The sequence below is a fragment of the Lentzea sp. NPDC020367 genome, assembly GCF_044387305.1.
In the GTDB taxonomy this organism is placed as follows: Bacteria; Actinomycetota; Actinomycetes; order Mycobacteriales; family Pseudonocardiaceae; genus Lentzea.
In genome coordinates this window covers 535,790-766,475 of the sequence record NZ_JBIRVV010000004.1, presented here as the reverse complement: position 1 = coordinate 766,475, position 230,686 = coordinate 535,790, and the positions used below count along the sequence as shown (strand labels likewise).

Annotated in this window: 177 protein-coding genes (1 of these 177 only partly in view); 100 read left to right on the top strand and 77 right to left on the bottom strand. The window is 69.5% G+C overall.

The features are described from left to right. Positions 1-63 precede the first annotated feature (63 nt). Positions 64-1,245, bottom strand: a complete 1,182-nt coding sequence (locus ACH413_RS21095; RefSeq protein WP_360035441.1) for an MFS transporter — start codon at positions 1,243-1,245, stop codon at positions 64-66. A gap of 74 nt (positions 1,246-1,319) precedes the next feature. Here ACH413_RS21095 and ACH413_RS21090 point away from each other — a divergent pair, with 74 nt between their 5' ends. Continuing rightward, positions 1,320-2,303 (top strand): LacI family DNA-binding transcriptional regulator, encoded by a 984-nt coding sequence (locus tag ACH413_RS21090; RefSeq protein ID WP_360035444.1) that lies wholly within the window; start codon positions 1,320-1,322, stop codon positions 2,301-2,303. Here the strand turns inward: ACH413_RS21090 and ACH413_RS21085 are convergent, their stop codons facing one another. The 3 genes from ACH413_RS21085 to ACH413_RS21075 form a co-directional block, all read right to left on the bottom strand. Beyond that, a complete protein-coding gene (locus tag ACH413_RS21085; RefSeq protein ID WP_360035447.1) occupies positions 2,304-3,242 on the bottom strand; it encodes a cellulose-binding domain-containing protein in 939 nt (312 codons plus the stop codon). Between the two features lie 77 nt (positions 3,243-3,319). Continuing rightward, the gene (locus ACH413_RS21080) at positions 3,320-5,296 is read right to left on the bottom strand and encodes an RICIN domain-containing protein (RefSeq protein ID WP_360035450.1); all 1,977 of its coding nucleotides are present in this window, start codon (positions 5,294-5,296) and stop codon (positions 3,320-3,322) included. A 157-nt stretch (positions 5,297-5,453) separates the two neighbouring features. Next, positions 5,454-6,221, bottom strand: coding sequence for a hypothetical protein (locus ACH413_RS21075; protein WP_360035453.1), 768 nt, complete (start codon positions 6,219-6,221; stop codon positions 5,454-5,456). 154 nt (positions 6,222-6,375) lie between these two features. Between ACH413_RS21075 and ACH413_RS21070 the strand changes: the two genes are divergently transcribed. Next, positions 6,376-7,203, top strand: a complete 828-nt coding sequence (locus ACH413_RS21070) for an alpha/beta hydrolase (RefSeq protein ID WP_360035456.1) — start codon at positions 6,376-6,378, stop codon at positions 7,201-7,203. On the opposite strand, the gene araA is transcribed toward ACH413_RS21070, so the two are convergent. The 7 genes from araA to ACH413_RS21035 form a co-directional block, all read right to left on the bottom strand. Further along, positions 7,173-8,675, bottom strand: a complete 1,503-nt coding sequence (gene araA, locus ACH413_RS21065; RefSeq protein ID WP_360035459.1) for an L-arabinose isomerase — start codon at positions 8,673-8,675, stop codon at positions 7,173-7,175. The two genes, ACH413_RS21070 and araA, sit on opposite strands and share 31 nt — an antisense overlap. A 17-nt stretch (positions 8,676-8,692) precedes the next feature. Beyond that, positions 8,693-9,346, bottom strand: a complete 654-nt coding sequence (locus tag ACH413_RS21060) for an L-ribulose-5-phosphate 4-epimerase (protein WP_360035462.1) — start codon at positions 9,344-9,346, stop codon at positions 8,693-8,695. Beyond that, positions 9,346-11,019, bottom strand: coding sequence for a ribulokinase (gene araB, locus ACH413_RS21055; protein WP_360036065.1), 1,674 nt, complete (start codon positions 11,017-11,019; stop codon positions 9,346-9,348). The genes ACH413_RS21060 and araB overlap by 1 nt, the downstream gene beginning before the upstream one ends. 123 nt (positions 11,020-11,142) lie before the next feature. Further along, entirely contained in the window at positions 11,143-11,502 is a 360-nt protein-coding gene (locus ACH413_RS21050; RefSeq protein ID WP_360035465.1) for a hypothetical protein, read from the bottom strand. A gap of 198 nt (positions 11,503-11,700) precedes the next feature. After that, positions 11,701-12,684, bottom strand: a complete 984-nt coding sequence (locus tag ACH413_RS21045) for a LacI family DNA-binding transcriptional regulator (protein ID WP_396425125.1) — start codon at positions 12,682-12,684, stop codon at positions 11,701-11,703. 108 nt (positions 12,685-12,792) lie between these two features. After that, positions 12,793-14,229, bottom strand: coding sequence for a family 43 glycosylhydrolase (locus tag ACH413_RS21040; protein ID WP_360035471.1), 1,437 nt, complete (start codon positions 14,227-14,229; stop codon positions 12,793-12,795). After that, complete coding sequence (locus ACH413_RS21035) at positions 14,226-16,697, bottom strand: alpha-L-arabinofuranosidase C-terminal domain-containing protein (RefSeq protein ID WP_360035474.1); 2,472 nt, start codon at positions 16,695-16,697, stop codon at positions 14,226-14,228. Before ACH413_RS21035 ends, ACH413_RS21040 begins: the two co-directional genes overlap by 4 nt. Positions 16,698-16,860: 163 nt before the next feature. Between ACH413_RS21035 and ACH413_RS21030 the strand changes: the two genes are divergently transcribed. The 6 genes from ACH413_RS21030 to ACH413_RS21005 all read left to right on the top strand — a co-directional run bounded on the left by ACH413_RS21030 (position 16,861) and on the right by ACH413_RS21005 (position 22,685). Then, positions 16,861-17,829, top strand: a complete 969-nt coding sequence (locus ACH413_RS21030; protein ID WP_360035477.1) for an ABC transporter substrate-binding protein — start codon at positions 16,861-16,863, stop codon at positions 17,827-17,829. A 102-nt stretch (positions 17,830-17,931) separates the two neighbouring features. Beyond that, positions 17,932-19,464, top strand: a complete 1,533-nt coding sequence (locus tag ACH413_RS21025; RefSeq protein WP_360035479.1) for a sugar ABC transporter ATP-binding protein — start codon at positions 17,932-17,934, stop codon at positions 19,462-19,464. Beyond that, on the top strand, positions 19,461-20,441 hold the full coding sequence (locus tag ACH413_RS21020) for an ABC transporter permease (protein WP_360035482.1): 981 nt from the start codon (positions 19,461-19,463) through the stop codon (positions 20,439-20,441). Before ACH413_RS21025 ends, ACH413_RS21020 begins: the two co-directional genes overlap by 4 nt. Then, entirely contained in the window at positions 20,438-21,400 is a 963-nt protein-coding gene (yjfF, locus tag ACH413_RS21015; RefSeq protein ID WP_360035485.1) for a galactofuranose ABC transporter, permease protein YjfF, read from the top strand. The genes ACH413_RS21020 and yjfF overlap by 4 nt, the downstream gene beginning before the upstream one ends. Continuing rightward, entirely contained in the window at positions 21,397-22,230 is an 834-nt protein-coding gene (locus tag ACH413_RS21010) for an expansin EXLX1 family cellulose-binding protein (RefSeq protein ID WP_360035487.1), read from the top strand. The genes yjfF and ACH413_RS21010 overlap by 4 nt, the downstream gene beginning before the upstream one ends. A gap of 29 nt (positions 22,231-22,259) precedes the next feature. Beyond that, positions 22,260-22,685 carry a nitroreductase family deazaflavin-dependent oxidoreductase gene (locus tag ACH413_RS21005; RefSeq protein ID WP_360036068.1) on the top strand — a complete coding sequence of 142 codons (426 nt, stop codon included), beginning with the start codon at positions 22,260-22,262 and terminating at the stop codon, positions 22,683-22,685. Between the two features lie 4 nt (positions 22,686-22,689). Here the strand turns inward: ACH413_RS21005 and ACH413_RS21000 are convergent, their stop codons facing one another. The 8 genes from ACH413_RS21000 to ACH413_RS20965 are packed head-to-tail and all read right to left on the bottom strand — an operon-like array spanning position 22,690 to position 33,932. Further along, positions 22,690-23,784, bottom strand: coding sequence for an SGNH/GDSL hydrolase family protein (locus ACH413_RS21000; protein WP_360035490.1), 1,095 nt, complete (start codon positions 23,782-23,784; stop codon positions 22,690-22,692). Between the two features lie 12 nt (positions 23,785-23,796). Continuing rightward, a complete protein-coding gene (locus ACH413_RS20995) occupies positions 23,797-25,251 on the bottom strand; it encodes a glycoside hydrolase family 43 protein (protein WP_360035492.1) in 1,455 nt (484 codons plus the stop codon). Further along, a complete protein-coding gene (locus tag ACH413_RS20990) occupies positions 25,248-27,215 on the bottom strand; it encodes a beta-galactosidase (protein ID WP_360035495.1) in 1,968 nt (655 codons plus the stop codon). The genes ACH413_RS20995 and ACH413_RS20990 overlap by 4 nt, the downstream gene beginning before the upstream one ends. Further along, entirely contained in the window at positions 27,212-29,248 is a 2,037-nt protein-coding gene (locus ACH413_RS20985) for a glycoside hydrolase family 31 protein (RefSeq protein ID WP_360035498.1), read from the bottom strand. Before ACH413_RS20985 ends, ACH413_RS20990 begins: the two co-directional genes overlap by 4 nt. A 39-nt stretch (positions 29,249-29,287) precedes the next feature. Then, positions 29,288-30,316, bottom strand: coding sequence for a LacI family DNA-binding transcriptional regulator (locus tag ACH413_RS20980; RefSeq protein ID WP_360035501.1), 1,029 nt, complete (start codon positions 30,314-30,316; stop codon positions 29,288-29,290). 6 nt (positions 30,317-30,322) lie between these two features. Beyond that, positions 30,323-31,291, bottom strand: coding sequence for a carbohydrate ABC transporter permease (locus ACH413_RS20975; RefSeq protein ID WP_360035504.1), 969 nt, complete (start codon positions 31,289-31,291; stop codon positions 30,323-30,325). 5 nt (positions 31,292-31,296) lie between these two features. Continuing rightward, on the bottom strand, positions 31,297-32,253 hold the full coding sequence (locus tag ACH413_RS20970) for an ABC transporter permease subunit (protein ID WP_360035507.1): 957 nt from the start codon (positions 32,251-32,253) through the stop codon (positions 31,297-31,299). Continuing rightward, positions 32,250-33,932, bottom strand: a complete 1,683-nt coding sequence (locus tag ACH413_RS20965; protein ID WP_360035510.1) for a hypothetical protein — start codon at positions 33,930-33,932, stop codon at positions 32,250-32,252. The genes ACH413_RS20970 and ACH413_RS20965 overlap by 4 nt, the downstream gene beginning before the upstream one ends. Before the next feature lie 160 nt (positions 33,933-34,092). On the opposite strand from ACH413_RS20965, the gene ACH413_RS20960 reads away from it, so the two are divergent. Both ACH413_RS20960 and ACH413_RS20955 read left to right on the top strand, forming a co-directional pair. After that, complete coding sequence (locus tag ACH413_RS20960) at positions 34,093-36,906, top strand: glycoside hydrolase family 3 C-terminal domain-containing protein (RefSeq protein WP_360035513.1); 2,814 nt, start codon at positions 34,093-34,095, stop codon at positions 36,904-36,906. A 25-nt stretch (positions 36,907-36,931) separates the two neighbouring features. Next, positions 36,932-37,909 carry an acetylxylan esterase gene (locus ACH413_RS20955; RefSeq protein ID WP_360035516.1) on the top strand — a complete coding sequence of 326 codons (978 nt, stop codon included), beginning with the start codon at positions 36,932-36,934 and terminating at the stop codon, positions 37,907-37,909. Positions 37,910-37,918: 9 nt separating this feature from the next. On the opposite strand, the gene ACH413_RS20950 is transcribed toward ACH413_RS20955, so the two are convergent. Further along, on the bottom strand, positions 37,919-38,608 hold the full coding sequence (locus tag ACH413_RS20950) for a hypothetical protein (RefSeq protein ID WP_360035519.1): 690 nt from the start codon (positions 38,606-38,608) through the stop codon (positions 37,919-37,921). 161 nt (positions 38,609-38,769) lie between these two features. Next, positions 38,770-39,753 (bottom strand): LacI family DNA-binding transcriptional regulator, encoded by a 984-nt coding sequence (locus ACH413_RS20945; protein WP_360035522.1) that lies wholly within the window; start codon positions 39,751-39,753, stop codon positions 38,770-38,772. Between the two features lie 217 nt (positions 39,754-39,970). On the opposite strand from ACH413_RS20945, the gene ACH413_RS20940 reads away from it, so the two are divergent. The 4 genes from ACH413_RS20940 to ACH413_RS20925 all read left to right on the top strand — a co-directional run bounded on the left by ACH413_RS20940 (position 39,971) and on the right by ACH413_RS20925 (position 43,139). Next, the gene (locus ACH413_RS20940) at positions 39,971-40,972 is read left to right on the top strand and encodes a LacI family DNA-binding transcriptional regulator (RefSeq protein ID WP_360035525.1); all 1,002 of its coding nucleotides are present in this window, start codon (positions 39,971-39,973) and stop codon (positions 40,970-40,972) included. Positions 40,973-41,188: 216 nt separating this feature from the next. Then, positions 41,189-42,088: a cellulose binding domain-containing protein gene (locus ACH413_RS20935; protein ID WP_360035528.1), complete on the top strand. Its 900-nt coding sequence runs from the start codon at positions 41,189-41,191 to the stop codon at positions 42,086-42,088. Positions 42,089-42,279: 191 nt separating this feature from the next. Beyond that, positions 42,280-42,654 carry a hypothetical protein gene (locus tag ACH413_RS20930; RefSeq protein WP_360035531.1) on the top strand — a complete coding sequence of 125 codons (375 nt, stop codon included), beginning with the start codon at positions 42,280-42,282 and terminating at the stop codon, positions 42,652-42,654. Positions 42,655-42,659: 5 nt separating this feature from the next. After that, the gene (locus tag ACH413_RS20925) at positions 42,660-43,139 is read left to right on the top strand and encodes a roadblock/LC7 domain-containing protein (RefSeq protein WP_360036070.1); all 480 of its coding nucleotides are present in this window, start codon (positions 42,660-42,662) and stop codon (positions 43,137-43,139) included. A 4-nt stretch (positions 43,140-43,143) separates the two neighbouring features. Here ACH413_RS20925 and ACH413_RS20920 read toward each other — a convergent pair whose 3' ends face one another. Genes ACH413_RS20920 through ACH413_RS20900 form a run of 5 tightly spaced genes read right to left on the bottom strand, consistent with a single transcriptional unit; the run spans position 43,144 to position 48,775 of the window. Next, positions 43,144-44,685, bottom strand: coding sequence for a glycoside hydrolase family 43 protein (locus ACH413_RS20920; protein WP_360035534.1), 1,542 nt, complete (start codon positions 44,683-44,685; stop codon positions 43,144-43,146). 13 nt (positions 44,686-44,698) lie between these two features. Beyond that, entirely contained in the window at positions 44,699-45,691 is a 993-nt protein-coding gene (locus ACH413_RS20915) for an endo-1,4-beta-xylanase (RefSeq protein ID WP_360035537.1), read from the bottom strand. A gap of 18 nt (positions 45,692-45,709) precedes the next feature. Beyond that, the gene (locus tag ACH413_RS20910) at positions 45,710-46,525 is read right to left on the bottom strand and encodes a carbohydrate ABC transporter permease (RefSeq protein WP_360035540.1); all 816 of its coding nucleotides are present in this window, start codon (positions 46,523-46,525) and stop codon (positions 45,710-45,712) included. Position 46,526: 1 nt separating this feature from the next. Continuing rightward, positions 46,527-47,498, bottom strand: coding sequence for a sugar ABC transporter permease (locus ACH413_RS20905; RefSeq protein WP_360035543.1), 972 nt, complete (start codon positions 47,496-47,498; stop codon positions 46,527-46,529). Continuing rightward, positions 47,498-48,775, bottom strand: coding sequence for an extracellular solute-binding protein (locus ACH413_RS20900; RefSeq protein ID WP_360035546.1), 1,278 nt, complete (start codon positions 48,773-48,775; stop codon positions 47,498-47,500). Before ACH413_RS20900 ends, ACH413_RS20905 begins: the two co-directional genes overlap by 1 nt. Before the next feature lie 122 nt (positions 48,776-48,897). On the opposite strand from ACH413_RS20900, the gene ACH413_RS20895 reads away from it, so the two are divergent. The 5 genes from ACH413_RS20895 (at position 48,898) to ACH413_RS20875 (ending at position 55,487) form a co-directional block, all read left to right on the top strand. Then, the gene (locus ACH413_RS20895; RefSeq protein ID WP_360035549.1) at positions 48,898-49,911 is read left to right on the top strand and encodes a LacI family DNA-binding transcriptional regulator; all 1,014 of its coding nucleotides are present in this window, start codon (positions 48,898-48,900) and stop codon (positions 49,909-49,911) included. Positions 49,912-49,918: 7 nt separating this feature from the next. Next, positions 49,919-52,219 carry a glycoside hydrolase family 3 N-terminal domain-containing protein gene (locus ACH413_RS20890; protein WP_360035552.1) on the top strand — a complete coding sequence of 767 codons (2,301 nt, stop codon included), beginning with the start codon at positions 49,919-49,921 and terminating at the stop codon, positions 52,217-52,219. Positions 52,220-52,286: 67 nt separating this feature from the next. After that, positions 52,287-53,282 carry a TerC family protein gene (locus ACH413_RS20885; protein ID WP_360035555.1) on the top strand — a complete coding sequence of 332 codons (996 nt, stop codon included), beginning with the start codon at positions 52,287-52,289 and terminating at the stop codon, positions 53,280-53,282. 40 nt (positions 53,283-53,322) lie between these two features. Further along, positions 53,323-53,901 (top strand): TetR/AcrR family transcriptional regulator, encoded by a 579-nt coding sequence (locus ACH413_RS20880; RefSeq protein WP_360035558.1) that lies wholly within the window; start codon positions 53,323-53,325, stop codon positions 53,899-53,901. Beyond that, on the top strand, positions 53,898-55,487 hold the full coding sequence (locus ACH413_RS20875; protein ID WP_360035561.1) for a CocE/NonD family hydrolase: 1,590 nt from the start codon (positions 53,898-53,900) through the stop codon (positions 55,485-55,487). The genes ACH413_RS20880 and ACH413_RS20875 overlap by 4 nt, the downstream gene beginning before the upstream one ends. Before the next feature lies 1 nt (position 55,488). Here the strand turns inward: ACH413_RS20875 and ACH413_RS20870 are convergent, their stop codons facing one another. After that, complete coding sequence (locus ACH413_RS20870) at positions 55,489-56,631, bottom strand: serine/threonine-protein kinase (RefSeq protein ID WP_360035564.1); 1,143 nt, start codon at positions 56,629-56,631, stop codon at positions 55,489-55,491. Between the two features lie 69 nt (positions 56,632-56,700). Continuing rightward, a complete protein-coding gene (locus tag ACH413_RS20865; RefSeq protein ID WP_360035567.1) occupies positions 56,701-57,714 on the bottom strand; it encodes a LacI family DNA-binding transcriptional regulator in 1,014 nt (337 codons plus the stop codon). 108 nt (positions 57,715-57,822) lie between these two features. On the opposite strand from ACH413_RS20865, the gene ACH413_RS20860 reads away from it, so the two are divergent. The 9 genes from ACH413_RS20860 to ACH413_RS20820 all read left to right on the top strand — a co-directional run bounded on the left by ACH413_RS20860 (position 57,823) and on the right by ACH413_RS20820 (position 68,437). Then, positions 57,823-59,340, top strand: a complete 1,518-nt coding sequence (locus ACH413_RS20860) for a sugar ABC transporter ATP-binding protein (protein ID WP_396425123.1) — start codon at positions 57,823-57,825, stop codon at positions 59,338-59,340. Next, a complete protein-coding gene (locus tag ACH413_RS20855) occupies positions 59,337-60,380 on the top strand; it encodes an ABC transporter permease (protein WP_360035572.1) in 1,044 nt (347 codons plus the stop codon). Before ACH413_RS20860 ends, ACH413_RS20855 begins: the two co-directional genes overlap by 4 nt. After that, positions 60,373-61,332 carry an ABC transporter permease gene (locus ACH413_RS20850; protein WP_360035575.1) on the top strand — a complete coding sequence of 320 codons (960 nt, stop codon included), beginning with the start codon at positions 60,373-60,375 and terminating at the stop codon, positions 61,330-61,332. The genes ACH413_RS20855 and ACH413_RS20850 overlap by 8 nt, the downstream gene beginning before the upstream one ends. Next, a complete protein-coding gene (gene rhaS, locus ACH413_RS20845; protein ID WP_360035578.1) occupies positions 61,329-62,390 on the top strand; it encodes a rhamnose ABC transporter substrate-binding protein in 1,062 nt (353 codons plus the stop codon). Before ACH413_RS20850 ends, rhaS begins: the two co-directional genes overlap by 4 nt. A 1-nt stretch (position 62,391) precedes the next feature. Further along, the gene (locus ACH413_RS20840) at positions 62,392-62,703 is read left to right on the top strand and encodes an L-rhamnose mutarotase (protein ID WP_319974774.1); all 312 of its coding nucleotides are present in this window, start codon (positions 62,392-62,394) and stop codon (positions 62,701-62,703) included. 18 nt (positions 62,704-62,721) lie between these two features. Next, on the top strand, positions 62,722-63,876 hold the full coding sequence (rhaI, locus tag ACH413_RS20835; protein WP_360035581.1) for an L-rhamnose isomerase: 1,155 nt from the start codon (positions 62,722-62,724) through the stop codon (positions 63,874-63,876). Then, on the top strand, positions 63,876-65,900 hold the full coding sequence (locus ACH413_RS20830) for a bifunctional aldolase/short-chain dehydrogenase (RefSeq protein ID WP_360035584.1): 2,025 nt from the start codon (positions 63,876-63,878) through the stop codon (positions 65,898-65,900). The genes rhaI and ACH413_RS20830 overlap by 1 nt, the downstream gene beginning before the upstream one ends. Continuing rightward, positions 65,897-67,216, top strand: a complete 1,320-nt coding sequence (locus ACH413_RS20825; protein WP_360035587.1) for a rhamnulokinase family protein — start codon at positions 65,897-65,899, stop codon at positions 67,214-67,216. Before ACH413_RS20830 ends, ACH413_RS20825 begins: the two co-directional genes overlap by 4 nt. 99 nt (positions 67,217-67,315) lie before the next feature. Beyond that, positions 67,316-68,437, top strand: a complete 1,122-nt coding sequence (locus ACH413_RS20820) for an MrcB family domain-containing protein (RefSeq protein ID WP_360035590.1) — start codon at positions 67,316-67,318, stop codon at positions 68,435-68,437. A 19-nt stretch (positions 68,438-68,456) separates the two neighbouring features. Here ACH413_RS20820 and ACH413_RS20815 read toward each other — a convergent pair whose 3' ends face one another. From ACH413_RS20815 to ACH413_RS20795, 5 genes are all read right to left on the bottom strand, one after another. Continuing rightward, complete coding sequence (locus ACH413_RS20815; protein ID WP_360035593.1) at positions 68,457-69,338, bottom strand: type II CAAX endopeptidase family protein; 882 nt, start codon at positions 69,336-69,338, stop codon at positions 68,457-68,459. 102 nt (positions 69,339-69,440) lie between these two features. Next, positions 69,441-69,623 carry an alpha-L-rhamnosidase C-terminal domain-containing protein gene (locus ACH413_RS20810; RefSeq protein WP_360035596.1) on the bottom strand — a complete coding sequence of 61 codons (183 nt, stop codon included), beginning with the start codon at positions 69,621-69,623 and terminating at the stop codon, positions 69,441-69,443. 252 nt (positions 69,624-69,875) lie between these two features. Then, positions 69,876-72,446 (bottom strand): RNaseH domain-containing protein, encoded by a 2,571-nt coding sequence (locus ACH413_RS20805; protein ID WP_360035599.1) that lies wholly within the window; start codon positions 72,444-72,446, stop codon positions 69,876-69,878. Beyond that, positions 72,443-75,625, bottom strand: coding sequence for a hypothetical protein (locus ACH413_RS20800; RefSeq protein ID WP_360035602.1), 3,183 nt, complete (start codon positions 75,623-75,625; stop codon positions 72,443-72,445). Before ACH413_RS20800 ends, ACH413_RS20805 begins: the two co-directional genes overlap by 4 nt. Beyond that, on the bottom strand, positions 75,622-76,779 hold the full coding sequence (locus ACH413_RS20795; protein ID WP_360035605.1) for a hypothetical protein: 1,158 nt from the start codon (positions 76,777-76,779) through the stop codon (positions 75,622-75,624). Before ACH413_RS20795 ends, ACH413_RS20800 begins: the two co-directional genes overlap by 4 nt. 206 nt (positions 76,780-76,985) lie before the next feature. Between ACH413_RS20795 and ACH413_RS20790 the strand changes: the two genes are divergently transcribed. Next, on the top strand, positions 76,986-78,155 hold the full coding sequence (locus ACH413_RS20790) for an SEFIR domain-containing protein (protein WP_360035608.1): 1,170 nt from the start codon (positions 76,986-76,988) through the stop codon (positions 78,153-78,155). Continuing rightward, the gene (locus tag ACH413_RS20785; protein ID WP_360035611.1) at positions 78,152-81,271 is read left to right on the top strand and encodes a DEAD/DEAH box helicase; all 3,120 of its coding nucleotides are present in this window, start codon (positions 78,152-78,154) and stop codon (positions 81,269-81,271) included. The genes ACH413_RS20790 and ACH413_RS20785 overlap by 4 nt, the downstream gene beginning before the upstream one ends. 23 nt (positions 81,272-81,294) lie before the next feature. Here ACH413_RS20785 and ACH413_RS20780 read toward each other — a convergent pair whose 3' ends face one another. Beyond that, positions 81,295-82,398, bottom strand: a complete 1,104-nt coding sequence (locus ACH413_RS20780; RefSeq protein WP_360035613.1) for a hypothetical protein — start codon at positions 82,396-82,398, stop codon at positions 81,295-81,297. On the opposite strand from ACH413_RS20780, the gene ACH413_RS20775 reads away from it, so the two are divergent. After that, complete coding sequence (locus tag ACH413_RS20775; RefSeq protein WP_360035616.1) at positions 82,397-82,771, top strand: hypothetical protein; 375 nt, start codon at positions 82,397-82,399, stop codon at positions 82,769-82,771. The genes ACH413_RS20780 and ACH413_RS20775 overlap by 2 nt on opposite strands. Positions 82,772-82,837: 66 nt before the next feature. On the opposite strand, the gene ACH413_RS20770 is transcribed toward ACH413_RS20775, so the two are convergent. From ACH413_RS20770 to ACH413_RS20760, 3 genes are all read right to left on the bottom strand, one after another. Next, positions 82,838-83,197 carry a hypothetical protein gene (locus ACH413_RS20770; protein ID WP_360035619.1) on the bottom strand — a complete coding sequence of 120 codons (360 nt, stop codon included), beginning with the start codon at positions 83,195-83,197 and terminating at the stop codon, positions 82,838-82,840. Continuing rightward, on the bottom strand, positions 83,185-83,394 hold the full coding sequence (locus tag ACH413_RS20765) for a hypothetical protein (RefSeq protein WP_360035622.1): 210 nt from the start codon (positions 83,392-83,394) through the stop codon (positions 83,185-83,187). The genes ACH413_RS20770 and ACH413_RS20765 overlap by 13 nt, the downstream gene beginning before the upstream one ends. Positions 83,395-83,514: 120 nt before the next feature. Then, positions 83,515-85,746, bottom strand: coding sequence for a helix-turn-helix domain-containing protein (locus ACH413_RS20760; RefSeq protein ID WP_360035624.1), 2,232 nt, complete (start codon positions 85,744-85,746; stop codon positions 83,515-83,517). Between the two features lie 490 nt (positions 85,747-86,236). Between ACH413_RS20760 and ACH413_RS20755 the strand changes: the two genes are divergently transcribed. Continuing rightward, positions 86,237-87,295 (top strand): hypothetical protein, encoded by a 1,059-nt coding sequence (locus tag ACH413_RS20755; protein WP_360035627.1) that lies wholly within the window; start codon positions 86,237-86,239, stop codon positions 87,293-87,295. Here the strand turns inward: ACH413_RS20755 and ACH413_RS20750 are convergent. Together ACH413_RS20750 and ACH413_RS20745 are read right to left on the bottom strand one after the other, a co-directional pair. After that, positions 87,209-89,374, bottom strand: coding sequence for an ATP-binding cassette domain-containing protein (locus tag ACH413_RS20750; protein WP_360035630.1), 2,166 nt, complete (start codon positions 89,372-89,374; stop codon positions 87,209-87,211). The two genes, ACH413_RS20755 and ACH413_RS20750, sit on opposite strands and share 87 nt — an antisense overlap. Next, complete coding sequence (locus tag ACH413_RS20745; protein ID WP_360035633.1) at positions 89,371-91,173, bottom strand: protein kinase; 1,803 nt, start codon at positions 91,171-91,173, stop codon at positions 89,371-89,373. The genes ACH413_RS20750 and ACH413_RS20745 overlap by 4 nt, the downstream gene beginning before the upstream one ends. Before the next feature lie 218 nt (positions 91,174-91,391). Between ACH413_RS20745 and ACH413_RS20740 the strand changes: the two genes are divergently transcribed. Together ACH413_RS20740 and ACH413_RS20735 are read left to right on the top strand one after the other, a co-directional pair. Continuing rightward, positions 91,392-94,214 (top strand): TIR domain-containing protein, encoded by a 2,823-nt coding sequence (locus ACH413_RS20740; RefSeq protein WP_360035635.1) that lies wholly within the window; start codon positions 91,392-91,394, stop codon positions 94,212-94,214. A 241-nt stretch (positions 94,215-94,455) separates the two neighbouring features. Further along, the gene (locus ACH413_RS20735; RefSeq protein ID WP_360035638.1) at positions 94,456-95,100 is read left to right on the top strand and encodes a hypothetical protein; all 645 of its coding nucleotides are present in this window, start codon (positions 94,456-94,458) and stop codon (positions 95,098-95,100) included. Between the two features lie 114 nt (positions 95,101-95,214). On the opposite strand, the gene ACH413_RS20730 is transcribed toward ACH413_RS20735, so the two are convergent. Both ACH413_RS20730 and ACH413_RS20725 read right to left on the bottom strand, forming a co-directional pair. Next, the gene (locus ACH413_RS20730; protein ID WP_360035640.1) at positions 95,215-98,334 is read right to left on the bottom strand and encodes a family 78 glycoside hydrolase catalytic domain; all 3,120 of its coding nucleotides are present in this window, start codon (positions 98,332-98,334) and stop codon (positions 95,215-95,217) included. Positions 98,335-98,472: 138 nt separating this feature from the next. Continuing rightward, the gene (locus ACH413_RS20725; RefSeq protein WP_360035643.1) at positions 98,473-100,734 is read right to left on the bottom strand and encodes a cellulase family glycosylhydrolase; all 2,262 of its coding nucleotides are present in this window, start codon (positions 100,732-100,734) and stop codon (positions 98,473-98,475) included. A 327-nt stretch (positions 100,735-101,061) separates the two neighbouring features. Between ACH413_RS20725 and ACH413_RS20720 the strand changes: the two genes are divergently transcribed. Beyond that, positions 101,062-102,978 (top strand): ricin-type beta-trefoil lectin domain protein, encoded by a 1,917-nt coding sequence (locus ACH413_RS20720; protein WP_360035646.1) that lies wholly within the window; start codon positions 101,062-101,064, stop codon positions 102,976-102,978. Further along, positions 102,978-104,270 carry a jacalin-like lectin gene (locus ACH413_RS20715; protein ID WP_360035649.1) on the top strand — a complete coding sequence of 431 codons (1,293 nt, stop codon included), beginning with the start codon at positions 102,978-102,980 and terminating at the stop codon, positions 104,268-104,270. The genes ACH413_RS20720 and ACH413_RS20715 overlap by 1 nt, the downstream gene beginning before the upstream one ends. Before the next feature lie 45 nt (positions 104,271-104,315). On the opposite strand, the gene ACH413_RS20710 is transcribed toward ACH413_RS20715, so the two are convergent. Next, positions 104,316-106,475, bottom strand: coding sequence for a glycosyl hydrolase family 95 catalytic domain-containing protein (locus tag ACH413_RS20710; RefSeq protein WP_360035652.1), 2,160 nt, complete (start codon positions 106,473-106,475; stop codon positions 104,316-104,318). Between the two features lie 154 nt (positions 106,476-106,629). Between ACH413_RS20710 and ACH413_RS20705 the strand changes: the two genes are divergently transcribed. Continuing rightward, positions 106,630-108,879: a rhamnogalacturonan lyase gene (locus ACH413_RS20705; RefSeq protein ID WP_360035655.1), complete on the top strand. Its 2,250-nt coding sequence runs from the start codon at positions 106,630-106,632 to the stop codon at positions 108,877-108,879. Beyond that, positions 108,876-109,883, top strand: a complete 1,008-nt coding sequence (locus ACH413_RS20700) for a GDSL-type esterase/lipase family protein (RefSeq protein ID WP_360035658.1) — start codon at positions 108,876-108,878, stop codon at positions 109,881-109,883. The genes ACH413_RS20705 and ACH413_RS20700 overlap by 4 nt, the downstream gene beginning before the upstream one ends. Positions 109,884-109,942: 59 nt before the next feature. Here the strand turns inward: ACH413_RS20700 and ACH413_RS20695 are convergent, their stop codons facing one another. Both ACH413_RS20695 and ACH413_RS20690 read right to left on the bottom strand, forming a co-directional pair. Next, positions 109,943-111,703: a rhamnogalacturonan lyase gene (locus ACH413_RS20695; protein ID WP_360035661.1), complete on the bottom strand. Its 1,761-nt coding sequence runs from the start codon at positions 111,701-111,703 to the stop codon at positions 109,943-109,945. Positions 111,704-111,855: 152 nt separating this feature from the next. Further along, the gene (locus ACH413_RS20690) at positions 111,856-113,247 is read right to left on the bottom strand and encodes a BNR repeat-containing protein (RefSeq protein WP_360035664.1); all 1,392 of its coding nucleotides are present in this window, start codon (positions 113,245-113,247) and stop codon (positions 111,856-111,858) included. 238 nt (positions 113,248-113,485) lie between these two features. Here ACH413_RS20690 and ACH413_RS20685 point away from each other — a divergent pair, with 238 nt between their 5' ends. Continuing rightward, positions 113,486-117,175 (top strand): glycoside hydrolase family 2 TIM barrel-domain containing protein, encoded by a 3,690-nt coding sequence (locus ACH413_RS20685; protein ID WP_360035667.1) that lies wholly within the window; start codon positions 113,486-113,488, stop codon positions 117,173-117,175. A gap of 77 nt (positions 117,176-117,252) precedes the next feature. On the opposite strand, the gene ACH413_RS20680 is transcribed toward ACH413_RS20685, so the two are convergent. Beyond that, positions 117,253-117,897 carry a TetR/AcrR family transcriptional regulator gene (locus ACH413_RS20680; protein ID WP_360035670.1) on the bottom strand — a complete coding sequence of 215 codons (645 nt, stop codon included), beginning with the start codon at positions 117,895-117,897 and terminating at the stop codon, positions 117,253-117,255. 165 nt (positions 117,898-118,062) lie between these two features. On the opposite strand from ACH413_RS20680, the gene ACH413_RS20675 reads away from it, so the two are divergent. Then, entirely contained in the window at positions 118,063-119,337 is a 1,275-nt protein-coding gene (locus ACH413_RS20675; RefSeq protein WP_360035673.1) for a YncE family protein, read from the top strand. Positions 119,338-119,386: 49 nt separating this feature from the next. Here the strand turns inward: ACH413_RS20675 and ACH413_RS20670 are convergent, their stop codons facing one another. The 10 genes from ACH413_RS20670 to ACH413_RS20625 form a co-directional block, all read right to left on the bottom strand. Beyond that, positions 119,387-120,169, bottom strand: a complete 783-nt coding sequence (locus tag ACH413_RS20670; protein ID WP_360035676.1) for a family 16 glycosylhydrolase — start codon at positions 120,167-120,169, stop codon at positions 119,387-119,389. A gap of 75 nt (positions 120,170-120,244) precedes the next feature. Further along, positions 120,245-120,958 carry a cupin domain-containing protein gene (locus ACH413_RS20665; RefSeq protein ID WP_360035679.1) on the bottom strand — a complete coding sequence of 238 codons (714 nt, stop codon included), beginning with the start codon at positions 120,956-120,958 and terminating at the stop codon, positions 120,245-120,247. Then, the gene (locus ACH413_RS20660; RefSeq protein WP_360035682.1) at positions 120,952-121,833 is read right to left on the bottom strand and encodes a PmoA family protein; all 882 of its coding nucleotides are present in this window, start codon (positions 121,831-121,833) and stop codon (positions 120,952-120,954) included. The genes ACH413_RS20665 and ACH413_RS20660 overlap by 7 nt, the downstream gene beginning before the upstream one ends. Then, positions 121,815-122,897, bottom strand: a complete 1,083-nt coding sequence (locus tag ACH413_RS20655) for a Gfo/Idh/MocA family oxidoreductase (RefSeq protein WP_360035685.1) — start codon at positions 122,895-122,897, stop codon at positions 121,815-121,817. The genes ACH413_RS20660 and ACH413_RS20655 overlap by 19 nt, the downstream gene beginning before the upstream one ends. Then, positions 122,894-124,201: an ABC transporter substrate-binding protein gene (locus tag ACH413_RS20650; RefSeq protein ID WP_360035688.1), complete on the bottom strand. Its 1,308-nt coding sequence runs from the start codon at positions 124,199-124,201 to the stop codon at positions 122,894-122,896. The genes ACH413_RS20655 and ACH413_RS20650 overlap by 4 nt, the downstream gene beginning before the upstream one ends. 15 nt (positions 124,202-124,216) lie before the next feature. Then, a complete protein-coding gene (locus ACH413_RS20645) occupies positions 124,217-125,050 on the bottom strand; it encodes a carbohydrate ABC transporter permease (protein WP_360035691.1) in 834 nt (277 codons plus the stop codon). Then, entirely contained in the window at positions 125,040-125,972 is a 933-nt protein-coding gene (locus ACH413_RS20640; RefSeq protein ID WP_360035694.1) for a sugar ABC transporter permease, read from the bottom strand. The genes ACH413_RS20645 and ACH413_RS20640 overlap by 11 nt, the downstream gene beginning before the upstream one ends. 158 nt (positions 125,973-126,130) lie before the next feature. Further along, positions 126,131-126,586 (bottom strand): hypothetical protein, encoded by a 456-nt coding sequence (locus tag ACH413_RS20635; RefSeq protein WP_360035697.1) that lies wholly within the window; start codon positions 126,584-126,586, stop codon positions 126,131-126,133. Between the two features lie 82 nt (positions 126,587-126,668). Next, positions 126,669-127,283, bottom strand: coding sequence for an NPCBM/NEW2 domain-containing protein (locus ACH413_RS20630; RefSeq protein WP_360035700.1), 615 nt, complete (start codon positions 127,281-127,283; stop codon positions 126,669-126,671). 72 nt (positions 127,284-127,355) lie between these two features. After that, positions 127,356-128,585, bottom strand: coding sequence for an ROK family protein (locus tag ACH413_RS20625; RefSeq protein WP_360035703.1), 1,230 nt, complete (start codon positions 128,583-128,585; stop codon positions 127,356-127,358). Between the two features lie 137 nt (positions 128,586-128,722). On the opposite strand from ACH413_RS20625, the gene ACH413_RS20620 reads away from it, so the two are divergent. From ACH413_RS20620 to ACH413_RS20595, 6 genes are read left to right on the top strand one after another with little or no spacing between them, the layout of a single operon-like run. Continuing rightward, positions 128,723-130,387: an ABC transporter substrate-binding protein gene (locus ACH413_RS20620; protein ID WP_360035706.1), complete on the top strand. Its 1,665-nt coding sequence runs from the start codon at positions 128,723-128,725 to the stop codon at positions 130,385-130,387. Between the two features lie 2 nt (positions 130,388-130,389). Continuing rightward, a complete protein-coding gene (locus ACH413_RS20615) occupies positions 130,390-131,388 on the top strand; it encodes an ABC transporter permease (protein WP_360035709.1) in 999 nt (332 codons plus the stop codon). Beyond that, on the top strand, positions 131,385-133,058 hold the full coding sequence (locus ACH413_RS20610; RefSeq protein ID WP_360035712.1) for a dipeptide/oligopeptide/nickel ABC transporter permease/ATP-binding protein: 1,674 nt from the start codon (positions 131,385-131,387) through the stop codon (positions 133,056-133,058). Before ACH413_RS20615 ends, ACH413_RS20610 begins: the two co-directional genes overlap by 4 nt. Beyond that, the gene (locus ACH413_RS20605) at positions 133,055-133,810 is read left to right on the top strand and encodes an ATP-binding cassette domain-containing protein (protein ID WP_360035715.1); all 756 of its coding nucleotides are present in this window, start codon (positions 133,055-133,057) and stop codon (positions 133,808-133,810) included. Before ACH413_RS20610 ends, ACH413_RS20605 begins: the two co-directional genes overlap by 4 nt. After that, positions 133,807-136,263 (top strand): glycosyl hydrolase 2 galactose-binding domain-containing protein, encoded by a 2,457-nt coding sequence (locus ACH413_RS20600; protein WP_360035718.1) that lies wholly within the window; start codon positions 133,807-133,809, stop codon positions 136,261-136,263. Before ACH413_RS20605 ends, ACH413_RS20600 begins: the two co-directional genes overlap by 4 nt. Further along, positions 136,253-137,092 (top strand): substrate-binding domain-containing protein, encoded by an 840-nt coding sequence (locus ACH413_RS20595; RefSeq protein WP_360035721.1) that lies wholly within the window; start codon positions 136,253-136,255, stop codon positions 137,090-137,092. Before ACH413_RS20600 ends, ACH413_RS20595 begins: the two co-directional genes overlap by 11 nt. A 6-nt stretch (positions 137,093-137,098) precedes the next feature. Here ACH413_RS20595 and ACH413_RS20590 read toward each other — a convergent pair whose 3' ends face one another. Then, entirely contained in the window at positions 137,099-137,698 is a 600-nt protein-coding gene (locus tag ACH413_RS20590; protein WP_360035724.1) for a TetR/AcrR family transcriptional regulator, read from the bottom strand. A gap of 91 nt (positions 137,699-137,789) precedes the next feature. On the opposite strand from ACH413_RS20590, the gene ACH413_RS20585 reads away from it, so the two are divergent. From ACH413_RS20585 to ACH413_RS20570, 4 genes are all read left to right on the top strand, one after another. After that, on the top strand, positions 137,790-138,539 hold the full coding sequence (locus ACH413_RS20585) for an SDR family oxidoreductase (RefSeq protein WP_360035727.1): 750 nt from the start codon (positions 137,790-137,792) through the stop codon (positions 138,537-138,539). An 80-nt stretch (positions 138,540-138,619) separates the two neighbouring features. Next, positions 138,620-139,279, top strand: a complete 660-nt coding sequence (locus ACH413_RS20580; RefSeq protein WP_360035730.1) for a PAS domain-containing protein — start codon at positions 138,620-138,622, stop codon at positions 139,277-139,279. Next, a complete protein-coding gene (locus ACH413_RS20575; protein ID WP_360035733.1) occupies positions 139,276-140,205 on the top strand; it encodes an ornithine cyclodeaminase family protein in 930 nt (309 codons plus the stop codon). Before ACH413_RS20580 ends, ACH413_RS20575 begins: the two co-directional genes overlap by 4 nt. After that, entirely contained in the window at positions 140,202-141,290 is a 1,089-nt protein-coding gene (locus ACH413_RS20570) for an alanine racemase (RefSeq protein WP_360035735.1), read from the top strand. Before ACH413_RS20575 ends, ACH413_RS20570 begins: the two co-directional genes overlap by 4 nt. Here the strand turns inward: ACH413_RS20570 and ACH413_RS20565 are convergent, their stop codons facing one another. Beyond that, a complete protein-coding gene (locus ACH413_RS20565; RefSeq protein WP_360035737.1) occupies positions 141,291-141,713 on the bottom strand; it encodes a MarR family transcriptional regulator in 423 nt (140 codons plus the stop codon). 65 nt (positions 141,714-141,778) lie between these two features. Between ACH413_RS20565 and ACH413_RS20560 the strand changes: the two genes are divergently transcribed. Beyond that, the gene (locus tag ACH413_RS20560; protein ID WP_360035740.1) at positions 141,779-142,504 is read left to right on the top strand and encodes an alpha/beta hydrolase; all 726 of its coding nucleotides are present in this window, start codon (positions 141,779-141,781) and stop codon (positions 142,502-142,504) included. Here ACH413_RS20560 and ACH413_RS20555 read toward each other — a convergent pair. Then, positions 142,493-143,215 carry a GntR family transcriptional regulator gene (locus tag ACH413_RS20555; protein ID WP_360035743.1) on the bottom strand — a complete coding sequence of 241 codons (723 nt, stop codon included), beginning with the start codon at positions 143,213-143,215 and terminating at the stop codon, positions 142,493-142,495. The two genes, ACH413_RS20560 and ACH413_RS20555, sit on opposite strands and share 12 nt — an antisense overlap. A 109-nt stretch (positions 143,216-143,324) precedes the next feature. On the opposite strand from ACH413_RS20555, the gene ACH413_RS20550 reads away from it, so the two are divergent. The 3 genes from ACH413_RS20550 to ACH413_RS20540 are packed head-to-tail and all read left to right on the top strand — an operon-like array spanning position 143,325 to position 146,302. Beyond that, positions 143,325-144,581, top strand: coding sequence for an MFS transporter (locus tag ACH413_RS20550; RefSeq protein ID WP_360035746.1), 1,257 nt, complete (start codon positions 143,325-143,327; stop codon positions 144,579-144,581). Positions 144,582-144,594: 13 nt separating this feature from the next. Further along, entirely contained in the window at positions 144,595-145,977 is a 1,383-nt protein-coding gene (locus ACH413_RS20545) for an acyclic terpene utilization AtuA family protein (RefSeq protein WP_360035749.1), read from the top strand. Further along, the gene (locus ACH413_RS20540) at positions 145,970-146,302 is read left to right on the top strand and encodes a DUF4387 domain-containing protein (RefSeq protein WP_360035752.1); all 333 of its coding nucleotides are present in this window, start codon (positions 145,970-145,972) and stop codon (positions 146,300-146,302) included. The genes ACH413_RS20545 and ACH413_RS20540 overlap by 8 nt, the downstream gene beginning before the upstream one ends. Here the strand turns inward: ACH413_RS20540 and ACH413_RS20535 are convergent. The 4 genes from ACH413_RS20535 to ACH413_RS20520 all read right to left on the bottom strand — a co-directional run bounded on the left by ACH413_RS20535 (position 146,274) and on the right by ACH413_RS20520 (position 148,472). Then, complete coding sequence (locus ACH413_RS20535; protein ID WP_360035755.1) at positions 146,274-147,146, bottom strand: cellulose binding domain-containing protein; 873 nt, start codon at positions 147,144-147,146, stop codon at positions 146,274-146,276. The two genes, ACH413_RS20540 and ACH413_RS20535, sit on opposite strands and share 29 nt — an antisense overlap. Before the next feature lie 97 nt (positions 147,147-147,243). Further along, positions 147,244-147,399, bottom strand: a complete 156-nt coding sequence (locus tag ACH413_RS20530) for a hypothetical protein (protein WP_360035758.1) — start codon at positions 147,397-147,399, stop codon at positions 147,244-147,246. A gap of 35 nt (positions 147,400-147,434) precedes the next feature. Further along, the gene (locus ACH413_RS20525; protein ID WP_360035761.1) at positions 147,435-147,854 is read right to left on the bottom strand and encodes a pyridoxamine 5'-phosphate oxidase family protein; all 420 of its coding nucleotides are present in this window, start codon (positions 147,852-147,854) and stop codon (positions 147,435-147,437) included. A gap of 69 nt (positions 147,855-147,923) precedes the next feature. Beyond that, positions 147,924-148,472 (bottom strand): PH domain-containing protein, encoded by a 549-nt coding sequence (locus ACH413_RS20520; RefSeq protein ID WP_360035764.1) that lies wholly within the window; start codon positions 148,470-148,472, stop codon positions 147,924-147,926. A 22-nt stretch (positions 148,473-148,494) separates the two neighbouring features. Between ACH413_RS20520 and ACH413_RS20515 the strand changes: the two genes are divergently transcribed. The 4 genes from ACH413_RS20515 to ACH413_RS20500 all read left to right on the top strand — a co-directional run bounded on the left by ACH413_RS20515 (position 148,495) and on the right by ACH413_RS20500 (position 155,127). Next, positions 148,495-149,373, top strand: a complete 879-nt coding sequence (locus ACH413_RS20515; RefSeq protein ID WP_360035766.1) for an alpha/beta hydrolase — start codon at positions 148,495-148,497, stop codon at positions 149,371-149,373. Positions 149,374-149,408: 35 nt separating this feature from the next. After that, positions 149,409-149,795 (top strand): hypothetical protein, encoded by a 387-nt coding sequence (locus ACH413_RS20510; RefSeq protein WP_360035769.1) that lies wholly within the window; start codon positions 149,409-149,411, stop codon positions 149,793-149,795. 13 nt (positions 149,796-149,808) lie between these two features. After that, complete coding sequence (locus tag ACH413_RS20505; protein WP_360035772.1) at positions 149,809-152,490, top strand: BTAD domain-containing putative transcriptional regulator; 2,682 nt, start codon at positions 149,809-149,811, stop codon at positions 152,488-152,490. Positions 152,491-152,811: 321 nt separating this feature from the next. Beyond that, a complete protein-coding gene (locus ACH413_RS20500; protein ID WP_360035775.1) occupies positions 152,812-155,127 on the top strand; it encodes a beta-L-arabinofuranosidase domain-containing protein in 2,316 nt (771 codons plus the stop codon). Positions 155,128-155,187: 60 nt separating this feature from the next. Here the strand turns inward: ACH413_RS20500 and ACH413_RS20495 are convergent, their stop codons facing one another. Beyond that, positions 155,188-155,850, bottom strand: a complete 663-nt coding sequence (locus ACH413_RS20495) for a lytic polysaccharide monooxygenase (RefSeq protein ID WP_360035778.1) — start codon at positions 155,848-155,850, stop codon at positions 155,188-155,190. Between the two features lie 301 nt (positions 155,851-156,151). On the opposite strand from ACH413_RS20495, the gene ACH413_RS20490 reads away from it, so the two are divergent. The 11 genes from ACH413_RS20490 to ACH413_RS20440 all read left to right on the top strand — a co-directional run bounded on the left by ACH413_RS20490 (position 156,152) and on the right by ACH413_RS20440 (position 179,963). Beyond that, positions 156,152-158,173 (top strand): cellulose binding domain-containing protein, encoded by a 2,022-nt coding sequence (locus ACH413_RS20490; RefSeq protein ID WP_360035781.1) that lies wholly within the window; start codon positions 156,152-156,154, stop codon positions 158,171-158,173. A gap of 23 nt (positions 158,174-158,196) precedes the next feature. After that, complete coding sequence (locus ACH413_RS20485; RefSeq protein ID WP_360035784.1) at positions 158,197-159,792, top strand: cellulase family glycosylhydrolase; 1,596 nt, start codon at positions 158,197-158,199, stop codon at positions 159,790-159,792. A gap of 119 nt (positions 159,793-159,911) precedes the next feature. After that, entirely contained in the window at positions 159,912-160,352 is a 441-nt protein-coding gene (locus tag ACH413_RS20480; protein ID WP_360035787.1) for a hypothetical protein, read from the top strand. Positions 160,353-160,408: 56 nt separating this feature from the next. After that, the gene (locus ACH413_RS20475; protein WP_360036073.1) at positions 160,409-161,467 is read left to right on the top strand and encodes an iron ABC transporter permease; all 1,059 of its coding nucleotides are present in this window, start codon (positions 160,409-160,411) and stop codon (positions 161,465-161,467) included. After that, a complete protein-coding gene (locus tag ACH413_RS20470) occupies positions 161,464-162,528 on the top strand; it encodes an iron ABC transporter permease (protein ID WP_360035790.1) in 1,065 nt (354 codons plus the stop codon). Before ACH413_RS20475 ends, ACH413_RS20470 begins: the two co-directional genes overlap by 4 nt. Positions 162,529-162,557: 29 nt before the next feature. Continuing rightward, a complete protein-coding gene (locus ACH413_RS20465) occupies positions 162,558-163,391 on the top strand; it encodes an ABC transporter ATP-binding protein (protein ID WP_360035793.1) in 834 nt (277 codons plus the stop codon). A gap of 93 nt (positions 163,392-163,484) precedes the next feature. Beyond that, positions 163,485-164,513: an iron-siderophore ABC transporter substrate-binding protein gene (locus tag ACH413_RS20460; RefSeq protein WP_360035796.1), complete on the top strand. Its 1,029-nt coding sequence runs from the start codon at positions 163,485-163,487 to the stop codon at positions 164,511-164,513. A gap of 41 nt (positions 164,514-164,554) precedes the next feature. Beyond that, positions 164,555-166,351 (top strand): ABC transporter ATP-binding protein, encoded by a 1,797-nt coding sequence (locus ACH413_RS20455; RefSeq protein ID WP_360035798.1) that lies wholly within the window; start codon positions 164,555-164,557, stop codon positions 166,349-166,351. 28 nt (positions 166,352-166,379) lie between these two features. Next, positions 166,380-177,329, top strand: a complete 10,950-nt coding sequence (locus tag ACH413_RS20450) for an amino acid adenylation domain-containing protein (RefSeq protein ID WP_360035801.1) — start codon at positions 166,380-166,382, stop codon at positions 177,327-177,329. Next, positions 177,316-179,007 (top strand): ABC transporter ATP-binding protein, encoded by a 1,692-nt coding sequence (locus ACH413_RS20445; protein ID WP_360035804.1) that lies wholly within the window; start codon positions 177,316-177,318, stop codon positions 179,005-179,007. The genes ACH413_RS20450 and ACH413_RS20445 overlap by 14 nt, the downstream gene beginning before the upstream one ends. After that, positions 179,004-179,963 carry an alpha/beta hydrolase-fold protein gene (locus tag ACH413_RS20440; RefSeq protein ID WP_360035807.1) on the top strand — a complete coding sequence of 320 codons (960 nt, stop codon included), beginning with the start codon at positions 179,004-179,006 and terminating at the stop codon, positions 179,961-179,963. The genes ACH413_RS20445 and ACH413_RS20440 overlap by 4 nt, the downstream gene beginning before the upstream one ends. Here ACH413_RS20440 and ACH413_RS20435 read toward each other — a convergent pair. Next, on the bottom strand, positions 179,931-180,779 hold the full coding sequence (locus tag ACH413_RS20435; RefSeq protein ID WP_360035809.1) for a helix-turn-helix transcriptional regulator: 849 nt from the start codon (positions 180,777-180,779) through the stop codon (positions 179,931-179,933). The two genes, ACH413_RS20440 and ACH413_RS20435, sit on opposite strands and share 33 nt — an antisense overlap. A gap of 86 nt (positions 180,780-180,865) precedes the next feature. Between ACH413_RS20435 and ACH413_RS20430 the strand changes: the two genes are divergently transcribed. Together ACH413_RS20430 and ACH413_RS20425 are read left to right on the top strand one after the other, a co-directional pair. Further along, the gene (locus ACH413_RS20430; RefSeq protein WP_360035812.1) at positions 180,866-181,879 is read left to right on the top strand and encodes an aldo/keto reductase; all 1,014 of its coding nucleotides are present in this window, start codon (positions 180,866-180,868) and stop codon (positions 181,877-181,879) included. A gap of 15 nt (positions 181,880-181,894) precedes the next feature. After that, positions 181,895-182,278: a VOC family protein gene (locus tag ACH413_RS20425; protein ID WP_360035815.1), complete on the top strand. Its 384-nt coding sequence runs from the start codon at positions 181,895-181,897 to the stop codon at positions 182,276-182,278. Here ACH413_RS20425 and ACH413_RS20420 read toward each other — a convergent pair. Beyond that, positions 182,264-182,596, bottom strand: a complete 333-nt coding sequence (locus tag ACH413_RS20420) for a YciI family protein (RefSeq protein WP_360035818.1) — start codon at positions 182,594-182,596, stop codon at positions 182,264-182,266. The two genes, ACH413_RS20425 and ACH413_RS20420, sit on opposite strands and share 15 nt — an antisense overlap. Positions 182,597-182,767: 171 nt before the next feature. Between ACH413_RS20420 and ACH413_RS20415 the strand changes: the two genes are divergently transcribed. The 5 genes from ACH413_RS20415 to ACH413_RS20395 are packed head-to-tail and all read left to right on the top strand — an operon-like array spanning position 182,768 to position 187,521. Continuing rightward, positions 182,768-183,841: a hypothetical protein gene (locus tag ACH413_RS20415; RefSeq protein WP_360035821.1), complete on the top strand. Its 1,074-nt coding sequence runs from the start codon at positions 182,768-182,770 to the stop codon at positions 183,839-183,841. A 1-nt stretch (position 183,842) separates the two neighbouring features. Next, positions 183,843-184,985: a toxic anion resistance protein gene (locus ACH413_RS20410; protein WP_360035824.1), complete on the top strand. Its 1,143-nt coding sequence runs from the start codon at positions 183,843-183,845 to the stop codon at positions 184,983-184,985. Further along, entirely contained in the window at positions 184,982-186,583 is a 1,602-nt protein-coding gene (locus ACH413_RS20405) for a VWA domain-containing protein (RefSeq protein WP_360035827.1), read from the top strand. The genes ACH413_RS20410 and ACH413_RS20405 overlap by 4 nt, the downstream gene beginning before the upstream one ends. Further along, positions 186,570-187,136, top strand: coding sequence for a hypothetical protein (locus tag ACH413_RS20400; protein WP_360035830.1), 567 nt, complete (start codon positions 186,570-186,572; stop codon positions 187,134-187,136). The genes ACH413_RS20405 and ACH413_RS20400 overlap by 14 nt, the downstream gene beginning before the upstream one ends. A 10-nt stretch (positions 187,137-187,146) precedes the next feature. Beyond that, the gene (locus tag ACH413_RS20395; RefSeq protein WP_360035833.1) at positions 187,147-187,521 is read left to right on the top strand and encodes a hypothetical protein; all 375 of its coding nucleotides are present in this window, start codon (positions 187,147-187,149) and stop codon (positions 187,519-187,521) included. Here the strand turns inward: ACH413_RS20395 and ACH413_RS20390 are convergent. Further along, complete coding sequence (locus tag ACH413_RS20390; protein ID WP_360035836.1) at positions 187,509-188,345, bottom strand: IclR family transcriptional regulator; 837 nt, start codon at positions 188,343-188,345, stop codon at positions 187,509-187,511. The two genes, ACH413_RS20395 and ACH413_RS20390, sit on opposite strands and share 13 nt — an antisense overlap. 110 nt (positions 188,346-188,455) lie before the next feature. On the opposite strand from ACH413_RS20390, the gene ACH413_RS20385 reads away from it, so the two are divergent. From ACH413_RS20385 to ACH413_RS20335, 11 genes are all read left to right on the top strand, one after another. Then, positions 188,456-189,109, top strand: coding sequence for an ABC transporter permease (locus ACH413_RS20385; protein WP_360035839.1), 654 nt, complete (start codon positions 188,456-188,458; stop codon positions 189,107-189,109). After that, positions 189,102-190,073, top strand: a complete 972-nt coding sequence (locus ACH413_RS20380) for an ABC transporter ATP-binding protein (RefSeq protein ID WP_360035841.1) — start codon at positions 189,102-189,104, stop codon at positions 190,071-190,073. The genes ACH413_RS20385 and ACH413_RS20380 overlap by 8 nt, the downstream gene beginning before the upstream one ends. Further along, positions 190,070-190,816 carry an ABC transporter permease gene (locus tag ACH413_RS20375; protein ID WP_360035844.1) on the top strand — a complete coding sequence of 249 codons (747 nt, stop codon included), beginning with the start codon at positions 190,070-190,072 and terminating at the stop codon, positions 190,814-190,816. The genes ACH413_RS20380 and ACH413_RS20375 overlap by 4 nt, the downstream gene beginning before the upstream one ends. A gap of 27 nt (positions 190,817-190,843) precedes the next feature. Continuing rightward, positions 190,844-191,764 (top strand): glycine betaine ABC transporter substrate-binding protein, encoded by a 921-nt coding sequence (locus tag ACH413_RS20370; RefSeq protein WP_360035847.1) that lies wholly within the window; start codon positions 190,844-190,846, stop codon positions 191,762-191,764. After that, complete coding sequence (gene fae / locus ACH413_RS20365) at positions 191,764-192,267, top strand: formaldehyde-activating enzyme (protein WP_360035850.1); 504 nt, start codon at positions 191,764-191,766, stop codon at positions 192,265-192,267. The genes ACH413_RS20370 and fae overlap by 1 nt, the downstream gene beginning before the upstream one ends. Beyond that, positions 192,264-193,154, top strand: coding sequence for an NAD(P)-dependent oxidoreductase (locus tag ACH413_RS20360; RefSeq protein WP_360035852.1), 891 nt, complete (start codon positions 192,264-192,266; stop codon positions 193,152-193,154). The genes fae and ACH413_RS20360 overlap by 4 nt, the downstream gene beginning before the upstream one ends. Before the next feature lie 11 nt (positions 193,155-193,165). Further along, on the top strand, positions 193,166-194,578 hold the full coding sequence (locus ACH413_RS20355; protein ID WP_360035855.1) for an NAD-dependent succinate-semialdehyde dehydrogenase: 1,413 nt from the start codon (positions 193,166-193,168) through the stop codon (positions 194,576-194,578). Beyond that, positions 194,578-195,345 carry an SDR family oxidoreductase gene (locus ACH413_RS20350; RefSeq protein WP_360035858.1) on the top strand — a complete coding sequence of 256 codons (768 nt, stop codon included), beginning with the start codon at positions 194,578-194,580 and terminating at the stop codon, positions 195,343-195,345. The genes ACH413_RS20355 and ACH413_RS20350 overlap by 1 nt, the downstream gene beginning before the upstream one ends. Before the next feature lie 18 nt (positions 195,346-195,363). Continuing rightward, positions 195,364-196,839 (top strand): FAD-binding oxidoreductase, encoded by a 1,476-nt coding sequence (locus ACH413_RS20345; protein WP_360035860.1) that lies wholly within the window; start codon positions 195,364-195,366, stop codon positions 196,837-196,839. After that, complete coding sequence (locus ACH413_RS20340; protein WP_360035863.1) at positions 196,836-198,203, top strand: FGGY-family carbohydrate kinase; 1,368 nt, start codon at positions 196,836-196,838, stop codon at positions 198,201-198,203. The genes ACH413_RS20345 and ACH413_RS20340 overlap by 4 nt, the downstream gene beginning before the upstream one ends. An 87-nt stretch (positions 198,204-198,290) precedes the next feature. Continuing rightward, positions 198,291-200,498 carry a hypothetical protein gene (locus ACH413_RS20335; RefSeq protein WP_360035866.1) on the top strand — a complete coding sequence of 736 codons (2,208 nt, stop codon included), beginning with the start codon at positions 198,291-198,293 and terminating at the stop codon, positions 200,496-200,498. A 166-nt stretch (positions 200,499-200,664) separates the two neighbouring features. On the opposite strand, the gene ACH413_RS20330 is transcribed toward ACH413_RS20335, so the two are convergent. Then, complete coding sequence (locus ACH413_RS20330; protein WP_360035869.1) at positions 200,665-201,366, bottom strand: AfsR/SARP family transcriptional regulator; 702 nt, start codon at positions 201,364-201,366, stop codon at positions 200,665-200,667. 142 nt (positions 201,367-201,508) lie between these two features. Between ACH413_RS20330 and ACH413_RS20325 the strand changes: the two genes are divergently transcribed. From ACH413_RS20325 to ACH413_RS20285, 9 genes are all read left to right on the top strand, one after another. Continuing rightward, positions 201,509-203,851: a glycoside hydrolase family 3 C-terminal domain-containing protein gene (locus ACH413_RS20325; RefSeq protein ID WP_360035872.1), complete on the top strand. Its 2,343-nt coding sequence runs from the start codon at positions 201,509-201,511 to the stop codon at positions 203,849-203,851. 9 nt (positions 203,852-203,860) lie between these two features. Beyond that, the gene (locus ACH413_RS20320) at positions 203,861-204,484 is read left to right on the top strand and encodes a TetR/AcrR family transcriptional regulator (RefSeq protein WP_360035875.1); all 624 of its coding nucleotides are present in this window, start codon (positions 203,861-203,863) and stop codon (positions 204,482-204,484) included. Between the two features lie 310 nt (positions 204,485-204,794). Continuing rightward, entirely contained in the window at positions 204,795-207,479 is a 2,685-nt protein-coding gene (locus tag ACH413_RS20315) for a BTAD domain-containing putative transcriptional regulator (protein ID WP_360035878.1), read from the top strand. Positions 207,480-207,585: 106 nt separating this feature from the next. Further along, positions 207,586-207,759: a thiazolylpeptide-type bacteriocin gene (locus tag ACH413_RS20310; RefSeq protein ID WP_094030699.1), complete on the top strand. Its 174-nt coding sequence runs from the start codon at positions 207,586-207,588 to the stop codon at positions 207,757-207,759. After that, positions 207,756-210,173 carry a lantibiotic dehydratase gene (locus ACH413_RS20305; protein ID WP_360035881.1) on the top strand — a complete coding sequence of 806 codons (2,418 nt, stop codon included), beginning with the start codon at positions 207,756-207,758 and terminating at the stop codon, positions 210,171-210,173. Before ACH413_RS20310 ends, ACH413_RS20305 begins: the two co-directional genes overlap by 4 nt. Then, positions 210,170-211,249, top strand: coding sequence for a hypothetical protein (locus ACH413_RS20300; RefSeq protein WP_360035884.1), 1,080 nt, complete (start codon positions 210,170-210,172; stop codon positions 211,247-211,249). The genes ACH413_RS20305 and ACH413_RS20300 overlap by 4 nt, the downstream gene beginning before the upstream one ends. Then, positions 211,246-213,033: a hypothetical protein gene (locus ACH413_RS20295; protein ID WP_360035887.1), complete on the top strand. Its 1,788-nt coding sequence runs from the start codon at positions 211,246-211,248 to the stop codon at positions 213,031-213,033. The genes ACH413_RS20300 and ACH413_RS20295 overlap by 4 nt, the downstream gene beginning before the upstream one ends. Beyond that, positions 213,030-214,553 (top strand): YcaO-like family protein, encoded by a 1,524-nt coding sequence (locus ACH413_RS20290; RefSeq protein WP_360035890.1) that lies wholly within the window; start codon positions 213,030-213,032, stop codon positions 214,551-214,553. The genes ACH413_RS20295 and ACH413_RS20290 overlap by 4 nt, the downstream gene beginning before the upstream one ends. Positions 214,554-214,571: 18 nt before the next feature. Then, positions 214,572-216,071: a thiopeptide-type bacteriocin biosynthesis protein gene (locus tag ACH413_RS20285; protein WP_360035892.1), complete on the top strand. Its 1,500-nt coding sequence runs from the start codon at positions 214,572-214,574 to the stop codon at positions 216,069-216,071. Here the strand turns inward: ACH413_RS20285 and ACH413_RS20280 are convergent. Genes ACH413_RS20280 through ACH413_RS20260 form a run of 5 tightly spaced genes read right to left on the bottom strand, consistent with a single transcriptional unit; the run spans position 216,057 to position 223,166 of the window. Further along, entirely contained in the window at positions 216,057-217,043 is a 987-nt protein-coding gene (locus ACH413_RS20280; protein WP_360035895.1) for an acyl-CoA dehydrogenase family protein, read from the bottom strand. The genes ACH413_RS20285 and ACH413_RS20280 overlap by 15 nt on opposite strands. Then, a complete protein-coding gene (locus tag ACH413_RS20275) occupies positions 217,040-218,581 on the bottom strand; it encodes an aldehyde dehydrogenase family protein (RefSeq protein ID WP_360035898.1) in 1,542 nt (513 codons plus the stop codon). The genes ACH413_RS20280 and ACH413_RS20275 overlap by 4 nt, the downstream gene beginning before the upstream one ends. A 35-nt stretch (positions 218,582-218,616) precedes the next feature. Beyond that, a complete protein-coding gene (locus ACH413_RS20270) occupies positions 218,617-219,474 on the bottom strand; it encodes a 2Fe-2S iron-sulfur cluster-binding protein (protein ID WP_360035901.1) in 858 nt (285 codons plus the stop codon). Next, positions 219,471-221,240, bottom strand: a complete 1,770-nt coding sequence (locus tag ACH413_RS20265) for an NAD(P)H-dependent oxidoreductase subunit E (protein ID WP_360035904.1) — start codon at positions 221,238-221,240, stop codon at positions 219,471-219,473. Before ACH413_RS20265 ends, ACH413_RS20270 begins: the two co-directional genes overlap by 4 nt. Next, positions 221,241-223,166 carry a molybdopterin-dependent oxidoreductase gene (locus ACH413_RS20260; RefSeq protein ID WP_360035907.1) on the bottom strand — a complete coding sequence of 642 codons (1,926 nt, stop codon included), beginning with the start codon at positions 223,164-223,166 and terminating at the stop codon, positions 221,241-221,243. 166 nt (positions 223,167-223,332) lie between these two features. On the opposite strand from ACH413_RS20260, the gene ACH413_RS20255 reads away from it, so the two are divergent. Further along, entirely contained in the window at positions 223,333-223,995 is a 663-nt protein-coding gene (locus tag ACH413_RS20255; RefSeq protein WP_360035910.1) for a hypothetical protein, read from the top strand. Here the strand turns inward: ACH413_RS20255 and ACH413_RS20250 are convergent. Next, positions 223,992-224,567 (bottom strand): TetR/AcrR family transcriptional regulator, encoded by a 576-nt coding sequence (locus ACH413_RS20250; RefSeq protein WP_360035913.1) that lies wholly within the window; start codon positions 224,565-224,567, stop codon positions 223,992-223,994. The two genes, ACH413_RS20255 and ACH413_RS20250, sit on opposite strands and share 4 nt — an antisense overlap. Positions 224,568-224,659: 92 nt before the next feature. On the opposite strand from ACH413_RS20250, the gene ACH413_RS20245 reads away from it, so the two are divergent. After that, entirely contained in the window at positions 224,660-225,490 is an 831-nt protein-coding gene (locus tag ACH413_RS20245; RefSeq protein WP_360035916.1) for an alpha/beta hydrolase, read from the top strand. Here ACH413_RS20245 and ACH413_RS20240 read toward each other — a convergent pair. Beyond that, entirely contained in the window at positions 225,480-226,517 is a 1,038-nt protein-coding gene (locus ACH413_RS20240; RefSeq protein WP_360035919.1) for an aldo/keto reductase, read from the bottom strand. The genes ACH413_RS20245 and ACH413_RS20240 overlap by 11 nt on opposite strands. 112 nt (positions 226,518-226,629) lie before the next feature. Here ACH413_RS20240 and ACH413_RS20235 point away from each other — a divergent pair, with 112 nt between their 5' ends. Further along, positions 226,630-227,508, top strand: coding sequence for an AraC family transcriptional regulator (locus ACH413_RS20235; RefSeq protein WP_360035921.1), 879 nt, complete (start codon positions 226,630-226,632; stop codon positions 227,506-227,508). Between the two features lie 3 nt (positions 227,509-227,511). Here ACH413_RS20235 and ACH413_RS20230 read toward each other — a convergent pair whose 3' ends face one another. From ACH413_RS20230 to ACH413_RS20220, 3 genes are read right to left on the bottom strand one after another with little or no spacing between them, the layout of a single operon-like run. Beyond that, positions 227,512-228,159 (bottom strand): hypothetical protein, encoded by a 648-nt coding sequence (locus ACH413_RS20230; RefSeq protein WP_360035924.1) that lies wholly within the window; start codon positions 228,157-228,159, stop codon positions 227,512-227,514. Between the two features lie 46 nt (positions 228,160-228,205). Next, a complete protein-coding gene (locus tag ACH413_RS20225) occupies positions 228,206-229,129 on the bottom strand; it encodes a LysR family transcriptional regulator (protein WP_360035927.1) in 924 nt (307 codons plus the stop codon). Continuing rightward, a complete protein-coding gene (locus tag ACH413_RS20220) occupies positions 229,130-230,107 on the bottom strand; it encodes a 2-dehydropantoate 2-reductase (RefSeq protein WP_360035930.1) in 978 nt (325 codons plus the stop codon). Positions 230,108-230,205: 98 nt separating this feature from the next. On the opposite strand from ACH413_RS20220, the gene ACH413_RS20215 reads away from it, so the two are divergent. After that, positions 230,206-230,686 carry the 5' portion of a GntR family transcriptional regulator gene (locus ACH413_RS20215; protein WP_360035933.1) on the top strand. The gene runs 245 nt beyond the window's last position, so only the first 481 of its 726 coding nucleotides appear in the window; it begins with the start codon at positions 230,206-230,208; its stop codon lies beyond the right edge, outside the window.

The following is a 230,686-nucleotide window of genomic DNA, read 5'->3' as shown; positions in this document are numbered from 1 at the left end:
CGATGCCGCGGTGCCGACTCATCCGGGCACGTGCCGGAGCTATCGCCCGACGACGCCGGCGAGTTACGAGCCTCCGTGCTTGACCTGCCGCAGCGAGGGCACCAGCACCAGAGCGGGCAACAGCAGGAACGGCACGACCAGCAAGGCCCGCAACACCCCCAGTTGGTTGCCGAGCAGCCCGACGAGCGGCGGCCCCGCCAGGAACGCGGTGTAGCCGATCACCGCGACGACGCTGACCCGTGCCGCCGCGCGCTCGGGATCGTCGGCGGCCGCGCTCATTCCCACCGGGAAGCCCAGCGCGGTCCCGAGTCCCCAGACGGCCACGCCGGCGACCGCCAGCCCGAACGACCCGGCGAACACCGCCAGCGTCACGCCGGAGGCGGCCAGCAGCATCGAGAGGACCACCGCCGGGACGCGGCCCCAGCGGTCCAGCGCGATGGTGCCGAAGATCCGGCCGAACGTCATCGTCGTGACGAACACGCCGAACACCAGGGCACCCAGCGCCGGGTCGGCCTCGTAACCGTCGATGAACGCCACCGCCACCCAGTCGTTCGCGGTGCCCTCTGTGAACGCCAACACGAGCACCAGCAACCCGATCAGCAACGTGCGCGGTTCCCGCCACGCCGCCATGACCCCGCTGCTGCTGCCCTGCTCGGCCTCGGCGGCCAGGCGGTACGTGCGCGCGGCGACCAGCGTGCCGCCGGCGACGATCACGGCCACCACGGCCAGGTGCGCGGTCACGGGCAGGACCGCCCACGCCGCGAACGACGCCAGGCCGGCGGCGGCCACCGTGCCGAGGCTCCACATGGCGTGGAAGCGCGGCATCACCGTCTTGCCGAGAGCGCGTTCCACCTCCGCGGCCTCGACGTTCATCGCCACGTCGCACAACCCCGAGCCGTAGCCGAGCACGAAGATCCCGATCGCCGTCACCACCGGCGACGGGTAGGCGCCGATGCCGACGCCCGCCACCGCGAGTCCCAGCGCGACCGTCACGGCCGACAGGCTCACCGTCCGCTTCGGCCTGAGCCGGTGCGTGACCTCGCCCGCGGTGAGCATCGCCAGGCACGCGCCCACGGACATCGACAGCAGCAGCAACCCCAGCGCGCCCGGCGTCAGGCCCAGCGCGTCACGGGCGGCGGGCACGCGGGCGAACCAGGTCGCCACCGCCACTCCGTTGAGTCCGAAGGTCACCGCGACCCCCGCTGCGGCGGCTCGGACCTGACTGCGCGGCACCGTGACGGACATCCCGGTCCCTCCCTTTCTCGATACTGAAGTACTTACCCCACACATGGAAGCGCTTCCACCGCAATACTGCTGAGATGACGGGAGTACACACCGCGACGCTCGACGACGTGGCACGGGCCGCAGGCGTGTCCCGGGCCACCGCCTCGCGGGTCATCACCGGGCAGGGCCCGGCATCACAACGCTCACGGGACAGTGTCACAGCCGCCGTGGCCGCGCTGGGATACGTACCGGACGCCTCCGCCCGCGCGCTGGTCACCCGCACGGGCACGCGCCTCGCGATCGCGGTCATCGGCCACACCGCCGCCGTGCTCGACGACCCGTACGTGGGCCGCGTCCTGACGTCGGCGGCGCACGTCGCCGCCGAGCGCGAGGTCGGCGTCTCGCTGCACTGGTTGCCCCTGCACGACCCCGGCTCACTCGCCCGCCTCGCCGACGGCCGCGGGCTCGGGGGCCTCGTGGTGGTGAACCCGACGCGGCCGGCGCTGGAGACCGTGCCTCGGGAGCTGCGCGGACGGGTCGCCGCGGTCGGGGTCGGGACGCGGCACGTGCCGTCGTTCGACGTCGACAACCGCGCCGGAACCGACGGCGTCGTGCGCCACCTCGTGCGCACGGGCCGGCGCCGGATCGCGATGGTCACCGGTCCGGCCTGGTTGCCCTGCGGCGACCGCGCCGTCGAGGCGTACCGGAAGGTGTTGCACGACAGCGGCGGCGAGCCCAGGGTCGTACCGGGCGATTTCACGGCCGCGCGAGGTGCCGAGGCGGCCGTCGAGATCATGGCGCGGTGGCCGGACACCGACGCGGTGTTCGCGCTCAGCGACCTCACCGCGCTGGGTGTCCTCGACGGACTTCACGCGCTGGGCGTGCGGGTGCCGGGGGACGTGGCCGTCGCCGGGTTCGACGACATCGCGTTCGCCGGGCTCAGCCGTCCGGCGCTCACGACGAGCACGCACCCGGTGGAGGACATCGCCGCCGCCGCGGCACAGGCAGTCCTCGACCGCCGCGACACCTCCGGGGCGACGTTCTACCCCTCCGCACTCGTCGTGCGGGAGAGCGCGTGATCACTCGACCGAACAGGATTGGCCGTTGAGCGTGAAAGCGCCGGGAGCGGAGTTCCCGGCGCGGACCGTTCCGTTGAATCCGATCGACACCGAACCGCCCGGCTGAATCTGCGGGTTGTAGTCGGCGTTAGCGGCGTCGACGGTCGCACCGGACTGCCGCGCCCTCGCGTTCCACATGTCGGTGACGGTCTGCCCGTTCGCGAAACTCCACCGCAGCGTCCAGCCGTTGACGGACGTGGATCCGGTGTTGCGCACGCTCACATTCGCCTGGAAGCCACCCGGCCACTGACCGGAGATGCGGTAGGCGACCGCGCACGTCCGCGCGGGAGGCTTCGGCGGCGTGGTCGTGGGCGCGGGACGGGGTGGCGTCGTGGTCGTGATGGCCGGAGCCGGTGGCGGCCGCACCGCGGTCGTGCCCGGTGCCGGCAGACCCGTGGTGGCGGCCGGGGGCGGGGCCGCGTCGAGACCGTCACACGGTGGTCCCCACAGGCCCCTGTCGGCACCGGCCGCCTCGGACTCCGCCGAGAGCAACGCGCCGCCGTCGACCCCCTCCGCCCGCAGCACGCCCTGACGCACCGCGAGCAACGCGTAGTCGGTGCCGTCCTCCAGCACCAGGTTCACGTCGCCGGAGACGACGGGACTGATGCGGACGGCGCTGGCCAGCAGTGTCGTCCTGGCAAAGGACAACGCGCCGTCCGCCCAGCAGGGCGGGGGTGCCGCCAGCTGCGCGATGCGGGCCTTCGTGCCGTCCGCCAGTTCGACGGTCCGGCCGTCGATCACGTCACGCACGAAGTGCAGCACGCCCTCATACCGCGCCTCCTCGTTGAGGAGGGTGGGCGGTTTCCAGGGCGTCCGGGTGGACGGCGCCGTCGACGGCGGCCCTGCCGTGCAGGCTCCGGTGAGCAGGACCAGAACCACGAGCCAAAGCTTGCGCGACACCGTTACCCCAATTGTCGTTGAACCCTCAACTACCCTAGAGGGTCACGGGCCCGGCTCAATCGACCGTTCGGAGTGGACTACCTGCTCGGAACGGCGGTCGCCGACCAACGCTGATTGGCACCGGAAGTCGCTTGGTACAAACCAATTCTGGCACCGTCCTCACGCGACTCGCCGACCACGTCGAGCAGACTTCCGTTCTCCTGGTTGACGAAGGTCCACGTGCCGTCCCCGGTGGACGAGAGCACCCATCTCGCGGCCGGGCCGTCGGACGAAGTCAGCACGACGTTGCCACCGGCCGCCGCGATCCGCTGACCCGTGGCGGCGTTGACCACGGAGAACTGCGCGCGGTTGTCGTAGCCTCCGGATCGGCGCTCCACGCGCCACACCTGGTCGGCCGCGGTCGCGTCGGTGGTGCGCTGGACGAGCGAGGTGCCCGACGGCGCGAGCGACTTGCCGCTCTGCGCCCCGGTGAGCCGGTACTGCCCGCCCAGCGCCGCCTCGCGGTTGACGCCGCTGACACCGCTCACCTCGAACGTGACGACCGACTTCGCCGGCACGGAAAGGGTCGCCCTGCGATCCTTGACCCGCACGGCCGCACCCTTCACCAACGCGCCGTACTGGTCCGTCACAACTGGACGTACGGAAGCGTTCTGCCGCACCGACCCGAACGCCGACAGGTCCAGCGTCACGGACTGCGCCTGATCGGTCTTGTTCAGGTGCACCAACGACTTCAGCTCGGTGTTGCGCACCGCCGCCACGTCGGTCGTGGTGTTGACCTTCACCAGGCGATCACCGGGCTTCACGAAGTGCGTGAAGTTGCGCAGCGCGTGGAACTTCGTGTTGACGCGCGCCGGGCAGGTCGCCAGCGTGTCCTGGGCCTTGCAGTCGAACGGGATCTGGATGACGCCCCAGTTCATGCCGTCCGCGGACTCGGCACCGGGCTTCATGTTGTTGTAGTCCTCGACGGCCTGCCACAGCAGCCACGCGCGCGGTTCCAGCTCGCGCAGGTCGTCGATCACGCGCTCCGCGATGCCGAGACCGGGGTCCATGCTGGTGAAGCTCTGACCGGAGCCCCAGTGCCCGTCGACCTCGCTCATCCACAACGGCTTGCCGGCGCCCTTGGCGATGTCGCGGGCGGACGTGCGGCGTCCCGTGCCGTAGGTGTGCACGTTCAACTGGCCGACCTGCGTGCGCACCGAGGCGGGATAGCCCGCCCAGTCGGCGGCGAAGATGCCGGGGTTGGTCTCGTCCGGCGCGGAGACGGTGGCCTTGAGCCGGTTGGCGCGCAACGCCTCCGCCATCGCGGGCACCACCTTCGCCTGCAGGGCGGGCCCGATGTGCGCGCCCTCCTGGCGGCCGCCCGTCGGGTTGCCGTCCGGGCCGAGCGTCGTGCGCCAGTAGGAGGTGTTGGGCTCGTTGAACGGGTCGACCGTGGCGAACTTGATGCCGTGGGCCCGTTCCAGCTCCGCGGTGGTCTGGGCGAGGTAGGCGGCGAAGTCGCCGATCCGGTCCTCCCGCAGCTGGTCCGCGTTCGGGTCGAAGCCGCCGGAGACGTACCCGCTCACCGTCTGGAACCACGGCGGCGAGTTGCTGAAGGACTCCCAGCGGGTCACGTCCTTCTTGATCCGGTCGACCCACCACCGCTGACGCGGATCCGCCGCGGTGTCGAAGAAGCGCGCGTCGCCAGGCTTCCACCAGTCGGTGTCTGCGCGGGTGGTGCCGGCCGGCGCCTTCCACCACCCCGGGACCGCGGCACCCGCCCGCAGGTACTGCGGCACGTCCGGGGCGTTGCCGCCGCCGATGTTGTACCGCGCGATGTTGAGGTTCAGCCCGTCCTCACCGAACAGCAGCTCCGCCAGCTGGTTGCGGATCTCGTCCGGATAGTCGCCCGTGGCGTTGGCGAACCACACCAGGCTCGTGCCCCAGCCCTGGAACGGCTCCTGCTGATAGGTCGGATCCGGTCTCACCGTGACGGTGTCGACGGCGGCCACGGCGGGGACCGCGGTGGCCAGCGACAGCGCCGAAACGGCAAGCAGAGCAAGAAGTCTGGTCATCGGTTCTCCGTTGAACGCGCGATGTTCACGCTAACATCTATCGAGAACCTACTCGCGCGTCAAGGTCCTGCCGGACGGAGGCGCGTCCGTCCGGCAGGCCCCCTTGGAACGCTCGCCCCCGAGGAGACGGGCCCGCACGCTCGAACCCCGAGGAGAGTTACTTGAGCGTGCAGGTGGCGAAGCGCTCCAGTCCCTGAGGCCGCGTGCCCACGCGGCCGATGGCGATCGCGATGCGATCCAGCGCCGAGGCGCGCTTGCCTGCCAACGGGCCCAGGATCGCGTTCTGCACGAAGTTCGGCCCGCCCTGACCGGCCGACGTGCGCAGCCGCTCGTTCGCCTCCGCCAGCTGCTTGCCGAGGTTGGCGAGCTCGCGATCGACCTCGGCGCGCGCGGCCGCCGGCACGTTCTGCACCACCGGCAGCGGGCATTCGATGGCCTGCCCGGCCGCCGATCCGGTACCGGTGTTCGTGCCCGTCGACGCCGGTTTCGACGTCGTCGGCGGCGCGGACACGGCGGGTGCCTGACCAAGTCCGCAGGTCGCGAACCTCTCCAGCCCCTCCGGCTTCGCGGCGACCCGGCCGATGGCGGTCTCGATGCGGTTCAGCGCCGCGACCCGCTTGCTCGCCAACGGGCCGAGAATCGCGTTCTGCACGAAGTTCGGCCCGCCTTCGCCTGCCGACGTGCGCAGCCGGTTGTTGGCCTCCGCGATCTGCTTGTCGAGGTTGGCGAGCTCGCGCTGGACCTCGGCCTGCGCCGCGGCCGGCACCGCCGGGACGACGGGCTGCGGACATGCGATCGCGCCGGTGGTGGTCTCCCCGCCCGCGAAGGCGACGGCCGCGGTCACCGCTGTCAGCGTTGCGGCGACGGCGACCCCGGCCACGAGCACCCGCTTGCTTCGCTGGGGTCGTGCATGCGCTCTCGACATATTCGAACCTCACGACTAGGGGACGTTTTGTGCCGGCAGAACGGGATACGGACCGGGAAAGCAAAAAGTTCAACCACTTGTGAGCGTTCACAGCTGCTGGCATGCTCACGGTTCATTCCGCAGTCCCGCACCTGCGAAGAACCGGGGAACAGCCATGCCATCGGCAGACAGAGTCGTCCACGAGCAGATCCCGTTGCGCGTGCACGGGGTGAACCTCAAGGTCGCGTCGGTGCGGCGCGGGGGCGTCGACGCCCCCGTCGTCTTCCTGCACGGGTTCGGCACGAGCAAGGAGGACTACCTCGACGTCCTCCAGCGACACGAGTTCGCCGGGCGCCCGTTCCTCGCCTACGACGCACCCGGCGCGGGCGCCACGGAGTGCTCCGGCCTGGGAGAGGTCGACGTGCCGTTCCTGGCGGAGACCGCGCGCGCGATGCTCGACCGCGCGGGCATCGGCCGGTTCCACGTGGTCGGGCACCTGACGGGAGCACTCACGGCGCTTCTCCTGGCTCACAAGGAACCGGGCCGGGTGCTGAGCTTCGTCAACATCAAGGGCGTGCTGGCACCCGAGGACTGCGTGCTGAGCCGGGAGGCGCTGAACCACCGCGATCCCGGCGACTACCTCTTCAGGCTCGCGGAACGCAGCCGCGAGACACCGTGTTACGGCGGCGGCCTGTACGCGGCGAACCTCCCGAACAAGGTCCAGCGCGGTGCCGTGCCCACCCTCTTCCGGTCCATGGTCGAACTCGCCGACCACGGGAACCTGCTGCAGAAGTTCCTGTCACTGCCCTGTCCGCGGATGTACCTCTACGGCGAGCAGTGCGCGAACCTCTCCTACCTGCCGATCCTCGACGCGAACGGGGTGGAGCTCGCGGAGATCCCGCACAGCGGGCAGCTCCCCATGTACTCCAACCCCGCCGCGATGTGGCGGCAGATCGCCGAGTTCCACGCGCGTCAGCTGATTCCCAGCGCCAGGCGGTGGTAGGCGGAGTTCCAGCGCAGCCGGTCGGTGAACGAGGCCGGGGTCGTCGCGGAGTCGATCAGCACGAGCTCCGTGGCGGCCATCTGCGCGAAGTCCCGCAGCACCTCGGCTCCGACCGCCTGGGTCATCACCGTGTGGTGCGGCCCGCCCGCGGTGAGCCAGCACTCCGCTGACGTCGACAGCGACGGCGCCGGCTGCCACACGGCCCGCGCGACCGGCAGCTTCGGCAGCGGCTCGTCCGGCGGCACCACCGTGACCTCGTTGGCCACCAGGCGGAACCGGTCGCCGAGGTCGGCCAGTCCGACCACCACGGCGGGACCGGGCGCGGCGTCGAACACCAGTCGCACCGGGTCCTCCCGGTCGCCGATGCCCAGCGGGTGGACCTCACAGGACGGCTGCGCGGCGGCGATCGTCGGGCAGACCTCCAGCATGTGCGCGCCGAGGATCTTCGGCGTGCCCGGCCCGAAGTGGTAGGTGTAGTCCTCCATGAACGACGTGCCGCGACCGGTGCCGGTGCCCATGGCCTTCACGGCGGCGAGCAGCGCCGACGTCTTCCAGTCACCCTCACCGCCGAAGCCGTAGCCGTCCGCCATCAGACGTTGCACGGCGAGGCCCGGCAGCTGCCGCAACCCGCCCAGGTCCTGGAAGTTCGTGGTGAACGCGCCGAACCCGCCGTCGTCCAAGAAGGACCTCATACCGATCTCGATGCGGGCCGCGTACCGCAGCGAGTCGTGCCGCTCTCCGCCGCGCGCCAGTTCCGGTGAAAGCCGGTAGGTCTCGGCGTAGTCGGCGACGAGCAGGTCGATGCCGGCGTCGGGTACCGCGTCGACCACGGCGACGAGGTCGTTGACGCCGTAGGTGTTGACCGAGACGCCGAACCGCAGCTCCGCCTCGACCTTGTCGCCCTCGGTCACGGCGACATCGCGCATGTTGTCGCCGAACCGCGCCAGCTTCAGGCCGCGCAGGTGCGCCCGGCCGGCGGCGGCCCGGGCCCAGCCGTCGATCCGCTCGGCCACCACGGGATCACTCGCGTGCCCGGCGACCGTCTTGCGCGCCACCCCGATCCGGGTCTGCACGTAGGCGAACTCGCGGTCGCCGTGCGCGGCCTGGTTGAGGTTCATGAAGTCCATGTCGATGGTGGACCACGGCAGCGCCTCGTTGAGCTGCGTGTGCAGGTGCAGCAACGGTTTGCGCAGCAAGTCCAGCCCGGTGATCCACATCTTCGCCGGCGAGAACGTGTGCATCCACGCGATCACGCCGACGCACGTGGGGTCGTTGTTCGCCTCCTGCATGATCGCGCGGATGGCGCCGGAGTCGGTGAGCACCGGCTTCCACACGATCTCCGCGCTGATCCGGCCGGACTCGCTGAGCATCCGCTGGATCTGCTGGGACTGGGCCGCGACCTGGTCGAGCGTCTCGGGGCCGTAGAGGTGCTGGCTGCCGGTGAGGAACCAGATCTGGGGCTTGTCCGGCATGTGCTCTCCTTCTGGGCTCACTGGCCGTAAACGTTCTGGTAGCGCTCGTAGAGCCGGTCGACGTGCTGTTGCTCGATCACGTCCGGCTTGCCGAGCTGGAGTGCGAAGTGGACGGTGCGGGCGACGTCTTCCAGCAGCACCGCGGCTTTCACGGCCGCGAGGGCGGTGGCTCCGACGGTGAACGGGCCGTGGTTGCGCATCAGCACGGCGGGAGACCTGCTGGCGCTGAGGGTCTCCACGATCCCCTTGCCGATCGAGTCGTCGCCGATCAACGCGAACGGCCCGACCGGGACGTCGCCGCCGAACTCGTCCGCGATCATGGTGAGCACGCACGGGATGGGCTCCCCGCGCGCCGCCCACGCTGTCGCGTAAGGAGAATGCGTGTGCACGACACCGCCGACGTGAGGCATGTGCCGGTAGACGTACGCGTGGGCCGCGGTGTCGGAGGACGGCGCCAGCTCGCCTTCGACGAGGGTGCCGTGCAGGTCCGTCACGACCATCGCGTGCGGACCGAGTTCGTCGTAGGACACGCCGGATGGCTTGATCACCATCAGCTCGTGGCCGGGCACTCGCGCGGACACGTTGCCGGCGGTCCAGCTCACCAGCTCGTAGCGGGTCAGCTCGCGGTGGAGTTCGGCGACCGTGCGGCGGAGTTCTGCCGTGGCGGACATCAGCTCTTCCCCTCCAGTGCGGCTCGGCGGTACCCGCGCAGCCGGTGCATGACATCGTTGGCACCGCGGCCGAAGTAGTCGTGCAGCTCCAGGTAGTCGTCGAAGAGCCGTTGGTACGCCTTGACGTTCTCCGGGATGGGCGTGAAGACGTTGCGCCGCACCGATCCCATCTCGGCCGCGGCCGCGCGGATGTCCTGGTACGCGCCCGCGGCCACCGCCGCGTGCATCGCGGAGCCGAGCGCGGGGGCCTGGGCCGAGCCGCTCACCGACAGCGGCAGGTTCACGACGTCGGCGTAGATCTGCATCAGCAGCGTGTTCTTGACGAGGCCACCGGCGATCACGAGCTCGGTCACCGGGACGCCCGCGCCGGTGAAGGTGTCGACGATGACGCGGGTGCCGAACGCCGTGGCTTCGAGGAGTGCGCGGTAGACGTCCTCCGCCTTCGTGGCGAGCGTCTGACCGACGATCACGCCGGACAGCTCGTGGTCGACCAGCACGGACCTGTTGCCGCTGTGCCAGTCGAGCGCGACGAGCCCGTGCTCCCCCACCGCCTGTTGTGCTGCCAGCTCGGAGAGCAGTTCGTGCACCGTGATGCCGCGCTCGCTCGCCTGGTCGTGGTAGGCGGGCGGCACGCCGTTGCGCAGGAACCACGCGAAGATGTCGCCGACGCCGCTCTGCCCGGCCTCGTAGCCCCACAGCCCCGGCACGATGCCGCCGTCGACGACGCCGCACATGCCCGGCACCTCGCGTTGCACCTCGCCGCTCATCACGTGGCAGGTGGAGGTTCCCATGATCGCGACCATCTGACCGGGGCCGACGGCCTGCGCGGCGGGCGCCGTCACGTGCGCGTCGACGTTGCCGACGGCCACCGCGATGCCCTGCGGCAGCCCGGTCCACCCGGCGGCCTGCGCGGTCAGCTCACCGGCCCTGTCGCCGAGCGCGGACAGCGGGTGGTCGAGCTTGTCGGCGACGAACGTGGCGAACCCGGGGTTGAGCTCCGCGAGGAACTCCTCGCTCGGGTACTCGCCGTCCTGGTGGATGCCCTTGTAGCCGGCGGTGCAGGCGTTGCGCGTGTAGGTGCCGGTGAGCTGCCAGATGATCCAGTCCGCGGCCTCGACCCACCGCGCCATCGCCGCGTAGACCTCGGGCGCCTCCTCCAGCACCTGCAGGCCCTTCGCGAACTCCCACTCCGAGGAGATCAGGCCGCCATAACGCGCGAGCCACGGCTCCTTGCGCTGCCGCGCGAGCTCGTTGATCCGGTCGGCCTGCGGCTGGGCGGCGTGGTGGCGCCAGAGCTTGACGTAGGCGTGCGGGTTCTCCGCGAACTCCGGCAGCTCGCACAACGGCGTGCCGTCCGCCGTGACCGGCACCATCGTGCAGGCGGTGAAGTCGGTGCCGATGCCGATCACCTGTGCCGCCGAGATCCCGGCCGCCTCGACGGCCTGCGGGACGGCGGTGCGCAGGACGTCGAGGTAGTCGGCCGGGACCTGCAGCGCCCACTCCGGCGGCAACGGCCGGCCGGTGGTGGGCAGCACCTGGTCCGCCACCGCGTGGCGGTACTCGTGCACCGCGGTGCCGAGCTCGGCGCCGTCGCGGACGCGCACGACCACGGCGCGGCCGGACAGCGTGCCGAAGTCGACACCCACCACGCACGCGTCGCGGTCGATCGTCATGTCAGTCACGACCTGAGTGTTATCGCTAACAATCAGGGAGTCAAGATGCGCCCGATACATCGTGATTTCCCTGCGAGTGAGGGAAATGCGCAGGGAGGTGAGCGCACGACAAACAGACCCGCGTCAGTACCGGTACGGGCCGGGCTCGTCCGGTCCCGGCCGCAGCCGCTTCCCCGCGTGCCGCCGGGACTCCCCGCTCGACGGCCGGTGGAACCGCCGAGGTGTCGATGCCGCGCGGGACCCGCACCCGGCAACCAATGGGGCCGCCGAGGACTCGATGTCACACCAGACCCGCACCCCGGCAGCCAGCCGGACTGCCACGGACTCGATGCCACGCCGGACCCGCACCCCGGCAACCAGTGGAACCGCCACGAACTCGACGCCATACCGCACCCCGGCAACCAGCCGGACCGCCACGGACTCGACGCCACACCGCGCCCGCACCCCCAGCAACCAGCGGGACCGCCGAGGTCTCGATGCCACACGGGACCCGCACCCCGGCAACCAACGGGACTGCCACGGACTCGACGCCACACCGCACCCGCACCCCGGCAGCCAGCCGGACCGCCACGGACTGGATGTCACACGGGACCACACCCGAAGCCCGAACGTTCCCCGCTCATCCCTGAAGACAGGGATGCGAGCCGCCGAAGCCTCCGACGCGGGGCCACCGGCGCGGAACTACCGGGGCGGGGCCACGCTGTTCCGCTTCACCAGGGTCGGCGCGACCGTCCGGCGCGGCCGGGTGGTCTCGCCGTCGCTGATCTGCTCCAGCAGCAGGCCGAGCGTCTCGTGCGCGACGGCGGCGAAGTCCGGGCGCACGGTGGTGAGCGGCGGGATGAAGTAGGCGGCCTCGGGCACGTCGTCGAAGCCCACGACGCTCACGTCGTGCGGGACGTTCCTGCCGCGTTCGCTCATGGCCCGCAGCACGCCGAGGGCCAGGTGGTCGTTCGAGCAGAACACGGCCGTCACCTCGGGCATCCTGGCCAGCATCTGCCCTGCCCGGTAGCCCGACGCCGCGCTCCAGTCGGCCGCCACCACCGGCGGCACCTCGGCGCTGGTGGCGTCGAGCGCCGCGCGCCAGCCCTGCACGCGGCCCGCCGCGTCGAACCAGTCGGCGGGGCCGGACACGTGCCAGACGGTCTCGTGGCCCGCGTCGATCAGGTGCTTCGTGGCGTCGAACGCGCCCTTCGCCTGGTCGACGGTGACCAGCGGCGTCGACCTGTCGGGGTCGCCGTCCACGGTCACGAGCGGCACGCCGGCGGGCACGTCGGCCAGTGCGTCGGCGGCCGACGAGTTCGGCGCGATCACGACGATGCCGGCCACGCGCTGGTCGCGGTGCCGTTCGACGGCGGCGGCGATGGAGTCGCGGTCGAGCACCTTCACCCTGCCGACGCTGACCGCGAACCCGGCCTCGCCCGCCGCCTCCTCGAAGGCGGACAGCAACGAGGCCGGGCCGTACAGCGTCGAGTTCTGCGCGACCACGCCGATGAGCTGCGTCTTGCCGGTGACGAGTGCGCGAGCGGCGCGGTTGGGGCGGTAGTCGAGCTCCTTGATGGCCGCCTTCACGCGGAGCCGGGTCTGCTCGCGGACGTTCGGGTGGTTGTTGAGCACACGCGAGACCGTCTGGTGGGACACCCCGGCAAGTCGTGCCACATCGGTCATCGCGGGGTCACGCGACGTCTTCTCCACGAGCGGTCTCCGATCTTCGATCTGCGCCGGTGATGTTAGCGATAACACCAGGTCGGCTTCGATGCAGTGCTCATTGTCCACTTATTCGAGCCGGAATGTGGCACGTCGGCGCGCGTCGCGGTCGCTTCCTGGTCTGGACAACACCACGCGACCGTTGTCGTGGGCGAGATACGTGTCCGCGCCGACACGGAGCGAAACCGCGGCACGGTCCGCAAGTCCCGGCACGCGAACAAAACTCGCCGCCCGGCCGTACGCGTCGGTGTCCTCGAACGGGTCGATGCGGATCGCGTCCCCGTCCACCCGCACGTACCGGTCCGGGAAGTTCACCGACTGCACCGCGACCGTGCCGGCGCCCAGGAATCCCGGCACGAAACGGAACTGGCTGTCGGCGACCTCCCGAACGTTGCCGTCGACGCGCAGCCGGTACTCGTAGTGCCGCACCACCAGCGCGGGCGCGTCCAAAGGCGACAGCCGCGAGATCGGCCCGCCGCGGCCGACGGGAACGCCGAACGAGGGTGTGCCGTCCGCGTTCCAGTGCAACCGTTGCACGCGGGTGTGCCGGTTCGGGTCGAACAGCGGGTCGCCGGTGATGTCGCGATAGTCGCGGGCGTGGTAGACGAGCACGTCGGTGGAACCCACCGTGGTGAACGAGTTGTGCCCCGGCCCGTACTGCGACGTCGGCGCATGAGTCGTGAACACCGGGTTCGGCGACTTCGTCCACGACCGCGCGTCCAGCAGGTTCGCGTTCTCATCGGCGGTCAGCAGGCCCATGCAGTACCGGGCGTCGGTAGCGCTCGCGGAGTACGTCACGAACACGCGGCCGTTGCGGATCAGCACCGCCGGCCCCTCGTTCACCTTGAAGCCCAGCACCTCCCACGACAGCGTGGGCGTCGCGATGCGCACCGGGGCGGTCTTCAACGCCAGCGGCGAGGCCATCTCGGCGATGTAGAGGTTCGAGTTGGTGGCGATGCCGGGCTCGCTCTGCGCCCACAGGAAGTAGCGCTTACCGCGGTGCGCGAACGTCGTCGCGTCCAATGTGAACGTGTCCCACGCCGTCACCATCTGCCCGCGCAGCACCCAGCCGCCCTCGCGCGGGTCCGCGTTCGGCGACTCCAGCACGTAGGTGCGGATGCGGAACGGCTCGTCCTTGTCACCGGCGGCGAAGTAGACGTACCACTTCCCGTCGATGCGATGCAGTTCCGGCGCCCAGATGTAGCCACCCATCCCGCCGGACGCCGGACGGCGCCAGATGGTGCGCTCACGAGCCGAAGCCAGACCGTCCAGAGTGGACGCGCCACGGATCACGACCCGGTCGTACTCGGGCACGGACCCGGTCAGGTAGTACATGCCGTCGGTCGGCGGCGTGATGAACGGGTCGGCGCGCTGTTCGACGAGCGGGTTGCGGGTCGGCACCTCCGCGGCGGGCTCGGCGGCGGCGGAAACGGGCGCGGCGGACGCGAGTGCCCCGGTCGCGGCGAGCACACCGCCCGTGGCCAGCAGGGATCGTCGGGTGATCACGAGCGGCTCCTGATCCGGAGGAACGTGACGGAGTTGGGCGGGAACGTGTGCGTGAAGCTGCTCGCCACCCGGACCTGTTCGGCGCGGGGACGGATCGGTTGGGTGAACTCGGTGTTCATGTCGTCGGGACGGCCCTGCAGCACGGTCGCCCGCGCCGTCGACGCCACCGGGACGCCGAGGTCGACGCGCGTGCGGGCGGCGTTGTCCTGGGCGTTGACCACCTTGACGATCAACTCGCCGGTGGCGAGGTCGCGGGTGACGACCTGCCGGAACGGCTCCGCGAGCTTGTCGTCGGTGAACTCGCCCCACTTCTGGCCGTCGAGGTACAACGCGACGTGCCGCCCGCGGACCTCGACGCGCACGTCGTACGTGCGGCCGGTATCGATGCGCGTGTTGTTGCTCATCAGCGTGCTCTTGCCGCCGCCGACGGCCTTCTCCACCGCGGACTGGGTGTTGTTCCAGCCGCCGAGGTTCCACCAGTAGTAGTTGCCGGTGTCCTGCACGCCGAACGCGACGAGGAAGCCCTCGCGCCCGGACTGCTTGGTGGCCTTGACGTTCAGCGTGTAGTCACGCCAGGTCTTGTCGCCCGCGGTGACGAGCGTGTCCTCGGCGGCCGCGTCGGACTGGACGTACGCGCCGTTCACGACGTTCCACGCGCCACGGCCCGACTTCGTCCACTGCGCGTCGGTGCCGGAGAAGTCGTCGCTGAACAACGCCTGTCCCGACGCGCTGGTAACGCTGACATCGTCGTAGCTCGCGGCGGTCGCCCACGTCGAGAGCCCGATGGCACCGGTGATCGGTGCCTGGGTGGACGGCGTGGCGGACGCGGTGCTCGGCACGACGTGATCGCCCACATTCGTCATGAACAGCTTCTGCATCTCGTAGCTGGCCGAGCCCCACGAGGCGTGGTTGTTGAACCAGATCATGTCCGGGCGCCACTGGACGTAGTCCTCGTTGGCCAGCAACGGCGCGTAGGAGGCGAGCTTCACGACGTCGGCGTTGCGTTCGAGGCCGGTCATGAACGCCGCTTCGCTCAACGCGTTGAAGTACCTGTTGTCCTGCGAGGCGTACTCGCCGAGGAACACCTTGGGACCGTTGCGGTCGTAGGAGTCGTAGCGGTTGTTGTTCTCGAGGAACCAGCTCGGGCTGTTGTAGTAGTGCTCGTCGATCATCTTCACGCCGGCCTGCTTGTTCAGCTGCCACAGGCGGTCGAACGTGCCGCCGGTGTCGTCGGGGCCGGAGTTGCTGACGACGGTGATGTCCGGGTACTTCGCGTTGATCGCGTCGCGGAACTTCGTGAAGCGGGCCATGAACTCGTCGGGCAGGTTCTCCTCGTTGCCGACCGCGACGTGCGTCAGCCCGAACGGCTTGGGGTGCCCCATTTCGGCGCGCTTGCGTCCCCAGACCGAGTCCGCAGGACCATTCGCGAACTCGATCAGGTCGAGCGTGTCCTGGACGTGCCTGGCCAGCAACGCCGGGTCGTCCGTGACGCGGTTCTGACCGCAGCCGGTGACCAGCGCGGGCACGACGGGCAGCGGCATGGCGCCGACGTCCTCGGAGAACTGGAAGTACTCGAAGTAGCCGAGGCCGTAGGACTGGTTGTAGCCCCAGAAGTTCGAGTTCGTGGCGCGCTGCTCGACCGGGCCGATGGTGTCCTTCCACTGGTACGAGCGGCGGCGCTCGAAGTTCGGCGCGTCGTAGCCGTAGTGGCTGCCGGTGTTGACCAGGCAGCCGCCGGGGAACCGGACGAAGCCGGGCTTGAGCGCGGCGACCTTCTCGGCGAGGTCGCGGCGCAGGCCGTGGCCCTTGAAGGTGTCCTGCGGCAGCAGGGAGATCATGTCGAGGCGCAGGGTTCCGGTGCCGCCGCCGGTGACCAGCAGCCTGCCGGTCGTCGAGGTCTTCTGCGCGCGGACGGTACCGGTGTAGCGGGTCCAGCCGTCGCCGCGGACCTGGATCTTCACCGGGTCGCCCAGTGCCGTTCCGGCCGGGTCGGTGACGGTGGCGGTCAGCGGGGTGCCCGCCTGGTCGGTGCGCGCCCAGACGGAGAAGTCGTAGCGCTGGCCGCTCTGCACCGCGATCCCGCTGTTGTAGCCGGAGTTGATGATGCCGGCGGGCAGGCCCAGCTTCAGGTAGCGGCGGTTGCGCTCGTTCATCCGGCCGGTGTCGTCGGCGACGTCCACCGTGCCGCTGTGCGGCGCCCATGACGTCAGGCCGTGGTAGCTCGCGTTGTCAGCGGGGTCGTACTCGAACGAGCGGTTCTGCACCAGCTCGGCGTACAGCCCGCCGTCGGCGGCTCGGTTGATGTCCTCGAAGAAGACGCCGTACATCGAATCGTCGATCGAAGCGCCCTTCTTCGTGGCGTCGATCTTGAGCGTGTAGTCGGTCTCGGCGGCCGCCCCTGATCCGGGAACGGCGACGAGCAGACTGGCCGCGAGGGCGGCGCTCAGCAGGACGTGCTTGCGGGGCACGGGTTTCCTCCCCAAGCTCGGAAGTGAGCGTTAACATAGGGCTGCGAACTCGTTACGAGCAAGCCCTTGACGCGACAGTTGTGAGCGTTCACTCTTGTCCACCTGACAACCGCGGACACGCGGTCGAGCTCCGCGACACCGTCGTCACCCCGGAGGAACCCCAGTGCTGAAGAAGATCACGACAGTCGCCAGCGTGGTCCTGCTGAGCGCGCTCACCGCGTGCGGTTCGGGAGGTGGTGGGAACACCGGCTCGTCCAGCGGTGACACCATCACGATGGGCTTCGCCCAGGTGGGTGCCGAGAGCGGCTGGCGCACCGCCAACACCAAGTCGGTCCAGGACGAGGCCAAGGCCGCCGGGATCGACCTCAAGTTCTCCGACGCGCAGCAGAAGCAGGAGAACCAGATCAAGGCGATCCGCTCCTACATCCAGCAGAAGGTGTCGGTGATCGCGTTCAGCCCGGTCGTCGAGACCGGCTGGGACACCGTGCTGCTGGAAGCCAAGCGCGCCAACATCCCCGTGATCCTCACCGACCGCTCGATCGACTCCGACGACACGTCGCTGTACAAGACGTTCCTCGGTTCCGACTTCGTCGAGGAGGGCCGCAAGGCCGGCGACTGGATGGTGGCCAACGCCTCCGGCGCGACGAACGTGGTGGAACTGCAGGGCACCACCGGCGCGGCGCCCGCGATCGACCGCAAGAAGGGCTTCGAGGAGAAGATCGCGGCCAAGCCCGACATCAAGGTCGTCGCGTCGCAGTCCGGTGACTTCACCCGCTCCGGCGGCAAGCAGGTCATGGAGGCGTTCCTCAAGTCCCAGCCGAAGATCGACGTGGTGTACGCGCACAACGACGACATGGGCCTGGGCGCGATCGAGGCCATCAAGGCGGCGGGCAAGGTGCCCGGCAAGGACATCAAGATCATCACCGTGGACGCGGTGAAGGACGGCATGCAGGCACTGGCCAACGGCGAGATCAACTTCATCGTCGAGTGCAACCCGTTGCTGGGCAAGCAGTTGATGGACCTCGCGAAGAAGGTCGTCAAGGGCGAGCAGGTGCCGGAACGGGTCGTGACCGTGGAGGGCACGTTCACCCAGGAGCAGGCCAAGGCCGCACTCCCCCAGCGCCAGTACTGAGTCCTTCCCCCACCAGGAAAGGACACCCCAGACCCGTAGGGCCCGTCACTCCCGCGCATCGGGTGACGGGCCCCTCGGCCAGAACGACGAGAGCCAGGGCCCATGACCGAGTCTCCGCCACCTGTCGTCGAGATGCGGGGCATCAGCCTCGCGTTTCCCGGCGTGAAGGCGTTGCAGGACGTCGACTTCCGGCTGTTCCCGGGTGAGGTGCACGCCCTCATGGGCGAGAACGGCGCCGGCAAGTCCACCCTGATCAAGACCTTGACCGGTGTGCACCGCCCCGAAGCGGGGCAGGTCGTGCTGGCCGGCGACGACGTGGCGTTCTCCTCCCCCGGCGAGGCCCAGCACGCCGGGATCAGCACGGTGTACCAGGAGGTCAACCTCTGCGCGAACCTCACGGTCGCGGAGAACATCCTGCTGGGCCGCGAACCTCGCAGGTTCGGTGGCATCGACTTCCCGGCGATGCGCCGGCGTGCCGCGGAGGTGCTGGCGCGCATCGGCGTCCACATCGATCCGGCGTCGAGTCTCGGCGAACACCCGATCGCGGTGCAGCAGCTGGTCGCGATCGCCCGTGCGATCGCGATCGACTGCCGCGTGCTCGTGCTCGACGAACCGACGTCCAGTTTGGACGCCGGGGAGGTCGCGGAGCTGTTCCGGATCATGCGCGTGCTGCGCGACGAGGGCGTCGCGATCCTGTTCGTGTCGCACTTCCTCGACCAGGTCTACGAGATCTCCGACCGGATGACGGTGCTGCGCAACGGAACCCTCGTCGGCGAGCACCTCACCGCGGACGTGGACCGGCGCACGCTCATCGCGCAGATGATCGGCCGCGACCTCGGCACGCTGGAGGCGATCGAGCACGCCGCGGAGGAGCGCCAGGCCCAGGGCCCGGTGCTGGTGGAGGCGACGGGCCTGGGCAGGCGCGGCGCGATCGAACCGTTCGACCTGGAGATCCGCACGGGCGAGGTGGTCGGCCTCGCCGGACTGCTCGGGTCGGGCCGCACCGAACTGGCCCGCCTGCTCTTCGGCGCCGATCGCGCGGACTCCGGCAGGCTGCTCGTGGACGGCAAGCCGCTGCGCCTGCGCGGCCCCCGCTCGGCGATCGCGGCGGGCATCGCGTTCAGCTCGGAGGACCGCAAGGGCGAAGGCCTCGTCGCGGACCTCTCGATCCGCGACAACCTGGTGCTCGCGATGCAGGCGGCCCGCGGCTGGACCCGTCCGCTGCCGCGCAGGACGAAGGACCAGCTCGTCGAGAAGTACCTGAAGGCACTGGACATCCGGCCCGCGAACCCGGACGCGCTGGTGCGCACCCTGTCCGGCGGCAACCAGCAGAAGGTCCTGCTGGCGCGCTGGCTCGTCACCGAACCGCGGCTGCTGATCCTGGACGAGCCGACCAGGGGCATCGACATCGGCGCGAAGGCGCAGATCCAGCAACTCGTCACCACGCTGGCCGCGGAGGGCACCGCGATCCTGTTCATCTCCGCGGAACTGGAGGAGGTCGTGCGCATCGCGGACCGCATCGTCGTGCTGCGCGACCGCCGCAAGATCGCCGAGCTGGACGGCTCGGTGACCGGCGTCGACGAGGTCGTCGAACTGATCGCGGGCGGGTCCGCGCCGGAGAAGGTGGTGTCGTGAAGAACAAGCTGTTGTGGCCGCTGCTGGCGCTGGTCGCGCTGTTGCTGCTCAACCTGATCGTGACGCCCTCCTTCTTCGCGTTGCGCATGCAGGACGGCCACCTCTACGGCGGCCTGGTCGACGTGCTGAAGAACGGTGCCCCGACCCTGCTGATCGCACTCGGCATGACGCTGGTGATCGCCACCCGCGGCATCGACCTCTCGGTCGGCGCCGTGGCGGCGATCGCGGGTGCCGTGACGTGTGTCCACATCGGAACGTCCGGGAGCGCCGCCACGGCGTTCGCGGGCATGGCCATCGCACTGGTGCTGTGCGCGGTCCTGGGCCTGTGGAACGGGTTCCTGGTGGCCGGGCTGGGCATCCAGCCGATCATCGCGACCCTCGTGCTGATGACCGCCGGACGTGGCGTCGCCATGCTGGTGACCGAGGGACAGATCGTCACGGTCAACAACACCGCCTACCGCCAGGTCGGCGCCGGGTTCGTGGTGCTGCCGGTCTCGATCCTGATCGCCCTGCTGGTGCTGGGACTCGTGGCGTTCGTGACCCGGCGGACCGCGCTCGGCATGCTGATCGAGGCCGTCGGCGTGAACCCGGAGGCGTCGCGGCTGGCCGGGGTGCGGTCCCGCACGATCATCTGGACCGTCTACGTGTTCGCCGCGGTGTGCGCGGGCATCGCCGGGCTGATGATCAGTTCCAACGTGAGCGCGGCCGACGCCAACAACGCCGGGCTGTGGATCGAGATGGACGCGATCCTCGCCGTCGTCATCGGTGGCACCTCCCTGGCCGGCGGGCGGTACTCGCTCACCGGCACGCTGCTCGGCGCGCTGATCATCCAGACCCTCACCACCACCGTCTACACGATCGGCGTCGCCCCGGAGGTGACGCTGGTCTTCAAGGCGATCGTCGTCATCGCCGTGTGCCTGGTCCAGGCGCCGAAGGCTCGCGCCGCACTGAGCTTCCGGAAGGTGGCCGTCTCATGACCGCTCTCGCCCCGCGGGTGCCGTCGCGGTTCCTGCCGGTGCTCGCGACCGTCGCGCTGTTCGTCCTCGCGTTCGGCGTCGGCTCGGCCCGCTACGACGGGTTCGCGTCCGGCCAGGTGATCGCGAACCTGTTCATCGACAACGCCTTCCTGATCGTGCTCGCCGCCGGCATGACGTTCGTGATCCTCAGCGGTGGCATCGACCTGTCGGTCGGCTCGGTCGTCGCACTGTCCACAATGGTCACGGCGTCGGGTCTGCAGGCCGGGTGGCCGGTCCCGCTCGTCATCGTCGCCGTCCTGCTCACCGGCTCGACGCTGGGTCTGCTGATGGGCCTGGTGATCCACAAGTTCGACATCCAGCCGTTCATCGTCACGCTCGCCGGCATGTTCCTGGCCCGCGGCCTGTGCTTCCTGATCAGCGTGGAGTCGGTGTCCATCAAGGACAGGACGTTCCGCGACGTCGCCACCGCCGCGATCGAACTGCCCGGCGGCGTGACCATCACCTACAACGTCGTGATCGCGCTGCTGGTCGTCGCCGCCGCGATGTACGTCTTGCACCGCACCCGCTTCGGCCGCACGGTCTACGCGGTCGGTGGCAGCGAGTCGTCCGCGTTGCTGATGGGCCTGCCGACCACCCGAGTCAAGGTGGGCGTCTACGTCATCAGCGGCCTGTGCTCGTCGCTGGCCGGCCTGCTGTTCAGCCTCTACATGCTGTCCGGCTACGGCCTGCACGCCGTCGGCATGGAGCTCGACGCCATCGCGGCCGTCGTCATCGGCGGAACGCTGCTGGCGGGCGGGGTCGGGTACGTGCTCGGCGGGCTGGCCGGGGTGCTGGTGCTCGGCACGATCCAGACGCTGATCTCGTTCCAGGGCACGCTCAGCTCGTGGTGGACCAAGATCGTGATCGGCGTTCTGCTGCTGGTGTTCATCGCCGTGCAGCGGACTATAGTCCGGCGGTGACTCGCCCCCGGCTGTTGCTGTTCGCCCTGGTCGCGTTGCTGGTGGCGGTCGTCGGCGTGGTGGTGCTGCGTGAGCCGCAGGGCATCGCGGGCACCGCTGTGGCGGGCGCGAGTGTCGCACCCACGACCACCACCACGCAGCCCACGACCACCACCGCACCCGCGACCACCACGACCGTCCCGAGCCCGGTCAGGACGCCCCAGGGCGCTCCCCTGGCTGGGAAGATCAAGCCGGGCGAGCAGCGCAAGGGCGTGGCGACGTTCTACGACTCCGACGGCGGCGGCGCGTGCTCGTACGATCCCGGCCCCGATCCGCTGACCGCGGCGATGAACGTGGCGGACTACGAGAACTCCGCCGCGTGCGGTGCGTTCGTGCTGGTCCAGGCCGGTGGGAAGAGCATCACGGTGCGGATCACGAACCTCTGCCCGGCGCCGTGCCGTCCGGGACAGCTGGACCTCAGCGCCCAAGCTTTCGCCATGCTGGCACCACCCGTGAAGGGCGAGATCCCGATCACCTGGACCCTCGTCAGCCCGGAGACCCCGAAGACCATCGCGATCCGCTACAAGTCCGGGTCCAGCCAGTACTGGTGCGGGATCCAGGTCCTCGACCACCGCAACCCCGTGGCACGGCTGGAGGTCCAGGCGGGCGGGCAGTGGCGGCAGCTGAAACGCGCCGAGTACAACTACTTCCTGGCCGAAGACGGCGTCGGGTGCGGCGGGGCCATCGCGGTCACCGACGTCCACGGCGAACGTCTGGTGACGAACGCCCTGCCGGTCAGGCCGGACGCGGTCCAGGCCACGACCCTGCAGTTCGCCCGCGCCGGGGAATGAGACCGGCGCGGACGTTGTTGATCGTGGACATGGCAGATGTGAAGCTCAGCCCGACCGAGTGGGTCCAGAGGCAGACGCAGCAGATCCTCGAGACCGGCACGACCGAGGGCATCAAGGTCGTCGGCAGGCCGATCGTGCTGCTGACCGTGCGCGGTGCGAAGAGCGGCGCCCTGCGCTACACCCCGGTCATGCGCGTGGAGCACGACGGCAGCTACGCGGTCGTCGCGTCCAAGGGCGGCGCGCCCGAGCACCCGACCTGGTACTTCAACATCAAGGCGCACCCGGAGATCGTCCTGCAGGACGGCACCGAGGCGAAGGACTACGTCGCCCGTGAGGTCGACGGTGCGGAACGGGCCGAGTGGTGGGAACGCGCCGTCGCGGCCTTCCCGAACTACGCCGAGTACCAGGAGAAGACCGACCGGTTGATCCCGCTGTTCGTGCTCGACCCGAAGTAGCCCGTCACCACCGGAGGGGAAGCGTGGCCAGGTAGTCGCCGAGCTTCCCCGCGATCAGCCGGTGGTCGCGCGCCGAGAAGTGCCAGTCGCACCCGAGGCGGTCCAGCGCCGGGTCGCTGTAGTTCCAGTGGCGGACCCGGCTGTCGCCCTGGGCGTTGCGGTCCTGCACGACCTGGCGGACGGCGTCGGCGAACGCGCCGGAGGCCTCGGGGACGCTCACGACGATCGTCGTGGCCGGGCCGTACCGGGTGCGCAGCTTGTCGAGGAAGCCCTGGTAGGCGGACTTGTACGCGGTGACGAGGCTGTCCTGGGTCGGCCACTGCTCGCCGGGGTTGAGAGCGGTGGAGAAGTCGTTGGTGCCCAGGCCGGCCACGACCAGCTGCGGGCGCCACGTGCCGGGATTGCGCCACACGTCGCCGTCGACGTGCAGCAGCGCCCGGTCGTAGTAGGTGCGGTAGCTGGTTCCGGGCGTGTGACCGTTGTAGTTGCGCACCATGCCCAGGCCGGAGAACGCGTTGACCTGGTAGTCGGCGTTCAGCGCCTTCGCGGCGAGCGCCCCGAAGCTGAGGTCGGTGTTGGTGTTGCGGGTGACGCCGCCGTTCGCGGAGCAGTCACGGGTGGTCGAGAGGTTGCCGTAGCCCGCGGTCAGGGAGTCGCCGATGAACTCGATCTGCCGGGTCCGTGCCGCCGGCCTGGCGAGAACGGTCCCGCCGTTCGCGGCGACGAAGCCGCCGAACTCCCCCGCCGCCCAGGGGCTCTCGGTCCGCTTGACCAGGCGCACGCGGTGCTGGGCGTTGCTCAGGTCGCGGATCCAGTACGTCGTGCGTCCCGGCGTCACCAGCGTCGCAGCCGTCGCGCCGTCGATCTGCACGTCGTAGTCGTTCACCGCGTCGTTGAGGACGATCCCGACGCCGGTGCCGCGGAACCGGCCCTCGAAGTAGACCCCAGGCCAGGTGTACTGGCCGGACGCGGTGACCCGGCCCGCGGTGTGCGCCGTGGCCAGCGGGCCCGCCGCGGACGCGGTGACCGGCATGACGGCGGCCACCAAGGCCACCACCGCGCCGAGGACTGCCTGCGCTTTCCTGCGTGATCCGAACATGAACCCTCGCTCTCAGTTGAGCCGCTGGTACTCGAACCAGTCGAAGTGAACGGTGCCCGCCGCGGCGTACAGGCCGATGACGCGGCCGGTGAACCCACCGGCGACCTCGGTCGAGAGGTACTTGCCGTCGAGCGTGGCGAGTGCGGTGAAGGTCCCGCCGGGTTCCTCCACGCCGAACGACAGGGTGTCGGGCCCGGAGCGCGCGTCCCGCGGGTTCCTGGCCTCCTCCACGCGCACGAGAAGAACCAGCGGTCCCTCCGGCACCGGCCGGGAGGCGACCACGGTGCTCACCGGTCCGATGCGCGCGAGGACCCGCACCTCCCCGTACGCGGCCTCGATCTCGTAGTGGTGTTCCTCGTCCAGCCGGACCGCCAGGCCGCCGCGCCCCTCCGACGGGTCCAGCAGCGTGCGGGCGACGCAGGACAGGTGTTGCTGGCGCCGCCCGGCGAACACGACGGCGGGATCGTCCATTCCGGACCCGCGGGCGTGCAGCGTGAGCCAGCCAGGGCGTTCCTTCGTGGTGCAGTGCCGTTCCAGGCGGTCGCGCAGGGAGACCCAGCACGGCCGCAGCTCGGCGAGGTCGAAGTCGTCCCGTTCCGGTGCGGGGGAACCGGGTGCGCCGGGCACCAGCTCCCCGACCACCGGCCAGCCGTCGGTCCAGGTCACCGGTGCCAGGAAGGTCTCCCGGCCGAGCACGTGCCAGCCGGGGGTGCCGCCGCCGGGCCGCACGCCGAGCAGCACCATCCACCACTCACCGTCCGGCGCCCGCACCAGATCCGCGTGACCGGTGTTCTGGACGGGCTCGTCGGTGCCGCGGTGGCTCAGGATCGGGTTGGCGGGGCACGGTTCGAACGGGCCGTCCGGCGACGAGGCGCGGGCGATCGAGACGGCGTGGCCGCGTTCGGTGCCGCCCTCGGCGATCAGCAGGTACCAGTGGTCGCCGATCCGGTACAGGTGCGGCGCTTCCGGTGCCTTGGCGCCGGGGGTGCCGGACCACAGCGGGCGCGGTTCGCCGAACGTCTCGCCGGTGGCCGGGTCGACGCGGTACTGCCGCACCCCGGCGACCGTGCACCAGCAGTTGCCGTCGTCGTCCCAGGCGAGATCGGGGTCGATGCCGCCGACGCCGGGCAACGGGACCGGGTCGGACCACGGCCCAGCCGGATCGGTGGCGGTGAACACCCTGTTGCCGCCGCCGTCGCTCACGCTCGTGACGACCAGCCAGAAACGGCCGTCGTGGTGGCGCAGCGTCGGTGCGTAGATCCCCGCCGACGACGGAGTCTCCGCGGTCAGCCGCAGCTGGCTCCGGCGCTCCAGGGCGTTGCCGATCTGGGTCCAGCTCTTCAGGTCCCTGCTGTGGAAGACCGGGACGCCCGGGAAGTACTCGAAGCTGGAGCACACCAGGTAGTAGTCCTCGCCCACCCGGCACACGCTCGGGTCGGGGTGCATTCCAGGGATCACGGGAATCACTGCGGACCTCCTGCCAGGACAGCGCATCCGCCGGGTGGCACCTCCCGCACCGGTCCACCCGTCAGCACGTCGTGGGCGGATTCGGGCAGGGATACGGGATCGGCGCCGTGGTTGAGCACGAACTGCCAGCGGCGGCCGTCCTCGCCTTGGCGCACCACGACTTCCAGTCCGGGCTGGGCGGGTACGACGCGGGCCGAGTCCAGCAGCCGGGACACCAGTGCCGTGTAGTCCGCGTCGTCGAGTCGCGTCGACAGGTACCAGGCATCGCCCGCGCCGCAACGGTTCCGGGTCAGCGCGGGAGAGCCGGCGAGCGCGCCGTGCGTGTACGCGGCGATCGTCTCCGCGCCCTGCGCCCGCACCGACTCGCTCCAGACCGTGCCGTGCGAGGAGTTCGAGAGGACGATCCGTTCCTCGTGCCGCAACGGCCGGTACTCCTCGACCCGGATGCCCAGCGCCTCACGCAGCGGAGCAGCCGGATAGCCGCCGAGCCGAGCGTGCCCTCGGCTGTCGACGACCCCGCTGAAGTACTGGACCAGCAACGTTCCGCCGGCGACGACGTAGCGGCGCAGGTTCTCCGCGCCCGCGTCGGAGAGCAGGTACAGCGCCGGTGCGACGACCAGCCGGTACCGGCTCAGGTCCGCTTCGGGGTGCGCGAAGTCGGTGACGACCCCGTTGTCCCACAACGCCCGGTGCGCCTTCCGCAGCGCGGAGTGGTAGTCCAGTTCGGACGAAGGCAGGCCGTCCGAGCTCATCGCCCACCAGGCGTCGGAGTCGTGCAGCACGGCCACGTCGGTGGTCACGGTCGAGCCCGCGAGCGCCCCGAGTCGGCTAACGGCCTCGCCCGTCGCCTTCACCTCGGCGAAGACGCGGCTGTCCGGACCGGCGTGCGGGACCATCGCCGAGTGCCACTGCTCGGCGCCCGCCTTCGACTGGCGCCACTGGAAGAACAGCGCCCCGTCGGAGCCGCGCGCGATGTGGCCGAGCGAGTGGCGCAGGATCTCGCCGGGTTCCTTGGCCAGCGTGCGGCCCTGGTCGTAGACCGTGCTGGTGCCCTGTTCCATCAGCAGCCACGGCCTGCCGCCGCCGAACGAGCGGGCCCGATCCGCGGCGAACGCGACGTCCGCCGCCGCGTCGAGGCCGGGCCGGTCCGGGTAGTGGTCGATCGCGACCAGGTCGACCTCGCGGCTCAGCGCCCACAGGTCGACGTTCTGGTAGCCGGGCTGCATCATGTTGGTCGTCACCGGCCGGTCGCTGTGCGCGCGGATCGCGTCCCGCTGCTCGGCGTAGGCGGCGACCACCTCGTCGGAGAAGAACCGGCTGAAGTCCAGGGTCAGGCCGGGGTTGCGGTGCCACTGGGTGGCGCGCGGCGGCAGGACCTGCTCCCAGCTGCCGTACCGCTGGCTCCAGAACGCCGTCCCCCAAGCCTCGTTGAGCGCGTCCAGTGAGCCGTGCCGGGCACGCAGCCAGACCCGGAACGCGGCGGCGGTGTGCTCGCACCAGCACAATGTCACGTACTCGTTGTGCACGTGCCACAACGCGACCGCAGGATGGTCGCCGTAGCGTTCCGCGAGCGCCGAGGCGATGCGCCGGGCCGCCGCACGGTAGGCCGGGGCGCTGACGCAGTAGGTGTCGCGGCTGCCGTGGACCAGCCTGGTGCCGTCGCGGGTGACCGGCATGGCGTCCGGGTGGGCCAGGGTGAACCACGGCGGCGGCGAGGCGGTCGGCGTGGCCAGGTCGACCGCGACCCCGTTGGCGTGCAGGCGGTTCAGGTGCGCGTCGAGCCACGCGAAGTCGTAGCGGCCCTCCTCCGGTTCGAGCAGGGCCCAGGAGAAGACGCCGACCGTGGCCAGGTTGACCCTGGCCTCGCGCATCAGCTCGTCGTCCTCCTTCCACACCCGCTCGTCCCACTGCTCGGGGTTGTAGTCGCCGCCGAAAGCCAGTCCCCCCAACCGTTTCGCGATCACGCCTCCTCCCGCACGGGCAACCGGGCGCCGTCGCGCAGGAAGAGCGGGATGCGGTCGAGCGGGGCCGCGACGGTGACCGTCCGCCCGCCGTCGTGCTCCTCGCCGGTCCACGCGTCGGTCCACCGCGCGCCAGCGGGCAGGTGGACGTCGCGCTCACGGGCGCCCGCCTCGGTGATCGGAGCCACGAGCAGGTCGGGGCCGAGCAGGAACGCGTCCTCGACTCGCCACGCCGCCGGGTCGTCCGGGAACTCCAGGAACACCGGCCGCATCGGCGGCACACCGGTCTCGGAGGCCGTGCGCATCTGCTCCATCACGTAGGGGCGCAGGCGTTCCCGCAGCCTCAGGTGCCCGGCGAGGATCTCGTACGCCTCCTCGCCGTACGACCAGACCTCGTTGGCCAGCCCGGTCATCGCGGGCTCCAGAACCTGCTCGTCGCCGCGGAAACCGTGCAGGCGGAACAGCGGGCAGAAGGTGCCGTACTGGAACCAGCGCACGAGGACCTCGCGGTAGGCCGGGTCGTCCGGGTCGCCGCCGTGGAAGCCACCGATGTCCGTGGTCCACCAAGGGATTCCGGACATCATCACGTTCAGCCCTGCCTTGATCTGCGTGCGCAGCGTGGCGAAGTCCGTGCCGATGTCCCCCGACCACAGCGCGGCGCCGTACCGCTGCGCGCCCGCCCACGAGGAGCGGTTGAGCGAGATGATCTCGGTCTCCCCCGCCGCGGTGAGTCCTTCGTGGACGGTCCGGGCGTTCTCGCGCGGGTAGAGGTTGCCGACCTCCAGACCGGGACCCGCGTGGTAGCGCAGGTTGTACTGGTGCCCGGGTTTGAGCTCGGGTTCGCCCGCGTCCAGCCAGAACACGGAGATGCCGAGGTCGTGGTAGCCGCGCCGGATCCGGTCCCAGACGTACTCGCGCGCCTCGGGGTTGGTGGCGTCGTAGAAGGCGACCTGGGCGGAGTAGGCGCCGAGCCCCTTGTCCGGCCAGTCGGCGTGCGCCATCGGCCCGAACTCCGTGCCGACGAACAGGCCCTGGTTCAGCATGGGGTGGTAGGTCTCGCTGGCCGGGCTGACCGAGGGCCAGACCGAGACCATCAGCTTGACCCCCATCTCGTCCAGCTCGCGGACCATCGCCGCCGGGTCTGGCCACTCGGCGAGGTCGAACTTCCACTCGCCGAGGTGGGTCCAGTGGAAGAAGTCGCAGACGATCACCGACAACGGCAGTCCGCGCCGCCGGTACTCGCGGGCGACCTCCAGCAGCTCCTCCTGGGTGCGGTAGCGCAGCTTGCACTGCCAGAAACCGGAAGCCCACTCGGGAAGTTCCGGCGAGTGCCCCGTCACGTCCGCGTAGCGGCGCAGCACGTCGGCAGGCCTGCCCGCGGTGATCCAGTAGTCGATCTGGCGGGCGCTGTCGGACACCCAGCGAGTGCCGGTCTCCGCGAGCTCCACCCGCCCGATCGCGGGCGAGTTCCACAGCAGGCCGTAGCCGCGGTCGGAGACCAGCAACGGGATGGTGACCTCGGCGTTGCGCTGGACGAGGTCGATGACCGCGCCCTTCTGGTCGAGCAGGCCGTGGGTGTGCTGCCCGAGGCCGTAGAGCCGTTCCCCTTGGTAGGCCCGGAAACGCTGCTCCAGCCGGTGATGGCCGTTGCCCGTCGCGGTGGCGAGACGCGGTCCCGGCCACCAGAAGTGGGCCGGTTCCTCCGCGAGGAGCTCGGTGCCGTCCTCGGTCCTGGTGAACGTCAGCCTGCCTGCCGCCGCCCCCAGCTCCGGGGTCAGGGCGCCTTCGGTGCCGGCGTCGATCCGGACGGTGAGCGTGCCGTGCACGAGGGTGGCATGGTGCTCGGTGATCTTGATCTCCACCGGGCCGCTGTCCGGTGGCGTGCCGAGCAACGCGCCGGGGAGGTCGTCGAGCAGCGGACCGGCGGGAGTGGCGCGCACGCGGACCGCGTCGGAGCCCCACGCCTCGACTCGGAGCGTCTCGCCCCTGGCCCGCCATTCGAGCGCGGTGCCGAGGTCTCGGAAGTGCTGGGGCATGCGGAAGCTCCTCACGTTCCTGGATGAGTGCGGAGAAGGTCAGGGAAGAAGTGGCGCGGGTCCCGTGCTCTCGCGCACGGTCAAGGTCGGGGTGAGCAGGGCCTGGTCGTCGTCCGGACGGCCGCCGTCGCTCGCCACGGCGAGCCTGCCGACGATCTGCTCCACGGCGACCCGGCCGAGCTCCTGCGCGGACCCGGTCACCGCCGTGAGCCTCGGCGCGAACTGCTCGGCGAGCTGGTCCTGACACAACGCGATCACCGAGACGTCCTCGGGCACCGTCCGCCCGCTGGTGCGCAGCAGGGTGAGCAACGGGCCGATCGCGCCCTCGTTCTGCACCACGAACCCGGTGGTGCCGGGACGGTCGGCCAGCACGCGGGCGAGGGTGCCCGCGGTGCTCTCGTAGGTGCCCTCGCAGGTCCGGTGCAGGAAGCGCAGACCTCGTTGCCCCGCCCGGTCGCGGAACCCGGCGAGGGTGCGTTCGGCGTACCCGGCGTGCCGGTGGTAGACCCCGGATCCGTAGCCGATGAACGCGATCTCGCGGTGACCGAGATCGGCGAGGTGGTCCGCGCACAACGCCCCGGCCGCCACGAAGTCGTGGTCCACACAGGACAGTCCGCGCGCGTCGTCGGCCAGCCCGATGAGCGTGGCCTGGGTGCCCTGCGCGCGCAGCACCGGGATGCGTTCGTCGTCCAGTTCGACGTCCATCAGGATCAGGCCGTCCGCCAGACCGCTGGCGGCGATCCTGCGGACCCCGTCCGGCCCCTCGTCGTTGGTGATCAGCAGGACGTCGTACCCGTGCTGACGGGCCGACGTGGTCACCGCGATCGCGATCTCCATCATGACCGGGACGTAGACGTCGGTGCGCAACGGCACCATCAACGCGATGATGTGCGACCGCCGCGCGGCCAGCGCCCGCGCACCGGCGTTCGGGTGGTATCCGAGCTCCCGCACGGAACTGCGCACCCGGCGCCGGGTCTCCTCGGAGATCGCGCGCTTGCCGCTGAGCACGTAGCTCACCGTGCTGGACGACACGCCCGCGTGCCTGGCCACGTCGGCAATGGTCACCATGGTTGCTCAGCCCTTGATCGCGCCGGTCAGGACGCCCGTGCGGAAGTGCTTCTGCACGAACGGATAAACGAGGAGCAACGGCACGAGCGTCAGCACCACCACGGCCATCTGCAGCGACAGCGGCGCGGTCTGGGAGAACGCCGTGCCGAAGCCGGAGTTGACCGAGCCCGGCATGCCGTTGCCCCGGTTGACGTACGTGTACAGCACGTACTGCAGCGGCCACTTCTCGCTGTCCGTCGGCATGTACAACATGACGTTGAAGAACGAGTTCCAGTAGCCGACGCCGTAGAAGAGCGCCATCACCGCGGTCACCGCGCGCGAGGTCGGCAGCACGATGGACCACAGGATCCGCCAGTCCCCCGCGCCGTCGATCCGCGCGGCCTCGATCAGGTCGGCCGAGGTGCTGGAGTAGAACGACCGCAGGATCAGGATGTTGAAGACGGAGATCGCGCTCGGCAGGATCAGCGACCACCACTGGCCGTAGCCGCCCAGCCCGGTGACGACCAGGAAGGTCGGGATCAGGCCGCCGTTGACGAACATGGTGACGATCAACAGGGTCAGCAGGAAGCGGTGCGCGAACGACCGCGACCGGGACAGGCCGTAGGCGCACAGGACCGAGACCGCCATCGACACGGCGGTGCCGGCCGCGGTGATGCCGAGACTCACCAGCAGCGCCGTGCGCACCGTGGTGTCCTCCAGCATCACCCGGTAGGCCTCGAAGGTCAGTCCGTCGGGCCAGATCACGAGTCCACCGGCGCGGTTGACCGCGCCCTGGGTGGACAGACTCGTCACCACGATGATCCACAGCGGCACCAGCATCACCAGCAGCACGCCGCCGAGGGTGACGCCCTTGGCCGCCTCGCCGGCGATCGTCGGTGGTTCCTCCCACGCCGGCCGGGTGTTCCGCTTCTTCCTGCGAACCGTTTGCGGTGCAAGAGTTTCCGCGGCCTCGCGCGTGCGTTCGATCGTGAGCATGTCGGTCACCTCCGGTACAACCCGTCTTCGCCGAAGGCGTGCGCCAGCTTGTTCGCACCCCAGATGAGCAACAGCGAGATCACGCTCTTGAACAGGCCCGCCGCCGCGCCGTAGCTGTAGTCGCCGGTCGCGATGCCGTAGTAGAAGGAGAAGGTGTCCAGCACGTCGGCCGTGTCGTAGCCCACGGCGTTGCGCTGGATCAGGAACTGCTCGAAGCCGACGGTCAGCGCGTTTCCCAGGCGCAGCACCAGCATCAGCACGATGACGCCGCGCAGGCCGGGCAGGGTGATGTGCCACAGCCGCCGCCACCGCCCGGCACCGTCCGCCGCCGCGGCCTCGTAGAGGTCGGTGTTGACGGCGGCGAGCGCGGCCAGGAAGACGATGATCCCCCAGCCCGCCTCCTTCCAGATCACCTGGGCGGAGACCAGCAGCGCGAAGGTGTCCGGGTTCGTCATGACGGCCCACGTGCCGATGTCGTTGTTGCGCAGGAAGTGGTTGAGCGCGCCCGCGCCGCCGAGCATCTGCTGGAAGATCGTGATCGCCAGCACCCACGAGAAGAAGTGCGGCAGGTAGACGACCGACTGGATGAAGTTGCGCACCCGTTGCGACAGCACGGAGTTGAGCAGCAGGGCCAGCGCGATCGGCACCGGGAAGAACAGGACCAGCTGGACGAAGCTCAGGTACAGCGTGTTCTGCACCGCGTTCCAGAAGAGCGCGTCGCCGAACAGCCGCTGGAACTGGTCGAGCCCCGCCCACGTGCTGTACCAGATCCCGGCCAGCGGGTCGTACTCCTGGAACGCGGTGACGAGCCCGAACAGCGGGACGTAGTTGAAGGCCAGCAGCAGGACGACGGCGGGCAGCGTCATCAGGATCAGCGAACGGTCGCGGCGCAGTCTCACCCGCCAGTTCAGCCGCGCCGGTCGCGTCGCGCGGTCCGGCCGCGGCGGGGCCGCCGTGGTCACTGCCCGGTGCCGTGCTTCTGCAGGACGTTGTCGTTCGTCCACTGGATGAGCTTGTCCCCGCCACCACTGGTCTTCCAGCTCGCCACGGCGTCCTTCACCGCGGCCACCGTCTTCTTGCCGTGGATGCAGTCCTTGATCGCGTCCTCGACCTGCTGTGCGGCGTCCGCCGTGGCCTGCGCCTGGGGCATGCTGATGTTCATGTTCCAGAAGACCGGCTTGGCCAGCGCCTTCACGTTGGCGGCCTGCCAGGAGGTGTAGTCCCTGGTGACGAAGTCGGCGCCGGGGCTGCTGACCTCGGCGGCGGGCGAGGCCAGGAACGGGTAGGTCTGCGCCTGGACCTCCTTCTTGCCGGCCTCTGTCGCCGTCGGCACGCCGCCGACCATGGTGAAGTGGGTGCCCTCGACACCGAAGTTGACCATCGTGAACTCGGCGGAGCCGAACGGCGCGGCGAGGTAGTTCGCGACGGCCAGGCACTCCTCGATCTGCTCCGGCTTCAGGTTGATGTTGAGGTAGCTCATGATGCTGGCGCCCGCGCCCATGTCGACCCGCGGTGTGCTCTTGCCGTCGGCGGCGATGACGTTGAACGCCCCGCGCCGGTAGTTCGGGTCCGCGGCCCTGCCGGACTGGAGGTCGGCGAGGTTCCACGCTCCCGTGCCACCACTGGAGATCAGCGTCTTCCCGCCGTAGAACCGCGTGTTGCCGTTGGCGTTGTCGCCCGCCAGCGCGTCGGGGTGCACGTACCCGGCGGCGGCGAGCCGGTTGTTCCAGTCGAGCGCCGCGTAGAACTCCTCGGTCTCGAACAGGTGGACCAGCTTTCCGTTGTCCACCCGCCACTTCAGCGGGGCGCCGAAGGAGGTGTAGAGGTAGCGGTAGACGTCGTCGAACGCCCACACACCGCTCTTGGCGTCGGTCAGCTCCTTGCCGAGCCTCATCAGGTCGTCGGCGGACTTGACCTGGTCGGCGGTGATGCCCCTGGCGTCGAAGAGGTCCCGGCGGTAGTAGAGGGTGCCCGCGATCTGGAAGCCGGAGGCGAAGGACGGGATCCCGTAGAGCTTCTCGCCCCAGGCGCCGGTGCGCCACGCGGCGGTCGGGATGGCCGCGAGGTTGGGGTACTTCTTGATGTTGTCGCCGGACAGGTGGGGCGTCAGGTCCGCGAGCTGGTTCCCCACCAGCCCGCCGACGTTCATCTGGGAGTTCCACCAGGTCGGCAGCTGGATCCAGTCCGGCAGCCGCTTCGAGGCGGTCATCGTCGGGATGATGGTGTTGTAGTTGTTGCCGTCCGCGGGCTTCATCTCCAGCTGGACGCCCAGAGCCTTGTTCATGGCCGCGTAGAACGCGTTGTCGGCGGGCGGAATGGTCCCCCACAGCGGCGTGACCGCCGAGTACTTCCCGCCCTTGCCCGGGACACCGGACACCGTGGCGACCCGGTCGGCCGGGTAGCTGAGGAAGCCGGGGTTCGTCATCGCGTCGGGGCCGCCCATGACCGACGGGATGTCCGGTTTGATCGACGTGTTCGGCACGTAGGCCGGTAACACGGCCTTGAGCGCGGCCTCCGAGCCCACTCCTGCCCGCTGCGCCGGACCACTTCCGCAGGCGGACAGCAGTGGTCCCAGCGCGACGAGCCCTGCCGCGGAGACGGCGGCGTTCAGGAAGCTTCTGCGGTTCAACTCGTTGCCCATGGCGGAACCGATCCTTCATCGTTGAAGTGTCGAAGCGCTTAAACAGATGCCGGGGAGGTTAGTGACGCAGGTCGCATCAGACAAGACCGTTGACAGCAGAAACCTCTGCGTGACAACGTCGAAACGCTTCAACGCCAGCACTGAGCTGAGGGGTCACCACGTGGTTTCCGAGTCCGTGCCCGCCCTCGATGGGCCGCCTTTTCGCGACTCCGCGCTGTCGACGCGCAAGCGCATCGACGATCTTCTGGCGCGGCTCACGCTCGACGAGCGGATCGCGATGCTGCACCAGTACTCACCGGCCGTCCCCCGCCTCGGCGTGGACGCGTTCCGCACCGGGTCCGAGGCGCTGCACGGCGTCGCGTGGCTGGGCCCCGCCACCGTGTTCCCCCAGGCGGTCGGGCTGGGCGCGACCTGGGACGAGGAGCTGGTGCACCGCGTCGCCGAGGCCACCTCGGTCGAGCTGAGGGCGTTCCACTACCACCGCCGGGCCGCCGTCGGCACGGGCAGGAACAGCCTCCAGGCGTGGGCTCCGGTGCTGAACCTGCTGCGCGACCCCCGCTGGGGCCGCAACGAGGAGGGCTACTCGGAGGACCCGGTGCACACCGCGCGGATCGGCACGGCGTTCTGCCGCGGCCTCAAGGGCGAGCACCACCGGTTCCTGCGCGCGGCCCCGGTGCTCAAGCACTTCCTGGCCTACAACAACGAGGACGACCGCTGCGTCACCTCCTCCGGCCTGCGCCCGCGCGTGCTGCGGGAGTACGATCTCGCGGCCTTCCGCCCCGTGATCGCCTCGGGCGCCGCCACCGGCGCCATGGCCGGCTACAACCTCGTCAACGGCCGCCCGTGCCACGTCACGCCGCTCATCAACGACGAGCTGCGCCGGTGGACCGACCAGGAGCTGTTCGTGGTCAGCGACGCGGAGGCGCCGTCCAACCTGGTGGACCCGGAGCACTACTTCGACGACCACGCCGAGTCCCACGCCGCCGCGCTCAGGGCGGGCATCGACAGCTTCACCGATCACGGGCAGGACAGCGCCGTCCCGATCGGCAGGCTCCGCGAGGCGCTGGAGCGCGGCCTGATCGACGAGGACGACGTGGACCGCGCCGTGCGCCGGCAGCTGGAGATCCGCTTCCGCCTCGGCGAGTTCGACCCCGATCTCGACCCGTACGCCACCATCGGCCCGGAGGTCATCGGCTGCGCCGAGCACCGCGCCCTCGCGCTGCGGTCCGCGACCGAGTCGGTGGTGCTGCTGCGCAACGAAGGACTGCTCCCGCTCGACGCGGACAGCACGTCGCGGATCGCTGTGATCGGCCCGCTCGCCGACGTGGTGTGCGAGGACTGGTACAGCGGCACGCTTCCGTACCAGGTGACCGTCGCGAGTGGACTCCGGTCCGTGCTCGGCGACAGCGAGGTGGTCGTCGCGGACGGCTCGGACCGGATCGCGCTGCGCTCGCGCACCAGCGGCGAGTTGCTGGGCAAGACGCCGTTCGACGTCGTCGACTGGGGCGACGGCGTGCTGACGTTGCGGTCGGCGGAGTCCGGCCGCTACCTGAGCCTCCAGGACACCTCACTGGCCGCCGACCAGGAGCTGATCAAGAGCTGGGACGTCCGCGAGACGTTCCGCCTCGTGCCCGCTGAGGATTCGGTGTTGCTGCAGAACGTGCTCACGGGCCGGTACGCCGTCGTCGATCCCGTCGACGGCAGGGTGAGCGTCACCGCGGAGACCGCCGGCACCGCCGAGCGCTGGGAGCGCGAGGTCCTGCGCGACGGCACCGCGGAGGCACTGGCCGCCGCGCTGTCGGCGGACGTCGCGGTGGTGGTCCTCGGCAACCACCCGCTGATCCACGGACGGGAGACCGAGGACCGCAGGGGAATCGCGCTCCCGGCCGCCCAGGACGCGCTGCTGCGCGCGGTCGCGGGAGTCCGGCCGGACACGGCGCTGGTCGTGATGAGCAGCTATCCCTACGCCCTGGACTGGGCGGACGAACACCTGCCCGCGGTGGTGTGGACGTCGCACGGCGGGCAGGAGACGGGCCGGGCGCTGGCCGCCGTCCTGTTCGGGGAGGCCGATCCCGGCGGACGCCTGCCGCAGACCTGGTACCGCGGCGACGACGCGCTGCCGCACCCGCTCGACTACGACATCATCAAGGCGGGCTGGACCTACCAGTACCACCGCGCCGCGCCGCTGTACCCGTTCGGCCACGGCCTGTCCTACACCGCTTTCGCCCACCGCGACCTGATCCTGTCGTCGGACACCGCCACCCAGGACAGCGCGATCGACCTCTCGCTGACGCTGGCCAACACCGGAACCAGAACCGGCAGCGACGTCGTCCAGCTCTACGTCCGCGCGCTGCACGCGCGGTACGAGGCCCCGTTGCTGCGGCTGGCCGACTTCCGCAAGGTCGCGCTGGCTCCCGGTGAGAGCAGGGTTCTGTCCTTCCGGCTGCCCATGGAGCGGCTCGCCCACTGGGACGTCACGACCGGTGCGTTCGCGGTGGATCCCGGCGCCTACGAGGTTCTCGTCGCCCGCTCGGCCGGGGACGTCGTGCTCACCGCCCCGCTCACGGTGGCGGGACCGGCTCCCTCACCCCGCGCGGGCGTCAGCCGCCTTCTCGCCGCCGACTTCGACGACCACGACAACGTGACCCTCGTCGACGCCACGCGCGCGACCGGTGACGCGGTCACCGCCACCGACGCCGATCGACCGGCCACCCTGTGGTTCGGACGCACCGACCTGTCCGGTGCGCTCCGCGTCGAGGCGGAGGTCTCCTCGGAGAACCCCTTGGCACGGCTGGAGTTCAGGACGGACGAGGGAGTGCTGGCGGACCTTCCGGTGCCGGTCACCGGCGGCCGTTACGAGTGGACGACCGTCTCGGCGGAGCTGTCTTCGGCGGTGACGGGGGTGCGCGACCTGCGCGTGGTCCTGCACGGCTCGTTCAGGCTCACGTCCTTCCGCTTCTGCGCCGCAGAATGAGACCCACCAGCCTGAAGGAGCCTCGATGCCGCTGACGGACGCCCCTCTCGACGAACTCGTCGGCTACCGCCCGGACGTGCAGGCGCCACCGGACTTCGACGAGTTCTGGGAGCGGACCCTCGCCGAGGCGCGCGCGGCCGGCGGCCCCGTGGAGACCGAGCAGGTCACCGATCGGCACCTGCTGCGCACCGTCGAGGTCGCCGACGTCCGCTTCCCCGGCTTCGGCGGCGACCCGGTGGCCGCCTGGCTGCTGCGCCCGCGTGGCAGCGACGGCCCGCTGCCCGTCGTCGTCACGTACCTCGGCTACAGCTGCGGTCGCGGCCTGCCCACCGACCACCTGCTGTGGTCCGCCGCCGGGTACGCCCAGCTCGTGGTCGACAGCCGCGGCCAGGGCCACGACACCCCGGATCTCGTGGCGAGCGGCGGCACCCAGTGGGTCAAGGGCTTCATGACCCGGGGCATCGACTCACCGGACGACTACTACTACCGGCGTCTCGTCACCGACTGCGTCCGCGCCGTGGACGCGGTCGAGCACCTGCCCGGCCTGGACCCGCGGCGGGTCGTCGTCGCGGGCGGCAGCCAGGGCGGAGGGCTGAGCATCGCCGTCGCCGGGCTGGCGCGGGACCGCGTCGCGGCCGCGCTGCCGGACGTGCCGTTCCTGTGCCACTTCCGGCGGGCGGCCGAGATGGCCGGCGAGGGTCCGTACGTGGAGATCGCGGAGTACCTGCGCTGGCACAGCAGGCACGGGGTGGAGCCGGCCTTCACCACGCTGTCCTACTTCGACGGTGTCTGCTTCGCGCGACGGGCGACGGCGCCGGCGTTGTTCAGCGTCGGGCTGATGGACCCGGTCTGCCCACCGTCCACTGTGTACGCGGCGTTCAACCACTACGGGGGCGAGGACCGGACGATGACCGTGTGGCCGTTCGCCGACCACGGTGGCGGGTACGGGTCCAACCCGGTCACGCAGCTGGAGTGGCTGCGCGACCGGGCTCTCGCACCGTGATCCCCTCTGTCAGCCGAAGGAGACGGAGTAGCTGTTGGTGGTGAAGTTGAGACCGCCGCTGGACGACGTGATCTCGTAGCCGAACTGCACGGCGCCGACCGTGACGTCACCGAACCAGCCGCGGTTGCGGATCCAGTCCATGACCGCCTTGACGTTGACCGTGCCGGACCCGGTGTTGGACGTGCGGACGAACGAGAACACCTGGTTCGCGCCGTTCGAGCCGCGGTGGACGTCCCAGGTGTGACCGCCCACCGACACCGTCGTCTCGCGCGCCCCGATCGGGCCGACGGGACCGACCTTGTTCATCCACAGCATGATCTCGTAGGCGTTGTTGCCGGCCCAGATGTCGTAGGCGGTCGTGTAGGCGCCGGAGTTCGGATAGGACACGTTGAAGCTGCTCGACAGGCTCCCGAGCGAGCTGAGCCGCCGGTTCACCTGCCGTTCGGAGTGCGGGTAGGCCTTGATCCCGCCGGTGTTGGGGTGGTTCGCCCAGACGCCCCAGTTGCTGTAGGAGTTGGCCCAGACCGTCTGCGGCCCGTACCCGTTGCCCCAGATGTTGTTGCGGACCGTGTAGCCGCCGTTCGACCACGTTCCCCACCTGTCCGAGGAACTCCAGGCCGCGGCGGACGCGGTGCCGGCCCCCAGGGAGACCGTCAGGGCGGCCGCCATCACGACGACAAACGCACGCACGATTTTCATCTTCGATTTTCCTTCCGCACACCGTTGAACGGAATTCGCGCCACCCGAGAAGCAGAAGCGATTCGCTGAATTCAACCTAACATCGAAATCATCGAACGCGACCGAGCGAAAAAATTCGACGGTGATTCACGGACAGGTGCGCGGCGAATCCGATTCTCGCCTCATCCCGTCCGGCTGAACAGTTTCGGCGGCAGCAACGTGAGCGCCGGGGGCTGTTGCCCGTTCAGCTTGGCCATCAGCAACTCGACCGCGCGCCGCCCCAGCACGTCGGCGGGCAGCCGCACCGAGGTCAGCCGCAGCTGTTCGGCCAGTTCGTCCGGGCAGATCGCGACCACGGCGACGTCCTCCGGCACGCGCCGCCCCTCGGCGCGCAGGCACTCCACGACCAGGCCCAGCACCGCCTCGTTGTGCACGACCAGCGCGGTCATCCGTGCCAGCTCTCTGAGCAGCGTCCCGACCACGGCACGTACGGCGTCACGGTGCCGTTCGGCGGGCAGAGCGGTCGACGCGACACCGCGCCGCATGGCCGCGGCGCTGAAGCCCGCGAGCGTGCGCTGCGCGAATCCCGTGTTGCGCGCGTAGACCGCTCCCGGCGCCCCGAGGAAGCCGATGGTGCGGTGCCCCAGTTCGACGAGGTGGTCGACGCACCGCGCGCCGGCCGCCTCGAAGTCCAGATCGACGCAGGTCAGGCCGTTCGACACCGCGGGATGCCCGAGCAGGACGGCCGGGCGGCCGAGTTCGCGCAGCACCGGCACGCGCTCGTCGTCCAGCTCCACGTCCATCACGAGGAACCCGTCCACCCTGGCGGTGCCGGCGACTCGGCGGAGTCCGGCCGCGCCCTCGTTCGCGGTCACCAGCAGCACGTCCATGTCGTGCTCGCGGGCGGTGGTGACGACCGAGGAGGCGAACCGCATCACGACCGGCAGGTGCACGCCCTCCCGCAGCGGCAGGACGAGGGCCAGCACGTTCGTCCTGCTGCCCGCCAGCGCCCGCGCCCCCGCGTGCGGCTGGTAGCCGAGCAGCCGAATGCTCTCCCCCACCCGCATTCGGGTGTCGGCCGAAACCGGGCGTTTGCCGGTCAGCACGTACGAAACCGTGCTGGGCGCGACACCCGCGTGCCTCGCCACGTCCACAATGGTGACCACGCCGACACCTCCGGTTCCGCAGCGCCTGAACCGAATTGAATCGAAGCGCTTCGAACGAGGTTTCCGAATGTGACACAGGCGAAACCCGCACGTCAAGCGCAGTGCGCCTGTTCGACGAGTTCGACCATTGTCGCGGCGGCGTTCGACAGCTGTTCGACCACACAGGTTCCACGCACTACGATGCTCGCGACGAACCGGCGCGACCCGAAGGGCGGGCATGATCACGATCAAGGAGGTCGCCCACCACGCCGGCGTCTCGATGAGCACGGTCTCCTACGTGCTGAGCGGCAAGCGCACCATCTCCGAGGAGACCAAGCGCCGCGTCGAGCAGAGCATCGTGACCCTGGGCTACCACCCGAACGCCGGAGCGCGGGCGCTCGCCTCGAACCGGTCGCGCGTGGTCGGCCTGGTCGTGCCGCTGCACTCCGACCAGAACATGCCGATCATCATGCGGTTCGTGTCGTCGATCGTGGCGCGCGCCCGTGACCACGACTACGACGTGCTGCTGCTGACCAAGGAGGCGGGTCCCGGCGAGGCCCATCGCGTCATCGCGCGGTCCATGGCGGACGCGATCGTCGTGATGGACGTCGAGAGCGCCGATCCCCGTGTTCCGGAACTGCGCGCCGTCGACGCGCCGGTGGTCCTGCTCGGCATGCCCGACGACCACGAGGGTCTGAGCTGCGTCGACCTCGACTTCGCCACCGCGGGAAGGCAGATGGCGGGCCATCTGGCGGAGCGCGGGCACCGCTCGATCGCGCTGATCGGCTCGCCTCCGTCGGTCTACGAACGCGGCACGAGCTACGCGGCGCGACTGCTGGCCGGATTCCAGGGCGAGACCGCCAAACGCGGACTGCTCGCCACGGTCCACTCGTGCGCGCCCGGCTTCGACGCGGTGTCCGAATGCCTGGACGACGTGCTGCACCCGGACCGCCGCACCACCGGACTGGTGGTGCACAACGAGGCGGTCCTCGGCCCGTTGCTGCTCGAACTGCGGCGCCGGTCGCTGGACGTCCCCGGCGACCTGTCGGTGATCACGCTGTGCCCCGACGACGTCGCGGCGAACCTGCCGGTCCCGCTCACCTCGATCGCCGTTCCCGCACAGGAGCTCGGCGCGATCGCGGTCGAGATGGTGATGGCCCGGCTGGGCCGCGAACTCGCGCCGGAGGTCCGTCTCCTCCAGCCGCTGCTCACCGATCGCGGCAGCACCGCCGCCCGCTGATCCCGCGCGTTCGCCGAGAAAAAGCCGGCAACGTTGTTCACCATTTCTGCGGTTACGCCGCGCGTTCGACGGCATTCGACTCGAAAGCGTCGAAGAACACTTTTCATTGATGCGAAAGATCTTCCGCGCTCCGCCGAAAGGTCGTAGCCTCCCGGGATCACATCGACCGTTCGGGCGAACTCCTCCTGGTGTTCGCCGCATCCCGGCAGAGGACCAATGACACGATCACGAGGCCACGCGCGGACCGCTCCGGGAACCAGACCCGGCAGGTGGCCGGCGATCGCCGTGGTTCTGCTGGTCGGCGTCGCCGGCTGCGGCGGGGAACCGGTGCCACCGGCCGTCACCTCGACGCCGCCCGCGTTCCCCTCGATCATCGAGCCTCCGCTCAGGACCGCGTACTCCGCGACCGTCCAGACCGTCGTGGACGTCCGGACCGTGCGGCTCTCCGACGGCGAGGAGGTGCGCGTCAAGGGCCTCGCCGCGCCGGACGCGTGCTGGACCGACGCGTCCACGACGTTCGCGAGGACGATGCTGCTCGAGAAGCCCGTCGAACGGACGCCGGACGGCGAACCCGTGGTGTCGCTGCGGCTGGCGGACGGCACCGACTACGGGCTGCTCGCGGTCGAAATGGGCATGGCGCGCAACGAGAACCCCGACGACCGCGCGATGCGGGAGGCGGAGGCGTCCGCGACCTCCAAGCGGCTCGGGCAGTGGGGCCCGCCCTGCGTCACACCCAGTGCCACCGCGCCCCCTGCTCCCACCGCGTCCACCACCGCCGCACCGCAGGCGCCGAAGCCGGTGACCGGTTGTTCGGTCGACTACGTCGTCACCCACACCTGGCCCGGTGGGTTCCGCACCGACGTCACCCTGCGCAACACCGGTGCCGCGGAGATCAACGGCTGGACGTTGCAGTGGACGTTCGCCGGCGGGCAGACGGTCTCCGAGATGTGGAACGCGACGCCGAAGCAGACCGGTGGGGACATCTCCGCCACCGCCGTGCCGTACAACGTCGCGATCCCCGCGGGAGAGTCGTTGCTGCTGGGCTTCACCGCGTCCGGGACCAGCACCACGCCCCGCGCCTTCACCCTCAACGGGCACGCCTGTTCGCTCGCCTGAGGTCCTTTGTAGAGACATGCGCCGTTTCCGTTCGATCCAAAACGGACTGTGCACTTCGCACGTTGCTCCGAACGGACCTGTCCTCCGCCCCGCCGTGGCGACGTAGGGTGATTCGATCACGCGGTCTGCCAGCGAATTTCCGGCAGATCGTCGCCGCGCGTGACCGGCCGGGTACGAGGAGAAGCAGTCGCATGAACATCGACACAGCGCTCAAGGAAGCCATGACGATCACCGGTGCCGTGGGTGCCGCGCTCGTCGACTACGACAGCGGCATGTCACTGGGCTCGATCGGTGGTGGCGACTGGCTGAACCTGGAGGTGGCCGCGGCCGGCAACACCGAGGTCGTGCGGGCCAAGCAGCGGGTGATGTCCGCGCTCAAGCTGAACGACGAGATCGAGGACATCCTCATCACCCTGCACCGCCAGTACCACCTGATCCGCCTGCTCACGACGGGCAAGCGGAGCGACTCGAAGCTGTTCCTCTACCTCGTGCTGGACCGGGAGCGCGCCAACCTCGCGCTGGCCAGGCACAGCCTCAAGTCCATCGAAGCCGACCTCACGGTGTGAGCGAGATGCACACCCAGTCGCCGCAGACGCCCGGCGGACTGCCCCTGCGCCGGCGCGGACCGTTGTCGGAGGCACCTCCCGCACCGGAGCGGCAGGTACCGGCGAGTGCCGTCGCGAAGCTGATGACCGAGGCGCTGGAAGAGGTCCACGGCAGCATGGACTCCGTGGCCATCAACGGCGTGCTGGTCGCGACGCGGGACGGCCTGGTGCTGTGCGGCGTCACGCGCGGCATCGAGGACGACGGTGTCGCCGCGATGGCCTCGGCGGCAGCGGGACTCGCGACCCAGTTCACCTCGCAGGCCGGGGTCGGCAGCCCGCGAGCCGTGTTCTTCGAGGGCGACTCCGGGCAGGTCGGCGTGTTCGGGGTCGACGCCGACACGCTGCTGGTGGTGCTCGGCGAGCGCGACACCACGATGGGCATGTTCAACGTCGTGGCCAAACACGCGTTGACCCTGCTGCAACAGGCGGTGGCGGCTCGCCGGTGATCGGTCAGCCGTCCAGGCTCCGGTAGGTGAAGCTGTCGAAGTCGGCCCAGTTCCCGCCGGAGCCGGTCGCGTGCAGTCCTATGTGGACACCGGTGAACCCGCCCGCCGCCTGCGTGCTGAGCACCCGTCCGTCGAAGGGCTCGCCGAGCGTCCGCCACTCCTCGGCACCGGTGGCGACCAGTGCCCGGTACTCCTGCCCGATCGCCTCGAAGCCCAGCCGCACCGCATCGCCGGACAGTCGCGTCGTGGCCAGCAGTTCGTCACGTCCGCCCGCCCGGCACACCAGGGCGACCTCGCGGCCGGCGCCGAGCAGGAGCCGGACGTGGTGGTCGTTGTTCTGCAGCAGCACCAGTCCCGCGGCGTCGGACGGGTCCGTCGGCGTGAACTCCAGCGCGCAGGAGGCGTGGAAGTCCTGGTGCTGCTGACGCCGCAGGACGAGACTCGGCGTGACCAGGTCGGTGATCGACTCCGGGCGCACGCGAAGCCGCAGGTGGCCGGGCCGGTCGGTCAGCGACCAGAACACCTCGTCCGGTGTGCGCAGGAACAGCCAGGCGGGATCGAGGACCGGTGCGTCGAAGTCGTCGGTCGGGTCGATCTCGGGCCACGGGTGCGCGGGCAGCGCGGGAACGTCGTAGCGGGCCTCGACGCGACCGGTGCCAGGACTGAACACCGGGCCGCCCGCCTCCCAGGACACCGGCACCAGGAACGTCTCGCGGCCGAGGTTGTAGTAGTAGCCGCCGTACGGCCGGGTCGCGAGCAGCACCGCGAACCACTGGCCTTCCCGCGTGCACACCAGGTCCGCGTGCCCGGTGGCCGCGATCGGGTGGTCCCGGCCGAGGTGGCGGTGGGTCAGCACCGGGTTGAGCGGCGAACCGCGATACGGCCCGGTGACGTCGTCGGCCGTCGCCACGACCACCGAGTGCTCGAAGTCGGTGCCGCCCTCCGCGCACAGCAGCACGTACTTGCCGTCCACTTTGTACAGATGCGGTGCTTCGAGCCACACGGAGTCGCGCATCGAGCCGGTCCACAGCACGTGTTCCTCGCCGATGAGCTCCAACGCCACCGGGTCGAACTCGCGCAACCAGACCTCGGTCTGACCGGACCGGCCGCCGGGCACCTCGCGGGTCGCCGTCCACCACGCGCGGCCGGTCTCGTCGAAGAACAGCGACGGGTCGAACCCGCCGGCCTCCGGCAGCCACTGCGGCTCCGACCACTCCCCGGCCGGATCGGTCGCCGTCACGACGAAGTTGCCGCTCTTGGCCGTGCCGTCGACCAGCGTGCAGACCACGTAGAACACGCCGTCGTGGTAGCGGATCGTCGGTGCGTACAGGCCACCGGAGGCCCGGACGCCCTGCAGCGGCAACTGGGACGGCCTGTCCAGCACGTGCCCGAGCAGCCGCCAGTGCACCAGGTCTCTGCTGTGGTAGATCGGCAGGCCGGGGAAGTACTCGAAGGTCGAGGTGACGAGGTAGTGGTCCGATCCCGCCCGGCACACCGACGGATCGGGGTGCGAGCCGGGCAGGATCGGGTTCTCGAACTGTGTCAAGTGGACGCTCCCGCTACGGGTTGAGCCTGGTGTACGCGGGCTTCGGCCGCAGGTTCTCGTCGAACAGGCAGGCCGCGCCCTCACCGGGGAACACGTCGGGCACCCACGAGTGCCGGTCGGTGAAGCCCCACGTGGTGAACTCGACGCAGCGCCGCACCGCGTGGCAGGCGTCCCAGACCTGGCCGAAGTAGCTCGCCTGCGCGTCCAGCTTCTCGGGCGTGACGGGCAACGGGATCCGCACGTCGGCCTCGGTGATCGCGACGTCCAGGCCGAGCGCGGCGAACCGGGCGATGTTCTCCTTCATGCCCGACGGGAAGCCGTACATCAGCGAGAGGTGTCCCTGGATGCCGACGCCGTGGATCGGCACACCCTGCCGTTTCAACGACTTGACGAGCTCGTAGGTCGCGTCGCTCTTCGGGTTGAGTCCCTCGATGTTGTAGTCGTTGATGTAGAGCTTGGCCTTCGGGTCGGCCGCGTGGGCCCAGCGCAGCGCGTCGGCGATGTAGCGGTCACCGAGCTTCTCCTGGAACACCGTCTGCCGGCGCGTGCCGTCCTCGTTGAACGCCTCGTTGACGACGTCCCACGCGCGGATCTTCCCGCGGAAGCGGCCTGCCTCGGTCCTGATGTGGTCCTTGACCACGGTCCGCAGCTCTGCGGCCTCCAGCCCGCCGACCCAGTCGGGCAGCTGGCTGTGCCAGACCAGCGTGTGCCCGCGCACGGTCTTGCCGGTCTTCTTGGCGTAGGCGACGATCGCGTCCGCGCCGGACCAGTCGTACTGGCCGCGGACGGCTTCGACGACGCCCCACTTCATCTCGTTCTCGGGCGTGACGCTGTCGAACTCCCGCGTCAGCACCTTCTTGTAGTCCGCCTCGGCGTTCAGGTGCTGGACGGCCACCGCACTGCCCACGTACCTGTTGGTGACGCTCTTCAACGGCCCTGAAGCCGAAGCGGGTACCGGCAACGCCAGCAACAGCACGGCAACACCGGCCGCTAATCGGGTTCGCATGAATCACTCCCTTGTGAGTCAGCCCTTCACTGAACCGGTGAGTCCCCCGACCATGCGGCGTTCGGCGAGCACGAAGAACGTGAGCGCGGGGATCATGGACAACGCGGTGAAGGCGAGGATTTTCGCGGTGTCCTGGGAGTGCTCGGACTGGAACATCGCCACGCCGAGCGGAAGCGTGAAGTTCGTGGAGTCGTTGAACACCAGCAACGGCAACAGGTAGAAGTTCCAGCTGGTGACGAACGCGAGCACGGACACGGTGATCAGCGCCGGCCGCGAGAGGGGCAGCAGGATCCGCCAGAAGAAGCCGAGCTTGGCCGCGCCGTCGAGCAGGGCGGCGTCCTCGAGCTCACCGGGGATCGCGTTCATGAACGGCCGCAGGATCACGATCGTGACCGGCAACGAGAACGCCGCCTCCGGGATCGCGACACCGAGCGGGTTCTCCAGCAGGTTCAGCTGACGCAGCCACAGGTACAGCGGCAGCGTCGCCACGCCGAGCGGGAACAGCAGGCCCAGCGTGAACAGCGTGTAGAACGCCTCGCGGCCCCGGAACGCGTAGCGGGACAACGCGAACGCCGCCATCGACCCGAGCACGACCGCCAGCGTCGTGGCGATCACCGCGATCAGCGCGCTGTTGCCGAGCAGGCGCCAGAACTGCGGTGAGGTCACCACCTCCCGGTAGTTGTCCCACACGAACGGGCCGGGCAACCCGGCCGGCGACGAGTTGATCTGGGCCGTGGTGCGGAAACCGCCCAGCACCACGAACAACAGCGGCACCACCGTCATGCCGATGACGGCGAACGCGGCGAGGTAGCCGATGGTGTTACGACGTGACATCTCAGCGCACTCCCGTCAACGCGCCCTGGGTGTCGCGACGCAGAGCGAACCTCTGGTACAGCAACGCGAACAGGAAGCAGATGATGAACAGGATCACCGCGACCGCGCTGCCGAAACCGAACTCGTAGCGCTTGAAGCCGTGGTCGACCAGGTAGGTGGCCATGGTCGACGACGCGTTGGCGGGACCGCCCAGCGTCATGATCCAGACCAGGTCGAAGAGCTGCAGCGACCCGATCACGGACAGGAACACCCAGATCCTGATCGTCGGTCCCAGCAACGGGAGCACGACGTGCCGGGTGGTCTGCCAGGCACTCGCGCCGTCCAAAGCGGCGGCCTCCCGCAGCTCGGGGGGAACGCCCTGGAGACCGGCCAGCAGCAGGATCACGCCGAAACCGATGTACTTCCACGTGATCACCACGAAGAGCGTGTAGAGCACGAGCGACTGGTCGGCGAGCCACAGCTGCACGAGGCCGCCCAGGCCGACGCTGCGCAGGATCTCGTCGACGAACCCGCCCGGCTGCAACATGAGCAGCCAGATCACCGCGGTCACGGCCTCGGACAGCACGTACGGCGCGAAGACCACCATCCGCAGGAACGTCCGGCCGCGCAGCTTCCGGTTGAGCAGCAACGCGAGCCCGATGCTCAACGGCAGCTGCACGACGACGGACAGCGTGGCGATGATCAGGTTGTGCCCGATGGCGCCCTGGAAGACGTCACCGGAGAAGGCGTCGACGTAGTTGTCCAGCCCCACGAAGTCCGTGAGCGGGCCGAAGCCGTTCCACGAGTAGAGGCTGTAGTACCCGGCGACGCCGATCGGGATCAGCACGAACCCGACGAACAGCACCAGTGCCGGGGTCAGCAGGAACGCGAGCTCGAGGCGGGGGCGTAGTCGGGAACGCCGCCGGGTGCCCCCGGCCGCTGGCGCGTGCGGCACGGGGGCGGTCGGCGGCCGCGTGGTGATCGCGGCACTCATCATTTGTTCCCGGCTGCTGCTTCGCTCACCGATTTCACGATGGTGTCGGGTCCGCCCTGACCAGCGAAGAAGTTCGCGATGGTGTCGTTGAGGGCCTGACCGACCTTGGTCGGGAACGCGGTGTCGAAGTAGAACTGGACGAACGACGCCTTGGTCATGGCCTCGGCGATCTGCTTGTGCGGCTCGCTCTTGAGCGCGGCCACACCGGCAGGGGTCACCGGCAGACCGGAGTTGGTCTCGGCGAGGATCTTCTGCACGTCGTCGCCGACGAGGTGCCCGAGGAACTCGGCGCACGCCTTGGCCGCGCGGGTGGTGCAGGAGAACCCGTCACCACCGCCGAGCAGCACGCTCGGATCGCCCTGCCCGCCCGGCACGCTCGGGAACGGGAACCAGCCGATCTTCGAGCCGAGCTCCTTGTCCTCGGTGAGCGCCTGCATCACGTCGGGATCCCAGTCGCCCTGCAGCTCCATTGCCGCCTTGCCGTTGGCCACCAGGCCCGCCGAGCTGCCCGCCCCCTGCTGAGCGGGCGTCCCGACGAACCCGTCCTGGAACGGTTTCGTGTCCAGGAAACTCTTGAGGTTCTCGCCGGCCTTGAGGAAGCACGGGTCGGCGAGTTCGGTCTTCTCGACCGCCTTCTTCAGGGTGTCGACCGAGCACTGGCGCACCGCGAAGTAGGCCCAGTAGAACGCGTCGGGCCAGCGGTCCTTGCCACCGAGCGCGATCGGCACGACGCCCGCGGTCTTCAGCTTCGCGACGGCCGCGTTCAGCTCGTCCATCGTGGTCGGCGGCGCCGTGACCCCTGCCGTGGCGAAGACGTCCTTGCGGTACCAGAACCCGACGGCGTGCATCAGGTACGGCGTGCCGTACTGCTTGCCGCCGACCTTCCAGCCGTCGGCGTTCTTGGCCAGCGGGCCGATCCAGCCCGACGAGGCCTGCGTGATGTCGGCGATCTTGCCGGACTTCAGCTGGTCGGCGAGCGCTCCGCCGCCCCACTGCTGGAAGATGTCCGGCGGCGTGTTGCCCTGCAGGGCGAGCGGCACCTTGGTCTGGAACTGCTCGTTCTGCAGCGGTTCGATCGTGAACGAGGTGTTCGGGTGCGCCTTGTGGAAGTCGTCGGCGATCTGCTGCCACTTCGACTTCATCGGCTCGGTGGTCCGGTTGTGCCACCAGGTGAGCGTGACGGGACCTTCGGTGGAGGCATCACCGCCGCCACCGCTGCACCCTGCCAGCGCGAGTGCCGCGGCGGCGAAGAGGGCAAGGGGCTTTCTGGAACGCATTTCTGGTCCACTCCTGACGACGTCGGCCGAGTTGGACTGCGTGTGTTGGGGCCAGAGACTCCCGCCAAATCGGCTCCGTGTCAATCGTTGTCGATAACGTTTTACACGGCTAGCCTGACCCGGTGCCTCCACGCTCTCGCGTCACGATCAAGGACGTCGCCGCTCAGGCCGGCGTCTCGGTAGCCACCGTGTCCAAGGTGCTCAACCAGCGGTACGGCGTCTCCGCGGAGACGTTCGCGCGGGTCACGGCCGTGATCAAGGATCTGGGGTACGAGGCGAGCCTGGTCGCGCAGAGCCTGCGCAACCACCGCACGAACGTCATCGGGATCCTGGTCGCCGACATCGAGCCGTTCAGCACCGAACTGCTCAAGGGCGCGGCGGATGCCATCCGCGGCACCGGTTTCGAGCTGGTGGTGTACTCGGCGGGCGGCCGCACCGGCGACCCGCAGGGCTGGGAACAGCGCTACCTCACCCGGCTGAGCGGCACCCTCGTCGACGGCGCCGTGCTGGTCACGCCGGCCGTCGACCTCGAAGGCCTGCCCGGCACCCCCGTCGTCGCCGTCGACCCGCACACCGGTCGGGCGGCACTGCCCACCGTCGACTCCGACAACCTGAACGGCGGACGGCTCGCGACCGAGCACCTGCTCGCGCTGGGCCACCGCCGGATCGCGATGCTCACCGGCCGCGCGGACCTGAAATCCGCGCAGCAACGCGAAACCGGCTACCGGGGAGCGCTCGCGAGCGCGGGCGTCGAGGTGGACGAGAGCCTGGTCTGCCGCGGCGACTACGACGCGGACGTGGCCGCCGCGTCCACGCGGTCCCTGCTCAGCCGGCCCCACCGGCCCACTGCCGTCTTCGCCGCCAACGACACCACCGCCATCGCGGCCATCGCGGCCGCCCGCGAGCTCGGGCTGCGGGTGCCGGAGGACCTGTCGGTGGTCGGCTTCGACAACATCCCCGAGTCCGCGCTGTGCACGCCGCCGCTCACGACGGTGGAGCAGCCGATCCGCGAGATGGGCCACCGCGCCGTCGAGTTGCTGGTGCGGCTCATCAACGGCACCGAGCCCGGCGACACCCACATCACCCTGGGCACCGAACTGGTCGTCCGGCAGTCGACCCGCCCACTGACCCCCTGAGGTTGTCGTGACGACAGAAGCCACCACGCCGGACGAACTCTGGCGGAACCCGCACGCCCCCGTGGCCGCCCGTGTGAGCGACCTCGTCGCACGGATGACGCCACAGGAGAAGATCGCGCAGTTGCAGGGGATCTGGGCCGGCATCGACGCCGCCGGCGAGATGGCCCCGCACCAGCACGAGTTCGCCGTGGCGCCGCAGGACTTCGCCGAGCTGACCCGCCACGGCATCGGCCAGCTCACCCGCGTCTTCGGCACCCGGCCGATCGCGCCGGACGTCGGCGCGCACACGCTCGCCCGCACCCAGCGGCAGATCATCGAGGCGAGCCGCTTCGGGATTCCCGCGATGGCGCACGAGGAGTGCCTGACCGGACTGGCCGCGTGGCAGGCGACCGTGTACCCGTCCCCGCTGTGCTGGGGCGCGACCTTCGAGCCGGACCTGGTGCGGCGCATGGCCGAGCGGTTCGGTGGCTCGATGCGCCGCCTCGGGATCCACCAGGGCCTGGCACCCGTCCTGGACGTCACGCGCGACCTGCGCTGGGGCCGGGTCGAGGAGACCATCGGCGAGGACCCGCACCTGGTGGGCACCATCGGCTCCGCCTACGTGGCGGGCCTCGAGTCCGCGGGGATCGTGGCCACGCTCAAGCACTTCGCCGGCTACTCGGCCTCCCGCGCGGGACGCAACCACGCGCCGGTGTCGATCGGGCCGCGCGAGTTCGCGGACGTGATCCTGCCGCCGTTCGAGATGGCGCTGCGGACCGGCGTCAGGTCGGTCATGAACTCCTACGCGGACAACGACGGCGTGCCCGCCGCCGCGGACGTCACGCTGTTCACGGACCGGCTTCGCGGCGAGTACGGCTTCACCGGGACCGTGGTGTCCGACTACTTCTCGGTCGCGTTCCTGCACAAGCTGCACGGGGTCGCCGCCGGTCGTGAGGACGCCGCCGCGCAGGCTTTGACCGCGGGCATCGACGTCGAACTGCCCACTGTGGACTGTTACGGCGAGCCCCTGCTGGAAGGCCTCTACTTCGAACGGGTGGACGCGGCGCTCGTCGACAGGGCGCTGACCCGCGTGCTGACGCAGAAGGTGGAGCTGGGCCTGCTCGATCCCGGCTACTCCCCCGCGCCCGGCGCGGACCTCGACCTGGACGACCCGGAGTCCCGCGCGCTCGCCCGCGAGGTGGCCGAACGCTCGATCGTGTTGCTGCAGAACGACGGCGTGCTGCCGTTGGCGGGCAAGCGCCTGGCCGTCGTGGGACCGCGGGCCGACGAGCCCGGCGCGATGATGGGCTGTTACTCGTTCCCGATGCACGTCGGCGTGCACCACCCGGACGTCGAGATGGGCATCGAGGTCACCACGGTCGTGGAGGCGTTGCGCGCCGACCACGAGGTGGTGTTCGCGCTCGGCTGTCCCGTGCTCGGCGGAACCGACGACGACATCGCCGAGGCCGTCGAGGCCGCGCGGCAGGCGGACGTCTGCGTCGTCGTGCTGGGTGACAAGGCGGGGCTGTTCGGCAACGGCACGTCCGGCGAGGGCTGCGACGTCACGGACCTGAAGCTGCCCGGCCGCCAGGAGGAACTGCTGGAGGCGGTGCTCGGCACCGGCATGCCGGTGGTGCTCGTGCTGCTGTCCGGCCGGCCCTACGACCTGTCCCGGCAGGCCGACCGGCTCGCCGCCGTCGTCTGCGGCTTCTACCCCGGCCAGGAGGGCGGGCCCGCGCTCGCGGATGTCCTCAGTGGACGCGTCAACCCGTCCGGCAGGCTCCCGATCAGCTTCCCCGGCGCCGGTTCGAGCCAGCCCTCCACCTACCTCAGCGCCCCGCTCGGGAAGCTCACCGAGATCAGCAACGTGGACCCGACCCCGCTGTTCCCGTTCGGCCACGGACTCTCCTACGCCCCCGCCACCTGGGTGACGGCGGGCTGCGAGCAACGCGAGTGGCCGACTGACGGCGTCTGCGGCGTGCACGTGGTCGTGCGCAACGACATGGACGTCCCGACCACCGAGGTCGTCCAGATCTACCTGCACGACCCGGTCGCGGAGGTCGCCCGGCCCGTCCGGCAGCTGATCGGCGCGCTGAAGGTCGATCTCGCCCCCGGCCAGACCCGCACGGTCACGGCGCGGCTGCACGCGGACCTCACTTCCTACACCGGCCGCGCGGGCCACCGCCAGGTCGATCCCGGTGACGTCGAGCTCCACGTCGGCACGTCCAGCGCGAACATCCACACCGCGCTGAAGCTCACGCTGACCGGGCCCGCCCGGCGCGTCGGGTTCGACCGCACCACGACACCCGAGTTCACCGCGAGTTCCTAGCAGGCTCACCCCCTGGCGGCCCGGTAACGTCCACTGCGGACCGACCGGGCTGCCAGAGGGGTGTTCTGTGCTGGAGATCAGCGGACTGACGTGGGCGATGACGATCGGGGTGATCGTCCTGCTGCTGGCGGCCGACCTCGTGATCGCGGCGTGGCGGCCGCACCGGATCGGCTTCCGCGAGGCCAGCCTGTGGTCGGTGTTCTACATCGCTGTCGCCATCGGCTTCGGCGTGTGGTTTGCGAGCGCGCACGGCGGCGGGTTCGGCGCGGAGTACTTCGCCGGCTACATCGTCGAGAAGAGCCTGTCGGTCGACAACCTCTTCGTCTTCGTGATCATCATGACGACGTTCCTCGTGCCGGAGGAGCACCAGCACAAGGTGCTGACGTTCGGCATCGTGCTCGCGCTGATCATGCGCGGCATCTTCATCGCGGTCGGCGCGACGCTGCTGTCGTTGTTCTCGTTCATGTTCCTGCTGTTCGGGCTGCTGCTGATCTTCACGGCCGTGCAGCTGTTCCGGCACCGCGACGAGGATCCCGACGTCGAGAACAACGTCGTCGTGAAGACCGCGCGCAAGCTCCTGCCCGTCACGGACGACTACGTCGGCGGCAAGATCTTCACCCGCGTCGACGGCAAGCGGTTCGCCACGCCGTTGTTCGTCGTGCTGGTCGCGATCGGCGGCGTCGACCTGCTGTTCGCGCTCGACTCGATCCCCGCGGTGTTCGGCGTGACCGAGGAGCCCTACATCGTGTTCACCGCCAACGCGTTCGCGCTGCTCGGCCTGCGCGCGTTGTTCTTCCTCGTCAAGGGCCTGCTGGATCGACTGGTGTACCTGTCGGCGGGGCTCGCGATCATCCTCGCGTTCATCGGCGTGAAGCTGATCCTGCACTGGGCGCACGTGGACATCTCCGCGAGCGTGCCCGAGGTGCCGACGCCGCTCAGCCTCGGCGTGATCATCGCGATCCTGGTGATCGTCACCGTCGCCAGCCTGATCAAGACGCGCAACGACCCGGCGGCCAAGGCCCACCCCGGTTCGCTGCGCGGCCACCGCGACGAAGATAAGTAACACTTGACCACTTAGTAACAGCTGTTACACGATCTGGCGCATGGATCTGCGCGAGGTCGAGCCCGCACGCGACCGCCGGGTGCGTCGCACCCGCGCGGCCGTGCTGAGGGCCGTGATCGACCTGGTCACCGAACGGGGCACGGCGGCGATCACCGTGTCCGAGATCGCCGAGGCCGCCGACGTCAGCAGGCGAGCCGTCTACCAGCACTTCGGTGACCTCGACTCGCTGCTGCTGGAGGCGGGGCTCGACCTCGCCCGGCGCGAGTTGCTGCCCCGTCTCACCGACTTCAGCCAGGCCGTGGACCCGCGCGCCGAGACCCTCGCCGTGGCCCGGCACTTCGCCGACCACCGCGTGTTCTACCGCGCCCTGCTCACCGGTTCGTGCGCGTTCGCCTTGGACCGCGGGCTCATCAGCCTGTTGCTGCCGATCAACCGGCAGGCCGTCGAACACCTGCACCGCGGCCGGCTCACCGAGCAGGCCGCCGAGGACCTCGCCGCGTTCGTCACGGGCGGCGCCGGATCGTTCGTCACGTCCTGGGTGGTCGCGGGCGCGCCCGATCCGGAGACGTTCACCGACCGGCTGATGAGCGTGATCTCACTACTCCTGGAGCCCCGATGATCAGCCGTCTTCTTCAGCGCGGGTTGAAGCTCTCACCTCCGCTGACCCGCGACGTCGTGGTGCAGCGCGATCTGCGGGTTCCGATGCCCGACGGCGTGGACCTGCTCGCGGACCGGTGGATGCCGCGCGCCGGCGGCGACGGGCTGCCGACGGCGTTGATCCGCTCCCCGTACGGCCGGCGCCTGTTCGGCACGGTCATGGCGAGGCCGCTGGCCGAGCGCGGCTACCAGGTGGTGATCCAGAGCGTGCGGGGCGGGTTCGGCTCCGGCGGCACGTTCGACCCGATGCGCCAGGAACGCGCGGACGGCCTCGCGACGCTCGACTGGCTGGTGGAGCAGCCGTGGAGCGACGCGATCGTGCTCTACGGCCTGAGCTACCTCGGCCACGTGCAGTGGGCGGTCGCCGACCAGGTGCCACCGCAGGTCAAGGCGATGATCCCGGTGGTGACGGAGTCCGCGCTGACGCTCGAGTTCCTGCGCGCGGACGGCATGTCGCTGGAGACGCCGTTCGAGTGGGGCGTGCTGGTCGGCACCCAGCAACGACCGCTGGCGATGCTGCGCAAGACGTTCCAGGACAAGAAGACCGCACGAGCGCTGCGGACGCTTCCGTTGCGCGAAGGGGACATCGCGGCGTTCGGCTCGCGTTCCGCCTACATCCAGGACATCCTCACCCACGACGCCGATTCGCCGCGCTGGCAGGAGTTCGACCACCGCCACCGGGTCGCCGGCGTGACCGTGCCGGTCAGCTCCATCGGCGGCTGGTACGACATCTTCCTACCCGGTCAGCTGCGCGACTTCCAGGCGTTGCAGGACAACGGCCGTTCCGCGCGGCTGACCGTCGGACCGTGGACCCACACGGAGGTCATGGCCCCGCCGATCAACGAGGCCTTGGAGTTCGGCCTCGCGCACGCACGCGGCGAGGAGTCACCACAACGTGCCGCGGTCCGGCTGTACGTGATGGGCGAGGACGCGTGGCGTTCGTTCGACTCCTGGCCGCCGTCCGGCTACTCGCCCACGCGCTTCCACCTGGGTTCGGGCGGTGCGCTCGGTTACGCCGTGCCCGAAGAGTCCTCAGTGGACACGTTCCACTACGACCCGGCGGATCCCACCCCGGCGTCCGGCGGCGTGCGCCTGGCGCGCGACGGTGGCCGCGTCGACAACACCTCGTTGGAAGCACGGCCGGACGTGCTCACGTACACCACGCCTGTGCTGGATGACGACGTCGAGGTGATCGGCGAGGTCAGCGCGGAGATCTGGTTCTCCTCGTCGCGCGCGCACGCCGACGTGTTCGTTCGTCTTTGCGACGTCGATCCGGACGGGCGTTCGTGGAACGTGTGCGACGGCCTGGTGAGCCTGACGTCGGCGGAGGAACCGCAGTGCGCCGCTGTCCGGTTGTGGCCGACGGCGTACCGATTCCGGCGCGGACATCGCATCCGGGTGCAGGTCTCCAGCGGTGCGTTCCCCCGCTACGCACGCAATCCCGGCACCGGCGAGCCGAGGGCGACGGCCACGACGATGATCGCGGCGGACCAGACGGTCCACTGTGGACCGGATCGTCCGTCCTCGATCACTCTCCCCGTGCGCTGAGTCAGGTGCCGTCCCGCTTGCCCTTCCCCTTGCCGGGGCCGCCCTTGCCGCTGTTGCCCGGCTTGCCCTTGTCCACGACCTGAACGGGTGCCGGCGCGATGGCCGGAGCGGTCGGCTGCACCACGACCGGCGTGGGGGTGAAGTCCGCGGTGCGAGCCGGAGTCGAGGTCGAGGTTGAGGTCGAGGCAGGCGCTGTGGTCTCCGGCGGCTCGGAACCCGTGGACGTGGCGCCGTTCCAGGCGCTGATCCCCGTGCCGATCGCCGAGATCAGCACCACGATCGAGGCGGCCGCGAGCAGTCCGCGCGAACGGGGCGGCCGGGCCGGTGCCTCGACCACGAGAGTCGGCGGGTCCGCCGCCGGCCTGAGCAGGGCCTTGGCGCACTCCCTCGCGGAGGGACGGCGGGCCGCGCTCAACGACGTCATCCTGGACAGCAACCGCACGAGGTCGAACGGGAGGTCGTCCGGCACCACCGGCGGCCGGTGCAGCCGGGCGACGGCGGCCTCGACCTCCGCGCCCTCGTACTCACGGCGTCCGGTCAGGCACTCCAGCAGCACCAGGCCCAGCGCGTAGACGTCGGCCGCCGCGGTGACCTCCTCGCCGCGCACCTGCTCCGGCGCGAGGTAGGCGGCCGTGCCGACGACGTGACCGGTCCTGGTCAGACTGGCGCCGTCGGTGAACCGAACGAGGCCGAAGTCGGCGAGGCGCGGCTGGTCGTCGGCGTCGAGCAGGATGTTGGAGGGCTTGACGTCGCGGTGCACGAGGCCACGCGTGTGAACGTGCGCAAGGGCGTCAGCCAGTGCCGCGCCCACCCGGCGCACGTCCTCGACTTCCATCGGCCCGTCCGCGACCCGCTCGCGCAGCGTGCTGCCCTCGATGAGTTCCAGCACCACGTACGGCGTCTCGCTGCCCGGATCCGCGTCGTAGACCGTGACCAGGCCCGGATGCGACAGTCCCGCGAGCGCGCAGATCTCGTTGTCGATGCGGTGTGCGGCCGCGAGGTCCTCGCCGGGCCGGAACAGCTTGATCGCGACGTCACGTGCCAGCAGGACGTCCCTGGCCCGGCGCACCTCCGCGACCCCGCCCGTGCCGAGCACCTCGCCCAGCCGGTACCGGTCGGCGAGCAGAACACTGTCCGGCGGCATGGGAAGGCCTTTCCGTTCGGGCGGGACCACACGTGGGTGCCCATCCGACGGGTGATCCAACCGTCCAGGTCAAGGTCGACGTTTGACCGAGGTGGAGGCACGGACCACGAGCTCCGGCTGGAACTTCACGTGCCGGTGCTCGTGGCCCGGCTCGTTCTCCGTCAGCAGCAGCTGGGCGGCGGTGCGGCCGAGCTGCTCACGCGGCTGGCGCACCGACGTGAGCGGAACGGCGGCGGCCGCGGCGAACTCGATGTCGTCGTACCCCACGACGGCGAGGTCGTCGGGCACGCGCAGGCCCTGTTGCGTCATCGACTGGAGTAAGCCGAGCGCGAGCAGGTCGTTGGCGCAGAACGCCGCCGTGGGACGACGGGAGGCGGGCAGGCCGACCAGCCGCTCCCCCGCTTCCCGGCCTTCCGCGACCTGGAGGCTCTTGGTTTCGAGGAACGTGAGCGCGTCCAAAGGAAGGCCCGCGTTTGTTAGCGCTCGCACGGCGCCTTCGCGCCGGTCGCGCACCTGCTGGATGGACAGCGGGCCGCCGACCATCGCGATGCGGGTGTGACCGTTCTCGATCAGGTGGGTGACCGCGAGTTCGCCGCCGAGCACGTCGTCCACGGCCACCGAGCAGCGCGTGCCGTCCGTCGCCTCGCGGTCGACCAGCACGACGGGCGTGCCGCGTTCGGCGACCTGCGCGCTCTCCGCGTCGACCGGGGTGATCAGGATGCCCTCGACGCGTTGTTCGTGCAGCAGTTCCAGGTACTCGCGCTCGCGGCCGTCGTCCGAGGCGCTGTTGCACAGGAACAGGGCCATGCCCGCTTCCCTGGCCGCGTCCTCGACGCCGCGGGCCACGTCCGTGAAGAACGGGTTCGCCGCGTCGAGCACGACGTAGGCGATCACCCGGCTGCGGCCCGCGCGGAGCTGGCGTGCGGACTCGTTGCGCACGAAGCCGAGTTCCTCGATGGCGGCCAGGACTCGCTGGCGCGTGGCCGGGGCGACGACGTCGGGGCGGTTCAGCACGTTCGAGACGGTCGCGTTGGACACGCCGGCGTGCTGCGCGACGTCGCGGATGCCCACTGACGGCTTCACCGGCGGCTCCTTTGTTGAAACGTGACAACGAATCGTACCCCGCAACCCTTGACATGGTGCCGTAACACACCCAGAGTGCTCGTAACTCAGGCGTTAAAACGTTTCAACATCGAGGAGACGGACGTGGACCGACCTCCCGTGGTGACACTGGACGAGGTGAGCAAGTCCTTCGGCGCCGTCCGCGCGTTGTCCGGGGTGTCGCTGCGCCTGCTGCCCGGCGAGGCCCACGCGTTGCTCGGGGAGAACGGCGCGGGCAAGTCGACGCTGATCAAGACACTCGCCGGCGTTCACCGCCCGGACGCCGGTCAGGTGCTCGTCGACGGCTCCGCGCAGCGGTTCTCCGGTCCCGCCGACGCCCTCGCCGCGGGCATCGCGATCATCTACCAGGAACCGACGCTGTTCGGCGACCTGTCGGTGGCCGAGAACGTGTTCATGGGCCGCCAGCCGCTCGGGTTCGGCCGCCGCATCGACGTCGCCACCATGCACGCGCGCACGTCGGAGTTGTTCTCGCGCCTGGGAGTCAAGCTCGATCCGGCCCGGCCGGCGCGCGGACTGTCCATTGCGGACCAGCAGCTCGTCGAGATCGCCAAGGCGTTGTCGTTCGACGCCCGCGTGATCGTCATGGACGAACCGACCGCCGCCCTGTCCGCCCACGAGGTCCAACGGCTTTTCGGTGTGGTGCAGGCGTTGCGCGAGCAGGACGCCGCCGTGCTGTTCGTCTCGCACCGGCTCGGCGAGGTGTTCGAGCTGTGCCAGCGGGCCACGGTGCTGCGCGACGGCGAGTTCGTGTGGTCCGGCGAGCTCACCGACGAGACACCGGACTCCTTGGTGCGCCGGATGGTCGGCCGTGAGCTGTCCCAGCTATTCCCCAAACAGAACACGACCGCCGGTGAGGTGCTGCTCTCGGTGCAGCGCCTGACCCGTGAGGGCGTGTTCACCGACGTGTCGTTCGACGTCCGCGCGGGCGAGATCGTCGCTCTGTCCGGACTCGTCGGCGCCGGCCGCAGCGAGGTGGCGCGGGCGATCTTCGGCATCGACCGGCCGGACGCAGGCTCTGTGCACGTGAACAACCGGAAGCTGAAGTACGGCTCTCCCACCGCGGCGATGGCTGCAGGCATCGGGTTCGTGCCGGAAGACCGCCGCCAGCAAGGACTCGTGATGGACGCGTCCATCGAACGCAACACCGCGCTCGCCTCGCTGGGCAGGCTCTCGAAGTTCGGCTTGCTGCGCCGTCGTAGTGAACGTGCGCTCGCCCAGGACTGGGCGGTGAAGCTGCGGCTGAAGTTCTCGAAGCTGAGCGACCCGGTCGGCGTGCTGTCCGGCGGCAACCAGCAGAAGGTCGTGCTGGCGAAGTGGCTGGCGCGCAACCCGTCCGTGCTGATCGTCGACGAACCGACGCGCGGCATCGACGTCGGCACGAAGGCCGAGGTGCACCGGCTGCTGTCCGAACTGGCCGGTCAGGGCGTCGCGGTGCTGATGATCTCGTCGGAACTGCCGGAGGTGCTCGGCATGGCCGACCGCGTGCTCGTGATGCACGAAGGCCGTCTGGTCGAGGAACTGTCCCGGGCGGAGGCGACCGAGGAACGGGTCGCGATGGCGGCCGCGGGACAGGTGGTGGCGCCATGACCACCCAGCTCACCCCGCCCGTCGCGCCTTCCCGGCGCACCGCAGCCCGCCGCCTCAGCACCCGAGTCGGCCGGGTCCGCGAACTCGGCATCGTCGTGGCGCTGGCCCTCGTGGTCATCCCCACCGCGATCGTCAACCCGCGCTTCGTCCAGCCCCAGAGCCTCCGCGACCTCCTGCTCAACGCTTCGATCGTCGCGCTCCTCGCGGTGGGCCAGACCCTCGTCGTCATCACCCGCAACGTCGACCTGTCCGTCGGCTCGGTGCTGGGCCTGTCCGCGTTCCTCACCGCCCAGCACTTCGCCGACAACCCCGGCACCCCACTGGTCCTGGGCATAGGCTTCGGCGTCGCGGTCGGCCTCGCATGCGGCCTGCTCAACGGCCTGCTGGTCGCGCTCGGCAACGTCCCCAGCCTCGTGGTCACCCTCGGCACGCTGTACGTGTTCCGGGGCGTCGACTACGCACTGGCCCAGGGCAAGCAGGTCAACGCCGCCAACCTCCCCGACGCCCTGCTGAACCTGGGCAGCAGCCGCGTCCTCGGCATCCCGATCCTCGTGCTGGTCGCCGTCGTGGTGATCGTGGTGGCCGCCGTCTACCTGCGCTCCTACCGGTCCGGCCGCGAGCTGTACGCGATCGGCTCGAACCCGGAGGCCGCCACGCTCGCCGGCATCCCGGTCGCCAAGCGCACGCTCACCACGTTCGCCATCTCCGGACTGATCGCCGGGCTCGCGGGTGCGTTGTGGGTCGCCCGCTACGGCACGGTCGACGCCGCCGCGGGCACCGGCCTCGAACTCCAGGTCGTCGCGGCGGTCGTGGTCGGCGGCGTCGCGATCTTCGGCGGCTCCGGCACGGTCACCGGCGCGGCGCTCGGCGCACTGCTGCTGGGCACGATCACGAGCTGCCTGGTGGTGTTGCAGATCCCCGCGTTCTGGCAGCAGGCGATCGCGGGCGCGCTCCTGCTCAGCGCGATCACCGTCGACCGGCTCCTGGCACTGCGACTGGCGAAAGCCCTGCGCACCTCCGAAGGGACCAGCCATGCGTAACCTCCTGCGGTGGGAGACCGCGCTGGTGTTCCTGCTCATCGTGGTAGCGCTAACAGGTCAGGTGAGCACCGACGGCTCGTTCCTGTCCGGCGGCAACCTCTTCTACCTCGGCCTCGACATCGGCGAGATCGCGCTGATCGCCCTCCCGCTCACGCTGGTGATCGTCGCGGGCGAGATCGACCTGTCCGTCGCGTCCGTGCTCGGCCTGTCCAGCGCGCTGATCGGCTGGCTGTGGAACGCGGGCTGGTCGCTCGAGACGATCCTGCCCACGGTGATCGTCGTGGGCGCGGTGTGCGGAGCGGTCAACGGCCTGCTGGTCACCCGCCTCGGGCTGCCCTCCCTGGCCGTCACCATCGGCACGCTCGCGCTCTACCGCGGCCTCGCGCTCGTCGTGCTGGGCGACACCGCGGTCGCCGACTTCCCGGCGAGCTACACCTCGTTCGGCACGACTCCGTTGCCCGGCACGGACATCCCGTATCCGATCGTGCTGGCCGCGATCCTCGCCGTCCTGTTCGGCATCGCCCTGCACGCCAGCTCGTTCGGCCGGTCCGTCTACGCGATCGGCTCCAACGAGGAGGGCGCGCGCTTCTCCGGCATCAGGGTCAAGCGCGTCAAGCTGTCCCTGTTCGTGCTCGCCGGCGCCGTCGCCGCGATCGCGGGCATCGTCTACACGTTCCGCTTCTCCAGCGCCCGCGCGGACAACGGCGTCGGGCTCGAACTGGCCGTCGTCGCCGCGGTGCTGCTCGGCGGCGTGTCCATCTTCGGTGGCAAGGGATCGCTGTTCGGCGTGCTCGCGGGCGTGCTGCTGCTCGGCGGTCTGCGCAACCTCCTGATCCTGCAGGACACCTCCACCGAGGTCCTCACCATCGTCACCGGCCTCCTGCTGCTGGTGAGCGTTCTCGCCCCGTCCGTCACCCGTCGCGTTGGAAGTCTGAGAAAGGCCGCACCATGAAGACACGTCTTGTGCTTGCCCTGGTGATGACCGGGGCCGTCGCACTCACCGCCTGCGGAGGCACCACAAAGGACAGTGCGGGCGACCAGACCGGTGGCGCCACCAACGCCGCCAAGGGCGATCCCAACGCGGCGCTCAAAGAGGGCCTGAAGATCACGTTCCTGCCCAAGCAGGTCAACAACCCGTACTTCACCGTGGCGCAGAAGGGTGCCGAGCAGGCGGGCACGGCGATCAAGGCCGAGCTCAAGGCCACCGGTCCGTCCGACGCGGCCGCCTCGTCGCAGGTCACCTACATCAACACCGCGGCGCAGCAGAAGCAGGACGCGCTGGTGATCTCCGCCAACGACGCCAACGCCGTGGCGCCCGCGCTGAAGAGCGCACGTTCACAAGGGCTCAAGGTCGTCACGTTCGACTCCGACGCGGCGCCGGACGCGCGCGACGTCTTCATCAACCAGGCCACGTCGAACGAGATCGCCGCCGGCCAGGTGAAGCTGATCTCCGAGGCGGTCGGCGGGTCCGGTGAGATCGCGATCCTGTCCGCGACTCCCAACGCCACCAACCAGAACGCGTGGATCGAGGTCATGAAGACCGAGCTCGCGAAGCCCGAGTACGCCGGGCTCAAGCTCGTGGAGACCGCGTACGGCAACGACGACGACCAGACGTCGTTCCAGAAGACGCAGGGTCTGCTGCAGGCGCACCCGAACCTCAAGGGCATCATCTCGCCGACCACCGTCGGTGTCGCGGCCGCCGCCCGGTACCTCAGCTCGTCGGAGTACAAGGGCAAGGTGCAGCTCACCGGTCTCGGCACGCCGAACCAGATGCGCAAGTTCGTCCAGGACGACACCGTGAAGTCGTTCGCGCTGTGGGACCCGACCAAGCTCGGCTACCTCGCCACCTACACCGCCGCCGCGCTCGCGTCCGGGCAGATCACCGGTGCCGAGGGCGAGAAGTACAAGGCCGGTGAGCTCGGCGACTACACGATCGGCGCCAAGGGCGAGGTCGTGCTCGGCCCGCCGACCGTGTTCACCAAGGACAACATCGACAAGTTCGACTTCTGACGTGCGCGTCTGCTTCACCTTGCGGGTCCGCCCCGGTCGTCTCGACGACTACCGGGCGCGGCACCGCGAGGTGTGGCCGGAGATGCGGGCCGCCCTCAGCGAAGCGGGATGGCGCAACTACTCCCTCTTCCTCGCTGAGGACGGCCTGCTGATCGGCTACCTCGAGTGCGACGACTTCGACTCGGCGCTCGCGGAGATGGCGCGCACCGAGGTCAACGCGCGCTGGCAGGCCGAGATGGCGGAGTTCTTCGACGGCGACGGCAACGCCGACGAACGGATGCGGCCGCTCGACGAGGTCTTCCACCTCGACTGAAATGCTTTGGGGAGAACCATGAGTGTGAAGGACGCGCTGCGCGAGCAGCGGATCGAGACGCCGTCGTGGGCGTACGGCAACTCCGGCACCCGGTTCAAGGTGTTCGCGCAGCAGGGAGTTCCACGCACGCCGTACGAGAAGATCGACGACGCCGCAGTGGTGCACCGGCTCACCGGCATCGCGCCGACCGTCGCGTTGCACATCCCGTGGGACAGGGTCGACGACTACGGGAAGTTGTCCGAGTACGCGCGCGATCGCGGTGTCGCGCTCGGGGCCATCAACTCCAACGTGTTCCAGGACGACGACTACAAGCTCGGCAGCGTCTGCCACCCGGACGCGACGGTGCGGCGCAAGGCGATCGGGCACCTGCTGGAGTGCGTCGACATCATGGACCAGACGGGGTCGCGCGATCTCAAGCTCTGGTTCGCCGACGGCCTGAACTACCCCGGCCAAGACAACCTCCGGGCGCGGCAGGACCGACTCGCCGAGGCGTTGGCCGAGACCTACGAACGACTCGGCGCCGACCAGCGGATGTTGCTGGAGTACAAGCTCTTCGAGCCCGCCTTCTACGCGACCGACGTGCCGGACTGGGGCACGGCGTTCGCGCACTGCCTGCAGCTGGGCGAACGGGCGCAGGTCGTGATCGACACCGGGCACCACGCCCCCGGCACGAACATCGAGTTCATCGTGTCGTTCCTGCTGCGGGCGGACAAGCTGGGCGCGTTCGACTTCAACTCGCGCTTCTACGCCGACGACGACCTGATGGCCGGGGCGGCGGACCCGTTCCAGCTGTTCCGGATCATGCACGAGATCGTGCTGGCCGACGCGCTGAAGCCGGCCGCCGGCATCGCGTTCATGCTCGACCAGTGCCACAACCTGGAGCCGAAGATCCCGGCGATCATCCGTTCCGTGCTCAACGTCCAGGAGGCGACGGCGAAGGCGCTCCTGGTCGACCAGGCAGCGTTGTCGGAGGCTCAGCGAGCCGGTGACGTGCTGGGCGCCAACGCCGCGGTGATGGACGCCTACAACACCGATGTGCGGCCACTTCTGCGCGAGCTCCGCGAGGAGATGGGTCTCGACCCCGATCCGATGGCCGCGTACCGGCGGTCCGGGTACGCCGAGCAGATCGTCAGGGAACGAGTCGGTGGCGAGGCCGCCGGGTGGGGTGCGTGATGGAGCAGGTCCAAGCGTTGCTGGGGCGGAGCAACCGGCTCGGCGCCGACCCGCGCAACACCAACTACGCGGGCGGCAACACCTCGGCCAAGGGATCCGAGACGGATCCGGTGACCGGGCAGCCCGTGGACCTGATGTGGGTCAAGGGATCCGGCGGTGATCTGGGCACGTTGCGGGAGGCCGGGCTCGCGGTGCTCAGGCTCGACCGGCTCCGCGCGCTGACCGAGGTCTATCCGGGCGTGGAGCGCGAGGACGAGATGGTCGCCGCGTTCGACTTCTGCCTGCACGGCAAGGGAGGCGCGGCGCCGTCGATCGACACGGCCATGCACGGCCTGGTCGACGCCGCCCACGTCGACCACCTGCACCCGGACGCCGGCATCGCGTTCGCGACGGCCGCGGACGGCGAGGCGCTGGTCAAGGCGTGCTTCGGCGAGCGCGTGGCGTGGGTGCCGTGGCGGCGGCCCGGTTTCCAGCTGGGGCTGGACATCGCCGCCATCAAGCGTGACCACCCGCAGGCGATCGGCGTCGTCCTGGGCGGGCACGGCATCACGGCGTGGGGCGCGACCAGCGAGGAGTGCGAGTCGCACTCGCTGGAGATCATCGAGACCGCCCAGCGCTACCTGGACGAGCACGGCCGTGCCGAGCCGTTCGGGCCGGTCGTCCACGCACCGCTGTCCCCGGAGGAGCGGCGGGTTCTGGCCGCCTCGCTGGCGCCGGTGATCCGCGGCCTGGCCTCGACGGACAGCCCGCAGGTCGGCCACTTCACCGACTCCGACGTGGTGCTCGACTTCCTGGCGCGGGAACGGCATCCGGAACTGGCGGCGCTCGGCACGTCGTGTCCCGACCACTTCCTGCGCACCAAGGTCCGGCCGCTGGTGCTCGACCTGCCGCCGACCGCGCCGCTGACGGACGTCGTCGCGCGCTTGAAGCAACTCCACGAGGACTACCGCGAGGACTACCGGTCCTACTACGAGCGGAACGCCTCCCCCGACAGCCCTGCGATGCGGGGCGCGGATCCGGCGATCGTGCTCGTGCCGGGAGTCGGGATGTTCAGCTTCGGCCGCGACAAGCAGACCGCGCGCGTGGCCGGAGAGTTCTACGTGAACGCTATCAACGTCATGCGGGGCGCCGAATCCGTCTCGCGGTACGCGCCGATCGACGAACGCGAGAAGTTCCGCATCGAGTACTGGTCGCTCGAGGAGGCCAAGCTCCAGCGGATGCCGAAGCCCAAGCCGCTCGCCACCCGCGTCGCCCTCGTCACCGGTGGCGGTTCGGGCATCGGTCGCGCGGTCGCTCAGAGGCTGGCCGCCGAGGGTGCGTGCGTCGTGGTGGCCGACCGGGACGGTGACAGCGCGCGGGAAGTCGCTTCCAGCCTCGGTTCCTCGGACGTGGCGGTGCCGGTGACGGTCGACGTCACCTCCGCCGCGGGCATCGCCGAGGCGTTCCGCGCGGCGGCGCTCGCGTTCGGCGGCGTGGACCTGGTGGTCAACAACGCGGGCCTGTCGATCTCCAAGCCGCTCGAGGAGACCACCGAGGCCGACTGGGACCTCCAGCACGACGTGATGGCCAAGGGTTCGTTCCTGGTCTCGCAGCAGGCGGCCAAGGTCATGCGCGCCCAGGGCATGGGCGGCGACCTCATCTACATCTCCAGCAAGAACGCGGTCTTCGCCGGCCCGAACAACGTCGCCTACGGAGCGGCCAAGGCCGACCAGGCGCACCAGGTCCGTCTGCTGGCCGCGGAACTCGGCGGAGACGGCATCCGCGTCAACGGCATCAACCCCGACGGCGTGGTCCGCGGCTCCGGGATCTTCGCCGGAGGCTGGGGCGCCCAGCGCGCCGCCGTCTACGGCGTGCCCGAAGACGAGCTCGGCGAGTTCTACGCCCAGCGCACCCTGCTCAAGCGCGAGGTGCTGCCTTCACACGTAGCGGCGGCGGTGTTCGCGCTGACGGCAGGCGACCTGTCCCTCACCACCGGTCTGCACGTGCCGGTCGACGCCGGTGTAGCAGCGGCGTTCCTGCGATGACCGCGGTCGCGGCGATCGACCTCGGCGCGTCCAGCGGCCGCGTGGTGCGAGGGGTCTTCACCGATGGCGACGTTCACATCGAGGAGGTGCACCGGTTCGCCAACGGACCGGTGCGCCACCGCGACCGGCTGCACTGGGACCTGCCCCGCCTCTACCACGAGGTGCTCACCGGCCTGAGACTCGCCGATGGTCTGGCAAGCATCGGCATCGACAGCTGGGCGGTCGACTACGGCCTGCTCGACACGTCCGGCGAGTTGCTGGGCAATCCCGTCTGTTACCGCGACTCCCGCACCGACGGCATCACGCCCGCCGAAGGCCTGTACGAGATCAACGGCCTGCAGTTCCAGCCGTTCAACACGATGTTCCAGCTGATGGCCGAACCCCTGCTCTCCCAGGCCTCCCAGCTCCTGCTGATCCCGGACCTGCTCTCCTACTGGCTGACCGGCCAACGCGGCACCGAGTACACCAACGCCACCACGACGGGCCTGATCGACGTCCGAACAGGACGGTGGTCCCCCGAACTCACCCGCGACCTCCCACCCGGCCTGCTCCCGCCCCTGCGCCATCCCGGCGACCTCGCGGGAACCTTCAAGGGCATCCCCGTCACCGCGGTCGGTTCGCACGACACCGCGTCCGCCGTCGTGGCGGTGCCCGCCGAGACGGACCGGTTCGCCTACATCTCGTGCGGCACCTGGTCCCTGGTCGGCGTCGAACTCGACTTCCCGGTGCTCACCGCCGAAAGCCGCGCCGCCAACTTCACCAACGAGGGCGGCGTGGACGGCACGATCCGCTACCTCCGCAACGTGATGGGCCTCTGGCTCCTGCAGGAATGCCTGCGCACGTGGTCCGCTGACCTGGACCCGTTGCTGCGGGAAGCCGCGCACGCGACCGGATCCGTGTTCGACCCCAACGACCCGGTGTTCCTCCCGCCCGGCGACATGCCCGCCCGCATCCAGCAGTGGTGCGGAAAGACTCTGACGCGAGCGGAGATCGTGCGGTCCATCCTGGACAGTCTCGCGCTGGCCCACCGCGACGCCATCGCGGACGCGCAGCGGTTGTCCGGCAAGGAGGTCGAGGTCGTGCACATCGTCGGCGGCGGCTCTCAGAACGAGTTGCTCTGCCAGCTCACCGCCGACGCGTGCGGCCTGCCGGTCGTGGCGGGCCCGGCCGAGGCGACCGCACTGGGCAACGTCCTGGTGCAGGCGCGTGCCGTGGGCGCGGCCCACGGCACGCTCGCCGATCTCAGGAAGCTGGTGCGGCAGTCGCAGCCGCTGCGGCGCTACTTGCCAGAGGCCCGACGGCGATCAACTGAGTAGGTAGATTGCATCCAAACGGCTATGCGTCGCGGATGTATGTGCGACCGTATGCACGTGCCTGCTTCAGACCCGAACGCACTGAATTCGCTGCGTCAGCCAATGCAACGCGTGCTCGACCTGGCCTCGTCGTTTTCCAAGGACACGACGCCCGCCATGAGCGACCGCGACAACGCGACCGCCGAACTGGCCGCCGGCTTGCAAAGCGCGCTCGTTCCGATGATCGAGGTGTTCGGCCTCGAGGACCTCGACATCCAGGTGAAGAGCGGCGGCAGGCAGACCAACTACAGCCCTGTGGCGTGGGTGCGGGTGTTCTCGAAGGAGTGCTCGCCGAGAGCTTTGGAGGGCTTCTACCTGGTCTACCTGTTCGCGGCGGACGGCGGCCGGGTCTACCTGTCCCTCAACCAGGGAACCAGTGAATGGCGCTCGGGTGCGATGCGGCCGATCAACGACAGGCGTGTACTGCTGGGACGTGCGGCAGAAGCGCGCGGCGCTCTGGCTGACTTCGCGGAGTCGCCCGTCGTCCAGACCGGCAAGGTGGCGATCGATCTGGCCTGGGCATCCGTCACGTCGGTGGGCGTCGAAAGCAAGAGGCGGATGCGGAACTACGAAGACGGCAACATCTTCGCTTACGAGTACCAGACCCAGGAGATTCCTTCTCACGACCGGCTGGTCGAGGATCTCGCCGACATGCTTCCGCTGCTGGCCGAGCTCTACGGGACGCCGGTGGGCCCTGGTGACCTGCCGGTTCTGGTCCGCACCCCGGCCGACCAGGAACCGATGGCGAAGGCCCGCGACGCCGCTGCGCGCGCCCAGGGTCGGCAGCTGGATTCCGCGGCCAGGAAGGCCATCGAGCTCCACGCGGAAGACCTCGCTGTGCGGCATTTCGAGGATTCCGGCTGGACCGTCAAGCGCGTTGGTCATCTCAAGCTGGGCTATGACCTCGACTGCACGAGGGACGACGAGAACTCGTTGCACGTCGAGGTCAAGGGAACACAGACGCTGGGCGAAGAGGTGTTCCTGACGCCCAGCGAGGTGCGTCACGTCCGGGACACGGAGAAGTGCGACGCCGCGCATGCGCTGTACGTCGTCTCGCAGATCACCCTCGACCGCACCAACGGGATGCGGTGTTCGGGAGGACACAAGCGTCTCCTGTGGCCGTGGGGCATTGACACAACGCACCTCACACCGACTCAGTACTCCTACCGGGTCCCGCCGTCGTGAGCAGGTACCGGCAGTGCCGCTACTTGCCGACGCGAACCGGGCGCGGACGGATCTGACCCGCGCGGGAGGCCCGGCGCAGCAGCACCACCGTGGCCGCGAGGCACACGACGAGCGCCATCAGGCTGGCCTCCGGGCCGAACGTGCCGCCCGTGAGCACCGACGGACCGGACAGGGTGGTGTGCAGCAGGCCGTTGGGCACGTCCTCCGACCCGGACACCGCGATGCCGAAGACGCCGGCGTGGGTGAAGTTCCAGGCGAAGTGCAGGCCGATCGGGAACCACAGCGACCGCGTCACGACGTAGGCGGAGGCGAGCATGGCGCCGCCCGTGAGGCCGATCGCCAGCGCTCCCCACAGCGTCGCGTTGACGTTGACCAGGTGCGTCGCGCCGAACAGCAGTGACGACACGACCAGCGAGATCACGGTCCCGGCGCGTTCCTCCAGGATGCGGAAGAGCACGCCGCGGAACAGCACCTCTTCCATGACCGCGACGCTCGACATCATTCCCACGAGGCCCAGGAAGCCGAAGAACGATCCCCAGGACAGGTCGTCGACGCCGCCGAACACCAGGATCGCCAGCATCAGGGCGCAGAACAGGCCGAACCCGAGCAGTGCTCCCCTGCCCAGCCCGCGCCACCGGTCCGGCGCCAGCTCCGGTACGTCGTCGCGCCCCTCCACGGCCCGGGACAGCCTGCGGTAGCAGACGATCCCGGCCGCGGCCAGGCCGATCCCGACCGGCAGTGCGAGCAGGGGCAGCGGTGCGACGAGCGTGTCGATGCCGACCACCGCGAGCATCACGGCGAACAGCGCGACGAAGAGAACCGGGAACCTGAACCTGCGCAGCCGGGGCGCGGACGGCTCGGTGGATGGACGGCTGTCCTCGGGGAGTGCACTGGGTTCCATGGCTCAGACGCTAGGCAGCGAAACCGCCCGGCGAATCCCACCGGAGAGGACAGCCGGGAGTAGCTCTCATGGGGGACAGCAGAACGCGGCGCGTTGCCGGCCTCAGGAAGCTGGTACGGCAGTCGCAGCCGTTGCGGCGCTACCTCCCCCAGTGAACGCCCACCGCCCGTGCAACACCTTCACCACCGCGACACCGCTGACATGCGGCACGTGCACCTCGGCGGTCGACCCGACCGGCACCTCGACGATCAGCCGCAGCACGCCGTCGACCTTCACCCACCCCACGGCCGTCCGCTCAAGCCGCTCCGCTGAACGTCCACCGTCCGCGGGGCACGGAGCGCACCGAGAAGCCTTACGCGGTCCGCATGTGCACCTCGACGATCAACGGCTGAGCGGTGGACTACGGCCTGCTCGACGCGCGTGGCGCGTTGCTGGCCAACCCCGTCTGCTACCGCGACTCCGCACCAAAGGGCATGACGCGCCGGACGAGCTCAACGGGCTGCAGTTCCAGCCGTTGAACACGATGTTCCAGCTCAGTCACTGAGCCGTCTCCGCCTCGCCCTCCGCGTCGATGGTCCGCCGGTACTCAGGATGATCGCGGTCCATCAACGAGGCCAGGTGCACCGGCACGGGATAGCTGGTCCGCCCGTCCCAGGAAACAGCGTGGTCACACAACCTCGCCGCCGCGACGGCGTACCGCACCGGATCGGTGTCCGCGCCCACGACCACGATCTCCGTTGTGGTGTGGGCGTACCACGTGTGCCTGCCCAGTTCGGCACTGCCGGACCAGCGCCCCGCCTTGAAGCCCGCCCGGCTGTGCCACTTGCCTCCGGCGAACTGGCGCGGGATGTTGGACAGGATCCACGTCCTCGCCGAACCGCTGAGCTGGTACAACGACTGGGTCGTCTTGACGATCCGCAGGCCGTCCTCGGCCTCGGGGTCGGGGATCCGCACCTCGACCGGACGTGGCAGCTCACGGCTCCCGGACGTCACTCGCACGACGGCCAGAGGGCGGCGACCGGTGGCAGGGTCCCAGCCGGGCAGTACCAGACGGTCATTCACCCGCCCTGCGACGTCCGGTTCGAGGTCGAGGTTCTTGTTGGCCAGCAACGGGTACAGCGATCGAGCGCTGTCACCGGAAACCATCACCACGTAGCCCGCTCCGGTGGCGACGTGCGGCTGCAGCAGGCCGAGCGCGGTTTCGATGGTCGACACCAGAACCTCGTCCTGCCTCCTGCCACCGGGCAACGGCCGCGCGCGGAACGCCGTGTTCGCGATGAAATAGTCGTGCCATCCGGCCGCGGTACCGGTCTTGCGTTCCGGTTCGGCCTGATAGGCGAGGATCCTCCAGTGCCTGTCGTTGGGGATCATGGCGACGAGCGACCAGCTGAGCTTCGGCCGGCCGCCCGTCCACGACGCCCCGCGCTGCTGCCGTACATGTAGCCCCACACACGTGATGGGCGCCTTCGTCCCCAACTGGCCGTGGGACAACGCCCTGCCCATTCGCGGGTGCACCAGACCGGCAACCCGCATCAGGTCAGCCAGTGCGCTGTGGCCGGCGTGATCCTCGGCCGGATCGTGGACAGGTTTGGTTTCTGGCGAGGTCGCGAAGAACTGCGCCAGCACACCGCGTTCCGCGAGCAGCCGGTTGACCAATGGCTTCGCATCGTCGTCCGGCGTCTTGCCCTCATACTCGGTCTCACAGAGCGCCAGCACCCGCGTGCCAGCCAGTCCGGTGACGTGCGGCACCCGGTTCAACGCGGCGACCCTCGTGGCGATCCGGCCGTGCCGCAGCAACTCGTCGGCGTGGTGCAGCACGACTTCCACTCCGCCACCGATGTCGATCGGTTCGTCGTCGGGAAGGTTGTCGACGCTCTCGATCGATGCGAAGTGGTATTTCAACAACCTCAGCACGCGGGCGCGCGACTTGCGGTAGAGCACGAGAAGACGTAGGCGCTCGCAGCCCGCGGCCTCGATGATGGCCGGCAGGGACTCCTCGCCGAGCAGATCGGCGTCGCGGCCCTTCTCCGTCTTCCGGTTGGCCTGCTTGGGAAACTGATGCCCCTGCACCACACCGGCCGTGAGGTTCGGCACCCCCAGCACGTTGGTGGCGTGGTGACTCAACTCTCGGATGGTGTACATGCCCACACCTCGGCCGACCGGCCACCGCGCGGACTTCGGCACGAGCGCGCGCAACCGCCGGGGTTTCCCGGTGAGATCGAGGTCGTCCGGCACGAGCAGCTTCTCGCCTGAGAGCAGGCGGGAGACCGAAAGTGCGATCCGGCTTGTCGGCTCGATCCTGGTCCGCTCTCCCCAGCCCTCCACGGCAAGGCCGAGCAACGGGGCGTCATCCTTGCGGGAAGCCAGCCACGCGGTGCGGGTGTTTCCCAGCCATCGGCTCAACCACGCCACCGACGGTTCGAGCACCAGCGCAGGCGTGCGCAGGTCCGGCAACGTCTGCATCGACAGCTTGACGCGCAACGCGGCGTACTGGGGGACACCTCCCTCCGTCCAGGCAGCAGACCACAACGACTCCTGGTCCCACACCAGCAGGTTGCCGTCCGTGTCGACCCGCAGGGTCACCTCGCGACCATCGACCTTCCACGGCCTCGCTTCCAGCCTGCGGCCGGCCTCCCAGGTAGCCGCGTCGTAGACCCAGTTCGGCGCGTCGGGCTGGTTGCCGGCTCGGTGCACGTGGTCAGCGAGCGACACCTGCTCGACGGTGTTGCCCGCCACCAGGTCCGCCAACTCGCTGTCGTAGCCGAAAGTGATCTCGTCGTCGGGCACTCCGAGCACCGCCTGCTCCCACAGCACCACGGCGTCGCGCAGATCCCGGTGGTCCAACGGCCTGCTGGCCACCAACTGCCGTGGCGCGTCCTTCTTGCTGGTGGGAAAGAGGTTCACGAAGGCGCCGCTGTAGGCGCGCAGGCCGGTCACCAACCCGGCGTAGGGGAGGTTGACGTTGGCGTGCACGCGCTCCCGATAGCGGGCCCGCACCCGCGCCCACACCTCGTCCACCTCCGCGGGGAGCCGGTGGACGTAGGCCGTGCCGTGCAACTGGCCGGTCAGGGGGTAGGCGAGCAATGCCAGTACCTTGTCGGCGGTCACGAAGTCTCCTTGCCGTCGATGCCCGCGAAGTCCAGCCAGGACTCGAGCGTCGAGCCGTAGATGCGACGCAGCTCGCGCTGCTCGACGGGGCTGAGGTTGTCGAAGTAGTAGCGGAGCAGGCGCCGCAGGTCCGTACCGAGCTTCTCGTCGTGGAACGCGTCGTCCACGAGGAAGAGCTCCACCGGGGTGCCACCGCGCCGCGCCCTCCCGGCCAGCTGAATCATGTCGACGAGCATTCCGGCGACCGCCTCGGACTTGAGAGGCTTGCTCAGCCGGCTGAACCGCGGGTCACTGGTCAGGATGTGGAACAACCTGGAGAACGCCCGTCTGCGTTGTTCGGTCCACTCCCCGACCGGATCCACGCTGGGCCCGCCATCGCGCAACGCATGGGCGTTGACGCTCGCGAACATTTCTGCGGACTCGGTGATCTGGGTCGGCGGACGCACACAAACCCACACCGAAGCCAGCGCGGACTTCTGGCCACCCGGCACGAGGATGTTGAGTCCGCGCGTCACCAGGCTCATCGGGGCGATGCACACCTTGACCTGCGGATGACGAGACGGCAGCAACTCCAGATCGTCGATCGTCAACGTGACGACGCCGGAAGGCAGCACCACCGGCGACTGGCCGCTGTTCTTGGAAACGAGAACAGCTACCCAGCTGTGGTCGGGTGTCCTGCTCGCGACCCCGGCCGCGAGCAGGGCGGCGTGCCGGTAGGAGTTGCCGACCAGCATGCACCGTTCGCGATCCGATCTCCCTGCGGCCAACTCCTGCAGATGTCCGTCGAGGTGCTGCCGCCACAGCTGCGCACCCAGCTCCCTGACCGCCGCGTCCTTTCCCGACTCCTTACGACCGCCGATCTTGATCGGCTCGTTCAGCTCGTCCAGGGTCCTGCCGGATCGGGTGGTGAAGGCCCCCGGCTTCGCGTCGGTCATGGCGTAGGTGACGGCTGCCAGGACGTGTTCGCGCGCGGCTCCTGGGAAGTAGGCCGTCGCGGACAGCCCGAGGACCACTCGTTCCACCCCGGCGGCCGCCAGCGCGACGGTGCCGCCCAACTGCGCGACGGTGGTGTGTGGATCACCTCCAACCGCCTGCACTGACAACGTGCCACCCAGCCGTGGGTCGTCGACCCGCTCGACCCGGAACCCGAACAGCAGGTAGCCGAGCGGGCCGTACGGGATCGGCTGGTGCTGGGCGACGGTGCCCAGTTGCTCGGCCAGCGCCCTGGCCGCCGGCATCTCCGTTCCCGGTGCCGCGACAGCGAACGTCAGCCCGGTCAACGCCTGGTGCAACGCTCCCAGCCAGGTGCGCACCAGCAGCGCGTTCACCACGTCCCGGCAGATCTCCTCTTTCCTGACCTTCCGCGCGACCGTCTCCAGCAGCCGGTGCCGGATCTCCCTGAGGTGGTCCTCTCCGCTGTCGTTGCTGACTGCGGTGACCAGCAGCGTGGCCACCTTCCGCAACCACGCAGGCAACCTCTCCCCACCGGGTTTGGCCGTGTCCGGGAAAACCTGGTTGAACTGCCTGTAGACCTCGGCCGGCACCGGTTCGGCCGGTTCGTCCTCAGCGGCGGGTCCGATGCCAAACAGGTGCTTGAGCAGGAGTCCGTCGCGGGAACCCGGCAGGTGCCAGCCGGAGTCCGCGCTGTCGGACGACCGGCGCGCCTGCGGCCGCTCGTCGCCGAGCCACAGGTCGCCTTCCAGCACGTAGTTGAGGAACTGGTCGGCCAGGAAGCGGGTGCGGGTCAACGGGGGTACGACCGCCCGATCCTCCGCCGGCAGCAACGCTGTCCGGTCGTTGTCCAACCTGACCAGGGGTAGCTCGACCGCCGTTCCACTGGCGGAGAGCCTGAGCTGACGGGCTCCCGCGTCGAACATGTTGCTCTGCAACAGGTCCACCTCGTCGACCAGGACCACCGCACCCCGGCGCAACACGAACTCCCGCACCGGCAACCGGCTCAGCTCGACACCGTCGACCCGCACGGGAACGGGGATGGTGCCCGCCACGAAGTTGTGGTGGTTCGTCACCACGATGTCAGCGGACGCCGCGGCGCTCAGGCCCCGATGGCGACCGCACGCTCCCAGGAACGGGCAGGCGTGCCGCGGATGCGGCTTCCGCCTGCCCTTGGAGTCGGTCGCTTCGGACACTCGCCGCAGCCCGGTGCACGGCTCGTCCCCGGCGGCAGGCTGCGGTCCGTCCACCATCAGCCCGGCGAGGGTGCAGCCGTAGCCCAAGGCGTCGAACCGCTGCCACTTCCCCCGGTCAGCCGCCTGCTCGGCCTTCTCCGCGAGCCGCCGTGGCGAGACGAGAGCGGTGCACGTGACCGGCTTGTCCAGAACCGGCAGGTCCTCATTGATCTTCTCGGCGGTCTCCACCGCCTCGTTCACGTTGCCGACCACGAGCACCACGGGAACACCGGCATCCGCCAGGTGGATCGCGAGCAGCCGCATGAGGACGGACTTGCCGACCCCGGTGGGGGCGTTGAGCAACCGGATCCCGCCCGCCTCGAGGAGAAGTTCCTCCACGGACGCCCCCTCGCCGTCCTGCAGCTCGGCGAACAGACCGTCGAGGAGCTCGACCCGCCAGGGCTCCTGCTCGTGCTTCTCGGTGATCCGCTGAGCCAGCTTCAGCAGCTCGTCCCGGTGTGCTCGTACGCTGGGCACACCGGGACTGGTGCTGACGACGACCGGATCGACCACCACGCCATTCACCCAGGACGGAAGGTCCACAACGGACTCGCCGCGCCAGCCGAACTGCCACCTGCCCTCGCTCGCGACGGGCAACGGCGTGCGGCTCTGCGCGTACTTGACCTCCGCGTCGTCAAGCAGGCGCGCCACGAGATCCAACGGCCGTTGACCGTGCCGCGCCACCGCCACCGGAGCACCGTCACCAGTCCGATATGGACTGTCCGGGTCCGCGCACATCAGGCGGACAGCCGCGCGGAACCTGCGCGGTGCCCCGATCTCGTTCGGTCGCACCCGCAGAAACCGGCCCATGAGCCGGCGGGTGTCCGCGGTCTGCGCCGACCAGCCGTGCCACCGGTGCACCAGGCCCGCGGCGACGAGCGCCGCGGCGTCCACCGGCACGGCCGTGTGCCCGTCCTCGGAAAAGCCGAAGAACTCCTCGGCGAAGGCGCAGGCGATCTGGGTCGCGAGCCCGCTGGGACTGGTTCCGATCACGCCGTCCTCCCCGCGGCGTCAGCCAGCTCCTTCTTCAGCTGGTGCGCCGTCACCACCCGGTAGCCGCGTCCGTCGACCAGTTGCCGAAGCAGGTGGAGGTCCTTCCGCTGGTGATCGGGGATGACGATGACCAGCTTCGGCACGGCAGGTGGGTGGGCACGCAACGCCTCGCCCAACGCCCTCGGTGACGCCCACGTCTTGACGTCCACCAGCCACACGTTCTCGCCGAGCGTGATCGCGAGGTCGTACAGATCGCGGTCCGGCCACATCACGACCCCGGCCTGGAGGCCGCGTGCGTAGTCCCGCAGCTCGCACTCCAGCAGACCCGGCAACGTCATGTAGCGCCACGCGACACGGGAAACCGCGAACGACTCGCTCGTGGCCGGCTGCGCGGCGACCGAGGTCGCCGACTTCCCGGCGGGCATCAGCAAAGGTGGCTCATCCGCCCGAGTGTGGGTCCGGCAGGTGTAGGACACACCGTGACGGAAATGCACCTCACACCGGACGGTCACCACCGGTTCGGTGCCGAGCACCCGCATCGGCCACCGGCACAACGGGCACGGGAAGAACCAGCCGCGCACCTGCCGACCCGGCCACCGCGCGATCGGCTCGTAGAACTGGGACAGCAGGTTGTCCCAGGTACGGCGCAGGGTGCGGAGATCTCCGGCCGGACGCTCGACGAGTTCCTCCCGCAAGCGCGTGTACTCCCCTTGCGGAAGCCTCCGCAGCATCTCGAACAACCGCCGCTCCTCCTGCTCGGCGGCCACCCGCTGCCACGGCCAGTGCTCCTCCAACGCGGCGGTGGGCACCAGGAACTCGCCGCACAGGTCTTCCGCCTCGTCGCTGAAGCTGCCGTCCTGGTCGAGCAGCCTCAGTTCCGCGATACCGGCGACGTCCAGATCACCCGGCAACAGATCACCAAGGGGGCCCTTGAGCCCCTCGCGGAAGCCGGCCATCGTCGGCACCTCGCCGATCGGGTGAGCGGCGGAGAGCACGCCGAGACAGCTCATCAGCACGCGCGCCTGCCGAGCACGCGGCACGGCGGGGTCGCCGGCAACGGACGCCGCCAGGCAGCACGCGGTCACCGCCTGGCCGCGGCGTTGATCTGCAGGAGCGCGGGTCGCCGAAACAGTTTCAGCCCAGCTCTCAACCACAAACGAACCTTTCTGAAGCCCGGCCGCCCGGATTGGCGAATTGAAACGGAAGCAAACCACAGCCCATTCACCACGGCAAACAGCCGAATGCAACCCAATATATGACAGTTTTGGGACATTTTTATGACATGGGAGGGGCGCACGCTGTTCGGAAATCCGCACGTCTAATGTGTCGCCGACATCGCAGGTCTCCCGGAAGGAGTGGTATGCAGCCGGAAATCGGCATCGCGGTCCCGTTGACGCTGGTCGACAGGAGTGGGCGGCGAATCGACATGGGACCGGAGGAGGTGACGTTCGGCGCCGTCCGCCTCAGCCGCTGGCAGGTGCACCCCGTAGCCGGGTCGATCGCCACCTTCCCCGGTTCGGCCGCGCACCTGGTCAAGGTCAACTTCGATCTCGTGCTCGACCACGAGGTACCGGCGGTGCGCTGGTTCGAGATCGGCTTCTGCCTGGTAGAAAGCGACTCGACGATCGTGGCCGCGGTGCCGCGAGACGCCGCGGAACCGCAGCCGGAGACGTCGTACGGCCTCAGCCGCAACCTGGAGTTCTTCGCCGCGGAGAACAGCGCCGCACTCGTACACGTCCCGGCGACCGAAGGCCCCATCCACGTCTACGGCGCCTCCGGCGACCACCTCCGGTGGCTGCGCGTCGCCGCGACCGAAACCGGCGTTCGGCCGGGCTCCTATTCAGCGTGGATGGTGCTGCTCACTCCCGCAGACCGCACGAGCGAGAAATTCCGGCTGACCGCCCGATTCGACCCGGAACTCGCGGAAGGGGACGACTTCGGCGCGGTCACCGCGTCGCGCGAGTTCTCCATCGAACTGACCGGACCGACCCTGGCACCGCAGGTCGGCACCGTGCGGACAACCGTTCCCGCATTCGGGCTTCCCGCACGTTCGCCCCGCATCTTCATCTGTTACGCGCACGAGGACGATGCGCACAAGAAATTGGTGAGGGACTTCGCCGACCTGCTACGCGCCTGCGGACTGGACCCGGTGATCGACAAGGCCCATGAGGGTCCTCGTACCTCGTGGGACCACTGGGCACTTCACCAGATCCGCGCGGCTGACTTCGTCGCCATCGTCGCCTCACCGATCGTCAAGGCTGTCGGCGACGACACGTACGAAGGCACCGATCGCGCAGGCATCCGCAACGAGCTCGGGGTGATCAGGAACCTGCAGCAGAAGCACCCCGCCTGGGCGAGGCACCTGCTGCCCGTCGTCCTGCCCGGACACTCCGTCGACGAGATCCCGATGTTCCTGCACCCGCAGACCATGGATCACTACATCGTCGACGCCTTGATCAAGAGTGAGCTCGACTACCTGCTCAAGGCCATCGATGCCACCCCGCCGTGGCAGGGATGGGAGCGGCCTTGAGCGGCACGCTGCACGCGCTCTGCGTCGGCATCGACAACTACCAGGCCCCAGGGTTCAGGCCGATGCAGTTCGCCAAGCGCGACGCGCTGGCCATACACGCGTTGCTGACCGACAACTCGAACGGTGACTGCGTCCTCGTTCAGGACGCGGAAGCCACGAAGGCCAGACTGGTCAGTGAACTCCGCCGCCTCGCAGAGGTCAGCAGCGATGACGACGTGGTGTTCGTCAGCTTCTCCGGCCACGGCACGCAAACGCGGGAACTCGCCACCTACGACGCGCTCCCAGGGCACTTCGCGGACACCACCCTGCCGCTGCCGGAGTTCGTCTCGATGGTCCGGGCGATCAGGGCCCGGCTGCTGGTCGTCGTGCTCGACTGCTGCTTCTCCGGTGGCGTGCTGGCGAGGGCGTTCTTCGAGCCCGGCGACGACGGCGGTGTCGCCCGGTCGGACGCGGCGGGCGCGTGGGACGTGCTGAAGTCGATCAGCGGCGACGGGCGGATCTTCCTCGGCGCGGCCTCCGCCGACGAGGAGGCGTTCGAGCTGCCTCGCTACCGGCACGGAATCCTGACGCATCACCTCGTCCAGGGGCTCATGGGCGCCGGCGACGTCCTCGACGACGAGGGCAAGGTGTGCCTCACGTCGTTGATGCGGTACGTGCAGGCGAAGGTCGGCGCGGAAGAGATCGGGACCAGGAGGCGCCGTCAGCACCCCACCGTCGAGTGCACGATGCGCAAGATCAGCTTCCCGCCGCTGCGACCAGGACCGCGTTACCTGGCGATCGGCGACCACGCCCAGCCCCCTCCGGTCAACAAGGACCTGATGTCCCTGGTGCCGCACGGCATCGACCCGGCGACGGCGAAGCTGTGGCGCGACCGGATCGGCAAGCTCAACGACGTGCAGGTCGCCGCCATCAACGCGGGCGGGCTCCTGCACGGGTGCAACGTCGTGGTCAGCGCACCGACCGCGAGCGGCAAGACGCTCGTCGGCGAAATCGCCGCGCTCCACGCGGTGGACGGCAACCGGAAGGCGGTCTTCCTGCTGCCCAGCCGAGCACTCGTCAGCGAGCAGTACCAGCGGTTCCAGGAGACGTACGGTCCGCTCGGTCACCGGGTCGTGCGCGCCACCGGCGGGCTGCGCGAGCAGGTCGGCGATCTCGTCTCGGGTTCATTCGAGATCGCGGTGGTCACGTACGAGACCTTCATCGGCCTCTGCTCCGCGCACCCGAAGCTGCTGGACCGGGTTGGTGTGCTGGTCGTCGACGAGATCCAGAACCTGTTGCTGCCCGACCGGGGACCGCGGCTGGAACTGTTGCTCACCAGGCTGCGCCAGGCCACCCGGCGGGGCCCGCCGGTCCCCCAGTTGGTCGGGCTGTCCGCCGTGCTGGGCGAGCAGGAGGAGCTGGCGAGCTGGCTCGGCGCCTATCCGGTCCGGCACGCAGATCGCACCATCGCGCTCTCCGAGGGCGTGGTCGGTCCGGATGGCAGCTATCGCCACCGGGTGCACGGTGGTGGGCAGCAGGTGCAGGAAGCCGTACAGCACCTGGTCGCGGCCTCGGCGGAGATCACCCGTGAGAAGCTCACCGAACGGTTGGTTGCAACGCTGGTGGCACAAGGAGAACGTGTCCTGGTGTTCCGCGCGCGGCGGGCCGGCACCAGTGGTTTCGCCCGGCAACTCGCCAGACGGCTCGGTCTGTCCCCGGCCAAGTCCTCGCTCACGGCGCTGCCCCAGGGCGACGAGTCGCGAGTGGGCCTGCTGCTGCGAGACTGCCTGAACAACGGGGTCGCGTTCCACAACGCCGACCTCCTCGGTACCGAGCAGGAGGCGGTTGTCCGGGGCTTCGGGGATCGCGCCGGTGACGTCCGCGTCGTCGTCGCCACCACGACGCTGAGCCAGGGCGTGAACCTGTTCGCCGACTCCGTGGTCATCTGCGAGCTGGACCATCCCGACCGGCCATACACCCCGGACGAGTACCGGAACATGGCGGGCCGGGCCGGACGAGACCAGCCTGGACGAGCGTTCGTCGTCTGCGCGGGCGAGGCCGAGGCGACACGCGTCTGGCGCGACTACGTGAACGCCGAACCGCAGCCGGCTCGATCAGCGCTGCTCGGTCCTGACCTCGACCTGGACGCCGTGGTGCTGACCGTGCTCAACGTGCTGGAGCACGAAGGGCGCAGAGCCGACGCGGCTGGAGTCGCGGAGCTCCTGCGGTGGTCGTTCGCCGCCTTCCACGAACGCTGGGACGACGCCGGCAACCCGTTCTCCCCCGATCGGGTGCAGACCGTGGTCGACGCTCTCCGCGATGAGGGTTTCCTGACTACCGGCGCCGGTGGGCACCGCCTCACCCCGCTCGGCGAAACCGTGGTCCGCAGCGGGCTTTCGGTCTCGTCCGCCCGCGCGCTGGCCGCCGTGCTCAAGGGCGTCACCGCCGCGGACCTGACGCGGATGACCCTGATCGGCGCCGCGCAGCTGGCGACCGAGGACGACGACAAGAGGTTTGCCAAGAAGTCCACCAACTGGCAGCGCGAGTACGACCGGTTCGCCGAGCAACTCCGCCGCCAGCGATGCGCCCCTGCGGTGGCGGGCGCGCTGCTGGGACCGCGCAGTCAGAGAGGAGCCAGGAGCGGCAGGACCCGCCGGGCGATCGCGTGCCTGATGTGGTCTGCCGGTCAGCCGATCGCCGAGATCGAGCAGGTTCTGTCGCTCTACCTGCGACCGCAGGCGGGCATCCGCGACCCCGGTCCGATCGCGTACGCCGCACAACGCACCGCCGACGTCATCCAGCCCGTCATCGACATCGCGCGGCACCTGCACCCTGAGGCCGATCTCAGCGAACTCGCCGAAGACCTGCCGTGGCAGCTCTCGGCGGGGATCGCCAAAGGACTGGCCCCCGTGGCCAGGCACCTGAACCGCGCCGTCGACCGGGAGGTGTACCTCCGCCTGCGCAGCTACGAGTTCACCGACGCGACGGCCGTCGCCGCTGCGGACCACGGCCGTTTGCTGCAGTGCGCAGGCGGCGACGAATCGCTGGCGGCGGCCCTGCGCGCCGCATCCGAAGCAGCGCTGGAAGAAGCGGGCCATCCGGCCCTCGACGACCTGATCTCCCCGCCGGAGGACTGAACCCGGTTGTCCGAAGAGGACGCTCAGCGTGGATCGGCCGGTTCCCAGCCGATCCCGCACGAACGGTTCAGCGTCAGCCCGCTGAACCGGGCGCGCACCTCACCGGCCACGTCCACGTCGAGCGGTTCCCTCGGGAACAGGGGGTCCGTGATGTCGATGGGGAGCTCGTTCTCGATACGCCACGCCCGGCGCGGCGCCTTGTCCGGCGAGAACCGGACTACGAGGTCGAACCGGTCGCACGGCCGGGTCGGTGTGCAGACGTAGTAGGGCGCGAACGTGGTGGGCAATCGCATGCGGATCACGATCGTGTGTTCCTCTCCGGCGTCAAGCGGTCTGGGCAGGCCGAGGTCGAACCTGACCCGCGTCGATCCGACTCGCTCCGGTGTTCGCAGGATCGCGCCACGAATGACGTCCAGTCCCAGGGTGGCGAGGTCGAGCGGCTGGTTCTCCGCGATGGTCATGGAGCAGTCGACCGCGGTCAGGTGTTCGGCCCTGCTGACGACGCGACGCTGCTCGATGATCTCGGTCTCCTCCGCCCCCAGCACCACGACGGTGACGAGGTCCGCCGTGTGCCAGGTCCATTCGGGCTCGCGCTCGGCATTGTCCGGCCGCGTGAGGTCGATCAGCATCTCCGCGACCCGGCCCATCAGGTGGTCCACGTGACGGCGTGCGGTTCGCACGTCGCGTTCCATCTCGGCGGCCATTCGCGCTATTCGTTCCTCGAATCGCCGCTCGCCGCGGTCCTGCAAACCGAATGCCGTGGCCGCTGCGGCAGCCAGGTGACCGGGCAGCACCACGATGACCGCGGTCAAAGCCTCGATGAGCTTCGCGCGTTGCGCGGGCTGACTGTCGGATTCGACGAAACCGCAGATCAGACGTAGTTCCGGACCAATACGTGCGGCTATGTCACGGGACTCGACGCCGTACCCCTTGCGCAGCGCCTTCAGTTCGGCGACCACTCGGTCGCGTCGATTCGAGATCCCGTTCTCACTCACTCGATTATTCCTCACGATCAGGCCTGAACAACCTTTTGTTGACCGGCTACTGACCTTATATCGCACATTTCGCCGGTTCACGATGGTGGTTGTCCCGAGGAAGTCCGTGCCCAATCGAAAGGCGGTTCTCATGAACGACGTCGCGAAGGTGCGTGGGTTGCGGTGGAAGGCGTTGCTGCTCGCGATGGGAGCCAGTGCCGCCGCCCTGCTCATGTCGGCCCCGCAGGCCTCGGCGGACGTGTCCGCGTTCTACGGCCCGAGCTACATCGGGTCGAACTCCGGCGGCGCCAACCTGCGCACGTGCGGAACCACCTCGTGCGGTGTCATCGGCTACAACTCCAACGGCACATCGGTCACGATGCTCTGCTGGGCCGACACCCAGTGGGTCTACCCGCCCCAGTCCGACTACGCCTCGGCGCGCTGGTTCCGGATCGCCTCTCCGGCCGGCACGGGATGGACCCACTCCTCGCTGGTCGAGAACCAGACCTCGGTGGGCCACTGCTGATCCGAACGCCGACACGGAGATGGGCGACGGCTGGTGCAGCCGTCGCCCATCTCCACGTCCACACCGTTAGCCGGGTAATGAAAACCCGCGGCCCAACTGCTGCCCGCAAAGCTTCGCGATCTGTTGCGTCGCGTTCATCAGCGCCAGAACGGTGGTGCTCTTCGAGTCGGCAATCGCGTCGAGTGTCTCCGCGTCCGACTTGAGCTGGCTTCCGCCCTCGTAGCGACCGGCCACACTGGACAACGTGTCGGCATCGCTGAAGATCGCGTTGTCGAAGATCCCGTTGGCGTTGCTCACGCTTTGCCCGAGTTCCTGGTAGCTCTCGCACACCTCGTCTTTCGTGGTCGGTCCGAACGAGCAGCCCGCGAGAGCCACGGCGACCACGATCATCAGCGCCACCCCTCTCATGGCGGTCACCAGATCCACACCACGAATCGGCCACCCCGGAAGATGTAGACCGAGTACAACGCGCACAGGGCGCCGGGGATCAGCAGACTCGCGTTGACGTCGAAGCCCACGTACAGGCCGACGGCGGCGAGGATCGCGTAGTACACCCAGGCGACCGAGCGACGCCTTCGCTTCTGGTTCTCCTGCTGTGGTTGCTGTGTTTGGGATTCGTCCACTGCGGCCTCCGGACGGTCGGGTTGTTCATTGCCTCCCCGCTCGTCATCGGACGGCGTGCGGCGCCGTTAACGACCTGCCGCAGGTTGTCACGGAACTGCCCAGCTTTTGGGTAAACCATGTCACGCCAGGGACTTTCGGGCGCGCGTCTCGCCGACCATGACATCGTTCAGGCCACCGTGCAGCTGGTCGGCCGCCGCCCAGTGCGATGCCGCCGCGGTCCGGTGTCCGTTCGCCGCGTCGACGTTGCCCAGACCGGTCGTCGCACGGGCCATCTCGTACTGACTTCCACAGGTCCCGGCCAGGTGCAACGCGCGTGTGTACTGTTCGGCCGCTTCGTCGAGCCGACCGGCTCGGAAGTGGGCCCACGCCGTGCAGTTGGCGGACATCACGACGTCCAACTCCAGGCCGAGCGCCGCGAACTCGGCCTCGGACTCCTCCACGTGCCGCACGGCGTCATCCCACAAGCCGAGCTCCACTTCGGCCAACGCCGTGCCGCGCAACGCGATCGCCGCGTTGCGCGGGGAGTTCATTCGCAGGTAGGAAGTGCGCGCCTCGCTCAGGTCGCGCACCGTCCTGCGTGGATCGCCTTGGTAGAGCGCGATCCACGCGATGTTGGACAGTGCGTCGGTCACCCCGCGCGGGTCCTCCAGTTCGCGGAACTGCTCCAGCGCCTCCTCGTAGTAGCCGATCGCGACCGCGAGCTCGCCCCGGTCGGCATGGGCCATGCCCAGATTGTTCAACGTGATCGCGAGCGCCTTCCCGTCCCCGGCGACACGGGCGGCGTCAGCGGCGAGGAGGTGGATGTCGATCCACACGTCCCACAGCTTCGTCAGGAAGAAGAAGTCCCTGAGCAGGAACGCCAGTTGCCAGCACTGGTCATGGAGTCCGCGTGCCGCCGCGGTGCGGCACAAGGCCACCAGGTTCGGCCACTCCGCGTCGATCCACGAGGTGGCGGTCGCGCGCTCGGTGAACTTCACCGAGACCTCAGGGAGCGTTCCGACCGACAGCGCCAGGCGATGCCGGTGCGGTGCGAGGAACTCGTCGCTGGACTCGGTCAGCACGAGGCTGTGGTCCAGCAGCCGCCGCAACGCCGCCGCCTGCTCGGCCGGCGCGATGTCCGGGAGAAGGCGATCGCCGGCGAAAGCGCGCACCAGGTCGTGCGCGGTGACGTGATTCGTGCCGAGCGGGGAAACGAGGTGCACGTCACCGAGGTCGTCCAGCAGACGTCGCGTCTCCACGAGGCCCAGGTCGGCGAGAGCTGCCGCGCTGCGCACCTCCACGTCACGACCAGGATGGAGCGCGAGCAGTGCGAACAGCCGCAGCTGGGCAGCGGTCAACGCCTGGCACGACAGGCTGAACGCCGCAGCGACGCTGCGCTCACCGTCGTTCAACGCACTCAGCCTGGACGCCTCGTCGACGAGGCGCTCGTCGAACTCCTCCAGTGTCCACGTCGGACTGCCGTGGAACCTCGCCGCGGCGATGCGCACCGCGAGCGGTAGACGACCACAGCGGTCGACGACTCGGGCAACGACCTCGTCCGGGGCGGACTCCGCACGCTCCCGTGCAATGGCGCGGAACAACGACATCGCTGTTTCCGCAGGCAGTACGTCCACCGTGACGTGCACCGCGTCGTCCAACGCGTTCAGTCGGTTGCGGCTTGTGATGATCACTCGACACCTCGGTTCGGAAGGCAGCAGCGGCGCGACCTGGCGCGCACTGCCGACGTTGTCGAGTACGAACAGGCATCGCTTGCCGCGCAGCACACTGCGATAAAGGTTGGCTTTGGCGTCCGGATGGGACGGGATCTGCTCGGCCGGGACGCCGAGCATGCGCAGAAGAGGGTGGAACGCGTCCTCTGCGTTGGCTGCCTGTGCTTCAGGGGCGTGTCCGGCGAGGTCGAGGTAGGCACACCCGTCCGGGAAAGAGTCAGCCACGGCCCAAGCGGCCCGCAATGCGAGAGCGGTCTTGCCCGCACCCGCGAGTCCGGTCAGCGCGCAGGCGACAGCCCCACGCTCGGCGGACAGGAACGCGGTGATGCGCTCCAGCTCCGCGGAACGGCCGACAAAATGCGGTGTGGACGGCGGTAGCCCGCTCATCGTGGCGGCCAGCTGACCCACCGATCGCTTGCGCGGGCGGTCGCCAGCCAGTTCCAGCAGCGCGCCGCCGGCTTCGAGCGCGTCGTCGCAGGCCTTCGCGAACTCGCGGTTGACCTCGGCACGGCCCGTCTCGACCTTGCTGAGGTAACCCTTGCTGTAGTGGATCAGAACGGCGAAGCGGGACTGGGACAGCCCTGCCAGCAGGCGCAACCGCCGCAACTCACCGCCGAAAAGGGACAACTCCGCTGCTGCCATGGATTGATGATGCCTCACCCGGCAGCTGAAAAGAATGCTCTTCGACGTTCCGGCCGGAAGCTTCACCCGGCGGCCGGAACATCACTGCCGCTCTCAGATCAGGGCGAGCAGGAGCTGGACGAAGTCAACGACGACCACGAAGTGGGTGTGCATGGCTGTGTTACCTCCTGGGTGACCGAGGAAGGCTGCGGAGACGGAACGGAACCTGCCCAGTCGCCGGACCAGACGCCGAGGAAAAGTCCCGCGACGAAGGCCAGCGCGATGATTCTGCACAGCGCGGAGGCCGACATGAAAAGGCTCATCTCCCACCTCCACCGCTACGTTCGCCAACGCTTTCTTCCTCTTCTTCGTCAGCTTTTTGCCGACACCAGAAGCTTCGCCCGCGGACCGATCGGACAGAAAGTGGTTTCCTGTGACCCGAACCAACGGGAAACCTGGAAACACGCGCTGACTAGACTGCCCTGTCTCGCGTTGCTCGTGGGAGGCAGACATGCGGGTCGACACCGGTGCCCTCGTCGCCGAACTCAAGGCGCTGCGCAAGGGGCGAGGACTGGACACGCCGGACATCCTGTCCCGCGTCGGACCAGCGCTGCGAACAACGTTCTCGCTTGCTCCAGACGCGGGTCCTGCGCAGGTCAGGGAGGTTCTGGCCACCAAGCTGACAGAACTGGCGGCACGCCTGCACCCGGACTTCGCCGCCGCCGTGGCGACGGCTCTCGGGCTGGCCGAGGACAGCCAGACTCGCCTGTACGGCGACCGCGTCGTCCTCGTGGCCCGGCAGATCCACCGCGATCGGCGAACCGCCAGCAGGCGGATCGACGAAGGGATCCAGCTCCTGGCACAGCTCGCGATCGCGGAATTGTCGAAAGCGACTCCGGAGAGCGGACCGGAGCCGGCACCGTGGCGAACGAGAACGCTGCGCACCTGGGTGGTGCTCGATCGCGACGTGACTGAGGTGTACGAGATGCGCCGGATCACGACATCAGCGAGCGAAGTGCGGGAGGTGCGCCTCGAGGTTTCTGTTCCAGTTCCCGAGAACTGGGACGACAACGCTCCGGTGGACGATCCGGAAATAGTGTTGCTGACCGGCGGGACGTTGCGCGCACGGGCGAACTACTCGTCGAGCCGCGTCGTTTTCGACCTGGAACTGGCGCAGCCGCTCACCGAGGGGAACGAACACGAGTTCTTCGTCCGCTTCCGCTTTTCCGGCTCCAGGAGAATGGGTCCGTTCTACGCGTGCACCCCGAGCTTTCCGTGCGAGTCGTTCGATCTGCATGTCAGATTCGCCGCGCACCGCCCGCCTGCCGCTGTCTGGAAGGTGGACGGTCTGCGCATGAGCGAGGTCAACGACAGCGCCGCGCCGCGAGGTCCGATCCGACCCGACAGCGCGGGTGAGGTGAAGGTTGCCTTCCGCGATCTCACCCCCAACCTGTCCTACGGAATCGCCTGGGACGAAAGGCGATCACTCGGCTCGGACCCGACCCACCCTGCGCACGAGGAGCGCCGCGAGCGGAACGGTCATGGCGAGCAGGACTCCCGCGGACAGTAGCCACCACGTCGGTTCGTGGCGCCACAACGGCTCCGCGGGCACACCGGGCACGTGCGCCCGAACGTCCACAGTGGATGCGCCGGCGGCGTACCCCCAGCGCGCCGGGGCGAGCCAGGACAGCTGCTCCAGCACCGGCCGATCGGTGATCGGAATCATCCCCCCGCACAACACCAGCTGCGCCATCACCAGCACCACCAGCAATGGCATGACCTGCTCCGAAGACTTCACCCACGCCGACACGACCAACGCCAGCGCGCACGACGCGAAGGCGGTGAGCCAGACCGCCACGATCAGTTCGATCGCCTGATGCCCGAGCAGCACGGCGTCGGCCGGTCCTGGTTTCACCGCCAGAGTGCCGGCCACCAGCAGGACCGCCTGTATGGCGACGATGACGCCGAACACCAGCAACTTGCTCAGCCCGTACGCGCGCGGCCGCAGCCCGGCCGCACGTTCGCGCAGGAAGATCGTCCGTTCAGCGACGATCTCCCTTGCTCCGCAGGCACCGCCGGTGAATGCCGCGCCGACGAACAGCAGCACGAGCATCTGCGTCGGTTCGGTGGGGTCCGCCGCTCCTGGTGGTCCCAGTCCCGCCTCGCCCGGCACGGCCAACGCGAGCCCGGCGAGCAACAACGGGATCAGCAGGAGGAACGCGGCGTAGCCGGGATCAGCCAGGATGAGCCTGGTGTGCCGGGACACCAGCGTCGCCAGCTGACGCCACACCGTTCTCGGGGTGGCGACGGACCGCGGCGCGTTCGTGGCCACCCGCCGTTCGGGAGCACCGGCCCCGACAGGCATCGGCCTGCTCGCAGCCGCTTCGAAGATGTCGGCCCAGCTGGCTGCTCCGAACCGAACGCGCAGGTCGTCGGGCGCACCCAGGAAGAACGGCACGCCGCCGAGCGCCAGCACGAGGATCCGGTCGCATTGAGCGAGGTTGTCGGGGTTGTGGGTCACGACCACGACTGACCGTCCCGCGTCCGCAATAGCGCGCAAGGAGGTCATGATCTGCTTGTCCAGCCACGGATCGAGACCAGAGGTCGGTTCGTCGAGCAACAGCAACGGTGGCGATGTCAACAGTTCCATCGCGATCGACACGCGTTTCTGCTGGCCGCCAGAAAGCCGGCGCACCGTGGTCCGCGCTTGCGAGGTGAGATCCACCTGTTCCAACGCCGCGGCAACGACGTCGTTGCGTTCACGCCGCGTGGTGTCGGCCGGCAACCTGAGCTTCGCGGCATAGGCGAGTACACGGCGTGCGCTGAGCCGGACGTGCATCACGTCCTTCTGCGGCACGACGCCGATCCGTTCACGAACAGCCGCGTGTTCGTGTACGTCGAGTCCGTCGTAGCTGACGTGACCGTGCGTCGGCACGAGCACGCCGGTCAGCACCTTCAGCAAGGTCGACTTGCCCGCGCCAGACGGTCCGACCACCGCGACGAGCTCGCCCGGCCGCACGTCCAGCGACACTCCGGAGAGCAACGGCTTGCCGTCGGGCAACGTGAACCCGACGTCGTCAACGACCAGATGTTGCTTGGCTCCTGGCAACGGCGTGAGTCCCACCGGCGTGACGAGGACGTCCGTAGAGCCGAAGGTGAGCAGATCGCCGCAAGACACCAGGGCGTCGGCCGCGACGGGTTCGCCGTTGTGCAGCACCGGGTTCGCGCTGCCCAGATCGGCGACCCGCCAGCCGTCGCCGGTGTACCGCGCGGTCGCGTGCCGCCGCGACACCATCGGATCAGCGAGCACCAGGTCGTTGCCCGCCGCCCGGCCGATGCTGATCACGCCGCTCGGTGGTGTGGCGGTACCGCAGCGGAACACCACCTCCACCTCACCCGCCAGCCGCACCACGAGCTCACCGGCGATGCGCTGTTCGCGCACCTTCCGCCCGTCCACCCAGGTGCCGCCCGCGCTGCCGTGGTCGCGCAGCACCCATCCGTTGTCGTACTCGACCCGGAGGTGGTCGCGCGACACCTCCGGGTCGTCGACCACCACGTCGCTCGTCGCACCGCGTCCCACGAGAACCGAAGCTCCCGGCGGGAACGTCCACGACCGACCGCCTGACGACACCTCCAGCCCGGCTGTCACCGGGACGTCGTCGTGGTCGTCGAAGCGGTGGAGGCCGCCGGCAGACCCGAAGTCGGCACTTCCCTGGCCAAGCCCAGCAGCTTCGCCTCACCCAACGCGAACGTGTTGTCGCTGCAAGTCCTGGAGCCACTCGTCACCTGGTATTGGAACGTCAGCCGCAGCACCCCGGTGAGGTCGAGGTCGAGCGGGACGGTCGAGCCGAACCCGACCGGCTTGGTGAAGATCTGCCTGCCGTCCGCCAACACCTCGAGCTGGACCTTGACCGCGGTGTTCTCGGAGTTGTCGCTGAAACCGGCCGCGGCTACGAACCGCCGATAACCCTTTGAGAGGTTGTACTCGACGCTGAACACCTCGGACGCACAGCTGCTGTAGTAATTGAGGTTGGTGCCCACAGAGTGCACGTACTGCTTGGCTCCCATCCCCACCACGAACCCGTTTCCCGAGGTGCCCCACCGTCCCGCAGTCGGTGTCAACGAGTCCAGGTACACGACTACACCCGCTCTAGCGACGACGAGCTTCGCGCCGTCCCCCACTGGTTGCCCGGCCGCAGGTTCCTGGCTGAGCACCGAATCCGGCGCGGCCTTCTCGTCGACCTGGTCGACGATCTCCACCTTCATCGACCTGGGCAGCGCATCCTTCGCCGCGCTGATGTTCTTGCCGACCAGGTCCGGCATCGTGGTGATCCGGACCTCGCTGGAGGTCGTGGTGGTCGGCCCCGTGGTCGTCGTTGTAGCAGTACCGTTCCCTCCGGTCGGAGTGGCGGCGACCGCGCCGTTGCCGGAACTGTTCTCCTTGGCCGACATCAAGGCGTAGGCACCGCCCGCGCCACCCAGCAGCACGGCGATCGCGGCCAGGACGGGGAGCACTCGGCTCCTTCGTTTCTTCGGTGGGGGCGAGGGGGCCTTGGGCACGCGGAGCACCGTTTCGTTGTCGTTGCCTTGGTTCAACGGAATGGCCGCGGGCGGCAGGTCGAGACGAGTGCCGACCGGTGAGTTCAGCAGCCGCGAGGAGAGGTTCAGCAGCACCGCGGAGACGAGTTCCGCTGACCGCGGCCGGGCGGCCGGGTTCTTGTGCAGCAGGTTCGCGATCACGTCCCACAGCTCGTCCGGAACGCTGTTCGGCCTCCCCGGCGCTTTCTCGCAGTGGTCGCGCAGCACCTGGAACACCGACTCACCCACGAACGGCGTGACACCGCAGCACAGTTCGTACAGGACGATCCCGAGCGAGTAGAGATCGGCGGCCGGGCTGACGTCCTTGCCGTCCACCAGTTCGGGCGCCACGTAGTACGGCGTGCCCGCGAGCATCGTGCTGCGGCCGACCTTGGACGTGTTCGTCATCTTGGAGATGCCGAAGTCCGTGAGCCGGGGCGTGGAGGAGTCCATGAGGACGTTCTCCGGCTTGACGTCGCGGTGCACGAACCCCGCCAGGTGCACGCTGTGCAGGGCGTCCGCGATGCCAGCGCCGATGCGCGCGACCTCCGCCGGCAACAGTGTGCCGCCCGAGGCGTTGAGCAACTTGCGCAGACTGCCGTCTCGCACGAGATCCATCACGATCGCGGCCGTGTCACCCTCCACGACGAGGTCGTGAACCGTGACGAGGTGCTGCCCCCGAAGGCTGGTCAGTATCGCTCGTTCCTGGTGGAACTTGGCGATGAAATTCGGATCGTCGACCAGGTCGGAACGCAGCAGCTTGAACGCGTAAGGCGCGCCGCTCTCGTCCACGCCCTCGTACACCTGGCCCATCGCGCCGGAACCGAGGAACTCCCCCAGCGTGTACCGACTCCCCAAGCGTCGCGTCATGCGCCGAAACCTCACTTTTCCATGAATCAGTGAATGACGAGGGTAGGCGTCTGCCCCCGGGACGCAGTGGACAAAACCGGGACAGTTCCCTGTCGCATTCTGCGGCGACCGATGAAGCCGCGCCCAGCGGATCCGGCCAGGACAAAAAAGTGACAGTTTCCCGGCGGAAGTACGACATTGCCGAGTAGCGTCCCGCATCGACCTATACCGTCCACGGCGTGAAAGCCGGTTATGACGTGTTCCTGTCGTTCAGCGGCGACGATCGGCCGCGAGTCATGGAGCTGTACAAGGCGCTGGGGGACGCGGGACTGCGCGCGTTCATCGACGAGCGCGGCATCCGGTACGGCCATGGCGTCTCCGCGGAGATCACGACGGCGCTACGCGAATCGAAGACGATGCTCGTGTACTACTCGGCTTCGTTCCCGCAGCGGTCGGCGTGCGAGTTCGAGCTGCGGTACGCCTATCTCACGGCACTGCGGGCGGGTCAGGTCGAGCAGCGGATCCTGGTGGTCAACCCGGAGGATCCGGTCACCGACCACCTGCTCCCGCTGGAGCTGAGCACCAACCGGTACGTGCGGACGTGGCAGTCGAAGCGCGATCTCGCCGACCTGGTGGCGCTGGTCCGGCAGAAGGCGGACGCGCTGGACGGCCCGTTCCCCGGAATGGGCTTCGGCCCGCCGCCCCTGGTGAATCAGCGGAAGTTCGAGCCGACGGTGGACTTCGTCGGCAGGTACCGCGACCGGTGGGCGTTGCACTCGGCACTGCACCGCGGCGACCACCCGCTGATGAACCCGGTGACAGCACCACAGGTGGCCTCGCTCACCGGCATGACCGGCATGGGCAAGACCTCGCTCGCCAAGGTCTACGTGCACGACTACGGGTTCCTCTACCCCGGCGGCATCTACTGGACCGACCTGACCGGCGCGACTCGTCACGCGGACCGGGTGCGTGCGGTGCACACCGCGCGCCTGCGTGAGATGGCCGAACAGGCCGGCCACCTGCCGGGTGGTCCGACCCGCCGTCAACTGCTCCACTGGTGGACCCGGCACCTGAGCGAACGGCCAGGTCCCAAGCTGTGGGTGGTGGACGCGCTACCGGCGGGCACGCCGGACGACGTTCTCGCCGAGCTGGTCCCGGACGTCGCCGGCGTGCACACCTTGCTCATCGGGCAGCAGGAGCTCTCCCACAGCATCGCCACACCCGTGCGGCTCGGTGGTCTCTCCCCGGACGACGGCCGCGAGCTCTTCACACAACTGCAGCACCGCCCGGCGGTGGGCGACGAGGTCGACGCCGTGAACACGGTGGTGGCACGTCTGGGCGGGCACCCCTATGCGATCCGGTTCGCCGCGACGGGAGCCCGCGGGCGAGAAGGACTCTGGGACCTGCGCAAACGGGTCGACCACCTGACCTCCGACGCCGGGGTGCTCGACCGGGCGCTGGCGATGACCCGAGACACGATCGAACACCGGGACGGCCTCGAACGCATGGTGCTCGTGCTCTCCGCGGTGTGCGCGCCCGAACCGTTGCCGGCGGCGTTGATCAACAGGGTCGCCGAGGCGTTGGAACCTTCGGTTCTCCCCCGCACGGCCGCGGTGCTGGCCAAGCTGGACCAGGACCGGCTCGTCACCCAGGAAGACACGTCGTGGCAGGTGCACCAGCTGGTGCGCGAAGCGATGTCACAGTGCGCCGGACGGGACGAGCTGGGTGGCGTCGCCGTGGTCGCGGCACGTCAGCTGCTGCTCACACTGCCCGAGACCGGCGCAGCCGAGCTGGCACCACACGCACGCGCGTTGCTCTCCCGGACCAAGTCGTCACCCGACCTGTCGATATCACTCAACGAGCTGGTAGCTGCCCACCACGACGCGCGCGGCGAGCCAAGCCTCTCGGCACCGTGCTACGAGGAGCTGTTCGGCTGGCAACCCGGCCGACTCGACCACCTGCACGCGGCGGCCAGACGGAGGTTCGCCGCTGGCGACTACGACGAGGCGCTGGAACACGCCGACAGGCTCGCCGAGCTCGCGCAGGACGACCTGACGACCATGCGGGCGGAGCACGTCCGGGCCGATGTGCTCGACGCCAGGACCCGGCACCGCGAAGCCGAAGTGATCTGGCAACGACTGGTCACGGGTACCGCGCTGAAGGGCGCACCACCGCCGGAGCAGATCACGGTCCGCACCGCGCACGTGCGCAACCGCCGCGCGCTCGGCTACTTCGCCGAAGCGACCAACCTGGCGAACGCGCTGATGGCCGAGATGGGCGAACAGTTCACCGAGGAGTTGATCCCCCTCCAGCTCGAACTGGTCGCCATCGGAATGGCGACGGAGGACCGCATCGGAGCGCGCGCCAAGGCCAAGGAGATCGTCGATCGCTACCAGCGCCAGGGGCTTTCCGGCCACATCCACGCGCTGGAGGCCGCGGCGCTGCTGCACGAGGCGCAGCTGGAGGTCTTCATCCTGGAGAAGTTCCCGGCCAAGGAGGACTGGGTGAGAGCCGAGGTGGCGTTGCGCGAACAGGTGGCGGCCGCCCGCCGCGAGTTCGGCCCCGGCAACCCGAGGACTCTGGCAGCGACCGTGGCACACCTGCGGGTCATGGTCGGGCAGGGTGCCCCTCACCTGGTCTTCGCCGAGTACGCGGACCTGGCCGGCCGGGTGGCCGGCCACCTCGGCCTGGACCACCGGCTCTACCTGCGCACCGTGTTCCTCCTCGGCCAGGCACACGCCCAGAACAGAGATCGCGACCAGGCGTTCGACCACTACACCCGAGCTCTGAAAGGTCAGGAGCACGTGCTCGGCGCAGGCCATCCGGAAACCCTGAGGACGCGGTACGAGCTCGGGATCATGCACTTCTGGCGAGGCGACCGCGCGGAGGCCAGGCGGACGTTCCAGTCGGTGCGACGCGACGCGGTGGAGGAGATGGGACGCCGCAACGACCTCTACGGCCAGGCGTTCACGGCCGAACTCCTGGCGACCTTCCTCCCGAGCGCGGCGATGCACGCGTTCGACTGGTTCGAGCAGCAGGTCAACAGAAAGCGCGAGTCCTGATTTTGTCTTCTTTTTTTCAAGTTTCCCGGAGTTGACATTCTTCGCCACCTGGAAAACAACGTTCTCGCGAAGCCGGTAACGCACCCGATGCCAGCGTCGACATAGCGCTCAGCAAACCGAGTCGACCTGGCCGGAGGGATACATGACCGTCTCGACGCATCAGCTCGTGTGCGAACTGAAATCGTTATGCCGCGGTCGTGGCGTACAGGCGCCTGGTCTTGAGCGACACATCGGTCCGTTCTTGCGCACTGCGACCGCGATGGAAGCGCACGACGGCGCGGAAATGAGCAGGGAGAAACTCCGGACGTGGGTCGACGGCCTGGTCCACGTGCTGCCGGAAGACCTGCGGCTCGTCGTCACCACCGCGCTCGGCCTCAATCCGCAAGCACAACACCTGTTCCTCTCTCATCGGCTGGACTGGCTCGCCGACCGCTCGCACAGGGACGCGCGCACCGTCCGCCGCAGACTCGACGACGGATTCGCGCGTCTGGCCGAGGCAGCGCTCCGGCCACGCCGGCGGCCGCGGGAGGAGTGGTACATCGCGCGCATCCGCGTCGAACTCCTGCTGAACGAGTCACCGCCGGCCCGCATCGAACACTGGACCGTTGTGGCCCTGCGCGATGGCGTGGACGAGTTCACTCTTCCCTGCACCACCGACGTGACCGTGCTGAAGGGAGCGCTGAAAGGAGAGTGCGGGCTGCGTTTCCGGGAACCGCTGCGCGCAGGCGAGACCCAGGAGTTCTGGGTGCGAGCGCCCCTGTCCGCGCCGGCGAGCTACGCCCTGCGGTGTGAACGCTTCGACCTCGTCGTGAACGACGCGTCCACGACCGACCTGCCGGCACCTCGTGGCGCGAACCAGCGGACTTGGGCGACGGCGACCACCTGAGCAGGTCGCAACGAATCGAACGTCCACAAAGGAATCAGCCGATCCCGTCCAGCGGAACGCGGAGGACGGGCCGGATGACGCGCAGGAACGGGATGCAAGGCAGGCCGTGCAGTGTCAGGAAGCCGGTTCGGCGGTTGCCGCCGCTGCGGCGCTCCCTCCCCCGGTGAACCTCCACCGTCCGTGCGGCACCTTCACCACCGCGACGCCACTGGAGTGCGGCACGTGCACCTCGGCGGTCGAACCGACCGGCACCTCGACGGTCAGCCGCAGCACTCCGTCGACCTTCGCCCACCCCACGCTGATGCGGCCGCGCACGCTCTCGAACTCCATCCGCGCCCACGCCAGAGCGGTCGCGGAGGGCCGGACCGTGAACGTCCGGTAGCCCGCGTCGCCCGGTCGCAGGCCGGCGACGTGCTCGTACAGCCACTGCGCGATGGTGCCCTTGAAGTAGTGGTTGCGGGAACGGGTGCCGGTGTCCCACATCTCCCACATGGTGTCGGCGCCGTTCGAGAACCAGTGGCCCCAGCTCGGGTACGACCGCTCGGTGGCCATGGCGTGTGCGACGTCGGCGTGACCGTTGTCGCCCAACGCTTGGAGCAGCACGCTGGCGCCGAGGCAGCCGACGTTGACGTGGTTGCCGTTCGCGCGGACCTCGGCGGCCAGCTTGTCCGCGACCGCCTGGATCGAGCCCGCGGGCACCATGCCGAACGCGAGCGGGATCGCGTTGGACGTCTGCCGGTAGTCGGTGTCCTTGGCGGTGCGGTAGTAGCCGTCCAGGAAGGTGGTGTTGAACGCTGACAACAGGTTCGCGGCCACCTCGCGGTAGCGCGGGACGGGCTTGCCGATCACATCACCGAGTTCGGCGGTGTGCACCAACGCGCGGTAGAGGTACGCCGTGGCGGTGAGGCGGGTGTCCTCGGGCGGGATGCCGCCGGAGTCGGGTGGCAGGAAGTCGCCGAGCGCGGTGACCGCGAGGCCGTCGCGCAGCCTGCCGATCTCCCAGTCCAGGTAGCGGGTGAGCACCGGCCAATGCTGCGCGGGCAGCCGGTCGTCGCCGTAGATCCGGTACATCTCCCTGAGCACGAACGGGTAGACGGTCGTCCACTCGGGAGCAGGCGCCAGTTCGCGGTAGCCCCAGCCGCCGCTCGGCACGATCACCGGCAGCTGGCCTGCCGCGTCCTGGCCGTCCGCGAGGTCGCCGAGCCACTTGGTGAAGAACTTCGCCATGCCGAACTCGGCGAGCATCGACGGCGCGCCGACCTGTGCGTCGCCGGTCCAGCCGTTCTTCTCGTAGGTCGGGGTGTCGGTGGGGATGCCGTGCAGGTTGTTCGCGACGGTGCGGCGCATCGCGGCGTCGTACTGCTCGAACAACGGCTCGGAGCAGCGGAAGGTGCTGGCCTGCGGCACGTCCGAGTGCACCAGCCGGCCGACGAGCTTCGGCGCCGCCGTCAGTCCGGTCACCTCGATGTAGCGGAAGCCCTTGTAGGAGAACTTGGGTTCCCACGTCTCCGCGCCGCCGGCGCAGACGTACTCGTCGAGCTGGATGCGGTTGCCGGTGACGTGCCCGTTCTCCATGTGAACGCTGCCATCGGAGTTCAGCGTCTCGCCGTGCTTGAGCCGCACCAGGGTGCCGGCCGGGGCGGTGACGGTGAGCTGCGTCCAGCCGGACATCGTGCGGCCCATGTCGGCGACGAACACACCCGGCTTGAGCACGCTCACAGTCGGCGTGACCGACTCGATCACGCGAATCGGTTCGTGTTCCTGGGCCTTCAGAGCGCCCTTCGGCGCCGGCCGGACCGTCGTGCGCTGCCACGCGCCGTCGTCGAAGCCCGGTTTGGTCCAGTCGCGCGGCGCGAGGCGGGCGTCGTAGGTCTCGCCGGTGTAGAGCGAGTTCGACACCGTGGGGCCGTCGGTCAGCCGCCATTCCTCGTCCGACGTGATGGTCGTGCGGGTACCGTCCGGGTGGTCGATCTCCAGCTGTGCCAGCAGTTTCGGCTCGTCGTGCCACGGCGGGCGCTCCCACCGCCACACGTTCGGCGTCTTCATGCCGTAGAAGCCGCGGCCCAGTGTCACGCCGATCGCGTTGCGGCCACTGCGAACCAGACTCGTGACGTCGTGCGTCGCGTACAGAACGGTGTTGTCGTAGTCGGTGAACCCGGGATCGAGCACCCGGTCGCCGACGCGCCGGCCGTTGATCTCGGTCTCGTGGTACGCGAGGCCGCTGACGTACAGCCGGGCGCGCTTGACCGGTTTTGTGAGCGCGAACTCCCTGCGCAGCAACGGCGCGGGCTGCTCCTTGACCGTGACGTTCGCTCCCCACGGCCCCTGGCCGTACGGTTCGAGCACGGTCGCCGGAGTCCACGCGGAGTCGTCGAAGTCCGGGGTCTGCCAGCCGGGTTGCTCGGTCTGCGCGACCTTCCAGCCGGGACCGGTGACGATCTCGCGCTGGCCGTCGGGAAGATCGACCACGAGCCGCAGCAGGAGCCCGGCCGGTCCCGTCGACCTGTTGGTGGCGCGGGCGGCCAGCACGATCCGGCGGCCGGCCAGGCGGGTCACGTCGGCGCGTTGCCCGACCTTCCACACGTCGACCTGCTCCGGGACGTGCAGGACCTCAGAACCGTTGACGTACAGGGTGAAGTCGTCGTCCGCGGTCGCGACGAGCCTGGCCCTGACCGCGTCCGCCGGAAGATCGATCGACGTCCGGAACCACCGGCTCTCCACCGGCGACGTCGCCGACCAGATCCACGAGGCACCGGCGAAGGTGATCGACGTGTCCGCGGCACCGATCCACCGCGCCTGCCACGGCGTGCCGAGCAGGGCGGTCTCCCACCAGTTCGTCGTGCTCCACGCCGACACCCGGCCGGAGCCGTCCCACACGCGCACCCGCCAGTGGTAACGCGTGCGCGGCTTCAGTTCCTTGCCCGCGAACGGAACCCCTGCGGTCCGGTCAGAACCGACCTTCCCGGACTGCCACACGTCCGACCGTCCGGGCGCCGTGCCGACCTCGACCTGGTAGGCCGTCTGCCGTGCGCCGGTGCCTTCCGCCGCCAGCACCCAGCCGAGCCGGGGTGCCGTGACATCGGTGCCCAGCAGCGTTTCCGCGTACTCGACGGTCGTGCGCACGACCCGCATGCCACCAGCCTTGTCGGCCGGCCCGGCGTGCGCCACCCCGACCGGGAGTGCCGTCGCGGACAGCCCGACGGCCGATGTCCTGAGGAACTCACGTCTGCGCACGTCGTCTCCACCTTCGTCGCTGGATGAAACGTTTCAATCGCGGCGTCGAGGCAAGACTGTTGTGGACCGGTCGGAGTGTCAAGGACTGCGGGAGCAGGCTGTCCGCAATCGGACATCACCGGTTGAATCGTTTAAACGTCAACCGGTCGTGCAGGTGCTTCCGTTGAGGGTGAACGAGGTCGGCGCGGGGTTCGACCCGCTGTACGTGCCGTTGAACCCGATGCCCACCGACGCGTTCGGCGCCAGCGTGCGGTTCCAGGTCAGGTTGGTCGCGGTGACCGCGGCACCGGACTGGGCGAACGTCGCTCCCCAGCCGGGCAGCGTGACCTTCTGGCCGCCTGCGTAGCTGAAGGCCAGCGTCCAGCCGTCGACCGCGGAGGTGCCCGTGTTGGTGATGGTGACGTTGGCGGTGAAACCGTTGCCACCGCCCCAGTTCTGGCCGGAGTAGCCGACCTTGCAGGCACCGGTGCCGCCACCCGCGCCGGTCGTCGCCGACACGATGCCGGAACTCGCCGACACGTTGCCGGCGGCGTCCTTCGCCCGCACCTGGTACCGGTAGGTGGTCGACGGCGAGAGACCGGAGTCGGCGTACGTGGCGGTCGCCGTCGAGCCCACCGCGGTGAACGAGCCGCTGCCGACGGCGCGCAGCACGTCGTAGCCGGTGACGCCGACGTTGTCGGTCGAGGCCGTCCAGTTCAGCGTGAGACCGGTGGACGTGACCCCGGAGGCGACCGGAGTACCCGGCGTGGAGGGCGCCACGGTGTCGCCGGGATCGCCACCGCCGTAGATCGTGGACTCCTTCGAGGTCTGTCGGACACCGTTGGCGCCGTTGAGGAACCGCTCACCCCAGGAGGTGAGGCTCGCCGGGTTGAACGAGTTGGTCATGTCGAGGTAGCCGACGTCGCTGCTGTTGCCGCTCCACGACCAGCCGAGGTAACCGAGGCCGCGCGCCTGGGCCTGCGCCATGATCGTGGCCTCGTCCGGGTCACCGTCGCTGTGGTTGTGCCCGAACTCCCCCACCACCAGCGGCAGGCCGGCGGTCCGGAACGCGTCGAAGTACGCGTTGATCTCGGCCGCGGTGTCGTAGACGCCGTACATGTGGATGGAGAACACGGTGTTGCGCAACGGATCGGCGTTGAACACCGACGCCGCGTTGTCGCGCATGATGTTGCCCCAGTCCTGGCCCCACATCGGCGCGTCGGCCATGATCAGGTGCTGGAGTCCCGCACCGCGCAGTCTGCTGATCGCGCTGCTCGTGGCGCTGGCCCACGTCGCGCTCACCGAGGCGTTGTTGCCGAACGGCTCGTTGCCCAGGTTGACGACGACGTAGTTCTCCTGCCCCTTCAACGCGTCGGCCACGCTGATCCAGTAGGTCGCCGCCTGGTCCAGGCTCGCGGCACCGCTCTGCTCACCGAACCCGGTGGTGTCGTGCACCTCCAGCACGCAGATCAGCTTGTTCTGCTTGCACAGCGCGATGACGCTCGAGACCTCCGCCGCCGGAGTAGGTCCCCACCGCTGCCCGCTGCCCAGCACGACGCGCACCGTGTTGGTGCCGAAGGTCTTCATGTCCGCGAACGCCCTGGTCTGGCTCTGGTACCAGACGTGCGCGTGGTTCACGCCGCGCATGACGAACGTGGCGCCGTTGCCCTCGACGACCCGCGTGCCCTCGACGTGCAGGCCCACCGCCGCGGGTTGCGACCGCAGCGCCGCCACCAGCGCCGGGTACCAGCGGCTCTCGATCTTCTGGATGCCGGTGGTGCTGTTGGGGTGAACGCCGTCGCCGGTGTCGGCGGCGGTGTCGAACCCGGTCCACTGGTCCACCACCGTGATCGGGGACGCCGTGGTGCTGTTCGCCCGTGCCCAGCCGGGAATCGCGGCGTTCAGGTCGGCCACCCGCTGCCCGCACGCGGAGCAGTTCGACGGGTTCATGGGGATGATCTGCGCGACGATCAGCTTGGTCGCGGGGTTGCTCGCCCGCATCTGGCCGAGCAACGCGGTGTAGGCGTTGAGGATCGTGCTCGCGGGGATGTTGTTCCACACGTCGTTGGTGCCGAGGTGCATGAGCACGACGTCCGGCCGCGCCGAGGAGAGCCAGCCGGGAAGCTGGTTGTCCCGCACGATGTTGGTCGCGAGGAACCCGCCGTGGCCCTCGTTCTCACCGTCGTAGGAGAAGCCACAGCCCTGCGCCGGCAGCGACCCGACGAAGTCCACGTCGGTGTACCCGGTGTCCTGCAGGTGTTTCCACAGCAGCGCCCGCCAGCACCCCGGGGAGCCGGTGATGGAGTCACCGAGCGCCATCACTCGCGCTGGTGCGGCGGCGTTCACCGCGGTGGGAGCGATGACGACACAGGCCGCCAGCAGCAGCCCGGTCACCACCGCTCGGAGAAATCGCAAGGTCACGACGACCTCCAGGGAAATGTTCGATTGTTCTCGGGGAATTCTGGGAGCGCTCCCAGAATTCGGACACTAGCCAGCCGATCACCGGCAGACACCGCCGAGTGGCCCACCGGCGGAGCCTGTCCGGTGCGGACATCGGGCTGACCTCGGGTTTGTCCGGCCGGACGGCCTCTGTCATACCGTCGAACGCATTCGTCGAATCGACCGCGAACATTCGCCGAACCGTTGACGGCCCGAGTTCGCGACTAGATCATGGCAGCGCTCACATCCTGCCCGAATTCTCTTTCCTCGAATCCCCCTGCAAAAGCGGAAAGCGAGTCCCAACCCCTCATGTTAACGTTCACACGACTACTCGTTCTGATAGTCGCCCTGAGCACCGTCACCGCGATCGGCGGTACACCTGCCTCCGCCGGGCCCGCGATCTCCGGGAACCAGGTCCGGGTGCCCGCCGCGCCGATGGGCTGGGCCTCGTGGAACACGTTCTTCGAGAACATCGACCACAACGTGATCAAGGCGCAGGCCGACGCACTGGTGTCGTCCGGGCTCGCGGCCGCCGGCTACCGGTACGTCAACATCGACTCGGGCTGGTGGAAGGGCACCCGCGACGGCGCGGGCGACATCACCGTCGACGAGGCCCAGTGGCCCGGTGGCATGAAGGCGATCGCCGACTACATCCACGGCAAGGGGCTCAAGGCGGGGATCTACACCGACGCCGGCAAGAACGGCTGCGGCTACTACTTCCCCACCCCCGGTCCTCCACACGCCGGCACCGGCAGCGAGGGGCACTACGAGCAGGACATGCTGCGGTTCTCCCGCTGGGGCTTCGACTACGTCAAGGTCGACTGGTGTGGCGCCGACGTCGAGAAGCTCGACGCTCCCGGCACCTACCGGGCGCTCAGCGACGCCGCAGCCAGGGCGAGCGCGACCACCGGACGTGAGCTGGTGCTGTCGATCTGCGAGTGGGGCAAGAACGACCCGTGGAACTGGGCGCCGGGCATGGCCCCGTTGTGGCGCACCGGAACGGACATCATCTTCGCGCACGAGACGCCGTCGATCGGCATGGTCCACGAGAACTTCGACAAGAACCAGCGGCCCACCGCGCAGCACACCGGCTACTACAACGACCCGGACATGATGATGATCGGCATGCCCGGCCTGTCCGCCGCGGCGAGCCGGGTGCACATGGGCCTGTGGGCGGTCGGCGGTTCACCGATGCTGCTCGGCAACGACCTGACGAAGCTGAACGACAGCGCGCTCGGGGTGCTGACCAACCGCGAGGTGCTCGCCGTGGGCCAGGACCCGCGCGGACTGCCCGCCGTGGAGGTCGCGGAGGACGTCCGCGACCAGCAGGTCTACGCGAAGGTGTTGTCCGGCACCGGGCGCAGGGCGGTGGCCCTGCTCAACCGGACGTCCTCGCCGGCCACCATGACGGTCAGGCTGGCCGATCTCGGCCTGGCCGGCCGGATGGCGGCCGCACGCGACCTGTGGAGCGGCATCGCCACGCCGATCACCAACGGCAGCCACAGCGTCACGGTGCCGGCGGGCGACGCGGTGCTGCTGTCCGTCGCCGGCACGGAGGCGAGCGCCGCCACCTACCCCGTCGTGAACTCCCGCGCCACCGGTATCACCGCCAGCGCCGGCGGGCTCGCGGTCGCCACGTTCGAGTACACCAACGCCGATCGCGTCGCCCGCCAGACCACCCTGCAGGTCAACGGCGGCCAGATCCCCACCACGCTCGCTCTTCCGCCGACGCCCCAGGGCACCGTGTCCGCGATCGTATCCCTGGCGAAGGGAACCAACTCGCTGACGCTGTCCGGAACTGGGGTGACGGCCGTCGAGGTGCGCGAACTGCCCGGCACGGCGGGCACCGAGGTCATCGGCTCGCAGTCCGGCCGGTGCGCGGACATCAACGGCAACACCATCACCAACGGCACGCAGGCCCAGCTGTGGGACTGCAACGGCGGCGAGCAGCAGACGTTCACGCTCACAACCCGCAAGGAACTCGTGGTCTACGGCAACAAGTGCCTCGACGCCTGGGACCACGGCACGACCAACGGCACGAAGGTCGCCATCTACGAGTGCACCGGTGGCACCAACCAGCAGTGGAACCTCAACGCCGACGGCACGATCACCGGCGTGCAGTCCGGTCTCTGCCTCGACGCCTACAACGCGGCGACGGCCAACGGCACGAAACTCGTGCTGTGGACGTGCAACGGCGCCGCCAACCAGAAGTGGACGCGCAACTGATGATCAGACCCCTGCTCCTGATCCCCGTGGTGCTGGCGGCGCTCGCCACGCCGGCACACGCCACCACCGGTGGCAGCTTCGAAGTGCTGACCTACAACGTGGCAGGCCTGCCGGAACCGCTCTCCTCCGGCAACCCCGCCGTGAACACCCCGTTGATCAGCCCGCGTCTCGCGCCCTACGACATCGTCAACGTCCAGGAGGACTTCAACTACCACGCGGCGCTGTACGCCGGCGACAACCACGCGCACCGCACCCCGACGACCGGTGGCGTCCCGTTCGGCAGCGGCCTGAACACGCTGTCGCACCGGCCCTACAGCGATCTCGAACGCACGAAGTGGTCGTCCTGCAACGGCACGGACTGCCTCACGCCCAAGGGCTTCTCGTACCAGCGGGTCGAGCTGGCCGCGGGCGTGTCCGTGGACCTCTACAACCTGCACCCCAACGCCGGTACCGAGAACTCGGACCTCGCCGCACGCCGGTCGAACATCACCCAGCTGTCCCGTTTCATCGCCGCGAACTCAGCGGGCAACGCGGTCATCGTCATGGGAGACACCAACACCCGCTACACCCGCGCGGACGACAACATCCGCGAACTGGTCACCACCAACGGACTCACCGACGCGTGGGTGCAGCTCGAACGCGGCGGCCAGGCACCGGCGGCGGGCGACCCGGCGCTGGTGTGCGACCCGGCGGCGCTCACCGACTCGTGCGAGGTCGTCGACAAGATCCTCTACCGGGGCAACCGGCAGATCACGCTGACCGCACGCGACTACCGCAACGACAACGCGGCGTTCGTGGACGCCCAGGGCAAACCGCTGTCCGACCACTACCCGATCGCCGCGCGGTTCGACTGGACGGCGGACGACGGCATCCAGCTCAGCGCCGAAGCCGGTGGTCCGCACGGCAGCCCGTTCACCGACGTCGCGGCGATCGACCTGGGTGCCGTGCGCACGCTCACATTGCGCGGTGCCAGCAGGTTGGACCAGATCGCCGCCACGCTCACGAACGGCACGACGCTCGCCCACGGCGGCTCTGGCGGCACGGCCACGTCCCTGACGCTCGAACCGGGTGAGCACTTCGTGTCCGCGAAACTGACCCAGAGCAAGTACAACGGCCGCACGCGGGTGTTCTCGGCCGCGTTCACCACCAACCGCGGACGCACGCTCTCAGCGGGTCAGCCGACCGGCGAGACGCTCACCGTCACCGCACCGGCGGGCTGGCGCATCGCCGGGTTCACCGGCCGGTCGGGCACCGAGATCGACCGGCTCGGCGCGATCTTCGTGCCCGCCTGAGCGACGACGTCCGCGTCCGGGCAGGTGCCTGGACGCGGACGTTCGTCACCGCGGGACGAGCTTCTCACCGAGCATCAGCTGAACGTCCGGGCGGATCGTCACCTCTGCCGCATGTCCCTGGCACGTCACGACAACTGTCTTCTCCCCTTGGAGAGTGCGCAGCGCGACAGCTTTCAGCTCCCCTCCGTCCCACCACACGTCGACGACCACTCCGCCTCGTGCCCGCAGTCCGCGCACCACCCCGGTCGGCCAGGCCGAGGGCAGCGCGGGCAGCAGGCGCAGGACGCCGGTGTGGCTCTGCACCAACATCTCCGCGATCGCCGCGGTGGCACCGAAGTTGCCGTCGATCTGGAACGGAGGGTGCGCGCACAGCAGGTTGCGGTACACCCCGCCGCCGTGCGGACTTCCTTCCGTCGCCTCCGTCAGCAACATCGAGAGCAACGTGTGCGCGCGGTCGCCGTCACCGAGCCGGGCCCACAAAGCGGCTTTCCAGGCCAGAGACCAGCCCGTGCCCGCGTCTCCCCTGGCGACGAGCGCACGCCGTGCGGCCTCGGCCAGCGCCGGAGTGCGCACGGGATCGATCTGATCACCGGGATACAGGCCGTACAGGTGCGACACGTGCCGATGGCCCGGCTCCGCGTCAGGTACCTCGTCGGCCCACTCCAGCAGGCCGCCGTGCGACCCGATCGGCGGTGGCGGCAGCTCGATCCTCCGCACCTCGTCCACCACGTCATCGCGCAGCCCCAGCACGTCCGCGACCTCGACCAGGCCGGCGAACAGGTCCGCCGTCAACGCCAGGTCCATGGTGGACCCGACGCCAGCCGCGACCGGCTCTCCCCCGGCCAGGTAGTGGTTCTCGGGTGACGTCGACGGCGCCGTCGTGAGCACGCCGTCGCGGGAGACCAGCCAGTGCAGGCAGAACTCGGCCGCCCCGCGCAGCACCGGCCACGCGTGGTCACGCAACCAGCCGGCGTCACCGGTGAAGGCGTAGTGGTCCAGGAGATGCCGGCACAGCCACGCCGCGGCCATCGGCCAGTTCGCCCACGCCGGGTCGCCGGCACCGGCACCGACCGGGGTGGTGAGGCACCACGGGTCGCTGTTGTGGTGCGCCACCCACCCCGGCGCGCCGTAGAGCGCCTTCGCCGTCTCCGCACCGGGTCCGGACAGCTGCTCGACGAACTCCAGCAGCGGCTCGTGGCACTCGGGCAACGCGGTGACCTCGGCCGGCCAGTAGTTCATCTGGAGGTTGATGTTGAGCGTGTAGTTGCCGCGCCACGGCGGATCGGTGTGCGGGTTCCAGACGCCCTGCAGGTTCGCGGGCAGCGTGCCCGGCCGGGAGCTGGTGATCAGCAGGTAGCGGCCGTACTGGAACAGCAGCGCGGGCAACGCCCGGTCGGGCCACGCGATCCGCTCGTCCGTCGGCAGGTCCGGTACCGGGCCCAGCTGGAGGCTCACCCGGTCGAACAACGCCCGATGGGCCTGGACGGCCTGGTCGCGGAACGTCGCCCAGCCCAGCCCGCGGGCCTGTTCGACCCGTTCGAGCGCCACGCGGGAGCACTCGGCGGGATCGTCCACCGGCGCGGTGCCGGGCCCGCGGTAACCGGCCTCCGTGGTGACGTAGACCGTGTCGCCGTCCACCGCCACGACCGCCGCCCAGGCCATCCCGGACGGCACCACGCCCCGCACCCCCACGATCCCGCCGGACGAGGTGAAGTGCTCTCCTGGCAACGACCCGCGCAGCACCGGGCTCACGCCGGCACCGGTCACCCGCAGCGCCAGGACGTGCAGGCCCGCGTGGCACACGGCCTCCCGCCGCACCGCCGTCCGCCCGCTCCGGTAGGAGACCGAGTACGTGCCGGTGCGCAGGTCGAGCTCACGCCGGTAGGCCTCGGCCCTGCCCGGTCCGCTGACGAGCGAGACCTCCGCCAGCGGCAGGTACTTCGCGGTGTCAGGCCCCTGCAGGCGTCGCAACACCTCCTCCGCCGCGCGAGGTGAGCCGGCCAGCACGTGCGAACGGGCCTGTTCCACCAGGTCCGGATCACCGGACGGCGCCGCCAGCGGTGAGCCCGTCCACAGCCGGTCGTCGTTGAGCTGCACCAGTTCGGCGTCGACGCCGCCGAAGCACATCGCGCCGAGCCTGCCGGTGCCCAGCGGCAGCGCTTCCTCCCACGCCGCGGCGGGGGCCTCGAACCACAGGCGGGTCACCGCGGCACCACCAGGTCGATTCGACTCGTTCGACACCTCTTCCGTCGAACGGCGCACTCGATTCGACGGCAACGAAGGAAAACGCTTTCCGCATTATGCAGCAACACATTCAGACCCTTGCGTCAGGTGCTGGACAGGGGTCATGGTAGCCGTCGTGGATCTGCGACGAGGGGTTCTGCTGCCGTTCGTGTTCACCGCCGTCCTGGCCGGGCAGCTGCCCGCCGCCGCGCACCCCACGCCCGGTGAACACCTCGACCGCGGGCTCGTCGCGGCCTCGGTCGAGGGCGGTGTGCACCTGAGCTGGCGCCTGCTCGGCCAGGAGGCCACCGGCTCCACCGCCACCGGCCTCTCGGGACCCGATTTCGCGGTCTACCGGGACGGGAGGCGCGTCGCGACCGTCACCGACAGCACCACGTACGTCGACACCGGCGCGGCACCTGGAGCGCGATACCAGGTCGCTCCCGTGCGACGCGGTGTGCCGCTGGGGCGCAGCAAGTCCGTGACGGCGTGGACGGCACCACACCACGACCTGCCGCTGCACAAGCCCGCGGACGGCGTGACGCCGGCCGGTGAGCACTACACCTACTCCGCCAACGACGTCAGCGTCGGTGACGTGGACGGCGACGGCCAGTACGAGTACGTCGTGAAGTGGGATCCCAGCAACTCCAAGGACGTCTCGCAGGTCGGCTACACCGGCCCGGTGTACCTCGACACGTACCGCTTCGACGGCACGCTGCTGCACCGGATCGACCTCGGCGTGAACATCCGGGCGGGCGCGCACTACACCCAGTTCCTGGTCTACGACTTCGACGGCGACGGCCGCGCGGAGCTGATGACGAAGACCGCGCCGGGCACTCGTGACGGCCGCGAGCGGTACATCACGATGCCACGGGAGGACGTGCGCGCGGGATATCGGCACACCGACGACTACCGGCTCAGCCCGGACGGCTACCGCGACCACCTCATCGACGTGTTCCGCGGCTGGGACTCCCATCCCGAGGTGGTCGCCGGCCGGTGGCCCGCGACGCTGGAGCAGGCGTTCGGCATCGAGCCGCGGTACGCCTACCCGCTGTCCACAGAGGACGCCGCCGCACTGGTCGACCACTTCATCGACGTCTACGCGCCGTCCCGCAGCACCAACAACAAGCTGCGCCAGTTCGCCGGTTTCATCGTCGACGGCCCGGAGTACCTGACGGTGTTCGACGGCGCCACGGGACGCGAGCTGCAGACCATCCGCTACGAACCCGGCCGCACCGACGACGGGCTGATGTGGGGCGACTACGCGATGCCCCGGATCGAACCGGGCAACCGCGTCGACCGGTTCCTGTCCGGAGTCGCCTACCTCGACGGCAAGCGTCCGTCCGCGATCTTCGCCCGCGGCTACTACACCCGCTCCACCGTGGCGACCTACGACTGGGACGGCAGGCGGCTCAGGAAGCGCTGGCTCGTCGACAGCGGCTGGGTGCCGATGACGAACCCGTTCCGCGACACCCCGCACGGACGTGACGGCGCAAACCCGAGTCACGCCGAGCTCACGACGCAGGGCGCGCACTCGCTGAGCGTCGCCGACGTGGACGGCGACGGCAGACAGGAGATCATCTACGGTGGCGCGACGCTCGACGACAACGGTTCGCTGCTGTACAGCTCGGTCGGTGTGCTGCCACCGGGCAGTGCGGAACCGGGAGCCGAGGTCCGGGTCGGGCACGGTGACGCCCTGCACGTCACCGACATCGATCCGAACCGTCCCGGTCTCGAGATCTACATGGTCCACGAGGGCGCGCGCTCCGCCCCGTACGGCTACGCGCTGCGCGACGCCCGCACCGGCACGACGATCTACGGCGCCTACTCCGGAATGGACACCGGCCGAGGCATGATCGGCGACGTCCGCCCGGACGTGCCCGGCCTCGAGACGTGGGCGTCCATGCCGAACGGCTCGGACTCCGCGGGCATCTGGAGCGCGGACGGCCGCAGGCTCGAGAACCGTTCTCCCGGAACGAACATGAGCATCCGCTGGGCCGGTGACCTGACCACCCAGATCGTGACCGGCGCCCAGGACGTGACGCCGGCCGTCGAGGACTGGCGGCGCGGCACGCTGCTCACCGCCACCGGAACGCGCATGAACAACGGCACCAAGGGAAACCCGTCGCTCGTGGCCGACGTCTTCGGCGACTGGCGCGAGGAACTGGTCGTGCGCACGCAGGACAGCACGGCCCTGCGCTTCTACCTCAGCACCGAACCGACGCACCACAAGATGTACACGCTCATGCACGACCGCCAGTACCGCGTCGAGGTCGCCCGCCAGCAGACCACCTACAACCAGCCCTCGTACCCGAGCTTCTACTTCGCCTCGGACGTCGACTGGTCGCGCGTTCCCCTGCCCTCGCACCGATTGGCCGGATCATGATCACACGACTTCTCGTCACGGCGGTGGTGCTCGTGAGCACCACCGCCGTGGCCCCGGCGGCGTCCGCCGCCACCACGAGCTCACCCACCGACCCGAACGTCAGGTACTTCGGCCGCTGGAACACGAGTTCGTCGAGCGCCTACGTCTCCGAGTGGGCGGGCGCCTACCTCGTCGTCGGCTTCACCGGCCGGACGGTGAAGCTCAGGCAGCGCCGCGCGATCGACTTCTTCGTGAGCATCGACGGCGGGCCTGACGTGTCCTACGTGAACCGGACCGGCACCGTGGACCTCACCCCGGCGCCACTGGCCGCGGGCAACCACACCCTGCGCGTCTCCTACCGCCCGATCGCGGGCTCCTACAAGGGCGACGCGGTGTACCAGGGCATCGAGATCGACACCGGCGCGCGCACGTTCGCGCCCACCGTGCCGTCGAAGATCATCGAGTTCGTCGGCGACTCGATCACCGTCGGCCAGTTGTCGTCGAAGCAGGCGCTCACCGCGTACGGCTGGCTGACCGGCGAGAAGCTGAAGGCCGGCCACACGCAGATCGCGGTGGGCGGCGCGTGCCTGCACCCGGCGGCGGACGGCTGCCTGAGCATGCGCGAGGGCTTCCTGCGCACCGGCCTGGCGCTGAACACGCCCGCGTGGAACTTCGGTCGCTACAAGGCGAACGCCGTCGTGATCAACCTCGGCACGAACGACGTCGGCCACAGCGTCACCAAGGACGAGTTCCGCTCCTCCTACGTCACGCTCCTGCGGCGTGCGCGGGAGAAGTACCCGACGGCGGCGATCTTCGCGCTCGGGACGTTCCGCAAGCGGTACCTCCCGGAGACCCAGGCGGCGGTGCGGACGCTCACCGACGGCGGCGACGGCAACGTGCACTTCGTCGACACCACGGGCTGGATCGACGAGGCCACCGACACGTCGGACAACGTGCATCCCAACGACCAGGGCCATCGCAAGATCGCCGACCGGCTTGCTCCGATCGTCGCGGCCAAGATCTAGAACGTTCAAAAGAACCGAATCCGCGAACGGCGACCTGTTCGCGGATTCGGCAACGCACATCAGGGCGAGGCGAAACTCGGGTGCGGCGGCTGGTTGTAGGCGGTGTTCTGCCACGCCACCGCCTCCCGGTACTGCCGGTCCTCCATCAGCGACGCCCGCCGGATCGTCGTCGGCTCGGTCGTCGAGTAGATCCGCAACGCGCTGCTGTCCGAGGTCCGCCAGATGACCTCCTCGCGCCAGTCGCCGAGGATGTCCGCCTGCAACGCCGGTGTGGACTTGGTGCCGTTGTTGGAGGCCACGCCCGAACCGGTGAGCAGCCGCGTGTCGCCGTTGGGGCCGTACTTGTCGATCGTGGTGCCGTTGAGCAACTCGCGCTGCGCGTCACCGTCCCACCAGATCACGAAGTTGATCGAACCCGGCTTCCGCGCGGCGACCTGGGCTCCCGTGGTGGCACTGCGCAGACCTCCCACGGACGCCGACCACGCCTCCGCGCCGGGGTTGCCGGCCCAGATGTCCGCGGCGACCCCGCGGCCGTTGTCGCAGCCGCACGACGGCGCGCTCCAGATGATCTGACCCGTGCGCGCGTCGCCCATCCAGTGCGAGACCTCGGTCGTCCACTCCGACGGCTTGAAGACCTCCAGTCCCGGCCTGGACGGGATGAAGTCGCCGACGTGCAGGGCGTCGCCGTGGTGGGTGCTGTTCTGCCACAGGCCGCGGCCGTTGTCGTCGATGGCCATCGAGCCATAGACGACCTCGTCACGGCCGTCGGCGTCCACGTCGGCGATCGAGAGGTTGTGGTTTCCCTTGCCCTCCCAGGCCGAGCGGTTCGACTGGGACGCCGAGTCGAACGTCCAGCGCTGGGTCAGCTGACCGCCGCGGAAGTCCCACGCCGAGATCACGCTGCGGGTGTAGTACCCGCGGGCCATCACGATGCTCGGGCGCGAGCCGTCCAGGTACGCGGTGGCGGCCAGGAAGCGGTCGACCCGGTTGCCGTAGCTGTCACCCCACGACGAGACGGTTCCGCGTGGTGGCACGTAGTTCTCGGTGTCGAGCACCGCGCCGTCCGTGCCGCGGAACACCGAGAGGAACTCCGGCCCGGTCAGGACGTAGCCGTCGCTGTTGCGGTGGTCGGCGCTCGCGTTGCCGATCACCTGTCCCGTGCCGGACCGCGTGCCGTCCGCGGTCTTCACGGCGATCTCGGCCCTGCCGTCACCGTCGTAGTCGAAGACCTGGAACTGCGTGTAGTGCGCGCCCGCCCGGATGTTGCGGCCGAGGTCGACGCGCCAGAGCCTGGCACCGCTGAGCTTGTACGCGTCCAGGTACACGTTGCCCGTGCGGCCCGCCTGCGAGTTGTCCTTGGCGTCAGCGGGATCCCACTTCAGGACGATCTCGTACTCGCCGTCGCCGTCCAGGTCTCCGACCGACGCGTCGTTCGCCACGTAACCGGATCCCGGGCTCTGGATGGGAACGTCCCTGCTCGTCGCCAGGGTGCCGACGGACCGCGTGGCCGCCGCCGATTCCACGCCTCCGCTCACCTGACGCACCGAGTAGGACGCGGTCGCGGGCGCACCCGCGTCGAGATAGCTCGTCGCCGTCGTCACCGGCGCGCGGGTGACCTTCACCCCGTCGCGGTAGACGTTGAACGCCACATCGGCGGCGTCGGAACCGAGCAGCCGCCACGACACGAAGTTGCCGTCACCGCGCACCGATCTGATGCTGACCAGTCCGCGGTCGGCACTCGCCGGTTCGGTCGCGAGCGCGGGAACACCGCTCGCGACGAGTACCGCCGCGAGCAGCGCGGACATCGTTGTCCGTCTCATCGTCGATCACCCTCCTGACACCGGAACTCGTTCTCCCAGAAGTGATCCGCAGAATTGAAACGTTTCACCAGAAAGAACGGTAGCGTCGAAAAATCGAATGCGCGGAGGGCGATTTCTTCGACCTGGATTCGACGCCACCGACAACGCCGGGGTCAGGCTCCCAGCCGGAAGTCGGCGACGCGGATCGCCGACGGCGTGGTGCCGCTGGAGATCTGCTGGTACTGCACCGACAGGATCCCCTGGGAGGCGACACGGGACGCGTCCACGTTCACCTCGCCGAACGCCCGCAGCGACGGACGGTCGAACAACGTCGTCCAGTCCGTCCAGCCGCTGGCCCTGCTCGCCGCCACGATCTTCCCGCGCGGCAGCACGAGGTACGCGTTGTCGTCCCGGTCGAACACGATCTTCGTGCGCTGGCTGTGGTTCGGCGGGATCGGAACCTCCATCTTGGTCCAGCTGCCGTCCGCTCCGCGGAACACGTGGAAGGTGCGGCCGTACTGCGTGCGCTGCTGCGCGTAGTTCGACACGCACTGGGTGAACCGGCCGGGAACGTAGCTGATCACCACGTGCGGCCGGCCCTGGGAGTCCACGGCCTGACTCTCCTGGTTCATCAGGCCGTGGTTCGGGTCGAGCGGATCGGCCACCAGTCCTGGTGAGCCGACGTTCACCGGCGTGCCACCGGTGGTGCCCACCGCGGTTCCGGCGCCGTTGCGCCACGTCCGGCCGCGGTCGTCGCTGTAGACGTAGCCGGTGTCGTGGTTGGTCAGCCCGCCCGCGTTGCACAGCACACCTGCATTGCCTTCACGCCAGGTGAAAGCGGCGTGCAACCGTCCACTTCGGTCATACGTCAGGCCATGCAGGTACATGTTGCGGGTGGTGGACACCACGCCGTTCGGGCCGGTGTACGAACCGGTGGCGGACGACCAGCCGCCGAGCTTGCGCCACGTGCCGCCGGAGTACTCGGCGAGCTCGTTGACACCGTTGCCGGAACCACCGGTGCGGTAGCTGAACTGCAGCCTGCCCTCGGGCGTCACCACGAACTGCGGGTAGGTCATGGCCCCGAGCTCGACACCGCCGAGCGTGCGCTGCTCCGGACCGAACGCGGCGGCGTTCCACGACTGAGCGCCGGTCGCGAGGCCTGGCTGCGAACGGAAGTAGAACAAGCGCGTGTTGTGGGTGTCCATCGCGACGTGGATCGCGTTGTCCTGCGGGGAGATTCCCAGCGAGATCACGTTGTGCGAGTCGTCGACGCTGAGCCGGTGCGGCAGGACCACGGTCTCCCACTGCGCACCGCCCACGGTCCGCCGCGCGATCACGGCCTCGCGGCTCGCGGTGTACCAGGTGGCGTACTGACGTCCCTGATAGGTCAGGATCGCGTCCTGCTGGAACGAGTTGTTGTTCACCACTCCGTCGTAGGACACGAAGTACAGTGCGGACGGATCGAGCAACGTGTCGCTCACGAGGCTGACCGCCGGCGCCGCCATCGCGGTTCCCGGTGATGCCAGCAGCACCGCGGCCACCAGGCTCAGAGCTGTCCTCTTCACGGTTCCCCCGGCTCGTCGCGGTTCGGCTTGTCCCCCGGAGCGTGAAGTCGAACAAAATCGAACGCAAGCGTCGACCTGTTCGATAACAGCGGTGGCATGTGAACGGCACGGACCTCGTGGCCCCTTGTCGCCCTTCCGGCCCAACTGTTCACTTGTGTTCAGTTCTGTCTGAACATGGAGGTTCAGCGTGCGGCGTGCGATTGTTCTTGCCACGGTCCTCCTGGTTGCGGCGGGTTCGATGACACCGATCGCCTCCGCCGCGGATCCACCTCCGGACGTGCACACCTACCTCGAGGATCCGAGCAGGATCGCCGAGGGACAGGAGCCGCACCACGCGTTGCTGCTCCCCCAGGCGGATGTCGCCGCGGCCGCACGCCGCGACGAGCGCACCCCGTTCACGCGGTCGCTGGACGGCCAGTGGCGGATCTCCATGGCGGACAGGCCCGCCGACGTTCCCGCGCGGTTCTACGCCGACGACTACGACACCTCGGGCTGGCGCGCGGTGACCGTGCCGCACACCTGGCAGACCGACGGCCTGGACCACCCGATCTTCCGCAACATCGCCACCGAGGTGCAGCCGGACGACCCGCCCCGCGTGCCCCGCGACGTGAACCCGACCGGTGCGTACGTCCGTGACTTCGACGTGCCCGCCGACTGGACGAAGCGCGCCACGTTCGTGCGCTTCGAGGGCGTGACGTCCGGCTACTTCGTGTGGGTCAACGGCAAATACATCGGCTACGACCAGGGTGGCTACACCCCGGCCGAGTTCGACATCTCCTCCGCGCTGCGACCGGGCCGCAACAAGATCGCCGTCCAGGTGCACCGCTGGAGCGCCGGTTCCTACCTCGAGGACTACGACCAGTGGCGGTACTCCGGCATGTTCCGCTCGGTGTCGCTGTACTCGACACCCGCCACGTTCATCCAGGACGTCACCCTCAGGACCGACCTCGACGCCACCTACACCGACGCGACCCTCACCGCGGACGTCGAACTCGGCCACAAACCCGGCGGAACGACCGGCACGCACCGCGTCACCGCCAGCCTGCGTGACTCTCGCGGAGCCGAAGTCGGTTCGGCGAGCCAGCAGACAGACGGCAGCACCGCACGCCTCACGTTGCCCGTCCGCAACCCGGCGAAGTGGACCGACGAGACGCCGAACCTCTACACCGTCGTGCTGACGCTGACCGCACCGGACGGCAAGGTCACGCACATCACCAGTGACACAACCGGTTTCCGCGAGATCGAGATCCGGGACCGGACCTTGCTGGTCAACGGCAAGCGCGTGCTGTTCAAGGGCGTCAACCGCGCGGAGACCGACCCGGACCACGGCCGGCACGTCCCGCGTGCGGCGCAGGAACGCGACGTGGCGCTGATGGAGCAGCTCAACGTCAACGCCGTGCGCACCTCGCACTACCCGAGCGACCCGTACTTCTACGACCTCGCCGACCGGCACGGCATCTGGATCGATGACGAGGTCGACATCGAGACCCACAACCACGAGAACTGCGCCCGGTGGTGCCAGGCGAACCAGCCGGAGTGGCGCGAGACGTTCCTGGACCGGCTGATCGCCATGGTCGAACGCGACAAGAACCACCCGAGCGTCTTCCTGTGGGACACCGGCAACGAGGCTGGGCTCGGCGCGCACCACTACGAGATGGCGAAGTGGCTCAAGGCCAACGACCCGTCGCGGCCGATCTACCACCAGTCCAACAACCCCGACGGCGACGCACCGTTCGCCGACGTGTGGGGGCCGCGCTACCCGTCGCCGGAGAGGTTCGCCGAGCAGGCGAAGAGCACGACCAAGCCGCTGATCTTCGGCGAGTACGCCCACGCGATGGGCAACAGTCTCGGCAACTTCCGGGAGTTCTGGGACATCATCCGGGCCAACCCGCAGACCCAGGGCGGCTTCATCTGGGACTGGGCCGAGCAGAACATCAGGCAGAAGACCCGCATCGCGCCGGACAGCTCGGGCAACGACATCACCGCGCTGTTGTCGGGCGCACCGAAGCTCGTCGACGGTCACCGCGGCAAAGCCCTGTCGCTGTCCGGACTCGACGACTTCGTCGAGGTCTACCGCGACCGCAGGCTCGACATCACCGGCACCGCGCTGACACTGGACGCGTGGGTCAAGCCCGGCAAGTGGACCGGCCAGTTCCCCATCATCGCCAAGGGCGACCACCAGTGGACGCTCAAGATGAAGAACGAGACCACGCTCGAGTTCTTCGTCCACAGCGGCACGTGGCGTGCCGTGCAGGCGAAGGTACCGGCCGACTTCTACGGCAAGTGGCACCGCGTCAGCGGCACGTACGACGGCACCGCGCTGCGGTTGTACATCGACGGCGCCGAGGTGGGCACCCTGCCGTTCACCGGCGCGATCGACTACTCGGCGGCGGACGTGAACATCGGCCGCGACTTCGAGATGTCGTGGAACGACCCGTCGACCGTCGGCTGGATGTCCCGTGGCGAGGTCGACGACGTGCGCGTCTACGACCGGGCGTTGCCGGCCACCGAACTCGGTACCTCCTCCGCTCCTGCCGGTGGCGCCGTGCTGGCGCTCGACTTCGACAGCGTGCGGGAACGCGGCACGCACTTCGCGTACGGGTCGACGTTGTCCGGTGTGGACGGTCTGATCGGCACGGACCGCAAGCCGCAGCCGGAGACCACGCAGATGGCGTGGGCACACCAGCCGATCCGGTTCGGCTACTCCGGCGGCGTGCTGTCGGTGACCAACGAGCGGCAGTTCACCGGCACCGACGACCTCACCCTGCGCTGGCGGGTCACCGAAGGCTCACGGGTGGTCAAGAGCGGCGAACAGCCGTTGCGCGTCGCCGCCGCCTCGACTGCGGCGATCTCGCTGCCGGTCCCGGTCAACGGCGCGGATCGGGAACGGTTCCTGACCGTCGAGACGGTCACGTCGGCCGCGGCGCCGCTGCTGCCGGCCGGGCACGTGCTCGCGCACGACCAGTTCTCGCTGGGCGGCAGCCGCGTTCCCGGTCTGGACAGGGCGCCGCTCGACTGGGCCGTCGTGTTCACCCACGAGGACGCCCAGAAGGTCACCGCCACGGCGGCGGGTGCCGCCTACACCGTCGACAAGAAGTCCGGTGCGCTGACGTCCATGAAGTCGTGGGGCCGCGAACTGCTCGCCAGTGGCCCGAAGCTCGACGCGTGGCGTGCGCCGATCAGCAACGAGACCTACACCTGGGGCCGCGCCGAGGGTGAGGACTGGCGCAAGGCCGGCCTGGACCGCCTGGAGACCACCGTGTCCGGTGTGCGGGTGGAGAAGGACGGCCACAAGGCCACCAGGATCATCGTCGACAGCAGGGTGGCCGCGCCCGGAGTCAGCGGGGCGTGGTTCGACCAGACGATGGTCTACTCGGTGGACTCGGCCGGTGTGCTGCGGCTCGGGCACCGGGTGACGCCGCAGGGCTCGATGCGGACCCTGCCGTACCTGCCGCGCATCGGTGTCCAGCTGTCCGTGCCCGACCGCTACTCCGAGTTCTCCTGGTACGGCAGGAAAGCGGAGAGCTACGTCGACCGCAAGGACGGCACGCCGATCGGGGTGCACTCCAGTTCGGTGGCCGACCAGTACGTCGAGTACCACCGTCCGCAGGACCACGGCAACCACACCGACACCCGGTGGGCACTGCTCACCGACGGCCGCACGTCCGGTCTGCTGGTGTCGGGCGCTTCCGAGGTCAGTGTGACGCAGTACGACGACATCGAGCGCGCCGCGTACCCGTTCCTGTTGCAGCGCAACAAGGGGTACTTCACGCTGCACGCCGACCACGCCGTGACCGGTGTCGGTGACACGCCGAACCCGGTGCGGCCGCGCAACCAGGTCCGTCCTGACAGCACCTACGAGTACACGATCACGATGCGACCGCTGACGTCGCAAGAGGCCTGGTCGGGCCTTCCGGCGGGGGCCTGACCGGTGGAGGTGGCCCCGGCGCTCTCCGGGGCCACCTCGCTTTTCACGCCCGCGTGCGTCCGATGTGGACGTTCTGCTCACTCGGCGATCTGGTACCTGCCGAGCACCATCTGGGCCAGCTCGTCCGCGACCTCGTCCAGCGTCGCATCGACCCACCCGACGACCCAGTCGTGCATGAGTCCGTTGACGGCGCCGATGATGGCCGCGGCGGTGATGCGGTAGTCGCCAGGAGGTATCTCGCCCCGTGCGGCGGCGTCCGCGGCCAGCCGGTTGATCATCTCGACCCAGATGGCGCGGCGTTCGAGGCGCTGACGGTCCATGCGGGGGCTGACTCCGACGACCTCGACGTAGGCGATGCGGGCGTGCCGCGGGTCGGCGCAGGCACCCTTCACGTAGGCGTGCACCAAGCGGGGCAGCAGCTCCGGCAGTCTCAGGTGCCCGGAGCCGGGCAGCACCTCGGCGACGGCCTTCCCCGCCACGTCGTTGACGTGGAGGTGCAGGTCGGCCAGCAGGTCTTCCAGGGCGCGGTACTCCTCGTAGAACTGGCGGCTCGACAGACCGGCGGCCTTGCACAGATCGCCCAGGCGAGTCCCTCGGAAACCCGGTCCGGTGCCGAACGTCTCCAGACCCGCTTCCCGGAACCGCCTGCGCCGCCCGTCCCGGCGCTCAGCCGCGTCCTTGCCTCCGTAGCGGCCCTCCGCCGGGGTGATCCTGCCTGCCACGGTGCCTCCAACGGATGCGTGCGGTGGTTGCCTCCACTGGCTCTTGTGGCCGGGATCACGCCACCCTACTATCCAGTAGGTAAAATCTGAACTTGGCCGAGTTCAGATCTCCCTGCGGTATGCGCCCTCCCCTTGCCGGCGCCCACATCATTCGGAGATGCAACGATGCACGCTTCGTCCAACCCTGCGCGGAAACCTTCCGGAAACGCTCTGACACGCCGCCGCCTCGTCCACGCCGTCGCCGCGGCGGCAGTGCTCGCCGCCTGCGTCACCACTCCGGCCGCCTCCGCGGCGCCGCTGCGTGAAGTGATGTTCGTCGGCAACAACTGGGACGGCACCGCCGACGTGATCAGGTCCACCGGCGACTTCGCCAAGATCGGCCGGATCAACGTCATCCCCGACAAGGACCAGCGACTCACCGAGATCTACCTCAACCCGATCAAGCTGGCCTTCTTCCTCGGTATCCGCTCGGGCCCGGGCGAGGGGCACGACCAGTTCGTCGACGACATGTACTCCACCCCCGACGGCACGGCCATGGTCGTCTCACGACCCAGCTTCGCCGACGTCGTCTCCCTCGACCTGGCCACCGGGAACGTCAAGTGGCGGTTCCCCGTGTCGGGCTTCCGCGCCGATCACATGTCCGTCTCCCCGGACGGCACCAGGATCGCGGTCTCGGCGTCGACGTCCAACACCGTGCACGTGCTGGACATCAACACCGGCCGGCAGCTCGGTTCCTTCAAGACCGGTGACAAGCCGCACGAGAACGTCTTCACCAACGGCGGCAGGTACCTCTGGAACATGTCGATCGGCGAGGTCAACAACGACTTCGACGCCCCGTGGCAGGACTTCCTGAAGGGCGACCGGCACATCACCGTCGTCGACGCCGCCACCTACCAGATCGTCCGCACCATCGACATGCGCGGCAAGCTGGACGCCTTCGGCCGCAAGGACCTGTCCAACGCCGTGCGGCCCGCGACGTTCAGCCCTGACTTCTCCAAGCTGTACTTCCAGGTGTCGTACTTCAACGGCTTCATCGAGTACGACGTCGCCACCGACAGGATCACCCAGGTGAAGACCCTGCCGAAGAACCCGAACACCAGCGACGACCGCACCACCTTCGTCAACGACTCACGCCACCACGGCCTCTCCATGAGCCCGGACGGCAGCAAGCTGTGCGTCGCCGGAACCATGGACGACTACGCCACCGTCGTCGACCGCGCCACCCTGCGGGAAGGCCCGCTCGTCACCGCCTCCAAGCCCTACTGGGCCACCGTCAGCGGCGACGGCCGCCAGTGCGTCATCTCCGAGAGCGGCGCCGACCAGGTCACCGCGATCGACTTCGGCACCGGCCAGAAGGTCGTCTCCGTACCCGTCGGCGACCACCCGCAACGCGTCCGCATCGCCCACATCTCCGCCGGCTGGACCGGCCCCACCGACTGACCACCAACCCGAGGAGGTGGCCCCGGCGCTCTCCGGGGCCACCTCGCTTTCACGCCCGCGTGCGTCCGATGTAGACGTTGCGGGCCCGGTAGACGGTCTCCGCGGTCGGGCCGGGGCTGCCGGACGAGCCCTCCATCTGCAGGTTGATGATCACCCAGAGCGGCTTGCCGACGAAGTTCCTCGCGGTGTGCTGGGCGATCCACTTGCCGTCGAGGTAGTAGTGGATGTCGACGTCGGTGCTGTTCACCTTGGTCACCCAGGCCCGGTAGGTGTGCCACGAGCCCGGCGAGGACACCCCGACGATCGAGCTCGACACGTCACTGGACGTCCGGAAGGTGTTGAACCAGTTCCGGTTGTCCCCCTTGAACTCCAAGACGTCGCTCTCGGGCGGCCAGCTGTTGACCCCGGTCAGCCAGAACGCGGGCCAGGTGCCGCGGGTCGACGGCGCCTGGAAGTCGCCCTTCACCTCCCAGTTCGGGAACTGGTCGTTCACCACCACGTGTTCCTTCGCGTGGATCGCGCCGGAGTGGTAGCGGATGGGCAGATGTGGATCGGCCCCGCTGTTGCCCTCGTCCCAGGAGATGCGCGTCGCCTTGACCGTCAGCACGCCGCCGGACAGCGACACGTGGTTGTGGTCGCTGGAACTCGCGTACATCCTGGCCGTGCCGTTGTGGTCGGAACCCCACGGGTAGCGGTAGTTCCATTCCGACTCCAGCGCGCCGTAGCCGCCGAAGGAGCCCGTCCCGATCACCTCTTCCCACGCCGCCGCGTTCGCGGGAGTCGTGGAAGCCGCTGTGAGGACGACGACGAGTGCGCCTGCTGCGATTCTCATCGCCTCACTGTCCAGCAAGGACTTGTTGCCGCACAACGGTTCTGTCGATTCGACGGACGATTCGACTCGACGAGGTCAGTCGTGCGGCGAGGTGCCGTCCGCCGGGTCGTGGACGTCGAGCCGGCCGCACATGCCGAACCGCTGCGGCCCTTCCGCGCGCATCACGTGGAGGTCCGCCTCGGCGAGGTGGCCGATGTCACCGTCGCGCAACCGGTTCAGCTGCTCACCGGTGCGTTCGGCCGATGCCAGTGCCCCGGCCCGCCACCGCTTCTCCCAGGCGTCCAGAACGTCCTGCTTCAGCCGCACCGCGGAGCGGTAGAAGTCGTCGAGCGCGGAGTCCTCGCCCGCCTCGACGCGTCGCCGCAACTCCTGGAACCCTTCGACGGCAAGGTCCTTGCGCCGCCTGGCCGACTCCTCGTCACCGGCCTGGGCGTGCGCGGGGTAGTTCTCCACATCGGCCAGCACTGAGGCGGGGAACGTGAACACCGCGTCCCCGGCCTCAGGCAGGCCGCTGTTCTGCATCACGACGAGGATCCGCAAGTTGTCCTCGTTGACCAGGCGATGGATCGTGCCGGGCGTGAACCAGGCGACGGTGCCCTCGCTCAACGGCGTCTCGGCGAACCCGCGCCGAGTCAGGGTCTGGACGCTGCCCCGCCCGCCGATCACGTAGTAGCACTCCGAACAGGCCAGGTGAACGTGCGGCGAGCCGCCGCAGACCCCGTCCACCGCCGGCCAGTCGTACACCCTCAGCCCGGAGATCCCGACCCCACCAGGAAACGGCGTCACCACGGATGTTCCTCCACATGGGATTCCAGTCGTGCCCGGTCCCACTCGCCGTTGGCCACGACGAGCCGGTAGCGCAGGTTCAGCGCGTCGCCCGGAGCCAACTCGACCGTGTCGTGGAAGGCGAACGACGGGTTGACCGCGGCGAACGGTGTGCTGCGCACGAACCAGTGTGTGCCCTTGTTGTCCGGGTGGTCCAGGAACAGCAGCGTCGACGAACGGTCCACCTCGTCGTGGCGGCCGACGAACGCGAGCCACCGCGCGGCCTCGCCCATCATCTCCTGCCCCGCTCCCCCGTCCGCCGCGATGACCGTGCCGTCGGTGAACGACCGCGGGCCGCGCCAGAAGAAACCGGTGTAGCCGGCCAGTTCACGGCCGTTGGTGGTCGGGCTGCCGAAGACCAACGGCTCCAGGCGGAGGTTCGTCAGCGTCGTGGCGAACTCCAGCGTCCACGAGTCGTCCTCGACGTCGCGCACCGAGAACGAGCGCGTCTCCCCGACCCAGCGCTCTCCCGCCTCGGTGAACCAGGACAGCCGCTCGTCGATCCGGGCCCCGTCGACCTCGAACTCCTCGTGCCGCATGGTCCCGACGTTCGGCAGCACCACGTACCCCTGGTCGCGCACGTACGTCACGCCACCCCAGAAGTTCTCCCCCGACACGTCGGTCGCGGTCATCTGCACGCCCTTGTGCCAGCGGTGGTCGTGCGGCCGGAACGCCGTCACCACGTCACCGGCCAGCGTGCGCACGGGATGCAGGTACGGCTTCGGGCCCTCGAACGCCGGCGTCGACGGCCGGTGCACGTAGGAGAAGAGCTCGACGTCGCCCACCGACACGGCGAGCACCTCGTCGTCCTGCCGGGTGATCACCGGGGATCCGCCCACGGGGCACCGACTCCTTCCATCGTCGCGTAGAACGGGCTGTCCGGACCGATCTCGCCGGCCTTCACGACGGCACCGGTGAACGCGGAGGCGTAGAGCGCCGCGATGAACTCCATCGTGTTCCTGGCGTCCGCGAGGGTCACCGGAGGCGTCTCGCCGCTGTCGAGCGCGTCCAGCAACGCCGCCAGCTGACCTCGGTGGCCACTCACGACCAGTGGCTGCTCGCCGCGCCAGGCACCGACGACCTCGTCGTGGCCTGGCGCGGGGGTGATGGTCCAATGCGCGTCGGTGTAGCCGTAGAGGTGCTCGACCTCGATCGTGGCGCGCTCGAAGTCGAACCTCAGCTGCGAGGTCTCCCGGGGCGACAGCAGGGAGTTGATCACCGAGGCGACCGTGCCGTCGGCGAAGGTCACCAGCGCCAGCGAGACGTCCTCGGTCTGCACGTTCCGCGCCTGCCGGACCGCCACCGCCCGGATCTCCTGCCACGGCCCCAGAACCGACAGCAACAGGTCGAACTGGTGGATGCCGTGCCCCATCGTCGGCCCGCCGCCCTCGCTCTCCCACGTCCCGCGCCACGGCACGTCGAAGTAGGCGTCACCGCGATACCAGAGGGTGTCGCACTTGGCGACGAACGACCGGCCGAGCACCCCCTCGGAGACCAGCCGCCGCAACCGGATCGCGGCGGGCCCGAAGCGGTGCTGGAACACCGTCGCGACCCGGCCGGTCGACCCGCGCTCGGCCGCGATCAGCATGTCGATCTCGCTCAGCGACAACGCCGGCGGCTTCTCCACCAGCACGTTCACGTTCGCGGCCAGGCATTCCAGCGCGAGCGGCACGTGGGAGCGCGGCGGTGTGCAGATGTGCACCAGGTCCAGGTCCTCCGCGTCGAGCAACGCGGCCGGAGTGGGGTGTGTGTGCGGCACACCCCACTCCTCGGCGAACGCCGTCGCACGACCGGCGTCCACGTCCACCACCGCGACCAGCTCGATCCGTCCTCCCGCCGCCCGCACCGCTTCGGCGTGGGCGGCCGCGATCGCACCCGTGCCGATGACGGCGGCGCGCCTCACTTCGCCGCGTCCACTTCGGACTGCACTTCCTTGATGAACGACGCCGCGGCCGCGTCAGGAGTGGTCCGGCCGAACAGCACGTCCTCGGTGTGCCGCTTGAGGATGGTGTCGAGGGTGCTGGCACCGTTCGGCGTGATCCTGGGCGGGTCGCTGACCGGGACGGTGTCGAGGTACTCCTTGGCGGCCTTGTCGGTCTCCTTGAGCTGCCCCGCGATCGCCTCGCGGATCTTCTGGTTGGCGGGCACGCCGCGTTCGGTCAGCAGGATCTTCGCGGCCTCCTCGTCGTTGGCGAGGAAGCTCACGAACGCGGCGGCCTCGGCCGGGTACTTCGACCGCGAGGACACCGACCAGAACATCGACGGCTTGTAGTAGGCGCCGGGTGCGGTGCCCTGGGTCTCGCCGGGCAGCCGCAGCAGCTTCAGCTTGGCGCCGCTGGCGGCGGTCAGCGCGGTCAGCTGGGTGTTCCACCACAGGCCGAACGCCGCGGTGCCGGTCGCGGTGGCGGACTGGTTCAGCCCGGCGGAGGCCTTCTCGACGGTCACCGACGGTGGCGCCGCGATTCCGGACTTGGCCAGGTCGAGGATGTACTGCCAGTAGTCGCGCGCGATCTCCTGGGGCAGCACGACCTTGGCGTCCGCGTCGAACATCGCCTTGCCCTGCTGCCGGGCCCGGATGCTCAACCCGGCCGCGTCGTTGATGCCGGGCGACTGGACGCCGAACACCGAGCCGCCACCGGCCTTCGAGACCTGCTCGCCGATCTTCTTGAGGTCGTCCCACGACCACTTGGTGTCGTCGGGCACGGGAATGTCGTACTTCGCCAGCAGGTCGAGGTTGACCATGATCGAGTACATGCCCAGGCCGACCGGCAACCCGTACTGCTTGCCCGCGATCGCACCGGTGGCGAGCGCCTTCTGGTCGAAGTCGGCGGTGTCGAGGTGTTTCTTGGCCTCGTTCAGGTCGAACAACGCCCCGCGCTCGGCGTAGGAGGCGATGTAGAGCTCGTCCATCTGCATGATGTCCGGCGCGTCGTTGGCCGCCATGGTGGTGGCGAGGCTGTCCCAGTAGCCGTTCCACTCCTTGAACTCGCCTTTGACGGTGATGTTCGGGTGCTTCTTCTGGAACATCTCGATGACCTGCTGGGTCCGCTTGTGCCGGTCGTCGGCACCCCACCAGGTGAAGCGCAGCGTGACCTTCTCCGTCGTCAGGTCGCCACCCGCGTCGGACCCGGACCCGCACGCCGCCAGGGACGCGGTCAGCGACAGCAGCACCACCCACGCGGCACCGCGGCGAACACCTCTGAACATGAGCTGTCCTTTCGGCTACTTGCCCCCGGTCGTGGCGATCCCCTGGACGAGGTACCGCTGGCCGATCAGGAACGCTAAGAAGATCGGGAGGAGCGACACGACGCTCATCGCGAACTGCGAGCCCCACGACGTGGCGACCGTCGAGTCGACGAACGAGCGCAGGGCGACGGGAACCGTGTACATGTCCGGGTCCGTCAGGTAGATCAGCTGGCTGAAGAAGTCGTTCCACGTCCAGATGAACGTGAAGATCGTCGTGGTCGCGAGCGCCGGTTTCATCAGCGGCAGCACGATCCGCAGGAAGATCCGCGGATGCCCGCACCCGTCGATGCGCGCCGCCTCGTCGAGTTCGCGTGGCAGACCGCGGATGAACTGCACCATCAGGAAGACGAAGAACGCGTCGGTGGCGAGGATCTTCGGCACGATCAGCGGCAGGAACGTGTTGACCCAGCCGATGTTCGAGAACAGCACGTACTGCGGCACGATGATCACGTGGATCGGCAGCATGATCGTGCCGAGCATGATCCCGAACCACCAGCGCTTGCCGGTGAACTGCAGCCGGGCGAACGCGTAGGCCGCCATCGAGCACGACACCAGGTTGCCGACGATGCAGCCCAGCACCAGGACCGCCGAGTTCAGCAGGTAGGTCCCGAACGACGGCGTGAGCGCGTTCCAGCCCTCGGTGTAGTTCTCGGTCTGGAGACTGTCGAGGATCAGCCCGGGGCTGCGGAAGATCTCGTCGCCCGGCCGCAACGAGCTGACGACCATCCACAGCACCGGGTACAGCATCACGAACCCGATCAGGACCAGGCCGGCGTGCTTGGCGAACTTGGCGAGCCGCTCAGTCGTCATAGAACACCCAGTACCTGGCCGCCCAGAAGTTGATCGCTGTGAAGGCCGCGATGATCAGCAGCAGGAACCAGGCCAGCGCCGACGCGTAACCCATGTCGAACCGGCTGAAACCCTGCTGGTACAGGTAGAGCGTGTAGAACATGGTCGAGTCGGACGGCCCGCCGGTGCCGCCGGAGACGACGAACGCCTGCGTGAACGACTGGAACGCGTGGATGATCTGCAGCACCAGGTTGAAGAACAGGATCGGCGACAGCAGCGGCAGCGTGATCCGCCAGAACCGCGACCACCTGCCCGCGCCGTCGATCGCGGCGGCCTCGTAGTAGACCTCGGGGATCTGCCGCAGCCCGGCCAGGAAGATGATCATCGGCGAGCCGAACGTCCACACGTTCAGCACGATCAGCGTCGACAGCGCCGTGTCCGGGTCGGAGATCCACCCCTTGCCCTCGACCCCGAAGAAGCCCAGCACGCGGTTCACCAGGCCCTCGGTGCCGAAGACCTGCGTCCACAGCACCGCGATCGCCACGCTCGACCCGAGCAGCGACGGCAGGTAGAACGCCGAGCGGTAGAACGCGAGCCCGCGCAGCCCGCGCAGCCCGCGGTTGAGCAGCAACGCGACGCCCAGCGCGCACGCCAGTTGCAGGGGCACCGACACGAGCACGTAGGTGAACGTCACCCGCAACGCGTTGTGCAGGCGCGCGTCGCTGAGGATGCGCGCGAAGTTGTCGAATCCGATGAGCTTCGGCGGCTGGATCAGGTTGTACCTGGTGAAGCCCAGTCCGAAGGACGCGAGCACCGGTCCGACCGTGACGAGGAGCAGTCCGGCGAACCAGGGCACCAGGAACCAGAACGCGGCCCTGTTGTCCCGTTTGCGCACCTGCGTGCCGCTGCGACGCAGCCCCCGCAGTTCGTCGAGTGCGCTCATGAACTCCCGACCCCGTCGTCTGGAAAACGCTTTCCGGAGTCTGCATCGGTGCACCACGAGCGTCAAGCAGGGCTGTCGAATGCAGTCGAACGGGTCGTCGAACAGCCGCGTCTCTGTTCGACGACCCGTTCGACACGGGTCCTTTGTGGACCTGGTCCCTACGCGTAGGGGTTGCGCCCGGAGAGCCCGCCCACCTTGCACGGGCCGTTCGACGCGTCACGGCAGACGACGACGCCCATGTAGGTGATCGAGTCGCCGCTGATCGACCACGTCAGGTTGTTGTAGGAGGAGTAGTCCTCCTTGTCACAGCCGGAGTAGTCGTACCGGCGCGTCGGCGTCGTGTCGGGGTGCAGCGACCCGTTGTAGAACAGGAAGTAGGCGTAGACCGGCTTGGCGTCACAGCCCCAGTCCGACACGAGCAGGTCGATGTTGCCCACCGAACTCCGCCCGGTCCAGTCGAACGTCGCCCCGGCGTACCCGTAGTCCTGCCCCGAGTAGATGAACTCCTGATCGGCGGCACCGGCGGAGGGCGCGGCGACGGCGACAGCCGAGAGCGCGACCACGGCGGCGGCCGCGATCCGGCCGGCGATCCTGCTGAAGGTTCTCGAAACCATGGCGGCAGTTAACAGCGCTCACCCACGCGTGCTGAAGCTATTGCACCACAACGCAAAGCCTCACCAGCACCGAACGAGCCGGTCAGACGGCCTTGCCGGGCGGCGCGGAGCAGAACACCCGCGGGGTCCCCCAGGCGTTGGCGGCGTCGCGGCCGGCGCGCACGTCCAGCAACGTCAGCCGGTCGACGTCCGAGATGTCGACCTCGACGTGCTGGGGAGCGTCGGCGATGCTCGCCTGACGGGTGACGGCCTCCGCCTCGTCGGCCCTGATCACGAACTGGCCGATCCCCTCCGTCTGGACCGAGGCCGCGTCCTTGCCGATCCACACCGACAGCCGGGTGCACCTGCCCGCGGTGGACCAGGTGCGGAAGTTGGCCGGCTGAGTCGCCGACGAGCCGGCCGAACCCCGGATGGCGCGGGCGAACGGCTCCTTGCCCACCCCGATGCTGATCGACGCCAGGGTCTCGTGCCCGGCGCCGGACTCGACCGTCTGGTAGGTGGTGAGGTCGTACCAGTCCTCGACGGGCGGCGGAGGCGCGGCCGGCGCCGTGGTCAGGACGGTGGCCGCCGGCTCTTCGCCGCTCAACACTCCGCTGACGAGCACGGACGTCCCGACCACCAGCACGATGATCACGGCGGCCGCGACCGCGATCCATCGCCCGGGTTTGTGACCTGCGCCACTGTCTTGCCTAGTCATGCCCGGCATTGTCTTGGAAGGACACCTCTTTGTTACAGGGTCAGCTCCTTTTGAGACAAAAAGAAACTCCATTCAGCGCAATGCCTGGAACACCGGCGGCTCCTCCGCCGCCAGGTCGTCCGGCAGCCGCAGCCCCTGCCGCCGCGGTACCAGTTCCGACTGCAGCACGATCGCCGCCGCGCCGATCGCCGGCGCCGACGCGGCCGACGGCGACAACCGCACCGAGATCGGGTGGACGTCGCGCGCGATGAACGCGCTGTCCAGTTCGGCGCGCAGCACCGGCAGGTAGATCGAGCCCGCGATCGCGAAGCTCGGGCCGGTGAGCACCAGCACCTCCAGGTCCAGCACGTTCGCGAGCGTGCGGGCCGCCGCCGCGACGTAGCGGGCGGACCGTTCCAGCAACGTCACCGCGCGGGTGTTGCCCTGCCGGGCCGCCCTGCTGATCGCCGCGAAGTCCGCCGCGACCGGGGTGGCCGCACGGGTCCGGCCGCCGACGAGGCCCGCCGCACGGGTGAGCGCCCGATCCGCCCGTGCCTGCTCGACGACGGCGGCGGGACCGGCCAGCGCTTCCAGGCATCCCTTCGCACCGCACCAGCACCGCGGGCCGTCGATGTCGAGACAGGCGTGGCCGATCTCGCCGGTGTGCCCGCTCGGGCCTCGGTACGTCGTGCCGCCGAGCACGACCCCCGCGCCGATCCCGGTTCCCATGAACAACGCGGCGAACGTCGACGTCGCGCCGACACCGCCGGACCAGTGCTCACCGATCGCCGCCGCGGTCGCGTCGTGGTCGAGCACGACGGGCAGTCCGGTCGCGCGCTCCAGCGCCCGGCCGAACTCGTGGTGCTCCGACGGACGGGCCGCGACGAGTCCCAGCCCCAGGATTCGATCGCGTTCGACACCGACGCTGTCGATCAGCGCGTCGGCCTCGCGGGCCACCCTGGCGACCACGGCCGCCGGTTCGTCGGCACCGGCACCGGCGCGCGAGATCCTGGCGACGACCGCCCCGCCGAGGTTGGTCAGCACGTAGGTGATCCGCGCGTCGTCGAGGTGCACGCCGACGGCGTAGCGCGCGAAGTGGTTGAGCTGCAACATGACCCGGCGCTTGCCACCGGTCGACTCCGCGTGCCCGGTCTCGGCGACCAGGCCCTCGTCGATCAGGCCCCGCACCACCGTGGAGATCGTGCCGCCGGTCAGGCCGGTGGCGTTGACCAGGCCGACCCGGCTGATCATGCCCGCCGCCCTGACCAGGTCCAGCACCGCCGCCCTGGTGCTCGCGTGGGTCACCCGCGCCGGTCCGCTCACCGCACTCCTCCGTCGAACGACGAACTTGGCACATCGACAAGTTCGGGATCAGTAAAGCATCCCGAGTCGTTGACTTTCTTTGTTTAGTAACTGAAGAATCCTCGCCGCGAACCACCCAGCCCACGGGAGGATCAACGATGTTCCTGCACAAGCGGCTCTGCTCACTCGGTCTCGCGGTGGTCGTCGCGGCCACCGCCGCCTGCTCCGGATCCGGCGGAACGAGCCGGTCCCGGGACACGCTCGTCGTCTACACCGGGCAGGCCGGCGACTACCAGCTGAACTTCAACCCCTACGCCCCCACCCAGATCGAGGGGCCCGGCACGATCTACGAGCCGCTGTTCTTCTACAACATCGCGAAGGACCAGCCGCCGAAACCCATGCTCGGCACCGAGTTCAAGTGGAACCCGGAGGGCACCGAGCTCTCGGTCACGCTCCGAAGCGACGTGTCCTGGTCCGACGGCGAGAAGTTCACCGCCGAGGACGTGAAGTTCACGCTCGACATGGTCGCGAAGACCCCGGCCGTCAACAAGACGGGCTTCAAGGGCACGACGACGGCGGTCGACGACACGCACGTGGTCGTCAAGTTCCCCGAACCGTCCTACATGGACGGACCGCAGGTGCTCGGCCAGCTGTGGATCATGCCGGAGCACATCTGGAAGAACTACGCCACGCCCGCCACCGAGGTGAACCCGAACCCCGTCGGCACCGGCCCGTTCCAGCTCGGCGAGTTCAAGGCGCAGTCGTTCACCCTCAAGGCGAACCCGAAGTACTGGGGCGGAGAACCCGCGCTCAAGCAGGTCCGCTACCTGTCGTTGTCGGGCAACCAGGCCGGCGTGGACGCGCTCAAGGCCGGGTCCATCGACTGGCAGACCGGTCCGATCCCGGACATCAAGGACGTCGAGAAGAACTACCCCGGCTACAAGGTCGTCACGCTGCCGCTCAACCAGGTCTCGCTGTTCACCTGCTCCAACGCGCAGCTCGGCTGTCAGGGCGCGCAGACCGATCCGGCCGTGCGCCAGGCGATCTACCACGGGATGAACCGCACGCAGATCAACTCGCTGGCGTTCCAGAACACCGGCAGCGAGATGTCCCCCGGCTTCACGCTGCAGCCGCGCGACACCTCGTTGCTGTCGAGCAAGCTCACCGACCGGATGGCGCCGATGAACGCCGATGTCGCCAAGGCCGCCGAGCTGCTCACGTCCGCCGGCTACGCCAAGGGCCCGGACGGCATCTACGCCAAGGACGGCAAGCCGCTGGCGCTGACCGTGAAGGTGGTCGCCGGCTGGACCGACTACATCACCGCGCTGGAGACCCTGAGCCAGCAGCTGCTCCAGATCGGCATCAAGATCACGCCGCAGCAGCTGTCGTGGAACGAGTGGGCGGACGCGCGCGGCCGCGGCCAGTTCGAGCTGCTGATCGACTCCGTGGAGCAGGGCCCGGCGCCGGACCCGTACTACACCTACAGCTACTTCTTCTCGACCGCGACGACCGCGCCGGTCGGTGAGGCGGCCAACCCGAACTTCGCCCGGTTCAGCAGCCCGGTCGTGGACGCCGCGCTGGCCGAGCTCAAGAAGACCGACCGGGGCAACCCCGCGCGGCAGCAGTACTACGACACCATCCAGGTCGAGCTCGAGAAGTCCATGCCGTACATCCCGGTGCTGACCGGCGGCATCCCGAACGAGTACAACGACAAGGCCTTCACCGGCTGGCCCACCAAGGACGACCTGTACGCGTTCCCCGCCGTGTGGAAGCGGCCGGACGCCTCGCAGGTGTACGCGAAGCTCAAGCCCGCCGGGTCCTGACGATGGGCTACCACCTGCGCAAGGTCGCCTTCTACCTGGCGGCGCTGTGGGCGGCGGTGACGCTGAACTTCGTCATCCCGCGGCTGTTGCCGGGCAACCCGGTGGACATCCTGATGGCCAAGCTCCAGCAGCGCGGCGGGTCCGTCGACCCCGCCGCGCGGCAGGCCTACGAGACGTTGCTCGGCACCGGCGGGCGCGAGTCGTTCGTTCAGGAGTACGTGGCGTACCTGGGCAGTCTGCTGCGCGGTGACCTCGGGGTGTCGGTCAGCGCGTTCCCGGCGAAGGTCTCCGACGTGATCGGCGCCTCGCTGCCGTGGACCGTCGTGCTGGTCGGGCTCGCGACGCTGATCTCGTTCGCGCTGGGCATCGGGCTCGGCGCGCTCGTCGGCTGGAAGCGCGGCACCTGGCTCGACTCGCTGGTGCCCGCGACCACCATGCTGGCGGCGGTGCCGTACTTCTGGCTGGCGCTGATCCTGGTCGCGCTGCTCTCGTCGGGACTCGGCTGGTTCCCGCTGCACGGCGGCTACGACGTGGTCCTGGATCCCGGCTGGAGTCCGGAGTTCCTCGGTTCGGCGCTCTACCACGGCATCCTGCCCGCGCTGACGATCGTCGTCTCGTCGGTCGGCGGCTGGCTGCTCGGCATGCGCAACATGATGGTCTCGGCCATGTCGGAGGACTACGTGCTGACCGCGCGGGCCAAGGGCCTGACCGGCAGCCGGGTGATGGTCCGGTACGCGGCCCGCAACGCCGTGCTGCCGTCCGTCGCCGGGTTCGCGATCTCGCTCGGGTTCGTGGTGTCCGGGTCGATCGTCACCGAGCAGGTGTTCTCCTACCCCGGCATCGGGTCGAAGCTGCTGCAGGCCGTGCAGAACAACGACTACGCGCTGATGCAGGGGATCTTCCTGGTGATCACGGTCGCGGTGCTCGGCGCGAACCTGGTCGTCGACCTGCTGTACGGGCTGATCGACGCCCGCACGAGGGATCGGAGCACGGTGTCATGACCTGGTCGGGAAAGCTCGGCGCCGGGCTCGGCCTGGCCGGTCTGATCGTCCTCTTCGGACTGCTCGGTCCGCTGCTCACCGGCGATCCGGCCACCATCAGGGACATCGGCCTCGTTCCGCCCGGCGGCGAGCATCTCCTGGGCACCACCGTCACCGGGCAGGACGTGCTGGCCCAGCTCACCCACGCCACCCGCGGGTCCCTGTGGATCGGCCTGCTCGTCGGGGTGATGGCGACCGTGCTGTCCGGGATCTTCGGCATCGTCGGCGCGTACGCGGGCGGTGCCGTGGACGAGGTGTTCTCGTTGTTCTCCAACGTGATGCTGGTGATCCCCGGCCTGCCGCTGGTCATCGTGGTCGCCGGGTTCGTGCCCGCCGACCAGCGCGGCACGTGGACGATCTCGCTGGTCCTCGCGATCACCGGGTGGGCGGCGGCGGCCCGCGTGCTGCGCGCGCAAACGTTGTCGTTGCGCAATCGGGACTACGTGGCCGCGGCACGGGTCTCCGGCGAGAAGACCTGGCGGGTGATCTGCGTCGAGATCCTGCCGAACCTGTTGCCGATCCTCGCCTCCCAGTTCGTGTTCGCCGTCGTGCTGGCGATCCTGAGCGAGGCGGGCCTGTCGTTCCTCGGGCTCGGGGCGGCTGACTCCTCGACGCTCGGCACGATGCTCTACTACGCGCAGAACGGGTTCGCGCTGCAACGGGACGCGTGGTGGTGGTTCGTCCCGCCGGGGTTGATCATCGCGTTGTTCGGCGGCGCGCTGTCGCTCATCAACTTCAGCATCGACGAGATCATCAACCCGGCGTTGCGCGAGCGGCCGCGCCGCAGGCGGGACGTCGTGGCCACCACACCTGCGGTGGCCGACGAGGACGCCGTCCTGACGGTCACGAACCTCAACGTCGTCTACCAAGGCGCCACACCAGTGCACGCGGTCAAGGACGTGTCGCTGACGTTGCGGCGGGGCGAGATCCTCGGCCTGGCCGGCGAGTCCGGGTGCGGCAAGACCACGCTCGCCTACGCGATCAACCGCCTGCACCGGCCACCGGCGGAGGTCACGTCCGGTTCCGTCGTGTTCGACGGCATCGACGTGCTGGCGCTGGGCCCGGACGAGCTCCGCGCGTTCCGCTGGGTGAAGCTGTCCATGGTCTTCCAGGGCGCCATGAACTCCCTGAACCCGGTCACCCCGATCCGTGCGCAGTTGCAGGACGTCCTGCGCACGCACCGCCCCTCGATGTCCACTTCGGACCGTGAGGCTCGGTGCGTTGAGGTGCTCAGGCTCGTCGGTGTCGACCCGGCGAGGCTCGGCTCGTACCCGCACGAGCTGTCCGGCGGCATGCGGCAGCGCGTCATGATCGCCATGGCGCTGCTGCTCGAACCGCAGGTCATGATCATGGACGAACCCACGACCGCGCTCGACGTGCTGGTGCAGCGCGAGATCCTGAACGAGATCAAGCGCTTGCGCGACGAGCTGGGGTTCGCGGTCGTGTTCATCACGCACGACCTGCCGTTGCTGCTGGAGCTGAGCGACCGGATCGCGGTGATGCGCGACGGCGAGGTGGTCGAGTACGAGTCGGCCGAGGAGATCTACCTGCGGCCACAGCACCCGTACACCCGGCAGCTGCTGGCGTCGTTCCCGAGCCTGACCGGCGAGCGAGGAGCCCTGATCCGATGACCACGCTGGAAGTCCGCGACCTCAGCAAGACGTTCCACCGGCACCGCGCGGTCGACGGAGTCTCGTTCACGCTCACCGCCGGGCGGACCGTCGCGCTCGTCGGCGAGTCCGGGTCGGGGAAGTCGACGATCGCGAGGATGATCGCCCGCCTGGTCCGGCCCACCTCCGGCGAGATCGCGCTGACCGGGCCGAACGGCGAACCGGTGCCGTCGCGCCGGTACCGCGACCACGTCCAGATGATCTTCCAGGACCCGTTCGCGTCGCTCAACCCGTTCCACACCGTCGAGCACCACCTCGCCCGGCCGTTGCTGCTGCACGGCCGCACTCGGGCGGAGGTGCCCCACCTGCTGGAACGGGTGAGCCTCACACCGGACTTCGCGCGCCGCCGTCCGCACGAACTGTCCGGCGGGCAACGGCAACGCGTCGCCATCGCCCGCGCGCTCGCACCCGGTGCCACGGTGATCGTCGCGGACGAACCGGTGTCCATGCTGGACGTCTCGATCCGGCTCGGCGTGCTCAAGCTGCTCGACCGGCTGCGCCGCGAGGAGGACCTCGCCGTCCTCTACATCACGCACGACCTCGCCACCGCCCGGCACTTCTCCGACGAGGTCCTGGTGATGCACCGGGGCCGCATCGTCGAACGCGGACCGGGCGACGACGTGCTGCTACGTCCCCAAGATCCGTACACCCGGCAGCTGGCCGCCGCCGCGCCCGACCCCGAAACCCGCTTCCTCCAGGGAGGTCCGTCTTGATCCGGCAGTACCTGCACGACGGCTGGCAGCTGACCGCGACCACGAACGAGGTGCCGGACAACGTCCGGGGCAGGACGGTGCCCGCGACCGTGCCCGGAAGCACCCACCTCGACCTGCTCGCGTCCGGGCTGATCACCGATCCGTTCCTCGACCGCGCCGAGGAGGAGCTGGCCTGGACGCACCGCGCGGACTGGCGGTACAGCACCAGGTTCCTCGCCGCCGCCGTCCCGTCCGGACAGGCCGAGCTCGTCTTCGACGGACTGGACACCATCGCCGCCGTCGAGCTCAACGGCCACCTGCTCGGCCACACCGCGAACATGCACCGCGGCCACCGCTTCGACGTCCGGCCGTTCCTCGTGGACGGTGCGAACGACCTCAGCGTGTCGTTCTCCTCCGCGCTGACCCACGCCGAGAAGGTCGAGGCCGCGCTGGGCCGGCGCGAGCACGTCAACGCCCACCCGTTCAACATGATCCGCAAGATGGCCTGCAGCTTCGGCTGGGACTGGGGACCGGATCTGCAGACCGCGGGGATCTGGCGGCCGGTCCGGCTGGAGCGCTGGCACACCGCGCGGCTGGCCCGAGTCCGCCCGATCGTGACCGTCGCCCCGAACGGGACCGGTCAGGTCGAGCTGCACGTCGACGTCGAGTGGGCGCCGGACGCCGCCGAAACCCTGACGCTGCTGATCACCGTGGGCGCGCACAAGCGCACCGTCGTCGTGCCGGCCGGTCAGACGACCGTCGTCGCCCGCGTGGACGTGCCCGGCGCCGAACTCTGGTGGCCCACCGGGTACGGCGACCAACCGCTCTACAACCTGGACGTCGTGCTGCGCGGATCGGAACAGCTCGACAGCACCGCGAAGCGGATCGGGTTCCGCACGATCACCGTCGACACGACCCCCGACGAGCACGGCACCCCGTTCACGATCGCCGTCAACGACAAGCCCGTCTTCGTCAAGGGCGCCAACTGGATTCCCGACGACCACTTCCTCACCCGGATCACCCGCGACCGGCTGGCACGGCGGGTCGACCAGGCCGTGACCGCGCACGTCAACCTGCTGCGGGTGTGGGGCGGCGGGATCTACGAGTCCGACGACTTCTACGACGTCTGCGACGAACGCGGAGTCCTGGTGTGGCAGGACTTCCCGCTCGCCTGCGCCGCGTACCCGGAGGAAGAGCCGGTGCGCGGCGAGCTGGAGGCCGAGGCCCGCGAGAACGTCGTGCGCCTGATGTCGCACGCCTCGCTGGCGCTCTGGAACGGCGGCAACGAGAACCTGTGGGGGTTCGCCGACTGGGGCTGGCCGGAGCAGCTCGACGGCCGGACGTGGGGTCTGGGCTACTACGACGACCTGCTGCCGCGGATCGTGGCCGAACTCGACCCGACCCGGTTCTACTGCCCCAGCAGCCCGTACAGCCCGGTCGACGGCGTGCACCCGAACGACGAGAACCACGGCACGCGCCACGACTGGCAGGTCTGGAACCAGGTCGGCTACCAGCGCTACCGCGACCACGTGCCGCGGTTCTGCTCGGAGTTCGGGTTCCAGGGCCCGCCGGCGTGGTCCACGCTGACCCGGTGGATCCACGACGAGCCGCTCACCCCGGACTCGCCGAGCTTCCTGGCGCACCAGAAAGCGGACGACGGCAACGGAAAGCTCGCGCGCGGCCTGGCACCGCACCTGCCCGTGCCGTCGGCCTTCGAGGACTGGCACTGGGCGACGCAGCTCAACCAGGCGCGAGCGGTGGCCTTCGGCATCGAGCACTTCCGCTCGTGGTGGCCGCGCACGGCCGGTGCGATCGTCTGGCAGCTCAACGACTGCTGGCCCGTCACGTCCTGGGCGGCGATCGACAGCGAGGAACGGGTGAAACCGCTCTGGTACGGGCTGCGGCACGCCTACGCGCCCCGGCTGCTCACCTTCCAGCCGCGCGGCGACCGGCTGGTGCTCATCGCCGTCAACGACCACGACGAGCCGTGGGACGCGCACCTCACCCTGGAGCGCCAGACGTTCCGGGGTGTCACGCTGCACCTGACTAGACTGCGCCGGACGGTGGCACCTCGCTCGGTCCTCGCACTGGACCTCGACGAGGCGCTGCTGCGACCGGCGAACGACGACGCGGAGGTGATGGTGGCGACCACCGCCGAAGCCCGCGCGATCCTGCCGTTCCGGGAGGACGTCGAGCTGTCGTACGACCCGCGTCCCCTTTCCGCCCAGGCACAGGCCGTGCCCGGCGGTTACGAGGTCGAGGTGCGCGCCGGCTCGTTCGCCCAGGACGTCGCGATCCTGGCCGACCGGGTCGCACCGGACGCGGTCGCCGACGACTCGCTCGTGCCGATGCTGGCCGGAGAGGTGCGCGTGTTCCACATCCGCACGGCCGCTTTCGTCGATCCCGCGGCCTTCACCGATCCACTGGTTCTCCGCTGTGCCAACGACCTTTGCGCGGTGCCCGATGCCCGCTGAACCGACCGGCGCGATCGGGCTGGTGCTCGCGCGGCCCGCGCGCCTGCTCGGCGTCGAGCCGTTCTTCATGGAGTTCATCGCGGGGATCGAGGAACGGCTGGCCGAGCGCGACCTGTCCGTGCTGCTGCACGTCGTCGCGGACCACGAGGCCGAGATCACCGCCTACCGCCGCTGGGCGAGTCGCGATCTGGTCGACGCCGTCGTGGTGGTGAACCCGGTGGTGGACGACCCACGCCCCGCCGTGCTCGCCGAGATCGCGCTGCCCGCGGTCGTCGTCGGCGACGACCCGGTGCTGCCCTGCGTCCGCACCGACCACGCCGGCCCGGTCGCCGAGGCGCTCGGGCACCTGCTCTCGTTGGGGCACCGGCGGATCGCCAGGGTCACCGGCCCGTCGGCGTTGCTGCACACGCGGGCCCGCACGGACGCGTTGCTGGCCGGGTGCGCGCAGGCCGGTGTCGACCCGGTGATCGTCGAGGGCGACTACTCGGAGGAGGCGGGCGCCAAGCTCACCGCGTCGCTCCTCAGTGGACCGGAGCCGCCCACCGCGATCCTCTACGACAACGACGTGATGGCGGTCGCCGGACTCGCCGCGGCCGCCGAACTCGGTGTCGCGGTGCCGGCGAGCGTGAGTCTGGTGGCGTGGGACGACTCGACGTTGTGCCGGCTCGCCTCCCCCGCCCTCACGACGATGAGCGTCGACGTGCACCAGTTCGGCGTGTCGGTGGCGGAGTCGGTGCTGGAACGGATCGACGGCGGCCCGGTCACCCCGCGCTGGTCGCCGACCGCCCGCTACCTGCCGCGCGGCACGACGACCACCGCGTCCATTTAGGACACCTCAGGCCGGTGGCCAGCTCCGCAGCGCGGCGTCGGCCACCCGCTGGAGGTCCTCGCGGGACGCGCCACCGGCCGCCTGCACGGCCATGCCGTTCGCGATCGTCATGACGTAGCGGGAGATCAGGTCCGGATCGGCGCCGGCGGGCAGGTCTCCCTCCTCGACGGCCCGTTCGAACCGGTCGCGCAGGAGCCCCTGTCCTCCGTTGCGCCACTCGGTCAGGATGTCGCGCGCGACCCGTCCGGCCTCGCCGACGGCCAGCGCGCCCTGCACCCCGAGACAGCCGACGGGGCAGCCGGGCCTGGTGTTGGCGCGCACCGAGCCACCGAGGAACGTCTCCGCGACCTCGCGGGCGGTCTCGGCTTGGAGGGCTTCGACGGCGTAGGAGACCGTGCCTTCCGAGTAGCGCTGCAACGCCTTGCGGAAGAGCTCCTCCTTGTTGCCGAAGGCCGCGTACATGCTCTTGCGGGAGATGCCCATGCGCTCGGTCAGGTCGGCGAGGCTCGCGCCCTCGTACCCCTGCTCCCAGAAGACCACCATCGCCTTCTGGAGCGCCTCCTCGGCGTCGAACTCCCGCGGCCGACCGATCTGAGCCTTCTCCACGGCCTCATCCTACCCTTCCGCACCGATCAGTGCAGAAGTGCTACGGTCGCAATATGCACCGATCGGTGCACAAAAGCGTGGAGGTCAGGTAATGCGCAGGCTGGAAGGCAAGACCGCGGTCATCACCGGTGGCGGCACGCGGGGCATCGGCAGGGCCACCGCGGCACGGCTGGTCGAAGAGGGCGCGCACGTGTTCATCACCGGCCGCCGCAAGGCCGAGCTGGACGAGGCCGTGGAGGTCATCGGCCGGAACGTGACGGCGGTGCCGGGCGACATCACGAACCCGGACGACCTGGACCGGCTCTACGAGACGGTCGCCGCCCGCGGCCAGGGCCTGGACGTGCTGTTCGCCAACTCGGCCACCGCGTCGTTCGCGACCATCGAGACGATGACCGAAGAGGACTACGACCAGACCTTCGGCGTCAACGTGAAGGGCACCATCTTCACGGTGCAGAAGGCGATTCCGCTCCTCAACAAGGGCGCCTCGGTGATCATCAACGCGTCCACCGCCGCCGACAGGGGCACCGCCGGATTCGGCATCTACGCCGCGTCCAAGGCGGCGCTGCGGACGTTCACGCGCGCCTGGGCGAACGAGCTCAAGGACCGTGGCGTCCGGGTGAACGCGATCTCGCCGGGACCGACCGACACCAACGGGATCACCGAGCTCGTGGGCGAGGAGAACGCGGAGGCGTTCAAGGCGAACGAGGCCGCCCGGATCGCGATCGGGCGGATGGGTCACGTGGACGAGGTCGCGGCGGCGGTGGCCTTCCTCGCGTCCCCGGACAGCAGTTTCATGCTCGGCGCCAACGTGTACGTCGACGGCGGCGAGAACCAGATCTGACCCCTCGCTGGACGCCGGGAACTCGCTCGTGTGACACTTTGTCCAGCATCTGACACTTCGTTCAGTTCTGGAGACCTCCCGTGCGAGATCCCGCCGGTACCACCGCGGACGCCGTGTTCGCCGCGTTGTCCCCCGTCGTCGAGGGCATCGCGGCGACGTTCGGGCGAAGCTGCGAGGTGGTGCTGCACGACTACCGCGACCAGGAACGATCGGTCGTCGCGGTCGCCGGATCCGTCACGGGCCGGGAGGTCGGCGACGCGATGAGCGAGATCGGCCTGCGCGTCCTCGCCGCCGGGGACGACGCCCGCAACGAGGTCGGTTACGTCACCCGCGCGCAGGACGGGCGGGTGCTCAAGTGCACGACGCTGCCGTTGCGCGACGTCGACGGGACGTTGATCGGCGCGTTGTGCGTCAACATCGACGTCTCGGCGATCAACCGCGCGACCGGCGTGCTCTCGGATCTGCTCGGCCTGTCCGCGCTGGAGGAACCGACCGCGTCGACGAACTTCTCCGGCGACCTGGACCAGGTGGTCGAGTCGCTGATCGAACGTGCCGAACGCGCGCACGCCGTGCCGGTCGCGGCGCTGGGACGGGACGAGCGGCTGGTGCTCGTCCGGTCGCTGAACGAGGCCGGCGTGTTCGCGTTGCGCGGCGCGCCAGGACGGATCGCCCAACGACTGGGCATCTCCCGCACCGGTCTGTACAACGACCTCGCCGAGCTGAAGAAGGACACCCCGTGACCGACAGCCCCGCCTTCGTCAGCGAGTCCGAGTCGGCCGCCCTCGCCGACGACGACCTCGCGCTGGCCGCCGCCCGCGAGGCGTTCCTGGCCACCGCGACGGGATCGACGTTCCCGGTCGTCATCGGGCAGTCGTTGCCGCACAACAGGTTCACCCTCAAGTCGGGCGCCGCCGGTGACCTCGTCGGTGTGAAGATCGGCAGCTTCTGGCCTGACAACGTCGAACTCCCCCGCCACAGCTCCACGATCGTGCTGCTCGACCCCGCCACCGGCAGGCTGAGCGCGGTCGTCGAGGCCGCGGCCGCCAACGCCTACCGCACGGCCGCCGCCGACGCGCTCGCCGTGGACGCGCTGGCCCGCAAGGACTCCCGCACGCTGACCGTGTTCGGAACCGGGCACCAGGCCCTGCACGAGGTCCGCGCCGTGAGCCGGGTGCGGCCGATCGACCGGGTCCTCGTCGTCGGCAGACGCGCGGACGCGGCACAGGCGTTCGCAGCGGAGGTGACGGCGGTGACCGGCGTGAAAGCCGACCCCGTCGACGCCAGGACCGGGGTCGTCGCGGCGGACGTGCTCGTCACGGCCACGACCGCCCGCGAGCCCCTGTTCGACGCGAGCTGGGTCGCGCCGGGCACGCACATCTCCGCCATGGGCGCCGACGGTCCCGGTAAGCAGGAGCTGCCGGTCGCGCTGTACGACCACGCCTCGCTGTTCTGCGACCTTCCCGAACAGTCCCGGACCATCGGCGAGTTCCAGCACGCCCACTCCGTGCCCGTCGCCCTGGGAGCCGTGCTCGCCGGCGACGCCGAAGGGCGGACCTCGCCGGAGGACGTGACGGTGTTCGACAGCTCCGGATTCGCCTTGCAGGACCTCACTCTCGCCGCCGCCCTGCTGCGTCGCCGCGCCGCTTCCCACGGAGACTCCGAATGACCACTGTGGACACCCCGTACGCCCTGATCGACACGGAACGGCTGGACCGCAACGCGGCCCGGCTCCGCGACCACCTGCACGGACTGGGCGTGCCGTTGCGGCTGCACGTGAAGACGTCCAAGTCCGTCGAGGTCGCGCGGCGGGTCCACGCGGACGGGCCGATCACGGTGTCCACCCTCGCCGAGGCCGAGCACTTCGCCGACGCGGGCTACCGGGACGTCCTCTACGCCGTCGGACTGGATCCCCACAAACTGCCCCGCGTCGCCGCCCTGCTGCGTCGCGGCGTGACGCTGACCGTCCTGCTCGACACCCTCGCGCAAGCTGAGGCGCTGACCCGGTTCGCAGCCGGGGAGAACCTCCGGATCCCCGCCCTGATCGAGATCGACTGCGACGGGCACCGCGGTGGCATCGCACCCGCCGATCCCGCACTCGTCCACATCGGACGGTCACTCGGCCCGCACCTCGCCGGCGTGCTCACCCACGCGGGCGAGTCCTACTTCGCTTACACGCCAGAGGCGTTGGAGCAGGCCGCGCAGAACGAGCGGGACGTCGCCGTGGCCGCCGCCGAGACCTTGCACGCCGCCGGGCTGCACTGCCCGATCGTCAGCGTCGGCTCGACGCCCACCGCGCACGCGGCGACCGACCTGGCGGGCGTCACCGAGGTCCGCGCCGGCAACTACGTCTTCTTCGACCTCGTCATGGCCGGCATCGGCGTCTGCGGCGTCGACGACCTCGCGCTCTCCGTGGTCGTCACCGTGATCGGCCACCGGCACGACAAGAACTGGGTGCTCACCGACGGCGGCTGGATGGCCACGTCCCGGGACCGCGGCACGCAGGTGCAGGCCGTCGACCAGGGCTACGGACTCGTCGCCGACGAGCACGGCGAACTGATCCCCGATCTGCTCATGACCGGGGCGAGCCAGGAACACGGCGTCCTGAGCACGCGCGACGGCAAGCCGGTTCCCGACCTGCCCATCGGCACCCGCCTGCGGATCCTGCCCAACCACGCCTGCGCCACCGCGGCCCAGCACGACCGCTACCACGTCGTCGACGGCACCACGTGGAGCCGCCTGCGCGGCTGGTGATCACGCCGTCGGGTCGGCGCCGAGCGCAAGAGCGAGCAGGTCGCCCAGCTGGTCGAGCTGAGCCGCCGAGAGGTTCCGGAACGACGTGTCCAGGACACCGTCGGCGAGGTCCTGGCCTGCCACGAGCAGCCTCTCCCCCTCCTCGGTGAGCCGGTGCCGCACGGGCCGTCCCGGTCCCGGAATCCGTTCGATCAGACCGCGATCGGCCATCCGCGTGGCCAGCGACCCGAAGGACTGGTCGGTCTGGAAGGTCAGCACCGCGAGGTCGTGCAGCGAGGCGTCCGGGTTGCGGGCGAGGTGCCGCAGCGTGTCCCACTGCACCAGCGACAACCCGAGCGGCGCCAGCGCGTGGCTCATCGTTCGGTGGTGGCGGTGCTGCAGGCGCTTGACGGCCAGGCCGACGTCGGCGGGACGGTGAGGCATGCGGATCAGCCTACCCGACTGAAGACAGGTTGCTTATATAAGGATCCTTATCTAAGGTTCATTATATGACTCCTGAGCTGACCCTGCTGGACCTCGACCGCACCCGGACGTTCCTGCTGCTGCACGGCGGCGGTGGCACGCAGACGATGGCCGGTTTCGCCCACCTGCTCGCCGAACGCGCTCACGCACGGGTGCTGCTGCCCACGCATCCCGGCTTCGGCGGCACGCCGAAACCGGCGGACCTCGTCGGCGTCGCCGACCTGGCCAGGACGTACGTCGACCTGCTCGACCGCCTCGACCTCACGAACGTCACCGTGCTCGGCAACTCCTTCGGCGGCTGGGTGGCCGCCGAGATCGCGTTGCTGGGCAGCCCGCGGGTGAGCGGCGCGGTGATCGCCAACGGGATCGGCGTCGAGGTCGGCGGCCACCCCGTCACCGACGTTCGCGGCCTCTCGCCGGCCGAACTGCGGAAGCTCTCGTGGCACGACCCGAGCAAGGCGCCGCAGCCCAACCAGACCTCGACCACCGGACCGGGCCCGGACGTGCAGGCCCTGCTCGGCTACACCGGTCCGGCGATGGCCGATCCGACGCTCGCCGAACGGCTCGGCCGGACTCCGGTGCCGGTCCACGTGGTGTGGGGCGAGAGCGACGGCATCGTCTCCCCCGAGTACGGCAAGGCGTTCGCCGCCACGTTCCCCCGGTCGACGTTCACCCTGCTGCCCCGCACCGGGCACCTGCCGCAGGTCGAGTCACCCGAGGCACTGCTCGACGCGGTGCTCTCAGTTCGCTGACGGCACCTGGCCGGGCTCGCGCCGCAGGTCGGCCAGCCCGCCGCGGACGTCGTCGATCGTGATCTGCTCCGCGGCGGCCGAATCGCCCGCACGCAGCGCGCGGACCAGGGCGCGGTGGCTGGTGTAGCGGTCGAGACCGAACTGGTGGTTCGCGAGCACCCGGTCCAGCATGCGGGTCCGGCGCTCCGCCGTGGTGAACACCCTGGTCTGCTCCAGCAGCCTGGCCAGAACGGCGTTGCCCGCGCAGGCCGCGACCGCGTCGTTGAAGCGCTGCATGGTGTCCAGCAGGACGTTCAGGTGCTTCTCGACCGGACGGCCCTCGGCGTCGCGCTGCTTGATGACGATCAGCAGGTCGTCCGCCTCGTCGAGAACGGCGTCGAGCTCGTCGAGCTGGGCGGTGGTCGCGTGCCGGGCGGCGAACCGCGCGATGAGGCCGCGCAGCGCGATCTCGACCTCGGCGAGGTCCTCGACGGCGGAGGCACCGATGTCCGCGACGACGACCGTGCGCGGACCGGTCCTCTTGATCAGGCCGTCCTGCTCCAGCCTGCGGATGGCCTCCCGGACCGGCGTGGGACTCATCGACAGCCGTTCGGCGAGGCCGCGTTCGGTGATCTTCTCGCCAGGAGCCAGGCCACCTGCGGCGATGGCCTCCTGGACCGAGCGGTAGGCCCGGCCTGCCAGCGTGTCGGACTGAGGATCCTTGTCGGCCATCACGAGCACCGATACTACGACAAGCACCTAAGCTATTGCTTGCTTATTTTGCTATAGCATCCTAACTTGGGGGTCGCCGCGACGTTCCCGAGCCAACGGAGGCTTCCCGATGTCGTCACTCGCCGCGCCGGTCGACCGGCGGCTCACCAGGCGCATCACGTTCTTCGTCGCGCTCGCCGTGTTCGCGCAGGAGACGACCTGGGACTTCTACGACGCCCAGGTACCGCCGCTGCTGCGCGAGCACATCGCCAGCACCGCGATCGTCGGCCTGCTCATGGGCATGGACAACCTGCTCGGCATCTTCGTCCAGCCGTGGATCGCGAACCGCTCGGACAACACCCGCACGCGGTGGGGCCGCCGCATTCCCTATCTGGCGGTGGGCATGCCGCTCGCCGCGGTGCTGTTCGTCTTCATCCCGCTGGCGACCGCGTTGCCGGCCCTGATCGCGGTCATCTTCGTCTACTCGTTGGTGGGCAACAGCTTCAAGCCGATCGCCCAGGCGTTGCTGCCGGACTTCATCGAGCCGGAACGCCGGGGCAGGGCGAACGCGGTGGTGAAGATCGCCTCCGGCACGACGGTCATCGTGTCCGCGCTCATCAGCGCGTTCATGGTGGACGACCACCCGAAGCTCGCGTTCACCGTCCCCGCCCTGATCATGCTGGTGTGCACGGCGGTTCTCGTCTCACGGGTGCGCGACAACACGTCGAGGGGCTACCAGCTCGCGCTCACCGAGGACGCCCACGACGAGTCATCGGTACGACTGCGCGACCTGGCCAAGGACATCCTGCGCGACCCCAACCGCAGCCGGCTGCTCGTCGTCACCGCGGTCCTGCTGTTCGCGTCCGCCTGGTTCTCCTCGCGGTCGTTGTTCACCCCGTACGGCATGGAAACCCTTGCTCTGTCCCGAGGTGAGGCGGGCTCGCTCACGTTCCCGAGCGGTGTCGCGTTCCTCCTCGCCGCCTACCCCGCCGCGTTGCTCGCCGAACGCATCGGGCGCATCCGGACGATGACGATCGGGATGGTCGTCTTCGGCGCCTCCCTCGCCTTCGGCAGCCTCGTGCCGACCCCCACCACCACCGTCATCGCCTTCTGCGTCGCGGCCGCCGGAGCGTCCGGGTTCCTGATCAACGCCGCCGTCGTGCTGTGGAACCTGGCGCCGTCCGCCCGCGTGATCGGCGTGTACACGGGCCTGTACACGGTGAGCTGGGCGGCCGGCGGGTTCATCGGACCGGGCGTGGTCGGCGCGATGGTCGACATCACCGGCTGGCGCTACATGCTGCTCGACATCTCCCTGATCACCGCGCTCGCCACCGCCGTGATCCTGCGCGTCGCCGTCCTGAGCCGACGTCACTCCGTCTCGCTGTAGAAAGGAAACTCCTATGAGCGCTCCCACGGGAGCTGTCCGCGTTCTGTCGCCCACCGGCATGCTCGGCGCAGGCTTCACCCAGTCCTCTGTGGACCGCGGGCTGGAGCTGGGCGCCGACGTCATCGCCGTCGACGGCGGCTCGACCGACTCGGGCCCGCACTACCTGGGCTCGGGCACCGCCAAGACGACCGCCGCCGCCGTCGCCCGCGACCTGCGGATCCTGCTCCGCGCCGCCGCCCAGGCCCGCATCCCGCTGATCGTCGGGTCCTGCGGCACCAGCGGAACGGACTCGGGTGTCGCCTGGATCGCCGGGATCGTCGAGGACGTCCTGTGCGAGGAGAAGCTCGACCTGTCCGTCGCGACGATCTTCAGCGGGCAACGCGCCGACTTCGTCAAGACCCGTCTCCGGGAACGCGCGGTGCATCCGCTGGCACCGGCCGCCGCCCTGGACGAGACCACTGTGGACAGTTGCACCCACATCGTCGGGATGATGGGCCACGAACCGATCGAGGAGGCGCTGCGCGCCGGGGCTGATGTGGTGCTCGCGGGCCGCGCGACCGACACGGCCCTCGCCGCCGCACTCCCGTTGCTGAGGGGCATGCCGGCGGGTCCGGCGTGGCACGCGGCGAAGATCGTCGAGTGCGGCGGTCAGTGCACGACGAACCCGCGCACCGGCGGCGTTCTCGCCACCATCGACCACACCGGTTTCACCATCGAACCGCTCGACCCCGACGCCGCCTGCACGCCGATCTCCGTTGCCGCGCACATGCTCTACGAGACGGTGAACCCGTTCCGGATGCGCGAGCCCGCCGGCGAACTGGACGTCACCGAGGCCACCTACACGGCGCTGGACGAACGGCGCGTGCGCGTCGAAGGCTCGCGGTTCCACCCGGCCGAGCAGCACACGGTCAAGCTCGAGGGCGCCCGGATCACCGGCTACGAGACGATGTCGTTCACGGCCATCCGCGACGAGCACATCCTCGCGAACATCGAGGACTGGACCGACCTGTTCGTCAAGGTCTTCACCTCCCGCGTCGAGCAGACCCTCGGCCTCGACAGCGCCGACTACTCGTTCGACCTGCGCCGCTACGGCTACGACGCCGTGCTGGGCTCGCTCGAACCGGCCACCCGTCCCCCGCGCGAGATCGGCGTGATGCTGCTGGTCCGCGCCGCCACCCAGGAGCTCGCGACGGCCGTCGCCAAGGTCGCCAACCCGTTGATGCTGCACCTGCCGACCCCGGACATGGCCTACCTGCCCAGCCTCGCGTTCGCGACCTCCCCCGCCGAGACCGAACGCGGCCCCGTCTACGAGTTCGTGCTCAACCACGTCGTCGACACCCGCACCCCCACCGAGATGTTCCGCACCGAGCACCGGAAGGCGCACTCCCATGGCTGAGACCACGTTCGGCGACATCGCGCTGGAGGTCCGTTCCAAGAACGCCGGACCGTTCTGGGTGACGATGGAGCTGTTCATGCGCAACCCCGAGGACTACGCGCTGGCGGCCGCGCCGGAGATCATCAACGATGACACCATCGCGTTCCTCTACGGCGTGCGCGCCGAGGACGTGCAGATCTTCCGGATCCCGTCGCTGAACGTCGTCAAGATCTCGTTCCCCCGGCCCGTTCCACAGGGTGGGTTGCCCGATCGCGACATCCACGCCGGACAGCACCACGTCCCGCTGGCCTCGCTGGCTACTCCACCGCGCACTGCAGGCCGTTGAGGACGAACGCGGTCGGCGCCTTGTGCGTGCTGCGCGTGGTGCCGGTGATCCCGAGCTGCACCGACCCGCCCGAGGCGATCTGACGGTTGGCGGTCTCGTTGGCGACGCTGACGATCGACCCGTACTGCCGGCCGGTAGCGTTCGTCACGTTCTGGAGGGTGTCCCCGTTCGACACCGTCCAGAGCAGCGACCAGCCGTTCACCGCCTCGGTACCGGTGTTGCGCACGGTCAGGGTCGCCTGGAACCTGCCCTGCGACTGCCCGGTGATCCGGTAGGCGGCGGCGCAGGCCTTCGCCGGCTTCGGCGGGGCCGCGACGGTCGGCGGCGGGGCGGTGGTCGTCGTGGTCGTCGGCGTGGGCTTGGTCGTGTCGGAGCCCTCGCACGGCGGCCCCCACAAACCCCGCTTGGCCGCGGTGGCCTCGTCCCGTGCCGCGATCAACGGCCCGCTGTCGACGCCTTCGGGCTTCAACGCGCCCTGCCGCACGGCGAGCACCGCGTAGTCGGTGCCGTCCTCCAGCTCCAGGTTCACCTCGCCGATCGACAGCACGGTGAACCTGACGGAGCTCGCCAGCAGCTTCGACCTCGCGAAGTCGAGCGCGGCCTTCGCGAAGCACTCCTTCGGTTCCGCCAGCAGGGCAATGCGGACCTTCGTGCCGTCGGCGAACTCGACGGTGCGGCCGTCGACCACGTCCCGCACGACGGTCAGCACGTCCTGCGGCGGCACCACCTCGTTGACCAGCGTCGGCACCTGGACCGAGGTCTGCGGCGACGGTGCCGGCGCCGCGGGCTGGGCCGAGCACGCGCCGATGAACAACAACATCACCAGCAGATACCTGCGCACCACGACCCCCGACCGTCCACCCGACACGGAAGTCGCTTGGCACAAAACGATTCGTGCACCGTCCTCACGCGACTCACTGCTGGACTGTCGGCCCAGGTGATCAGCGCGTTACCACCTGGTCCAGTTCGGACGAAGGCGGTTCGACGACGGGCAGCCACGCGGTGGACCGCTGGTGCGTCGGCTGCACGGCGGAACCGGAGCGGGACCTGAACGACATCCGCGTGGTGCCGGACGCGGCACCCGGCGTCCACAGCATGCGCTCGGAATGGGATCCACCGTGGAACTGACGGCTCAGTAGACGAACCGGCGCACGTCGTCCGGCTGGAGGACGAGCCGGACCTGGTCCGCGCCAAGGATTTCGGCGAGGTCGGCGACACGCGACGGGTCGTCGGCGTCCCAGTAGCGGGCGGCCAGGCGTTCGGCCAGTTCGTGCGCCCCGTCGGACTCCACCGTGACGTGGCCGGAGACCGCCAGCCACCGCTCGCGCTCCCCCACCGGGGCTGCGACGACGATCGAGGCGCGGGGATCGCGGCGCAGGCGGCGCACCTTCAGCGAGTTCGGGTCGGTGAACAGCTGGATCGTCCCCTCGGCCGTGGCCTCGAACCACACCGGCCGCGGCTGCGCAGGCACCGGCCCCGCCGCGACGGACAGGAACCCGTACAGCGGGCGGCTCAGGAACTCCAGATCCTCGGTGGTCAGCGAATCGCTCATGGGCTCGATTGAACACGGCCTGATCACGACCGGCACATGGGCGAGAAGCCGCGGCACCTGTCCAATCGTCTAGATCGCGGTGGTCCGCGCGCCGATCCACGCGATGACGAGCAGGACCCCCACCACGCCCGCGAACTGCCACAACACCAGGTCGAAGCTCCTGCGCACCCCGGTCTCCGCGGGCACGGGGTCCGGCCGGCGCTGCTCGATCTCCTCCCGGATCCGGTGCTGCACCCGGCTTCCGTTCAGGGAACTGGCCACGGAGAACGCGCCCGCGGCGACGTTGATCCGCTCGCCGTCGGTGGTGACGAGGTGGACCTCGCGTTCCGACTCGACCGACGCGAGGTCGGCCCACGGCACCCAGTACGCGCGGAACCAGTTCACCACCAGCACACCCGAGCCGTAGATCTTCACCGCCGCGTGCGCGCCGACCATCCACACGAACCAGGTGATCGGCGCGATGATCGCGATGAACTCCAGCCGCTGGGCGAACCCGTTGCCGGGGAACGGGGAGAGCAGCACGTACACGGTCGTGACCAGCATGCCCACCGTCACGGTCCAGCTGAGGACGCTGTCGAACTTCCTGCGCAGCACCACTGCCGCCCTGCCCCGGCTCATGGCCACACGATAGGACTTGTCCATGAACCTGGAGACCTTCATCGACCCGAAACTGGCCGCGCACGTCGAGGAGTCGCGCCGGACGAACGCCGAGCGAGCTGTCCGGCGCGGCCCGGGCAACGCGGACGAGCTGCGGAGCTTCCGGGTCGCCCCAGCCCAGGACAACACCGTGGTCGAGGCCCGCGGCCGCGAGGTGCCCGTCCGGATCCTGAGGCCGGAGGGCACACCCCGCGGGGTCTACCTGGACTTCCACGCCGGCGGCTTCTTCATGGGTTCCGCGGCCCAGGACGACGCCCGCAACCAACGGCTCGCGAACGCGGTCGGAGCCGTCGTCGTGAGCGTCGACTACCGGCTGGCCCCGGAACACCCCTGGCCGGCCGCTCCGGACGACGCCGAGACGGCCGCGCTCTGGCTGCTCGACCAGGCCGAGGAGCAGTTCGGCACGGACCGGCTCGTCATCGGCGGCTTCTCGGCGGGATCCACCCTCGTCGTCACCACGCTGCTGCGGCTACGCGACCGGGGCGAGGCGGGCCGGGTCGCGGGCGCGGTCCTCCAGGCCGGCACCTACGACCTGAGCGGGCTGACCCCGGCCGGCCGGTCGATCGCGGACGAGTACTTCATCGAGGCCTACGCGGGCCACGTGCAGGACAGGACGAACCCCGACATCTCGCCCATCTACGGTGACCTGCGCGGACTGCCGGACTTCCTGATGGTCGTCGGCGACCAGGACGTCATCCTGGAGGACAACCTGGCCATGGCGGCCCGCATCGTCGGGGCGGGTGGCGAGGTCGACCTCAGGATCTACCCGGAGTCGCGGCACGGCTTCACCAACCGGGACAACGGCATGGCGCGCGCGGCCTGGCACGACATCGAGCAGTGGCTCGCGGCCAGGCTCTCCTAGACTCGGCTCAACAGTGATCAACACGAGGTGGCGACATGAAGCTGGGCGATGTCACGCGGACAACTCTGGCCTGCGTCCGGATCTTCAACGGCGCGCTGGGCCTGGTCGCCGCCGACCGGATGGCGAAGAGCCTCGGCGACGAACTGGGTGACGACAAGCGGTTCGTCTACCCGGCCCGCATGTTCGGCATCCGCACGCTCGTCCTCGGCGTGGACCTGCTGACGTTGAAGAGCGGTGACGCGAACGCCCGCCGGGTGCTGCGCCAGGCCGTGCTCATTCACGCCACGGACACCGCCGCCGCTGTCTACGCTGGCAGGCGCGGCGAGTTGCCGGCCAGGGCGGCGAAGCTGACCACGATCATCTCCGCCGTCAACACCGGGCTGGCCGTCGTGTCGCTCCTCGCCGCCGAGAAGGACAGCTGATCGGAGGGCCGCCGTGACGGTCGAGATCACGCTGCTCGGAGAGGTGAGCGCGCGGGTCGGCGGTCACCCCGTCGAGCTGGGGCACGCGCGGCAGCGGTGCGTGCTGGCCGCGCTGGCGATCGACGTCGGCAAGGTCGTGACCGTGCGGCAGCTGATCGAACGCGTCTGGGGCGCCGACCCGCCGCAGCGGTCGCGGGCCACGCTGCACAGCTACCTCTCCCGGTTGCGCCACGCCTTCGCCGACGCCGTCACGCTCGCCGGCCAGCCCACCGGGTACGTGCTCGTCGCGGACGAGTCCTCTGTGGACCTCGCGCGGTTCCGGAAGCTCCGCGACGAGGCCCGCGGGCCGGCCGAGGACGTCGGCGTCCTCACCGAAGCCCTGACGCTGTGGCGGGGCGAACCGCTGACCGGCATCGGCGGCGACTGGGCAGGCGAGGCCCGCGACCGGCTCACCGCCGAACGCACCGCCGCCGAACTCGATCTCCTCGACGCACGGCTGCGGCTCGGCCAGGGCCCCGAACTGCTCGCGGCGGTCTCCGCCCGTGCCGCGACGAACCCGCTGGACGAACGCGTTGCCGCACAACACATGCGGGCACTCGCGCAGGCGGGCCGGATCTCCGAGGCGCTGGAGGAGTTCCGCGCGCTCCGCGCCCGGCTGATCGGTGAGCTCGGCGCCGAACCGAACCGGGAACTCCGTGAGCTGCACGGGAAACTGCTGCTCAGCGAGCCCGAACCACGCCACGTCGTGCCGCGGCAGCTGCCGTCCGCGCCGGCGCAGTTCGTCGGCCGCGAGCAGGACCTGACCGAACTGGACGACGCGATGCGCACGGCCGGCGTGGCGACGATCGCGGGCGCGGGCGGCATGGGCAAGACGTGGCTCGCGTTGCAGTGGGCGCACCGCAACCTGGGCCGCTTCCCGGACGGCCAGCTGTTCGTGGACCTGCGCGGGTTCAGCCCCGACGAGACGCCGATGGAACCGGACGTCGCCATCCGCGGGTTCCTGCACGCGCTCGGACTCGACGCCGCAGCCGTTCCGCCCGATCCACCGGCCAGGGCCGCGTTGTTCCGCGACCTCACCGCGCGCCGGCGGCTGCTCGTGGTCGTCGACAACGCCGCCGACGCCTCCCAGGTCGTGCCGGTCCTGCCCGGCGGCGACACCTGCCGCGTGCTCGTGACCAGCCGGAACAGGCTTCCAGGGCTCGGCGCGAAGGCCGTCGGTCTGGAGGTGCTCGCCGACGACGACGCTCGCACGTTGCTGGCGGCGCGCATCGGCGCGAGCAGGCTGAGCGCCGAACCTCTCGCAGTGGCCAGGCTGATCGCGCTGTGCGGCGGGTTGCCGCTCGCGCTGAGCATCGTGGGCGCGCGGATTCTCACCGAACCCGACCTGTCGCTCGCCGCCATCGCCCGGCAGCTGGAGGAACTCGGGCTCGACGCTTTGGACGCGGACCCCAGCGTGAGCGTGCCGGTCGTGCTGTCGTGGTCGTACCGGGCGCTCACCGGCCGGCAACGGGACCTGTTCGCACTGCTGGGAATCGCGCCCGGCGAGGACATCGATCTCACCGCGGCGGCCAGCCTCGCCGGTCTGTCCGTTGAGGACGCACGAACGACGTTGCGGTCGCTGGAACAGGCCTCGCTGGTCTCGATCGGCACCGGGTGCCGCGGCAGGATGCACGACCTGGTCCGGGCCTACGCGGCCGAGCAGGCCAAGCACACCGACCACGACGAGCCGTTGCGCCGCCTGGTCGACCACCACGTCCACACCGCGCACGCCAACGACCGGCTGATCGACCCGCACCGCCCGTTGATCACCCTCGACGACCCGGCCCCCGGCACGCACATCACCGCCGCCACGGACAAAGCCGGTGCGCGGGTGTGGTTCGACGCGGAGCGGGGCACGCGCCTGGCCGTGCAGCAGGCGGCGGCCTGGCGCGGCTGGAACGACAAGGTCGTGCTGCTGGCCAGGGTGTCGCACGCGTACCACCAGCAGCGCGGCCATCTCGACGACGGGCTGGCCATGTGGCAGACGGCCATCGACGCGGCGAAGGACCCGGCGGACCGGGCCGTCGCGCACCGGATCATGGGCAGCAGTCTCGGCCAGGTCCAGCGGCACGACGAGGCCCAGCACCACCTGAGCGAGGCGCTCGCCCTCGCCGAACAGGTCGGGGAGCCACTGCCGCTGGCCGACGCGCACGGCACGGCCGCGTGGCTGTGGGCCAGCCGGTCGGACTACGGACGCGCCTTCGACCACGCCAAGGCCGCGCTCCCGCACTACGAGAAGTCCGGCAACAAGATGCTGATCGCCATGGCGCACAACAACATCGGCCATTGCGCGGCGGAGGTCGGCGACACCGCACAGGGCCGCCTGTCCGCCACCAGAGCCCTCGAACTGCTGCACGAACTCGGCGACCGGCACGGCGAGGCGACCGCCGTCGACACACTGGCCCGCGTCGAGCACCAGAGCGGCAACCACGCGGTGGCGATCACCCACTACGAGCGCGCGATCGAGCTGTACCGGACGGCGGACGACGACTACGGCACCGCCAACACGTTGATGAACCTCGGCCACACCCACCTCGCGCTCGGCCAGGCCGAACGGGCCGCCGAGGTCTGGCAACGGGCGCTGGGCATGCTCGAACAACAGGGCCGCGAGGAGGAGGCCGGGCGTCTGCGCGAGCAACTCCGACCCCGAACATGACCGCACGGGATCAGAACGAGCCGGTAGAAGCGGTTCCGGCGCGGCGCGTCCTGCCGGCACACCACCAGGAACGGCTGCACGCACCCGCCGAACTCGCCACGCACCCACTCCTGGTCGACGCCGCCCGCGAGTACCAGATCAGACCATGCTCTCTGTCCATAGTGGACCGACCGCCATGTGAGCGCTAACACCAGCTCGCGCTGACTCAACCGACCCGACAGCCGCCTACCGACATCCATTCGACTATTCGACTCCACGTCTGCCGATCGAGTGAAGTTAGCGCTAACATCCAGCGCTGAACCGAGCGACTGGAGCATCCTCATGTCCTCATCGTTGAGTCGACGCAGGCTCTTCCAAGCCGCGGGGGTGGCCGCCGTCGCGACCACGGCACCGTCGCTGATGGCAGGGCCGGCCCAGGCCGCCACCGTGCCCCCTGCCCGTGGCGACGCGGGCGTGTCCGCCCACCCGTTCGACCTGTCCGAGGTCCGGCTGACGCAGGGCCGATGGCTGGACAACCAGAGCCGGACGCTGTCCTACCTGAGGTTCGTCGACGTCGACCGGCTGCTCTACAACTTCCGCGCCAACCACCGGCTGTCCACCAACGGCGCCGCCGCGCTCGGCGGCTGGGAGGCGCCGAACTTCCCGTTCCGCACGCACAGCCAGGGACACTTCCTCACGGCCTGGGCGCAGGCGTGGGCGGTCCTGGGCGACACGACGTGCCGCGACAAGGCGAACTACCTGGTGGCCGAGCTGGCCAAGTGCCAGGCGAACAACTCGGCGGCGGGGTTCAACTCCGGTTATCTGTCGGGCTTCCCGGAGTCGGACTTCGACGCGATGGAGGCCGGTTCGCCCAGGTCCGTGTCGTACTACGCCCTGCACAAGACCCTTGCCGGACTGCTGGACGCATGGCGCTACATCGGCAACACGCAGGCACGGGACGTGCTGCTGCGCCTCGCCGGGTGGGTGGACTGGCGCACGGCCCGGTTGTCCTACAGCACGATGCAGAGCGTCCTGGGCACGGAGTTCGGCGGCATGAACGCGGTGCTCGCCGACCTCTACCAGCAGACGGGCGACTCCCGCTGGCTGACGACGGCCCAGCGGTTCGACCACGCCGCGGTGTTCGACCCGCTCGCCGCCAACCAGGACAGGCTCAACGGCCTGCACGCCAACACCCAGGTGCCGAAGTGGATCGGCGCGGCCCGCGAGTACAAGGCGACCGGGACCACCCGCTACCGCGACATCGCCGCCAACGCCTGGACCATCACCGTCGGCGCGCACACCTACGTCATCGGCGGCAACAGCCAGGCAGAGCACTTCCGCGCGCCCAACGCCATCGCCGCCTACCTCAACACCGACACGTGCGAAGCGTGCAACACCTTCAACATGCTCAAGCTGACCCGCGAGCTGTGGCTGACCGATCCCGGCCGCGCGGCCTACTTCGACTACTACGAGCGCGCGCTGCTCAACCACCTGATCGGCCAGCAGAACCCGTCGGACCCCCACGGCAACATCTGCTACTTCACCGGCCTCAACCCCGGCCACCGGCGCGGCAACACCGGTCCCGCGTGGGGCGGCGGCAACTGGAGCACGGACTACGGCACGTTCTGGTGCTGCCAGGGCACCGCGCTGGAGACCAACACCAAGCTCGCCGACTCCGTCTACTTCTTCAGCGGCACCACGCTCACGGTGAACCTCTACACGCCGTCGGTGCTGACGTGGTCGTCCCGCGCCATCACGGTCACGCAGACCACGAGCTACCCGGCGAGCGACACCACGACACTGACCGTCACCGGCAACGCGGGCGGGTCGTGGACGATGCGGTTACGCATCCCCGCCTGGACCACGGGCGCGACGATCAACGTCAACGGCGTCGCGCAGAACGTGACCGCCACGCCCGGCACCTACGCGTCCCTGACTCGAACGTGGGCGTCCGGCGACGTGGTGACGCTGCGGCTGCCGATGCGCGTGGTCGCCCAAGCGGCCAACGACAGCGCCAACGTCGTCGCGCTGACCTACGGCCCGGCCGTGCTGGCGGGCAACTACGGCAACACCGGCCTGTCCGCGTTGCCCTCGCTGGACATCGGCTCCGTCACCCGCACCAGCACGTCATCACTGGCGTTCACCGCGACGGCGAACGGCACGCAGGTGAACCTCGGGCCGTTCCACGACGCGCACGGCTTCAACTACACCGTCTACTGGAGCACCGGCGGTGGCGGCGCGGCGAGCTACCGGCTGGTCAACGCCGGCACCGGCATGGTGCTGGGCGTCCAGAACATGTCCACTTCGGACGGCGGCCTGGCAGTGCAGTGGCACGACAGCGGAACCGCTGACCACAACTGGCAGCTGATCACCGACGGATCCGACGTGCGGCTGCGCAACGTCCACAGCGGCAAGGTGCTGGGCGTGGAGAACATGTCCACCGCCGACAACGCCCGCGTCCTGCAATGGTCGGACAACGGCACCGCCGACCACAGGTGGACGTTGATCCCCAACGGCGACGGCACCCACAAGGTCCGCAACGCCAACAGCGGCAAGCTGCTCGGCGTCCTCAACGGTTCCACCAGCGCGGGCGCGCAGGTGGTGCAGGACTCCGACAACGGCAGCACGGACAACCGCTGGCGCCTGGTCGCCAACTGACGACGTGGGTGCGTGCCCACGGAAAGCACCGGGGGCACGCACCCACGTCGGACGGACCTTCTAACCGAAGTTCACGTCACTGCACCACATGTAGGCCTGGTCCAGGTGCGAGGCCTGCCAGATCGTGAACACGACGTGGTGTCCGCGGTAGGCGCCGGAGGTCTGGACGTTGAACGTGATGTCCTTGGCAGGGGCGTACCTGCCGGTCTGCGTGATGAAGTCGAGGTTGCCCCAGCCGAGTCTCTGGGTGGTGGGGTCGTACCCGTTCTTGCTCACGTAGACCCTGAAGTAGTCGGCACCATGAGTGGCCTGGTCGTACAGGTGCATCGAGAAGGTGCTGCCGACGTTGGTGGTCTTCCACCGGCCAGGTGTGTTCAGGGAGTTGTTGCGGGACAGGGCGTTGCTGCAGAGCTGCCCGTCCGGGGTCCTGGCCTGGAAGTTCCCGCCGAGCCCGTCCCGCAGCGCGCTCATCCAGTTCCACATGGTGTCGGCGTTGGCCTGGAAGGCCTGCCAGCACATGGGATCCTGTTGCTGCATGGCGGGATTCGTGTGCTGACTGCCCCAGGTCTGCCAGCACTGGTAGGCGCGGGTCGCGGGGCCGACGATGGTGCCGTGCGCCGAGGCCGGTGGGGCCCAGAGGACGGTGCAGGCCAGCACGCCGACGATCACGGCGATGATGCCTCGACGTCTGGCGACGGAACCGGAGGTAGTGCGCGGACGCATGGTTGAGCCTCCATTCTCCGATGATCGAGCAACAGCGATCGATCTGGGAGCGCTCCCAAATTCAGGCTATCCGTAACCCTCCGAGATCGCAACGATGCATTGAGTGACAGCGACGACGCAGGCCCCGTCGAATCCAAGTCGGCCGACCTCACACCGCGTTCGCAGTTTTCGCCCTCCTCCAACGCTTCGACTCGATTCGACGGTCGAATGTGGACCACGCGAAGAACGTCCTCTTGACCACCCACGACCGGGCCACGATTCTGGGAGCGCTCCCAGATCCGTCGACGAGGACGTGATGCGCATGGCAAGGCGCCGCCTTCTCCTGGTGGCCGTGCTCGTGGCGGCCGGACTACCGGCCACACCGACCACCGCGTCCGGTGCGCCCGACGCCACCGTCGTGGTCAACGCGAGGGCGGGGCTGGCCACCGTGCCGGACACCGCGCTCGGCGTGAACCACGCGATCTGGGACAGCCAGCTCGGCACGAACTCGGTCGCCGACCTGCTCGGGGACGCGGACGTGCGGATGATGCGGTACCCAGGTGGTTCGTACGGCGACATCTACCACTGGAAGGACCACACGGCCCCCGGCGGGTACGTGGCGCCGAACACGGACTTCGACACGTTCATGGGTGGTGTGCGCCGGGCTCAGGCGCAGCCGATCATCATCGCGAACTACGGCACCGGCACGCCGCAGGAAGCCGCGGATTGGGTGCGCTACGCCAACATCACCAAGGGGTACGGCGCGAAGTACTGGGAGATCGGCAACGAGCTCTACGGCAACGGCCACTACGGCTCCGCGTGGGAGGCGGACGACCACCCCGACAAGAGTCCCGCCGGCTACGCCAGGGAGACCGTGGCCTACGCACAGGCGATGAAGGCGGTCGACCCGACGATCAAGATCGGCGCCGTGCTCACCACCCCGGCGAACTGGCCGGACGCGATCGTCGCCGCCGGTGACACCGTGAGCTGGAACCAGACGGTGCTCTCGATCGTGGGCCCGCACGTGGACTTCGTCGTCGTGCACTGGTACCCCAGCGGATCGACGGCGGCGGAGACGATGGCGAGCGCGGACCAGGTCACCGACATGACGTACCTGCTGCGCCGGCAGATCACCCAGTACGCCGGGCCGGACGCGGACCGCATCGGGATCGCCATGACCGAGCTGAACACCACGTACGGCCGCAACACCCAGCCGGGCGCGCTGTTCGCGGCCGAGGCCTACACCTCGTTGCTGGAGAACGGCGTTTTCACCGTCGACTGGTGGAACACCCACAACGGTCCCACCAGAGCGTCCACTGTGGCCGGTCAGCAGGACTACGACGACTTCGGCCTGCTCTCCAGCGGAACCTGCCTGGAGGACGGCGCGTGCGAGCCGCCGCTGAACACCCCGTTCGCGCCGTACCACGCGCTGAAGATGCTCAGCCTCTTCGCCCGACCCGGTGATCAGCTCGTCCGCGCGGGTTCCGGTGACCCGTCGGTCCGGGCTCACGCGGCACGGCGGCCGAACGGTGATCTCGCGGTGTTGTTGCTCAACTCAGACCCGGACAACGCACGCACGGTCGCCATCGACTACGCCGGATACTCGCCGTCCGCCGCCTCGCCGACGGTCCACACGTTCACCAACGGTGCCAACGAGATCTCGACCTCGACCGACGGCGACGCGCTCAGCCGGACGCTGCCGCCGTTCTCGCTCACGACGCTCGTCCTGCACCCGGCCGCTCCGGCTCGACTCCCCGCCGCGCCAGAACAACCGGTCTCGGCCCAGGTCACCGACCGGACCGCGACGATCACCTGGCCATCGGTTCCCGGCGTCGTGAAGTACGAGGTCCACCGCCAGCTCGGCACGACCGGCGAGCAGTGGGGCGAGACGTCCGGCACCTCGTTCACCGTCGGCAACCTCAACCCCGGCACCAGGTACACCGTCAACGTGCTGGCGCGCACCGCCGCGGGTGCCGTGTCCTGGGCTTCTCCCCCGCTCACCATCACCACCGGCAGTCCCGCCCAGAGCACCTGCACCGTACGACTGTCCACAGTGTCCGACTGGAGCAGCGGGTACGTCGGCGGCATCGACATCACGAACGCCGGCACCCACCCGATCTCCGACTGGACGCTGACGTTCGACTGGCCCACCGCGCGCCAGCAGGTGGGCTCGGGCTGGAACGCGACGTGGGCCCAGACCGGGACCGCGGTCACCGTCACGGGATCCACCCGCATCGAACCGGACGCGACCGTGGGCGTCGGCTACGTCGGCAACTACACCGGGCCGAACATCCCACCGGCGGTGTTCAGGCTCAACGGAACGCTCTGCCGAACGGCGGCATGAACCTCTTGCTCAAAGGAGAGCGGATGAAGCGGCGGAACAAGGTTCTTGGCGCGCTGCTCGCGGCTGTGACGGCCGCGAGCGCACTGGTCGCCATCGGCACGACCGGCCAGGTCACGGCGGTGGCAGCGGGCGGCACGGGCACCGGGTACCTGCACACCAGCGGGAGCAGGATCCTGGACAGCACCGGCGCGACGGTCCGGCTGACCGGCATCAACTGGTTCGGGATGGAGACCGACAACAAGACCTTCCACGGCCTGTGGGCCAGCGTCACGTGGCGCCAGCAGCTCGACCACATGGCGCAGCTCGGCTACAACACGCTGCGCGTCCCGTTCTCCAACGACGCGCTGAAGTCCGACGCCAGGGCGACCGGCATCAACGACTACACAAACCCTGATCTGGTCGGTCTGTCCCCGTTGCAGATCCTCGACAAGGTCATCGACTACGTGGGCCAGAAGGGGATGCGCGTCATCCTCGACCGGCACCGGCCGACCAGCGCGGGCCAGAGCGCCCTCTGGTACACGGCGGGCGTCCCGGAGAGCACCTGGATCACCGACTGGAAGATGCTCGCCCAGCGCTACGCGGGCAACACCACGGTCATCGGCGCCGACCTGCACAACGAGCCGCACGCCGAGGGCACCAACCCGGCCGCGACCGGTTCGTGCTGGGGCTGCGGCGACACCGCCCGCGACTGGCGGCTGGCCGCCGAACGCGCGGGCAACGCGATCCTGGGCGTGCAGCCGAACTGGCTGATCTTCGTCGAGGGCGTGAGCTGCCCGAGCGGCGGACTGTCGAACGTGTGGGACGGCGACCCGTCCAACGACGAGGACTGCGGCTGGTGGGGCGGGAACCTGTCGAAGGCGGGCCAGTTCCCGGTGCGCCTGTCCGTGCCCGGCCGGCTGGTCTACTCCCCGCACGAGTACGCCACGTCGGTCTACAACCAGCCGTGGTTCAGCGCTCCGGACTACCCGGCGAACATGCCGGCGATCTGGGACAAGTACTGGGGCTACCTGTACAAGCAGAACATCGCTCCGCTGATGATGGGCGAGTTCGGCACCACGCTGGCCAACCCGGTCGACAAGGTGTGGCTGGAGAACCTGATGGCCTACACCGGGACCGGCGTCAACGGCATCTCGTTCACCTACTGGTCGTGGAACCCCAACTCCGGTGACACCGGCGGCATCGTCGGCGACGACTGGACCACGGTCAACCAGGCCAAGCAGAACATCCTCCAGCCCTACCTCATCCCGCCCACGGGTGGCGGTCCCGGCCCGACAACCACCACGACGACCACCACTGGCGGCGGCACCGGCGGGTGCAGGTCGGCCTGGAAGCTGGACAACTCGTGGCAGGGCGGCTTCCAGGGCGCGCTGACCGTCACCAACACCGGGACGAGCGCCGCCAACCCGTGGACCGTCGTCTTCACGCTGCCCAGTGGTGTCACCATCTCCAACGGCTGGAACGGCACCTTCAGCCAGAGCGGCACCACGGTCACCGTGACGGCGCCGTCGCACAGCCCGTCTCTGGGTGCGGGAGCCGCGGTGTCGCTCGGCTTCACCGCCAACGGCACGACGAGCACTCCTTCGGCCGTCACGCTCAACCGGGCGACCTGCACCACCTGACCAGTCCCTGGTCCGCGGTGCTGTGGGGGCGCCGCGGACCAGGGACACTCACGGGCGCGAACAACCCCCTGGCCGGGGAAGTCTGACTTCTGCACACAGCACCACGAGGAGCGGACGACATGCCCACCATCACCCTGACCCAGCAGACCACCGCGACGCCCGAGCAGTTCGTCGCGGGACTCACCGACTTCGGCCCCGGCCGCGCGGACCTGTTCCCCAACAGCACCGACGCCGACCTGCGGGTGCACGACCGGGGCGACACGTTCGCCGACGTCACCGAGGGGTCCGGCGGCATCTGGGAACGCCTGCACTACGACTGGTCCGATCTCGGCCACGTCGTGCTGACCACCGTCGACTCCAACGTGTGGGGCGGACGTTCCGGCCACACCTACACGTTCACCAAGCAGGCCGACGGAACGACGCTCGTGCACGCCCACGTGGTGCGCGAGGGCAAGAACTTCAAGGGCAAGCTGCTCGGTCTCTCGCTCGGGTTGCTCGGCAGGAAGGTGCTCGGCGGGGCGCTCGAGAAGACCGTGAGGGCCATCGAGACCAGGGGTTAGGTAAGGGTGCCCTAGGTCAACGCGACGGGCGGAAGCTAACGTAACCCGTCGTGAGCATGGTCGTGGAGCGACGCGGGCTCGAACCCGCACCGGCACCGGAGAGCCCGCACCGGCGGCGGCGCCTCGGGCTGGCGGGTCTGCTGGTGTTGCTGGCCGTGGCGTCGGTGCTGTCACTGGTGATCGGCGCGCGGTCGCTCACCCCCGCCGAGGTGTGGCAGGGGCTGTTCGGCGATCCCGGCGGCGACCAGCGGCTCACCGAGATCACGCTGATCGTGCAGACGCTGCGCGTGCCGCGGACGGTGCTCGCGCTCGTGGCGGGCCTCGCGCTCGGCGTCGCGGGCGCGTTGATCCAGGGGCACACCCGCAACCCCATCGCGGACACCGGCCTGCTCGGCGTCAACTCCGGGGCGTCGTTCGCCGTGGTGCTCTCGGTCTACCTGTTCGGCCTGCAGAACCCGGTCCAGTACATGTGGTTCGCGTTCCTCGGCGCCGGGGTGGCGGGCGTGGTGGTCTTCGGGCTGTCGAGCCTCGGCCGCGGCTCCGGCAACCCGCTCACGCTCGCGCTGGCGGGCCAGGGCGTCACGGTGTTCCTGGCCGCGATGACGACAGCGGTGGCGTTGGGCGACAAGCAGACGCTCGACGTGCTGCGGTTCTGGAACGCGGGCTCGGTGCAGGGCGTCGGGTGGGACGTGATCGTCGTCGCGGCGATCTTCGTCGGCGTCGGGCTCGTCCTGGCGATGATCAACCTGCCGGTGCTCAACCTGCTCAACCTCGGTGACGACGTCGCGCGCGGCCTCGGCGTGAACATCGCGGCCGGACGCACCGTCGGCGTCATCGCCGTCACCCTGCTCGCGGGCGCGGCGACGGCGGCGTGCGGGCCGATCGCGTTCCTCGGCCTGATGGTCGCGCACATCGCGCGATGGCTCACCGGACCGGACTACCGCTGGCTTGTGCCGTACGCGGGGCTGCTCGGCGCGGCCGTGCTGCTGGTCGGAGACATCGCGGGACGGCTCGTCGTCCGTCCGGCCGAACTGCAGGCCGGCATCGTCATCGCCCTCATCGGCGCCCCGTTCTTCGCGGTGCTGGTCTGGCTCGGGAAGTTCAGGCAGGCATGACCACCGCACCGGAAGCACCCGAAATGCACCGCGGCGTCCGCGTCGGTGGCTGGTCCTGGGTCTGGCGGCCGTGGGTCGTGCTCGTCACGGTCGTGCTGGCGGCGCTGACGTTCCTGATCTTCTGCGTGTCGATCTCGATCGGCGACTTCACGATCGAGCTGCCCGCCGTGGTCAGGACGTTGTTCGGCCAGGGCGAGCGGGTCGACGAGTTCGTGATCATGGACCTGCGGATGCCGCGCGCCCTGGTCGGTCTCCTCGCCGGGGTCGCGCTCGGGATCTCCGGCGCGCTGACGCAGTCGATCGCCCGCAACGCGCTGGCCAGCCCGGACGTGCTCGGCATCACCGGCGGCGCCAGCGCGACCGCGGTCTTCATCGTGACGGCGGGCGGCGGCACGGCGATCGGCGGCGTCATGGGCCTGTCGGCGGCGGCGCTGACCGGCGGGCTGCTGACCGGGTTGCTCGTCTACTTCATGGCGTGGAAGAAGGGCATCGACGGGTTCCGGCTGATCCTCATCGGCGTCTCGGTCAGCGCGGTCATGCAGGCGGTCACGACGTGGCTGCTGGTGCTGGCCGACATCCGCGACGTCGCCCGCGCGCAACGCTGGCTCGTCGGATCGCTCGACTCGCGGGCGTGGACCGAGGTCTGGACGACGCTCTGGGTCACGATCGCGCTGGTCGTCGTCGTGATGGTGGTCGCCTTCCAGATGCAGCCGATGCACTTCGGTGACGACGTCGCCGCCGGACTCGGCGTCCGGCACTCAGTCGTGCGCGCCGTCCTGCTGATGTGCGCGGTGCTGCTCGCGGGCGTCGCGGTCTCCGCCGCGGGCCCGGTGCCGTTCGTCGCGCTGGTCGCGCCGCAGATCACCATGCGACTGCTGCGCTCCCCCGTGCCGCCGCTGCTGGCGTCCGGTCTTTTCGGAGCGCTGCTGCTGATCGGCTCGGATCTGCTGGCGCGCAGCGTGCTGCCCAACGACCTGCCGGTCGGCGTCGTCACGGCGATCATCGGCGGACCGTTCCTCGTCTACCTGCTCGTGCGCGCGAACGTGAAGCGCGCGACCTGAGGTAAGCCTCCATTAAGTAAGGTTGTCCTATGACCGCGCTGCGCAACGATGCCGCCCGACTGGGCGCCGAGGGCGTCACGGTCGGGTACGCCGACCGGGTCGTGCTCGACAACCTGGACGTCGCCATCCCCACCGGGGTGATCACGACGGTCATCGGGCCCAACGGCTGCGGCAAGTCGACGTTGCTGCGCACGCTGTCCCGGTTGCTCAAACCGCGCCAGGGCACGGTGCTGCTCGACGGTGGCGACATCGCGCGCCTGAAGACCAAGGACGTCGCGAAGCGGATGGGCCTGCTCCCGCAGACCCCGATCGCGCCGGAGGGACTGACGGTCGCCGACCTCGTGGCCCGCGGCCGGCACCCGCACCAGAGCTGGTTGCGCCAGTGGTCGAGCGACGACGCGGACGTCGTGGCCAAGGCGTTGCACATGACGGGCGTGGCCGACCTGGCCCACCGTCCGGTCGACTCGCTGTCGGGCGGGCAGCGGCAGCGGGTGTGGATCTCCATGACGCTCGCGCAGGGCACGGATCTGCTGTTGCTGGACGAGCCGACGACCTATTTGGACCTCGCGCACGCGATCGACGTGATCGACCTCGTCGACGACCTGCACGAGGGCGGCTGCACGATCGTCATGGTGCTGCACGACCTGAACCTGGCCGTCCGCTACAGCGACAACCTGATCGTGATGAAGTCCGGATCCATTGTGGCGCAGGGACATCCGAGCGACGTGATCACGAGCGATCTGCTGCTGGACACGTTCGGCCTGCAGGCGAAGGTCATCGACGATCCCGTGAGCGAACGGCCGCTGATCGTCCCGATCGGCCGGACCCACGTGGTATCGAAGAGTGACCAAGACCTTGGTTAGCCTGCCCTAACTGGGTGATAAGGTTCGGCTGTCCTAATTTCCCCCGCCGCGTGGGCAGCGAAGAAGAGGTGCCGAATGGGCCAGAGAACGACCATGACCTGGAAGCGACTGACAGCCGTGGCAGCAGCCGCCGTTGTCGGTGCCAGCGTCCTCGCCGGGTGCGGTTCCTCCACGCCTGCCACGACCCCGGACGCGGGCAACGCCGCCGGTGGCACGTTCCCGACCAAGGTCGAGCACTTCTTCGGCACGACGGAGATCAAGGAAGCGCCCAAGCGCGTCGTCTCCCTCGGCTACACCGACGAGCAGACCCTGCTGGCGCTCGGCGTCGTCCCGGTCGGCATGGTCGACCAGTACCCGAACCCGGACGGCAAGACGCCGGACGTCAACACCCAGTGGCCCTGGGTGAAGGACAAGTGGGGTTCGGCCAAGCCCGAGGTCGTCATGAAGAACGGTGACACCGAGCCGAACTTCGAGAAGATCGCGCAGCTGCGCCCCGACCTGATCGTCGCCGTCTACTCCGAGGCGACCCAGGAGTGGTACGACAAGCTCTCCAAGATCGCGCCGGTGGTCGGCCGCACCAAGGAGGAGAAGGAGCCCTTCTCCGCCAAGTGGCAGGACAACGCGCTCCAGGTCGCGAAGGCGGTCGGCAAGGCCGACGAGGGCGCCAAGCAGATCAAGGCGATCGACGACAAGATCGCCGCGGCCAAGGCGGCCGACCCGGGCTGGGCGAACGAGACCGCGGTCGTCGCGTCCTGGTACAAGGACGCCATCGGGCCGTTCTCCACGACCGACGTGCGCAGCCAGGTCATCACCGGCATCGGCTTCAAGGGCAACACGAAGGTCGACGAGCTCGCGGCGGGCAAGTTCTTCGTGTCCCTGTCCCCCGAGCGCATCGACGTGATGAACGTCGACCGCATCTTCATCATCAACGACGAGGCGGACCTGAAGGCGCTCAAGGGTTTTGAGCTCTTCAACAACCTGCCCGCGGTCAAGGCCGGCAAGGTCCACTACATCCTCGACGGCGAGGGTGCGGCCGTCGGTGCCGCGATCTCGCAGGCGACCCTCGCGTCGATGCCGTACGCGGTGGACGAGCTGGTCAAGGCCGCCAAGTCGGTCAGCTGACCTCCTTCTGACACAACAGTTCCAGCGAAAGGCCTCCCCTCGTGACCACGAGCGTCTCCGTCCCGCCGGCGAAGATCCTGCGCACGGCGTCCGGACGGGAGGCCTCTCGCTGGGTGCTCGACCACTGCCGCTCCGCCCCCGGTCTGCCGATCGCCACCGTGCTGGCGACGGTGGCCGGGGCGGTGCTGCAGATCATCCCGGTGTTCCTGCTGGGCACCGTGGTCGACGGCGTCACGCAGGGCCGTGACGCGTCGATCCTCTGGACCATCGGCATCGCGACCGTCGTGTCGGCCCTGGCCGGTGCGGTCATGACCGCCGTCTCGACCTACCTCGTCGGACGCGTCGGCGCGGAAATGCTGGCGCGCCTGAGGGAAGGCGCGGTGCGCGCGGTGCTCGGGATGCCGAGCGCGCGCATCGAGGAAGTCGGCCGCGGTGACGTGCTGTCGCGCGTCGGTGACGACGTCGCGGTGATCTCCAAGGGTTTCCGCACGGCCATTCCGACGATCTTCTCGGCGGTCGTGCTGGTCGTGATCGCGACCGCGGGCATGTTCGGGCTCGACTGGCGGCTCGGTCTCGCCGGTGCCTGCGCGCTGCCCGCCTACTGGCTGGCGTTGCGCTGGTACCTGCCCCGGTCGCAGCCGCTCTACCGCGCCCGTTCCGAGGCGCAGGCCGATCGCGCACAGGCGTTGATCAGCGGCCTCGACGGCATCGCCACCGTGCGGGCCTACCGCCTGGAGAACGTCTTCCGGGACAAGGTGACCGCGGAGTCGTGGCGGGTGCGCAACATCGGCATCGACGTCTTCCGGTTCTTCGGCCGGTTCATCGGCCGCGAGAACCGCGCCGAGTTCATCGGCCTCGGGCTGATCATCGTCGTCGGCTACTTCCTGGTGACCAACGGGCAGTCCTCGCTGGGCCAGGTCTCCGTTGCCGCGCTGCTGTTCCACAAGTTGTTCGTGCCGCTCGGCCTGATCATGGCGTTCTTCGACGAGGCGCAGAAGTCCGGTGCCGGGCTGACGCGACTGGTCGGCGTGACCACCGAGTCCGACGGCGACGAACTCGTGCGCAGCGCGGTGGCCGTCGACGCTGACGCACAACCACTTCCGGTGTCGGTGCGCGGGCTTTCCTTCCGCTATCCCGATTCCGAGCACGACGTGCTCGAGGACATCGATCTGGAGATCCCCGCCGGCACGTCGCTCGCGTTGGTCGGCGCGACCGGTGCGGGCAAGACGACGCTGGCGGCCCTGGTCGCCGGCACCGGCACTCCGCTGGCCGGATCCGTGCACATCGGGTCGTCCGATCTCGTCGATCTGGACGAGGCGGGCGCCCGCGCGTTGGTGAGCATCCTGACCCAGGAGGCCCACGTCTTCGCCGGCCCGCTGGCCGAGGACCTGCGGCTGGCGGCACCGGACGCGACCGACGACGAGCTCATGGACGCGCTGCGGACCGTGGGTGCGGACACGTGGGTCGAGACGTTGCCGCAGGGCCTGCAGACCGACGTCGGTGAGGGTGGCGAACGCCTCGACGTGACCAAGATCGCCCAGATCGCGCTGGCCCGGCTGGTGCTCGGCCGCTCCCCCGTCGTCGTGCTGGACGAGTCGACGGCCGAGGCGGGCAGCCAGGGTGCCGCCGCGCTGGAACGAGCCGCGCTCGCGGCCTGCCGGGGCCGCACCACACTTCTGGTCGCGCACCGCCTGACCCAGGCCATCGCCGCGGACCGGATCGCCGTGCTCGACGCAGGTCGCGTGCTGGAACACGGCACGCACGAAGAACTTGTGGCGCGTGACGGGCGTTACGCAGCTCTTTGGGCCGCTTGGCGATTCGGAACGGCAACTACTTAGGTTAGGCTTCCTTCACCGATGTGAAGGGATGGCTGAGTCGTCGATGGAACAGATGGCCGACCGTGACGTACTTCTTTCGACCGCCCGGATCGCCTCCGTTCGGCGCCGTGCCGGTGAGTACCCGCAGCGGACCATCGCCGTCGCGAGTGCCGTCGCACTGAACCACTGGGCGACCCCCGGTTTCCGTGTCGACGGGTTCGAGCTCACGCCCGCGACGCTGTTCAGCGACCTGCTCGTGTGGGCCGACAAGGGTCAGGCCTGGGACGTCACCGAACGACCGGACGGCTGGGCCGTTCCCGTTCCGGACGGTGTCGACCTGGCCGAGGCCGAGCGCGCGCTCGCCGACCTCGCCGAGTTCCCCAACCGCGCCATCGGCACGTTGACCTCGCAGACACTCGAGGAACGGCTCGCGGACCTGGCCCGCTGGAACGACAACGAGTTCCCGCGTGACCGGCCGAGCATCGTGGAGTTGTTCCGCGAGCAGGCCCGGCAGCGCCCGGACGCGGTCGCGATCAACGACGGTGACCGCGCGTTCACCTACGGCGAGGCGCTGACCCAGTCCAACCAGCTCGCCCGCCACCTGGTCGAACGCGGTCTCACGGAGGAGCAGGTCGTCGGCATCTCGCTCGACCGCTCGGCCGAGATGGTGATCAGCCTGCTCGCCGTGCTGCAGGCCGGGGGCGCGTTCGTGCCGCTGGACCCGCAGTGGCCGGCGTCGCGCCGCGAGTCCGTGATCACCGACGCGCAGGTCGTCTTACTCCTGGGCAGTGGCCAGGAGAACGAGCCCGCGGCCGTCGAGGTCGACCTCTCTTCCTGGGGTTTCTCGGACTACTCGGGCGATCCCACCGATGTGACGATCCGCGGCGCGCAGCTCGCGTACGTGATGTTCACGTCCGGCTCGACCGGCCGTCCCAAGGGCGCGATGATCCGGCACGAGGCGATCAGCGAACGCCTGCTGTGGCAGGTGAACCAGATCCTCCACTTCGGACACTCCGACGCGTCGCTGTTCAAGGCGCCGCTGTCGTTCGACATCTCCATCAACGAGATCTTCCTGCCGCTGGTGTGCGGCGGGCGGACCGTCGTCGTGCGGTCCGGCGGCGAACGCGACCCGCACCACCTGCTGCAGACGATCGACCGCCACCGCGTGACGTTCGTGTACCTGGTGTCGTCGATGCTCGACGTGCTGCTGAACATCGCGGGCGACGGTGAGCTGGCCAGCCTTCGGCACGTGTGGTGCGGCGGCGAGGTGCTGACTCCCGAGCTGTACGACCGGTTCCGCACGCAGCTCGACATCCCGATGTACCACGGGTACGGCCCGGCGGAGGCCACGATCGGCGTCTCGCACGTGATCTACCGGGGTGAGGCCGAGCGCCTGTCGACGTCGATCGGCAAGGCGAACCCGAACACCGACCTCTACGTGCTCGACGACGAGTTGCGGCCGTGCCCGGTCGGTGTCGGCGGCGAGCTGTACATCGGCGGGTTCCTGCTGGGGCGCGGGTATGTGAACGCACCCGGCCTAACGGCGTCGCGGTTCGTGGCGAACCCGTTCGCCACCGACGGGTCGCGCCTCTACCGGACCGGTGACCTGGCGCGGTTCGCGCCGGACGGGTCGCTCGACTTCCTCGGCCGCGTCGACAACCAGGTCAAGATCCGCGGCATGCGGCTCGAGCTGGAGGACGTCGAGGTCGCGCTGGCCGAGCACCCGCAGGTCCGGCACACCTGCGTCGTGGTCAGGAAGAACTCGGCGGGCGGCAACTACCTCGTCGGCTACGTGGTTCCTGCCGATGAGAGTCTGACCTCGGACGCTGTGAAGCAGTGGGCGGTCGAGAACCTCGTCGAGTACATGGTCCCGACCCACATCGTGGTGATGAGCGAGTTCCCGTTGACCGCCAACGGAAAGCTCGACCGCCGCGCCCTGCCGGAGCCCGTGGTGGAGACCGGGCCGGTGACGGCGGCGGCCAACGACGACGAGGCCGTGATCTGCGCGGCCGTCGCGTCGGTGCTGCGGGTCGAGCAGGTCGGTGCCGACCAGGACTTCTTCGAGCTGGGCGGCGACAGCATCCTGGCGATCTCGCTGCTGTCCGCGTTGCGGGCGGAGGGCGTGTTCGTCACCGCCACCCAGATCTTCGTGAACCGCACTCCCCGCGCGCTGGCCGCGGTGGCGACGCGGGACGGCGCTGCGGTGGTCGACCACGACGACGTTCCTACCGGTCCGGTCGCAGGGCCGCCGATCGTGCAGTGGCTCGGGGAGACGACGGACGCGATCGACGGGTTCGTGCAGTCGGTCGTGCTCAACACGCCTGAGGCTCTGACCGCTGATGCGCTGACCCAGATCCTGGACGCGGTGGTCGCGCGGCACGACATGCTGCGCGCCAAGCTGGTGCGGGGCTCGAGCTGGTCGTTCGACATCCCCGCTGACGGTGTTGCGTTGTGGGACGAGAGCGACGCGCCGCTGGAGGAGTGCGTCGCGGCGGCGACCGAGGGGCTGGACCCGGACGCGGGCGGCATGCTGCGCGCGGTGTGGCGGCCTTCTGCTCGGCAGCTCGTGATCGTGATCCACCACGTGGTGATCGACGGTGTGTCGTGGCGAATCCTGTTCGACGATCTCGCTCAAGCCTGGCAGCAAGTGTCTTCTGGTGAGGCTGTGGAACTCCGGCCGGTCGGCACGTCGTTCCGGCGCTGGACCCAGTTGCTGGAGAAGGCCGGGTTCGAGGGCGATCGTTCGTACTACGAGCGTCCGCTGCCGGGTGCGGATCAGCTCCTCGGCCGACGCGAGCTTTCCGATGCCGATGTCGTTGCGGGCGAACAGGTTCGCACGGTGACCGTGGGTTCGGCCGCCACCGCCGCGTTGCTGGGCGACGTGCCGGCGTTGTTCCACGCCAAGGTCAACGACGTGCTGCTGACCGGTCTCGCGGTCGCGCTGGCCCGGTGGCGGCGGGACAACGGGCAGGACCAGACGTTCGCGCACATCGAGCTGGAGGGCCACGGCCGTGAGGGCCGGTTCGTGCCGCTCGACCCCGACCTGTCGCGGACGGTCGGCTGGTTCACGACGCTGTTCCCGGTGACGGTGGATCCGGGTTCCGCCGATGATCTGGGTGCGGCGTTGAAGCGGGTCAAGGAAGACCTCGCTCGGGTGCCGAGCAACGGTGTCTCCTACGGCGCGCTGAAGTACCTGGGGCGTGCGGAGTTCGACGCGTCCCGGCCGCAGGTGCTGTTCAACTACCTCGGCCGGTTCGCCGGTGGCACGTCCGGTGACTGGCAGCTCGCGGAGAACGCCGGTCAGCTCGGCGAGAAGCGCGACCCGGCGATGCGGCTGCCCAGGGCGCTGGAGTTCAACGCCTCGGCCGAGCCCGGCGCGGACGGCTCCCTGGAACTGGTCACCGTGATCTCGTGGCCGTCCGGGGTGTTCAGCGACGAGGACATCGCGCGGATCGGCGCGTACTTCGTGGCTGCGCTGGAGGGGCTCGCCGCGTTGACGCAGGGCGGCCACTCCCCCAGCGACTTCGACCTGCTGCCGCTCACCCAGTCCGATGTGGACTCGCTGGATTCTTCGGTGTTGCGCGACATCCTGCCGCTGACGCCGTTGCAGGAGGGTCTCTACTTCCACTCGGTGTTCGACGACGAGTCGGCGCACCGGTACGTCGAGCAGCAACTGCTGACGCTGACCGGCCCGGTGGACGCCCGCAGGCTCGAAGCGGCCGCCGCCCGAGTGCTGGAGCTGTTCCCGAACCTCGCCGCCCGGTTCGTCGGTCTCGCCGACGGACGGGTCGTGTCGGTGCTGGAGTCCGGCGTCCGGCCGGAGTTCTCCACTGTGGACGGTCTGGGCATGACCGCCGAGGAGATCCAGGAGTACGCCGAACGGGACCGCGTCGCCGGGTTCGACCTCGCGCGCGGCCCGTTGATGCGCTTCACGCTGATCCGGGTCGCCGCTCAGCGGTTCGTGCTGGTGCAGACCGTGCACCACATCATCGCGGACGGCTGGTCGGTGCCGCCGATGCTGCGCGCGCTGCTGGCCGAGTACTCGACGCCCGGTTCGGTGCATCCGCGCGGCAGCTACGCCGACTACGTGCGCTGGCTGGTCAACGCCGATGCCGTGGAGAGCGACCGGGTCTGGTCCTCCGAGCTGGCCGGCCTCGCGGCGCCGTCGTTCGTGGCCGAGGGGCACACGCCGTCTGAACTGTTCGACGACGTGGTGATCGACGCGGCTCCCGACCTGGACGCCGCGGTACGTGCGGCCGGTGTGTCGCTGAGCGTGGCCGTGCACAGCGCGTGGGGCGTGACGCTGGGCGGCATCCTGGGCAGCCAGGACGTCGTGTTCGGGTCGACGGTGTCCGGCCGTGACGCCGATGTTCCCGGCATCGACGAGATGGTCGGCCTGTTCATCAACACGATTCCCGTGCGCGTTGGCTGGTCTGGTTCTTCTGCGCGTTCGTTGCTGGAGTCGGTGCGCGCGCATCAGACCGCGGTGTTGCCGCACCAGCACGTGTCGCTGACCCGGATCGGGCGGCAGGCTCAGCACGGTTCGGCGTTCGACACGCTCGTGGTCTTCGACGTGGCCACCGACGTGACGGCGCTGGAGGGTCCGTTCAAGATCGCCGAGGTCGTGAACGAGGGTGCGCCGCACTACCCGTTGACGCTGGTGGTCGAGCGGTCGCTCGACGGAGCTTTGCGGTTCAACCTCATCTACGACACGACGGTCGTGCGCTCGGACGGCGCCCGCAGGATCGTGCAGGCGTTCTCGGACACGCTGAACTCGTTGCTGCACGAGGAAGAAATCCCCGCAGTCTCGATTTCGTCTTCGCGTGCCGCGGCCTCTGTCGAGCCGGTGACGCTGGCAGAGCTGTTCGACGCCGCCGCGGTGCGCGATCCGTCCGCGCGGGCCGTGACGATGTGCCACCTCGACGGCAGCGCCGAGGGCCTGTCGTACGGGATGCTGGCCGACGCCAAGGACCGGCTCGCTCGTAGCCTGGTCAATGCCGGAGTTGGTCCGCGCCAACGGGTCGCGGTCGCGATCGGGCGGTCGTTGCAGCAGGTCGTCGCGCTGGTCGGCATCGTGTCGGCTGGCGGCGCCTACGTGCCGTTGGATCTTGCTTACCCGGACGAGCGGCTCCAGTACGTCCTCGCTGACTCCGCGCCCCAGGTCGTGCTGGTCGAGGCTGAGCATCGCGAACGCTTCGAGCGTCTGCTGGTCGCGGCCGGTGTGTCGGCGCGGGTGCTGGTGTACGGCGAGGAAGTCGCTGGCGACGCACGGGTTCCGTCGTTCGACTGGCGCAACCCGGCCTACGTGATCTACACGTCCGGCTCCACGGGTAAGCCCAAGGGTGTCGTCGTGTCGCACGCCAGCGTGGTGTCGCTGCTGGCGAACACCCAGCCGGACATGAACTTCGGGCCGGACGACGTGTGGACGCAGTTCCACTCGTACTCGTTCGACTTCGCGGTCTGGGAACTGTGGGGCGCACTGGTCCACGGCGGCGAACTGCTCGTCCCCGACCACGGCCTGACGCGCTCGCCGGTCGACTTCCACGCATTGGTTCGGTCGCGTGGCGTCACTGTCCTGAACCAGACGCCGTCGGCGTTCTACCAGTTCATCGAGGCGGACCGGCTGAGCTCGCCGCTCCCCGCGCTGCGCCGGGTGATCTTCGGCGGCGAGGCGCTGGAACTGTCGCGGATGCGCGGCTGGGTCGAGCGCTACGGGACCACGCGGCCCGAGTTGGTCAACATGTACGGCATCACCGAGACCACGGTCCACGTGACGCATCGGGTGCTGGATTCCCTGGACTTCGAGTCTGGGCGTGAGGTCAGCCCGATCGGCGGGCCGATCCCCGGTCTGCGCACGTACCTGCTGGACGGCGCTTTGCGGCCGGTCGCTCCTGGGCAGGTCGGGGCGATCTACGTGGCGGGGTCGCAGCTCGCTCTGGGCTATCACAACCGGCCGGATCTGACGTGCACCCGTTTCGTGGCGGACCCGTTCGCGGCTGACGGTTCGCGGATGTACAACTCTGGCGACCTGGCCAGGCGTGCGCTGGACGGCTCGCTGGAGTTCGTCGGCCGGGCTGACAACCAGGTGCAGCTCAAGGGGTTCCGGATCGAGCTGGGCGAGGTGGAGTCGGCAGTTCGCTCGGTACCAGGTGTCGTCGACGTCGCCGTGACGGTGGCGGACACCGCCGACCACCTCGTCGCGCACGTGGTGGGGTCGCCGGCTGCGGATTTGCTGAGCTTGCTCGGGTCGAAGCTGCCGGTGCACATGGTGCCGCAGCGGATTCTGCCTCTGGACGCGTTGCCTTTGACGGTCAACGGCAAGCTGGACCGCAAGGCGCTGGAATCGCGCGCTCGTACTTCGGAGGATTCGCCGGTTGTCGCCGGCTCGCCGGCGTTGGAGTCGCTGGTCGGCATCTTCGCGGACGTGCTGCCCGGGACTGCGGTGGACGCGGACACGGACTTCTTCGTGGCCGGTGGAGACAGCATCATCGCGATCGGGGTGGTGAACCGGGCTCGGGCTTTGGGGGTGCGGATCGCGCCTCGGGACCTGTTCCTGCACAAGACGCCTCGGGCGCTGGCTTCCAAGTTCGCGGTGGCACCGGTGGCCGCGCCGGTCGTGGGCTCCGAGGTTCAGGACGGGCCGGTGGTGCCGACGCCGATCGTGCTGCGGCAGCGGGAGCTGGGCGGGGAGCTTCGGCTGTTCGCCCAGGCGCGGCAGGTCGAGTGCGCGAGTCTGGCGGACGCTCAGCGTGCCGCCGACGCCGTGGTGAAGGCGCACGCGGCCCTGCGGATGCGGCTGACGGTGACGGACGGGGTGTGGTCGTTCGGAATCACGGACGGTACCCAGCCCAGCGGAACCGCGGACGGTACCCAGCCCAGCGGAACCGCAGACGGGACGCAACCCCTCGGAATCGATTCCGATTCGCAGGCCCCCTGGGGGGATCGGGTCCCCACTCCAATCATCCCAAGCGGGTCCGACAGTTCTGGTGATCTTGAGATTCCGGTGGTCCGAGCGACCACCGACGACCCTCAGGCCGCCGCCAACGAAGCCGCCCGCCGCCTGAACCCCGAAACCGGCGTCATGGCCGCCTTCACCTGGCTCGAACCCACCCAGACCCTCGTCGTCGTCATCCACCACCTGGCCGTGGACGCAGTCTCCTGGCTGATCCTGCTCGACGACATCAACGCGACCCTGCGAGGCGAACCCCTCGCACCCGCCACCACCCCGTTCAGCGCCTACACCCGCGCCCTCACCCTCCAGGCCCAGACGAGCACCGGCCTGCGCCACTGGATCGAGGTGCTCGACACCCCGTCCCTCACCCCGCAGATCAGCGACCAGCGCGAGGTCACGGTCAACCTGTCCGCCGACATCACCGACCGCGTCGTGCACACCGCACCGACCGCGCTCGGCATCGGCCTGACCGAACTGCTGGCAGGCGCACTACGAACCGCACTCACCGAAATCCAAGGCACGCCCACGGATCTCGTCATCGAGTTGGAGCGCCACGGCCGGGTAGCGGCTCTCGAGCACCACGACTACACGCGCACGGTCGGCTGGTTCACCTCCATCGCGCCGGTGAAGCTCAGCGCGCACACCAACCCCGTCGACGCCGCACGTGAGCTTGTGCAGCGTCAGCCGGACGAGGAGCAGCACGTCGGGTACGGCCGGTTGCGGTACCTGAACCCGCAGACCGCGCCCGTGCTGGCCGCGCTGCCGAGGCCGCAGGTGCTGTTCAACTACCTCGGCCGGGGCAGCGAGTCGCGGGCGATCCACCTCGACACGGGCTCGCAGCCGAGCCCGTACGCCGTCGAGGTCAACTGCTGGGTCGACACCGGCACCGGCAGCCTGCGGGCGACGTTCGCGCTCACCGAGGACGTGTCGGACGAGATCGCGGCACGCTGGCTGCTCGCGCTCGAACGCATCGCGGACACCTCGGTCACCGCGACCCGCACCGCGCCGTTGTCGCCGTTGCAGCGCGGTCTGTACTTCCAGGCCGCACTGAGCGCGGCCGGGCATTACGTGGCGCAGAGCTACTTCACGTTCGACCGGCGTCTCGACGCCGACAAGCTCGCCAAGGCGATGGCGCACGTCATCGCCAAGCACCCCGTCGTCGGCGCGGGCTTCGCGGACGAGGACGGCACGCCGGTCCAGGTCCTCACGTCCGGCGGTCAGGTCGAGGTCCGCACGGTCGACGTGCTGAACCAGGACGCGGTGGACGCGCTGCGGGTCGAGGACCGGGGCACGGGCTTCGACCTCGAACAGCCCCCGCTGGTGCGGCTCACCGTGCTGCGGCTGCCGGACGGCCGGGACGCGTTGCTGTTCAGCTACCACCTGCTGCTGTGGGACGGCTGGTCACGCGAGATCGTGCTGCGCGACCTGTTCGGCGCCTACCAGGCGCTCCTCGCGAACGAGCCGGTCGACTCCACGCCCGCCTCGCCGAACTTCGAGAGCTACTGCCGGACGCTGGCGGCCAAGGACCAGCAGGCGGCGGAACGGTTCTGGGGCGACTACCTGGCGGAGCTGCCCGGTCCGACGCTGCTCGGCGACGGGTCCACTTCGGACACCCTGCCGACGAAGATCGTGCGGACGCTGTCCGAAGAGGACTCCAGCCGCGTTAAGGAAGCGGCCGGCAGGCACGGCGTGACGCTCAACTCGGTCGTCACCGGCGCGCTCGGGCTGGTGCTCGGCAGCGAGACCGGCCGGGGCGACGCGGTCTTCGGTGTCACGGTCTCCGGACGTGAGGAGGAGGGCACCGAGGGCATCGTCGGCGTGCTGCTCAACACCGTGCCGATGCGGGTCCGCGCCAAGCCTCAAGACACCGCGGCCGAGTTCCTCGCGAACGTGCAGGCCTCGCGGGTCGACGCCATGGAGCACGAGCACGTCGGGCTCGGCGAGATCCAGCGGGCGAGCGGGCACGACCAGCTGTTCGACAACCTGTTCGTGCTGCAGAACTTCCTGGACGACAGCACGTTCGACGAACTCAACGCGCGCAACGGGATCATCGACCACGAGTCCGAGGACTCGACGCACTACCCGTTCACCTGGGTCGTCACTCCGGGCCGGCAACTCACGGTCAAGCTGGAGTACCGGCCGGAGGTCACCGCGCCGGAACTGGCCGAGCGGCTGTTCGACGACTACCTGCGGATCCTCACCGACCTCGCCACCGCCGAAGGCCCGCTGGGCACGATCCGCGGCACGGGACCGGAGCCGGAACTCAACCCCGCCAACGACTTCGGCACCCTGACCGTGGTCGACCTGTTCGACCAGGCCGCCGACCGCAGTCCTGACAAGATCGCCCTGGTCGCGCACGGCAAGACGATGACGTTCGCGGAACTCAGGGACCGCAGCCGGCACCTGGCCGGAGTGTTGACAGCTAAGGGAATCGGCGTCGAGACGTCAGTCGCCATCGCGGTGCCGCGCTCGCTCGACTGGGTCGTCGCGCTGTTCGGAATCCTGCGCTGCGGCGCGGCGTACGTGCCGCTGGAGCTGGACCACCCGGACGAGCGGATCGCCGCGATCATCGAGGACGCCCGGCCGTCGCTGATCATCACGACGACGGCGGTCGCACCGCGGATCCAGAGCGACACCTTCACGCTGGACGAGCCGTGGCCGGACGCCGAACCGGTGGTCACGTTCGCACCCAACGACTCCAACAGGCTCAAGCACGCGGCCTACACGATCTACACCTCGGGAAGCACCGGCAAGCCCAAGGGCGTCGTGACCGAGTACGCCGGCCTGACGAACATGCTGGTCAACCACCAGCGCAGGATCTTCGAGCCGGTGCTGGCCGAGCACGGGCACCGGACGTTCCGGATCGCGCACACCGTGTCGTTCGCCTTCGACATGTCGTGGGAGGAGCTGCTCTGGCTCGCCGACGGCCACGAGGTGCACATCTGCGACGAGGAACTGCGCCGCGACGCCACCGGGCTCGTCGAGTACTGCCTGAAGCACGAGATCGACGTCATCAACGTGACGCCGACCTACGCGCAGCAACTGGTGGCCGAAGGGCTGCTGGGAGCCGAGCACAAGCCCGCGCTGGTGCTGCTCGGCGGTGAAGCCGTCACACCGACGCTGTGGCAACAGCTCGCGGACACCCCCGGCACGATCGGCTACAACCTTTACGGGCCAACGGAGTACACGATCAACACGCTGGGCGTCGGCACGTTCGACTGCGTCGACCCGGTGGTCGGCGTGGCGATCGACAACACCGACGTCTACGTCCTCGACCCGTGGCTGCGCCACGTGCCGGACGGTGTCGCGGGCGAGCTCTACGTGTCGGGCGTGGGCATCGCGCGGGGCTACCTCGGCCAGCCGGGGCAGTCCGCCGAACGGTTCGTGGCCTGCCCGTGGGTGCCCGGCGAGCGGATGTACCGGACCGGTGACCTGGTCATCCGGCGCCCCGACGGCAACCTGCTCTACCTGGGCCGCACGGACAAGCAGGTCAAGATCCGCGGTCACCGCGTGGAACTGGGCGAGGTCGAGGCGCGGTTCGCCGCCCACGACGGCGTCCGGTTCGTCGCCGCCGTCGCGCAGGCCGACCCGCAGGTCGACGGCGCGTACCGGCTCGCGGCCTACCTCGTTCTCGCGGACGGCGCGGACATCCCGTCGATCGCGGCGGAGGTCGGCGCCGGCCTGCCGGACTACCTGCGGCCCTCGCACTACGCCGCGGTGGACGCGATCCCGCTCACGGTCAACGGCAAGGCGGACACGTCGGCCTTGCCCGAGGCCCGCCCGCTCGGCACCCTGATGACCAAGGTCGAGGAACGCGAACTGACCGAGACCGAGATGATCGTCCGCGAGATGTTCGCGGAGGCGCTCGATCTCGACGAGGACGAGGTGGGCATGACGAGCGGTTTCACCGACCTGGGTGGGCACTCGATGCTCGCGGTGCGGCTCATCGGTCTGCTCCGCCGCGAGTTCGGTCCCGTGGTCACGATCCGCGACCTGCTGTCCCTCTCCACCCCCGAAGCGATTGCGCGGCACGTTGACGAACACTGAAGTCCGCACCGGCAGGGAGATCCTGCGGGTCGCCCTGCGCCGCAACCGAGGCGCCATGACGGCCGGGACCCTGCTGATGGGGTCCTACCAGGCCGCCGAGACCGCCGTGCCGATCCTGCTCGGCGTGATCGTCGAGTACGCGCTGCGCGGCGGGCAGCTCAGCTCGCTCGGGCTGGCGCTGCTCGCGCTCGGCCTCGTGATGGCCACGGTGTCGTACTCGTGGCGGTTCGGCATGCGCATCCTGCAGAAGGCGAACACGACCGAGGCACACCGGTGGCGCGTCGAGGTCGCGGACCGCGGCCTGCAGCCGGTGGCGCGCGAGGTCGACCTGAAGTCCGGCGAGGTCCTCACCATCGCCACCGAGGACGCCGACCAGACCGCGGACATCATCGAGGTGGTGCCGCTGCTGATCAGCTCGCTGGTGTCGGTGGTGATCACGGGTGTCGTGCTGGCGGTGATCAGCGTGCCTCTGGGTGTGCTGGTGTTCGTCGGCACGGCGGCGATCCTGAGCGTGCTCAGCGTGATGTCGCGGCGGATCGGCACGAACACCCAGGTGCAGCAGGCGAAGGTCGCGCGGGCCGGGGCGAAGGTGTCCGACCTGATCGCCGGTTTGCGGCCGCTGCACGGGTTCGGCGGCAGCTACGCGGCTTTCCAGGCCTACCGCCGGGTGAGCACCGAGGCGAAGAAGCAGTCGATCGTGGTGGCCCGCGTGAACGGCATCTACGCCGGTGCTGCGCTGGCGCTGAACTCGTTGCTGGCGGCGGCGGTGACGCTGTGGGCGGGCCTGCTGACGTTCCAGGGCGAGATCACCATCGGTCAGCTGGTGATGGCGGTCGGCCTGGCGCAGTTCCTGATCGAGCCGCTGAAGCTGTTCTCGGAGATGCCCAAGTACGTGATGATCGCGCGGGCCTCTGCCGAACGGATGGCGTTGATCCTCGCCGCGCCCGCGCTGATGACGCCTGGCGTGGAGGAGCCCGGTCCGGAGAGCGGGCTCGACGTCGCCGGCGTCACGCACGGAACGTTGCGGGACTTGACGTTCTCCGTGCAGCCCGGCGAGTTCGTGGCGATCGCGGCCTACCAGCCCCAGGCTGCGGCCGAACTGGCGTCCGTGCTGTCCGTCGACGTGCCCCCGGCTTCCTACGAAGGCGTGGTGCGGGTGGGCAAGCAGGAGGTCGCGTCGCTGACGATCGAGAGCGTGCGCACCCACCTGCTGGTCAACCCGTCGCACCACGAGGTGTTCGCGGGAACGTTGCGGGAGAACGTGGATCCGGCCGGCTCCAGCACGTTGGTGGAAGAAGCCGTGTCCGCGGCGATGCTGACCGACGTCGTGGCCCTGCACTCCGACGGGCTCGACTACGCCGTACGCGACCGAGGCGCGAACCTGTCCGGCGGGCAGCGGCAGCGGTTGTCGCTGGCACGGGCGCTGGCCGCGAACCCGGAGATCCTGGTGCTGCACGACCCGACCACGGCGGTGGACGCGGTGACCGAGCAGCTCATCGCCCGCAACCTCACCGAGTTGCGCCGCGGCCGCACGACGGTCGTGATCACCAGCAGCCCGGCGTTGCTCGACGTGGCCGACCGGGTGATCGTGCTCGACGGCGGCGCGGTGACGTCCGAGGGCACGCACCGCGAACTGCTCGGCCGTGACTCCTCCTACCAGCTGGCGGTGGCCCGATGACGAGGTTCGAGTGGCGAGGAGGCCCGGCCTCGCTCAGGTTCGAGAGCGTGCTGGACCCCGTCGAGCTGACGCACGAGCAGGACGACCTCTGGTCCGCCGAGGTCGAGATGCCGGACCGGCTGCGCATGACGTACCACTTCGTGGACGCCGAAGGGGACGAGCACGCCGATCCGTCGAACCCGTCCGGTGCAGGCCCGAACCGGTCGATCTTCGCGACCCCGGGCCTGGAACCGCAGCCGCACTGGCCGGTCGTCGGACCGGACGAGGTGCTGGACGTGCCGTCGCTGCGGATCCGGTGGAACGGTACGTTGGGGCGCAAGACAGTTCGCGTGCACCAGGGCGGTGAGCCAGTCGTGCTGCTGCTCGACGGCGACGACTGGATGTACGTGCACCCGGCCGTGGCGGCGTTCGAGTCGGCGGTGAAGAACGGCGAGATGCCGCCCGCCACGCTGGTTTTCCTTCCCACGCCACGTGATCGTGACGCCGAGTACAGCTCTTCCGCGCTGTGGCAGGCGATCCGGGATGAGCTGCTGCCGTTGCTCGCGGAGAACGGCGTGACCGTGGATCTCGAACGGTTCGTGGTCGCCGGGCAGAGTCTGGGCGGGCTCAGCGCGTTCCGTGCCGCCCTGGACTTCCCGGACCTGGTGTCGAAGGTGGCCTGCCAGTCCGGGTCGTTCTGGTACACCCGCGACCTGCCCGAACACGGCCTTTCGCTCGACGGTCCGGCCGGCGGTGACACCGCCTCGCAACTGCGTGCGCTCCCGGATCTGTCCGGTCTGCGCGTCGCGTTCGACGTCGGCGAGCACGAACCGAGGATGCACCGGCACTGCGAAGCCGTCGAAGAGCTTGCGGTGCAGGCGGGTGCGACGGTGCGGGTGAACCGCTCCCCCGCCGGACACGACCGGGCGGGCTGGCGGCACGCGCTAGTGCGCGACGTCGCTTGGTTGCTGAGTTAGGTTCCAGCTGGCCAGCAGGCGCAGGTTCTGCTCGGACGACGACCCCGGCTCCACCGTGTGCAGCGCCATGGACATGTCGGGGTCGCCGTCCACCGTGAACGACTCGTAGGCCACCGTGATCTCGCCGACGACCGGGTGGTTCAGCGCCTTGGTGCCGTGGGCGTGCAGGTACACGTCGTTGTCGGCCCACCAGCGGCGGAAGTCGGCGTCCCGGACCGAGAGCTCACCGACCAGCGCGGCCAGCTTCGGGTCGTGCGGATGGCGTCCGGCGTAGATGTGCAGGTGCGCGACGGCCAGACGGGCGTTGGCCTCCCAGTCGAGGTAGAGCGCGCGGGCCGCCGGGTCGAGGAACATGAACCGGACCGGGTTGCGGTCCTGCGGTGACGCGGCACCGAAGTCCATGTACAGCGCGCTGGCCAGGGCGTTCATCGCCAGCACGTCCGAACGGCGGCCCAGCAGCATCGCGGGTACGTCGGTCATCGAGTCCAGCACCCTGAGCAGGCCGGGCCGGACCCGTTGCGGTGGCAGCGCCTGGGTTTTGCGCGTCGGTTTGGCCACTGTGTACAGATGAGCGCGCTCGGTGTCGTTGAGCTGCAACGCTCTCGCCAGTGCGTCCAGAACGGACTCGGAGACGTTGACGTTGCGGCCGCGTTCCAGTCGCACGTAGTAGTCCACGCTCACGCCGGCGAGCTGCGCGACCTCTTCCCTGCGCAGGCCGGGAACCCGGCGAGTGCCCGGCAACGCGGGCAGGCCGGCGTCCTCGGGCGTGACCTTCGCCCGGCGGGAGCGGAGGAACTCGCGGAGTTCGGTGTTCACCTCTCCAGCGTAGGGCGGTTCGCCGAGCCGTGCGGGGTACTGGCAGGTCCTGTCACGCCGAGCCCGGCAGGGGTTCTGTTGAACGCATGGAACAGAGGGTTCTCGGTACGACCGGCATCACGGTCAGTTCGTTCGCACTCGGCGCGATGACGTTCGGCAGCTTCGCCATCGCCGACCACGACGAGTCGATTCGCATGATCCACACCGCGCTCGACGCGGGCGTCAACTTCGTCGACACGGCGGACATCTACTCGCAGGGCGAGTCGGAGGAGATCGTCGGCAAGGCGATCAAGGGCCGCCGCGACGACGTGGTGCTCGCGACGAAGTTCGGCCTCCCCATGGGCGACGACCCCAACACGCGCGGCGGCGCCGCCCGCTGGGTCAAGCGGGCGGTCGAGGACAGCCTGCGCCGCCTGGACGTCGACCACATCGATCTCTATCAAATGCACCGCCCCGACCAGCACACCGATCTCGACGACACGCTCGCGGCACTCACCGACCTGGTGCGCGCCGGCAAGATCAGGACCATCGGCTCGTCCGCCTTCCCCGCGAGCGAGATCGTGGAGGCCCAGTGGGTGGCCGAGAAGCGCGGCCACCAGCGCTTCCGCACCGAGCAGCCGCAGTACTCGCTGCTGAACCGGGGCATCGAGGCCGACGTGCTGCCAGCCGTGCAACGGCACGGGATGGGCGTACTGACCTGGAGCCCGCTGGCCGGTGGCTGGCTGTCCGGCCGGGCCGACCCGACCGCGGGCAGCGCCACGCGCGCGTCGTGGGGCGGCACCTACGACATGTCCGATCCCGCCAACCAGGCGAAGCTCGCCGCCGTCGAACAGTTCTCGAAGCTCGCGGCCGAGGCCGGCGTCTCGCTGCCGACGCTGGCGACGGCGTTCGTGCTCGCCCACCCCGCGGTGACTTCGGTGATCATGGGCGTGAGCAAGCCGCACCACCTGACCGACCTGCTCGCGAGCGCGGACTTCCGGCTGACCGGGGAGATGCTCGACCGGATCGACGAGATCGTCCCGGCCGGCACGAACGTGCGGCAGAACGACGCGTTCATCCTGACGCCGGTGATTCAGGACAAGCGGTTGCGCCGCCGCTGATGCAGGCTGTGTGGCATGGCCACACCTCCTGTGATCTCGGTGATGCTGATCGTTCCGGACGCCGACGCGGCCGTTGCCTGGTACCAGGCCGCGTTGGGCGCCACGGAGCTGTGGAACCTCGGCGGCGTCGCCGGTCTCGAGATCGGCGGCGCGCCGTTCTTCGTCCACGAGGTCAATCCCGACAACCCCGCGGAGTCCAGTCCCGGCGGCGTCACCAGCGTCCGGGTCGAGCTGTTCACCGACGACCCCGACGGCGTCATCGCCCAGGCGGTGGCCGCGGGAGCCGCTGGTTCCGCGGTCGTGAGTCACGAGGTGCCCTGGGGCACCCATCGGCAGGGCGGCTTCACGGATCCGTTCGGCCACAAGTGGTCCGTGGGCGACCGGTCACCCCTGGGCTGACTGCAGCGGCCACACCTCGACGACTCCGTGCGCCACCGCGCACGGAGTCCCAGCCACCATCCGCACGGCCTCCTCCACGGACTCCGCCTCGATGATCGCGAACCCCGCGATCGGCAGGTCGGACTTGAGGAACGCGCCGTCCTCGACGGTCGTGCCGGTGTTGTCGGGATTGCGCACCTGGATCGGTGCACCGGCGATCCCCATCTCGACCCCGGCCTTGCGCAGACGTTCGTCGTGCGCGTGCGCCTCGTCGCGCACGGCCGGTGCCGTTCGGTCATAGTCCGCACGCTCTCCGTAGCCGATCGTCACGAACTTCATCGTGGAACCTCCTCGATTCGGACTTCCTCCTCCATACCGACTTCCGGGCCGCCCGAAACTCATCGGTGCGTTCATCGACTGTTCACCTCGCGGTTGCGACCACCCACCCCGGCACGGCGTCGAAGTGACGAAAGATCTGTTCTCTGACAGGGCTTTTCGTAGAGGTGGACAGTGAAGAGAACGCTCGGCATCGGTCTTGCGGTCGTGTTGCTCGTGGGTGTCGTGACGGCCATCGTCCTGGGACAGGGCGGCGGCGAACCGGCCCGGCTCCAGACCGTGCGCGGGGTGATCGGCTCGGAGAAGCTCGCCTTCTTCGCCGACCAGCGGGTCAAGGACGTGTTCGCGAAGCACGGACTCAAGGTCGAGGTGGATCCGGCCGGGTCGCGCCAGATCGCGACGGCCACCGACCTGGACTCGTACGACTTCGCGTTTCCTTCTTCGGCGCCCGCCGCCGAGAAGATCCAGCGCGATCGCAAGGCAGCGCGGACGTACGCACCGTTCTCGTCGCCGATGGTGGTCGCCACGTTCGACCCGATCGTCGACCTGCTGACGACGGCCGGCGTGGTGAAGCCCGGGCCGGGCTACCGGACGTTCGACGTGCAGGCCTATCTCGAGCTCGCGGCCAAGGGCACGCGCTGGGACCAGTTGCCGGGCAACACCTCCTATCCCGCGCGCAAGAACCTGCTGGTCACCACGACCGATCCGCGTGACTCGAACTCGGCGGCGATGTACCTGGCGATCACGTCGTTCGTCGCCAACGGCGGGGTCGTGTCGTCGCAGGACGCCGAGGCCAAGGTGGTGCCGGCGGTGTCGAAGCTGTTCCTGGACCAGGGATATACGCAGAGCAGCAGCGAGGGACCGTTCGAGGACTACCTGTCTGTGGGCATGGGCAAGACGCCGCTGGTGCTGGCGTACGAGGCGCAGTTCGTGGACAGGGTGGTGCGGGGCGACTCGTCGATCCGGCCGGACATGAAGCTGCTCTACCCGGCGCCGACCGTGCTGTCGAAGCACACGCTCGTGCCGTTGCGCGAGAACGGTGATCGCGTCGGGCAGCTGCTGCAGAGCGACGCCGAACTGGGGAAGCTCGCGGCGACGTTCGGGTTCCGCACCGCCGATCCCAGGCACTTCAACGACATCGTCAAGGAGAAGAGCCTGACCGTGCCTCAGACGATCGTGGACGTGGTCGAACCGCCCGCGCACGAGACGCTGGAGCGGATGCTCGAAGCGATCGCGAAGCAGTACTGACATGGCCGATTTCGTTCTGACGCCACCGGATCCCGTCGAACCCGTGCCGGTCGACCGCGCGGCCGGGCTGATCCCCGTCGCCGACGAGACCAAGGTCGAACTGTCGTCGCGCGCTGAGGACTTCGTCTCGGCGCTGGGCGCCGTCGACCCGCAGTCACCGGACTTCAGCCGCATCGCCGACGAGGCACTGGTGCTGGGCGAGGCGGAGATGCGGCTGGCGGCGCAGATCGCGGGCCGGCTGCTCGACCGCACGCTCGCGTCCGTCTCGTCGCCACACGGCGCCCAGGTCTCGACGAGCCTGGTGGAGCTGCGGCGTTCGGTGCGCGAACTCGACCCGCAGGACCTCACCAAGCTGACCGGCCGCAAGATCCTCGGGTTCATCCCCGGCGGCAACTCGGCCCGCGGTCTGCTGGCCCGGCTGCGCGCGGCCGACGAGCCGCTCAACCGCATCGTGCTGAAGCTGCGGTCCGGCCAGGACGCGCTGAAGCGCGACAACGCCGCCATCAAGGGCGAGCGGCAGCGGTTGTGGGACCTGATGACCAAGCTGTCCCAGGACGCCGCTCTCGCCGCCGAGATGGACGAGGCGGTGCAGCGCCAGGTCTCGATCCTCGACCTGGCGGAAACCGGCCGCGCCCAGGCGTTGCGCGCCGACGTGCTCTTCGGGCTGCAGCAACGGCATCAGGACCTGCTGACCCAGCTCGCCGTGTGCGCGCAGGGGTACCTGGCGCTGGACGTGGTGCGCCGCAACAACGACGAGCTGATCAAGGGCATCGAACGGGCGGTCAGCACGACCGTCACGGCGTTGCGGATCGGCGTGGCGGTGGCGGCGGCACTGGCCGGGCAGCGCGAGGTGATCGACCAGGTCGACGCCGTACGCGGGCTCACCGACTCGATCCTGCGCTCGAACGCGACGCTGATGTCCTTGCAGGGCGAGGAGATCCAGCGCATCGCCTCGACCCCGGCCGTCGGCATCGAGGCGGTGCGGACCTCGTTCGACCAGATCTACGCGGCGATCGACGCCATCGACACGTTCAAGGCCCGCGCGGCCGACTCCCTGTCCAGCACGGTCTCCGCGCTGGACACCGAGATCCGGCGCGCCCACGACCACCTGAGCCGCGTGCGCGGCGCTGAGGAGTCAGCATGATCCGCCGTCTCATCCCCGCGGTCGCCGTCGTGGCGCTGCTGGCGGGATGTTCCGACGCAGCCGACCCGGTCAAACCCGTCGGCGACGCCACCCCCGGCACCCTTCGCGTCCTCGCGGGCAGCGAACTCGCCGACCTCCAGCCGATCCTCGACGAGGCCGCTCGTGCCACAGGCATCAGCGTCAAGTTCAGCTTCACCGGCACCATCGAGGGCGCCGAGAAGGTCGCGAGCGGCGCCGCCGAACAGGGCTTCGACGCCGTCTGGTTCTCCTCCAACCGCTACCTCGAACTCGTGCCGGAGGCCCAGAAGCGGCTCGGCACGCCGACCAAGGTCATGTCCTCCCCCGTCGTGCTGGGCCTGCCCGCCGCGAAGGTCAAGGAACTGGGCTGGGACGGCAAGCGCGTCGGCTGGGCGGAGATCGCCGCTGCCGCCGGGGCCCAGAAGTTCAACTACGGCATGACCGATCCGTCCGCGTCCAACTCCGGGTTCTCGGCGCTGGTCGGGGTCGCGGCGGCGTTGTCCGGGTCGGGTTCCGCGCTGGACGCGGCGAAGATCGACGCGGTCGCGCCGCAGCTCAAGCAGTTCTTCTCGGCCCAGACGCTGTCGGCGGGCTCGTCCGGCTGGCTGTCGGAGGCCTACCAGCGCCGGGCCAGGGGCGAGGATCCCGGGGCCAAAGTGGACGGTCTGATCAACTACGAGTCGGTGCTGCTGTCGTCGCCCGACCCGTTGACGCTGGTCTACCCGAGCGACGGCGTGGTGACGGCGGACTACCCGCTCACGCTGCTCACGTCGGCGTCCTCGGAAGCACGTGAGGCGCACCAGAAGCTCTCCGACCACCTGAGGAGCGCGGACGTCCAGCGCAGGATCATGGGCACCACGCACCGCCGCCCGGCCGTGCCGCAGGTGCAGCCCGACGCGAAGTTCACCGTTCGGGACCTGGTCGAACTGCCCTTCCCGGGCAGCCAGTCCGCTGTGGACGGTCTGATCACCACGTACTTCGACCAGCTGCGCCGCCCGTCGCGCACGCTCTACGTGCTCGACACGTCCGGCTCGATGCAGGGCGACCGCATCGACGGACTGCGCCAGGCGCTGGTGGGCCTGACCGGGGCCGACGAGTCGCTCGCCGGCAAGTTCAGCCGGTTCCACGGCCGCGAGCAGGTGACGTTGCTGCCGTTCAGCAGCAGCGCGCGGCCCGCGTTGAAGTACGAGGTGCCGCAGGACGACCCGCGCCCGATCCTCGACCAGATCCGCAACACCGCCACGTCGCTCAACGCGGCCGGTGGCACCGCGATCTACAGCAGCCTGCGCAGCGGCTACGACGTGTTGCGCCAGCAGATCGACGCCGACCCAGACCGGTTCACGTCGATCGTGCTGATGACCGACGGCGAGAACACCGGCAGCGAGGACGTCACCGACTTCCAGCTGTTCCACCAGGGTTTGCCGCAGAACCTGAAGGGCATCCCGATCTTCCCGGTGCTGTTCGGCGAGAGCGCCACGGCCGAGATGGAACAGGTGGCGAAGATGAGCGGCGGCAAGGTGTTCGACGCCCGCAGCCGTTCGCTGTCGTCCGCTTTCAAGGAGATCCGTGGCTATCAGTAGACATCTCGCCTCCTGGAAGAACCTCGCCGGCTGCACCGGCGGGCTGATCGGCCTCGGCCTGCACTTCGCCGGACTGGCCGGCGCCTACTGGGTGCTGGTCGTGATCGGCCTGTACGGCGTGGGAGCCCTGGCCGCACCACCCGAGCGCGTCACGCTGGTGACCGACCCGGTGGAGGAGGCCGGCGCGCTGCGGTCCGAACTGGACGCACTGGTCGAACGGGTGCGGGGATTCCGGGTGCCGGACGAGGTCGCGCCGAGGTTTGCGGCGATCGCCGAGGTCCTGCGCGGCATGCTGGACCGCCCGCGTGAGCTGCGCGCCGACCCGGACGCCCTGCACGCCGTCACCAGGCTCGTCGGCACCGACCTGCCGCTGTCCGTGCAGACCTACCTGAACCTGCCGTGGTGGTACGCCGCCGCACGTGGCTCGGGCACGGAACTGGTGCGGCAGCTGGACCTGCTGCACGCCGACGCCGTCCGCACCGCGGAACGGTTCCACGCGGCCGACGCGCAACGGCAGGCCGACCACACCCGCTACCTCGAAGATCGCGGGTAGCCTCGGATCCATGCGGTACGTGCGGATTTTCGCGGACGAGAACGGCAAATCGGCCTTCGAGGACGTCGTGGTGCAAGGCACACCAACGGTCACGGTCGCGGGCGTGCCACCACTTCTCGTCTCAGGCCCGTTTCCCGCGAGCTCGATGCTGGTCGTCGAACAACCGGCCGGCGGCACACCGGAGTGGGAGCTGCACGTGGCGCCGCGCAGGCAGTGGCTGATCGTGCTGACCGGCCGAGCCGCCGTCACGGTGTCGGACGGCGAACGGCGCGAGTTCGGCGCGGGCGCGCTGCTGTCCTTTGAGGACACCGAGGGCGAAGGTCACCTCTCCACCCCGCTCACCGACGACCTGTCGTACGCGATGTTCCCGCATCAGCCCGCGTAGCCCAGCGCGGCGGACAGATCCCGGGCCGCACCGGCGACGATCCGCCCCAGCTTGTCGAGCTGCGCGCCGATCCGTTCCTTGGGCGCCGACACGTTCAACGCCGCCACGACCCGTGACGTGAAGTCGTACACCGGCGCCGAAGCCGCGACCACGCCCCGTTCCAGTTCCTCGTCCGAGGTCGCGTAACCGCGCTCCCGCACCCGCCGCAGCTCGGCGACCAGCGCGTCCAGGTCGGTGATCGAGTTCGGCCGCGGCGACGGCTGCTCCAGCACCGCGAACGTCGAGTCGGCCCGCTCCCCCGCCTCCAGCACGCCCTCGTCGTGGCCGTGCTCGGCGTACCAGACACCGAGCGACCCGGCGTCCCAGTCGCTGAGCAACGCCCGCCCGGACGGCGTCCGCCACGCCGCCGTCGTCACGCCCTCCCAGCCGGTGGTGTGGAAGCGGTTCGGGCTCAGTTCGCTCAGCAACGTCAGCACGTTTCCGCCGCGCAGCACGCACAGGTGCGCCGTCTCGCGGGTCACCTGCGCCAGGTGCTTCAGGTGCCCGCGCGCGTTCCACGCCAACGCGCCCTCGGCGGTCCGTGCGGCCAACGCGTACAGCCGCGACCCCAGCCGGTAGGCCTGCGAGTCCGGGTCGCGGTCGACGAGCCCGCTCTCGCCCAGCGTCGCGAGGGTGCGCGACACGACGGTCTTGTCCCGGCCGACGAGGGTCGCGATCCGGACGACGCCGAGGCCGCCGGCCTGCACGGCTTCCGGCCGGCCGAGCACCTCCAGCACTTCGATGTCCCGGGCGAGGCCTGCGGAGTTGCGTCGAGATCCCTGCATGGCGGGGCACTCTACGAGGGGCGTTGCCATATTGCCAACACGTGTTGTGCATAAGACCACGCCAAATCTACCGTTCCCGGCCATCGGCACCGACGCCGAAAGGAGGCCCCGTGTCCGGTTCTCTCGACGTGTTCCTGGCCCGCCGCTGGGAAGACCTCGTCACGCTGACGCTGCAACACCTCGCCGTGGTGGCCCTGAGTCTCGCCATCGCCACTCTCCTCGGCGTTCTGATCGGACTTCTGGTGTGGGACAAGAACGTCCCGCGCACCGCGGCGCTCACCGCCGCCGGTATCGCCATCACCATCCCGTCGCTGGCACTGCTCGCGCTGCTGAGTCCCGTGCTCGGGCTCGGATGGGCGCCCACGGTGGTGTCGCTGGTCTTCTACTCGCTGCTGCCGATCGTGCGGAACACCGTGGTCGGCCTGCGGGAGGTGCCCGCACACCTCATCGAGTCGGCCAGGGGCATGGGCATGACCCCGGCGAAGACCCTCATCAGCATCCAGCTGCCGCTCGCCTGGCCGGTCATCGTCACCGGCATCCGGGTCGCGGCGCAGCTCACCGTCGGCATCGCGGCGATCGCGGCCTACGTCGCCGGTCCCGGTCTCGGCCTCTACATCTTCAAGGGCCTGTCCTCGCTCGGCTCGGTCAACGCGCTGAACTTCACGCTGACCGGCACGGTCTGCGTCGTGCTGCTGGCCCTGCTCCTCGACGGCGCCTTCGTCCTCATCGCCCGCTACAGCACTTCTAGGGGTCTCCGTGTCTGAGCCTGGAGTCGGCATCGAACTGAGCCACGTCACCAAGCTGTACGCGGGCCAGCACCAGGCGGCCGTCGAGGACTTCTCGCTGTCGGTCCACCCCGGCGAGCTCGTGATGTTCGTCGGCCCGTCCGGCTGCGGCAAGACAACGACGATGAAGATGATCAACCGGATCATCGAGCCGTCGTCGGGGTCGATCACGATCGACGGCCAGGACGTGCTCTCGTTGGACCCCAACGAACTGCGTCGCCACATCGGGTACGTGATCCAGCAGATCGGCCTGTTCCCGCACATGACGATCGCGGAGAACATCGCCACCGTGCCGAAACTCCTCGGCTGGTCTCGCGAGCGCACGAACGACCGCGTCGACGAGCTGCTGCGGACCGTCCAGCTCGACCCCGCGGTGTTCGCCCACCGCTACCCCAAGCAGCTTTCGGGCGGCCAGCAGCAACGCGTCGGCGTGGCGAGGGCGTTGGCAGCGGACCCGCCGGTGATGCTGATGGACGAACCGTTCGGCGCCACCGACCCGATCACCCGGCAGAAGCTGCAGGCCGAGTTCCTCAAGCTGCAGGCCGACATCGGCAAGACGATCATCTTCGTCACGCACGACTTCGACGAGGCCGTCCGGCTCGGCGACCGGATCGCGGTGCTGAGCGAACGCAGCCAGATCGAGCAGTTCGACACACCCGCGAACATCCTCGCCAACCCCGCCAACGACTACGTGTCGAGCTTCATCGGCCACGGCGCGGGCCTGATGCGACTGGCGTTGATCCCGATCGCCGACGTGGAACTCGACGCGCCGGACGCGACCTCGCCGGCCGTCGACGCCGACGCGTCGTTGAGGGACGCGCTGGACCTGCTGGTGGTCACCGGTGCCGAGCGGGTGAACGTGTCCGGAGGCGGCGGGTCCCTGACCCACGCGAGGATCTCGGCCGCGCTGAACAAGGCCAGGCAACCGGTGGAGGCGTCATGACCGTCCACACCGGACGTGCTCCCCGACTGGCGCTCAAGCGTTTCGCCACGCCGATCGCGGTCGTGGTCGTGCTGGCCGTCCTGTTCCTCTGGCTCGGCACGCTCTCCCTGGACTCGATCGAGCAGCGCACGCTCAACACGAGCTACCTGCTCGAACGGACGCAGGAACACCTCGTCCTCACCGTGGTCTCGTCCGCTCTGGTCGCGCTTCTCGCCATCCCGGCGGGAATCGCCGCCTACCGGGTCCGGTCAAAGGCAATCAGGGCGTTCGTGATCGGACTGGGCAACATCGGCCAGGCGACGCCCGCGGTCGGTGTGGTGATCCTGCTGGCGATCGTGTGGCGGACGGGCTTCTACACCGCCCTGATCTCGCTGGTCGCCTACTGCTTCCTGCCCGTGCTGCGCAACACCCTGACCGGCCTCGAACAGGTCGACCACGCCACCCGCGAGGCCGCCAGGGGCATGGGCATGACCCCGCGCCAGGTCCTGTGGCGCATCGAGCTCCCGCTGGCCTCACCGGTGATCCTGGCCGGGCTGCGGACCGCTCTCGTGTTCTCCGTCGGTGTCGCGACCATCGCGACGTTCATCAACGCAGGCGGCCTCGGCGACATGATCGTCAACGGCCTGAAGCTCCAGCGCTACCCCGTGATCGTCGTCGGCGCCGTGCTCGTCGCCGCGATCGCCGTCCTCATCGACTGGGCAGCCGGTCTCGTCGAGGACCTCGTCCGCCCTCGCGGTCTCTAATTCGCCTTCCTCCACAAAGGACCCTCCATGTACAAGCGCGCCCTCGTCGGCGTGCTGGCCCTCGGGCTGGCCGCCTGTTCGAGCTCCCCGTCCGCCGACACCGCCGCGAAGACCAGTGATCTCGCGGGCCTGTCCGGCCAGATCGGCTCGAAGGACTTCGCCGAGCAGTACATCCTCGCCCACCTGACCACCAAGCTGCTCAACGCCCACGGCGCGACGCTGGAGGCCAACACGAAGCTGGTCGGCTCGGCGAACGTGCGGCAGGCGTTGGAGAACAAGCAGTTCGTGGGCTACTGGGAGTACACCGGCACGTCCTGGATCACCTACAACAAGCAGACGCAGCCGATCAAGACCGAGCAGGAGCAGTTCGACGCGGTGAAGAAGGCCGACGAGGCCAAGAACATCGCGTGGGTCGCGCCCGCGCCGTTCAACAACACCTACACCTTCGCGATCCGCAACGAGAAGGCGAAGGAACTGAACGTCACGAAGATGAGCGACCTCGCCAAGCTGCCCGCGAACGAGCGGACGTTCTGCATCGAGAGCGAGTTCTCCACCCGCGACGACGGCTGGCCCGGCGTCTCGAAGACCTACAGCTTCGACGCTCCCAAGGACAACGTGAAGCTGCTCGACACCGGCGTCATCTACACCGCCACCAAGGACGGCAAGGACTGCAACTTCGGCGAGGTGTTCGCCACCGACGGCCGCATCGCCGCGCTCGGGCTGACCGTGCTGCAGGACGACAAGGCGTTCTTCCCGATCTACCAGGGCGGCTTCACATTGCAGGCCGACGTGCTCAAGAGCCACCCGAAGATCGCCGACGTGCTCAAGCCCATGGCGGACAAGCTGACCACCGAGGAGATGCAGAAGCTCAACGCCAAGGTCGACGTCGACGGTGACGAGCCGGACGAGGTCGCGCAGGAGTGGCTGACCGCGCAGGGGCTGATCTGATGCAGATCGGGGAGAGCTTCGTCGGCGAGGGCGTCAACGCCGCCCACATCAACACGGTGCTCGGTCATCGCGACGGACCGGCCGGCACCGCGTGGGCAACCGCCCTGGCCACGCCCTCAGCGGGGCACGTCCCGTTCGTCGCGGTCCTGCGGCCTTCGTTGCCGGTCAAGCCGATGACGTTGTTCGTCACCAAGGCCGCGCCCGCGAACGACGACCACGGGTTGCTGATCTGGGGCCCCGCGCAGGCCGGCGTCGCGGCGGGGGTCGCCGACGCGGTGGCCGACGGCAGCATCCCGGAACCGGACACCTCGACGCACGTGCTGATCGCGGCGGTCTGGGTCAATCCCGGCGCCGACGACGCGGACACCGTGTACCGCAACAACCGTGAGGCCACTCGGACAGCACTTGCCAACGGCGCCAAGGACCTGCCGACGATCGACGCGGTGCTCGCCGCGAAGGACACCCCGAGCAACCCCTTCTACACGCCCGAGGAGAGAGCGTGACGACCGTCGGTTTCATCGGCCTGGGCAGCATGGGGTCCGGCATGACCCGCAACCTGCAGAAGGCCGGATTCTCCCTGGTGGTCAACGACATCCGCCGCGAGTCGGCGGACGAGCTGGTCGCCGGCGGCGCCAAGTGGGCGGACACGCCCGCCGAGGTCGCCGCGGACAGCGACCTGGTGATCACCATGCTGCCCACGCCCAAGCACGTGCACGAGGTCATGAACGGTCCGGCGGGTGTGCTCGCCGGCATGGTTCCGAGCGGCACGTGGATCGACATGTCCACGTCGGTGCCCGAGGTGGCCGACGAGATCCGCAAGAAGAACCCGGGCCTGCACGTGCTGGACGCGCCGGTCAGCGGCATGTCCGTGGGCGCCGCGAACGGCACGTTGCAGATCTTCGTCGGCGGCGACCTCGATGACGTGAACCGCCTCCGACCTGTGTTTGACGCCATGGGAGACCGGGAACGCATCCTGCACGTCGGCGCGCACGGCGCGGGCTACACGGTGAAGCTGATGCTGAACCAGCTGTGGTTCTCGCACCTGGTCGCGACGGCCGAGGTGCTGTCGATCGGCGTGAAGGCGGGTGTCGAGCTGGGTGTGCTGCGCAACGCGCTCGTCAACAGCCCTGCCCGGAGCAACTTCGTGGAGAACGACGTGCTGTCCGTGCTGGACCACGGAGACTACGACGAGGGCTTCGCGATCGCGCTGGCCTGCAAGGACCTCGGCCTGTCCACGGATCTCGCGGCGTCCGTCGGAGTGCCCGCCGAACTGTCCGCGCTCGTCGAGCAGATCTTCCGCCGCGCCCGCGCCAGCTACGGCGACCGGGCGGGCGAGATGACCCCGATGAAGCTCTACGAGGACCTCATCGGGGTCGACCTGAGGCTGTGAGGGGACCCGCCATGCTCACCAAGTTGTACATCGACGGCAAGTGGCTCGACTCGAGCGACGGCCGCACGTTCGAGGTGCTGGATCCGTCCACGGAGGAGGTTCTGGCGCAGGTAGCCGAAGCCACGCCTCGGGACGGCCTGAAGGCACTCGACGCCGCCGTCGCCGCCCAGGCCGCGTGGGGGAAGACCGCGCCGCGTGCACGGGCCGAGATCCTGCGCAAGGCCTTCGAACTGGTGACCGCGCGGACCGAGGAGTTCGCGCGGCTCATCACCTCGGAGATGGGCAAGCCGCTGGCCGAGTCACGGGCCGAGGTGGCCTACGGCGCGGAGTTCCTGCGGTGGTTCTCGGAGGAGGCACCGCGCATCTCCGGCCGGTTCACGACCGCACCGGACGGCAAGAACAGGCTCGTGACGGTGAAACGGCCGGTCGGACCCTGCCTGTTCGTGACGCCGTGGAACTTCCCGCTGGCCATGGCCACCCGCAAGATCGCCCCGGCGATCGCGGCCGGTTGCACGATGGTGCTCAAGCCCGCCGAGCTCACGCCGCTGACCGCGTTGCTGTTCGCCGAGGTGCTGACCGACGCCGGACTCCCCGCGGGCGTGCTCAACGTGGTCACCACGACCGATCCGGGCGCGGTCACCGGCCCGCTGCTCACCGATCCGCGGCTGCGCAAGCTGTCGTTCACCGGGTCGACCGCGGTCGGCAAGAAGCTGATCGCGCAGTCCGCCGACCAGGTGCTGCGGGTCTCGATGGAACTGGGCGGCAACGCGCCGTTCCTCGTCTTCGAGGACGCCGACGTCGACGCGGCCGCCGATGGAGCGGTGCTGGCCAAGCTGCGCAACGGCGGCGAGGCCTGCGTGGCGGCGAACCGGTTCCTGGTGCATTCCTCGGTGGCCGCGGAGTTCACGGCGAAGCTGGCCGACCGCATGAAGGACTACCCGCTCGGCCCGCTGGTCGACGCCAAGACCCGCGCGAAGGTCACCGAACTGGTCGACGACGCCCTGGACCAGGGCGCGCAACTGGCGCTCGGCGGTGTCGCGTTGGAGGGCAAGGGTTTCTTCTACGAGGCGACCGTGCTCACCGACGTGCCGGCCGACGCCCGCCTGCTGAAGGAGGAGATCTTCGGACCGGTCGCGCCGATCGTCACCTTCGAGACCGAGGAGGAAGCGGTCCGGCTCGCCAACGCCACCGAGTACGGCCTGGTGTGCTTCGCCTACACCCGTGACCTCAACCGGGGACTGCGGCTCGCGGAGTCGCTGGAGACCGGAATGCTCGGCCTCAACACGGGAATCGTGTCGAACCCCGCCGCTCCGTTCGGCGGCGTCAAGCACTCGGGCATCGGCCGTGAAGGCGGCGCCGAGGGCATCGAGGAGTACCTCGAGACCACGTACGTCGCGGTATCCGATCCGTTCGGGAGCATCTGATGGACTTCGGGTTGGACCTGTTCTCCCTCAAGGGGAAGAACGCGATCGTCACCGGCGGCAACACGGGGCTGGGCCAGGCGTTCGCGCTCGGCCTGGCCGCCGCCGGGGCCGACGTGTTCGTGCCCAGCCTGGTGTCCGACGACGGCGAGACGCAGAAACTCGTCGAGGCGCAAGGACAGCGGTTCGGCGAGATGACCGCCGACATCACGGCGCCGGGCGCGTGCGCGTCCGTTGTGGACGCGTGCTTCGAGCAGTTCGGCTCCGTCGACATCGTCGTCAACTCGGCCGGCATCAGCCTGCTCGACGACGTGGAGAACTTCGACCGCGCCAAGTGGGACCCGATGATCGCCGTCAACCTGACCGCGGCCTTCGAACTGGCCCACGAGGCGACCAGGTACATGATCCCCCAGCGGTCCGGGAAGATCATCAACATCGCGTCGCTGTTCTCGTTCCTGGGCGGCCGCCAGTCCCCCGCCTACGCCGCGACCAAGCACGGCATCGCCGGGTTCACCAAGGCCTACTGCGACGAGCTGGCACAGCACAACATCCAGGTCAACGCGCTGGCGCCGGGCTACTTCGCCACGAAGATCACCGAGGCCACCCGGTCGGATCCCGAGACCAACCAGCGCGTGATCGACCACATCCCGGCCGGTCGCTGGGGCGATCCGAGCGACCTCATGGGCGCACTGGTGTTCCTCGCCTGCCGCGCCTCCGACTACGTCAACGGCCACACGCTGGTGGTCGACGGCGGATACCTCGTTCGCTGACTCTCTGAAGGCAGAGCCATGTTTCCTGCACCGCCGCCCTCCGTTCCCTCCGCCTCCGACCTGAGCCGCGAGCAGATCGTCGTCGGCCTGACCGAGCTTCTCGGCTCCGCGAAGGTCTCCACCGACGAGCACGAACTGCGGGACGCGAGCGTCGACAGGTTCCGCAAGTACACCTCCGTGCACGGCATCTTCACCGGACCGATCCCGGCCGCGATCGTCAAGCCGGGGTCCACTGAAGAGGTCAGCAAGGTGCTCGCGTTCGCCAACGAGCACCAGATCAACGTCGTGCCTCGCACCGGCCGAACCGCGACCGAGGGCGGATTGGAGACGTTGGTGGAGAACACCATCGTCCTCGACGGCTCCACAATGAACGCCATCGTCCGGATCGACCCGGTCAACATGATGGTCACCGCGCAGTGCGGCGTTCCGTTGCAGCAACTGGAGGACGGACTGCGCGAACGAGGCCTGACGACCGGTCACTCGCCGCAGTCCAAGCCGCTCGCGCAGATGGGCGGCCTCGTCGCGACCCGGTCGATCGGCCAGTTCTCCACGCTGTACGGCGGGATCGAGGACATGGTGGTGGGCCTGGAGGCGGTGTTCCCGGACGGCACGGTCACCCGGATCAAGAACGTCCCGCGCCGCGCGGCGGGCCCGGACATCCGGCACGTCGTGATCGGCAACGAAGGCGCGCTGTGCGTGATCACCGAGGTCACCGTGAAGCTGTTCCGCCACCAGCCGGAGCACAACCACTACTTCGGCTTCCTCACCGACGACTTCGGTGACGCCGTCGAGCGGCTGCGGACGTTGATCACCGACGGCTACCGGCCGTCAGTGTGCCGCGTCTACTCGCCCGAGGACGCGAACCAGCACTTCAGCCACTTCTCGGACAACAAGAACGTGGTCGTGCTCGTCGCGGAAGGCCCGGAAGGCATCGCGCGGGCGACCGCCGAGGCGATCGAGAAGACGTTCGCGGGCACCGAGGCCGTCGACCCCAAGCTGATCGTCGAGTGGTTCGACAACCTCAACTGGGGCCAGGACAAGATCGACGCCGAGAAGCGCGCCATGCTGGAGACGCAGCACCTCGGCTACACCACCGAGGTCTCGGTCGACTGGTCGAACGTCACGCCGCTCTACGACGCGATCATGAACCGGGTGCGGACCGAGTTCCCCCGCTTCGCCGACCTCACGATGCTCGGCGCGCACTCGTCGCACAGCTACCAGACCGGCACGAACCTCTACTTCGTCTACGACTACGACATCACCTGCGAACCCGAGCAGGAGATCACCGAGTACCACATCCCGCTCAACGCGATCATCGTCGAGGAGTCGTTGCGGCTGGGCGGTTCCATGGTGCACCACCACGGCATCGGCAAGTACCGCACGCCGTGGACGCGCGAGGAGCACGGCAGCGCCTACCACCTGCTGGAGGTGCTCAAGCGCGGGTTCGACCCGAACGGGATCATGAACGCCGGCACGATCTTCCCGGTGTCATGAGCTACCTGATCGCGATCGACAACGGCTCGCAGAGCACGAAGGTGTCGATCGTCGACGAGGTCGGCCGGGTGCACGCCTCCGCCCAGCGCCCGCTGCGGCCGTACGAGCACCCGCGGCCGGGCCAGGTCGTGCACCCGGACGACGACGTGTGGGACTCGATCGCCGAGGCCTGCGCCGAGGCGATGCAACGGTTCACCGGCACACCGGGCGAGATCGCGGGCGTCGGCCTGTGCACGATCCGGTTCTGCCGAGCGCTGCTGCAAGCCGACGGGACGCTGGCGGAGCCGTTGCTGAGCTGGATGGACGACCGGCTCGGGCAACGACAATGGGACGACGAGGCGATCCGGTACGTCACAACCTCCTCGGGGTACGTGACGCTCCGGCTCACCGGCGAGCGCCGCGACACCGCGGGCAACTACGAGGGCATGTGGCCGATCGACCACGAGACTTGGCGCTGGCCGGATTCATCACCGTCCTATGCGGACACCGGAATGCGCCGCGAGCAGCTGTTCGACCTCGTTGACCCCGGCGCATTGCTCGGGACCGTCACCGAGGAGGCCTCCGAGGCGACCGGCCTACCCGCCGGACTGCCGGTGTACGCGACCTCGAACGACAAGGCCGTCGAAGCGCTGGGCAGCGGGCTCGGCGACGAACTGCTGGTGTCGCTCGGCACCTACATCGCCGCGATGACCACCGGAGATCGGCACACCGTCGATCCGGAGGGCCGCTTCTGGTCGAACTTCGGCTCTGTGCCGAGCAAATACCTGTACGAGAGCAACGGAATCCGGCGCGGCATGTGGACGGTGAGCTGGTACCGGCAGCTGGTCGACTCCGACCTCGGCGAGCTGGAGACCGGTGCGGCGAACGTCGAACCAGGCTGCGGCGGCCTGATGACGGTCCTCGACTGGCTGGCACCCGGCGACCACCCGTACCGGCGCGGCGCACTCCTCGGGTTCGACGGCACCCAGGGCCGCCACCACGTGTACCGGTCGATCCTGGAAGGCATCGCGCTGACCATGAACCGGCACAGCACGGCGATGGCGCAGGCGTTGGGGCGTGAGTTCCCCGAGCTGATCGTGTCCGGCGGCGGGTCGCGGTCCGACCTGATGATGCAGATCTTCGCGGACGTGTTCGGACGGCCGGTGCGGCGCACGAAGATGAGCGACGCCGCCGGTCTGGGCGCCGCGATCTGCGCGGCGGTCGGCAGCGGCGTGCACCCGGACTGGGACAGCGCGGTCAAGGCGATGGTCACCACGGCCGACGTCTTCACGCCCTCCGACGTCGAGTCGTACGAGCAGATCGCGCGGGACCACGCCCGCATCACGGAGTACACCGATCCGCTGTTCGCATCAATGCACCTCTAAATGCGTGTTGACCGCGTACGTGCCGGTCACCGTCCTCCGCTAGGTTTCCCCAGTCCTGGCTGAAGAAGTGCATTCGAGGGTGAAGCGGTGCTGGTGCCGGAGTCGGCGTTCGAACGGGCGGAACTGGGCTCTGGGCAGCTCGTCGCGGTCAACCGGCCGCCGGGCGCCGAACGGACGCAGTACCTGGTCCAGGCCGTGGAGCAGGCCCAGGCGCAGGGGCTGGCCGTCGTCTGGACGACCTGCCGCGCGGACGCCCCGGCGTACTGGCCGTGGCACGCGATCCTCGCCGGCCTGGGCGGCGACGCGGCCGCGCTGGACGCCGAACCCGACGTGTGCGCGCAGAAGGTCGTCGACGTCCTCAAGCGCACGCCCGCGTTGATCCTGATGGACGACGTCGACCTGGCGGGCGAGGAAGCGTTCCAGCTGACGCAGCTCGTGGCCGGAACCGTCCACCAGCTGCCCGTCGTCATCGTTGTCACCTCCACCGGCACGACCGCGCTGGACGACGCGGTCCGGCTCGTCGAACGGGCGCACGCCGTGCTGGCCAGGGGCCGGATCACCGAGGCACGGGACCTGCTCGACCAGGCTGCCCGCGACGGTGACCCCGAGGCGGCGCTGGGCCTGCCGGGCATGTGGGTCAACAAGTTCCGCGGCCGAGCCGACCGCGCACTCGCGATCGCCCGGCTGCGCGAGGCCGTCGCCGCGCAACCGTCCGAACCACTGCGCACCCGCCTGGTCACCAGGCTCGCGGCCGAGCACGCCTACGACCGGCGCGAGACCGAGTGCGTGCTGGAAGCGTTGGAGCAGGCCAGGAACACCGGCGACCAGCTGACCCTGGCCGAGGCCCTGTCGTTGGCACATCACGCGTTGTGGTCCCCGGAGCACACGGCCTTCCGGCTGGCGCTGGCCGACGAACTGATCTCCGTGGCGTCGGCGGCGGGCCTGGACCTGTTGGCGCTCAGCGGTCTGTGCCGGCGCACGATGGACCTGTTCTGCCTGGGCGACCCGCACGCGGAACGCTCGCAGGTCGAGCTGGCCCGGCGGGCGTCCGGCTATCCGGCGCTGTTGTTCTTCCACGCCGCGATGGACGTCATGCGGACGATCCGGGCCGGTCGGTTCGCGGAGGCCGAGCAGAAGTCCCTGGCCTGCCTGCGACTCGGGCTCGAGGCGGGCGACGTGGACGCGGAAACTTTCCACAGCACGCACCTGTTCGCGATCCGCTGGTTGCAGGGCCGCGGCGGCGAACTGGTCGACCTGGCCGAGCAGGTGACGCACTCCCCCACGTTGCCGGACCTGGAGTTCAGCTTCGAGGCCGCGCTCGCGTTGCTGGCACTCGAAGCGGGCCAACGGGATCGCGCGCGGTCGGCGTTGCACCGGCTGACGATCAACGGACTCACCGCGGTCCCGTTGTCCAGCACCTGGATCACGTGCCTGTTCTGCGTGGTGCACGTGGCCGCGGCGCTGGGCGAGGCGGACATCGCCCGCGAGGCCTACCGGTTGCTCGAACCGTTCGCGCCGCTGCCCGTCGTGCCGGCCACGGCGATCGTCTGCTTCGGCTCGACCGAACTGCTGCTGGGCATCGCCGCCACGACGTTCGGCGAGCCCGCGCTCGCCACCGAACACCTGGAACGCGCTGTCACCACCAACATCCGGCTCGGCAACCTGCCGATGACCGCCTACGCCCGCGCCACGCTGGCCCAGACCGTCGGCGGCGAACGCGGCAGGGCGCTGTTCGACGTCGCCATCAACGACGCGAACGCGATCGGCATGACCGCCCGCGCCGCGATGTGGGCGCAGGCCCGCGACGGGCTGTCCGGCCGGATCACGATCCGCAAGGAGAACGCGTGGTGGATCGTCTCCCACCACGGCAGGGAAACCCGCGTCGAGGACCTGGTGGGCATGCGCTACCTCGCGCGGCTCGTGGCCGATCCGGGCGTCGAGATCGCCGCGCTGGAACTCGTCGGCGGGCAGGACAGCGGCAACCAGCCGGTGCTCGATCCCGTGGCCCGCGCCGCGTATCTCACGCGCATCCGCGACCTGCGCGCGCAACTCGACGACCACCCGACGCCGCGAGCCGAGGCCGAACTGGAGGCGTTGCTCAGCCACCTCGAACGCGAGACCGGCATGGGCGGTCGCGGCCGGAACTTCGCGGGCCCGGCCGAACGCGCCAGAACCGCCGTGCGCAAGGCGATCCGCCGCGCCATCGACACGATCGCGGCGACCGAGCCGTCGACGGCGGACGCGTTGCGCGAGGCCGTGACCACGGGCTATCACTGCTCGTACCAGCCCGGCTGATCTTGACCACCACGCGGCAACCGGTTGGCCACCGCGGATCCGCAGACTTTCGCGGCAAGGGGAGAACAGGTTCTTCGGGGGGAGAACCGGATCGTGGCTCGCACCCCCCAGGGCGAGCCACGATCCCGCTCCGCGGCTCGCACCCCCGACACGAGCCGCGGAGCCCCTACCCGGCCAGTACCGCGGCCTCCCTGCGCCGCAAGGCAGAACCGGGTTCCAGGCCGAACTCCTCAACGAGCAGCGCCCGCACCCGCCGGTAGGTCCGCAGCGCGTCACCCGCGCGGCCGGCCCGGTGCTGGGCCTCCATCAGCAGCTCCCACAACGACTCCCGCAACGGGTAGAGCGCGACGAGCCGTTCGAGCTGGGTGATCGCCTCGGCGTACCGGCCGTCCAGGCACAGCGCCGCCGCCTGGTTCTCCTCCGCGAACGCCAGCGCCTCCCGCAGCCGCACGATCTCCGCGCCCGCCCAGCCCTCGACCGGGCAGTCCGCCAGCGGATCGCCGCGGTGCAACGCCAGCGCCTCCGCGTACCGGCCGCGGCGCAGGTGTTCGTCGAACTCCTCGACGTCGACCACGACCTGCGTGACGTCGAGCAGGTAGCCGGGTTCGCGCGTCAGCACCACGCCGTCCGCGCCGGCCAGCTCCAGCGCTCTTCGGACCTTCGCGACGTGCCCCTGCAGCGTCTTGGTCCCCGTGGGCGGCACGTCCTCGCCCCACAGGCCGTCGACCAGCGCCGACCTCGACACCAGCCGCCCGGTGCGCAACGCCAGCAACGCGAACACGGCCCGCCGCCGCGCCCCGGTGAAGTGCACCGGCCCGTTCGGTCCGCGCACCTCGAGCGGCCCGAGCAGCCGCACCTCGATCTTCATCACCATTCCCCTCCCCTTGGACATTGGTAGAGGCGTGCCACGGGTGTGCCGCGTGGCGTCACATCACGGCTAGGTAACTGAGCGATAACAGCACGGTCTACCGACCGACCACTCGGTCGGTAGTTCTGGTCTGCTCGGACGCATGGACATCGAGAAAGCAGCCGTGATCGATTTGGCAGCCCGGCTCGACCTGCCGCAGAAGGTCCGGCTGCTCACCGGTTCCGCGCTGTTCGCGCTGCACCCGGAGCCGGAGATCGGGCTGGCGTCGCTGAAGGTGTCCGACGGCCCGACCGGTGTCCGCGGCGCCGAACTGCGCGGCGGCACGATCGCGTGCGTGCTGCCGAACGCCACGTTGCTGGCGCAGCACTGGGATTCGGCGCTGGCCCGCGAGGTCGGCGAGGTGCTCGCGGACGAGGCCGCGGCACAACAGGTCCACGTCGTGCTCGGCCCGACGATCAACCTGCACCGCACGGCGCTCGGCGGCCGGCTGTTCGAGGCCTACAGCGAAGATCCGCTGCTCACCGGCGTGATCGCCGCCGCGTACGTGCGGGGGTTGCAGGACAAGGGCATCGCGGCGACGCCGAAGCACTACGTGGCGAACGAGTCCGAGACCGAGCGGCGCACGGCGAGCATGGTGCTGGACGCGAAGACGTTGCGCGAGATCTACCTGCTGCCGTTCGAGATCGTGGTCGAGGACTCCGCGCCGTGGGCGATCATGGCGGCCTACAACCTGGTCAACGGCGTTCCCGCGACCGAGCACACCGAACTGGTCGAGGGCGTGCTGAAGGGCGAGTGGGGTTTCGACGGCCTGCTCATGTCCGACTGGTTCGCCACGAAGTCCACGGCGGCCAGCGCCAACGGCGGCCTCGACCTGGCCATGCCCGGACCCGGCGGGCCGTGGGAGGACAAGCTGGTCGCGGCCGTGCGGGCCGGCGAGGTCGCCGAGTCGACCATCGACGACCACCTGGGCCGGTTGCTGCTCCTGGCCGCGCGGACCGGGGCGCTCGGCGAGCAGCGCTCCTGGCCTGACGATCTGCCCGCGCCGGACAGCACGCTTCGCCGCGAGCAGCTGCGGAGGTTCGCGGCGGGCGGCATGACCGTGCTGAAGAACTCCGGTGTGCTGCCGTTGCAGGACTCTCGTGTCGCGCTCATCGGACGGCACGCGATCGACACCGTCGCACAGGGCGGCGGTTCGGCCGGGGTGCGGCCGCCGCACGTCATCAGCATCGCGGACGGCCTGACCTCGCAGCTCGGCGACGCGGTGTCCGTTGTGGACGGTGTGGAGGTGCGGCTCCGGTACGCCGCTCCCGGTCCCGGGGTGCTCAAGGACATCCGCGCCACGACGTACGACGCGGACGGCGAAGTGCTGGCGTCACGCGAGATGGAGATCGCCGAACTCGCCGCGTACGGCGGATGGGCGCAGGGCGCGGCGTCGATCGAGGTGTCTGGCGAGATCGTGCTGGACGAGCCGACGCGGATGCTGATCGGCGTGCGCGGGTTCGGCGACTGGACGCTGGACGTCGCCGGACGCCGGTACGCCACCCTGCTGGCCTGGGCGAACGGCATCGTCGAGGAGGCGCTGCTGAAGCCGCCGCACTGGACGGCCGAGGTCCTGCTGTCCCCCGGTGATCGGATCACGGCCCGCGTCCGCGAGGCCAGCGCGCTGGTCGGCCTGATCACCCAGCCGGTCCCCCGCGCTCCCGCCGACGCGATCGGTGCGGCGGTGCGGGCCGCGCGCGAGGCCGACGTGGCGGTCGTGGTCGTCGGCCTCACCGAGGAGCAGGAGACCGAGGGCTTCGACAAGACCACGCTCGCGTTGCCCGGCGAGCAGGACGCGCTGGTCGCGGCGGTGGCGGCGGCAGCGAAGCGCACGGTGGTCGTGGTGAACGCGGCCACGCCGGTGCTCATGCCGTGGCTCGCGCAGGTCGACGCCGTGCTGTGGGCGGGACTGCCCGGTCAGGAGGCCGGGGACGCCGTGGCGGCCGCGTTGCTCGGGCACATCGAACCGGCCGGGCGGCTGGTCACCACGTTCCCGCGGGCCGACTCCGACGCGTTGCCGCTGATTCCGTCCGACGGCGAGCTGGTGTACTCCGAAGGCACCGCGATCGGCTATCGGGGCGCGAGCGATCCGTTGTTCTGGTTCGGCCACGGTCTGGGCTACACGACCTGGGAGTACGGCACCGCTTCTCAGTCCACTGTGGATGGTGTGATCACGTCCGTGTCCGTGGAGCTCACCAACACCGGTGAACGGCCGGGGCGCGAGGTCGTGCAGGTCTACCTGCGGCCTCAGGACGAGCCCGTCCGGCTCATCGGCTTCGCGGTGGCGGACGTCGAGGCAGGGCAGAAAGTCCAGGTCGAGGTGCCGTGCGACCCGCGCGTGCAACGGGTGTGGGCGGACGGCTGGCAGCCGATCACCGGCGGCGAGGTGCTGATCGCCCGCGGGCTCGGCGACGTCCGCGTTACCCTGCCCGCTGATCAGGAGTGAGGTGACGCCGTGTCGGTCCCGCCCCGATACCGGGCCAAGTCGCGGGTGGACGTCTCCGGTGAGGAGTCGAGGGCCAAAGCCGTGGCTGTGGCGACCGAACTGTTCGCGCTGACCGGTTTCAAGGGAACCTCGGTGGCCGCCGTGGCGGCGAAGACCGGGCTCTCGCAGTCCGGTCTGCTGCACCACTTCCCGAGCAAGGCCGCGCTGCTGACGGCCGTGCTGGAGGAACGCGACCGGCAGGACGGCGAGTTCCTGGCCGGCGGCTCGGGTCCTCCACTGGGCTGGGCGGCGTTCGACGCGCTGGCCGCACTGGTGGCGCGCAACTCGACGCGGCCGCACCTGGTCGGCCTGTTCGTGCGGCTGGCCGCCGAGGCGACCGAACCCGCCCACCCCGCGCACACGTGGGTGCGGGAGCACTACAGCGGATTGCAGCGATGGCTGGGCGATGCCGTGCGCTCAGGCCAGGAACGCGGCGAGATCGCGGCAGACGCACCGGTGGATTCGATCGTGCGCACGACCATCGCGGTGATCGACGGATTGCAGCAGCAGTGGCTGCTCCAACCGGACGAGGTGTCGATGACGGCCGAATTCGAGGCTTTCGCAGGAATTCTGCGCGCCCGCTGGGCTCTCTGAGAGCCCTGGAAGCAAGGTGGTGGCCCGGTTCAGTCTGGGGGACCCGTCCGGGCCACCGGTCTTGCGAAAGGTGGCCGACGTGCGCGGTGACTTTCACACGCCGGCCGGGTTCTGGGGGAACCAGATCCGGCAACTGCGCCGACCCCCACTCCCGGGAGTTTCTCGGGCCCGGCGGCGCAGGTACCGGATCTGGACACAAAGATGACAGGGGGCGTGCACAGATTTCGCCCAGGCCGTGCACAGACCGTCAGGAAGTGCGCGAGGATGGCTGTGCACCCCAACGCCTGGATCATCGAGGAGCGATATACCCGTGGAGTTCCTGCTGCTCGGTTCGCTGGCGGTACGGCGGACGGGCACACTGCTGGAGCTGGGCGGACCCCGGCAGCGCGCGGTGCTCACCATGCTGTTGCTGCACGCGAACGAGGCGGTCAGCGTCGCACAGCTGACGGAGGCGGTCTGGGATTCACCGCCGGTGTCGCCCGAGTCGAACCTGCGCACGTACGTCGCCGGGTTGCGCAAAGTTCTCGGTGAACGCCTGATAACGCATCCCGGCCACGGCTACCAGCTCGTGGTCGAACCCGGCGAACTGGATCTCGACGCGTTCGACCGGCTCGTCCGCGAGGGCGAGACCGCGCTGGCGGACAACGACGCGGAGGCGGCCGCGGACCTCTTCGGCCAGGCACTGGCCAGGTGGCACGGCATTCCGACCGCCGAGCTCAACGCGGGACCGTTGCTGCGCGCCGAGTTCACCCGGATCCAGGAACGCCGTCTCACCGCGGTCGAGCGGTTCGCGAAGACGTCGCTGGAACTCGGCCGGTTCGACGACGTGATCGACCGGCTGCGGCGGGAGACCGCGCTGCACCCGTTGCGCGAGGAGCTCTGGGCCCAGCTGATGCTGGCGCTGGACCGCTCGGGCCGTCGCAGCGAGGCGCTGGAGGCCTTCGCGACGGCCCGCAGGCACATGGTCGAGCAGATCGGCGTCGAGCCGGGCGCGCGGTTGCGCCAGTTGCAGCAGGTGATCCTCGAAAGCCGGGTGCCCTCGCCCGCGGCTTTGAACGCGCATCGCCAGCTGCCGATGGACATCGCCGAGTTCACCGGCCGGGAGTCCGAGCTGCGGCGGCTGTGCGAGCCCGGGCCCCAGACCACCGTCGTGATCTCCGCGATCGAGGGCATGGCCGGGGTCGGCAAGACGAAGCTGGCCGTTCGCGCGGCCCACCGGCTCGTTCGGCGTTACCCGGATGTCCAACTGTGGGCCGACTTGCACGGCTTCGACGCCGACGAGCTGCCCGCGGACCCGTCCGCCGTGCTGGAGAGCTTCCTGCGGCTGCTCGGCGTGCCCGGCGGGCAGATCCCCGCGTCGCTCGAGGAACGGGCCGCGCTCTACCGCGACCGGCTCACGGGCAAGCGCGCGTTGGTGCTGCTCGACAACGCCGCCGGCGAGGACCAGGTGCGGCCGTTGCTGCCGGGCAGCGCCACCTGCATGGTGCTGATCACCAGCCGCCGCACGCTGCTGCGGCTGGACGGCGTGAGTTCGCTGTTCCTCGACGTCTTCACCCCGGGTGAGGCGCTCGCGCTGCTCTCCAGGATCGCCGGCGAGGACCGCGTGCAGGCCGATCGCGAGGCCGCGGAACGGATCGCGGAGCTGTGCGGGCACCTGCCGATCGCCGTCGCGCTGGCCGCCAAGCGACTCGCCCGTCGTCCACAGTGGACGATGCGTGACCTGGTGGACCAGCTCGAACGGGGAGGCGGTCTCGGTGTCCGGGGCGTGTTCGACCTCTCGTACCAGGCACTGCCGGACAACCAGAGGCGTCTGTTTCGACTCCTCGGACTCCACCCGGGAGAGGACTTCTCCGCCGACTCGGCCGCCGCGCTCGCCGGGCTGACCCCGCACGAGGCGGCCGACCTGCTGGAGACGTTGCTCGACGAACACCTGTTGCAGCAACACACCCCAGGCCGCTACAGCCTGCACGACCTGCTGCGCACGTACGCCGTCGAGCAGGTCACCGCCGCCGAACCGCCGCCCGCTCGCGCGTTGGCGCGGCGCCGCGTGCTCGACTGGTACGTGCACACGTCGTGGCGGAGCGCGCAGCAGCTCAACCCCCAGCGCAAACTGGAGATCAGCCCCGCGGACCCGGTCGTGCACGCACGTTCGTTCGCCGATCGCGACGCCGCTCTGCTGTGGTGCGACACGGAACGCGCGAACCTGGTCGCGGCGGTGCGCGACGCCGCCGGGCACGAACTGCCGGAGCACTGCTGGAGCCTGGCTCAATGCCTGTGGGACTTCTTCAACCTGCGCAAGCACTGGGCGGACTGGCTCGACACGCACGGCGTCGCGCTGGCCGCCGCACGATCGGTCGGTGACCGCAACGCCGAGGGCAGGATGCTGATCACGCTGGGCATCGCGCTGCGCGAGGTCCGGCGGCACGAGGAGTCCATCGAGTGCAACCAGCAGGCGCTCGCGATCTTCCGCGCGACCGGCGACAAGGCCCGCCAGGAACCGACTCTCAACAACCTGGGCATCGTCTACATGGTGCAGGGCCGCTCCGACGACGCGCTGGCGTGCTACGAGCAGTCCGCCGAGATCGCGCGTGAACTCGGCAACCTGCACTCGGAAGCCGTGACGCTGAACAACATCGCGCTGCTGCACGCCGACGCGGGCCGGTTCGACGTCGCGCTGGCGCGGTACCTGCGGGCGTTGGAGATCCGCAAGGACATCAAGGACCCGTACAGCGAGGCGATCCTGCTCAACAACATCGGCGAGGTGTACCGGGGGCTGCTCGACTTCCCCCAGGCCGTGTCGTACGTCGACCGGGCGCTGGAGACGTTCCGGGCGATCGGAGACATCTACGGGCAGGCCGAGTCGCTGGACAACCTCGGGCTGGCGCTGGACGGGCTCGGTGACCGCCGGGGCGCGGAGAAGTGCTGGCTGGAGTCCGTGACGTTGTTCGAGGAGCTGGGCGAACCCAAGGCCGACGAGGTGCGCGGCCGCCTGTAGCGCGTGAGATCAAGCAAAGCGCGATCCGTGCCGTATCGCGTTTCTTCAGCCTGGCTGAACAGCCCCTGGGCGAGTTCAACAACAACTGAAGACGTGAGGACACGGCATGAAGGATCTCTCGTTCGACCCTGACGACCTGGAGCTCGGCGACCTCGCGGTCACCTCCCTGCGCGACTCGGTCGCGTTGCCGGAGTCCGGTGCCTCCGGAGGCGCCTCGTCGTGCTCGTGCGGCAGCTCGTCGTGCAGCAGCTGCACCCAGCCTCCCGTCCAGAACGCATGAGCGATCGCGTGCAGGGAGAAACAGCGCCATACGCACTCGTGCGCCTGGCGGCCCTGCCGCACCCGGACGGCGCTGCGACGGCAGCGCCGTTCCGGCGGGCGGTGGAGACGTTGGCGGCGCTCGAAGCCTCGCTGCTGTCGCTGGCCGCCCCGGTGTCGGACCTGTTGCACGACAGCGCCGGCACGCACTCCGACACCTACCACCGCGCAGTCGTGCTGCCGTTGCGCCGCGACGTCCACAACGGACGGTTGCCCCGGCCTTCACTTCGCGCGGAGGCCGGCGAGCTGATCTCGCGGTTTCCGCAGCTCGGCGAGTGGTTGTCGGCCATGGACCAACGCGCTGAGGTGACCGCCGAGATCGAGCGGCTGCTGCCGGACGCGCTCGCCGCCGAACGCGAGGTGCTCGCGTCGTTGTGCGGCACCGAGTCCGTGCGGAAGGCCGCCGTCTTCAGCGGCCGCGACCTCTGGCAGGGGCTCGCGCGCGCCGGTGCCGGGGACAAGCGTTCCCGCAAGGCCGAACCCACCGTGCTGCGCTACGCCCTGCGCGCGACGTCGAAGACCAGTCCCCTGTCCTGGTACGCGGCGGTCGGCTGGGCCACCTGGTCCCCCGACGCCCCCGCGCCGGACTTCGGCACACCGGTCGCCGTCACGCGGGTCAACCAGGTGTTGCTGACCCGGTTGATCGCCGCTCTCCTCGCCGATCGCGCTCACCTCTTCGACCACCCGCACCGCCTCGCGCCCGACGTGCACGCCAACGGCGGCCAGGTGAGGTTCCGCCGGGACATCCCCGCCCGCGGACCGTTGCGCGCCAACGTCGGCATCGAGGAGGACGTCGAACTGGCGTCCAGCCCGCCCCTGCAGTTCCTGGTCGGTCTCACCGGCGCCAACCCCAAGGGCATCAGCCCCGCCGAGCTCGCCAGCGCGCTCGCGACCCGGCTGCCCGACGGCGAGTCCGAGCGCGCGCAGCACTACGTCGCGCTGCTGCTCGACATCAAGCTCCTCGTGCCGGTGCTGCCCGCCGACCCGCAGGACCCCGAGGCCTGTCCCGCGCTGGCCTCGTGGCTGCGCGACACCGGCCGGTCCTCGCTGGCCGACCGGGTGATCTCGATCTACCGGGACACGCTGGCGTTCGCCGAGATCGACGCTGCCGCACGACCTGCCGCGCTGACCGCCCTGTTCGCGTCGTGGGAAGAGCTGGGCTCGATCGTCGGGGTGGACCTCGGTGATGTGACGCCGTTGAGCGAAGACGTCGTGCTGCCACTGCCTGTTCGTCTCGGCCGTGCGCACGGCTACGACGGCGTGCGATCGTTGGCCGGCCTCACGCCGTTGCTGATGCTGTTCGACCGGCACCTCGCGATCCGGCGGCACTCGCGCGACCTGTTCGTGTCGGAGTTCGGCCACGGCGGCTCCGCCCGCCTCGCCGCCTGTGCGCCGTTGATGCACGAGGCCATGTCCGGCGCGCCGACCGGCGGTCTCGGTGCGAGCCGGGCCCAGGTCGCCGATCTGGTGCGGGACGGCGTGATCAGCGACGAGGTAGTCACGGCCGCCGCGGACCTGCTGCCCGCGTGGATGAAGACCAGGCCGACCTCGTACTCGTTCTTCGCCCAGCCGTCGCCGGACGGCCTGGTGGTCAACCACGTCTACGACGGATTCGGCCGTTTCCCCGGCCGGTTCCTCGACCTGCTGCCACCCGAGGCGTACGCGACCGTCCGGGCCACTTTGGACGGTGTGTTCCCGCGCGGTTTCGTGGAGTACCGGCCGGTGCAGGGCTTCAACCCGAACCTGCACCCGTTGCTCGGCCGGGCGGAGATCGGTGAGGACCCGCGCTGGGCCGACCACACGCCGGACGCGCTGGAGGTCTTCCACGACCAGCAGAACGACGAACTGCGACTGCGCCGCCGCGACAACGGCGCGGTGCTGGACGTGCTCTACCTCGGCTACCTCATGCCGATCTCGCTGCCCGACCGCGTCGCACCCCTGTACTCCGACCTGACCTGCGGCGCGGCCGACCTCTCCCCGTTGCAGCCGGTGTCGTTGGACGGCGACGTGCGGATCGCTGATCGGTTGCGCTACCGCGACGTCGTGCTCGGCCGCCGTTACTGGGACTTCCCGGCTTCTTCTTTGACGGAACCGTTCTCGTCGGTGGCCGGCGCGACCGCACTGCGCGCCCGCTACGGCATGCCCGCGCAACTGTTCGCGGGCATGGGTGGCGTCATCACGTCCCGCGAGGACTTCGAGGCCCGCGTGAACGGCCCGAAACCGCAGTACGCCGACCTCACCAACGCGCTGCACCTGCGCTGCCTGCCCCGCCTGACGTCCCGCTACGGCGACCACGTCCGGCTCACCGAGGCACTCCCGGTCCCGTCCGGCCAGGTGCTCGAAGTGGTGGCGGAGACCTACCGGAGGGCCGGATGACCGACGTCGTCTGCTACTACCACGACCCGATCAAGGCCCCGCTGCTGCGCGACGGCGTCCTCCCGGCCCTCGCCGCGGCCGAGGCCACGTTCGCCGACGTCGTGGGCCACGTCGAACGCCACTGGCTGCACGGCCCGCACGTCCGCGTCGTGCTGACCGGCCCGTCCGCCCCGACCGCGGCGTTGCTGGTGGCGACCCTGCTGCGCTCCTACCTGGCTTCGAGCCCGTCCACAGTGGAGCTTTCCGAGGCCGAGCTGCTGGCCCACGCCGAGTCCGCGGCCGTGGCCGAGCTCCTGCTGCCGCCGTTCACCCCGTTCCACCCCAACAACTCCGTGCGCATCGAGCCGACCGACGACTCCCGTGCCCGCGCCTTCCTGCCCCCAGCACACGTTTCCCTGCGCGCGGAAGGCCTCCGCCTGGGCCTGCCCGCGTTGCGCCACTCGCTGTCCGTGCCCCGCCCGACACTCGCGCTGACCGCGATGGCCGTGCAGGCCAGCCGTTACCCGGCCGGCCTGCAGTACGGCTACCACTCGTTCCTCTCGCACGTGGAGGACTTCCTGCTGGCCAGCGACCCCGACGGTGTCGTACGGTCCAAACTGGACTCGATATGGACCGCAAACGCTTCCGCGGCCTGCGCCCTGGTCGAACAGGTGGCACTCGGCCACCCCACCACACACCTCGAAGCGGCCTGGCAGACCTGGACCATCGCCCTGCGCCTGACCGCTCAGGAACGCTACGACGCGGGCCTGCTCACCTCGGACCCCAACCCGCGCCACGGCGAACGCGCCTACGAGGTGGGCGACCAGGACGCCATCCGCCGCTACAACTACGGCGAGCGAACGAAGTTCACCGACTACCACACCGCGATGTGGACCGTGGACCTCTCCGACCCGGCGATCACCCGGTCGATGACCGTCTACCGCCTGAGCACCAACGTCCTCTACCAACTCCTGGCGATCTGCGACGTGACCCCGATGGAGCGCTACGCCGCCGCCCACCTCCTGGCCAACGCCGCACAAGAGGTCCTCGGCACCACCTGGGCAGAACAGTTCGCAGCCCTGCCGAAGGTGGGGTGACGCGCATGCTCGTGCGGCTGCGCCCAGTCGTCACCGCCACCCCGACCGCCGACGGCCTGCACCTGCGCGGCTGGGCGTCCAGCTGCACCCTCTCGGGCGGAACCGGCCTGTGGAAGGTGTGGCAACGCCTCGCCCCGCAGCTGGATGCGGGCATCCCGCGAGCCGCGCTGGAGGTGCCGTTCGACGCGGCTCCGGCCGTGCGGGCGGCGGTATCGCTGATCCTGGACCAGTTGTGGGAACACGACATGCTGGTCGAGATGCCGGAGTGGGGCGCCGACGCGCCCGCGCCGGAGGTGGCGGCCTGGCTGGAGTCGGCGGCCGCCGAGCCGGTGGAGGCCTGGAGGCGGCTTCGTGCGGCCACGGTGGTCGTGTCGGGCCGTGGGCCGCTGGAGAGCGCGGCCGTTCAGGCGGCAGAGGCGGTGGGGCTGGCGGTTCAGCTGTCGGAGGCGGCCTCGCCTCCCCACGCGAGCAGGTCGACCGGCTCGCACGCGAGCCAGCCGCATGCCGAGCTCCCCGCCGATCAACCCGCGAACCAACCGGCTGCTGAACTCCTTCCCCATCAGCCCGCGAACCAATCGGCCGCTGAACGCCTCACCGATCAACCCGCCAGCCAACCGGCCGCCGGACGCCTCACCGATCAACCCGCCAGCCAACCGGCCGCCGGACGCCTCACCGATCAACCCGCCAGCCGACCAGCCGCCGGACGCCTCCCTGTTCAGCCCGCGAGCCGCGAACTCATCCTCTCCGCGGGCGATCTCACGGTCCAGGCGGGCTGTGGAGCCGAAGCCGGCTATGTCCTCCCACCCACCCAAGGCAGTCTCACTTCACTCCACACTGAAGTGACTATGCGCACCGCCGCAAGGCTGGGCATCACGGGCGAACCACCCGAGATCCTGGCCACGCTCATCGGATCAGCCGCCCTCCACCGCCTCGTCTGCGCCATCGCCGGCCTGCCCGACCCAGCCGCCGAACTCGCAACCGCCAACCCCACCACCGACGGCGCAGCCACCTACCCCATGGCCCTGGTAGCCCACGCGAACCCGCTCAGCGCCACCTACCACCCACTCCTGCAAGGCCCTCCCCCGTCAGACCCGTGGCAAGCCCTCGAAGCCCTGACGGACAACGAACTGGGCCCGGTCGACACCCCAAAGTTCGGCCCCCTCCCCCAGGTCCCCGCCAACCTCGCCACCTCGGGCGACACCCTCGGCATCGGCACCACCGCCGACGCCGCCCGTCTCAACGCCGCCCTCAACGCCCTCAAGACCGACGGCGTGCTCGGCATCGACGACACCCACGCCCGAGGCGCGGCACTGCGCCAGGCCGCGCGCTACCACCGAGGCGAACCGGCCGACGCACACGAGTGGACCAGCGATCCGACCGCGCACCGCTGGTGGAAGGCGCTGACCGCGAGGTTCGGCGTCCAGGCGGTCGTCCGGGTCGAGCGTCTCGCGGCAGGCGTGCACAGGGCGGAGATCAGCAACGGACGGCAGGTCCTCGCGTGGGCCGTCGAGGCAACGGCCGCGGACGCAGTTGCCTTCGCCGCCCTCGCCGCCACCGGCTACGCCCAGGCGGGCAGGACCGGCACCGCGCACCTCAACGGCGCGGCCCCGTGCAAGACCACCGACAACCCGGACTGGGTCACCAGGCAGTGGCATTGGCCCGCCGACGTGCGAGACCGCGAAGAACGGCTCCAGCAGGCGATCGCGAGGCTGCCCGGAGTCCGGGTCGTCCCGCTCCGGCTCGACCCGGAACTCAGCGCCGCCGGACTGAAGGCGTACCGGTGATCCGCGTGGACGGCGGCCTGACCCTCATCGGGCCGACCACGACCGTCTGCGTCGACTGCGCCGAGAACGCACGGCTGGCGACCGCCGGGGTTCCACGCCAGAACCTGCGCCTGAAAGGCCTGACAGCACCCGCGTTCCAACCCCTGGTCGCAGCACTCCAGAACCAGGAGCGCGACACCGTAATCGCGATCCGCACCGACCTAGGACTGGTGTCCACCCACCGCGTCACCCCGGGCAACTGCTGTGCCCCGGAACCGCGCACCGTCGAAGAAACCGCAACACCGAACGGCGAACTCCGCACCCCGAACGACAAGACCACAGTGGACGGACTCAAGGACGCAACAGTCGACTTCCGGCACGGCCCGGTCACCGCGCTGTTCCGCACCGGCAACCTGCCGCTGGCCACCGTCACCGCCGAACTCGACTCCCACACCGCCGGCTACGGCCGCACCACGTCGTTCGAAGAGGCCGAACGGGTGGCGATCTTCGAGGCGATCGAACGCCGCAACGGCATGCGCCCGCGCCACCCGGATCCCCGGGAAGCCTCGTTCGCCGAACTGGGACCGGAAGCGCTGGACCCGGAACGCCTGGGCCTCAACGACTTCGGCAACACCTACCACCCAGACCTGAAGTTCCGCTGGACCCAAGCCTGGTCCTACACGCAGCGCAAACCGATCCAGGTACCGGAACAGGTCGCGTACTGGGCCGCGCACACACCGCCGGACCAACGGTTCCTCCACGAGACGTCCAACGGCTGCGGACTCGGCAACAGCCTCACCGAAGCCGTGCTGCACGGCCTGTTCGAAGTGGCCGAACGCGACGCGTTCCTGATGGCCTGGTACGCCCAAACGCCGCTAAAGAAGATCAAGCTTCCACCGGACCCGCTGCTGCACCACCTCACCGACCGGCTCCAGGAACTCGGCTACGAACTGCTGTTCCTGAACGCCACCAACGATCTGGGCATCCCGGCCGTGCTCACCCTCGCCAGAACCACCAGAGAAGGCCTGCCCCAGGCGTTCTTCGCCGCGGGCGCCAGCCCGGATCCCACCAAGGCCATGCAGTCCGCGGCAGTCGAGGTGGCCGTGGACGTGGAAGCGTTCGCCGACCGCGCCCGAGAGAAACCCGAGGACTACAGCCGAGAACGCCTCCTGCGACTCCTCCACGACCCGGCGCAGGTCCGAAGCATGGACGACCACGTCGCGGTCAACACGTTGCCGGAAGCAAGAGACCGCTACGACCGGCTGGTCAGCGACCGACCCGCGGAATCCCTGAAAGACCAGCGAACCCACACGAACCTCGACGAGCTGCTCGACCGCTACACCGAAGACCTGAGGAACCTGGGCCTGGAGCTGATCGCGGTCGACCAGTCCGACCCGCACGCGGTGAACACCCTCGGGCTGCACTCCGCCAAGGTCATCGTGCCGGGAACGCTGCCCATGACGTTCGGCCACCTGCACCGCCGGACACACGGCCTGCCCCGGCTCGACCTCCAGGCCGGCCATCCCCACCCGTTTCCCTGAACCACCGTTGGAGCAGCTGTGACCTGGACCGGCCTGCACTGCAGGGTCAACTGGAACCGAGCGGACCTCGACACGTTCGTCGCCGAGACGCTGGCCCCCGCGATGGCCGGCCACGAGTGGTACTTCCTGCGCTACTGGGAGACCGGTCCGCACCTCCGCGTCAGGATCAAGAACGCGCAGAACGTCGACAAACTCCAGCGGCAACTGGAAGAACTCATCGCGGCCCAGGACTTCCAGCAGGAACAAGGCGAACCGGACTGGCTCCCGCACGGCGACGTCCGCGAGGTCGAGTACGTCCCGGAGACCGAACGATACGGCGGCCCGCAGGCGCTGCCGATCGCCGAAGAAGTGTTCTGCCACAGCACCGAAGTCGCCGTCGCCGTGCTCAAGGCCACCCACACCGACAGCGCGCGCCTCACCGCCGCCATCGACCTGACGATCGCGACGGCCAAGGCGCTCGACCTGAACCTGCCGCAGGCCGCGAGCTGGCTGCGCAGCCTGGGTTCCGGCTGGCGCAACGTCCAGGAGCAGGCCCCGGCACCCACCATCGGCTCCCAGCACGCCGCGAACCAGTTGCTCGCCAAACGCGGCCGCGACCTCGCCGCGCGCTGGCACCGTGAGCCACGAGGCGCCATCGCCCACTGGCGCACCACGATCAACGAGGCCAAGCAGCGCCTCGACGTCTGGCTACCGTACGTCTGGGCCTCGCAGCTGCACATGCTGCTCAACCGCATGGGAATCACGCCCAACGAAGAGCGCATGATCTGCTGGACCACCGCGGCCGCCGCCATGTCCCCCAACGGTTTGACGGACTTCCACGACGACGGCGAGACCGCGCCGGACCGCCGTTACCTGGAGGCGAGCAAGTTCCTGCCGGGCTTCAGCGACCAGCTGCCCCGCAAGTCAGCGGAACCACGGCAGTCCTGGCCCTCCACCACCTCACTGCCTTCCACAGTGGACACCGACACCCTCAGAGCCCGCAGGACCAGCCGCGACCTGACCGGCGAGCTGAACGCCGGGCAGCTCGGCACCCTGCTGTGGAACGCGATGTCCCCGAAGGACGGCAGGTGGCCGTACCCGAGCGCCGGTGCCCAGTACTGCGCCCGGATCAGGCTCATCGCGCTCAACGTCGACGGCTTGGCCCGAGGACGCTACGAGGTCAACGAAGTAGAGCGCGCTCTCACCTGGTTCGGTGAGGCGCCCTCGATCGAGGACCTGGAAGCGACCTCGATGTGGTTCGGCGAGGGTGCCACCGAACTCTCCGGCACCCCTGCCGTCCTGGCCCTCTACATCAGGCTCGGCTCGCTGCGGCAGACCTACGGCCTGAGGGCGCTGCGGTTCGCGTTCACCGAGGCCGGGCACCTGGCCCAGAACCTGACGGTGACGGCCGCGAACCACGGCATCAAAACAGGACTGGTGGGCGGGTTCTACGATGACATCGCCCACGACGTCATCGGGCTCGACGGCGTGAACGACGCACTCGTCTACTTCCTGCCCCTGGCCTCAGATCTCCACTGAATCCAGCAGAACGTCGACCGTTGGCTCGATCGCGGCCGCCGCCCGCGCGTCCCGGAACCGGCGCTCGATGCCCAGGTCCCGGCGGAACGCCGCGTCCCCGCACACCTTCATCGCCAGGTCCGTCACCGCGACGGCGGCCTCCGTCGCGGTGACCGCCAGGAGCCGGACGCGATCGGCCGACCGTTCCGGATGCCACGTCACCGCGGACACCGTGTCGTTGTACAGCACCCTGAGCGCGTCGGTCCGCAAGCGCATCCGGGCCAGGTCGGACCGCGTGCGCGGGTCGCCACCGCCGAGATGTCCGATCGCCACCGCGAGCGCGCCCTCCATCAGCCCCAGCGACACCGCGGCCCCGAGCACCATGAACCACGGGAACGCCAGTTCCTCCGACCACAGCAGGTTGGACGCCGGAACCCGCACGGGATCCGCCTCCACGCAGGTGGCGACGGTGCCCCGCAACCCCATCCCGGCGTGGTCGGCCGGGACCAGCAGGCCCGGTGCCTCGGCGGGAACGAGCACCAACTCCGAGCCGCACGACCAGACGTAGCTGTCCGCCTCGCCGGCCGCGATCACCCAGGTCTTGCGCGCCCGCACCTGAACCACGTCGCCGTGCGTCGACATCTCGCCGGACGGACCGAAAGCCGCCAACGTCGACAGGTGCCGGCCCGCCGCGATCTCAGCACGCAACCAGTGCGGGCCGGAGCGGTCCAGCACGGCGGCCGCGGAGTAGTGCGAGCGCAGGACGGACGCCGTTGCGCCGCAGACCTTGGCGACCTCCTCGACCACGCGCCCGGCCGACCGGACGTCCTGGCCTCCTCCGCCGACCGTGCGGGAGATCGTCATTCCGAGCAGGCCGCGCGCGCCCAGTGCGTTCAGGGCGGCGCGCGGGAATCTGGAGTGCTGGTCGATGTCGGCGGCGTTCGGCGCCACCACGGTCTGCACGATGCGGAGCAGGTCCGCCCGGTACGTCACGTCGGCGGGTAGAGCGAGTAGGAGGGGAAGTTGCCGTACGTGCGTTCGTCGGGCGGGCCCTCCGTCACGGCGTGCACGAGCAACGAGCCGCCGACGAACGCACCGCGCCACGAAGCGCCACGGCCGCCGAACACCTCGTCCCGGTCACCCCGCGACCGCGGCTTGTTGATGCCGACCTTGAACGCCTGGACGTCCTCGCTCAGCCGGCGGGCCGTGGCCTCGTCGTCGCAGGCCAGCGACGCGACCAGGGCACCGTTCGAGGCGTTCATCGCGGCCAGCAGCTCGGCCTCGGTGTCCACCAGGACGATCGTGTCGACCGGCCCGAACGGCTCGGCGTGGTGCAGCACCGACGAGCGCGGCGGGTCGAGGATCGCGACCGGCGCCAGGTAGGCGGCGGTCTGCTGGCCCGGCAGGAACCGGCCGGAGTCCGGCGATCCCCGGTACAGCGGCACACCACCGGCCCGCACCGCCTCGTCCACGACGTCGCCGAGCTCCTTGGCCTTCGCGTCGTTGATCAACGGCCCGAAGTCCAGCTCGGGCAGCTCGTCGCCGGGTGAAGCGACGGCGAGCGGGTGGCCGAACTTCACGTCCCGCACCGCGGGCAGGTAGACGCTCAGGAACTTGTCGAACAGCGACCGCTGCACGACGTAGCGCGGGTAGGCCGTGCAGCGCTGCTTGCCGTAGTCGAAGGCCTTGCGGATCTGCGTGCCCAGCATGTCCCAGGAGTCGGTCTCCCAAACGCCCCAGCAGTTCAGGCCCTCCTGCTCCAGCACGTGCCGCCGGTTCGAGTCGACCAGGCGCGTCGCGATGGCGCTGCCGACGTCGCGACCGCCCACAAAGGACACACAGCCCAGGAACGACGACCCGACCAGCACCGGCGCGAGTTCCGCTCCGCTTCCGGACACCAGCGTCAACGGCAGCCCCGACCGCACGGCCAGCGCGGTCGCCAAAGTCAGACAGCTGACGCCACCGTCCGTCGGCGCCTTGGCGATGACGGCGTTGCCCGCCAGCGCCTGCACCAGCATCGCGTGCATCAGCACGCTCATCGGGTAGTTCCACGAGGCGATGTTGCTGACCGGGCCGTTCAACGGTGACCGGCCGGCCAGCATCGAGTCGATCTCCTCGACGTACCAGCGCACGCCCTCGATGCAGCGGTCGACGTCGGCCGTCGCGAGCCGCCACGGCTTGCCGATCTCCCACACCAGCAGCAACGACAGCAGGTCGCGGTGTTCGGTGAGCGCGTCCAGCGCCTCCGACACGCGGGCCTTGCGTTCCGCCAGTGACACGTTGCGCCACTCGATGTGCTGGTCGACGGCCGCGACCACGGCTCGTCCCGCGACGTCGAAGTCGAGGAACGGCGGGCCCGCGATGGTGGAGCCGTCGACCGGCGTGGTGGCGGGCATCGGCTCGCCGGAACGACTCCACTCGCCGCCGAAGTGGTTGAGCAACCGATCGTCGTGGAACGCTTCGGGTGCGGCTTTCACACACTGCGAGTAGACGTCGTGCCACGACGTGCCGGGCTTGAGGATCAACGGCATTGGGCGGCCCTCCACTCCAGAGGAGATGTCACTGCTCAGCGGTTTTGCACGTGCTGCCAGCCGAAACGGCCCTTGATGCACAGGTTTCCGTGCGTGACCGTGCTTTCGTGCGGCGACGTGACCTTGACGATCTCGTTGTCCTGCACGTGCAGGGTGAGGTTGCACCCGACACCGCAGAACGTGCAGATGGTCGTGGTCTGGGTCTGGGCCTCTTCGTCCCAGGTGCCGTCTTCGCGCTTGTCGTGCTCGCGCTTGAAGCTCAGCGCACCGGTCGGGCACACCTCGATGCAGTTTCCGCAGTAGACGCAAGCGCTTTCGGGCAGTGGCACGGAGAACTCCGTGGAGATCCGCGAGTCGAAGCCGCGGCCGGCCACCGAGATCGCGAAGGTGTTCTGCCACTGATCACCGCACGCGTCGACGCACTTGTAACACATGATGCACTTGCTCAAGTCGCGGACGTACAGCGGATTGTCCACTTTGATCGGTTGTTGCACGGTGGCAGCGTCCGGACCGAAGCGAGAAGGTTCGGCGCCGCACGCGGACATCCACTCGTCCACGTGCGGCGTGGTGGAAAGGTCCGTGGCGGACCCGAGAAGTTCCAGTACCAGCTTGCGACTGTGCTGCGTGCGTTCGGAGTCCGTGCGCACGACCATGCCCGGCTCGACCTTGCGCGAGCACGACGGCACGAGCGTGCGTGCGCCTTCGACCTCGACCATGCAGACGCGGCAAGCGTTTGCGGGCTCCAGGGTGTCGCCGTAGCACAGCGTCGGGATCGATTTCCCTTGCGCCGTACAGGCGTCCAGGATCGTCGCGCCCTCCGGCACCCGCACGGACTCGCCGTCCAGGGTCAGCTCGACCAGTCGCTTCGGAAGCCCGATCTCGACGATCGTCATGATGCCGCCTCCTCCGCGTAGCCCAACCGGTCGAGGGCTGATTCGATGGCGTTCCAGGCTGTTTGACCCAGCCCGCAGATGGACGAGTCGCGCATGACCTGCCCGACTTCGCGCAGCAACTGGAGATCGGCGGCGGAAGTGCTCAGCGGACGCTTGCCCACCAACCGGTGCATCGCCTCTTCCTGGCGCACAGTGCCGATCCGGCACGGCACGCACTGGCCGCACGACTCGTCGCGGAAGAACGCGGCGATGCGCAACAGGAAGCTGCCCAGGTCGGCCGTGTCGTCGAGCACCAGCACGACGCCGGAGCCGAGCGTGGTCCCGGCGGCGCGCGCGTCCTCCATGGTGAGCGGCAGGTCGAGCTCGTCCGGGCGAACGAACCCGCCTGCCGCCCCGCCGAGCAGTACCGCTCGCAGCTCCCGGCCTGGCGGCACGCCTCCCGCCAGATCGAGGAGTTCTCCGAGCGTGGTGCCGAACGGCACCTCGTACACGCCCGGACGACTCACGTTGCCCGACAGGCAGAAGAGCTTCGGGCCCGTCGAGGCCTCGGTGCCGATGCGGGTGTAGGCCTCGCATCCCTCCGTGAGGATCACCGGCACGTTGACCAGCGTCTCCACGTTGTTGACCACCGTCGGTTTGCCGAAGAGCCCCGACTCCACCGGGAACGGCGGCTTCGAGCGCGGCTCGCCGCGGAAGCCCTCGATGGAGTTGAAGATCGCCGTTTCCTCGCCGCAGATGTACGCGCCGGCGCCGCGGCGGATCTCGATGTCGAACGAGAAACCTTCGTGGCCCATGATGTTCTCGCCGAGGAAGTTGCGCTCCTTCGCGCGGGCGATGGCGTTGCGCAGCAGGTGCAACGCCCGCGGGTACTCGCCGCGCAGGTACAGGTAGCCGCGCGAGCAGCCGGCCGCGAACCCGGCGATCGTCATGGACTCGATCACCGCGAACGGGTCGCCCTCCATCAGCAACCGGTCCTTGAACGTGCCGGGCTCGCTCTCGTCCGCGTTGCAGACCAGGTAGTGCGGCCGGACGGGTTGGCGGGCGGTCGCGTCCCACTTGCGTCCCGTGGGGAACGCCGCGCCGCCGCGGCCCATCAGCTTGGCGTCGGTGACCTCGCGGATCACCCCGGACGGGCCCAGGAGGAGAGCCGTCCGCAACGCCGCGTAGCCGCCCGTCGCCCGGTAGTCGTCGAGCGACTCCGGATCGACGACACCCACCCGTTTGAGCAGCCGCAGGCCGGCCGCACCGGCCTGCGGCACCTCCGCGCGCTCACCGTCCACAGGGGAGGGACCGGCGGCCGCCACCGCGATCACCTCACCGGCGTGGGTGGGCGCCAGGAGCTGTTCCTTCGCCACCTCCCCCGCCTCGAACGCGAGCGCGGCCGGAGCCTTCTCGCACACCCCGAGACACGGGCTGCGCAACCAGCCGCTCTTCGCCCCCGCCGAGCCGAGCTCGTCGGTCAGCCTGTCGCACAACGCCTTCGCGCCGTTGACCTGGCAGGCCAGGTCGACGCAGACGTGCACGACCTTCGCCGGCCGTTCGGTCAGCGAGAACAGCGCGTAGAAGCTCGCCACCCCGTAGGCCTCGGCCGGAGGGATGTGCAGGACGCGGCAGATGTGGTTCAGCGCGCCCTGGCTGATCCAGCCGACCCGGTCGTTGACCGCGTGCAGGGCGGGCAGCAACTGGTCCCTGCCCATGCCGGTGAACAGGTCCACGACGACGCGTTCGGCCTCGGACGGCTCGACGTCGAGCAGTTTGAGATCCACTCAGCCCACCTTCACCGGAAGCTTGTCGATGCGAATGGCCGCGGCCTTGTACTCGGCGGTGCCGGCGATCGGGCAGGTCGCCTCGATCGTGATGATGTTGACGTCGATCTCGTCCGGGAAGTGGAACGTCATGAACACCAGACCCGGCGTCAGTCCGTCGTCGATCCGCACGGGCGCCTGGATCTGCCCGCGCCTGCTGGTGATCGCCACCTCCTCGCCGGCCTCCACCCCGAGCATCTGGGCGTCCTGCGGGCAGAGGTCGAGCGTCTCGCCCATGCGCAGCGGCGACTCGAAGCCGCTCGACTGCACCCCGGTGTTGTAGGAGTCGAGCCGGCGGCCGGTGGTGAGTCGGAACGGGAACTCCTCGGTCAGTTCGTCGACCGGCGGGCTGTGCGGCACCGGCGAGAACGTCGCGGGCATGCCGCGCTTGACCGGGTCGTCCTCCCAGAGCCTGCCGTGCAGGAAGCTGGGTTCGAGGGAGTCCTCGCTGGGGCACGGCCACTGGATGCCGCCGAGCTTCTCGAGCCGGTCGTAGGTCATGCCGGTGTGGATCGGTGACAGGCTGCGCAGCTCGTCCCAGACGTCCTCGCCGGTCTTGTGCTGCCAGTCCGCACCGAGCCGCGTCGCGATCTCACCCATGATCTCGATGTCGTCGCGCGCGCCCTCGGGTGGTGTCAACGCTTTCCTGACCCGCTGGACCCGGCGCTCGCTGTTCGTGAACGTGCCGTCCGTCTCGCACCACGCCGCCGCTGCGGGCAGCACGACGTGCGCGAGCTGCGCGGTCTTGGTGAGGAAGATGTCCTGCACCACGACGTGGTCCAAGTTGGACAGTCGTTTGATCGTGTGCTCGCAGTCGGCCTCGGACTGCACCGGGTTCTCTCCGATGATGTAGACGGTGGTCATGTCACCGCGTTCCATCGCCTCCAGCATCTGGGTGAGGTTCCAGCCCTTGGAGGCCTTGAAGTTCGAGCCCCACGCGTCGTTGAACTTCTTGGCGACGCTCGGATCCGTGATGTCCTGGAAGCCGGGCAGCCGGTCGGGGATGGCGCCCATGTCGCCGCCGCCCTGCACGTTGTTCTGCCCGCGCAACGGGTTCAGCCCCGCGCCGTACCGCCCGACCTGCCCCGTGAGCAACGACAGGTTGATGAGGCTCAGCACGTTGTTGGTGCCGTTGTGGTGCTCGGTGATGCCGAGCGTCCAGCTCAGCTGGCCGCGGTCCGCCTTGGCGTAGGCGTGCGCAAGCTCGCGGATGAGCTCGGCCGGCACCCCGGTCTCGAGTTCGGCGACGGGCAGCGTCCACGGCTCGACGGCCTTCACGAACTCCTGGAAACCCTCGGTCGCGCGCTCGACGAACGACATGTTCGTGAGGTTCGACGCGATGATCTCCCGCGCGATGGCGTGCGCCAGCGGGATGTCCGTGCCGACCTTGAGCCGCAACCACCCGTGCGCCCACTTGCCGGTGCTGGTCAGCCGGGGGTCGACCACGTACAGCTTCGCGCCCTTGTTGACCGCCTTCAGCACGTGCTGGAAGAAGATCGGGTGCGCCTCCCGCGCGTTCGAGCCCCACAGCACAATCAGGTCGGCGTCCTCGATCTCCTGGTAGGAGGAGGTACCGCCGCCGCTGCCGAACACCTTGGCCAGACCGGCCACACTCGGCGCGTGACACGTGCGGTTGCACGAGTCGACGTTGTTCGTGCCGATGACAGCCCTGGTGAACTTCTGGGCCATGTAGTTCATCTCGTTGGTGGCCCGCGCACAGGAGAACATGCCGAACGCGTCCGGACCACCGCTGGCCACGTTCCTGCGGAAGCCCTCTGCTGCCTTGTCCAGCGCCTCGTCCCAGGTGGCCGGCCGCAGGACTCCCGCGTCGCGCACCAGTGGCTGGGTCAGCCGCACGTAGGGCTCGGTCTTCTTCCGCCTGCTCATCGTCTGCACCTCCTCCGCCCATACTGTATGCAATCTTCGGTATGCGCTAGCCCCAGATGCGGGATCGTGCCCGCCGACCTGGCCTCATCGACTGGAATCGGTGAAACGCTTCGGACCCGAACCCCGATCGGTTGTCTGTCAAACGAACGGCAGGACGAGGACGGACATGACCGAACCAGACGGCCCGCGGTACGCCAACGACGCGCGAACACGGGATTCCGGAACCGCTTACCAGGCAGGTGAGATCGGCGGCGACGCACACCTGGGCAACTCGACCCACTCTCGCTCGACCACGGTCAGCCTGGGCGCGTTCGGTGTGATCGCGGGCGTGGTTCTGACCCTGGCAATCGGGTTCACGGCGTGGAAGCTCATCGCGACGGACGGGCCGGCCGGCGGGTCACCGGCGACCGCGCAGAACGGCTCCGCGAGCCCGACCAACGCACCCGCGAACGGCCCACAGGCAAAAGAGATCCGGCTGACCCGGGCAACCGGCGCCGACGTCGACGGGGACGACAACTCGGCCAGGCCTGGCGCCGGCGCCACTGACGACACCGACCTCTACCTGACCGACCGCACTCTCCTGGAGGCCAACGGAACCGGCTTCCTCACCGACCGGGGCCACGAGGACGGGGCCGAGAAGCGGTGCACCGACGCCGTCACCGCCAGGAAGAACAACGAACCCGCGGCGCTACCGACCGCCGTGGGGACGCAGTACTGCTTCCGCACCTCGGACGGCCAGATCGGCTGGGCCCGCGTCAAGACCGTGGCACTCGGCGTGAACGACCCGGACGGCTTCATCGTTTTCTCCGTCCGGGTGTGGCGGGCCTAAGCCGCGATCGACTCCTCGATCGACCGCAGCGTGGACTGGAGAACGGCGTCGCGGTGCGCTCCGGCCGGCAGTGCGCGCGCGACCGACACCGCGCCGATGATCGAAGCCACCAGCGCCCACGCGCGCCGCCGCTGCTCCTCGAAGTCACCGGGCATAGCGGGCAGGACGAGCGCGACCATGCGGGAGATCTGCAGCTGGTAGACCTCGCGGACCGAGTCGCCGGCCCTGGCCACGTCCGCCGTGAGCGCCGTGAGCACGCAGCCGTCGGCGACGCCCTCGCAGTGCTCCTCGCTCAGGTAGCTGTAGACGAGCGCGACGAGCTTGCGTCGTCGTTCGTCCGTGTCGGCGACCTGCAACGCCTCGAACTCCGGACTGACGTTCGCGCGGATCACCTGTTCCAGCAACCCTTCCTTGCTCCCGAAGTGGGAGTAGATCGCGCCGGAGGTGACCTCGGCGGCCGAGGCGAGACCGTCCACGCCGACGCCGTGGAAGCCCTTTTCCTTCAACCGGCGTCCGGCCGCTTCCAGGATCGCGGCCCTGGCCTGCTCCTTGTGGTCCTTCGCGTACCGCACGCCGAACTCCCCACTTGACTTCCACCGGGGTCATGATCATACGATAACGCTCGTTACATAGCGATCGTTATTCTATGAATCCGTGAGGGACCATGTCTGCAAACTCCGCTGTCACGCGCACTGTCGACGTCGACGGCACCCCGTTCGCCTACCGCGAGATCGGCCTCACCGAGGGTGTTCCGCTGGTGTTCCTGCACCACTTCACCGCGGTGCTCGACGACTGGGACCCCGCGGTCGTGGACGGGCTGGCCGAGCGGCACCGGGTGGTCCTGGTCGACCTGCGCGGGGTGGGCGGCTCCGGCGGCACCACGCCCGACAGCATGGAGGCGATGGCTGCCGACCTCGCCGGATTCCTGCGCGCACTCGGGTTCGACGAGGTCGACCTGCTCGGCGTGTCGATGGGCGGCATGATCGCCCAGGTGCTGGCCCAGCAGGAACCCGGTCTGGTGCGCCGGATGATCCTCGCCGGGACCTCGCCCGCCGGTGACGCCGGAGCCGGCAACGCGCTGGCGTTGCTGCAGGGCGCGTTGCACGAGTCGGCGGCGGTGGGCAAGCACCCGAAGCACGTGCTGTTCTTCTCCCCCAGCGACTCCAGCCAGCGGGCAGCCGACGAGTTCCTCGCGCGGCTGAACGAGCGGACGGAGGACCGCGACGCCGAGGTGACGAACGAGACCATCGGCGCGCAGGCGACCGCGTTGGCCAAGTGGGAGCAGAGCTCGCCCGAGGGCCTCGCGAAGGTCAGCCAGCCGGTGCTCGTCGTCAACGGGGACAACGACATCATGACCCCGACGATCAGCTCGTTCAACCTCGCGAAGTACCTGCCCAACGCGAAGTTGAGCATCTACCCGGACGCCGGGCACGGTGCTCTGTTCCAGCACCACGAGCTGTTCGTCGAGCAGGCGCTCGAGTTCCTCAGCGCGTGACCAGCGACGGGTAGACCGCGGACGGTCGTCCGTCCACAGTGGCCCCCGCGAACTGCAGCATCGGCGCGAGCTGACGGTTGTTGTCGGCCGGGAAGTTCAGCTTCGGCGCGGACACCTCGTCGAGCGCGGCGCGCTGGGCGTCGGACAGGGTCACGTCCAGCGCGCCCAGGTTCGTCTCGAACTGGTCGACGCGGCGGGCGCCGATCACCACCGAACTGACGCCCGGCCGTCCGCGCAGCCACGCCAGGGCGACCTGGGCGGCGGGGACGCCGATCTCGTCGGCCACGGCGGTGACAGCGTCGATCACGGCCTGTTCGGCGGCGCTCGGTGCCTGGCCGCGGTCGCCGGAGTGCTTGCCGGACAACAGACCTCCCGCCAGAGGCGACCACGGCAGCACGCCCATGCCCATGGCCTGCGCCATCGGGATCAGCTCGCCTTCCGAGGTGCGCTCCAGCAGCGAGTAGCACAGCTGGAGCGCGATGATCGGCGACCAGCCGTACCACCGGGCGAGCGTCGCGGCCTCGGCCGTCGCCCAGGCCGGGATGTCGGAGAACCCGACGTAGCGGATCTTGCCGGCGCGCACCTGGTCGTCGAGCGCGCGCAGCGTCTCCTCGACGGGCGTGGCCGGATCGAAGTTGTGCAGCCAGTAGATGTCCACGTGGTCGGTCCGCAACCGGCGAAGCGAGTCCTCCAGCTGGTGCACGATCGCCTTGCGGCCGGGCCCGCCGCCGTTCGGGTCGCCGACGTGCAGGTTGCAGAAGAACTTCGTGCCGAGCACCACGCGGTCGCGCAACGACGGGCGGTCCGCGAAGAAGTCGCCGATGATCTTCTCCGAGTGCCCGGCGGTGTACATGTTGGCGGTGTCGATCGAGTTGCCGCCGCGCTCCACGTAGGAGGCGAGGATCTTCGCGGACTCCTCCGGGCTGCTGCCCCAGCCCCAGTCCTCGCCGAAGGTCATCGTGCCGAGGGTGAACGGGCTGACGCGCAGGCCGGAGCGGCCGAGGGTGATGTAGGAATCAAGGGACATAACCCGATTCAAGGTCCCGGCGGCGTGATCACCTAGACCGATGGGCTCGGTCCGTTGCACGATCCGCTCAGCTTCGGAGCAGCAGGGAGCAGGCGGTGCGAGACTGGGAGCCATGACGCACCTGGACGAGATCCGCCGCGGGATCCTCCGGCACGCCGGCGCCCCCGGCCGTCCACTGTGGATCGGCGGCGTGTTCGTGTTCGCCGCCGACCGGGTCACCGAACCCATGTGCACCGTCACCGAACCGGTGCTCACGCTCGTCGCCCAGGGCACGAAACGCACGGTTCTCGGTGCTCACACGTTCGATCACGGCCCAGGCCAGATCGCGGTCGTGACGGTCGACCTCCCGCTGACCGGCCACGTCACCAACGCCCCGTTCCTCGCACTGGGCCTGAAACTGGAGCCGAAGACCATCGCGCAACTGCTCGTGGACGGCGGCCCCGCGAAGATCCGCCCGCACGACGGCCCCGGCATCTCCATCAGCGACGCCGGGGACGGGGTGCTCGATCCGCTCGCCAGACTGCTGCGCCTGCTGGACGAGCCGCGCGACCTGCGGGTGCTCGGCGCGTCCGTGCGGCGCGAGATCCACTGGCGGCTGCTCAACGGCCCGCAGGCGGCGCTGATGCGGCAGGCGGGCACGGCCGACAGCCGCCTGACCCTCGTCGCGAGCGCCATCGCGTGGATCAAGGCCCGCTACGACCGGGTGATCCGCATCGACGACCTCGCCGCCGACGTCGGCACCAGCGTCCCGACCCTCAACCGGCACTTCCGCGCCGTCACCGCGCTGAGCCCGTTGCAGTACCAGAAGCAGATCCGGTTGCAACGGGCTCGTGCCGCGCTCATCACCGCACCGCACGACGTGGCCGCGATCGGCTACTCCGTCGGCTACGACAACCCGTCGCAGTTCAGCCGCGAGTACCGGCGGATGTTCGGCGCACCACCGGGACAGGACGCGCTCCGGTTGCAGAACGCGTCTATCGTCCAGGAGTAGCGGTCAGGCCTTGACGAACGACTGCGCGAAGATCGGCACCACGGAGGTCAACTGGGCCTCGGCCGCCGCCTTGGTCTGGCCGGACGCCACCACGACGGTGATGAGCGTGCCGCGGCCCATCATCGCGTGACACGACCACGGAACCAGTTCAGGATCCGGGTTCGCCTCGCAGTGCGCGTAGAAGTCGTCCACACCCTCAGGTTTGGTGACCGCCCCGGTCTGTTCGGCGCTGCGGTTCTTGGCGCATCCGGTGAGCCTCCTCTCCACGGCCGTCACCAGCGTGGCCGCAGTGCGGTCGGACATGGCGTGCACCCGCTGGAACAGGTTCACCCGTCCCGACCAGACACGGGTCCGGGCGACCGAGGTGCCGTCGACGCGCATCTCGCTGCTCCCGCAGAGGGTGGTGACGATCTCGCCGTCCGCACCGGGCTCGTCGTCGCCTGCCGGCGTGCTCTGCCTGATCTGACCGCCCATCGCGTCGAACGCGCCGGGTGGGGCGATCGCCGCCTTGGCGCGCTGGTCCAGTTCCGCCGGAGTGGGTGCCACAACAGTCGTGGTGGTCGTGGCCGGCGGTGCGGCCACCGGCTCGCCACCACAGGCCGTGGTCAGGGCGACCACCACCGCGACGGCAGCACAAATGCGGATGTTCATGTTGCTCCCCCAGGTCTCACGTTCGGGAGGAGCTTAGCCGGAGCCGTCACAGGTCCCGGCGGTCGAGGTGCTTGTGCAGCATGCGTTCCAGCTCCCCGCGCACGTCCAGCCCGCGGGTGAGCCCGAGCATCGCCTGCGCCAGCATCGACACCGGTTCCTGGTCCCCCACGACGAGCCCGATGCGCGGCACCCGCTGGGGATCCTCGATGCGCACCACACGCATCCCTTCCGGCGTACCGAACATCTGCAACCACGCGTGGGCGATGACGCTCGACCACTTCCGAGTCGCCACATGGGCCCACAGCGTCGCCACGGTGTCGGCCTCGATCACCGGCACGGGCTGCACGCCGGCGTCGGCGAAGACCGAGTCGAGGATCCGCCGGTTGCGCATGTTGGAGGTCAGCAGGCACAACGGCAGCGCGGCCACGTCCGCCCACCGCGCCACCGGGCGGGAGGCGATCTCCTCGTCGGCGGGCGTCAGCAGGACGTACCGCTCCTCGTACAACGGCATCGCGCGCATGGTTCCGTCGACGTAGGTCATCGCGATGTCGATCTCGAACTCCTCGAGCCGCCGCACGATCTCCTGTGAGGACAACGATTCCAGCGTGACCCGGACGTGCGGGTAGCGCTCGCAGAACGGCGCCGTGAGCAGAGGCGCGACCGGGAGCGCCGTCGGGATGGCTCCGATCCGGAGCACCCCCGACAGCGACTCCCTCATGCGGGACAGGTCCTGCCGCAGCGCGTCGCGATCCGCGAGCATGCGGTGCGCCCACAACAGGACCCGTTCCCCCTCAGGCGTCAGCGACTCGAACCGGCGGCCGCGGGACACGATCGGCACCCCGAGTTCGCGTTCGAGCTTGCTGATCGCCGCCGACAACGACGGCTGGGACACGTGGCACGCCTCGGCCGCACGCGCGAAGTGGCGTTCGCGCGCCAGGGCGACCAGGTACTCCAGCTGACGCAGCAACAACTACGACACCAGCGACGTGCGCGACAGCAGGTCGATCGCCGCGTAGACGTGCCGCAGCGTCGGTGCCGGCACGCGGGTGAGCTCGGCGATCTCCACCACCGCGGCGATGATCGCGTCGATCTCCAGCCGCTTGCCGGCCTCCAGGTCCTGCAGCATCGACGTCTTGTGGTGCCCGACGCGGCGGGCGCCGTCGATGCGCTTGTCGATGGAGATCTGCGGATCGCAGCCCGCGGCCCGTGCGACGGTCAGGGTCTCCGCCATCATCTGGGCCACCAGGTCGCGGCTGTCCGAGTGGTCGCAGATCTCCACCATCGTCGCGCGGGTCAGCGCGCTCAACGGGTTGAACGCCACGTTGCCCATCAGCTTGATCCAGATGTCCTCGCGGACGTCCTTCTCCACCGGGCACTTCAGCCCGCCCGCGATCATCGCCTCGCTCAGCGCGACGCACCGCGGGGAGATCGACCGGTCCGGCTCGCCGATGGAGAACCGCGTGCCCTCCAGGTGCCGGATCACCCCCGGCGCCTCGATCTCGGTCGAGCAGTAGACGACGCAGCCGATCGCCCGTTCCATGGGCAGCACGGCGGTGACGGACCCGCCGGGATCTACGGCCTCGATCCGTTGTCCTTCAAGGGGATGCCCGGTCATGCCGTGGAAGTACCACCACGGGATCCCGTTCTGCGCCGCGATCACGGCGGTGTCCTGGCCCATCAGCGGTGCCAGCAGATCGCCTGACGACGCGTAGGAATACGCCTTCAGACCGAGGAAAACGTAGTCGACCTCTCCCACCTCGGCGGGATCGGAGGTCGCATGTGGACGCGCGGTGAAATCACCGCGCGGACTCAGCACCCGCACGCCGTGCTCGCGCATTGCGGCGAGATGGGCTTCACGCGCGATCAGATGGACTTCCACGCCCGCACGATGCAAAGCCGCACCGACGTAGGCACCGATCGCTCCGGCTCCGAGAACAGCGATCCTCATAGCACGCCCCGCTCGTCAGGATTGCATACAGTATACGGACAACACGGGTATTTCTCTAGAAGTGCTTTTTGCATACCAAAAGCTGTATTCTGTCCGGCATGACCTCATTGCCCAGTGGCCGCCGGGCACCTCGCGGCTCACTCAGTGCCGCCGCGACCCGCCGGGTCGAACGTCCCGCACCGCTGCGACAGGCCGTCTACGACGCTCTGCTCGAGCTCATCGTCAACCGCACCCTCGCCCCCGGCCAGCACCTGGTCGAGGCCGAGCTGGCCGAGTACCTGGGCGTGAGCAGGCAGCCGGTGCGCGAGGCCCTGCAACGACTGCAGACCGACGGCTGGGTCGACCTGCGTCCCGCCCAGGGCGCCTTCGTGCACACCCCGACCGAGGAGGAGGCCGACCAGCTGCTCGCCGTGCGCAGCGTGCTGGAGACCTACTCCGCCAAGCTCGCCGCCGAGCACGCGACCGCGTCCGACGTGAAGCTTCTCAGGAAGCTGCAGAAGGCCGGTGAGGAGGCCCTGGTCACCGCGAACGTCGAGCGCCTGGTCAAGGCGAACGCCGATCTGCACGCGGCCGTCGCGG

Excerpts from the sequence above, each read along its gene's own strand:
- ACH413_RS20950 (WP_360035519.1), bottom strand. The coding sequence starts at position 38,608 with ATGAAAATCGTGCGTGCGTTTGTCGTCGTGATGGCGGCCGCCCTGACG.
- ACH413_RS20275 (WP_360035898.1), bottom strand. The coding sequence starts at position 218,581 with ATGCCGTTGATCCTCAAGCCCGGCACGTCGTGGCACGACGTCTACTCG.
- ACH413_RS20495 (WP_360035778.1), bottom strand. The coding sequence starts at position 155,850 with ATGCGTCCGCGCACTACCTCCGGTTCCGTCGCCAGACGTCGAGGCATC.
- ACH413_RS20670 (WP_360035676.1), bottom strand. The coding sequence starts at position 120,169 with ATGAGAATCGCAGCAGGCGCACTCGTCGTCGTCCTCACAGCGGCTTCC.
- ACH413_RS20595 (WP_360035721.1), top strand. The coding sequence starts at position 136,253 with ATGCCCGCTGAACCGACCGGCGCGATCGGGCTGGTGCTCGCGCGGCCC.
- ACH413_RS20615 (WP_360035709.1), top strand. The coding sequence starts at position 130,390 with ATGGGCTACCACCTGCGCAAGGTCGCCTTCTACCTGGCGGCGCTGTGG.
- ACH413_RS20425 (WP_360035815.1), top strand. The coding sequence starts at position 181,895 with ATGGCCACACCTCCTGTGATCTCGGTGATGCTGATCGTTCCGGACGCC.
- ACH413_RS20500 (WP_360035775.1), top strand. The coding sequence starts at position 152,812 with ATGTCCTCATCGTTGAGTCGACGCAGGCTCTTCCAAGCCGCGGGGGTG.
- ACH413_RS20855 (WP_360035572.1), top strand. The coding sequence starts at position 59,337 with ATGACCACCCAGCTCACCCCGCCCGTCGCGCCTTCCCGGCGCACCGCA.
- ACH413_RS20630 (WP_360035700.1), bottom strand. The coding sequence starts at position 127,283 with ATGACTAGGCAAGACAGTGGCGCAGGTCACAAACCCGGGCGATGGATC.
- ACH413_RS20270 (WP_360035901.1), bottom strand. The coding sequence starts at position 219,474 with ATGACGATCGTCGAGATCGGGCTTCCGAAGCGACTGGTCGAGCTGACC.
- ACH413_RS20715 (WP_360035649.1), top strand. The coding sequence starts at position 102,978 with ATGATCAGACCCCTGCTCCTGATCCCCGTGGTGCTGGCGGCGCTCGCC.
- ACH413_RS20720 (WP_360035646.1), top strand. The coding sequence starts at position 101,062 with ATGTTAACGTTCACACGACTACTCGTTCTGATAGTCGCCCTGAGCACC.
- ACH413_RS20550 (WP_360035746.1), top strand. The coding sequence starts at position 143,325 with ATGTCGTCACTCGCCGCGCCGGTCGACCGGCGGCTCACCAGGCGCATC.
- ACH413_RS20605 (WP_360035715.1), top strand. The coding sequence starts at position 133,055 with ATGACCACGCTGGAAGTCCGCGACCTCAGCAAGACGTTCCACCGGCAC.
- ACH413_RS21025 (WP_360035479.1), top strand. The coding sequence starts at position 17,932 with ATGACCGAGTCTCCGCCACCTGTCGTCGAGATGCGGGGCATCAGCCTC.
- ACH413_RS20760 (WP_360035624.1), bottom strand. The coding sequence starts at position 85,746 with ATGGCAGCAGCGGAGTTGTCCCTTTTCGGCGGTGAGTTGCGGCGGTTG.
- ACH413_RS20325 (WP_360035872.1), top strand. The coding sequence starts at position 201,509 with ATGGACATCGAGAAAGCAGCCGTGATCGATTTGGCAGCCCGGCTCGAC.
- ACH413_RS20640 (WP_360035694.1), bottom strand. The coding sequence starts at position 125,972 with ATGAGCGCACTCGACGAACTGCGGGGGCTGCGTCGCAGCGGCACGCAG.
- ACH413_RS20635 (WP_360035697.1), bottom strand. The coding sequence starts at position 126,586 with ATGGTTTCGAGAACCTTCAGCAGGATCGCCGGCCGGATCGCGGCCGCC.
- ACH413_RS20830 (WP_360035584.1), top strand. The coding sequence starts at position 63,876 with ATGGAGCAGGTCCAAGCGTTGCTGGGGCGGAGCAACCGGCTCGGCGCC.
- ACH413_RS20925 (WP_360036070.1), top strand. The coding sequence starts at position 42,660 with ATGCACACCCAGTCGCCGCAGACGCCCGGCGGACTGCCCCTGCGCCGG.
- ACH413_RS20880 (WP_360035558.1), top strand. The coding sequence starts at position 53,323 with ATGGATCTGCGCGAGGTCGAGCCCGCACGCGACCGCCGGGTGCGTCGC.
- ACH413_RS21000 (WP_360035490.1), bottom strand. The coding sequence starts at position 23,784 with ATGTTCGGATCACGCAGGAAAGCGCAGGCAGTCCTCGGCGCGGTGGTG.
- araA (WP_360035459.1), bottom strand. The coding sequence starts at position 8,675 with ATGCCGGACAAGCCCCAGATCTGGTTCCTCACCGGCAGCCAGCACCTC.
- ACH413_RS20395 (WP_360035833.1), top strand. The coding sequence starts at position 187,147 with ATGCGGTACGTGCGGATTTTCGCGGACGAGAACGGCAAATCGGCCTTC.
- rhaI (WP_360035581.1), top strand. The coding sequence starts at position 62,722 with ATGAGTGTGAAGGACGCGCTGCGCGAGCAGCGGATCGAGACGCCGTCG.
- ACH413_RS21045 (WP_396425125.1), bottom strand. The coding sequence starts at position 12,684 with ATGACCGATGTGGCACGACTTGCCGGGGTGTCCCACCAGACGGTCTCG.
- ACH413_RS20565 (WP_360035737.1), bottom strand. The coding sequence starts at position 141,713 with ATGCCTCACCGTCCCGCCGACGTCGGCCTGGCCGTCAAGCGCCTGCAG.
- ACH413_RS20510 (WP_360035769.1), top strand. The coding sequence starts at position 149,409 with ATGAAGCTGGGCGATGTCACGCGGACAACTCTGGCCTGCGTCCGGATC.
- ACH413_RS20870 (WP_360035564.1), bottom strand. The coding sequence starts at position 56,631 with ATGCCGCCGGACAGTGTTCTGCTCGCCGACCGGTACCGGCTGGGCGAG.
- ACH413_RS20235 (WP_360035921.1), top strand. The coding sequence starts at position 226,630 with ATGACGCACCTGGACGAGATCCGCCGCGGGATCCTCCGGCACGCCGGC.
- ACH413_RS20875 (WP_360035561.1), top strand. The coding sequence starts at position 53,898 with ATGATCAGCCGTCTTCTTCAGCGCGGGTTGAAGCTCTCACCTCCGCTG.
- ACH413_RS20450 (WP_360035801.1), top strand. The coding sequence starts at position 166,380 with ATGGCTGAGTCGTCGATGGAACAGATGGCCGACCGTGACGTACTTCTT.
- ACH413_RS20930 (WP_360035531.1), top strand. The coding sequence starts at position 42,280 with ATGAACATCGACACAGCGCTCAAGGAAGCCATGACGATCACCGGTGCC.
- ACH413_RS20310 (WP_094030699.1), top strand. The coding sequence starts at position 207,586 with ATGAAGGATCTCTCGTTCGACCCTGACGACCTGGAGCTCGGCGACCTC.
- ACH413_RS20465 (WP_360035793.1), top strand. The coding sequence starts at position 162,558 with ATGACCGCGCTGCGCAACGATGCCGCCCGACTGGGCGCCGAGGGCGTC.
- ACH413_RS21095 (WP_360035441.1), bottom strand. The coding sequence starts at position 1,245 with ATGTCCGTCACGGTGCCGCGCAGTCAGGTCCGAGCCGCCGCAGCGGGG.
- ACH413_RS20475 (WP_360036073.1), top strand. The coding sequence starts at position 160,409 with ATGGTCGTGGAGCGACGCGGGCTCGAACCCGCACCGGCACCGGAGAGC.
- ACH413_RS20610 (WP_360035712.1), top strand. The coding sequence starts at position 131,385 with ATGACCTGGTCGGGAAAGCTCGGCGCCGGGCTCGGCCTGGCCGGTCTG.
- ACH413_RS20915 (WP_360035537.1), bottom strand. The coding sequence starts at position 45,691 with ATGCGAACCCGATTAGCGGCCGGTGTTGCCGTGCTGTTGCTGGCGTTG.
- ACH413_RS20900 (WP_360035546.1), bottom strand. The coding sequence starts at position 48,775 with ATGCGTTCCAGAAAGCCCCTTGCCCTCTTCGCCGCCGCGGCACTCGCG.
- ACH413_RS20555 (WP_360035743.1), bottom strand. The coding sequence starts at position 143,215 with ATGGCCGACAAGGATCCTCAGTCCGACACGCTGGCAGGCCGGGCCTAC.
- ACH413_RS20620 (WP_360035706.1), top strand. The coding sequence starts at position 128,723 with ATGTTCCTGCACAAGCGGCTCTGCTCACTCGGTCTCGCGGTGGTCGTC.
- ACH413_RS20305 (WP_360035881.1), top strand. The coding sequence starts at position 207,756 with ATGAGCGATCGCGTGCAGGGAGAAACAGCGCCATACGCACTCGTGCGC.
- ACH413_RS20470 (WP_360035790.1), top strand. The coding sequence starts at position 161,464 with ATGACCACCGCACCGGAAGCACCCGAAATGCACCGCGGCGTCCGCGTC.
- ACH413_RS21005 (WP_360036068.1), top strand. The coding sequence starts at position 22,260 with ATGGCAGATGTGAAGCTCAGCCCGACCGAGTGGGTCCAGAGGCAGACG.
- ACH413_RS20405 (WP_360035827.1), top strand. The coding sequence starts at position 184,982 with ATGATCCGCCGTCTCATCCCCGCGGTCGCCGTCGTGGCGCTGCTGGCG.
- ACH413_RS20245 (WP_360035916.1), top strand. The coding sequence starts at position 224,660 with ATGTCTGCAAACTCCGCTGTCACGCGCACTGTCGACGTCGACGGCACC.
- ACH413_RS20515 (WP_360035766.1), top strand. The coding sequence starts at position 148,495 with ATGAACCTGGAGACCTTCATCGACCCGAAACTGGCCGCGCACGTCGAG.
- ACH413_RS20645 (WP_360035691.1), bottom strand. The coding sequence starts at position 125,050 with ATGACGACTGAGCGGCTCGCCAAGTTCGCCAAGCACGCCGGCCTGGTC.
- ACH413_RS20485 (WP_360035784.1), top strand. The coding sequence starts at position 158,197 with ATGAAGCGGCGGAACAAGGTTCTTGGCGCGCTGCTCGCGGCTGTGACG.
- ACH413_RS20965 (WP_360035510.1), bottom strand. The coding sequence starts at position 33,932 with ATGGGCAACGAGTTGAACCGCAGAAGCTTCCTGAACGCCGCCGTCTCC.
- ACH413_RS20775 (WP_360035616.1), top strand. The coding sequence starts at position 82,397 with ATGAACGACGTCGCGAAGGTGCGTGGGTTGCGGTGGAAGGCGTTGCTG.
- ACH413_RS20490 (WP_360035781.1), top strand. The coding sequence starts at position 156,152 with ATGGCAAGGCGCCGCCTTCTCCTGGTGGCCGTGCTCGTGGCGGCCGGA.
- ACH413_RS20480 (WP_360035787.1), top strand. The coding sequence starts at position 159,912 with ATGCCCACCATCACCCTGACCCAGCAGACCACCGCGACGCCCGAGCAG.
- ACH413_RS20540 (WP_360035752.1), top strand. The coding sequence starts at position 145,970 with ATGGCTGAGACCACGTTCGGCGACATCGCGCTGGAGGTCCGTTCCAAG.
- ACH413_RS20825 (WP_360035587.1), top strand. The coding sequence starts at position 65,897 with ATGACCGCGGTCGCGGCGATCGACCTCGGCGCGTCCAGCGGCCGCGTG.
- ACH413_RS20240 (WP_360035919.1), bottom strand. The coding sequence starts at position 226,517 with ATGTCCCTTGATTCCTACATCACCCTCGGCCGCTCCGGCCTGCGCGTC.
- ACH413_RS20570 (WP_360035735.1), top strand. The coding sequence starts at position 140,202 with ATGACCACTGTGGACACCCCGTACGCCCTGATCGACACGGAACGGCTG.
- ACH413_RS20440 (WP_360035807.1), top strand. The coding sequence starts at position 179,004 with ATGACGAGGTTCGAGTGGCGAGGAGGCCCGGCCTCGCTCAGGTTCGAG.
- ACH413_RS20910 (WP_360035540.1), bottom strand. The coding sequence starts at position 46,525 with ATGTCACGTCGTAACACCATCGGCTACCTCGCCGCGTTCGCCGTCATC.
- ACH413_RS21080 (WP_360035450.1), bottom strand. The coding sequence starts at position 5,296 with ATGACCAGACTTCTTGCTCTGCTTGCCGTTTCGGCGCTGTCGCTGGCC.
- ACH413_RS20695 (WP_360035661.1), bottom strand. The coding sequence starts at position 111,703 with ATGAGACGGACAACGATGTCCGCGCTGCTCGCGGCGGTACTCGTCGCG.
- ACH413_RS20370 (WP_360035847.1), top strand. The coding sequence starts at position 190,844 with ATGTACAAGCGCGCCCTCGTCGGCGTGCTGGCCCTCGGGCTGGCCGCC.
- ACH413_RS20685 (WP_360035667.1), top strand. The coding sequence starts at position 113,486 with ATGACACCGATCGCCTCCGCCGCGGATCCACCTCCGGACGTGCACACC.
- ACH413_RS20790 (WP_360035608.1), top strand. The coding sequence starts at position 76,986 with ATGCAGCCGGAAATCGGCATCGCGGTCCCGTTGACGCTGGTCGACAGG.
- ACH413_RS20905 (WP_360035543.1), bottom strand. The coding sequence starts at position 47,498 with ATGAGTGCCGCGATCACCACGCGGCCGCCGACCGCCCCCGTGCCGCAC.
- ACH413_RS20985 (WP_360035498.1), bottom strand. The coding sequence starts at position 29,248 with ATGCCCCAGCACTTCCGAGACCTCGGCACCGCGCTCGAATGGCGGGCC.
- ACH413_RS20255 (WP_360035910.1), top strand. The coding sequence starts at position 223,333 with ATGACCGAACCAGACGGCCCGCGGTACGCCAACGACGCGCGAACACGG.
- ACH413_RS20520 (WP_360035764.1), bottom strand. The coding sequence starts at position 148,472 with ATGAGCCGGGGCAGGGCGGCAGTGGTGCTGCGCAGGAAGTTCGACAGC.
- ACH413_RS20220 (WP_360035930.1), bottom strand. The coding sequence starts at position 230,107 with ATGAGGATCGCTGTTCTCGGAGCCGGAGCGATCGGTGCCTACGTCGGT.
- ACH413_RS20525 (WP_360035761.1), bottom strand. The coding sequence starts at position 147,854 with ATGAGCGATTCGCTGACCACCGAGGATCTGGAGTTCCTGAGCCGCCCG.
- ACH413_RS20820 (WP_360035590.1), top strand. The coding sequence starts at position 67,316 with ATGCAACGCGTGCTCGACCTGGCCTCGTCGTTTTCCAAGGACACGACG.
- ACH413_RS20420 (WP_360035818.1), bottom strand. The coding sequence starts at position 182,596 with ATGAAGTTCGTGACGATCGGCTACGGAGAGCGTGCGGACTATGACCGA.
- ACH413_RS21090 (WP_360035444.1), top strand. The coding sequence starts at position 1,320 with ATGACGGGAGTACACACCGCGACGCTCGACGACGTGGCACGGGCCGCA.
- fae (WP_360035850.1), top strand. The coding sequence starts at position 191,764 with ATGCAGATCGGGGAGAGCTTCGTCGGCGAGGGCGTCAACGCCGCCCAC.
- ACH413_RS20545 (WP_360035749.1), top strand. The coding sequence starts at position 144,595 with ATGAGCGCTCCCACGGGAGCTGTCCGCGTTCTGTCGCCCACCGGCATG.
- ACH413_RS20815 (WP_360035593.1), bottom strand. The coding sequence starts at position 69,338 with ATGGAACCCAGTGCACTCCCCGAGGACAGCCGTCCATCCACCGAGCCG.
- ACH413_RS20530 (WP_360035758.1), bottom strand. The coding sequence starts at position 147,399 with ATGCTGTGGACGCCGGGTGCCGCGTCCGGCACCACGCGGATGTCGTTC.
- ACH413_RS20755 (WP_360035627.1), top strand. The coding sequence starts at position 86,237 with ATGCGGGTCGACACCGGTGCCCTCGTCGCCGAACTCAAGGCGCTGCGC.
- ACH413_RS20430 (WP_360035812.1), top strand. The coding sequence starts at position 180,866 with ATGGAACAGAGGGTTCTCGGTACGACCGGCATCACGGTCAGTTCGTTC.
- ACH413_RS20975 (WP_360035504.1), bottom strand. The coding sequence starts at position 31,291 with ATGCTCACGATCGAACGCACGCGCGAGGCCGCGGAAACTCTTGCACCG.
- ACH413_RS20330 (WP_360035869.1), bottom strand. The coding sequence starts at position 201,366 with ATGAAGATCGAGGTGCGGCTGCTCGGGCCGCTCGAGGTGCGCGGACCG.
- ACH413_RS20355 (WP_360035855.1), top strand. The coding sequence starts at position 193,166 with ATGCTCACCAAGTTGTACATCGACGGCAAGTGGCTCGACTCGAGCGAC.
- ACH413_RS20460 (WP_360035796.1), top strand. The coding sequence starts at position 163,485 with ATGACCTGGAAGCGACTGACAGCCGTGGCAGCAGCCGCCGTTGTCGGT.
- rhaS (WP_360035578.1), top strand. The coding sequence starts at position 61,329 with ATGAAGACACGTCTTGTGCTTGCCCTGGTGATGACCGGGGCCGTCGCA.
- ACH413_RS20745 (WP_360035633.1), bottom strand. The coding sequence starts at position 91,173 with ATGACGCGACGCTTGGGGAGTCGGTACACGCTGGGGGAGTTCCTCGGT.
- ACH413_RS21070 (WP_360035456.1), top strand. The coding sequence starts at position 6,376 with ATGCCATCGGCAGACAGAGTCGTCCACGAGCAGATCCCGTTGCGCGTG.
- ACH413_RS20390 (WP_360035836.1), bottom strand. The coding sequence starts at position 188,345 with ATGCAGGGATCTCGACGCAACTCCGCAGGCCTCGCCCGGGACATCGAA.
- ACH413_RS20350 (WP_360035858.1), top strand. The coding sequence starts at position 194,578 with ATGGACTTCGGGTTGGACCTGTTCTCCCTCAAGGGGAAGAACGCGATC.
- ACH413_RS20585 (WP_360035727.1), top strand. The coding sequence starts at position 137,790 with ATGCGCAGGCTGGAAGGCAAGACCGCGGTCATCACCGGTGGCGGCACG.
- ACH413_RS20955 (WP_360035516.1), top strand. The coding sequence starts at position 36,932 with ATGCCGCTGACGGACGCCCCTCTCGACGAACTCGTCGGCTACCGCCCG.
- ACH413_RS20675 (WP_360035673.1), top strand. The coding sequence starts at position 118,063 with ATGCACGCTTCGTCCAACCCTGCGCGGAAACCTTCCGGAAACGCTCTG.
- ACH413_RS21075 (WP_360035453.1), bottom strand. The coding sequence starts at position 6,221 with ATGTCGAGAGCGCATGCACGACCCCAGCGAAGCAAGCGGGTGCTCGTG.
- ACH413_RS20780 (WP_360035613.1), bottom strand. The coding sequence starts at position 82,398 with ATGAGAACCGCCTTTCGATTGGGCACGGACTTCCTCGGGACAACCACC.
- ACH413_RS20935 (WP_360035528.1), top strand. The coding sequence starts at position 41,189 with ATGACACGATCACGAGGCCACGCGCGGACCGCTCCGGGAACCAGACCC.
- ACH413_RS20980 (WP_360035501.1), bottom strand. The coding sequence starts at position 30,316 with ATGGTGACCATTGCCGACGTGGCCAGGCACGCGGGCGTGTCGTCCAGC.
- ACH413_RS20560 (WP_360035740.1), top strand. The coding sequence starts at position 141,779 with ATGACTCCTGAGCTGACCCTGCTGGACCTCGACCGCACCCGGACGTTC.
- ACH413_RS20700 (WP_360035658.1), top strand. The coding sequence starts at position 108,876 with ATGATCACACGACTTCTCGTCACGGCGGTGGTGCTCGTGAGCACCACC.
- ACH413_RS20375 (WP_360035844.1), top strand. The coding sequence starts at position 190,070 with ATGACCGTCCACACCGGACGTGCTCCCCGACTGGCGCTCAAGCGTTTC.
- ACH413_RS20345 (WP_360035860.1), top strand. The coding sequence starts at position 195,364 with ATGTTTCCTGCACCGCCGCCCTCCGTTCCCTCCGCCTCCGACCTGAGC.
- ACH413_RS21060 (WP_360035462.1), bottom strand. The coding sequence starts at position 9,346 with ATGTCCGCCACGGCAGAACTCCGCCGCACGGTCGCCGAACTCCACCGC.
- ACH413_RS20650 (WP_360035688.1), bottom strand. The coding sequence starts at position 124,201 with ATGTTCAGAGGTGTTCGCCGCGGTGCCGCGTGGGTGGTGCTGCTGTCG.
- yjfF (WP_360035485.1), top strand. The coding sequence starts at position 20,438 with ATGACCGCTCTCGCCCCGCGGGTGCCGTCGCGGTTCCTGCCGGTGCTC.
- ACH413_RS20850 (WP_360035575.1), top strand. The coding sequence starts at position 60,373 with ATGCGTAACCTCCTGCGGTGGGAGACCGCGCTGGTGTTCCTGCTCATC.
- araB (WP_360036065.1), bottom strand. The coding sequence starts at position 11,019 with ATGACGATCGACCGCGACGCGTGCGTGGTGGGTGTCGACTTCGGCACG.
- ACH413_RS20340 (WP_360035863.1), top strand. The coding sequence starts at position 196,836 with ATGAGCTACCTGATCGCGATCGACAACGGCTCGCAGAGCACGAAGGTG.
- ACH413_RS20410 (WP_360035824.1), top strand. The coding sequence starts at position 183,843 with ATGGCCGATTTCGTTCTGACGCCACCGGATCCCGTCGAACCCGTGCCG.
- ACH413_RS20300 (WP_360035884.1), top strand. The coding sequence starts at position 210,170 with ATGACCGACGTCGTCTGCTACTACCACGACCCGATCAAGGCCCCGCTG.
- ACH413_RS20940 (WP_360035525.1), top strand. The coding sequence starts at position 39,971 with ATGATCACGATCAAGGAGGTCGCCCACCACGCCGGCGTCTCGATGAGC.
- ACH413_RS20230 (WP_360035924.1), bottom strand. The coding sequence starts at position 228,159 with ATGAACATCCGCATTTGTGCTGCCGTCGCGGTGGTGGTCGCCCTGACC.
- ACH413_RS20260 (WP_360035907.1), bottom strand. The coding sequence starts at position 223,166 with ATGAGCAGGCGGAAGAAGACCGAGCCCTACGTGCGGCTGACCCAGCCA.